The following is a 182,604-nucleotide window of genomic DNA, read 5'->3' on the forward strand; positions in this document are numbered from 1 at the left end:
CCCTTGGGGTCCTGGCGTCTGATCGGCAGGCCACGGGCGTTGCGTGCCAGATGCGTGGTCTGGTCCTTGCCGTTGGTGTGCGTGAGCACCTGGCCGTGGGCGTTGTAGGTGAAGCTCTCGCGGGTGCCGTCCGGATGGTTGATGCTCAGCACTTCGCCGCCAGGTTTGCGTTCCAGTGTGGTGGTGTTGTTCAGGGCATCAGTGACGGCCACCAGTTGATCGCGCTCGTCGTAACGGTACCAGGTGCTCTTGCCCGAGCAGTCCTGGAAGCGCTCGACCTGCGCCAGGTTGTTCCACCACAGGTATTTGGATTTATAGGTCGCATCGATGATGGTGTGCGGCAGGCCATCTTCGCTGTTGAGGTATTCGGTCTTTTGACCCAGCGCATCAATCTCCGCAACCAGATTGCCTTTCGAATCGTAGCGGGCCGTCCAGATGGCGCCGTCAGGGTAAGTGATCTGTTTGACCAGTGTGGTCTTGTAGTGATGCTGATAACGCGTGGTTCGGCCCAGCGGGTCGGTTTCTGCGGTCAGGCGTGACAGATCGTCGTACTCGAAGCCCAGCTGGTTGCCATCGGGCAGCGTCAGGCCGGTGATATTGCCGGTGTTGTCCAGCGCGATACGGTACTGCTCACCGCCGAAATCAGTGCTGGCGATGACGCGACGGTCCTTGTTGTAGGTCACCTCGGCACGACGCCCCAGCACATCGGTTACGCGCGTCTGGCGCGCCTCGAAATCATAATCGAAATGAAAGTGCTCGCCGTCGCTGGTCCAGTGTTCGACCACGCGCGGCTTGCCGTCGAGAACTTCCCAGCGGTATTCGCAACTGAGCCCCAGCGCATTGGCGTGGCGGGTCATCAGGCCGTCGGTGTAGCTGAAGTTGCGCACCGAGTCGCCATTGCGGTTGTACACACTGTTCAACTGGCCATTGTTGTCGTAGCCATAGCGCACCAGTGTCTCGACGGCCTGGTCGCCGACGATCCGCTTGACGGTGCTCAGGCGGTTTGTCACCTCGTCGTAGTGCAGGTGCACACGATGCCCGCCGGTGGAGCAGATGTCGGTCAGAACGCCGTCTTCGCTGCGTACGAAATGCAGAAAATGACCGAGGGCGTTTTCGACGCGTTGCAGGGGAACAGGCTGGTTGTCGTCGGGCACTTCACCAAAGTAGTAAAAGACGTTATCCAGTGTTTGCAGCAGGTAATGACCACCCTCGGTACGCACCAGGTACAGCTGTTCCTGTGCGTTGTAGATGCGCTGGTTGTAGTCCAGTGTCACGAAGGGCACGCTGCGGCCCTGATTGTCGCTGAGGTACAGAAAGCTGCCCTTGCGCCGCAGGCTTTGTTCCCAGGGCAACACCCAGCCCTTGCCCAGCGCGCTGTCGACATCGAGGTCGCTGGCGTAGAAGCGTGTCCACTCGATCGGCATCAGGCCGGGCAGGCTGAAATCGGACTCGTCGATCAGCAGTTTGCGTCCGGTGGTGGTGTCGACCGGGTTGCCGTGCAGGCCGCCCAGCACTTTTTCGGCCACGGGGGCGACGCCGAAGCGAAAAATGGCGTCCCCGAGAAAGACACCGCCCATGAACTGCAGGGCGCAAGGGCCTGCCGCTTTCAGACCGGCCTGCATGCCCAGCTTGGCAATGCTGAGCACGGCCTTGGCGCCGCCGGCTACGACCAACAGAATGTCCACGGTGTAGCGGGCCATCGCCGAGACTTCGTCGTCCACCGGCAGGTAGCGTTGGGTACCGCCGCCGATGAAGACGTTGGGCGAGCCAGTGCCGATCTTCGCGCCGCAGGTCAGCTTGTCGCCCTTGCGCGCAGCGGGCTGGCCGTTGATGAAGACGTTGCTGGAGCCTTCGGCCACCTTGACGATCGGCGAGTGCTTGTCACACACGGCGGTGCTTTCGATGGCAAAGGCAGCGGGGCGGCCATTGATGAACACGTTGGGCGAGGCAGATTCGATCTGCCCCGCGGGAGAGCTGAAGGCGCTGCCGATACTCTCCCCGATACTGGCGATGGCATTACCGGCCAGGCCGACTGCCATGGCCAGTAAAAAACCGCCGAACCCGCACGTGGCGAAGGTGAGCGAGACATACGCCACTGCCGCGATGCCCACGATCGCTCCGAGCACAAAGCCCGCCATTGCACCGGTGTGTTCGATCTCATCCAGTAACCGCGCTGCCTCGAACATCGCCGTTACTCCTGCGGGCTGCGAGTAGTTGAGGTGCGATCACCTGGCGTGACGCTGATGTTCTGCAACGGATAGTCCATTAAAGCGTGTCCTGTCAGCGATGAAATAGAGTTCAGGGGGCGGTCAGGCCTTCAAGCATGCTGTCAAAATCCAGCAACCAGGTTTTCAGCGCGGTCTTTTCGGAGTCAATCACGCAGCCCACGCTCAGCCATTGGCGTTCGTTGTGATCGGCACACGGCACGATGGCACCGATCAGGCGTCCATGCCGCTCTTCAAGGCCTGCGCGAAAATGAAAATCCAGCGCCAGCGCTGCATTGCCCGCCAACAGCGTTTCGTAGTGGCGAATGACCTGGACTTCGCCATGCAGTGGCTGCAGCGCCTTGACGGCTTCGGCGAACGCTTCGGCAAGCGTTGCCTCTTCAGGCACATCGCGACGCTGAATGGAGACGACGACAGGCTCTCCGCCCACTTGAACGGTGGCTTCAATCGCGTTGCACTGGAAACCTTCCGGAAAGCCGAAGTGGAACCCGCCGAAATTGAAACTGCAGGGCGCGTCGAGCAACGGCTTTGGAACCGGGGTGAGCGCTTCGACACGTTCAAGTGCCTGCTGCGCGGCAGCATGTTCGGCTGCCTCACGCGCCAGGGCTTCGTCAGCCAGTCGGCGCTCGGAGATGCGGTCGTAGAGACTGGTGCGCGTCATATGGCCGGAACCTTGTTCGTCAACATCTACATGTCCTTATGCAGGGCGGCCCCAGTGGCTGCCATTTGCAAGTTGACGATAAGTACTTGCACGGGTGGTTTGTATCTCCAACGGTTACCCGCTTGCCTGGAAGTGTCTGAAAGTCCCGTGTGAAGAAGACTACGGACACAGTCTACTGTCGAAGGCTGAATCGTTTGACCTTTTCCCAAATGAAAGTTCAGTGTGAGCCGGGCAAAGCTCCAGAAGGCTCTGCCCTGAGCCTTCCGGGGTTTAAATAGTTGTTTGAAACCCTATTTAAGCGACTTGAGTTCCTCCTCATCCTCCCGCCGATGCGCCCACTGATACAACGCCGGCAATACCAACAAAGTCAGCGCTGTCGACGACAGAATCCCGCCAATCACCACCGTCGCCAGCGGTCGCTGCACTTCAGCCCCAGTCCCGGTGGCGAGGGCCATGGGGATGAAGCCTAAGGAGGCGACCAGCGCAGTCATCAGCACCGGGCGCAGGCGGGTGAGGGCGCCTTCGTTGATGGCGTTGTGCAGCGAGTGGCCTTGTTCGCGCAGGCTGCGGATGAAGGCGATCATCACCAGGCCGTTCAGCACCGCCACACCCGACAGGGCGATGAAGCCCACGCCTGCGGAGATCGACAGCGGAATGTCGCGCAGCCACAGCGCCATGACGCCGCCGGTCAGGGCGAACGGGATGCCGGTGAACACCAGCAGGCCGTCCTTGAGGTTGTTGAACATCATGAACAGCAGCGCCAGCACCAGCAGCAATGCCACCGGTACGACGATTTGCAGGCGTTTGGCGGCCGATTGCAGTTGTTCGAACTGCCCGCCCCAACTGGTCCAGTAGCCGGCCGGGATCTGCACGCCGTTGTCGATGGTGGTGCCCGCCTCTTCGACAAACGAGCCGAGGTCGCGGCCGCGCACGTTGGCGCTGACGATGACCACGCGTTTGCCGTTCTCGCGGCTGATCTGGTTCGGGCCGAGTACCAGGTCGAGGCTGGCGACCTGAGACAGGGAGATAAAGCTGATCTGCTGGTTGCCAGCGCTTGCAGGCACCGGAATGAGCAGGCTGGAAAGCCCGTCCACATCGGTTCGCAGTTGCTCGGAGAGGCGCACCACCATGTCGAAGCGGCGGTCGCCCTCATACAGCGTGCCCGCCTGACGACCGCCCAGCGCAATGGCGATGGCGTCCTGCACGTCGGCGACGTTGAGGCCATAACGCGCGGCCTTGTCGCGGTCGATGTTGATGGTCAACACCGGCAGCCCGGTAGTCTGCTCGACTTTGACTTCCGAGGCACCCGGCACTTTTTGCAGGGTGGCGGCGATTTTTGCAGCGGTCTGGTTCAGCACGTTCATGTCGTCGCCGAAGACCTTTACCGCCACATCGCTACGCACCCCCGAAACCAGCTCGTTGAAGCGCAACTGGATAGGCTGGGACAGTTCGTAGTTGCTGCCCGGTACACTGGCGGCGGCCTTTTGCAGGTCGGCGATCAGCGTTTCGCGAGACTTATCCGGGTCCGGCCATTCGCTTTGTGGCTTGAGCATCACGTAGCTGTCGGAGATGTTGGGCGGCATCGGGTCGGCGGCGATCTCGGCGGTGCCGGTGCGGGCGAACACGCGCTGCACTTCCGGGACTTTTTCGATGATGGCTTTTTCCAGACGCTGCTGCATGTCCACCGACTGGGTCAGGCTGGTGCCGGGAACGCGTAGCGCCTGCAGGGCGAAGTCGCCTTCGCTCAGGCTCGGGATGAACTCGCTGCCCATGCGGCTGGCGGTGAAGCCGGACAGCACGATCAGCACCAAGGCCATGCCGAACGCTATTGAGCGATGCCCCAGTACCCAGCTCAGTATCGGTGCGTAGCGCTGGCGAGCGGTGCGCATCACAAAGCCTTCTTCTTCCTTGACTTTGCCGGTGACGAACATGGCGATGGCGGCAGGCACGAAGGTCACCGAAAGAATCATGGCGCCGAGCAGGGCGATGACCACGGTGAAGGCCATCGGGTGGAACATTTTGCCTTCCACACCGGTGAGGGCGAAGATCGGCAGGTACACGACCATGATGATCAACTGACCGAAAATCAGCGGCCGACGCGCTTCTCTGGCGGCGGCGAAAACCTCATGGAAACGCTCGCTGCGGGTCAGCATGCGGCCGTGCTTTTGCTGGGCATGCGCCAGCCTGCGGATTGCGTTTTCGACGATCACCACCGCGCCATCGACAATGATGCCGAAGTCCAGTGCGCCCAGGCTCATCAGGTTGGCGCTGACCTTGTTGGTGAACATGCCGGTGAAGGTAAACAGCATGGCCAGCGGAATCACCATGGCGGTGATCAGCGCAGCACGGATGTTGCCGAGGAACAGAAACAGAATCACGATGACCAGAATCGCGCCTTCGATCAGGTTCTTTTTCACTGTTGCGATGGCTTTTTCCACCAGCGTGGTGCGGTCATAAACCGTTACGGCTTTCACACCTGCAGGCAGTGTGCGATTGATGTCGGCGAGTTTGGCGGCCACGGCCTGTGACACCGTCCGGCTGTTTTCACCGATCAGCATGAACACGGTGCCGAGCACCACTTCGCGGCCATTTTCGGTGGCGGCACCGGAGCGCATTTCCTTGCCGATGCCGACTTCGGCCACGCTGCTGATTCTGATCGGCGTGCCCTGCACGTTGGCAATGACGATGTTGGCGATGTCGTCCACGGTGCCCAGTTGACCCGGTGCGCGAATCAGTAACTGCTCGCCGCCGCGTTCTATATAGCCTGCGCCGACGTTGGCGTTGTTGCGCTCCAGCGCTGCCACCAGATCGTTCAGCGTCAGCTTGTAGGCGGCCAGTTTCTTGGGATCCGGCGCAATCTGATACTGCTTGGCAAAACCGCCGATGGTGTTGATCTCGGCCACGCCTGGTACGTTGCGTAATTGCGGCTTGATGATCCAGTCCTGAATCACTCGCAGGTCGGTCGGCGTGTACGGCGTGCCGTCTTCTTTCAGTGCGCCCTCTCGGGCCTCGACCGTCCACAGAAAGATCTCGCCGAGGCCTGTGGAAATCGGCCCCATCATCGCATCGACGCCTTCCGGCAACTGGTCCTTGGCAATCTGCAGGCGCTCGTTCACCAGTTGGCGGGCGAAGAACAGGTCGGTGCCGTCCTCGAAAATCACCGTGACCTGCGACAGGCCCGAGCGCGACAGCGAGCGCGTCTGTTGCAGGCCGGGCAGGCCCGCCATGTTGGTCTCGATGGCGAAGGTGATGCGCTGCTCGGTTTCCAGCGGCGAGAAGCCGGGCGCAGAGGTGTTGATCTGCACCTGTACGTTGGTGATGTCGGGGACCGCATCGATGGGCAGTTTCTGGTAGCTGGCGATGCCCAGCCCAGCCATGAGCAGCACAGCAAGCATCACGACGATGCGCTGTTCAATCGCGAATTGAATCAACCGTTCAAACATGGGGGTGTACTCGTGGGACGCAGATCAATGGGCGTGCTCGGCGGAGCCTTTGCCCAGCTCCGACTTGAGGATGAAACTGCCAGCGGTGGCCACTTGTGTGCCGGCCGCCAGGCCCTTGACGATTTCCACGTGGCCACCATCGCGGCGACCCAGCGTTACCGGTGTCAGTTGAAACCCTTCAGCGTTGCGTACGAAGACCGAGGGTTTGTCCTCAATCGATTGAATCGCGGACTCGGGAATGCTGACCGCCACACGGGTCTGCTCGGCGGCGACTTCCACCGAAACGAACAGGCCGGGACGCCACGCGCCCTGCGGGTTGGCCAGTGTCACGCGCACGGCCGCAGCGCGGGTCTGCTCGCCCAGCAGGTTGCCGACGTAGCCGACTCGTCCTTCGACCCGGGCATTCAGGTCGGGCGCACTGACGATGACCGGACGACCGACCACCACCTTGTCCAGATCCCTGGGCGCTACGCCGAAGGTGGCCCAGACACGCGACAGGTCGGACAGCGTGAAGGCATTGCTGGCCTCGCTGACCATCTCGCCGATGCCCAGATGCTTTTCCACGACCACGGCATCAAACGGTGCGATCAGCTCGTAGCGGCTTCCCGCCGAAGGATGGGTGCTGGCACCGATGGCGCTGATCTTCTGCCGGGCATTGGCCAGGTTGATGTCGGCTTCCTGAAAGTCCTGACGGGCCTGCAAGTAATCCTGCTCGGCCGAGATTCTGTCTTCCCAGAGCTTCTTTTCGCGTTGCAAGGTCAGGCGCGCCAGTTCCTGACGTCGTTGTGCAGCGTTCAATTCGCTGCGTTGATCGGAAATCTGCTGGCTGGCAATCACCGCCAGCACCTGGCCCTTCTTCACCGATTGACCCAGATCGACCTTCACCGCTTCGACCACGCCGCTGACCCGCGGCACGACATGCGCAGTGCGGTCTTCATCGAAGCGGATTTCACCGGGGAAGGTCACGGTCGTGCTCATCTGCCGGGGTTCTGCGGTGGCCAGCTCGATGCCTGCCGCCTTGATCTGCCCGGCAGTCAGCTCGATGTGTCCCTCATCCTCTTCGTGAGAAGCTTCCGAGGCTGCGGCGTCCGATTTTTTCGCCTCGTCGGCGTGGCCTGGCTCTTCAGCATGGCCCTGCCCGGATTCATGCGCGTGCTCATCGGCTGACGGTTCTGGTCCGGCTGCGAACGGCAGCCTCTGCGGGTTCAGGGTCAGACTGCCCAGACCAATGATGACCACCACCGCCAGCGCGATGGCAATGCTTCGTTTGTTGTTCATGAAGGCTCCCGGCGATCAGGTGCGTGCAGCACTTTTGGATACGCTCGATACAGGCGGAAAAGGAAAGTCAGGGGTTGAGGCTGAAACGGTTGAGATCACCGTGGATTCGCTCGATGGCGACTCTGGCGTCGGTGGCGGTGGCCAGCGATTCGAGGTACTGGCTGCGCGCCGAGATCAGCGTTCGTTGCGCGTCCAGCACTTCGAGAAAGCCGAACTTGCCCATCTCGAAACCGCGCGTTGCCGTGTCGACGGCACGTTGCGCGGCGGGCAGGATCACGCGGTCGAAGGACTCGACTTCCTGCGCGGCGGTGTTCCATTGATCGAGGGCTGACTGCGTCTGGGTGCGCAGCTTCAGTTCGACGGCGTTACGCAGGTCGCGCGACTGATCGGCACGGCGTGATGCCGCGAGCACGTTGCCCTGGTTCCGGTCGAATAGCGGGAGCGGCATCGACAGGCCCACGACGTTGACCCGCTCGCGCTCTTCGCGGCTGTACTGGCTGCCGACGCTGACGGTCAGGTCAGGGATGCGCTTGGCGCGCTCCGAACCCAGCGCGGCTTCGCGCTGCTCGATCTGGGTCTGCGCCAGGCGCAGCTCGGCGGACTGATTGAGGGCGGTCAGTAGCTTTGCGCTCGGTGGCAGCTTGCCTGGCGACAGGTCGCTGTAGTCCAGGTGCTCGAAAGAGGCGAGCGGCGAACCGGTGGTGCGCGCCAGTTCCCGGTTACTGCTGACTTTCAAGGTCTCGGCGCGGCGTACCAGCAGGTCGGTTTCGGCCAGTTGTACCTGGGCGCGTGTGGCTTCCACCGGTGACACCTTGCCTGCCCGAACACGCCCCTCGGCAACCTGCAGGCCGCGTTCGGCCAGTGCTCTGGACTGGCGCGCCAGGTCCAGACCTGCCTGCGCCCGCGCCGCTGCGTAGAACGCCTGAACCACTTCGGCCCGCAGTTCGTTGCCGCGACGCTCCAGCTCCAGCCGGGCGGCGTCTTGGCCCTTGCTGGCGGCCTCGATGCGCGCCCCGCGCTTGCCGCCCAGTTCCAGTGCCTGGCTGAGCATCACGGTGGTGGTGCTGGTCTCGCGGCGGGTGTCTTCCACTTCCCATGACACGGTCGGGTTGGGGATCAGCCCGGCCTGTTGCCGATCACCCTCGGCAACGCCGATCTCCCACTGGGCTGCGGCAAGTTCCGGGTTACGGGCGAAGGCTGCCTCCAGTGCCTGAGCCAGGCTGATGCCTTGGGCTGCGGCGATGCCAGGGGCAACAAGCGGTAACAACACCAGGCACAGTGCGGCGACTCTCATAGCGCACTCCCTGCCAATCGATCTATACGCTGAGCGCGCACGTTATTCTCCAGTCGCATGACTCACCCCATCGAAAGCAAAAAACAAACAGGCACCAGGGCGCTGAAGTTGGCTGAGGGGACTTTATGCAACCGGAGTTATCAGAGGGATTGCTGCAAAATTACGATTTTGTTATCCAGCGGGATGGGCGTTTCTTTTCAGTACACTGCACGGCATCGTCATTCATCGTTCATCAAACAGGAAGCCTGGTTATGCGAATCCTTGTCGTCGAGGACGAGCCAAAAACTGCCGAATACATGCATCAGGGGCTGACCGAAAGCGGCTATATCGTCGATATCGCTGCAACCGGCCTCGATGGTCTCTATCTCGCGCAGCATCAGGCTTACGATGTGGTGATACTGGACGTGAACCTGCCGGAGATGGACGGCTGGGAGGTGTTGAGCCGCCTGAGGAAGACCGTCAGTACGCGCATCATGATGGTCACTGCACGAGGCCGTCTCGAAGAGAAGGTCAAGGGCCTGGAAATGGGCGCCGATGATTACCTGGTCAAGCCATTCGAGTTTCCCGAGTTACTGGCACGGGTCCGCACGCTGATGCGCCGCAGCGAGCAGACCACCACGTCCAAGGTGTTGCAGGTCGGCGATCTGGAGCTGGATCAGGGGCGCCACAGGGCCTTCCGTGGCAGCCAGCGCATCGACCTGACGACCAAGGAGTTCGCGCTGCTGCACCTGTTGATGCGGCACAGCGGCGAAGTCATGTCGCGCACCCAGATCATTTCTCTGGTCTGGGACATGAACTTCGATTGCGACACCAATGTGGTGGAGGTGTCGATCCGCCGTCTGCGGGCGAAGATCGATGATCCTTTCGAGACCAAGCTGATTCACACGCTGCGTGGCGTCGGTTACGTACTGGAAGTGCGTGAATGAAGCTGACCCGTCTTTCGACACGCCTCGGATTGACGGTCGCGGCGCTCATCGGGTGTCTGGTGCTGGTCATGGAAATGCTTGCCTACACAGCCATTTCCCGTCAGCTCGATATACGTGCCGAAGACAGTTTGAGCGAGAAGTTCAGGCAGATCGAACACAGCATGAGCGAGGGGTTTCTGGGCATCGAGGACATCGTCCAGTACCCGCACACGCTGCGTGACCAGATCGTCGGGCATGACAGCTTCTCGCTGACCATTCTCGACGCGGGCAACCCTCGGCAAGAGCTGATGAGCGTTGGTAGCGTAGAGGGGCGAAATCTGCCGGTTCCCAATACCGATGCGCTGCCGCCAGGCTTTCAGGAACTGAAATCCGCCCAGGGCCACAAGATTCTGCTGGGTTACAGGACCGTACGCCTCAAGACCGGTCAGGACGTGCTGGTCAGGCTGTCCATGGACAGGGAAAGCGACACCGCGCTGCTGCACGCTTACGTCAGATCGACCTGCATGGCCTTGCCGGTGATTCTGTTGCTGGTCGGCTTTGGCGTCTGGTGGGTGGTGCGTCGCGGGCTCAGGCCGCTGCGGGCATTCAGGAAAGTCACCGCGCTGATCTCGGCCCGCGACCTGTCTCATCGCATGAAAGTGAAGGGCCTGCCTGACGAGTTGCGCGACCTGGCACATGCCGTCAACTTCATGCTGCACAGGCTGGACGGCGATGTGCAGCAATTGGCGCAGTTCTCGGACGACCTCGCGCATGAGCTGCGCTCGCCGATGAACAACCTGATGGGTCGGGCGCAGGTCACGCTGTCCAGACCGCGCCCGTCGGAGGACTACAAACAGGCGCTGGAATCCTGCAGCGAAGAGCTGGAGCGCATGTCGCGCATGATCAGTCAGATGCTGTTTCTGGCCAGCGTCAGCCAGCCCTCAGCGCCATTGCCGGTCGAGGTCATCGACCTTCGCGAGGAGGCAGACAAGGTCGCCGAACTGTTCTCCTCCTCGGCGGAGGATCGCGACATCACCCTGCAGGTTCATGGGCACGCCAGGGCGACCGGGGACAGGCTGATGATTCAGCGAGCGATTTCCAATCTGCTGTCCAACGCCATTCGCCATGGTCTGTCCGGCAGCGTCATTACCCTTACGCTTGCCACGCACGAAGATGAAGTGTCACTGGCGGTGCGCAATGCGGGGGATGGCATTGATGCCGAACACCTGCCGCGCCTGTTCGATCGTTTCTATCGGGTGCATGTCAGCCGCGCGCGACAGCAGGGCGGGACCGGGCTTGGGCTGGCGATTGTGCGCTCCATCATGAGCCTGCATGAAGGGCAGGTGACGGTGCAGAGCGAGCCGGGCCAATTCACCACGTTCAGCCTGATCTTTCCTAAACTGGTGTAATGCGTCAGGTTGGTGGTCGTTCTTCAAGAACCTTTCGCTGACCCCCTGCTCATAGTGTGTGAGCGGGTATTGCCCGGATGCTTCAGATGAAGCTGAACCTATAAGGATGGACGTATGACAGTTGCTTTCTGGTGCGTGCTGGTCGCGATCCTGCTGCCGATTATGTGTGCCGGTATCGCCAAGTTCGGCAGCGGCAAATTCGGCAGTGGGCATAATCATGATCCGCGTGCCTTTCTCGACAAGCTGGAGGGGTTCCCGCGCCGCGCGCATGCTGCCCAGTTGAACAGCTTTGAAGTGACCCCGGCGTTTGCCGCAGCGGTGATCATTGCGCACATTGCCGGTAACGCGCAGTTGGTGACCATTGATGTGCTGGCGGTACTGTTTATCACCAGTCGCCTGCTGTACATCATTTTCTACCTGGCCGATCTGGCCGCACTGCGCTCGCTTGTCTGGCTGGTGGGCATGGGCCTGATCATCGCGTTGTTCGGGGTATCGGCTTTCCCGGCCGTGTCCTGACAGGCTGTTCGCGACGCTGCCGATCATGCGCAGCGTCGCGACCTGATCAATCGTCTGGCTGGACTTTCTCGAGTTCGGTCTGCGCTTCCTGCAATTCCTTGCGCGAATCGGCGAGCTTGTCCTTGCGCTTGTTGATCTTCTCCGGATCGCCCTTTTCCATGGCCTTGTTCAGGTCGGTCTGACGGCGGCTGACTTCCTGCTTGGCGTCGAGCACCTTTTGCTTGCGCTGTTTGATCAATGACGTTTCGGTGCAGTTGGCGTTGACCTCGGCGAGTGCCTTTTCAAGGCCGGCCTGTTCTGCCTTGTTGCCCTCGGTCTTGGCATCCTGAATCTTGCTGCTGATCTCCTGGCTTTTGATCTGGCATTCGGACGGCACCGGGGCCTGAGCGTCTGCGAACACGGTTGTGGCGAGCAGCGTGCAACTGGTGAAAAGAATCAGTGGTGATAAAAACTGCATATGAACTCCGTTTGAATACGGACAGAAAAATGAACGTCCGCTACCTAAAACCTGAAATGCTCTGTGCCTGCAATTGCTGGCTCAGTGCCTGTACCTGCGGGTCCTGAAAAAAAGCCCTGAGCCTGGTTGCGCGACCAGGACCGATGCCTGGCTCTGCTTGCCATTGCTCCACACTGCGTTCAGCCAGCTCGTGCCAGTTGTCGGGCAGTCTGGCGCCTCCGGTGGGCGGCAGTCCGATGGCCTTGAGCCATGTCTGAAACGGCCGTTCGCGTGCGGTCTGCAGGCTGTTGAGCAGTTTAGCGCTACTGCGTTCAGCGAAGCCGGGAATGTTAGCAAGCTCAGCATGATTCAGGGTCATCCAATCGAGTAAGCCCATGATTTGGCCGTTCTCGATAAGCGTGTTCCAGGTCCCTGGACCCACGCCGGGCAACGCCAGGCCTTTCTTGCCGCTGAGCCATGCCAGTCTGGCGCGGAACTGGCTTTCACAGCCCGGTGTGGCTTGCCAGCAGCTCAGTTCATGAAAGTCTTCGGCTCGCGGAATGATTATGTCGGCTCGTTCGGCTGCACGGGTCACCACGCCGTCGAGTCGTGGGATCGTCAACCCGGCCAGGCTCACGGCGATCTGATCGCCAGGCCTGATATCCAGTGTTTGCCAGCGCTGCAGCGAGCCCGTGCTGATGCGGCTGACGGTACGGTCGTCGAGGCGTACCGGGGTCAGCTCCAGCACCGGCGTAATTCTGCCGCTGCGGCCGATCTTGAAGTTGACCTTGCGCACCTCGGCCAGCGCCTGGGCGTAGGGATGTTTCCAGGCGGCGATCCAGTAAGGCGCACTGGCTTGCCAGCGTTGAGCAGGTGGACGTTGGCCTTGACGCATGATCACGCCATCGGTGGCGAACGGCAGGGGATTGCGATACCAATGCTCGCGCCAGCGTGCGGCCTTGGCGTAGTTTTCCAGTGGGTGCGAATAGGCCGCGCTTTCCTCGAAACCCATGGCTTGCAGGCCTGCGAGACGTTGCGCCATATCGCCAGGCCCGTTCGGCCAGTCCCAGACGAACAGCCCGATGGCGTCGGCCTGCTGCGGGCTGATCGTCTGCCGCGCCAGCAATCCCGCGACCTTGCTGCGCGCGTTGACGCTGCCGGATGCTGACTGAATATGGTCGTCCAGACGCCAGTACAGCTCGCCTTGTAATATTGCGGAGTCAGCCTGGGGCAGTTGTTGAGGAATGGCCTTGATCAGTCGCGCCTGCGAAGTCCAGTCCTGCCCCTTGCGCCCGTCACCACGACTGATCGCCTGCACAAGCTGGCCGTTTTCGTAGACCAGGGTGACGGCTACGCCATCGACCTTGGGTTGAATCCACAGATCGTTGCGGCCCTTGAGCCAGTCCTTGACGCTGCTTTCGTCGGCCAGCTTGTTGACGCCCGTGTGCGCAACGGGATGAGGCAACGGGCCGACTGCTGTCTTTAGCGGATCGGCCTCGGGGGTGGAAGCGGCAAAGCACGAGCGCCACAGGTTCAGCTTCTGCCGCGCCTGATCGTAGAGCTCGTCCGGAATGTGCGAAATGCCCTGGCGGTGGTAGCTGTCGTCCCACGCAGCCATCTGCTGTTGCAAGTTTGTGACCTCGCTGCGCGCCTTGGCTGCAGGCCAGTCAGGGCATTGACTGGCATTGCCGAGGCCGGGCAGAAGAACCACAAGAGCGAACGTCATCAGGCGAATGGTGGGCAGCATCGAAGCATCCTTGCTTTAGGAATGGGCTCGATGAGGCTAGTCGTTGTCGTGTGGTGAAGGGGCAGGGCTTGGTTACCGGGTTTTGCGATGGAGCAGGCGGCATGTCCACGCAGAGTGCTCAGTGACTGCACCGGCGTCTTCGTGAGCAAGCTCACACGCCCTTCGGGCAGAAGCGCAGATCATCGGGCACGATAGTTGAGGTTATCGTTCCTCACGCTCCAGCGTGGGAACGCAGTTCTCGACGCTCTGCGTCGTCAAGAGGACGCGGAGCGTCCAGAAAGGCATACGACGCAGAGCGCCGCACGATAGTCGCGCCGGCACCGGCGTCTTCGTGAGCAAGCTCGCACGCCCTTCGGGCAGAAGCGCAGAGCATCGGGCACGATAGTTGAGGTTATCGTTCCTCACGCTCCAGCGTGGGAATGCCTTGGGTGACGCTCTGCGTCACAAGTCTGCGGCGCGCCGCATTTTCTTGATCGGACTCGGACCGTCCATATCTCCAGACGAAAAAAAGCCCCGAAACGACCAGGTCGTCCGGGGCTTTTTTCTGGGTTTTTACAGGCCGGCAGCTGCGCGCAGGGCGTCGGCGCGGTCGGTTTTTTCCCAGGTGAAGGCGGTGAAGGTGTCATCGCCAACGGTCATTTCGACCGGGATACGACCGAAGTGGCCGTAGGCTGCAGTGGCCTGGTACATCGGGTGCAGCAGGTCGAGCATGGTGGTGATTGCGTAAGGACGCAGGTCGAAGTTGTCGCGGACCAGTTTGATGATCTTGTCATCGGACAGCTTGCCGGTGCCGAACGTGTTCAGCGAGATCGAAGTCGGTTGAGCGACGCCGATGGCGTAGGACACCTGGATCTCGCAACGCTCGGCCAGGCCGGCAGCGACGATGTTCTTGGCCACGTAACGACCGGCGTAGGCGGCCGAGCGGTCAACCTTCGATGGGTCCTTGCCGGAGAAAGCGCCGCCGCCGTGACGGGCCATGCCGCCGTAGGTGTCGACGATGATCTTGCGGCCGGTCAGGCCACAGTCGCCTACCGGGCCACCGATGATGAAGTTGCCGGTCGGGTTGATGTGGAACTGGGTGTCCTTGTGCAGCAGGTGCGCAGGGATGACGTGCTTGACGATCAGCTCCATCACGCCTTCGCGCAGGTCCTTGTACGACACATCCGGGTTGTGCTGGGTCGACAACACGATAGCGTCAACGCCGACCACCTTGCCGTTTTCGTAACGGCAGGTAACCTGGGATTTGGCATCCGGGCGCAGCCACGGCAGCAGGCCGGATTTACGCGCTTCGGCCTGACGCTGCACCAGCTGGTGGGAGAAGGTGATCGGCGCTGGCATCAGCACGTCGGTCTCGTTGCTGGCGTAGCCGAACATCAGGCCCTGGTCGCCAGCGCCCTGATCTTCAGGTTTGCTGCGGTCAACGCCCTGGGCGATGTCTACCGACTGCTTGCCGATGATGTTCATCACGCCGCAGGTCGCGCCGTCGAAACCGACGTCGGAGCTGTTATAGCCGATGTCGAGGATGACGTTACGCACGATGTCTTCCAGATCGACCCAGGCCGAAGTCGACACTTCGCCAGCGATGATCGCCACACCGGTCTTGACCAGTGTTTCGCACGCTACACGGGCGTATTTGTCTTCAGCGATGATGGCGTCCAGAACCGCGTCGGAAATCTGGTCGGCGATCTTGTCCGGATGCCCTTCGGACACGGACTCGGAGGTGAAAAGTGAGTATTCGCTCATCTCTACGGGTTTCCTTCATTTTACCGATGGTGAGTGTCGCCAGCCGGTCGCTGAAAATGGCGAACCTGGATCTGGAAACCATTACGTAAGCCTACATAGAGGCTTTCCCCGGGAACTAGCCCCGCAGCGATGGCCCAACGGGCCAGGTCTTCCTGCTCGAAACCTAACCAGAGATCGCCACAGGCCTCCCTGGCCCAACTCTGGTCATGACTACACAATTCTGTTACCAGCAGGCTACCGCCGGGTTTTACATGTTCGGCCAGTTGCCTCAAGGCTTCGGCCGGTACCGCGAAATGATGCAGCACCATGTTGAGGACGACGCAATCGGCACTGACTTTAGCGTCGGTCAGTGCATCGGCCAGCCTCAGCTCAACGTTAGCCAGCGCCTTGCGCTCGCAGACGCCGCGCGCCAGGTCCAGCATCACCGGGCTGTTGTCCATCGCGATGACCTGACCGAAGCGCCGCGCCAGCTCAGGGAGGAAGCCGCCGTCACCGGGGCCTACTTCCAGAGCGGTTGCCTGCGCACCAAAGCTCAGTTTGTCGAGCAGGGTCAGCAGGCTTTCGCTGTACTGCGCCAAACCGGCGATCAGGTCCTGCTGGGCGCGAAACTTTTCTGCGGTACGGGCGAAAAAATCCTGACTGGCCAGTGCCCGTTGCCGATGCACCAGGCCGATACGGCTCTGTACGTCGTCCGGCAAGTCCAGCGTATCCACTTCGTCGAGCAACGCCGCATGCAGCCTGCCACCCGGCAGTTCGGTGTGGGGCAGGGCGCGCCGGTAGAAAATGGCGTTGCCTTCACGCCGTGTCGCGACCAGATCAGCCTGCGCCAGCACCTTGAGGTGATGGCTCATGCCGGACTGGCCGATAGCGAAAATCTGCGCCAGTTCCAGCACGCCGAACGAGTCGTTGGTCAGCACACGCAGCACGTTCAGCCGCAAGGGATCGCCGCCGGCCTTGCACAATGCAGAGAGGTCGTCGCATGCATCGTGGCGAATGGCAGGTACACGCAGGTTCATAGCTGCGCAGTCTAGAGAGCGATCCGGAGTGTCGCAAGGGCAATATCAAAAAGTTTTGATATTGCTGGATGGATGGCGCCGGTCAGGCGTTGTGAACTTGTCGTGCAGGCGGGTGATCCAGTCTTTGCGTGGCAAATAATGTCCGCAACCCCGGAAAAAAGCCTATGGTCGTCTATCTGTGATTGCCCCCGGCCTGTCCGTGAGGGAAAATGACCTTCTTTTTCTCAATCCTATTTCTTAATTCCCAGGAGATCAGCGATGCCAAGCCGTCGTGAGCGTGCCAACGCTATTCGTGCCCTCAGCATGGATGCCGTGCAAAAAGCCAACAGCGGCCATCCGGGTGCCCCCATGGGCATGGCGGATATCGCCGAGGTTCTTTGGCGCGATTATCTGAAGCACAACCCGGCAAACCCTGCGTTTGCCGACCGTGACCGTTTCATCATGTCCAACGGCCACGGCTCGATGCTGGTCTACTCGCTGCTGCACCTGACCGGCTACGACCTGTCCATCGACGACCTGAAAAACTTCCGTCAATTGCACAGCCGCACTCCGGGTCACCCGGAATACGGTTACACGCCTGGCGTCGAGACCACCACCGGTCCGCTGGGTCAGGGCTTTGCCAACGCCGTCGGTTTCGCTGCTGCCGAGAAGACCCTCGCCGCACAGTTCAACCGTCCAGGCCACTCCATCGTCGATCACCATACCTACGTGTTCATGGGCGATGGCTGCATGATGGAAGGTATTTCCCACGAAGCGGCGTCGCTGGCCGGCACGTTGCAGCTGAACAAGCTGATCGCGTTCTACGACGACAACGGCATCTCCATCGATGGTGAAGTGGAAGGCTGGTTCACCGACGATACGCCTAAGCGTTTCGAGTCGTACGGCTGGTTGGTGATCCGCAATGTCGACGGTCATGACCCTGAAGAAATCAAGACAGCCATCGAAACCGCTCGCAAGAGCGACCAGCCAACGCTGATCTGCTGCAAGACCACCATCGGTTTCGGTTCGCCCAACAAGCAGGGCAAGGAAGAGTCCCACGGTGCGCCACTGGGTGCTGACGAAATCGCCCTGACCCGTGCCGCGCTGAAGTGGAATCACGGTCCTTTCGAAATCCCGGCTGATATCTATGCCGAGTGGAACGCGAAGGAAAAAGGTCTGGCGGCCGAAGCCGAGTGGGACCAGCGCTTTGCTGCCTATTCCGCCGCGTTCCCGGAGCTGGCCAACGACTTCATTCGTCGCATGAGTGGGCAATTGCCTGCAGATTTCGCTGAAAAATCAGCGGCTTATGTCGCTGAAGTCAACGCCAAGGGCGAAACCATCGCCAGCCGCAAGGCCAGCCAGAACGCACTGGGGGCACTCGGCCCGTTGCTGCCTGAAATTCTGGGTGGTTCGGCTGACCTTGCCGGATCCAACCTGACCATCTGGAAAGGCTGCAAGAGCATCACCGGCGAAGACCCTAACGGCAACTACCTGCATTACGGTGTTCGCGAGTTCGGTATGGGCGCCATGATGAACGGCATCGCCCTGCATGGCGGCTTCGTGCCTTACGGCGCAACCTTCCTGATCTTCATGGAATATGCTCGCAACGCGGTGCGTATGGCCTCGTTGATGAAGAAGCGCGTGATCTACGTATTCACTCACGACTCCATCGGTCTGGGCGAAGACGGCCCGACTCACCAGCCGATCGAGCAATTGACCAGCCTGCGTACCACGCCGAACCTGGACACCTGGCGTCCTGCGGATGCCGTGGAGTCGGCCGTGGCATGGAAACACGCTATCGAGCGTGACGATGGCCCGTCGGCACTGATCTTCTCCCGTCAGAACCTGACTCATCAGGCGCGTGACGAGAAGCAACTGTCCTACATCGCGCGTGGCGGTTACGTACTGCGTGATTGCGCTGCCGAGCCTGAGCTGATCCTGATCGCGACCGGTTCGGAAGTCGGTCTGGCTGTCCAGGCTTACGACAAGCTGACCGAGCAGGGCCGCAACGTGCGCGTGGTGTCCATGCCATGCACCAGCATTTTCGAAGCTCAGGATGCTGCTTACAAGCAGGCGGTGCTGCCGTTGCAGGTCAGCGCGCGTATTGCCATCGAAGCGGCTCACGCCGACTACTGGTACAAATACGTAGGTCTGGAAGGGCGCGTGATCGGCATGACCACCTTCGGCGAGTCGGCCCCTGCGCCAGCGCTGTTCGAAGAGTTCGGGTTCACGCTGGAAAACGTCCTGAGCACTGCTGAAGAGCTGCTCGAAGACTGATCAGCATATGTGATGTTGATGTTGTGGGAGCGACCGGGGCGGCGATCCGCCTTGCTCGCGAAGGAAGCGCCTAGGTGAGTCAGGCAAACCGGGTGCTCCCATTCGCGAGCAAAGCGGATCGCCGCCCCTGTCGCTCCCACAGGTTTTATCGTTTACGCAATCAGATCCAGCCCCTGGCGAAAATTTCATGCCCCAGCCCCGCCCTTACAAAGTTGCTCTGAACGGTTACGGCCGTATTGGTCGTTGCGTTGTTCGCGCGCTGTGCGAGCGAGGGGCCAAGGCCGGGTTTGAAGTGGTTGCCATCAACGATCTGGCCGACATGGCCAGTCTTGAATACCTCACGCGCTTTGACTCCACACACGGCCGGTTTCCCGGCGAAGTGCGGGTCGAAGGGCAATACCTGCACATCAATGACCACCGGATCAAGGTCCTGCGCAGTGCGACGCCCGAAGGCATCGACTGGGCCGGTCTGGAAGTCGATCTGGTGCTTGAGTGTTCCGGTGTCTACAACACTCGCGAAGATGGCCAGCGCTTTCTGGAGGCCGGTGCGCCGCGGGTGCTGTTTTCCCAGCCGATGGCCAGCGAACGGGATGTCGATGCCACCGTGGTGTTCGGCATCAATCAGCACAAGCTGACTGGCCGCGAGCTGCTGGTCTCGGCCGCGTCGTGCACCACCAACTGCAGCGTGCCGCTGCTGCGCTTGCTGGATCAGGCCATCGGCCTGGAATACATGACCATTACCACCATCCACTCGGCGATGAACGATCAACCGGTGATCGACGCTTATCATCACGAGGATCTGCGCCGTACGCGCTCGGCCTTCCAGTCGATCATTCCGGTGTCCACCGGTCTGGCGCGAGGAATCGAACGGCTGCTTCCGGAACTTGCCGGCCGAATTCAGGCCAAAGCTGTTCGCGTGCCGACGGTGAATGTGTCCTGTCTGGACATTACGTTGCAGATGTCGCGAGACACCGATGCCGTGGAGATCAACCGTATCCTGCGTGAGGCCGCCACCAGCGGTCCGCTCAAGGGACTGCTGGCCTACACGGAATTGCCGCACGCCAGTTGCGATTTCAACCATGACCCGCATTCGGCCATTGTCGATGCGAGTCAGACCCGCGTTTCCGGACCCCGGCTGGTCAATCTGCTGGCCTGGTTCGACAACGAATGGGGCTTTGCCAATCGAATGCTCGACGTCGCCGATCACTTTCTGCGCGTCGCTGACCAATAACAGTAAAAAAACAGGAATGCTCATGACCGTCTTGAAGATGACCGACCTCGATCTGCAAGGTAAACGTGTACTGATTCGCGAAGACCTCAACGTCCCGGTAAAGGACGGCGTAGTCAGCAGTGATGCACGTATCCTCGCTTCGCTGCCGACCATCAGGCTGGCGTTGGAGAAAGGCGCGGCCGTCATGGTCTGCTCACACCTTGGCCGCCCGACAGAGGGTGAGTTTTCTGCCGAGAACAGCCTCAAGCCGGTTGCCGACTACCTGAGCAAGGCGCTGGGTCGTGACGTTCCGCTGGTTGCCGATTACCTGGAAGGGGTCGACGTGAAAGCGGGTGATGTCGTCCTGTTCGAGAACGTTCGCTTCAACAAGGGCGAGAAAAAGAACGCCGACGAGCTGGCGCAGCAATACGCAGCACTGTGCGACGTGTTCGTGATGGATGCCTTTGGCACCGCCCACCGTGCCGAGGGTTCTACTCACGGCGTGGCAAAATTCGCCAAGGTGGCAGCGGCAGGTCCGTTGCTGGCCGCCGAGCTTGAAGCACTGGGCAAGGCCCTGGGCGCTCCGGCCCAGCCGATGACCGCCATCGTGGCGGGCTCCAAGGTCTCCACCAAGCTGGACGTACTCAACAGCCTGAGCGGCATCTGCAATCAGTTGATCGTCGGCGGCGGCATTGCCAACACCTTTCTGGCTGCGGCTGGTCACAAGGTCGGTAAATCGCTGTACGAACCTGACCTGCTCGACACCGCTCGCGCCATCGCCGCCAAGGTCAGCGTGCCATTGCCGACGGACGTGGTGGTTGCCAAGGAGTTCGCCGAGAGCGCTGCCGCTACTGTCAAACTGATCGCTGACGTCGCCGATGACGATATGATTCTCGATATTGGCCCGCAAACTGCTGCGCATTTCGCCGAATTACTGAAATCTTCCGGGACTATCCTGTGGAACGGTCCGGTCGGCGTTTTTGAGTTCGATCAGTTCGGTGAAGGCACTAAAACGCTCGCCAAGGCCATCGCTGAAAGCCAGGCGTTCTCCATCGCGGGCGGTGGCGACACGCTGGCGGCCATCGACAAGTATGGTGTGGCAGAACAGATTTCCTACATTTCGACCGGTGGCGGTGCGTTCCTCGAGTTCGTGGAAGGCAAGGTTCTGCCTGCGGTGGAAATGCTCGAACAACGCGCCAAGGCTTGAGTGAAAGCCTTGGACAAGGAGTGGTCAATGGTCAGGGCGTTACCGTGGTTTCTCATCGCAGGTTTACTGGCCGGTTGCGCGGGCAAGCCTGCGGCTGAAGAGGTGGAGAGCGACTCCCCGACCCAACCGCTCCAGTTAAGCTGCTATCAGGCGGGCTGGCAGGCAGAAACGGTGCCGGTGGTCTACAAGCGCGGCGGCCCCGAGGTGTGGGATCGTTACGAATTCATGCCGCGGACAGGCAATGTAGGGTGTCTGTGAGCCAGGTCTGAAACCCGTTGGCAACATTGACGGGCTTCAGCGGTCTTTAAAGGGTGGATATTTTTCCGGGAAAGGAGTTTCGCCATGAAGATCGCTGCCCTGGCTCTGATGAGCTGCATTGTACTGGCTGGTTGTACCGGTTCTGGCTCGCGTGCCAAGACCTGTCAGATATTCAGCCCGGCCGCCGTGAATGTGCCCACGACTGAAAACAGTCAACGGGTTGAGGCACATGTCACCGGTGAGCCGGCCGATGACCGAAAACAGGAACAGAACTGCCCCTGACAGTTGAAACGAACGGCACACGCCGCGTTTCGCAGGGCAGCCAGGAGACGTAATGAAAGGCGTGATTGCCCTCGGGGTGTTGGCAGTGCTTGGCGGTTGTTCGAGCATGAGTTCACCGCAGCAGAATGACCCTTGGAATCGCTGGGTATGTGACAGCAATGCAGAGGTCAACTGGCGCTACATCGACTCGGCCAAAAAGGAAGTCGATGTTCGTCTGAATCAAAGCGATCAGGTGTTCAGGCTCAAGGCTGAACCCGGCGCTGCCAGCGGTACGCTGTACAGCAACAATGTGTTGGCATTCGTCAACAAGGGTAGCGAGGGCCTGATCTATTGGGACGCTACCAACGATCTGATCGGTCGCGGCTGCAAGGCCAGATAAGTCGGATCTCGGGCACACACGCGCAGCCTTGTGGCTGAGCTTATAACTTGAATGGCAGCCGCCACTACGGCAGGCTTGCTCGACTAACGACCCTACCGGGAGAGACACAGACAATGGCACTTATCAGCATGCGCCAGATGTTGGACCACGCAGCCGAATTCGGCTACGGCGTTCCAGCTTTCAACGTAAACAACCTGGAACAGATGCGCGCCATTATGGAAGCGGCCGACAAGACCGACTCCCCGGTGATCGTCCAGGCTTCTGCCGGTGCCCGCAAATACGCCGGTGCGCCGTTCCTGCGTCACCTGATCCTCGCCGCGATCGAAGAATTCCCGCACATCCCGGTGGTCATGCATCAGGACCACGGTACCAGCCCTGACATCTGCCAGCGCTCGATCCAGCTGGGCTTCAGCTCGGTGATGATGGACGGCTCGCTGCGTGAAGACGGCAAGTCCCCGGCCGATTACGACTATAACGTTGACGTGACCCGTCGCGTTGTGTCCTTCGCTCACGCCTGCGGCGTTTCCGTGGAAGGCGAGCTGGGCGTGCTGGGCTCGCTGGAAACCGGCATGGCTGGTGAAGAAGACGGCGTGGGTGCGGAAGGCGTTCTGGATCACAGCCAGATGCTGACCGACCCGGAAGAAGCCGCTGACTTCGTCAAGCGCACTCAGGTCGATGCCCTGGCCATCGCCATCGGCACCAGCCACGGCGCTTACAAGTTCACCAAGCCGCCTACCGGCGACATCCTGGCGATCGAGCGCATCAAAGAGATCCACAAGCGCATCCCTAACACTCACCTGGTGATGCACGGTTCTTCGTCCGTTCCACAGGAATGGCTGAAAATCATCAACGAGTTCGGCGGCGACATCAAAGAAACCTACGGTGTGCCGGTCGAAGAAATCGTTGAAGGCATCAAGCACGGCGTGCGCAAGGTCAACATCGATACTGACCTGCGTCTGGCATCGACCGGTGCGATCCGCGAATTCATGGCCAAAAACCCGAGCGAGTTCGACCCGCGCAAGTACCTGGCCAAGACTGTCGTGGCCATGCGTGACGTATGTATCGCCCGTTATGAAGCATTCGGCACCGCTGGCAACGCCTCGAAGATCAAGCCGATCTCCCTGGACGCCATGTTCGAACGCTACGCGCGTGGCGAGCTGGATGCCAAGGTCAACTGAGTTGATTGAGCATTGAAGAAACCCGCAGAAATGCGGGTTTTTTTATGTCGGGTCAAAAGTAACTGCGCGGCGAATGAATGTGACGCGGAGCGTCACGAACTGCATTCCCACGCTGGAGCGTGAGGAACGATAATCCCNTCGAAAGGCTTAAACGCTCTTCATCACACCCGCACACGCCGCCTTGTACGCTTCGTGCTGATACTTGTTCAGGGTGTCGGGCAGGGCGAAGGTGTGTTTCTTGTTCTGCGCATTGACGGTCTGCGGCGATATGAGCACCACGTTGCAATCAGACATCAGTTGAAAGATGGTTTCGATCTTGAAGGTGGTCGGCCCGCCAGCGAATTCGCCTTTCTTGCTGCGCTTCTTGATAACCACATGGCTGATGCCGTTTTCACGTACGAAACCGGCGAGTTGCGTGGAGAAGGCTTTGACGTTGGCGGCCTCGTCATCGTCCTCCAGCGCAAGCTTCTTGGTGGCGAGCGGCAAGTGCTCGATGCCGCCATTACGTCGAGTGGCGAGGGCGAAGATAGCTTCGCTGCCTTTGATTTCTACACCGCAAATAATCATGAGAAAACCTGATGAGCTCGTTCATATAAAGAGGCAGGTTATCTCATCGTAGACGTTATTCCTGCGCTATCGACTCCAGATACTCCGAGCGCTCGTCACTCATGCGCGCAATGCAGTCGTTTTCGCTGATAGTGAAGGCTTTGCTGCCTGCTGCAGAAGGGAAGACCTCAACCGCGCAGTCGGCGTCACGCAGCTTCTCCCAGGCTTGCTGGGCGTTCTTGAGTTTGCTGGTAAAGTCGTTGAACTGCGTCTTGTTGGCGACGAACTGCGACTGAACGCGCTTGAGCAGGTTGTCGAAGTTTTCCTTGAGCAACTGTTCGGCAGTGGTGCGGCTGTAGGCCGAGCATTCCAGGGTCTGCTTGTCGTCCTCGACACCGTCGCAGGGCGACGCGTCCGGATTCTGGGCGGCGTGTACGCCTGTCACGGCCGTCGTCATAAGGGCCAGGGTCAGCAAAAACGTTTTCATCGAGTCGCTCCGATCCATTGATAGGCTCGATTCTGTCTCAAGCGTGAGACATTGAACAGGTTTACGACATCGCCCGACGACTCGCCGTCCCCCTTTGTCGCATCTTGACGCTTTCGGCAAACCCCCTGTCGTTTTTGCACCCGGTTCCCCTGACCCTCCGGCATATGCTGACCCCATTAGCGCCGACAGCCGATTCGGCGCACCGCAATCAAAAAAGGGGACAGCCTGATGAGCCCAGCCGAATTACACGCCGACAGCATCGTTATTGACGGGCTGATCATCGCCAAGTGGAACCGCGAGCTGTTCGAAGACATGCGCAAGGGCGGCCTGACCATGGCCAACTGCACCGTGTCGGTGTGGGAGGGCTTTCAGGCGACCATCAACAGCATCTGCACCAGCCAGAAACTGATGCGCGAAAACAGCGACCTGGTCATGCCGGTGCATACCACAGCCGACATTCGCAAGGCCAAGGAACTGGGCAAGACCGGCATTCTGTTCGGCTTCCAGAACGCACACGCCTATGAAGACCAGATCGGCTACGTCGAGATCTTCAAGAAGCTCGGCGTCGGCATCGTGCAGATGTGCTACAACACCCAGAATCTGGTGGGCACGGGCTGCTACGAGCGCGACGGCGGGCTGTCGGGTTTCGGTCGTGAGATCGTCGCTGAAATGAACCGTGTCGGGGTGATGTGCGACCTGTCCCACGTCGGCTCGAAAACCTCGGAAGAAGTCATTCTCGAATCGAAAAAGCCGGTCTGCTACTCACACTGTCTGCCTTCCGGCCTCAAGGAACACCCGCGCAACAAGTCCGACGCCGAACTGAAGTTCATCGCCGATCATGGCGGTTTTGTCGGCGTGACCATGTTCGCGCCGTTCCTGGCCAAGGGCATCGAGTCGACCATTGACGATTACGCCGAAGCCATCGAATACGTCATGAACATCGTCGGCGAAGACGCCATCGGCATTGGCACTGACTTCACTCAGGGTCACGGCCAGGAGTTTTTCGAGTACCTGACCCACGACAAGGGCTACGCCCGCCGCCTGACCAACTTCGGCAAGATCATCAACCCGCTGGGCATCCGCACCGTTGGCGAGTTTCCCAATCTGACTGAAACGCTGCTCAAGCGCGGTCACTCCGAACGCGTGGTGCGCAAGATCATGGGCGAGAACTGGGTCAACGTTCTGGCCGACGTCTGGGGCGAGTAACCCGCCCGCCATACCTTATCGAATTGAACCCCCACGGCCCTTCGAGCGGTGGGTGTAGCCCGAATCATCTGGAGTTTGACCGCCATGGCTAAAATCGCCCCGCAACTGCCCATCGAAGTCGACAGCGAAACCGGCGTCTGGACCTCCGATGCGTTGCCGATGCTGTACGTGCCCCGGCACTTTTTCGTCAACAACCACATGGGCATCGAAGAAGTGCTGGGCGCCGATGCCTACGCCGACATCCTCTACAAGGCGGGTTACAAATCCGCCTGGCACTGGTGCGAAAAGGAAGCCGAATGCCACGGCCTGGAAGGCGTTGCGGTGTTCGAGCACTACATGAAGCGTCTGTCGCAGCGTGGCTGGGGTCTGTTCAAGATCCAGGACATCGACGTCGAGAAAGGCACTGCCAGTGTGAAGCTGGAGCACTCCTGTTTCGTGTACGTCTACGGCAAGGTCGGGCGCAAGGTCGATTACATGTTCACCGGCTGGTTCGCCGGGGCCATGGATCAGATCCTCGCTGCCAGTGGCAGCGCTGTGCGTACGGTTGCCGAGCAGGTTTACGGTGGTTCCGAAGACGGTCATGACGACGGTCTATTTGTCGTCAAGCCGCTGTAAATCGAGGATCGGGTTATGGCTTTCGAAGCGATGTTCCAGCCGATCCAGATCGGCAAGCTCACCATCCGCAATCGCGTGCTGAGCACTGCGCACGCCGAGGTCTACGCCACCGATGGCGGCATGACCACGGATCGTTACGTGAAGTACTACGAGGAAAAAGCCAAGGGCGGCATCGGCCTGGCCATTTGTGGCGGCTCTTCAAGCGTGGCCATCGACAGCCCGCAAGGCTGGTGGAAATCGGTCAACCTGGCAACCGACAGAATCATCCCGCACTTCCAGAACCTTGCCGACGCCATGCACAAGCATGGCGCCAAGATCATGATCCAGATTACCCACATGGGCCGTCGCTCGCGCTGGGATGGCGATCACTGGCCGACCCTGATGTCGCCGTCGGGCATTCGCGAGCCGGTGCATCGGGCAACCTGCAAAACCATCGAGCCCGAGGAAATCTGGCGGGTGATCGGCAACTACGCCAGTGCTGCGGCGCGTGCCAAGGCCGGTGGTCTGGATGGCGTCGAGTTGTCGGCGGTGCATCAGCACATGATCGACCAGTTCTGGAGCCCGCGGGTCAACAAGCGCACCGATGAATGGGGTGGCAGTTTCGAGAACCGCATGCGCTTCGGCCTGGAAGTGATCAAGGCGGTGCGCAAGGAAGTCGGCCCCGACTTCTGCGTAGGGTTGCGCATCTGTGGCGACGAGTTTCATCCCGATGGCCTAAGCCACGAGGACATGAAGCAGATCGCCAAGTATTACGACGACACCGGCATGATCGATTTCATCGGCGTGGTGGGCTCGGGATGTGACACCCACAACACCCTGGCCAACGTTATTCCGAACATGAGTTACCCACCGGAGCCGTTCCTGCACCTGGCGGCCGGGATCAAGGAAGTGGTCAAGGCCCCGGTGCTGCACGCGCAGAACATCAAGGACCCGAACCAGGCAACGCGAATTCTGGAAGGTGGCTATGTCGATATGGTCGGCATGACCCGCGCGCACATTGCCGACCCGCACCTGATCGCCAAGATCAAGATGGGCCAGATCGACCAGATCAAGCAGTGCGTCGGTGCCAACTACTGCATCGATCGCCAGTATCAAGGGCTGGATGTGCTGTGCATCCAGAACGCCGCCACGTCCCGCGAATACATGGGCGTGCCGCACATCATCGAGAAATCCGCCGGACCCAGGCGCAAGGTCGTGGTGGTCGGTGCCGGTCCTGCAGGGATGGAAGCCGCACGGGTCTCCGCCGAACGCGGACATGACGTGACCCTGTTCGAGAAAAAGGACTTCATCGGCGGGCAGATCACCACCGCATCGAAGGCACCGCAGCGCGACCAGATTGCTGGCATCACGCGCTGGTTCCAGCTTGAGCTGGCGCGCCTGAAAGTCGACCTGCGTCTGGGCACCGCAGCAGATGCGGCAACCATTCTCGATCTGCGGCCCGACATCGTGGTGCTGGCGGTCGGCGGTCACCCGTTTCTTGAGCAGAACGAACACTGGGGGGCGTCTGAAGGCCTGGTGGTCAGCAGTTGGGATGTGCTGGACGGCAAGGTGGCGCCCGGCAAGAACGTGCTGGTCTACGACACCATCTGCGAGTTCACCGGCATGTCGGTGGCCGATTTTCTGGCCGACAAGGGCTGCCAGGTCGAAATCGTCACCGATGACATCAAGCCGGGCGTGGCGATTGGCGGAACCTCGTTCCCGACCTACTACCGCAGCATGTACCCCAAGGAAGTGATCATGACCGGCGACATGATGCTGGAAAAGGTCTATCGCGAGGGCGACAAGCTGGTGGCGGTGCTGGAAAACGAATACACCGGCGCCAAGGAAGAGCGGGTCGTCGATCAGGTGGTGGTGGAAAACGGCGTGCGTCCCGACGAAGCGATCTACTACGCGCTCAAGGAAGGCTCGCGCAACAAGGGCCAGATCGATATCGATGCGCTGTTCGCCATTCAGCCACAGCCATCGTTGAGCCAGCCGGGTGACGGTTATCTGCTGTTTCGTATCGGCGATTGCGTGGCGCAGCGTAATACCCACGCGGCGATCTATGACGGCTTGCGGCTGTGCAAGGACTTTTAAGGCTCGCCTGTCTTTGATTCCGGCCGCAGGCCGTGGGAGCGAACGGGTTCGCGAATGCGATAGATCAGCCGACATGCGGGTTGTCTGATCCACGGTTTTTGCGAATCAACGAAGCGTCACCCGGACTGCAAGACCGCTTGGTACCTGGAGCTTCAGATGCTAGACACCCTTCTTCCGATCCTGCTGTTCAGCGCCCTGGCCCTTGCGGCGCTGGGCGCCTGGCGGCGGGCAACCCTGTGGCGCAATGGTCGGTCCTCGAAAGTCGATTGGCTGGGTGGTCTGCTGGCCATGCCCAAGCGGTACATGGTCGATCTGCATCACGTGGTCGCGCGTGACAAATACATCGCCAACACCCACGTGGCCACAGCGGGCGGAGCGGTGGCCTCGATTGTGCTGGCGATTCTGGTGCACGGTTTCGGTGTGCATAACCGCGTGCTTGGTTACGCACTGCTGTTGATGACGGCGGTGATGTTCGTCGGTGCGGTGTTTGTCTATCGTCGTCGTCTCAACCCGCCTGCGCGTCTGTCGAAAGGCCCGTGGATGCGCCTGCCGAAAAGCCTCATGGCGTTTTCCGCAAGCTTCTTTCTGGTCACGTTGCCAGTGGCGGGCATTCTTCCCGAGCACTTCGGCGGATGGGTGCTGGTCGCTGTTCTCGGGCTGGGCGTGCTGTGGGGCGTAAGCGAACTGTTTTTCGGCATGACCTGGGGCGGGCCGATGAAGCACGCCTTCGCCGGGGCGCTGCACCTGGCCTGGCACCGGCGTGCCGAGCGTTTTGGTGGTGGACGTTCCACGGGCCTGAAACCTTTGGACCTGAACGATCGAACCGCACCGCTGGGCGTGGAGAAACCTCAGGACTTCACTTGGAACCAACTGCTGGGCTTCGACGCCTGCGTGCAGTGCGGCAAGTGCGAAGCGGCCTGCCCGGCGTTTGCCGCAGGCCAGCCACTCAACCCTAAAAAGCTGATTCAGGACATGGTGGTCGGTCTTGCCGGGGGCACCGACGCAAAATTTGCCGGCAGTCCCTATCCATCGCTGGATGGCAAAGGCAAGCCACTGGGCGAGCATGGTGGTAATCCGCATCAGCCCATCGTCAACGGGCTGGTGGACGCCGAAACGCTGTGGTCCTGCACCACGTGCCGAGCCTGTGTCGAAGAGTGCCCGATGATGATCGAGCACGTCGATGCCATCGTCGACATGCGCCGCCACCTGACCCTTGAAAAGGGCGCTACGCCGAACAAGGGCGCCGAGGTGCTGGACAACCTGATCGCCACCGACAACCCCGGCGGGTTTGCACCGGGCGGGCGAATGAACTGGGCGGCCGATCTGAACCTGACATTGCTCAGCGAGAAAAAAACCGTGGATGTGCTGTTCTGGGTCGGTGATGGCGCGTTCGACATGCGTAATCAACGCACCCTGCGCGCGTTCGTCAAAGTCCTCAAGGCGGCCGGGGTGGATTTCGCCGTGCTGGGCCTCGAAGAACGCGACAGCGGTGATGTGGCCAGGCGGTTGGGTGATGAAGCGACCTTCCAGATGCTCGCCCGACGCAACATTCAGACCCTGTCCCGTTACGATTTCAAACGTATCGTGACCTGCGACCCGCACAGCTTTCATGTGCTGAAAAACGAATATGGCGCTTTTGGCGGTGACTATCAGGTGCAGCATCACAGCACCTTCATGGCCGAGCTGGTGCGCAGCGGCGCCCTGACGCTGGGCCAGCACAAAGGCGCCAGCGTGACTTATCACGATCCGTGTTACCTGGGCCGTTACAACGGCGAATACGAGGCGCCGCGTGAAGTGCTGCGCGCGCTGGGGATCGAGATCAGGGAAATGCAGCGCTCGGGCTTTCGCTCCCGCTGCTGCGGTGGCGGCGGTGGCGCGCCCATCACTGACATTCCCGGCAGACAGCGGATTCCTGACATGCGCATGGACGACATTCGTGAGACGGCTGCCGAGCTGGTTGCGGTAGGTTGTCCACAGTGCACAGCCATGCTCGAAGGCGTTGTCGAGCCGCGACCACTGATCAAGGACATTGCCGAACTGGTCGCCGATGCGCTGATTGAGGAAGTTATCCCCAACACGCCAGCGCCTGCCAAACGTGAACCCGCGGAGGTGCTCTGATGAGTGACATTATCCGCCGTGATCCACGCGCCGAGTGGATTGCCCGCAATCGACTGCACCCACTGCATGCGGCCATGCAGCCGGCGCAGAGCCGCTGGATGGGGCCGAACGGCCTGATGCGCAAGAACGTGCATGGCCAGGGTTTTATCGGCCCCAACGGCATCAAGCGTATCGACCGCAGCGGCGCTCAGCAGGGCGGTACGGTTAAGCGTTCGGCCGCTGCCGACGTGCAGTTGCCGCTGCATACCATCGTCGAGCCAGCGTTCCATATCACGGTGGTGCCCGATATGGTCGGCGGCCGCCTGAGCAGCCACGACCGCGACTTGCTGGGGCTGGCGCGTCAGCTGGCGGGGGCCGACGGTGCCGTGCTGGCGGTGGTGTTCGGCGAACACAAGGAAACTGCTTTCGACGTTGCTGGCGTGGATCGGTTATTAGTTATCGATGGTGCCGGATTCGACGGTTATTCATCGGAACAGCGCGTGCAGGGTTTGCGAGCTGTGGATAACCAGTTCAACCCGCGCCACTGGCTGCTGCCGGATAGCCGAACCGGCGGTGGCGAACTGGGAAGACGTTTTGCCGCCAGCATCGGCGAGCGACCTGCAACGCGGGTCTGGCAGGTCAAGGACCAGCTGTGCATAAGTCGCGCAGGTGCCGGTCGCGAAGACCTGGTTCGGCCTCTGCCCCGTCTGATTCTGGCCGCTGTAGAGTGCGCTGAACCGGTCAGCGATACCCGTCACGAGGTAGTGCCGGTCGAGTTGTCCACAGGCGTGGCGCGCAGCCTGCCGCGTATAGAGGACCTGGGAGCGGTTGCCGTCGATCCCGGAGTTATCCCCATGGCTGAAGCCGAATTCATTCTGTCTGGCGGCAATGGTGTCAAAGACTGGGATCTGTTTCATCAGGCCGCTTCGGCACTCGGGGCCACCGAAGGGGCGTCGCGGGTCGCAGTGGACGATGGTTTCATGGGCCGCGAGCGGCAGGTGGGCGCGAGTGGCACCTGGGTGACCGCAAGGGTGTATGTCGCCGTCGGTATTTCCGGGGCCATCCAGCATCTGCAGGGCATCGGCGCCTGTGACAAGGTCATTGCGATCAATCTGGATGCGGGGTGCGACATGGTCAAGCGTGCAGATCTATCGGTCATCGGCGAGAGCGCCGAAGTACTTAAGGCGCTGATCGCCGCAGTCGAAGCCTGGCGCAGCGGAGGTAAGCGTGATGCAGCCTGAAGTGTCTGTGGATAAGCATGCGGTACAGATCATCAGTCTGGTGTCCATCGGGGCGCACCCGACATCAGGTCGTGCGCGCCGCGCCGAACAGGATGCGCGGGCCGTCGAGCTTGGTTTGCAGCTGGCTGGGGATAACTTGCAGGTACTGCACGCGGGCAATGCCGAAGAACCGGCGCTGCGCGCTTACCTTGGCATGGGGCTCAACGAGCTGCATGTGCTGGAGCAACCCGAAGGCGCCGATGCGCTGATTGCGTTGACTGACTACCTCCGGGATTCTGCCGCGCAGGTGGTGTTGGCCGGCAGTCAGGCTGAAACCGGTGAAGGGTCGGGGATGCTGCCCTTTCTGTTGGCTGAAAGGCTGGGCTGGCCACTGGTGACCGGTCTGGCTGAAGTCGAGTCGTTGAACAACGGCACCGCACTGGTGTTGCAGGCTCTGCCTCGCGGCCAGCGTCGCCGGCTGAAGGTTCGTTTGCCGTTTCTGGCCACTGTGGATAACGCCGCTCCCAAACCCCGCCAGAGCGCGTTCGGGCCTGCACAGCGTGGCACGCTGGACACCGAACTGGTTCAGGTCGTTGTCGATGAGTTATTGACCGACCAAGCGCTGCAGCCAGCCAAACCGCGTCCCAAACGCTTGAAGGTCATCAAAGCCAAGAGCGGCGCTGATCGCATGAAAGCCGCCACTGCCAAGGCCAGTGGCGGNAAGGGGATGCGCCCTGAAGAGGGCGCAGCCGCGATTCTGAAGCTTTTGATCGATGAGGGCGTCGTAAAGTAAGGCTAAAGTCTTGTGCTGCCGTCTTTGAGGGGCGGTTTGCCTTCTGCTCGGAGAGAGGCCGGAAGTAGGCATACGAAATACTCCCTTTCAGATCACCGCCATTGCTGACCTCGACTTTGACATCCGCGTTTTCGTAACGGCGGTTGAAACTCGAAATCGTGATGGGTAGCAAAATGGCTCGTTTGAACGTCACGCCTGTACGGCCTTGACCAATATTCTTTTCGGGAAGACTTACGCACAATCCCTGTGCGTGTGCCTGTGGATAATGTGTTCGTGAACGTCTGAACGGCTTGTAGAACGTGGCTTTTGGAGTGGTGTTCAAAAAACGATCAATCTAACTCTTTATTTTCATTGCATTTTTTTGTGGATAAATGCGCACTGCCATCTGCCAGCCAATGGGTTTGCCCACAATCTCTGTGCGCGTGCCTGTGGACAAGTTGTTTGTGATTGCCTGCAGGCCTTGTAAATAAAGGCTTTGGAGGTTTTGTATGAAAAATGATCAAAGCAGGGTTTTGCGTGCAGCGTTGGTTCATTCGGGTGGTTTTTCAGCCATTTTATACGTTGTCCACAGCAGGCCGTGTGATTGGGACGAAGTTGTACCCAAAGTCTGTTGGCGTTTCTGTGGATAAGGTGTTCGTGCTCGTCTGTAGCCCAATGAAATGAAGCTCTACAGAGATTTGGTTAAAAAACATACAGACTCTGTGACTTAGGTGTTCCATGGTAAGTCGTTGTTGTCCTGACTATTTCAAGGCCCATGAAAAAACGACTTATCCATAAACGCTTTTTGGGCGCTGTGGATAAGTCGTTCAGTTATGACATCGTCACCGTCTGTTTACGAGCCAGAGCCGGTACGCATGAGGCTCACTGCCATTCTTTGGGCCAGTCGCGGAAACCTCTGCCGCCTGCTTGCTCGGTCCAGGGTGCCCATAACGTCGGCACGGTGCCCGGCGCCCAGTCTGGTTGTGAATGGTGAGAATTGATGCAGATGTAAGAGGCACCCGCATGCATCACCTTATTCCCCTTCACGTAGTCAGTATCATCGTCCCATTCAGGCAATGCGTCGCTGGTCGAGGCCTGCACAACGTTGCTGGGCCCAGACAGTTCTAGATCTTTATCGCGTGCACCGACCAGATACTGATAGGTCTTGCCTGGGATCAGGCCTCTGACGGTATAGGTCAGTACGGTTGAATCGACGGTCACAGCAGGCGCGTCGAAACTGTAGACACGGTAGACGTCAACGGCAGTACCCCCGGCAGGTGCATCCCATGCCAGTGAAACACTGGTGGTGGTCTCACCTGTCTGACGCAAGTTGCCCGGTGGCGCAGGTCGATCATTGGATGCCTCGGAGTCTGTAGTGGCCAGAAGTTTTTCAGAGGGTCCTGAGCTGTTACCCATACTGTCGGTCGCGATGATGTGATAATCATAAAGGCGGCTTTGCAGAAGGCCTTCGTCGGTGAAGGGAGGAGCTTTGCCCTCGCCTATCGAAACACCCTTGCGGAACAGCTCATAGTGAAACGGACCGCTGGCATCCGTCGAAACACTCCAGTCCAGCGTTATCGATGTGGTGGTCCGCCCGGTTGACCTGAAATCGACAGGCAATGAAGGTTTATGGGGTTCCGAATCGGTTGTGATTTCTATCAGGTTGCTGACCTCTGACCATTGAAGTTCTTCGTCTCTTGCCACAACGCGGTATTTATACGTACGGCCCGGGGTGAGTTCTTCATCGGTAAACGCATACGTTTCACCGCTGAGCCCTGTAGTAGGCCAGCCGTCCCGGTCAATTTGATACCTGTTGATTGGGCTATCGCTGGTAGACGCTGTCCATGTCAGCGACACACTTTTATCGGTGACGCCTGACAGGCTCAAGACCGGTGTTGTCGGTTTCGCACCACCGCCGCTCCCTGCCTGGGTACTCACGCTGATCGCTGTGGAGAATGCCGAGGTGTTGTCCATGACATCAATGGCACGTACCTGGTAGCTGTAAGTGGTGCCGGGCTGAAGGCCGTTATCTTCAAAGTCAGGACGGCTCACCGTAAAGAAGAGAGTGCCGTTACGGAGCACTTCATATTTCAGAACCGGGTTCGTGCCTTCCGAAAGCGACCAGGCCAGTTTCACCGACGTTGGGGTTTGCTCGGTTGATCTGAGGTCAGTGGGCACTGAAGGCTTGTCCGGTACGGGCGTTTCACCACTGGTGAGATAACCGTAGCGGTTCACGAACTCCCAGCTGTATTCCTTGCCACCCTTGTCTTTCCCGGCATCCCAGTTGACCGACCAGGTCATCAGCCCGCGGATCGAATTGCCGGCGTCTTCCAGCTCTTGCAGTGCATCCTTGACGTCCTGCGGATCAACCACGTAACCGGTGGCGGCCGCGTCATTGTTGGTCGGTAGACCAATGGCCAGCCTGTCTGCCGGAATTTTAGTGAAGCCACGCGTACCGTGGATCAAGCTGTCGGTCAGGTAGTAAAGAAACTCTTTCTTATGGGCGTCGTTGTTTTGAGTGACCCACAGGTTCAGCTCATCGACCCATATGCCATCGCCGCCCTGGTTGTAATACTGAGGCGCGATAAAGTCATAGATGTCTTCCAGCGCATTGATGTAAGCAAGGTAGGCACCGCCGGATCTCAGGGAGTCGAGAAAGGTTACAAATTCTTTCAGGAAAGGAAAATACGTCGTGATCTCTTTCAATATCGGCAGTTTTTTGCTGGCCCTCAGGTAGGGGAACTCGGGGGCCATACTGATAATGAAGTGCTTTCCTTCTGTCTCGTAATGTTCGCGCACCATCCTCAACGCAGCGGGTAATACGGTCCGGTTATCGGCAAAGGTAATAGCAGCTTGTTCAAGGTCGATATCCAGGCCGTCAAAGCCATAGGTTTCAACCAGACGAATAATTTCATAGGCCAGTGCATCTTCCTGACCGGTATATAGCTCAATATGCGCGTCAGCCCCGCCAAGAGAAATCAGCACCGCACGTCCTTGTGCATTCAGTGCTGCCACTTGGGCGCGAAACGCAGCATCGCTCAGGTTATAAGGCTTGAATGTAGGAATGCCGGCACCTTTCATGAAGGCCACGGCCACGACGTTATACGCCTCGGGTATGTCGGTCAGCGCCATCTCTTTGAACAGGCCTTGCTGGTAACCTTGACCGGGTTCGGAAGGCCAGTTATGCCAGAACCCCATGAGAATCTTTTTGCCTCTTATGTCCGGCATGGCCGAGGCTGCATCGACTGTTTTATTTTTATATTGATTAATGTTTTTTGGGCTGAGCATGGTCCGTGTCTCCGTCCGTTGGATTGACTGCAACGGGAGTTGATCACGAAAGATTTTTTTGGGTAACTGTCAGAAATGACGGTATCGGCGCGAGGGTTTTTGTGTCGGCGTGGTCAGTTCAGACTCACTTCGTGAATGAAGTGAGTCTGACTTGATGGGTCGCGTTGGCGGGGGCAATCTCTATTCGTGATTCACCGCCACACCCTTCAAATAAGGCGCAGGTTCTGCGCCAAGGTTTTCCAGCATGCGCGAGCTGTACCAGTCGACGAAGTTGACCACGCCGAACTCATAGGTTTTCGAATAAGGGCCGGGTTGATAGGCGCTGGAGTTGATGCCGCGCTGGTTTTCTTCGGCAAGACGACGGTCCTGATCATTGGTGGCGTCCCAGACCTGGCGCATACGCTCGACGTCGTAATCCACGCCTTCGACCGCATCCTTGTGGACAATCCACTTGGTCGTCACCATGGTTTCCTGCGCGCTGATCGGCCACACCGTGAAGACGATGATGTGATCGCCCATGCAGTGGTTCCAGGAATGCGGCAAATGCAGAATACGCATCGAGCCCAGGTCAGGGTTCTGGATGCGGCCCATCAGTTTCTTGCAGCCGACCTTGCCGTCCATGGTCATCGACACGGTGCCTTTGAGCAGCGGCATGCGCACGATACGGTTACGCAGGCCGAAACTGGCGTGGGCGTACGGGATTTTCTCGGCGTCCCACGCAGCAGCAGACGCGGCCACATGATCCTTGAAGGCCTGATCGGCACGCGGGTCGGTGACGTCGTCCCATTCCAGCAACGTCTTGAGCAATTCAGGGTGCGAGCCGCCGCAGTGATAGCACTCGCGGTTGTTTTCCAGCACCAGCTTCCAGTTGGCCTTTTCCATCAAGGTGGTTTGCACGGCCACCTTGGTATTCTCCATGTCATACGGTTCCATGTAATGCCGCAGCGTCGACAGGAACTCGTCAATGGCAGGCGGGTTTTCCGCGAGGCTGATGAAAATGTAGCCACCTGCGGTCTTGACGTGCACCGGCTTGAGGCCGAACTGCTTCATGTCGAAGTCGTCGCCCATTTCAGTGCCCGCATACAGCAGACGACCGTCCAGCTCATAGGTCCACTGGTGATAATGGCAAACCAGTTTGGCGACTTTGCCTTTCTCGGCAGTGCACAGGCGCGAGCCGCGATGGCGGCATACGTTGTGGAATGCGTTGACGACACCGTCCGGGCCGCGCACGACCAGGATCGGGTTCTTGCCGATCTGCAGCGTCAGGTAATTGCCCTTGGTTGGGATTTCGCACGTCATCCCGGCAATCAGCCACTCCTTGTGAAAGATTTCCTGCATGTCGATTTCAAACAGTCGCTCATCACTGTAGAAAGGCTGCGGCAGCGAGTACGTGCGCTCGCGATTCTGCAGCATCTCGGCAGTGGCCTTGCGTGCAGGTTCCAGCGGATCGCCCAGGCTCAAGGTTGCGGTGACGTCCATCGATTAAATCCCTCATGACCGCGGCATGGGCGGCCTGCGAATGTGGCTGATACGGGTGTGATCGCGTTTCACGCATGACGATAGATCAGTCGACCATGCTTATGACCCTTGGTGGCGAGTGTGGAGCCGGGCGCGCAGCGAACCTTATCCATGGGCGACATGGCCGCATCCGTTCCCGACGCGACAGGCCTTGTTGCACGGGGCTGGTCGCGGTAAGTACGTGAATGTCGTTGATAGGTAAATGGCCGTCTCGCGCGTTACGCAGAATCCGCAGCATGAGAGGCCGACAGTCGGCCGTGGAGATCGAGTATGTCCCAAAGTTTCCTGAGCCCGGTCACGACCCAGACATGGGCCAACGGGCGTCACCTGGTACGTGTCGTCAAAGTCATCCAGGAAACCTGGGACGTGCGCACGTTCTGCTTCATGGCCGACCAGCCGATCATGTTCTTCTTCAAGCCGGGCCAGTTCGTGACCCTGGAGCTGGAGATCGACGGCCTGCCGATCATGCGCTCTTACACCATCTCCAGCTCGCCATCGGTGCCTTACAGTTTTTCGATCACCGTCAAACGCGTGCCGGGCGGCAAGGTTTCCAATTACCTGCATGACACGCTGATTGAAGGACAGGAGCTGGCGGTACACGGGCCGGTCGGGCTGTTCAACGCGATCGACTTCCCGAACCCGAAGATTCTCTACCTCAGCGGCGGGGTCGGCATCACGCCGGTGATGTCCATGGCGCGCTGGTTCTACGACACCAACGCCAACGTCGACATGGTCTTCGTGCACAGCGCGCGTTCACCGAAAGACATCATCTACCACCGCGAGCTGGAGCACATGGCCTCGCGGATCGACAATTTCAGCCTGCACCTGGTCTGTGAAAAGCATGGTCTGGGCGAGCCGTGGGCCGGTTATCGCGGCTACCTGAACCAGAAAATGCTCGAGCTGATGGCCCCGGACTTCATGGACCGTGAGGTGTTCTGTTGCGGACCGACGCCGTACATGACAGCGGTCAAGCGTCTGTTGCAGGAGAACGGCTTCAACATGGCGCAATACCATGAAGAGTCGTTCGGTGCGACGCCGCCCGAGGCCAGGGCAGATGCCGTCGAGCAGGCCGAAATCGCCGCCGACGCGCCCGACATCGACATCGCCGACCTGCATCAGGTGGAGTTCACCGACACCGGCAAGAGCATCCGCGTCGGGCCGGGCGAAACCGTGCATGCCGCCGCCGCCAAACTCGGCCTGATGATCCCCAAAGCCTGCGGCATGGGCATCTGCGGAACCTGCAAGGTCATGAAACTGAGCGGTGAAGTCGAGATGGAGCACAACGGCGGCATTACCGACGAAGATGTTGCAGAGGGGTACATTCTGTCCTGCTGCAGCGTGCCGAAGGGCGATGTGCGGATTGAGTACTGAGCACGCCTGAAACTGTGTGGCGCAAAGGGTCACGAACGGCATACCCACGCGGAGCATGGGTACGATAGACGTTCTTGAGGGCGCCTACCGGCTAAGATCCACTGTGACTCTGCTTATAAGCCGCCAGCGCGGGCAGCAGTTGCTGGTCGATGGCCTGGCGCACGGCGGGGAGGAGGGTGGCGCTGCCGGTCAGAAGTTGTTCTACCAGACGTCGCAAGGCGGTCGCGCGTTCGGCGTTGAGGCCGCAGACGGCGTTTGCGCAGGCTTGTTCAGCGGTTGCGCCGCCGGGGGCTTCGAAGCCCAGGGCTCTGAGCTGGCCGAGCAGGTCTTCCTGGTCAATCAAATCCGCGTGCATCATGACGTCTGTTCCTTTGATCGGGCTTGTTCCGATTCTGGAAGGACAACCGCCTGCGGGCAACCCCTGCCTGTCGTGCGTGGCAGGATTGGCTACAAGTGTGTCGTTTTCAGTTCATGCGGTCATTCGGTTTGCAGGTTGTCTATGGTTCTGTCGACCATGACCTTGGCCATTTCCACCAGGTGCATGATCGAAAGCGTCATGTCGCGCTGGGTGCCGGTCATGCTGTCGCTGAATTCACAGGCGCTGGTGGCGGCGCAGCGCAGCAGGTCGCTGGCATGCATCAGGGCGTCTTCCTGGCTGACGTTGGCGCTGACGGTGAAGAGGGGCGGATCGGGGACGATTTTCAGCATGTGAGACTCCTAATCAATAACTGGAAGGTCGTCACTTCGGCTACTAATCGAAGGTGGCGGCCGCACGCAGGTAGTAGCCCGGTGATTAGGAACCGGTGCATCCGAAGACGCCCCACGCACGGCCACCATAAAGATGCAGGCCGTAAACAAGCGCCTTGCACAAGGTGGCGCATTGCGCCTAATCACATCGAGGGCTACTAATCCTCACCGCTGAATATGCAGCGACGGGCGCAGAGTAGAGATCGAAACAGGCAGGCACAAGGGGCCGGGAGTTTCTCGGAAATTTCCTTCAAGTGAAAGAGACCAGTCCCGCAAATTCGTTACAAATTCTTGTTCATTGCTCAGGTTTGCTAAACTGCGCAGCTTGCCAGGAGCTGCCATGAATTACCGTCACGCCTACCATGCCGGCAACCACGCCGACGTCTTCAAACACCTGACCCTGACTCGCCTGATCGCCCTGATGGCGCGCAAGGAGCAGCCGTTCGCCTATCTCGACACCCACGCCGGGCTCGGCCTGTACGACCTCAAAGGCGATCAGGCCACGCGCACCGGAGAATGGCTGGAGGGTATCGGCCGTCTGTGGAACGCCACGGACCTGCCTGCGCTGGCGTCCGACTATCTGCAAGTGCTGCACGACATGAACCCGGATGGCGAGCTGCGCTACTACCCCGGTTCGCCGGAGCTGGCCCGCCGCCTGACCCGCGAGCGCGAGCGTGTGCTGCTCAACGAGAAGCACCCCGAAGACGGGCGTCTGCTCAAGGAGAACATGAAAGGCGACCGCCGTGTGGCGGTGCATCTTGGGGAAGGCTGGCATGTCCCGCGCGCCTTGCTGCCCGTGGCGGAAAAGCGTGCCGTGATGCTCATCGACCCGCCATTCGAGCAACTCGATGAAATGAAGCGTTGCGCGGTTGCGCTCAAGGAAGCCATCGGGCGCATGCGTCAGACAGTGGCGGCAATCTGGTACCCGATCAAGGATACCCGCCTGCTGCGCCGCTTCTATCAGGACCTGGCAGAAACCGGCGCGCCCAAACTGTTGCGCGTTGAACTGTTCGTCCATCCGCTGGACACACCGGCCAGCCTCAACGGTTCAGGCCTGGCCATCGCCAACCCGCCTTGGGGTCTGGAAGAAGAATTGCGCGAGCTGATGCCGTACCTCGCCCAGAAACTGGGCCAGACCCAGGGCGGCTGGAAGATGGACTGGTTAATTGCGGAGTAGGCTTGCCTGCATCCATCACTGCGTGCCCATGCGGAGCACTCAGCGTTGTACACAGATCCTGGCAAGCCCAGAAGACTGTGTAGGGCATGTAGGTGCGTACCGTGCAACGCTTCGCTGGTTCGCGATCTGCCGGGAACCGGCAGCAAAACCGCTTGCCTCGGTGCGCCAGATACAGCCGAGGTGGCCGGTTTTGGGGCCGCTTCACAGCCCATCGCGGACAAGTCCGCTCCTACGCCCTCCGGGCAGAAGCCCGTTTCCTGACGCCCCGGCAGGGGCGTGTCTCAAGCCGGCATGCACACACCCGTGCCGCCCAGCCCGCAGTAGCCCTGTGGGTTCTTGGCCAGGTATTGCTGGTGGTAGGCTTCGGCAAAGTAAACCGTCGGTGCCTGCTCGATTTCGGTGGTGATGCTGCCCAGACCGGCCTTGTTCAGTTCCGCCTGGAAGGTCTCTGCACTGGCTTTGGCGGCGTCGAGCTGCTCGGGAGTGGTGCAGTAGATCACCGAACGGTACTGAGTGCCGATGTCATTGCCCTGACGCATGCCTTGAGTCGGGTTGTGTACTTCCCAGAACACTTTGAGCAGGTCTTCGTAGCTGATTTTTGCTGGCTCGTAGACCACCAGTACCACTTCGGTGTGGCCGGTCAGCCCGGAGCAGACTTCTTCGTAAGTCGGGTTCGGAGTAAACCCGCCTGCGTAGCCGGCGACAGTGCTCACCACACCGTCCTGTTGCCACAGACGACGTTCTGCGCCCCAGAAGCAACCCATGCCGAAGATGGCGAATTCGACATTGCTCGAAAACGGCCCCAACAGCGGATTGCCGTTGACGAAGTGGGTTTCCGGAAGCGCCATTGGCGTTTCACGACCCGGCAGTGCTTGTTCGGCGGTAGGCAGTACGTTTTTGTTCACTAGAATTTCCGAGCGCAAAGTCATGAACCATATCCTCTCGTGTGGAGATCGGCAGCGGGGCCAGGACGGATGATCAATACACATACATAGGTCCCGTTACACGCAGAAACAAGTGCTGCCGTGCAATAACAGGCGGACAGTGTGCCCGAGAGAGCGGGGTGCAGGGAAGGTTGTCAGGCGGATGGGCGACGAGGATAGCGCTTCAGCTTCTCGATCAGCTCTTCGCCGGGGATAGGTCTGTCGAACAGATAGCCCTGGCCGACATCGCAGCGATGGCGCCGCAGAAAGGCCAGCTGAGCCGCGGTTTCAATGCCTTCGGCAACCACTTTGAGCTTGAGGTTGTGAGCCATCGCGATGACCGCCGAGGTGATTTCCATGTCGTCTTCATCATCCGGAATATCGCGGATGAAGCTGCGATCGATCTTGATCACATCGATGGGGAATTTCTTCAGGTAACTGAACGACGAGTAACCGGTGCCGAAGTCATCCATGGCCAGTGACAGGCCGAGTTTCTTCAGCGAGTCCAGTTGCTGGCGGGTGTCTTCTGTCGCTTCCAGCAACAGGCCCTCGGTCAGCTCCAGTTCCAGCAGGGAGGGGTCAAGCTCTTCTTCTTTGAGGATGGCGGCAATCGATGACACCAGCTCCGGGTCGGAAAACTGCTTGGGGGATACATTGATGGCTACCTGCAGGTTACCGAACCCCGCAGCGGTCAGGTCCTTGCTCATGCGGCAGGACTGACGCGCGACCCATTTGCCGATGGGGATGATCAGACCGGTCTCTTCGGCCACGCTGATGAACTGGTCCGGTCGGATCATGCCTTTTTCAGGATGATTCCAACGCAACAGCGCCTCCATGCCCAGCAGACGACCCGTCAGCAGGCACAGCTTGGGCTGATAGAACACCTCGAGCTCGTTCTGGGTCAGGGCGCGGCGCAGGTTGTTTTCCACGAACAGCTTGTAACTGGCCTCGGCATTCAATGCTTCGGTAAACACCTGAACCTGATGTTTGCCGTTGGCTTTGGCCTTGTGCAGGGCCAGACCTGCGTTTTTCATCAGGGTCTGCGGGTCACGACCGTGCAGCGGCGCGCAGGCAAGACCCACCGAGCCGGTGACGCTGATCAGCTGATTGTCGACGAACATCGGCTTGTCCAGCGTGGCCAGCACTTGTGTGGCGGTGGCCTGTCCGGCTTCCTGATCGGTGTTGTCGATCAGTACGGCAAATTCGTTACTGGCAAAGCGCGCCAATACATCGGACGGGCTCAAGGTGTTGCGCAGGCGCCGCGCCAGGCTGATCAACAGTTTGTCACCGGTCTGGTGGCCGAGGCTGTCGTTGATGCGCTTGAAGTTATCGATGTCGACCAGCAACAGGCTCATCGGCGTATCGGTGTCGCGGGCAAAGCGTTCGTCCAGATTGCGGATAAAGGCCGGACGGTTGCCCAGATTGGTGAGGTTGTCGGTGTACGCCAGGCGCTCGATGCGCTGCTGGGCCAGCTTGCTCTGGGTGATGTCTTCGTAGATGCCGATATAGTGCGTCAGCTCACGATTGTCGCCATACACCTTGGAAATCGACAGCTGGCCCCAGTAGGGTTCGAGGTTCTTGCGCCGGCTTTTGAACTCGCCCTGCCAGCTGTTGCTGTTGGTCAGGCTGGAGTTGGCTTCCAGCAGCAACTGGTTGAGGTTTTCCAGTGCGGGCAATTCCGACAACTTGTGCCCGGAGACTTCCTCCGAGCTGTACTGGGTGATCGCTGTGAAACTCGGGTTTACGTACTCGACCACGCCATTGCAGTTGACCAGCAGAAAGGCGTTGGCGCTTTGTTCGACCGCGCGCTGGAACAGGTGCAGCGCGTTGGTCGCAGCCCGCCGGTTATGGTTGTTGATGACCTGCGCAAACTGGTCAGCCAGTTCGCCGGCGAAGGCGATCTCGTCGGACTGCCACTCGCGTGTCGTGCCGGACTCTTCCAGACACAGCACGCCGATCACCTGCCCGTCGATACGAATACTGGCATCGAGAACCGCTCTGGTTTCTCCAGGATTCAGGCTTTTGGCCATTTCGCAGGTGCGTGGGTCAGTCTGGATATTGCTGGCGTCGATCGCCCGGCTGGTATTCAGCGCTTGCAGGTAGGTGGGGTAAGGGCTGATATCCACCGGCGTGCGAGACTGGTAGTCGCCGGTTTCACGGCTGTAGTCGGTGATCGGCTCAAGGCGTTTGTCGTTGAGGTTCCAGATACTGACATGGTCGACATCGTAGATATCACAAGCACTTTTGGTGATCAGCTCTGCCGCTTCGAGCAAGGTATTGGCCGTGGTGTAGCGATGTCGGGTCAGGCGCAGGATCAGGTCCTGCTGGGCGCGCACGCGTTCCAGGTGGGCAAACTGGTCGCGCTGGGCGCGCTGGTTGAGTTCCAGGGCAATCTGCAGTCGCAGGTTGCGGGTTTCCAGATCGGAGTCCGTGACCGGTTCGCCAGTCGTGACAAGGTCTTCGACGATCAGAAAGTAACCACGTAACAGATGCCGGTTGTGCTGTTTGTACGCTTCGCCGATTTCCAGCAGGCCAAGGGGGCCTTTGGGGCTGTGAAGGGTGTAGCGGATCAGGTAATTCGGGGAAGAGGCCAGTTGCAGCTGGATGTCATCGTGCAGTTGATAACGTGCTTCCGGCTCCATGAGGCTGGCATAAGGGGATCCAATCAAGGCGCAAAGGTCAACAGCTGCCAGCCCGAACTGCCTTTCGCAATTCGGATCGAGAAACAATAGCGCCCAATTGGCTTCATTCAGCCGCTCGAAACGCAGCATGCCCAGGCGCGAAGGCACTGGCAATTGCGTCACTACCTCGGCTGCGGATCTACCGGCAGCATCGGTTTGGCTTTTCATGAACAAACTCGCTTCCGGAATACTAGTCGCGACGGGGATAAACCCCACTTTCGCGTATGGCAAGGTTGCATCATGCGGCCCATGCTTACAAGAGACCACAGTGGCTTAGTGCTATAAAAGTGTCGGCCGGTTGTCCAGGTTCTTCAATGTATCTGGTCGGATACTCAAATTCGTTGTTTTTTCGGGTAAAACCCCTGTTTTCCAGGGGAATTCGCTTTGCAGATTTGCTCCAGTTACGGGCTGTTGTCAATCAGGCTTTTGCCATCCTGGGCTCCTTTGCCGGCAATTGCAGGAAAATACCTGCCGCAAACATGGCCAGCACCCCGACACTCAGGAATGTCAGCTGAAATGCCCCCAGCATGCTGCTGACCTCGCCGGTGGTAACTTCTTCGCTGAACCCCCCGAGCAAGGCTGCTGCGCTTGCCACGCCAAGACTCAGCGACAGCTGTGCCACCACCGAAAGCAGGCTGTTGCCACTCGCTGCACTGGCATCGTCCAGATCGATCAGGGTGACCGTATTCATGGCCGTGAATTGCAAGGAGTTGACGGCGCCGAGCAGTCCCAGATGTACCAGCAACACCCAGTATGGGGTTTGCACATCCACCAACGCCAGGCTGGCCAGGAGGATACCCAGCAGCAGTGTGTTGCCGGTCAGAATCATGCGGTAGCCCAGCCGCTCGATCAGCCAGCGGGCGATGGTTTTGGCGAACATGCCAGCGGCCGCCAGCGGCAACATGCTCATGCCTGCCTGAGACGGCGAATACCCCAGCGCCACCTGCAGCAGCAACGGCACCAGAAACGGCAGGGCACCGCTGCCCAGGCGGGCGAACAGGTTGCCCATGATGCCGACCGCAAACGTCCGGGTACGGAACAGTGAAGGGGCAAACAATGGCGATTCGATGTGCCCGGCACGCAGCCAATACGCTGCCAGACAGCCCATTCCGGCAAACAGCAACAGCACCACGCGCATGTGCGGCAGGTGCAACTCGCCCAGGCCCTCCAGGGCAATGGTGATCAATACCATCGCCGCGCCAAACAGGATGAAGCCGACGCCGTCAAACCGCGTTCGACCGCCTCCCGGAAGATCAGGGATGAAGTGTTTGACGGCGTAGCAACCGAGGATGCCGACCGGAATGTTGATCAGGAAAATCCAGTGCCAGCTCAGGTACTCGACCATCCAGCCGCCAAGCGTCGGGCCCAGCAACGGACCCAAAAGGCCCGGCACGGTAATAAAGCCCATGATCCGCACCAGCTCCGATCGCGGATAGGCGCGCAATACGATCAGGCGCCCGATAGGCAGCATCAGCGCGCCCCCCAGCCCCTGAATCACCCGGGCGGCTACCAGCACGTTCAGTGACCAGGACAGCGCGCACAGCAATGATCCGAAACTGAACAGCAGGATGGCGCTGAAGAAGATGCGCTTGATCCCGAACCGGTCGGCGATCCAGCCCGAAGCCGGGATCAGCAGCGCAATGGTCAGCATGTAGGCGATGACCACCGACTGCATGCGCAGCGGGTCTTCTGCCAGTGAGCGGGCCATGGACGGCAAGGCGGTGTTGAGAATCGTGCCGTCCAGGCTTTGCATGAAGAATGCGATGGCGATGACCCAGGGCATCCAGCGCAGGGTCTTTTCGTCCATGATCGGCGCTGCTGAGTTCGGCATAGGCTCCTGCTATAGCGTGAGGGTGAGTCGGCTGATCAATGCGCCCGGCAACTGGATTGAACCGGTCTGGCGCTGACTGTAGGTGCTCGATTGGAGAATCAGTTCCCTTTCTTTGGTCAAGTCCTCCAGTGCGCTGCCCAGCAGGCTGTAGGCGCTGTCATCGAAGCGCATGGTGCTCACCGGCGCGACGATCTTGCCCTCTTCGACCCAGAACGTCGCGAAGCGTGTCATTCCGGTAAGGCGCGCAGCGGCGCGGTCGGAGAAGTTCAGGTACCAGAGGTTACTGATGTAAAGCCCGGTGCCGAGCTTGGCGAGGATCTGATCCAGCTCCAGTGAACCGCCGGCAATGCTCAACGCGCTTGGGCCTTCGCCATAATCCGCGCCGTTGGCAGGCAGGTCGTATTCGGCAGCGCTGCTCGAATCCACCAGCCGATCGCGGGCTTGCCCGTCGACGATCAGTTTCAGGTCCTTGCGCGGGTAGCCTTCCCGTGAAAACGCTGGTGAAAGCGAACCGCTGACTTTTTCGTCGAAGTTGACCAACGGGCTGAAAGGCGTCTCGCCGTCATACAGCCTTTGCAACGGGCTGCGTTTACTGGCCAGCGACTGCGCGGAAAATCCGCCCCAGGTGAGCATGCCGATGACTTCGTCCAGAGCCGCTGGCGCCAGGTACGCGCGGTATTGTCCGGGCTTGAGCGCATGCAGCGGGCGGCCGAGAAATTCGAGCTGTTCGCGGGCTTGCTGAAAACGCTGCGCGAAGGCTTCGTCGCTCCAGTCGTGACCCGCGTAGTTGGCTTTCACTGCCTGGCCGTTTTCGTGAAACAGGCTCCAGTCGAAATTGAAGCTGTTGGCCTGGTGCCAGCCCTGCGCCCCCCACGAACTGGCGAAGCCGCGGTAAAGCGGGCCTGCCGCATAGAAACCTACCAGGTCCAGATCGCCTGCCAGTTCGCTGATCTGCTCGACGACCCGGGCGCTGTCCGGCAGCGGCAAATCTTGAACGTTACTGCTTTGCCAGGCATTGGTGTTCGGCAACAGATAGGGATCCTTGGCCAGCGACGGCAGTGTTTCGCGCAGTTGTTGCAGGGCGTCGACAAGGCGCTGCTGGTCGGTCTCGGCGTCGCCGGACAGTGTCAGCTCGAGATTGGCATGCCGGCCGTCATCAATCAGTTTGAACGTTGCAATGACCTGCTGGACGCTCCCGGCCTGTCGAACCTGGCCGTGGTTGAACCGAATGAAGTCAGACGCCTCGGCGTCGTAGGCCAGAGTGAAGTGTTCCGTTGGGCTGATGGCAGCCTTGAGCACGGCGACCAGCGCCTCGAACTGCTGTTGGTGCGACATCAGGCATCTCCTCCAAACACATCGACATTGGCAAACACACACGCCGGAGAGGCATGGCCTACACGGATCACCTGGTTGGGTTCGCCCTTGCCGCAGTTCGGCGTGCCCAGCACTTTGAACGTGCTGGCATCACCCACTGCGCTGAGGTTTTTCCAGAATTGCGCGGAGATCGCCCGGTAATTGGGGTTCTTCACCACGCCCTTGAGCTCGCCGTTCTCGATCAACTGGCCCCACTCGCAGCCGAACTGGAATTTGTTGCGTGCGTCATCGATGGACCAGGAGCGATTGCTCGACATCAGGATGCCGTGCTCGATGTTACCGACCAGACTGTCCAGCGACTGGTCACCCGGTTCGATGTTCAGGTTGGCCATGCGGTCGATGGGGGCACGGTTCCAGCTGGAGGCGCGGCTGTTGGCGACGCCTGCCAGGCCGCTGCGGTATTGCGACAGGGCACCGCCGAGCGGGCGCTGCAGCAGGCCGTCACGAATCAGGAACTGCTTGCTGGCTGACGTGCCATCGTCATCGTGCGCGTAGCTGGCCAGTTGCTCGGGAATCTCCGGGTCGAAGGTCACGTTCAGCAGGCTGGAACCGTATTGCAGGGTGCCGAAGTCAGTCGTTTTGACGAAACTGGTGCCTGCGTAATTGCGCTCGTCACCGAGAATCCGGTCCAGCTCCAGGGGATGGCCGATGGACTCGTGAATCTGCAGGACCATCTGATCGGGCATCAGTAGCAGGTCGCGTGGGCCTGATGGCGTGTTGAGGGCGAGGATCAACTGCAACGCTTCGTCGGCGACGTTGGCGGCAGACCCGATCAGGCCACAACTGCTCAGCACTTCGATGCCACCCTGCTGGCCGAAGTTTTGTCCGCCCAGGGTGCGCGTCTGGCTGTCGCGACCGTCGTAGGCCGTTACGCTCATGCCCGGAAACACAAAGCGCTGCGCCTGACGCAATTGCGCGCCCGCGCTGTTGAGATAGATTTGCTCGACGGTTTCCAGGTCCAGTATGGCCTGCCAGTTGACCAGGCGTTCGTCTGCCGGGACCGCGCTGGACTCGGCCATCAGCAGGCCGATGCAATCGCTCAGCGGTGGAAAGGCTTGATCCATGTTTGGCGACAGGTAGTCAGCCTTTGCGCTCGAGACCGCTTGATCGCTCAGGTCCAGCAGCGCATGCGGTGCCAGACGGCGCGCCAGCGTTTCGGCCTGCTGCAAGGCAGCCTGCAAACCCTTGAGGGAGATGTCGTTGGTAGCCGCGTAGGCTTCAACGCCATTCAGGCGCACGGTCAGCATGGCGCCCTCGTCGCTGATCAGTGACGGCGGCTCGGCCACATTCTTGCGCACGCACAGGCGTTGGCCGGTGCGGTGCACGTGACGTACGGAAAAAAATGGCGCTTCACTCTGCAGGGCAGCGAAATGCTGCTTGAGCCGGGCGGAGAAATCGAACATGCAGACAAGCTCCTTCTTGAGGGTGGTCAGTGAAGTCCGGGCGGCCTTTTGAGCCGATTGCCGTTAAGGGGGAGATTACCCCCCCACGATTGCCAAGCTGCACCTGCAAGCTTTGAGCCAGACGCTTCAGCCCTGCATCACCAGCTTGATATCGGCGGCCAGTTCACGCACGCGCTCTTCTTCGGTGTCCCACGAGCACATGAAACGTGCGCCGCCGTTGCCGATGAAGGTGTAGAAACGCCAGCCTCGCGCGGTCAATGCAGCAATGGCCGGCTCCGACAGTTGCAGGAACACGCCATTGGCCTGCACCGGGAACATCAGCTCCACGCCAGGAATGTCCTTGACCAGTTCGGCGAGCAGTTGCGCACAGCGGTTGGCGTGGCGGGCGTGTTTGAGCCAGGCGTCGTTTTCCAGCAGGCCGACCCACGGTGCAGATAGGAAGCGCATTTTCGACGCCAGTTGCCCGGCCTGCTTGCAGCGATAATCGAAGTCTTCAGCCAGATCATGGTCGAAAAACAGAATGGCTTCGCCCACCGCCATACCGTTTTTGGTGCCGCCGAAGCACAACACGTCAACGCCCGACTTCCAAGTCAGTTCAGCCGGGGACGCCTCCAGAAAGGCGCAGGCATTGGAGAAACGCGCGCCGTCCATGTGCAGATGCAGGCCCAGTTCCTTACAGGTCGCGCTGATCGCCTTGAGTTCTTCCGGCTGATAGACGCCACCTACCTCGGTGGCCTGGGTCAGGGTCACGACGCGCGGCTTGGGGTAGTGAATGTCCTGACGCTTGAGCGCCACTTCACGAATCGATTCCGGGTTCAGCTTGCCGCCCGCGCTGCGGGCTGTCAGCAGTTTGGAGCCGTTGGAGAAAAACTCCGGCGCACCGCATTCATCGGTTTCGACGTGAGCCGTTTCCGAACAGATGACACTGTGGTAACTCTGGCACAGCGATGACAGCGCCAGCGAGTTGGCCGCCGTGCCGTTGAAGGCGAAAAATACTTCGCAGTCGGTTTCGAACAGTCGGCGGAAATCATCCGAAGCGCGTGCAGTCCATTGATCGTCACCATAAGCGCGTTGATGGCCCTTGTTCGCCTGCTCCATGGCCGCCCAGGCTTCAGGGCAGATACCGGAATAGTTGTCGCTGGCGAACTGTTGGCTTTGGTCTGTCATGGCCGATTCCTTATGGGCGATTATGGTGCGCACTGTAGCGACAATATAAGGTTCGGTCATGTGTTGGCTGCATGACGCAATTCCTCATTCAGGAGCACTATGGATCTTTCCAACCCGCCTTTTCTGCCCGGACGCAACAAGGCGCTGGACCTGCTCAAGTGGCTGGCGATGTTGAGTATGGTGCTTGACCACCTTCGCTATGTGGGCTGGTCAGTCGATTTTCTATACGTGCCGGGGCGTTTTGCCTTTCCCTGGTTCTGCCTGGCAATCGCTGTGAATCTTTCCCGGCGCAGCGCAGCCATCGTGGCCCCGCGGGTGCAATGGCGTTATCTGGGCTGGTTGCTGGTGTTTGCCGGGCTGGCGGAGATCCCCTATCGGCTGTTCATGGCTGACGCCACAGTGCTGAATGTAATGCCGACGCTGCTACTGGGGCTGGTGATCGCTCAGGGCTGGCAGCATCGCAATCCGACGACCCGAGTGATGGCCCTTGTCGCACTGCTGCTGACGGCGATCTTCCAGAAATACCTGATGTTTGGCTTTGCCGGTGTATTGCTGCCGCTGGTCTTTGTGCTGGTGCTGGAAAGAAGGCTTTGGTATGCGATATTTCCGGCGGTCTTTTGTCTGGCGGGTAATGCCTGGTCGCAGATGTTTGCCGGTGCGAGTTGGGGCGATCCGATTTCCATCGGTTCGATACTCACCTGCGTGTTGGCGCCTGTACTGGGCATCGCGCTGCTGCGGGCAAAGCCCGGGTTCGCAGTGATCCCGATGCGGCGCTGGGCCTATGCGATCTACCCGCTGCACTTTCTGCTGTTGCTGGGCGTGCGAATGGTGGTGGGCAGGGTTTGATCGGGAGGACGCAGAGCGTCTGGAAAGGCATGCCAACGCAGAGCATTGGCATGAGAGTTAACGGGGTTCAGGCGCTTTGGTATCAGCTGTTGGGCAGCAGCCGGCAGGTGATGCTCTTGATGTAGCGCGTTTCGGCAATGGCCGGGTGTACCGGATGGTCCGGGCCCTGGCCGCCGCGCTCGAGCAGCTGGATGTTGCGGTCCAGATGGCGGGCGCTGGTCAGGAGGATGTTCTGCAGGTCGTCTTCCGGCAGGTGCATCGAGCACGACGCGCTGACCAGAATGCCGTCCTTGCTGAGCAGGCGCATGGCTTGCTCGTTCAGGCGGCGGTAGGCGCCTTCACCGTTTTTCATGTCTTTCTTGCGTTTGATGAATGCAGGCGGGTCGGCGACGATTACGTCGAAACGCTCTTCTGCGGCTTTCAGTTCCTTGAGCGCTTCGAAAACATCGCCTTCGATGCAGGTCATCTTTTCGGCAAAACCGTTCAGGGCTGCGTTGCGCTCCACGCCATCGAGGGCGAAGGACGACGCGTCGACGCAGGTGACGTCGCTGGCACCGAAAGCCGCTGCCTGAATGCCCCAGCCGCCGATGTAGCTGTACAGGTCCAGCACACGCTTGCCTTTGACATAAGGGGCGATGCGCGCGCGGTTCATGCGGTGGTCATAGAACCAGCCGGTTTTTTGCCCGGCCATGACCGGTGCTTCGAACTTCACGCCGTTCTCTTCCAGCGCAACCCATTCCGGCACCAGACCGAAAACGGTTTCGACGTAACGATTCAGGCCTTCCGCATCGCGAGCCGCCGAATCGTTCTTGAACAGAATGCCGCTTGGCTTGATGACCTGAACCAGCGCCGCAATGATGTCTTCCTTGTGGTTTTCCATCGTGGCCGAGGCCAGTTGAACGACCAGAATGTCACCAAAACGGTCGACTACCAGACCCGGCAGCAGGTCGGAGTCGCCGTAGGTCAAACGGTAGAAAGGCTTGTCGAACAGGCGTTCACGCAGCGACAGCGCAACGTTGAGGCGATGGACGAGCAGCGACTTGTCGAGCGGCAGCTTGATGTCGCGGGACAGCAGGCGTGCGCAGATCAGGTTGTTGGGGCTCATGGCGACGATGCCCAGCGGCTTGCCGCCCGCAGCTTCGAGGATGGCCTGATCACCGGCTGCAAAACCATGCAGTGGAGTGGCGGCTACATCGATCTCGTTGCTGTAGACCCACAGATGACCGGCGCGCAAGCGGCGGTCGGCGTTGGCTTTGAGGCGCAAGCTAGGCAGGGACATGACGTCGCTCCTGAAAAAAGAGCGGGATTATAGCGCGTCATACCGGCGCTGGGCCGGGATGACTGCAATTAACTGAAGGAATCTGTCAGGCAGACAGCGCTTCGATCAGTTTGCTGTTGAAGGCGGGGATATCATCGGGCTGGCGGCTGCTGATCAGTTTGCCGTCGGTGACGACTTCCTGATCGACCCATTTTGCGCCCGCGTTGACCAGGTCATCTTTCAGCGTCTTGAAGCTGGTCAGGGTTTTGCCTTTTACCAGGCCGGCCGAGATCAACAGCCAGCTGCCATGGCAGATAACCGCTACCGGCTTGCCCGAGGCTTCGATGTCCTTGACGATCTTTTGCGCGTCGCTGTCTATGCGGATGGTGTCGGAGTTCTGCACACCGCCCGGCAGTACCACGCCATGATAGTCACTGGCGTTGGCAGCCTTGAACGTGCCGTCGATCTTGAAGTCATCGGCAGGTTTGTCGTGATTCCAGCCTTTGACCTTGCCCTCTTCAGCGGAAAGGATTTCCACGGTGGCACCTGCTTGCTCCAGCGCTTCTTTCGGACCGGTCAATTCAACCTGTTCGAAACCGTCGGTTACAAGAATTGCTATGCGTTTGCCAGTCAATGCTTTAGACATGGGATCCTCCAGTGTCGGGCTTAAGAGTAGCGTCTGGCAGGCCTTTTTGAAGCCGCCGTTTACGCCGTTAACACAACGTCCGAAGCTTCGTATAAGGCAAAGTTCCGAGAATATCTTCGTCTCGGGTGATGGACCGTTTCTCCGCAAGGGGTCAGAATCCAGTCATCAAGGTGAGTGAATTCCTATGTCCGAAGAGCTAAGCCCAGAACAGATCCAGCAAGCGTTGCAGGGCATCAGTGTGCCTCCGCAGCCGCAAATCATGGTGGATCTGCAGATGGAGCAATACATGCCCGATCCGGACCTGGGAGCGATTGCACGATTGATCGCTCAGGATCCCGGGTTGTCCGGGGCGTTGTTGAAGATCGTCAACTCTCCACACTACGGCCTGTCCAACAAGATTGCCTCGATCGACAAGGCGGTAAACCTGCTGGGCAGTCGGACTGTGATCAACCTGATCAACGCGCAGTCGATCAGGGGCGAGATGACCGATGAAACCATCGTCGCGCTCAACCGTTTCTGGGATACGGCGCAGGATGTCGCGATGACCAGTCTGACCCTGGCCAAGCGCATTGGCTCGCAGACGGTGGACGAATCCTATGCCCTGGGCCTGTTTCACGACTGCGGCATACCGCTGATGCTCAAGCGTTTTCCCAACTACATGCCGGTGCTGGAAGAGGCCTACGCCAACGCGGGGCCCGATTGCCGCATCGTCGATACCGAAAACAGCGCCTTCGACACCAACCATTCGGTCGTCGGCTATTACACGGCCAAATCCTGGCGTCTGCCTGCACACGTTACCGACGCGATTGCCAATCATCACAACGCATTGGCGATTTTCCTGGACGATACCAGTCGCAATGCCACGCTCAAGAACCTCCTGGCTCCGCTGAAAATGGCCGAGCATATCTGCCAGTCCTATCGGGTGCTGGGCAATCAGGACGAGGATCACGAGTGGGAATGCATCGGTGCGCTGGTGCTGGACTACGTGGGCCTGTCCGAATATGACTTTGAATACCTGAGGGAAAGCATCCGCGAGCTGGGCGCGCGCTGATCCGGCGCCGCCCCGGCCTGTCCTTTCTGCACGACCGAGTTGTCCATGCCTGAATTACCTGAAGTCGAAACCACCCGTCGTGGCATTGCGCCGCATCTTGAAGGTCAGCGCGTCAGCCGCGTGATCGTGCGCGACAGCCGCTTGCGCTGGCCCATTCCCGAGGATCTGGACGTTCGCCTGTCCGGCCAGCGTATCGTGCAGGTGGATCGACGCGCCAAGTACCTGCTGATCCAGGCCGAGGTGGGCACCCTGATCAGTCACCTGGGTATGTCCGGGAATCTGCGTCTGGTCGAAGCCGGGCTTCCGGCGCTCAAACATGAGCACGTCGACATCGAACTGGAGTCCGGGCTGGCCTTGCGTTACACCGACCCGCGTCGTTTTGGCGCGATGCTCTGGAGTCTCGATCCGCACAACCATGAACTGTTGATCCGCCTGGGGCCGGAGCCGCTGACCGATCTTTTCGATGGCGAGCGTCTTTACGAGCGCTCGCGTGGCAAGTCGATCGCGGTCAAGCCGTTCGTCATGGACAACGCCGTTGTGGTCGGGGTGGGCAATATCTATGCGACCGAAGCGCTGTTCGCCGCCGGCATCGACCCGCGCCGCGAAGCGGGCAGTGTGTCCCGCGCGCGTTACCTGAAGCTGGCCATCGAGATCAAACGCATTCTGGCCTACGCTATAGAACGTGGCGGCACCACCCTGCGTGACTTCATCGGCGGTGACGGCAAGCCTGGGTATTTCCAGCAGGAATTGTTTGCGTATGGTCGTGGCGGTCAGCCATGCAAGGTGTGCGGTACGACGCTGCGTGAAGTCAAGCTCGGCCAGCGCGCCAGCGTGTATTGCCCGAAATGTCAGCGCTGAAATACAGATGACAGGGGCTCTGGGCCATTTGCTTAACCCACAGCCCTGTTTATAGTGATGGCACCTTAATTATTTGCGACGCCTGAAGGATCAAGCCATGAGCCCGTTTCGTATTCTCGCTGCCGCGCTGGCGTTGTTCATCGGCCTGCAGGCGCTGCCAGCGGTGGCCGCCGATGTCACCACAGGCAGCGGCGATCCGGTCTACACCATCCAGAACCCACCTGCGTTTGCCATGATCGGTGACCTTCTGATTGCCCGACCCTTGTTGATCGCGGCCACCGTTATCGGTACAGGACTGTTCGTGATCGCTGCGCCTTTTGCGGCGGCAGGCGGCAACCTTGGGGCAACAGGCAAGGCGCTGGTGGTGGATCCGGGCAAGGCAGCCTTCGTGCGTTGTCTGGGTTGCACGGGCGACGGGTACGGCAAGCAGCAGTGAAGGCGTAATCAAGCCCTGCTGGTGATGATCCGGTACTTGTCCATCAACTGCTCTTTGCTCTCGACATGATTCTCATCCAGAGGGATGCAGTCGACCGGGCAAACCTGCTGACATTGAGGCTCGTCGTAGTGACCGACGCATTCGGTGCACAGGTTCGGATTGATCACGTAGATCTCCTCGCCTTGTGAAATCGCCTCGTTTGGGCACTCGGGTTCGCAGACGTCGCAATTGATGCAATCGTCAGTGATGATAAGGGACATGAATTGCTCCTGCCGCAGCCGACGCCGGGGCACATTAAAACCAATGCGGCGAATTGTGCCGCATTAGGCTTCGGGATGCACCTTCACATGCAGCGAGTCTAGCGCTTGAAGCGCTCGGTCAGCGCCTGGGCCACTGCAGGATGAACGAATTTGGTGATATCACCGCCCAACGCGGCGATTTCACGCACTAACGTCGAGGATATGAACGAGTAGCGCTCCGAGGGCGTCAGGAACAGGCTTTCGACGTCCGGTGCCAGCTGGCGATTCATATTGGCCAACTGAAATTCGTATTCGAAGTCCGATACGGCACGAAGTCCGCGCAGAAAGACGTTGGCATTCTGCTCCTTGGCAAAATGCGCCAGCAGGGTCGAAAAACCGACCACCTCCACATTGGGCAAGTGCTTGGTGACTTCGCGGGCCAGCTCGACGCGTTGCTCCAGAGGGAACAGCGGGTTTTTCTTCGGGCTGGCGGCAACCGCAATGACCACTTGGTCGAACAGGCGCGAGGCGCGCTCGACCAAATCTCCATGGCCCTTGGTAATCGGGTCGAAGGTGCCTGGGTACAACACTCGGTTCATCGCGTCGTCCTGGTCGGAGTCCGTTGTGGGACTCGGATGGTATCGCAGCCTTCCCGATGGGCCAAGCTGCGCGGCAGGTATCAAACGTCGTATTGCGCCGATTATCGGCCATGTTTATGTTGAAATCCCTGATTTTGGGGCTATTTAGCGCAGTCACAGCGGCTGGTCGGCCGATGAAAAACTTTGTAAGACGGACACTGATTGACGAGCGGGATGTCATCCGGATTTTCGATCTGTCCGGTCTTGGCCTGGGCGGGTGTGCCTGCGTCGACGTGACACCCTTATCGCCGCGATTCTGCCACCATCGCAGTATCAGCCTGCGCTAAGATTGCCATCACCTGATCAGCAAAGAGTGGCCTGGCCCAGCATGGCACCGCGTACCAAAACCCGTGAACGAATCGTGCAAACCAGTCTGGAACTGTTCAATCAGCAGGGCGAGCGTTGCGTGACCACCAATCACATCGCTGCGCACATGGAAATCTCGCCCGGCAATCTCTATTACCACTTTCCCAACAAGCAGGCGATCATCGCCGAACTGTTCTCCGAGTACGAGATGCTGATCGGCAGTTTCCTGACCCTGCCAGCCGACCGTGCGCCGACCATTGAGGATAAGCGCGATTACTTCCTGGCGATTATCGACGCCATGTGGCGCTACCGTTTTCTGCACCGTGATCTTGAGCACCTGCTGACCTCGGATGAGGAGTTGGCGCGGCGTTATCGGCGTTTTTCGTACCGCTGTCTGATGCAGGCGATGACCATCTACCGGGGATTCATCAAGGCGGGCATCCTGAAAATGGATGAGTCGCAGATCGAGTGGACCAGTCTTAACACCTGGATCGTCCTGACGTCGTGGGTGCGCTTTCTGTGCACCAATCGGGAAAACTCCACGCAGATCAACCAATCGGCTATTCGACGTGGCGTCTATCAGGTACTTATGCTCGAATCTGTTTTTGTCGCGCCTCAGGCTCGCGAAGCGTTCGATGCCCTGTGCAAGACGTTTCACGCGTCACTGCCCGAGGTTCTGATGTGAATTCCGGGACCGACGAGCAGCCAGCTTGTCGGTTCTCTGCCACAGGAGTGTGTCATGTCCATTGCGCAACTGATCAACCCTGAGCAACTGGCTGAACGCCAGAAAACTCCAGGCCTGGTGATTCTCGATTGCCGTTACGCGCTCGAAGATTCCGACTACGGTCAACGCAGTTACGCCCAGGGGCGTATCGAGGGCGCGTCTTTTGCCGATCTGAAGCGCGACCTCAGCGGGCCTGCTATAAAAGGCAAGACCGGACGTCATCCACTGCCCGATCCCGCCGCTTTGCTGCAATGCTTTCAGGCTTGGGGCATCAACGCCGACAGCGATGTTGTGCTGTATGACGATGGTCCGGGAATGTATGCCGCGCGGGCCTGGTGGTTGCTGGCCTGGATGGGCAAGCGCGAAGGCGTCTACCTGCTCGATGGCGGGCTGAAGGCCTGGCACGCTGCGGGGCTGCCGTTGAGCCTGGATGCGCCGAATCGTGAGCCCGGTCATTTCAGCGGCGAGCCGAACATGTCCATGGTGCTCAGCGGCAGTCGCTTGCAGGGTCGTCTGGGACGCCCGGAAATGACCCTGATCGATGCCCGTGCCGAAGCCCGCTTTCGAGGCGACGTAGAACCTCTGGATCCGGTTGCCGGGCATATTCCCGGTGCGCAGTGTGCAGCCTGTACTGACAACCTCGGTCCCGATGGACGCTTTTTGCCGCCCGAACAGCTCAGGCAGCGTTTCGCTGAAAAGCTGCAGGGCCGCCCGCCGGAGAGTCTGGTGTCCTATTGCGGTTCAGGTGTCACCGCCTGCCACAACCTGTTCGCCCTGTGTCTGGCCGGCTATCCGCTGGCAACGCTGTATGCGGGTTCGTGGAGTGAATGGATCACCGATCCTGAACGGGAAATCGCCACGGGCGCCGATTGATTCGTTATCAACTCGTGGGCGAGCCGTCGCGCGCCTGGGCGGCGCTTAGCCACAGCGGGATGCGGCGTTCGAGGTAGTAACGCGGATTACGAAGCGAGCCTTCGACGAAGCCGACATGCCCGCCTTTGGTGTGCAGTTCGAATTCGGTGCAGGACGACAGCTCGCTGGGTTCGGGCAGGCTGTGAGGGAATACGAATGGGTCGTCGCTGGACTGGATGATCAGCGTCGGCGTCTGAATCTGGCCCAGGTAGTAGCGGCTGGACGCTCTGCGGTAATAATCCGTGGCATCGGTAAACCCATGCAACGGCGCAGTCACCCGGCCATCGAAGTCCCAGAAGGTGCGCATGTTCTCCAGTGAGCCCAGCGCGGCGAGTTCGGCCAGGCCCTCGCTGATGCCTTCATGCTGGAACCGATGCTGCTTGTCACGGATATAAGCCAGCATTTCGCGCATGAAGTGCCGCTGATAAACCCGCGAGAAGCCTTGGCCGATACGGTTGGCGCATTCGTCCAGACGGAATGGCACGGACACCGCCACGGCGCCCCGTAAATCGCTGTTGGCGCCGGATTCGCCGAGGTACTTGAGCAACACATTGCCGCCCAGCGAATACCCCACCGCATAAATCGGAGCCAATGGCCGCAGCGAGCGCAAATGAGCGATCACTTCGGCCAGGTCCTCGCTCGCGCCTGAGTGATAACTGCGCGACAGCAAATTGGGTTCTCCCGAGCAACCGCGCCAGTTCAACGCCACACTCGGCCAGCCCTGCGCTGCCATGGCCTTTTGCAGGCCGGCAACATAGGGCGAGTTGGACGACCCGGTCAGGCCGTGCAGTACCAGCACCAAGGGTTTACCGGACTCATCCGGGCCATGCCAGTCCATGTCCAGAAAGTCCCCGTCCTGCAACCACAACCGCTCGCGCGTACGCGCCAGCAGCGTCGGCTTGCGCAGCAGCGGCCCCCAAAGCGTCTGCAAATGCGGATTGCCCATGCCGACGGCCGGGACGAATGGATTGGCATGGGACAGAAAGGTAGGGCGTGTGGACACGTGCTTGCTCAACGATCAGTTCAGGGGCTGAAGCTGTACGTTGCCATTAAGTGGACCGGGATGTAAGTGGCTTGACGGTGTCGTTGCGTATAGAGATGCGTTTCGTGACGCTCTGCATCGCAAAAGAGTACGCACAGCGTCCAGAACGGCATGCGACGCGGAGCGTCGCACGATAGTTGTAGTTGCTCCAAGGTGGGAATGCCTTTCATGACGCTATGCGTCGTCAACAGGACGCGGAACGTTCAGAGCTGCATGCCAAACGCGGAGCATTGGTTCGTGAGCTGTCAGCCCTGGCCCCGCTGCCACAACGCGTAATACACCTGACCAGCCTTTTTCTCGCGGTGCAATCGCCAGCTGCCCGGCAAGCCGGTGGTCGATGGCGGTGTTTCGCTTTCCGTGTAAATCCAGGCGGTGTCGGCCAGCCAGCCGTGGCTTTCCAGCAGGTTGCAGGCTGAAGCCAGCAGGTCCTGATGGAAGGGCGGGTCGAGGAACACCACGTCGAAGGGCGAGGCGGTGGCGGTTTCCAGGTGGCGCAGGGCGTCGGTCTGGGAGACCTGACCGCTGCTGCAGTTCAGCGCATTGAGGTTCTGGCGCAGGCTGGCGATGGCTGCCGCGTTGCTGTCCAGGGCCAGTCCCATGCTGGCGCCACGCGACAAGGCTTCGAAATACAGCGCGCCGCTGCCCGTGAAAACGTCCAGCACCCGGGCACCGGCGATGTAGGGTGCCAGCCAGTTGAACAGGGTTTCGCGCACGCGATCAGGTGTCGGGCGCAGGCCGGGGGCGTCGGGGAAGGTCAGGCGGCGGCTGCCCCATTCTCCGCCGATGATACGAAGCTGACCCAGGCCGTTGTGGCCCTTCGGACGTGGATTGGCCATCAGTGTTCCGGGACCCCTGCAGGTTGGCGGACGGGTTTGTCGGTCGGCGCCGGCAAGGGTTTTTGCTCGACGGTCGGACCCACCGTGACGATGACCATCTTGTCAGCGCTGAGGTGTTTGCTCATTGCCGCTTTCACCTGTTCGACGGTCACGTTCTGCGCGGCGGCCATGTAGTCCTCGAGGTAGGTCAACGGCAGGTTGTAGAAACCGATGGCACCCAACTGGCCCACGATGGCCGAATTGCTGGCTGCAGTCAGCGGGAAGCTGCCGGTCAGTTCGCGCTTCACATCGTCGACTTCTTTCTGAGTCGGACCGTTGGCGAGGAAGTCGCGAACGATGTCCTGCACCAGCTTGAGGGTGTTTTCGCTCATTTCCGCACGCGTCTGCAGGCCGATCATGAACGGCCCCGCCACCTGCATGGCAGTGAAGCCGGAAGACACGCCGTAGGTCAGGCCGCGTTTTTCCCGCACTTCGGTCATCAGTCGGCTGCCGAAGCCGCCACCGCCCAGTACCGAGTTACCCACGGTCAGTGCCGCGTAGTCCGGATCGTTACGGTCGATGCCCAACTGCGCGAGCATCAGGTGCGTCTGGTTGGAGGCAAATTCGATGTGCGTGGTGCCTGCCTTGGGCTCGACCGGGTCAGCGACCTTGGCCAGCGCCGGGCCTTTGGGCAACGAGGCAGATACCTGTGCCGCGATGGCCTGCGCGTCGTCTCGCGACAGGTCTCCGACCAGAGCAATCACTGCATTGCCCGCTGCATAGCCTTTGGCGTGGAACGCCTTGAGCTGAGCCAGAGTGATGGCGTTGACGCTCTTGGCGTCGCCTTCGCTCGGGTGAGCGTAGGGGTGATCACCGTACAGACGATTGAACAGTTCCTTGCTGGCGATAGCGCCAGGGTTCTGTTTCTGAGTCTCGAAGCTGGCGATCAACTGGTTCTTGATGCGGGCCAGAGAATCGGCAGGGAAGGTGGGCTTGCCCACGACCTCACTGAACAGCTTCAGGGCCGGATCGCGCTTGTCCGCAGCACTCAGGCTGCGCAACGAGACCACCGCCATGTCACGGTAGGACCCGTTGCTGAAGTCGGCGCCCAGGCCTTCGAAGCCCTGGGCGATCGCGTTGACGTCCTTGCCTTTGATGCCCTCGTTGAGCATGGCGTTGGTCAGCAGGGCAATACCGGGGGATTTCTGGTCCTGGCTGCTACCGGCGGCGAACGTCAGGCGCATGTCGAACATGGGCAATTCGCGGGATTCCACGAACAGCACCCGGGCGCCCTCGGCGGTATTCCAGGTCTGGATGTTCAGGGCGCGACGGGCCGGAGCCTTGCCGTCCAGTTCCTTGAGGGTCTGCAGGTTGCTGCCCAGCGCGGGAGCGGCCTGGCCCTGCTCGGCAGGCGCGTCGTCGGCCAGGGCTGGCAGTGCGACAAAGGCGCCGAGCGAACCGGCCAGGATCAGGCCAAGCAGCGCATGACGTGGAGCATTGCGCGTGATCATTTGGCTTTCTCCTCAGGCAGAACGTGCGCAACGCTGAGGCGCTCACGGGTGAAATAGGTGTTGGCAGCTTTCTGGATGTCTTGCGGGGTCACGCTTTGCAGCGCCTCCAGTTCATTGTCCATCAGCTTCCAGGACAGGCCGACGGTTTCCAGCTCTCCGATCATGGTCGCCTGGCTGGTGATCGAGTCGCGCTCGTAGACCACACCGGCAATGACCTGAGCCCGGACACGCTCCAGCTCCTCGGCGGACGGTGCCTTGGTTTTCAGCTCATCGAGCAGGCGCCAGATCCCGGCTTCCACATCGGCCAGGGTTTTCTTCTTCTGCAGGTTGGGTGTGGCGCTGATCATGAACAGGCTGTCGCCGCGAGCGAACGCGTCGTAACGCGACGAGGCACCGGAGACCAACTCTTCGCCACGTTCCAGGCGCGATGAAATGCGTGCGCTGTAGCCACCGTCGAGCAGCGCTGCGATCAGACGCAGGGCGTTCGCCGAGCGGGGATCTTCAGCGGTTGCGACACTGGGTACGTTGAAACCGTAGATCAGACTCGGCAACTGGGTTTTGACGTGCAGGGTGATCTTGCGCTCGCCTGGCTCGGCCAGTTCCAGTGGTTTTTTCGAAGGCGGTACATCGCGGCGCGGGATCGACCCGAAGAAGCGCTCTGCCAAGGCTTTGACTTCGTCCGGCTGCACATCACCGACGACCACCAGCGTGGCGTTGTTCGGCGCATACCAGGATTCGTACCAGTGGCGCAGTTCTTCGACCTTCATGCGCTCCAGGTCCGCCATCCAGCCGATGGTCGGCGTGTGATAGCCGCTGGCAGGGTAGGCCATTGCCTTGAAGCGCTCGAACGCCTTGCCCATTGGCTGGTCGTCAGTACGCAGGCGACGCTCTTCCTTGATGACCTCGATCTCGCGGCTGAATTCGTCGGCGGGCAATTTCAGGGTTGCCATGCGATCGGCTTCCAGTTCCAGCGCGACGTTCAGGCGGTCGCGCGCCAGGACCTGGTAATAGGCGGTGTAGTCGTCGCTGGTGAACGCATTCTCTTCAGCGCCCAGATCGCGGAGAATCAGCGAGGACTCGCCCGGCCCGGTTTTGCTGCTGCCTTTGAACATCATGTGTTCAAGTGCGTGGGACAGACCGGTCTGGCCCGGCGTTTCGTAGCTGGAGCCGACCTTGTACCAGATCTGCGATACCACCACAGGAGCGCGGTGGTCTTCGCGAACAATAACCTTCAGGCCATTGTCGAGGGTGAATTCGTGAGTCGGTTGCGGATCAGCAGCCAATGCTGTCAAAGGCAGACAAATTGTGCTGAGCAGCAGGCCTGCGGCGCGGCGGGCTAGAGCATTCATTCGTAGTTTGAACCTGTAGGACGGCCCGCTTGAACTTAGCGTCGGCGGGCGCGGGGGTGTTAGGATACTGATCCGTTTGCTTCAGAGACAGCCTTCACTGGCCGATTGCGAGTGAAACCTGTCTGAAACGCAGGTAAAGGTAGCTGCACACGCGGCCGATGAGTGAACAAGAAGTCCTAAACGCAGTCTGTTTTGCATGTCAGAATTTTTCCGGGTCGCCCTCTGGCGCCCCGCAACCTTGAGATAGCCGTCCTCCATGTTTGGTTCCAACGACGACAAGAAGACCCCAGCCGAGGCTGGAGAGAAGAAAGGCCTGTTCGGATGGCTGCGCAAGAAGCCGCAGCAAACCGAGTCGAAGCCAGCAGAATCATCCCCGACGCAACCCGACCCGATCGCCGATCAGGTTGCAGCGACGCCGCAGGTTGAGCCTCATGTTGCCTCGCAATCGGTGTCTGAAGTCACCGTCGAAGCGGCTGAGCCTGCCTCGCAACGTCATGTCGAGCCCGGTGCTCCGTCGCCCCAGCCCTGGCTGACCTTGCCGGTGACTGAAGAGCCGGTGGCATTGAGTGACGAGCGAGAGCCGCATGTCACGCCGGCCATCCCTGAACAGAACCATGCCCCTGTTGCGCCCGAACCGCGGGAGCCTGAACCCGTCATAGCGGAGCCGGTGGCGGATATCGTGCCGCTCGCGATGCCTGAGCCGGTCCTGGTTCAACCTGTTGCAGAGCCTGAGCCAGTGGTCGCGCAGGCAATGCCGCAACCTGTTCAGCCTGCTGCGCAAGCGGTTGCAGTGCCGGCGCCCGCACCGACACCTGAGCCAGAAACCGGCAAGGTCGGCTTCTTTGCGCGTCTCAAGCAGGGCCTGTCGAAGACCAGTGCCAGCATCGGCGAAGGCATGGCCAGCCTGTTTCTGGGCAAGAAGGCCATCGATGATGATCTGCTGGAAGAAATCGAAACCCGCCTGCTGACCGCCGATGTCGGCGTTGAGGCCACCTCGGTCATCATCAAGAGCCTGACTCAGAAGGTCGCGCGCAAGCAGTTGACCGACGCCCAAGCGTTGTACACCTCGTTGCAGGGCGAACTGGCTGCGATGCTCAAGCCTGTCGAGCAACCGCTGGTGATCAAGGCCGAACACAAGCCGTTCGTGATTCTGGTGGTCGGCGTCAATGGCGCGGGCAAGACCACCACCATCGGCAAGCTGGCCAAGAAGCTGCAACTGGAAGGCAAGAAGGTCATGCTGGCGGCGGGCGACACGTTCCGCGCTGCAGCCGTCGAGCAATTGCAGGTCTGGGGTGAGCGTAATCACATACCGGTCATCGCTCAGCACACCGGTGCCGACTCGGCTTCTGTCATCTTCGATGCCGTGCAGGCTGCCAAGGCTCGTGGCATCGACGTGCTGATCGCCGACACCGCCGGACGTCTGCACACCAAGGACAATCTGATGGAGGAGCTGAAGAAGGTTCGCCGCGTGATCGGCAAGCTGGACGCAGATGCCCCTCACGAAGTCCTGCTGGTCCTCGATGCAGGCACCGGGCAGAACGCTATCAATCAGGCCAAGCAATTCAACCAGACCGTCACGCTGACCGGGCTGGCGCTGACCAAGCTGGACGGCACCGCCAAGGGCGGCGTGATTTTCGCTTTGGCCAAGCAGTTCGGCTTGCCGATTCGCTATATCGGCGTTGGTGAAGGTATCGATGATCTGCGTACCTTCGAGGCCGAACCCTTTGTTCAGGCACTGTTTGCGGAGCGGGAGCGTCCATGATTCGATTCGAGCAGGTCGGTAAGCGCTACCCGAATGGACATGTCGGGTTGCATGAACTGAGCTTTCGAGTACGTCGCGGCGAGTTTTTGTTCGTCACCGGTCATTCCGGTGCCGGCAAAAGCACGCTGCTGCGCCTGTTGCTGGCCATGGAGCGTCCGACCACCGGCAAACTGATGCTGGCCGGTCAGGACCTTGGGCAAATCAGCAACGCACAAATCCCGTTTCTGCGTCGTCAGATCGGCGTGGTATTCCAGAATCACCAGTTGCTGTTCGATCGCACGGTGTTCAACAACATTGCGTTGCCCTTGCAGATCCTCGGCCTGTCCAAGCCCGAGATCGCCAAGCGGGTCGATTCGGCGCTTGAGCGGGTAGCGTTGTCCGACAAGGCCGAGCTGTACCCGGGTGATCTCTCTACCGGTCAGCAACAGCGTGTCGGCATTGCCCGCGCCATTGTTCACCGTCCGGCCCTGCTGCTCGCCGATGAACCGACCGGTAACCTCGACCCACGGCTGGCGGCGGAGATCATGGGGGTGTTTGAAGATATCAACCGACTGGGGACCAGCGTGCTGATTGCCAGTCACGATCTGGCATTGATCGCCCGCATGCGCCATCGCATGCTGACCCTGCAGCGCGGTCGTCTGATCGGTGATGGGGAGGCCGGAGTATGAGTGCCACACGCAGCCCCAAGGTTTCAGAGCGCGTCGCGCCAAAAGCGGCCGATCCGCTACCGCCGAAACAGAAAAAGCAGCGCCACGACCACGATGACGATGGCCCTGATTTCAGTGCGCTGATGTCCGCCTGGCTGGAAAGCCATCGTTCCAGTCTACTGGACAGCCTGCGACGCCTGGGCAAACAGCCGATTGGCAGCTTTTTTACGTGTCTGGTGATGGCGATTGCCTTGAGCCTGCCGATGGGCTTGTCGTTGCTGCTGAGCAATGTCGAGCGTCTGGGTGGCTCATGGCAGCGCGCGGCGCAGATTTCGATTTATCTGAATCTGGATGCCAGTACTGCCGACGGCACGCGCCTGCGCGATGAAATCAAGGCGATGCCCGGTGTGGCAGATGCCGAGTACATCAGCAGCGAACAAGCATTGGGGGAGTTCAAGCAGCAGTCCGGGTTGGGCGAGGCGCTCAAGGAATTGCCAGAGAACCCGCTTCCGGGCGTGGTGCTGGTGACGCCGGACGAAGTGGACAAACCTGCGCTGGAAGCCTTGCGTACGCGACTCGCCGGATTACCTAAAGTAGAACAGGCGCAACTGGACCTGGTCTGGGTCGAAAGGCTGGCCGCGATCCTCAAACTGGGTGACCGTTTCGTTTTCGGCTTGACGGTTCTGCTGGTCTCGGCTTTGCTGTTAGTAATTGGTAACACAATTCGTCTACACATTGAAAACCGCCGCATCGAAATCGAAGTGATCAAGCTGGTGGGCGGTACCGACAGCTACGTGCGCAGGCCTTTCCTTTATATGGGCGCGCTGTACGGCTTCGGGGCGGGCATCCTGTCCTGGGGCGTTCTGGCTTATGGCCTGAACTGGCTGAACGGCGCGGTTGTCGGACTGGCAGGTCTCTATGGAAGTGACTTTGCGTTGGCCGGTGTGCCGATGGGTGATGGTCTTTCCCTCTTGCTTGGAGCGGTTCTGTTAGGGTATATCGGTGCCTGGATTGCGGTGGCCCGACATCTTCGTGAACTGGCGCCCCGGTAGAGCCACATTATTGTTTCACCAGACTGGCCTCTGAAAATCAAGGAACTTGGTTAGCGGTTCCGGGTCAATCTGGCTAATGCTGAACTGCACATAACCTGTGCGCTGGAGGTTTTTTCGTATGACCACTTCTTTGCAACCTGCTTATGCTCTAGTCCCGGGTGCGAACCTCGAGGCCTACGTGCACACGGTCAACAGCATTCCCTTGCTGACGCCCGAGCAGGAGCGTGAACTGGCTGAGAGTCTCTACTATGAGCAGGATCTGGACGCGGCCCGTCAAATGGTTCTCGCCCACCTGCGATTCGTCGTGCACATCGCGCGCAGTTATTCGGGTTACGGTCTGGCTCAGGCCGACCTGATCCAGGAAGGTAACGTCGGTCTGATGAAGGCCGTGAAGCGTTTCAACCCGGAAATGGGCGTGCGTCTGGTGTCCTTCGCCGTGCACTGGATCAAGGCTGAAATTCACGAGTTCATCCTGCGTAACTGGCGCATCGTCAAGGTCGCCACGACCAAGGCGCAGCGCAAGCTGTTCTTCAACCTGCGCAGCCAGAAGAAGCGTCTGGCCTGGCTGAACAACGATGAAGTGCATCGCGTCGCTGAAAGCCTGGGCGTCGAGCCGCGTGAAGTGCGTGAGATGGAAAGCCGTCTGACGGGCCATGACATGGCCTTCGACCCGGCAGCCGAGGCGGATGACGACAGTGCGTTCCAGTCGCCAGCCAATTATCTGGAAGACCACCGCTACGACCCGGCGCGTCAACTGGAAGACTCCGACTGGACCGACAACTCCACCGCCAATCTGCATCAGGCGCTGGACGTGCTGGACGAACGCAGCCGCGACATCCTCTACCAGCGCTGGCTGGCAGAAGAAAAAGCCACGCTGCACGACCTGGCGCAGAAGTACAACGTTTCTGCAGAGCGTATTCGTCAGCTGGAAAAAAGCGCGATGAACAAGCTCAAGACGTCGATTGCCGCGTAAGGCTGCCTAACAACGAAAAACGCCCCGAGACAATCGGGGCGNCTCTTATCCGAACTAGCGCCAGCCCATAACCAGCGACGACTGTTGTTCAACCCCTGCAAATACTCATCCCCACCCAATTGACGCATTTGCTGACGAATCCAGCCCGCGCGGCGGGAGACATAGCTGCTCGGGTGGCTGGCGCTCCACTGGCGCGGGTTGGGCAGGACGGCGGCGAGGTAGCTGGCCTGCTGGGCGGAAAGCGCGCTGGCGTTGGTGCGGAAGTGATGTTGCGCCGCAGCCTGGGCGCCGAATACACCTTCGTCCCACTCGACACTGTTGAGGTACACCTCGAGGATGCGCTCCTTGGACCAGAGCAGCTCGATCAGCATGGTGAACCAGGCTTCCAGCCCCTTGCGCAGGTAGCTGCGGCCGGACCACAGGAACAGGTTTTTCGACACCTGCTGGCTGAGCGTGCTGGCACCGCGTATCGAGCCGCCGCGCTCGTTGTGCAGGATGGCCGCTTGAATGGCGTCGACGTCGAAACCCCAATGCTCGGCAAACTTCTGGTCTTCGCCGGCAATGACCGCAATTTTCAGGTCGTCGGAGATTTTGTCCCACGGTTCCCAGTCGCGTTGCAGGTCGATAGGCTCGCCATCGACCCAGGATTCGACTTTGCGCTCGACCATCAGCGCACTGCCCGGTGGCGGCACCCAGCGCAAAACCAGAACCACGAGAACACTGCCTGCGGCGAACCACAGCAGGGCTTTGACAATACGACGAAGAATAGACTGCAGCATAGAGATGGCTTGGCCGAACCCGTTGAGCGGGCCATTATACAGACCGTGCGCCTTTCGACGATTTTTCACTGGAGTTCCTGATGCTTCGTAGCTTTTTGATGCTGGCCGCTTTCTTCGGCTTCACCGGTGTCGCCCTGGGCGCATTTGCTGCCCACGGTCTCAAGGAACGCCTGAGTGCCGAGTATCTGGCGGTGTTCCACACCGGTGTGCTTTATCAACTGATTCACGCGCTGGCCCTGCTCGGCGTGGCGATCCTGGCAACGCACATCCCCGGGCGCCTGATCACCTGGGCCGGATTCTCCTTCGCGGTCGGTATTCTGCTGTTTTCCGGCAGCCTCTACGCGCTGACCCTGACCGGTTTCAGCAAGCTGGGCATCATCACGCCGTTCGGTGGGCTGGCATTTCTGTTCGGCTGGTCGATGCTCGGTCTGGCGGCCTGGAGGCTGGGCTCGCCTCCTTGAGCGCCTGCTCCCCGGAAAGCAGGCCGCGCTTGAGACGAATGGCGTGGCTTTGCCTTGGTCATACCGGCTGATCGGGCTAGAATGCTGGCCCCCTAAAATGATGGCTGCTCTCGCATGCACATTCAGTTGAACGGCGAACCCTTTGAATTGCCCGATGGCGAAACCGTCGCGGCATTGCTGACCCGTCTGGACCTTGCAGGGCGCCGGGTCGCGGTGGAACTGAACCTGGATATCGTGCCGCGCAGTCAACATGCGGCGACCGTCCTGAGTGAAGGCGATCAGGTCGAAGTGGTTCATGCCATTGGCGGTGGCTAGTTCGCAATCCGCACTGCGCCCAACCCAATCTGCACGTTATGAGGATTTCCGATGAGCAATGTTCGCAGCGACAAGCCCTTCGTCCTGGCCGGTCGGACTTTCGAGTCGCGCCTGCTGGTAGGCACCGGCAAGTACATCGATATGGAACAGACCCGTCTGGCCATCGAAGCCTCGGGCGCCGAGATCGTGACCGTTGCCGTGCGCCGTACCAACCTGGGCCAGAATCCCGGCGAGCCGAACCTGCTGGACGTGCTGCCGCCTGATCGCTACACCATATTGCCGAACACCGCTGGCTGCTTCGATGCGACCGAGGCCGTGCGCACCTGCCGCCTGTCCCGCGAACTGCTCGACGGCCGCAATCTGGTCAAGCTCGAAGTGCTGGCCGACCAGAAAACCCTGTTCCCGAATGTGATCGAAACCCTCAAGGCTGCCGAGATCCTGGTCAAGGACGGTTTCGACGTGATGGTCTACACCAGTGATGACCCGATTATCGCCCGTCAGCTGGCCGAAATCGGCTGTATCGCGATCATGCCGCTGGCCGGCCTGATCGGCAGCGGCCTGGGTATCTGCAACCCGTACAACCTGCAGATCATTCTTGAAGAAACCAAAGTGCCGGTGCTGGTCGATGCCGGTGTCGGTACTGCCTCCGATGCCACCATCGCGATGGAACTGGGCTGTGAAGCCGTATTGATGAACTCGGCCATCGCCCATGCCCAGCAGCCGGTGATGATGGCCGAAGCCATGAAGCACGCCGTAATTGCCGGTCGTCTGGCCTACCTGGCCGGGCGCATGCCACGAAAACTCTATGCCAGCGCGTCTTCGCCGCTGGATGGCCTGATCAAGTAAGAGCCCGTTGATGACTGATTCGCACGTTCCGCACCCAGAGTCGCCTGCTGTCGAAGAAGGCGAAGAGCGCCCGCACCGCCGCATCAAGAGTTTTGTGATGCGTGCCGGCCGCATGACCGAAGGTCAGCAGCGCGGCCTCGATCAAGGCCTCCCGCTGTATGGCCTGTCGCTGACCGACACGCCTGTTGATTTCGATCAGGTATTCGGTCGCTCTGCGCCGCGTACGCTGGAAATCGGCTTCGGCATGGGCCACTCGCTGCTGGAAATGGCCGCTGCGGCTCCCGAGCACGACTTCATCGGTGTCGAGGTGCACTCTCCAGGCGTAGGCGCATTGCTCAACGGCGTACTCACCCAGGGGCTGACCAATGTGCGCGTCTACGATTGCGACGCCATTGAAGTGCTGAACCGCTGCGTTGCGGACAACAGCCTGGATCGACTGATGCTGTTCTTCCCGGACCCGTGGCACAAGAGTCGTCACCACAAGCGCCGCATCGTGCAGCCTGAATTCGCCGCACTGGTGCGCAGCAAGCTGAAGGCAGGCGGCGTGTTCCACATGGCCACTGATTGGGGCCCGTACGCGGAATACATGCTGGAAGTGATGAGCGTGGCGCCCGGTTATCGCAACCAGGCCGAAGACAACCAGTACGTTCCGCGCCCTGCGGAACGGCCGATCACCAAGTTCGAGCGCCGTGGCGAGAAGCTCGGACACGGCGTCTGGGATCTGAAGTTCGAGAAAGTCGACTGACCGGGTTTGCGGGTTGCTGACAACCCGCAATGTCGTGTCGCTTACTGAATCTCGTCCGGCTTGACGATCACCCAGTTCTTGTCCGCCGTGACCGGCAGCTTCTCCTTGGCCTGAGCTTCGGCATTGTCCTTGATCATGCCGTTCAGCTGGGTCATGTACTTGTCCTTGCGGTTGATCCACAAGTGCACGCCGCCCTTGCTCACGTCGACGCTGTGAAACAGCATGTAGCCGTCGCTGGTCGGGGTATCGCCGCCGACCAGGACCGGTTTTTTCCACTGGTCGATGTAGGTCAGAATGGCCGCCTGCTTGCCCGCCATCCAGGTTGCCGGTGTCCACAGGTATGGCGTCAGCTCCAGACCCATGTTGCTTTTCGGATCGTACTTGCCCGCTGTGATCTGCTTGCGTGCCGTGGTCAGCTCGCCTGTCTTGCGGTCCTTGAGCAGCGTGCTCACGCCGATCACATTCTGCGGTTTGACGTTGTAGCCGTACTTCGGATCGGCAGCGACCATACGCACCAGCTCTTCGGACGCGGCGGTCATCACATACACCTCGATGCCGTTTTCCATCAGCTTGTTGTACAGCTCGGTCTGCCCGGTGAATACCCGCGGCGGTTCGACATTGAGCTGCTTGACGGTATCGCCTTCGTAGTAGGTCGCAGGGATCGGCTTTTTCAGGGCCATCAGCTCATCGACATAGCCTTTGAGCTCCTGAAGCGTAAAGCCGGAAAACACCTGCGCGACCCACGGGTAGCAGACCATGTCGTCTATTTCGCAAAGACGATAGTAGTAGCTGAACAGGCTTTCCTTGTGCTCGGCGGTGTCTTTGAAGGGGATCAGCTTGAGCGAGGGATCGAGTTTTTCGCGGGTGATCAGGCCTTTGTTTTCCATGTACGGCAGCAGCGACTCTTCGAGGTCGAAGCGGTAGCTGGTGTTGTCCATGTCGAAGACTGCGTAATTGCCCTTGTTGGCATTCGCCGCAATCATCGCGTCGAGCGCCTTGGCAGCAGGCTCGGGCCAATGCTTCAATTCGGTGGCCGCGATAGCCTGGCTGGCAAGCCCGAAGCAGACGGCAGCAGCCAACAGTTTTGGCACGAGTTTCATAGGCGATTTCCCCTTGTCGAAAAAACGAAGGGGCAGACCGTAACAAATTATTGTGAAGGCAAAAGTACGTCAGCGACCCGAAAAAGGCCAAATGACGCCGTTTGCCTCTTTATTTGCGACAGTGAAACCAAAAACGACACTTTTGTTGCAGTTTTTCGTCAGCGGCCGCAATTGCTCCAGAAATTGCTGATCAGACGCGTTCCCACACTTCGAAGTTGTAGGCAGGTTTGTCATCGACGGCGGCGTTTTCGATGTTGGATACCAGCGCCCACTGCGCCGTATCGAATTCAGGAAACCACGCGTCGCCATCAGGGCTCAGTGCCACGCGAGTCAGGTACAGGCGATCCGCCTCGGGAAGGCCCTGGGCATAAAGCTGCGCGCCGCCGATCAGCATCACCTCGTCGACACCCTGTTCCTGCGCCCACTGCTCGGCGCGCACGACGGCGGCGTCCAGCGAAGCGAAGACTTCCGCGCCTTCAAGCTGCAGATCAGTCTGGCGGCTGACCACCAGGTTGAGGCGGCCAGGCAGCGGGCGACCCAACGAATCCCAGGTCTTGCGGCCCATGATGATCGGCTTGCCGAGCGTCGTTGCCTTGAAGTATTTGAAATCCCCCGGCAAATGCCAGGGCATGGAATTGTCGACGCCAATCACTCGGTTTTCACCAAGGGCGGCAATCAGGCTGAGGGGGAGATGAGTTTTCATGCCGCGAGGATATCAGAGGTCGCAGGGCAGGCGAATGAACTGACATGCGCCGTGCTCAGTCCCATGACTGCGGTTATGCTCACCGCTGAATTCAATCAAGAGACACTGTGTGACTGCACTGACCCCCCTCGATACCCTCTGGCTGACCGAAGCCGTGCGCCTGCGTGAACAGCAGGCGGGCGTGCTGGATGATCAGGAAGCCAATCGCCGTGCCCGCGCTGCCGGAGGCGACCTGACTGCGCGCATTACCCACCGCGCCCTCGGCCTGGCGCAGCGCGACGGCATGCTTGGCGCACTGCACCACTGGAAGCAGGGCGCACGGCTGGCGTTGATTGCGCTGGCGGTGCTCTCGGTGATCAGTGGCGCGGGCTTGGCGTTCGCTGCAATGGGCGACGGGCAGGCAGCGGTCAATGTGTTCTGGGCGCTGGGCAGCCTGCTGGGGCTGAACCTTGTGCTGTTGCTGACCTGGGCGCTGGGCCTGATCTTCGCCGGGCGCAGTAACACCGGGCTGGGCCGAGTGTGGCTGTGGCTGAGCGAAAAACTCGCCCGTGACGCCCAGGCCGCGCAGCTTGCCCCCGCGCTGGTTTTGCTGCTGCAACGCCAGCGCTTGAACCGCTGGGCGCTTGGGCTGGTGGTTCACAGCCTGTGGCTGCTGGCGTTACTCACTGCGCTGGTGTTGCTGTTGATGCTGATGGCGACCCGACGCTACGGGTTTGTCTGGGAAACCACCATTCTGAGCAGCGACACGTTCGTCAGCCTTACCCAGACGCTCAGTACGATCCCGGCGTGGCTGGGGTTCAGTGTGCCGGACGAAACCATGATTCGCTCCAGCGGCAATGGCGCGTTGAGTATCGAGAATGCGCGTCAGGCCTGGGCGGCATGGCTGGTCGGTGTGCTGCTGGTGTACGGCATCGTGCCGCGTCTTTTGCTGGCCGGGTTCTGCCTGTGGCGCTGGAAGCAGGGCAGGGCAGCGCTGCGCCTTGATCTGGATTTGCCCGAATATCTTGAATTGCGTGAGCGCCTGATGCCCAGCAGCGAGCGCCTGGGTGTCAACGATGCCGAGCCTGCCGCACTGCATCAGGTGCAGTCCGGCGCAGGGGCGAGCGAAAGCGACGGCGCGTTGCTGGTGGCCATCGAGCTGGATGATCAGCAGGTCTGGCCGCCATCGCTGCCGTCGGGTGTTGCTGATGCAGGTGTTCTCGACAGCCGTGAGTCGCGCCACAAGCTGCTGGAGCAACTGACCCAGTATCCGCCTGCGCGCATAGTGATCGCCTGCGACCCGCGCCGCTCGCCGGACCGTGGCAGTCTGGCGTTGATCGCCGAACTGGCACGCTGCGCCGGTGCAGCGCGCATCTGGCTGCTGCCCGCGCCTGCCGGGCAGAGGCTTGACCCCGAGCGCCTTGGCGACTGGCATGTCGCGCTGGATCAGCTGCAGTTGCCACACGCCGACAGTGCGCCCTTGAACTGGCTGGAGACAGGCCATGACTGAAGCAGACAGCACTCGTGCGATCAAGCTGGCGGTGGTCGGTCATACCAACGTCGGCAAGACCTCGCTGCTGCGTACCCTGACCGGTGATGTCAGCTTTGGCGAAGTGTCCCATCGCCCCAGCACGACTCGTCATGTCGAAGGCGCGCGCCTTTCTGTGGACGGCGAGGCCTTGGTCGAGCTTTACGACACGCCTGGCCTGGAAGACGCTATCGCACTGCTCGATTATCTGGAGCGCCTGGACCGTCCCGGCGAGCGTCTGGACGGACCGGCGCGACTGGCGCGCTTTCTGGAGGGCAGCGAGGCGCGCCAGCGTTTTGAGCAGGAGGCCAAAGTCATGCGCCAGTTGCTCGGCTCGGACGCTGGACTGTATGTGATCGATGCACGCGAACCGGTACTCGCCAAGTACCGTGATGAGCTGGCGGTGCTGGCCAGTTGTGGCAAGCCACTGCTGCCGGTGCTGAATTTCGTCAGTGCACAGCAACACCGCGAGCCGGAGTGGCGCGAAGCGCTTTCACGCCTGGGGCTGCATGCACTGGTGCGCTTCGACAGCGTCGCACCGCCGGAAGACGGCGGTCGACGTCTGTATGAAAGCCTGGCGCTTCTGCTGGAAAGCGCGCGGCCGCGGCTCGAGCGTTTGATTGAGGATCAGGAAAAACAGCGCACGGCCAAACGTCACAGCGCTGCTCGCCTGATCGCCGAACTGCTGATTGATTGTGCGGCATGCCGGCGTAGCGTCGAAACCACTGCCGAGCAGGAGCAGCAGGCTGTGGAAGCGCTGCGCAAGGCGGTTCGCCAGCGCGAACAGCAATGTGTCGAGGCGCTGCTCAAGCTGTATGCGTTTCGCAAGGATGATGTGTCCAGCAGCGATTTGCCGTTGATGGACGGTCGTTGGGGTGATGATCTGTTCAACCCGGAAACCCTGAAGTTGATGGGCGTGCGTGTTGGCGGCGGGGTGGCGGCTGGCGCTGCGGCCGGTGCAGGGGTCGACCTGATGGTCGGCGGCGTAACGCTTGGCGCGGCGGCTTTGGTCGGCGCGATTGCTGGTGGTGCGTTATCCACGGCGCGCAGCTACGGAGGCCGGTTGCTCGGCAAGTTCAAGGGGCGCAGAGAACTGACCGTCGATGATGCGGTACTGCGCCTGCTCGCCCTGCGTCAGCGCCACTTGCTGCTGGCGCTGGGTGTCAGGGGCCACGCGGCTCTGCACAGCATCGAACTGACCACACCGCAGGACAAGACCTGGCGCAAAGGCAAAATCCCCGAGCCCCTGAACCGCGCCCGCGCCCACCCGCAATGGTCCACACTCAACCCGCACGCCAAACCGAATCAGGCGGAGCGGCAGGAAGCGATTGATCAACTGGCGGATGTGGTTTTGCAGGATTGACTGTTCCAGCGCTGAAGACCGGACGCGGAGCGTCGCACGATAGTTGAGGATGAAGCTGAGCACGATAGTTGAGATATCGTTCCTCACGCTCCAGCGTGGGAATGCAGTGGGTGACGCTCCGCGTCACAAATCTGCGCCTTGACGCATCCTCCAGAACCCCCGCATTCAGGCGCTTTTCAGCTTGCCGTTTACCGGCGAAAACCCGCCTATTATTTTTATTGATTGATCGTTCAATAAAAAATCTTTAGACTGGCCTCACCGTTTTGGTACAACGATCACTGCAGACACCCGGGAGAATCGCGCCAATGCCCAAGGTCGGAATGCAACCCATCCGCCGCCAACAGTTGATCCAGGCCACGCTGACTGCGGTCGATCAGGTCGGTATGGGCGATGCCAGCATTGCGCTGATTGCGCGACTGGCAGGCGTGTCCAACGGCATCATCAGTCACTATTTTCAGGACAAGAACGGCCTGATCGCCGCCACGATGCGGCATCTGATGAACGCCTTGATCCAGAACGTCCGCGAACGCCGTCAGGCGCTGACCGAGGACAGCCCCAGGGCTCACCTGCAAGTGATCATCGAAGGCAACTTCGACGCCAGTCAGGTCAGCGGCCCGGCCATGAAAACCTGGCTGGCCTTCTGGGCGACCAGCATGCATCACCCTTCGCTGCACCGATTGCAGCGCATCAACGACCACCGTTTGTATTCGAACCTGTGCTGTCAGTTCCGCCGCACCTTGCCACTGGAACAGGCACGCAGCGCCGCCCGCGGGCTGGCAGCCCTGATAGACGGGTTGTGGCTGAGAGGCGCGCTGTCAGGCGATGCATTCGACACCGAGCAAGCGCAACGGATCGCTTACGAGTACATGGATTTCCAATTGGCGAAATCGGCGAGCTGAGGCTTTCGAAGCCCCTTACCGAACGACTGTAAAAGCCTGTTGCCGAACGAACCCGGCACACTGAAATCAGTCATCGCCCCCCCACTGAATTTGCGAGGACTTTATGGCCCGTTTTGAACTGCAGAAACTTTACATCGATGGCGGTTATGTCGATGCCAGCAACCCTGAAACCTTCGACGCCATCAATCCGGCGAACGGCGAAGTCCTGGCGCAGATCCAGCGCGCCGGCAAGGACGATGTCGAGCGCGCCGTCGTCGCCGCCGAAAAGGGCCAGAAAATCTGGGCCGCTATGACCGCCGTTGAGCGTTCGCGCATCCTGCGCCGTGCCGTCGACATCCTGCGTGAGCGCAACGATGAACTGGCCGCTCTGGAAACGCTGGACACCGGCAAGGCCATCTCCGAAACCCGCTACGTGGACATCGTGACCGGTGCCGACGTGCTGGAATACTACGCAGGTCTTGTACCCGCCATCGAAGGTGAGCAGATTCCGCTGCGCGACTCTTCATTCGTGTACACCCGCCGCGAGCCGCTGGGTGTGGTGGCCGGTATCGGCGCCTGGAACTACCCGATCCAGATCGCACTGTGGAAATCCGCCCCGGCGCTGGCCGCGGGTAACGCGATGATCTTCAAGCCGAGTGAAGTCACTTCGCTGACCACCCTGAAGCTGGCAGAAATCTACACCGAAGCGGGCGTACCGAACGGCGTATTCAACGTGCTGACCGGCAGCGGCCGTGAAGTCGGTACCTGGATCACCGAGCACCCGCGCATCGAGAAAGTCTCCTTCACCGGCGGCACCGACACTGGTAAGAAAGTCATGGCCAGCGCCTCGAGCTCGTCGCTCAAGGAAGTGACCATGGAGCTGGGCGGCAAATCACCGCTGATCGTGTTCGACGACGCCGATCTGGACCGTGCGGCCGATATCGCGATGATGGCCAACTTTTACAGTTCCGGTCAGGTCTGCACCAACGGCACCCGCGTGTTCGTGCCGAACGCTCTGAAAGCCGAGTTCGAAGCGAAAATCCTCGAGCGTGTGAAGCGCATCCGCGCCGGCAACCCGGAAGACGAAACTATCAATTTCGGCCCGCTGGTCAGCTTCGAGCACATGGAAAGCGTGCTGGGTTATATCGCCAAGGGCAAAGAGCAGGGCGCACGTCTGTTGTGCGGCGGCGATCGCCTGACCGGCGGTGTGTTCGACAAGGGCGCGTTCGTTGCGCCGACCGTGTTCACCGACTGCACCGACGAGATGACCATCGTGCGTGAAGAAATCTTCGGCCCGGTGATGAGCATCCTCGGTTACGACACCGAAGACGAAGTGGTGCGTCGCGCCAACGACACCGACTTCGGTCTGGCTGCAGGCATCGTGACCCGCGACCTGAACCGCGCCCACCGCGTGATTCATCTGCTGGAAGCCGGTATCTGCTGGATCAACGCCTGGGGCGAGTCGGCAGCACAAATGCCGGTCGGCGGCTACAAGCAGTCGGGCGTCGGTCGTGAGAACGGCATCAGCTCGCTGGCCCAATACACGCGCATCAAGTCGGTACAAATCGAACTGGGCGATTACGCCTCGGTTTTCTAAACACGGTTTCAGTGGCACGCGGCAGGCCTCAAGCAGACGCACTCAAAAGCTGCCTGCCGCACCCCATTTTCACGAGTATCGCCTCGCTGCTTCTGCTTGCGGCCAAGGCTTGAAACTCGCAGCTCTATGAGGGAGCCTCTATGACGACTCAATCCGAATACGACTACATCATCATTGGTGCCGGCTCGGCCGGTAACACCCTGGCAGCCCGTCTCACCGAAGACGCAGGCGTCACCGTTCTGCTGCTCGAAGCCGGTGGCCCGGACTACCGGCTGGATTTCCGCACCCAGATGCCTGCCGCCCTGGCATTTCCGCTGCAGGGCCGTCGCTACAACTGGGCCTACGAGACCGAGCCAGAGCCGCACATGAACAACCGCCGCATGGAATGCGGCCGCGGTAAAGGCCTGGGCGGCTCATCGCTGATCAACGGCATGTGCTACATCCGCGGCAACGCGATGGACTACGACGGCTGGGCCAAGGAGCCGGGTCTCGAAGACTGGAGCTACCTCGACTGCCTGCCGTACTTCCGCAAGGCCGAAACCCGCGACATCGGCCCGAACGACTACCACGGTGGTGAAGGTCCGGTCAGCGTGACCACGCCCAAGGCGGGCAACAATCCGCTGTTCCACGCGATGGTCGAGGCGGGCGTGCAAGCCGGTTTCCCGCGCACTGACGACCTCAACGGTTATCAGCAGGAAGGTTTCGGTCCGATGGACCGCACCGTGACGCCTAACGGTCGTCGCGCCAGTACCGCCCGTGGTTATCTGGACGAGGCCAAGAAGCGCTCGACCCTGACCATCGTCACTCACGCGCTCACCGATCGCATTCTGTTCGAAGGCAAGCGTGCCGTCGGCGTGGCGTACCTGATAGGTGACAGCGACACCCGCATCCAGGCCCGTGCCCGCAAGGAAGTGCTGCTGTGTGGCGGCGCGATCGCTTCGCCACAGATTCTCCAGCGTTCCGGCGTCGGCCCGGCCGAAGTGCTGAACAAGCTGGATATTCCGGTGGTTCATGACCTGCCGGGCGTTGGCCAGAACCTTCAGGATCACCTGGAGATGTACCTGCAGTACGCCTGCACCCAGCCGGTGTCGCTGTACCCTTCGCTGAAGTGGTGGAACCAGCCTGCCATCGGTGCCGAGTGGATGTTCCTCGGTACAGGTATCGGTGCGAGCAACCAGTTTGAAGCCGGTGGTTTCATTCGCTCCAGTGAAGCGTTCGAATGGCCTAACATTCAGTACCACTTCCTGCCGGTCGCGATTAACTACAACGGCACCAAGGGCGTTCAGGAACACGGTTTCCAGGCTCACGTCGGCTCCATGCGTTCGCCGAGCCGTGGCCGCGTGCAGGTCAAATCCAAAGACCCGCGCGAGTACCCGAGCATCCTGTTCAACTACATGGCCAGCGAGCAGGACTGGCAGGAGTTTCGCGATGGCATCCGCCTGACGCGCGAGATCATGCAGCAGCCGGCACTGGACCCGTACCGTGGCCGCGAAATCAGCCCCGGCATCGACGTGCAGTCTGACGAGGCACTGGACCAGTTCGTGCGTGAGCATGCCGAGACGGCTTATCACCCGTCCTGCTCGTGCAAGATGGGCACCGACGAAATGGCGGTTGTCGATGGTCAGGGTCGCGTGCATGGCCTGCAAGGCCTGCGTGTGGTCGATGCCTCGATCATGCCGATCATCACCACCGGTAACCTGAATGCACCGACGATCATGATCGCCGAGAAAATCGCCGACAAGATCCGTGGTCGCCAGCCGCTGCCACGCAGTACGGCCGACTACTTCGTCGCAGGCGACAAGCCGTCACGCGGCAAGCCGCTGCGCGAGATCAGCCACCAGGCCTGATCTAACGCCCAGGCGTCCTCCCGGGACGCCTGTCGTTGTGCACGCTCCAGCGTGAATGTATTTCACACTGGAGCATCGGCGCGATAGTTACAGGATTCTTGTTCCTCACGCTTCAGCGTGAGACTGCATTTCCCGACGCTCCGCTTCGCAATGGCGCTGAGCATGGGCACGAGCGCCCACTCGATTCAGACCCGCCTCCCGACAGACGCGAATTGCCACTATCCCTCCGCTCTGCCACAATCGCGAATGATTCTCTTTAGTTAGAACTTTCTCATCGAGGCCATTCGTGTCGTCAGTCCCAAGCACTCATAGCGAGATCGTTGGTGCGCTGTATCGCGATCATCGCGGTTGGCTGCTGGCCTGGCTCAGACGCAATGTCGCCTGCCCGCAACGTGCTCAGGATTTGAGTCAGGACACGTTTGTGCGCTTGCTGGGGCGCCATGAATTGCTCACGCCCAGAGAACCGCGTGCTTTCCTGGCAACCGTCGCCAAAGGCTTGATGTTCGATCACTTCCGACGCGCTGCGCTGGAGCAGGCCTATCTTGGGGAGTTGATGCAGGTGCCCGAGGCCGAGCAGCCCTCTCCGGAAGAGCAGATGCTGATTCTGGAAGACCTCAAGGCGATCGACAGCATGCTCGGCACATTGTCCAGCAAGGCGCGGGCAGCCTTTCTGTACAGTCGCCTCGACGGCATGAGTCACGCTGAGATTGCCGAGAGGCTGGGCGTTTCGGTCTCGCGCGTCAGGCAATACCTGGCTCAGGCCATGCGTCAGTGCTACGTGGCACTTTACGGTGAGCCGACGTGAACGCCAGACCGGTCTCTGCCCGCGTGCTCGATGCGGCCATCCAGTGGCAACTGAACATGGACAGCAACGACGGCAATGACGCCGAACTGGCGCGCTGGCTGGCAGCCGATGAAGAGCATGCCCGGGCCTGGAGCCAGTTGGGCATGGTCAATCAGCGCTTTGCTTTGCCCGCAGGTCCGGCACGCAAGGTGTTGCAACAGTCGCCGGGTGCCCTGCGACACAGTTTGCGCAAGCTCGGTGGCGGTCTGGCCGGGGTGTTCATGGCCTTGGGTCTGGCATTGTTCGTCGGCGACCGCTATCTGCCGATAGATTACTGGCTTGCCGACCAGCGCACCGCCACCGGTGAACAGCGTGACGTGCGTTTGGCGGACAACACTCTGATTCGCCTTAACACCCACAGCGCAATCGATGTGCGCTTCGATGCGCAGCAACGTCGGGTCATTCTGCAGGACGGTGAAATACTGGTGCAGACCGGCGATCATGACGACCCGCGGCCCTTCATCGTCGAGACGGCGGATGGAAAGATGCGCGCTCTGGGAACGCGTTTTCTGGTCCGGCGCGAGTCCGATGGAACACGGCTCAGCGTGTTGCAATCGGCGGTTGTCGCCCACCCGCGCAATGCTTCCGGTGAACAGGTTCTGCGCGAGGGCCAACAGGTGCTGCTGACCCGCAACGGACTTGGCCCGTTGCTTGGCATGCCTTCCGGTGTCGACGCCTGGACGCGCGGCATGCTGGTGGTGGACAACGCGCGGCTGGCGGACATGCTCGCTGAACTGGGGCGTTACCGGGCAGGACATCTGGGCGTCGACCCGAAGGTGGCTGATCTGCGGGTTACCGGTACCTTCCCGTTGAAAGACACTGACCTGGCGCTCAAGGCGCTGCTGCCGACCTTGCCTGTGCAGATAGAACAACACACGGCGTGGTGGGTGTCCGTGCTGCCCAGGGATCAACAGCCCGGTAATCCTCCGGCAAAACTCTGAAACATACCCGTTCATGCAGACAGCGGATCGCCCTGACACTTTTTCGGTTTCGAGCGGCTTAGTCTTACAAGTCATTTCGGGGACGCGCGTAGCGTTGCGTCTCTTCGTCTGTGGATAAACCATGAAAAGCCAAACCGTGCGCCGCTGGTCCATCGTGCATACCTGGAGCAGCCTGATTTGCACCCTGTTCCTGTTGATGCTGGCTGTCACCGGCCTGCCGCTGATCTTTCATCATGAAATCGATCATCTGCTCGGCGACGCTCCGCATTACCGGGAGATGCCTGCCGACACACCACGCCTGGATCTGGAGCAACTGGCCAGGGCAGCCGAAGCGCATCGCCCCGGTGAGGTGATGCAGTATTTCGGCTGGGACGACGAAGACCCCAATGGCGTAATGGCAATCACCGCTGCAACCGCCGGCACCGAGCCCAACTCCTCGCACACCTTCGCCCTCGATGCGCGCACCGGTGAGGCGCTGGAGATGCCTTCTGCCAACGGCGGCTTCATGATGGTCATGCTGCGCCTGCATGTAGACATGTACGCCAACCTGCCCGGCAAATTGCTGCTGGCGTTCATGGGCTTGCTGTTTGTGGTGGCGATCGTTTCCGGGACCGTGTTGTATGCGCCGTTCATGCGCAAGCTGGAGTTCGGCCAGGTGCGGGTCAATAAATCCAGGCGTACGCGTTGGCTGGACCTGCACAACCTGATCGGCGTAGTGACATTGACCTGGGCGCTGGTGGTCGGCGTGACGGGGGTCATCAGCGCCTGCGCCGATCTGCTGATTGCCTCCTGGCGCAATGATGCGCTGGCGACCATGATTGCCCCTTACAAGGACGCGCCGCCATTGACCCAGCGCGCCCCGGCGACTCGATTGCTGGAAATTGCCGAATCCGCTGCGCCCGGCATGCAGGCCGATTTCATCGCTTTCCCCGGCACGCGCTTCTCCAGCGAGCATCATTACGCGGTGTTCCTCAAAGGCAATACACACCTGACTGCGCACCTCGCCACACCGGTGCTGATCGACGCGCAGACCCTGCAAGTCACCGCCGTGGTCGAACGTCCCTGGTATATGGACGCTCTGGGCATGTCGCAACCTTTGCATTTCGGTGATTACGGCGGCATGCCGATGAAGATTCTCTGGGCAGTGCTGGACGTGCTGACCATCATCGTACTCGGCAGCGGCGTCTACCTGTGGTGGGTGAGGCGTCGTGCCGCGCGCTCGGTGAGCATGGTTCGGGCCCAGGTGGCGCAATGAGTTCCAGGCCATCGCGATTCTGGAGGACCTTTGCGATACCCGCCGTGATAGCGCTGCTTATCGGCGTCGGCTTGTTCGCCGCGCTGCTGGGCGATGGCTGGTGGGATACGCTGGCGTGGCTGGGCATGGGGACGGCTGCCCTGTTGAGCATCAAGGGCTTGCTGGTGCGGCGCGGCTGATTGAAACGCTGATTGCAGACGCGTCACAGGCTGACTAGTCTAGGATCCTGTCTCATTCGAGGAATACCCATGTCAGCGCCCACGATGACGTTGTACTTCAACGAGGCTTCACCCTTCGCCCGCAAGGTGATGGTGATGCTGCATGAAACCGCTCAGCTCGATCGCGTCGAGTTGCAGACCACAGTGCTGACACCGGTCAGCCCGTCTGCCGAGCTCAATGAAGACAACCCGGCCGGTAAACTTCCCGCGCTAAGGCTGGCTGACGGCAACGTCATTCATGACAGCCGGGTGATTCTTGATTATCTCGACCACCAGCACGTGGGCCTGCCACTGATCCCCCGGGAAGGCTCGGCACGCTGGAGGCGCCTGACCCTGGCTTCGCTGGCCGATGCGGTGTTGGATGCAGCGGTAATGATCCGCTACGAAACTGCCTTGCGTCCGCAGGAAAAACACTGGAATCAGTGGCTGGACAACCAGCAGCAGAAGATTGAGCGCTCGCTGCATTACTTCGAAAGCGACGCGGTCACCGAGCTCAGCACGTCCTTCGATGTCGCATCGATCAGCGTCGCCGCTGCACTTGGATATCTGGATTTCCGCCAGCCGGATCTGAACTGGCGCAGCACTTATCCGCGACTGGCCGCCTGGTATCTGGACGTCAGTCAACGCCCGTCGATGATCGCGACCCAGCCGCCGGTCTGAGTCAATCTGCGCCGCACCGCGCCGCGCCGCACATCTCGGATAGGACGCAGAGCGTCCAGAACGGCATACCCACGCGGAGCATGGGCACGATGGTGTTCTTGCGGGCGGCTATCGTTCCTCACGCTCCAGCGTGGGAATGCCGTGTGTGACGCTCTGCGTCACAGATCTGCGCCGCGCCGCACATTCCGGATAGGACGCGGAGCGTCCAGAAATGCATACCCACGCGGAGCATGGGCACGATAGTTACAAGGTGATCGTTCCTCACGCTCCAGCGTGGGAATGCCGTGGGTGACGCTCTGCGTCACAGATCTACGCTGTGCCGCACATCCCGGATCGGGCGCGGAGCGTCACACGATACTGAGGACTGTGGATAACCTCAGCAATCAGGCTCGTCAGCGGTATAACGGCGGGCCGGGTTGACCGCGGCGTCGAACTCACGCAACGCCTTGGCACCGATCAACAGCGGGAAGTTGAAGTGGCTGCGGTCCACCAGGTTGACCTCGACCGTACGCTTCTTGTCGCCCAGACACAGTTCCAGGTCAACGACAGGGCGCTTGGCGGGGTTGATGCTTTCGTCATCGTCGTCGTCACCTTCGGCGCGTCCCTTGATCTTGCTGATCCGCGAGACCTTGTGCTCATACACCTTGTCGTCCGCACCCTTGGTTGCCAGGCGGAAACGTACCCAGTCATCACCATCGCGTTTGAACAACTCGATGTCCTTTGCCGACAGCGAGGCGGTCAGTGCGCCGGTGTCCATCTTGGCCTTGAAGGTCTGGCCTATTTCCGCAACCTTAATGTTCTCGTAGCGACCATACAACGTCGGTTCAGCGGCCATGACCGGCAGGGCCAGCAAAGACAATAGCGCCAGGATCGGTTTCACGTGAGAGGTTCCTCGCAATAGTCAGCGCCTGATTGGCGCCCGTTTTTAGACAGCGAACCTGCAGTAGGTTCGTCAGGATGAATATGACGTCAGCATAAAGGCCGAGACGTGAAACATTTGTAAGCACCTGTGTAATTGGCGTAAAACGCGTGGGTCTTTATTATTGCCGCCCCTGAACCTTCAAGAGTCCGTCATGCGCCGTCTGTTCACCGGCTGTTTTGTTGCCCTGCTGTTACTGATCAATACGCTGGTGCTTATCGGTCCGCTATTGATTTTTGCGCTGCTCAAACTGCTGTTCAGAGGCCGTATGCGCGATCGCTGTTCGGCTGCGGTGATGTGGATCGCCGAAACTTGGGCCGAGATCGACAAGGTCATCTTCGCCACCTGCATACCGACGCAGTGGGACATCCGTGGCGATGAAGGGCTGCGCGGTGACACGTCCTACCTGGTTATCAGCAATCACCAGTCGTGGGTGGATATCCCCGCGCTGGTCCAGGCACTCAACCGGCGCACGCCGTTCTTCAAGTTCTTCCTGAAAAAAGAGTTGATCTGGGTACCGTTGCTGGGCCTCGCGTGGTGGGGGCTGGACTACCCCTTCATGAAGCGCTACAGCAAGGCGTTCCTGGCGAAACATCCGCAGCTCAAGGGCAAGGACCTGGAAATCACCAAGGCCGCGTGTGAACTGTTCAAGCGCCAGCCGGTGACCATCGTCAACTACCTGGAAGGCACGCGCTTCACCACGGCCAAACATGCGGCCCAGGGCTCGCCTTATACCCATCTGCTCAAGCCCAAGGCCGGCGGCGTTGCCTTCGTGCTGGCGGCAATGGGCGAGCAACTCGATGCCATCCTGGACGTGACGGTCGTGTATCCCGATTCAGGCATTCCCGGTTTCTGGGACATGCTCTGCGGCCGGGTTTCCAACGTGATCGTCGACATCCGAACCCGCGAGCTGGACCCGGCGCTGTGGCAGGGCGATTACGAAAACGATCCTGCATTTCGCGAGAAAGTGCAGGGTTGGGTCAATCAGCTCTGGGACGAAAAGGATGCGCGTATTGCGGCGTTGCGGCTGGAGTTGCCTGGGCACTGACAGTTCTGACAGGTAGACGAGGCGAAACGGGCGGATGAAACTGGCCTTTAATGTTGCCGGAATCCGCTCTCATGTCATTGCCCCATGTTTCGCCGATCGGCCTATACCGTTACGACGCACTGAACCGACTGGCAAGCATCGCCCCTGCGGGGCAGGAGGTCGTCAGGCGTTTCTATCGAAACAACCGCCTGACCACAGCAATACAGGGCACTTCCCACCATTCTGTCGTTCAGGCAGAGGGTCTTTTACTGGCGTTGCGCCGTGTGGAATCTGATCAAGTCCTGTTCGATCTGCTTGCGACAGATCAAGCCAACTCGGTGCTGCACAGCCTTGATGCCATGCGCAATCAGGCGTTTGTCTACAGCCCTTATGGCCTGCGATCCCTGCAAACATCCGCACTGAGCGTACCTGGTTTTACAGGGCAGACGATTGATCCGATCACTGGATATTACTTGCTGGGCAATGGACTTCGCGCATTCAACCTGACGCTGATGCGCTTTAACAGCCCGGATACGCTGAGCCCGTTTGGTGAGGGCGGGATAAATGGTTATGCCTACTGTGGAGGAAACCCTGTCAATAATGTCGATCCGACGGGGCGAGTATTTAAGGTGGTTGTAGCAGTTTTCAGTACGCGTACGATAAAGTCTGTAAAGCTGATCAGCGAGCAATTTAACGACGTGATTGAAACAGCCCGCAAAGGGTTGATCCCTGCGGTTGGCTCATCGATGCCTCTGCAAGGCAGTAGAAAATGGCTTGATGACGCGCTTGAGCGATTCAATGACAGCCAGTCTTCATTCATCAAAAACCTCCGTCAAGTGAATCGCCATTTTGCGACTCACGGAGACGGAAAGTTAAGTTTTAAGCAGGCCGAGCATTACGCGGGGCTGGCGTCGCAAGTGTATTCGGGGAAAAAAAGCGACCCGGCCGCCTTTGGGGCGGCTGCTATCAAATGGGCAAGGCAATTTCCTGAAGACCGCAGCACCGCCATGGTGGGTGTGGCCTTCAATTCAGCAGGTGCGTTGATCTCAGGCGCTGTGCAAAAAAAGCAGTACAAGACCGGAGATATATTGAGGAACGCTACACGTATAAGGTCCGCTTCAGCTCCCGGCACCCCATAACCCACTCAAACTCTGCAACGCCGAGCCACTGGCACCTTGCTGCCCCAAGTATTGCAGAATCAGCGGGGCAAACTGGCTGACCATCGTGCTGTCCATGCCCAACGCCTTGAAGGCGTTGTTCACATCACCCATGCTCTGCACGTTGCCCAGCGCGCTGTTGAGCATCGAGCTATTGCCCGACTTGCCGCCCAGCAGGCTGCCCAGCCCGTTGGCGCCGCCCAGACTTTCCAGTGCGGAAGTGCCGGACATTTGCTCCAGGCCCGGGACCGATTTGGCCAACTGCGAATAATCGGTGCTGGTCAGTTTGTTCTTCGCCAGCCCGAGCAGCGCACCTGTCCCGCCAACCGCCTGTTCCGGGGTGACATTGAGCTGCGTACCGAGAGTATTGAGCAGCCCCGCGACTTCGGGTGCCGCCGTGGCTTTCTGATTGCCATTGGTGGCATTGGAGACCGCGTTCGCGGCGTCATTCAGATTGAAGGCAAATGCAGGGCTTGCAGCCGCTGCCATCAACGTTGCCAAAGCCATTGCGCGTGCAGTTTTCATTGCGTCACCTTTATCGAGCTCGAACCGCCCGTGAGTGGGCGATGAAGCACAGGGTTTGACTGGAGGAACAGAAGCTTGTTCCCAGCGCGCGGTAGCGAACAACGGCAGAGCCTGTATTTGCCCGGTGTCTGGCCCGTGTCGTCCGAAAACATCTATGTATTACCTCGTTTTTCCGCGAAACAGCATGGTGTCGGTCATTTGGAATGCACGGAGCATCAGCAATGACCGATACCCACACCTCATCATTTCCTTCCATGCCAGTTGCCGGCCGGGAAAGGCTTCAGCACATGCTGGCAACCGAAGGCAGCGAGCAACTGGCCGCCATTCTGCAACGGCCGCGGCCTGAAGGTTTCACGCTACTGAACGAGATTCAGGTACTTGGGGCTGCCAGCGTGTTCGGGCGATGGGCCGACGATATCGAGCTCCTGAACACCCTGAAATCAGTGCTGTTCGACGATGAACTGAACGTGCTCAGGGACAGCGCAGAACGCGTTACCCGTTCCGTCGCTTCGCCAGCCTTGGAGGCAGGCCCCGAGCACGAACTGGCCAAGGCGGCGCTCGATATTGCGCAGAGTCATCAGCGCGAGTCACATTCGCCGAGCATCCGAATCGAGCGCATAGACCGCACGCGGGGCGATTACCGCAGGTTGCTGAACACGCTGCGGGCACGAATGCGCGACGTGAAGACCGGCACCTGTATGACCAACAGAGTATTCATGACCGTGGCCGACGACTCGCCGCTGTTTGCCGGCGTCACTTTTGGCGGTTCGATATTGCAGCGGTTCAAGGCGTTGCTCAGGGCTATCGCCAGCGCGGGTCCGGCTGGCGAGGTCGATGACGATCTGTTGCCCGGGGTACGCCGTAAAGACCTGCGCTACGTTCTTGATCTGGTCAACACGTCTCAGGTGGACTTCAGGCAGTCTTTCACCTGTGTGCTGCATGTCAGGATGAATGAAGGCAGGCCGGTTCACTCGCTGCGACTGCAGGGCATCTCCGAGGGACGGCAACCTGCGCACGCCACGCTGTCTGACCTGCACCTGCGATTTATCCGTTTCACCGACTGCCTGGCCCGGTTGGTACCGCACCTTGAATCGGCAGATGCCAAGTGCATCCTGGCCATTCGCGACGATCAAACCGTCTCACTGCATGGTCTGCTCGATTACTACGGCGTCGACATTCCGCTGGCTGCCACCCGCGACCATCTGCTGCAGGCGATCACTGCGCTGTTGCCCGGAGAGCGCGAAGCCCATCCTGCGGGGATGGCACCCGCGTTGCCTTTTACCCTCGCCGAACAGCAGCGTTTCATGCTCGATACCTCGCAGGTCTACACCTTTCGGCAGCACAAGGTTCAGGCGCACGGCACTGACGACTACGGTGTCATCGACCTTGAGCTGAAGAAAGAGATGCAGTGGCATCTTGGTCGATGCCGCACCTTGCTGAACAGTTACCGGCATTTTGGCGCGTCGCTGCAAGACAACGAAAACGCGCTGCTGACAATGCTCCAGCAAACCGGTGGCATCACGCTGAAACTGGTCGTTTACGACAGCGATGGCCACCACGACATCTACCGCGAGCAGCACACCGTCAATCCCTGGCGCGCGAAGGACCTTGCGGAATACTTCGACGCGGCGCGCCAGGAACTGTCGTCTTACATGATCAACACCATTCGCTATGGCGAAGCCGAGGGGGCGATCAATATTGAGCGGCTGATCGTGGAAGTGATCGTGCCCAATCCTGTCCAGCGTCGTTATCCGCTGTCCGATATCGACATCGAAGCCTTCGATATCCGCAGCAAAGAACCTCCGTTTCTATACGTGGATCCCCTGGCGCTGGGTGCTTATGACGTCATCAGGTCACGGTTCGTGGAGTTGACCGATGAGTTGCGCGAGGCGCAATGGAACGTCGGCCACTCTGTCACGTTGCTGCGTGCGGTCCGTCACCTGCTGGCACATTACCAGGAGGACCTGCCGGCGTTGCCGCACGCGCAGCGTCAGGCGGCCTATACCCGGCGCTTGAATGATGCCGTCAACACCTACTACAGAGTGATTGCGCAGAACCTCGAGGACCAACAGCGCCTGCAAGTCGTTCTGCAGCCGACCCAGCCGGAATTCGTGGCGCGTGAGCTATGCCGTTATCTGGGGTTGAATGAAGCCTGCTGGCCGGTGATTGCACGGTCTTCGTTCGATATCAGTTATCGGGCCGGCTGGATCAATACCGGAACGTTTTTCCGGCACGAAGAGTCGGTCGGTTATCGAACCCTGCTGAGTGTGGTGTATGACGAAGACCTGCGCCGCGAGCTGGCGCTTGCCGACAATCGTGATGAACGGCTCGGGCAACTGGCTCAGGCGCTCGCCGTTAAAACACGTTACACGGCAAGTCTGGACGTGCTGCAAGCGAAGCTGACGGGTTTATTCGACGCGAACATTGCCTTCGTCAACAACGGCCACCTGCCTGCTCGACTGACCGCACCGCAGGCAGCGTTCAGGCTCGAGGCCGAGACCTACGCCATTCAGGCGACCGAAACCTATCGGATGCTGGAGGCCGAGCGGCTGGTGCTGGTATCCGGTACTGCCGCCGAGCGCCTGCAGATTCTGGAAGGGATTGCGCTGGCGGACAGTGACAGGCCGGTTCATTGCATCGAGTTATTGAGCGCCGACGAGAAGGTCCGGCTTGAAGCCAGTGCTCTGGCGTTCAGGCAGATGTTGAGCGCCCGAGCGAACGACGATGACATTCAGAACATGTCGACCAGCGCGCAGCATGTGCTGCAACTGGTGCATCAGGTCGGCGGACTGATTCCTGTGCTGGGCAACTTCATCAACCTGGGATTCGATATTTACGACGGCAATGATGACGGCATCGCGCTGGATGCACTCAACATCATTGCCGAGCTGGTGCTGTGCAAAATGCGCACGCTCCCTCCCAGAGTGGCGGGTGTGCTGATGCTGCAAGGCACCACTATCTGGACGATGAGCCAGCAGGTCCAGGCCCTCGGCGATTCGATCAAGGCCAACGACTACGAGGAGTCGGTGAAGAACTTCGGTTTTCTGCTGGTCGGTCTGCATTCGGCGCTGCATTGCGGCATATCGGCGGTGAAAGGGCTTCGGTCCGCGATACTGCGTTATCAACAGACCGTCAGCGAGCGCGCTGTTTCTGACCGCTCTGATCTGAACGAAACGGCCCGACACAGCGAGCACGGCGATGCCATCGAACGCGAAGCCGAGGGCGCACACCTCGCGCGGCGTCGCCTATCCACAAGCAGCTCCTATTGGCGGGTCTCGGAGGATGGGCAGATCTCCGAGCTGCCGACGGGCCGGAAGGTCACGAGCCTCGACTGGAATGGCAACGCGATGGTCGAAGGTGGCGCTCGGGCGGTACTGCTCGGTGGAATCAGCGAGAAGATCTACATGCTCAACGGCCATGCCTGCCGGACAGTCAGCGGACTGACAGGGCCGGAATTGCGACCTCTGCATGCGCTGGACCTCGAAGCAGGTCAATGGCGCAGGCACCCGCAGTCAACGGTCGACGCCCCGCAGCTTTCACGTTTTGCCCACACCGAGGATTTTCCGCTTGGCTTCAGCGGTCGCCCGGAGCGTTTTCTGGCTCCCACCAACACAGTCAGCTGGTATGACAACTGCGTGGCGGCGCTTGAAACAGCTTCCGTGCGGGTCATCGACGCAGATGGCAGGGTAAGCCAGCAGAGCATGGCGCTTGGTGTGATCGAGCACAAATACGTCACCGAGCGTAATGGTCATGTCGAAGTACTCGAACATGCGGGCACCGATGTTGAGACGACCGCCTTCATTCGCGCCGACGGCAGCCGCATGGAAGTCGCCAGGGTGTTGCCTGCCATACCGGCCTACAAGCCTGAAATTCAGGCACAGATTGTCGCGGCTCAAGGCATGTTCGTGACCGTCCGAATAAGCGACACGCTGCAAGGTCTGGTCGGCAGCAAGACCGTGGCGGGTGTTCTGGCGACGCTCAGTAATGGCAGCGGACAGGAACTGGTGATCGAAGCGGATCGCGGCGTTCACTATCGCGGCACGCTGCCCATCGAGCACTTCCTGGCGCTGGCGCCGGGCGAGACGTTACACGACCAGCAGCCTGTTGCCCTGAGCCTTCAGAAAATCAGCCCGCACGCCGATCCCAAACGAGCGTTGCCTCAGCTGTGGCACGACCAGTCGGATTATCGCAACGGCATCGCCCATGATGACTTTGCGCTGGAGCTGTTCTATGGCGCGAAGGCGGCGAACGAAGCCTATGTGCGCAACCCTCAATGGGTCGCCAGGAACATCGATGCTGTGGCCAAAATCAAATCGCGGCTGCCCTCGTCCATTACCACAGTGGAAAATCCGTTTTATGTACTCGATACCCCTGAGGAACTGGCCATTCTTTTTGCTGCGCGCAACCAGGCGGCCTTGGCCAATACCTTGCTGGGCCATACCGTTGAATGGGGAGCGGCATCGAGATCCAGAGAGTTACGCCTGGGGGAAAATATCCTCAGACAGCTTCGTCTGAACGAGCCGCTTCTGGCTGCTCAGGAAAACATTCCGCCGCTCGCCAGCGAGCGGAGCGCCTTCGTCAGTCAGCTTAAGGAGAAGCTGGCCCGCAACAACCTGATGATGGCAGAAGTCAGCCTGAAGTCAGGGGGAAAATCCTGGTTCGCCCATTCGCCTGCCAGGCGTCTCGGCATGCTGGCGGGGCATATGCACGACGAGTTTTACCTGAGTCATGCGGGGTCGATCATCGATCATATTGAAGCCTGTTTTACCGACCCGTCGAGAATTGAACGTATCGCCGTGCTGTCCCTTGATGACGTCCCGGAAGCCGATGCGCGACGCATTTTTCTCTCCTCGCAGCGCGGCTATACCTATGAGTCGGTCACCAGTCTGGAGCAGCCGGACGAGCATACACATCTGAGCGGTGCGCAATTGCAACTGCACATCGATAACGCCCTTTATCCCGAGCGGACCCGAGGTGTGGGGATTGCCAGCGCGATTGTCGACCTGACCGGTGCAGAAGCGCTCAGCAGCGGGCCAAAGCGTGGCAGTTACTCGATTGAGGGACGTGACTACATCAAGCTGGATAACGGCAGGATCTACCGCGCCGACTGGGATGAGCGCAACGGGGTGTTTCTGCTGGTACCACCGCAAGGCAGGTCGCGCGCCGAGACCCTGGCACTGCCCTGGGTGCGTCACATCGGCGGACATGAGTTCACGCTGATCAACCGTCCAGCGCTCAAGGGCGGCAATCTCATCGATCAGATGATCTGCAGCATCCGCACCCGGCGGCCGGCCGGTCGTTTGGCAACTCACGAGTCCCATTCCGCTCATGACACAGCGAGCGGAACGCTTCAGGTTCACCACGAAGACCTGCACATCATGAGCGACGACGTTCTGGTACCCGGCAAGCTTAATGTGCCATCGAGCCTGTTCCACTCCATCGCAGCGGATCGTGACGGTTACGTGAGGCTGGAAGCCAGGGCAGCGGTGCCTGAAAGCTGCATCTCCAGCACCGAGTTCCTGGTATCGAAATATGCCGGAGGGCAAGTCGCGTTCGATTACAAGGGCGAGAGCCTGGGTGATCCGGCTCCAGTGGTGCCCAATGTCGAGGTCGTCGCCAGGCAGGATGGTCAGCTGGTGAGCCTGAATATCACCACAGCAGTGCTTGAGCCTTGGATAAATGCACGCGGCCACTCTGACTATTTTGTCGGCGAGCAGTCATTTCCCGAGATCGGCGAAGGTATCGGTTTCATCGAGCGAGGGGGGCTGGAAGGCAGCCCGTCATCGGACTACCCGTTTCATTTCATGTTCGTGGCGGGGAAAGTACTGGACCGGAACGGGCAAATTACCGGCGTGCTGGCCTCGGACTTGTCCGAGCCTGCACGTGAGCCTGATCAAAATGGAGTTACGCCGCAATTGCCCGCCAGACGGAACTGGAATCTGGGTCTTTTCCCTTCGATCGACAGCATGCGCGGGGTGCCGGAACCTGATAGCAATGCCTATGTGCAGGAGCATTACTACTCGGTATTGGTGAGGCCTGTGCGTCAGTAGGGCACGTCTCCAGCGTTTTTCGTCCCGCAGGCGGAACAGCCTAGTAGTTCTGCTAGCTGGGCGGAAACAGAGACTCAGCCCAGACTTGCTGCCATGGGTGACTTCAAAGGAGTGAAACCATGGCTTCGTCCGGGCAATCCGCGCTCTGTGTCTACCGCTACGATCCATTGGATCGCCTGGCCGATTGCGCGCCTGCGGGGCAGAGCAGCACTCGCCTTTTTTATCAGAAGACACATCTGGCTACGCAGGTTCAGGGGCAGGTCCAGCACACGCTTATGCGCACGGATGAGCATGTGCTTGCTTGCCTGAGTACAGAAAATAATCAGCGCGACGGCGCGTTGTTGGCGACGGATCAACAGCAGTCAGTGATTGCCGCTCAGGGGTTGGAGTTTGCCTACACGCCTTACGGACATCGTCATCCTTCAGGCCGCGCAAGCCTGCCGGGCTTTACTGGCCAGCGGGTTGACCCGGTGACGGGGCACTATTTGCTGGGGAATGGGTATCGGGCGTTTAACCCGGTGTTGATGAGGTTCAACAGCCCGGACAGTCTGAGCCCGTTTGGTGAGGGTGGGGTGAATGCGTATGGGTACTGTGGGGGGGATCCGGTTAATCGGGTTGATCCGACGGGGCACGTTAATGCTCGAATACTGGCACTGATATTCCGAAATAGACAAGCTTTGGTCGCTGCGAAAAAAGTCACTGAGCACCGCTATAGCGTTCTTGTGCCTGGCAGTCCAACCTCCTCGGGTTTAACGCGTACAGGAGGTGTTTCAGGGGCCAAAGGGCCCGCAGTTGTTCCAGATTTCATCAATAAACTGGCCCAACCTGAAAATGTGCCGGCTCATTTAAAAACTCGACGGCGTTTACCTGCGGTACCAAGCGACGCGCGGCTGCATACAAGATGGGCCGCCCCTAAGTCCTCAATAGCACCTCGTAATATCTACCACCTCCCAAGCGGAGTGGTGCGCCGTCCAAAGCGTATCGAGCTTCCCGCAACGCCATTCCAGCGGGTGCTCACTGGAGATCTGCCAATGGACACAATTTATGAGTACCCAAGACTTTCACGCTCTAAAGCACGTGCCTTGGAGGTAATTAGAAGAGGGGAAATGTTGCGGAGAGATCATTCTTACAGTAGTTCAGTAAGTGTTAACTTCAGGCAGTCAGATCCCACGTCTTCCGTGAATATTGCCGTGCGGTTTTAGAAAGGAAATTCGACTGGCGCTCTCAGGAAGCAGCGCACCTGCATAAAGTGCGCTGCTTTAAAAGATCGAAGATGGATCTACGCCCCGCCAAACAACCCATGCGGATCAATCACAAACTTCTTCGGCACGCCCGAATCAAACTCGCCATAACCCCGCGGAGCCTCATCCAGACTGATCACCTCGACACCCACTATGTCGGCGATCTTGATGCGGTCCCACATGATCGCCTGCATCAGCTGGCGGTTGTATTTCATGACCGGGGTCTGGCCGGTGTGGAAGCTGTGGGATTTGGCCCAGCCCAGGCCGAAGCGAATGCTCAGGCTGCCCATTTTTGCGGCGGCGTCCACGGCTCCCGGGTCTTCGGTGACGTACAGGCCGGGGATGCCGATCTTGCCTGCGACGCGCACCACGCCCATCAACGAGTTGAGAACGGTGGCGGGTGCTTCGGCCTGAGCGCCAGCATGGCCGTGACCGCGTGCTTCGAAGCCTACGGCGTCGATGGCGCAATCCACTTCAGGCTCGCCGAGCAGGGCAGCGATCTGCTCGTGCAAAGGGGTGTCCTGGGACAGGTCGGCAATTTCGAAGCCCTGAGCCTTGGCATGAACCAGACGCGTCGGGTTGACGTCGCCGACGATCACCACGGCAGCGCCCAGCAAGCGTGCTGACGCCGCCGCAGCCAGGCCGACCGGGCCGGCGCCTGCAACATAAACCGTACTGCCAGGGCCAACCCCGGCAGTCACTGCGCCGTGGTAGCCAGTGGGCAGGATGTCGGACAGGCAGGTCAGGTCGCGAATTTTTTCCATCGCCGCGTCGCGGTCCGGGAGTTTGAGCAGGTTGAAGTCCGCGTAAGGCACCAGCACGTATTCAGCCTGGCCACCAACCCAGTCGCCCATGTCGACATAACCATAGGCACCACCGGGACGCGCCGGGTTGACCGTCAGGCAGACGCCGGTGTTCTGTTCCTTACAGCTGCGGCAGCGGCCGCACGCCACGTTGAATGGCACGGAAACCAGATCACCGACTTTCAGATGCTCCACGTCGCGACCGGCTTCCAGCACCTCTCCGGTGATTTCATGACCGAGCACCAGCCCGGTCTGCGCCGTGGTACGGCCGCGTACCATGTGCTGGTCCGAGCCGCAGATATTGGTGGAGACCACGCGCAGGATCACGCCGTGTTCGATGCGCTTGCCGCGTGGGTCTTCCATTTTCGGGAAAGGAATTGATTGCACTTCGACCTTGCCAGCGCCGAGATACACTACACCGCGATTACCAGACATACATGTCACCTCGCTTTTATTGTGGTGGAGCAGAGAGAAGCCGTTGCAGCTATAAAACCACCGTCCTGTTGGCGTTGAGAAACACCCGCCGTTCGATGTGATAACCGACCGCACGGGCCAGTGTCAGTCCTTCGATGTCCCGACCCTTGGCGATCAGGTCTTCGGGATAGTGGCTGTGATCGACCACTTCCACGCCCTGGGCAATGATCGGACCTTCGTCCAGATCGTTGTTGATGTAATGCGCCGTGGCTCCGACCAGTTTTACCCCCTTGTTGTAAGCCTGATGGTAGGGCTTGGCGCCTTTGAAACCGGGCAGCAACGAGTGGTGGATATTGATCGCCTTGCCGTCCAGCTTGCGACACAGGTCCGGAGACAGGACCTGCATGTAGCGGGCAAGAATCACCAGTTCTGCACCAGACTCTTCAATGACCTGCCAGACTTTGGCTTCCTGCGCGGGCTTGTCGTTCGGGTCCAGTGGGAAATGGTAGTACGGAATGCCGTGCCAGCCAGCCAATGGCTCAAGATCAGGGTGATTGGACACCACCGCGACCACGTCCATGGACAGTTGATTGATACGCTGGCGGTAGAGCAGGTCATTGAGGCAGTGATCGGCTTTCGAGACCATGATCACTACTTTTGGCCGGTAGTTGGGCGCCGTGAGTTCGAAGATCATGCCGAACGTTTCACCGCGCTCGCTCAGTCCGGCCCTGAACGCCTGCTCGTCGAAAGCCTCGGGCTGACGAAATTCCACACGGATGAAGAAGCGTCCCGAGAGACGGTCATCGAAGGAGTGATGTTCTGTGACGTAGCAACCCTGCTCGAACAGAAAGCGCGTCACTGCGTCTACCGTACCCAGCATGCTGGGGCAGTCGGCGGTCAAAATCCATGTGTCGGGCGCGCGGCTCATTGAATCAATGCTCCAGAGTATTTGTTATCCGCAAATATGACTGACAGTGCCAGCCTGTAGGCTTGGGCAGGACGCAGAGCGTCCGGAACTGCGTTCCCACGCGGAGCGTGGGAACGATAATCCAAGAGTCTTCATTGAGACCGACGCTACGGTTTCAGCCCCGGTTCCCGGCGCTTCACGCCTGAATGCTCAGCCCGTACTCGGCACTCGCATCCTGCAACCACAGCCACCAGTAATCCGAGAAGCTGCGGCGGACCAGCAGCTCCCAGGTGTCTTCACCGGTCCGGCGGATCACCAGTTGCGACTTGGCGAACACGGTGCCGACTGCCTTGCCCACCGGGAAGTTGTCCGGGTGCACGTCGTAGCTGGTGGACTTCATCAGTACCTGGCGCACCTTCGGCCCGCTCAGTTCGAGAATCGATTGCCCGCCGCTGACATTGACGATGGCGATGTGTTGCCCGCTCAGTTCGTCACGCAACTTCTGTTCTGCCGCGAACTCTTCGCCGCTCGGCACAATCAGCAGCCACTCATCCGGGCCAAGCCATTGCAGCGAGCTTTCGCCACTGATGACCAGCATCAGTGCGGCGGGCAGCTCCATGCCCAGCGCCTTGTGTACGCCTGCGGCGAAGGCCGGATCGTGGGCATTGCCACGAATCGTCAGATGGCCCAGCAGTTTTTTCTCGCGCAGGAAAACCCCCGGGCTGGCGCGCCCCTTGCCAATCAGGCTGTCGAGGTTTGCGTGGAACAGCGGCGACTCGGCTTTGACGTCGGTGGTCGGGCGCTGCTGGTAAACGTTGGCTGTGCTCATGATTCACCTGCTTGAATTCTGTGTGCTGCGGATGATCGGCTCACCGTGGACTACTCGACGTTCTGCCGCTCGCCTTTCGGATCGAAGAACACCGAAGAAACGATCTCGGCTTCGATCACGCTGCCATCGGCCAGAGGCGCGAAGACCCGCTCTCCCATGCGCGCCAGACCGCCTTTGACCACGCCCATCGCGAACGAATAGCCCAGCGAGTTGTGCGCGTAACTGGAGGTCACGTGGCCGACCATGCTCATCGGGATCGTCTGTTTGGTGTCGAACACCAGTTGCGCACCTTCCGGCAACCATTTGGCAGGGTCCACCGGCTTGAGGCCGACCAGTTGCTTGCGCTGTTCACGCACGCAGTCTTCGCGATTCATGCCGCGCCAGCCGATCCAGGAGAACGGCTTGGTACGACCGACACACCAACCCATGTTCAGGTCGTCGGGCGTCATCGAGCCGTCGGTGTCCTGACCGACGATGATGAAACCTTTCTCTGCGCGCAGTACGTGCATGGTCTCGGTGCCGTAAGGCGTCAGGTTGTACTGCTTGCCTGCCTCGGCGATCTTTTCCAGAACGCCCATGGCGTAGTCGGCCTGAATGTTGACCTCGTAGGACAGCTCACCGGTAAACGAGATACGGAATACGCGAGCTGGCACACCGGCGACCAGACCTTCCTTCCAGGTCATGAACGGGAAGGCTTCACGGCCCAGATCGATATCGGTGACTTCGCTGAGCAGCTTGCGGCTGTTGGGGCCGGACAGCGTCAGCGTCGCCCAGTGATCGGTCACTGAGGTGAAATACACTTTCAGGTCCGGCCATTCGGTCTGCTGATAGATTTCCAGCCATTGCAGGACGCGCGCTGCGCCGCCCGTGGTGGTGGTCATCAGGAAGTGGTTGTCAGCGAGACAGGCAGTGACCCCGTCATCGAAGACCATGCCGTCTTCCTTGCACATCAGGCCGTAGCGCGCCTTGCCCACGTCCAGCTTGGTCCAGGCGTTGGTGTAGATGCGGTTGAGAAACTCGCGTGCATCCGGGCCTTGAATATCGATCTTGCCCAGCGTCGAAGCGTCCAGCAGGCCGACGCTGTCGCGCACCGCCTTGCATTCGCGAGCGACGGCTGCGGGCAGGTCTTCGCCGTTCTTCGGGAAGTACCACGGCCGTTTCCACTGGCCGACATCCTCGAACTCGGCACCGTTTTTGACATGCCAGGCGTGCAGCGCAGTGAAACGCACGGGTTCGAAGATGTGTTTGCAATGACGCCCGGCTATCGCGCCGAAGGTCACCGGCGTGTAGTTGGGGCGGAACATGGTGGTGCCCATTTCCGGGATCGACACGTTCAGCGAACGCGCGGCGATGGCCAGACCGTTGACGTTGCCCAGCTTGCCCTGATCGGTGCCGAAACCCAGCGCGGTGTAGCGCTTGACGTGCTCAACCGACTCGAACCCCTCGCGGGTCGCCAGTTCGATGGCCGCTGCGGTCACATCATTCTGCAGGTCGACGAATTGCTTGGGTGCCCGAGCGGTGCCTTTCTCATGCGGCACCTGAAACAGCGCCAGCGTCGGCTCTTCCGCACGGCTGAGGGCTTTGGGCATCACGCCTTCGACCACCTTGAAGCCCGCTTCACTGGCAGCGCGCACGCCGCCTTCGAAACCATCGGCCAGACTGTCAGCCAGACTGTAGACGCCGTTGACGCCGCCTACGCAGATACGTTTCTGCGGTGCTTCGCCCGGCACGAAGCCGAGGATGTCCTCGCGCCAGACCGGCTTGCCGCCCAGGTGCGAGGCCAGGTGCACGATCGGGCTGTAACCGCCGGAGCTGGCAACCACGTCGCATTCAAGCCATTCGCCAGGGCTGGTCACGCTGTGCGTCTTGACGTCGATGGCGGCAACGCGGGCAGCCGTCACACGCTTGCTGCCACGGGCCTCGATGACCGCGCTGCCGGTCAGGATGCGAATGCCTTTGGCCCGCGCTTCTTCAACCAGCGGGCCGCGCGGGTTATGCCGTGCATCGGCAATCGCGACCACGTGCAGACTGGCGTCGAGCCAGTCCAGAGCGACGCGATAGGCGTGATCGTTGTTGGTGGAAAGCACCAGTTTCTTGCCCGGCGCCACGCCATAACGACGAACGTAAGTCGATACGGCGCCGGCCAGCATGTTGCCGGGCACATCGTTGTTGCCGTAGACCAGCGGACGCTCGTGAGTACCGGCTGCCAGCACCACACGCTTGGCACGTACCCGGTGCATGCGCTGGCGAACCATGCCGATCGGCGCGCGATCACCCAGGTGGTCGGTAAGGCGCTCATGAATGGTCAGGAAGTTGTGATCGTGGTAACCATTGACCGTGGCACGCGGCAGCAGGGTGACGTTGGGCAGGCTTTTCAGCTCGGCGACGACTGTAGACACCCACTCGGCGGCGGGTTTGCCGTCGAGGCTTTCACGGCTGTCGAGCAGGCTGCCGCCGAACTCTTCCTGTTCATCGGCAATGATCACTCGGGCACCGCTGCGACCTGCTGCCAGCGCGGCAGCCAGACCGGCCGGGCCTGCGCCGACGATCAACACGTCGCAGTGCTGGTTCATCGCATCGTAGCTGTCCGGGTCGTTTTCGGTCGGCGAGCGACCGAGGCCTGCAGCCTTGCGGATGTACTTTTCGTAAGTCATCCAGAACGATTGCGGGTACATGAAGGTTTTGTAGTAGAAACCCGGCGGCATCAGTTTGCCGCCGACCTTGCCCAGAATGCCCATGACATCGGTATTCACGCTCGGCCAGCCGTTGGTGCTGGTCGCGACCAGTCCGGCATAGAGCGCCTGTTGCGTGGCACGCACGTTGGGGATCTGCGTCGCTTCGGTCGCGCCGATCTGCAGCACGGCGTTGGGCTCTTCCGAACCCGCTGCGAAGATGCCGCGCGGGCGGGAGTATTTGAAGCTGCGGCCGATGATATCGACGCCGTTGGCCAGCAGGGCAGAGGCCAGCGAGTCGCCTTCAAAGCCCTGGTAGGTCTGGCCGTTGAAAGTAAAGTTGAGCACCTTGCTGCGGTTGATGCGGCCGCCGTTGGGCAGGCGATGGGTCTGGCTCATACCTTTTCTCCCTGATCCGTGAACTGCGGCCTGGTACCGATCGGATAGGTCTCGAGAATCTCGTAGGTCACGGTATTGCGCGTCATGTTGAAATACTGGCGGCAACCGGCGGCGTGTATCCACAGTTCGTGATGCAGGCCGCGCGGGTTATCGCGAAAGAACATGTAATCGCCCCATTGCTCATCGGTGCAGGCACCGGGGTCCAGCGGGCGCGGGATATGCGCCTGACCGGACGGGTGGAATTCCTCTTCGGAGCGCAGTTCGCCACAGTGAGGACAGAAGATATGCAGCATGGTCGGGTTCTCCTGTTAGTGGGCTACGGCTGCAGCGCCGTGTTCGTCGATGAGTGCGCCGTTGTGGAAACGGTCGATGGAGAACGGCTTGGCCAGCGGGTGCATCTCGCCCTTGGCCAGGCTGGCGGCAAATACGTTGCCCGAGCCCGGCGTAGCCTTGAAGCCGCCTGTGCCCCAGCCGCAGTTGAAGAACATGTTCGGCACCGGGGTCTTGGAAATGATCGGGCAGGCGTCCGGCGTGGTGTCGACGATGCCGCCCCATTGACGGTTCATGCGCACGCGGGACAGTACCGGGAACATCTCGACGATGGCCTGGATGGTGTGTTCGATCACCGGGTACGAGCCGCGCTGGCCGTAGCCGACCCAACTGTCGATGCCGGCACCGATCACCAGGTCGCCCTTGTCGGACTGGCTGATGTAGCCGTGTACCGCGTTGGACATGATGACGCTGTCGATAATCGGCTTGATCGGCTCGGAGACCAGTGCCTGCAACGGATGCGATTCGATGGGCAGACGGAAGCCTGCCAGCTTGGCCATGTGCCCGGAGTTGCCGGCGGTTACCACGCCGACCCGTTTGGCACCGATGAAACCCTTGTTGGTTTCCACTCCGATGCACACGCCGTTTTCCTTGCGAAAGCCGATGACTTCGGTCTGCTGAATCAGGTCAACGCCCAGCGCGTCGGCCGCACGGGCGAAGCCCCAGGCCACCGCATCGTGACGGGCGACGCCACCACGGCGCTGAACCGTTGCGCCAATGATCGGATAGCGGGTGTTTTTCGAGCAGTCCAGGTACGGGATTTCCTCGGCGACCTGCTGGCCGTTGAGCAATTCGCCGTCCACGCCGTTAAGCCGGTTGGCGCTGACGCGGCGCTCGGAGTCGCGCATGTCCTGCAGGGTGTGGCACAGGTTGTAGACGCCGCGCTGGGAGAACATGACGTTGTAGTTCAGGTCCTGGGACAGGCCTTCCCACAATTTCATCGCATGTTCATATAGGTGGGCAGACTCGTCCCACAGGTAATTGGAACGCACGATGGTCGTGTTGCGAGCCGTGTTGCCGCCGCCCAGCCAGCCTTTCTCGACCACGGCCACGTTGGTGATGCCGTGCTCCTTGGCCAGATAGTAGGCCGTCGCCAGACCGTGCCCGCCGCCGCCGACAATGACCACGTCGTAGACCTTTTTCGGGGTCGGCGTGCGCCACATGCGCTGCCAGTTTTCATGGTGGCTGAGGGAATGCTTGAGAAGGCCGAAGCCTGAGTAATGCTGCATGTGAGGCTACTCCTGACTCAGCGATAAACCGGAAAATCGGCGCACAGGGCGGCGACCTGGCTGGCAACGTCAGCCTCGACATCGGCATCACCGAGGTTGTCGAGGATGTCGCAGATCCAGCCTGCCAGCTCGATGCACTGGGTCACCTTGAAGCCGCGCGTGGTCACGGCCGGTGTGCCGATGCGCAGGCCGGACGTCACGAACGGCGACTGCGGATCGTTGGGCACCGAGTTCTTGTTGACGGTAATGTGCGCACGCCCCAGCGCCGCATCTGCGTCCTTGCCGGTCAGGCCCTGACGGATCAGGCTGACCAGAAACAGATGGTTGTCGGTGCCGCCGGAGACCACGTCGAAGCCCCGATCAATGAACACCTGCGCCATCGCTTGTGCGTTGTCGATGACCTGCTGTTGATAGGCCTTGAAGGCGGGCTCCATGGCTTCCTTGAAACATACCGCCTTGGCGGCAATGACGTGCATCAGCGGGCCGCCCTGGCCACCGGGGAAGACGGCGGAATTAAATTTCTTTTCCAGCTCCTCGTTGGCCCTGGCCAGGATCAGACCGCCGCGTGGGCCGCGCAGGGTCTTGTGGGTCGTGGTGGTGACCACGTCTGCGTAGGGCAACGGATTCGGATAAAGACCGGCGGCAACCAGACCGGCAACGTGAGCCATGTCGACGAACAGGTAGGCACCCACCTTGTCGGCGATTGCGCGGAAGCGCGGGAAGTCCAGGGTCTTGGAGTAGGCCGAAAAGCCGGCAATGATCATTTTCGGCTGGCATTCGACGGCAATACGCTCGACTTCGTCGTAATCGATCAGCCCGGTCGCGGTGTCGATGCCGTACTGCACGGCGTTATAGAGTTTGCCCGAGAAGCTGACCTTGGCGCCGTGGGTCAGGTGACCGCCGTGCGCCAGGCTCATGCCCAACACGGTATCGCCGGCCTGGAGCAGCGCCAGATAGACCGCTGCGTTGGCCTGACTGCCGGAGTGCGGCTGAACGTTGGCGTAGTCGGCACCAAACAGTTGTTTGGCGCGTTCGATGGCCAGTTGCTCGACCTTGTCGACGTGCTCGCAACCGCCGTAGTAACGCTTGCCGGGATAGCCCTCTGCGTACTTGTTGGTCAGGCCGCTGCCCTGCGCCTGCATCACGCGTTTGCTGGTGTAGTTCTCCGAGGCGATCAGCTCGATATGGTCTTCCTGACGCTGCTCCTCGGCGTTCATCGCCGACAGCAGTGCATCGTCATAACCCTGAATCTGGTCTTGCTTGCTGAACATCGCGGATCTCCCAGCGGCGGCGCGGCGCCTGACTTGTCGTTCGGGCTGACAGAGCCCTCTGAGAGCGATGGTAGGGCCGGACCGAAGACGCCAAATGCCTATGGACGCCACACAAAGGTGCGTTTACGACATGGCGGCGGAGGGAGCAGAAATAGCGGAAGGGAGTTACCCGTGACAACGCTGCAGACGAAAAAAGCCCGCTCCCGGCTGGATGAGTCCAGCGCGGTTGAGCGGGCTTGTCGGTTTCAGGCCTTGTCAGCCGTGGTTTTTGCCCAGCAATGCGTGATACAGCTCGGTATCACCCAGAATGCCGACCACTTTATTGCCGTCCTGCAGGACCAGCTTGTTGCCGGTCTGGTAGCGGATCTGCAGCGCGTCGCGCATGCCAATGTTGGAATGCACAAGCGTAGGGCGCCGATCCAGGGTGGCGACGTCCTGACCGGGGGCCCAGTTCTGCAGATCGAGGGCCGTGGCACCTTGCCGCGCGCCTTTGATCACGTTGCCTTCGGCCAGATCGAGCCATGAGTCGCCGCTCGGGTCCAGGCACACCGAACCGTGGACGTGGGTGCACTCGTCGACAGTGCGCATCAGACTGCGACCGCACAGCACGTTCAATGGGTTGGTATGTGCAACGAAGGTGCGCACGTATTCGTCTGCCGGATTGAGCACGATCTGCTCTGGCACGCTGTATTGCACGATGCGGCCGTCTTTCATGATGGCGATCCGGCTGCCGAGCTTCAGTGCTTCATCCAGATCGTGGCTGACGAACACAATGGTCTTGCTCAGCTTGGTTTGCAGGGCGAGCAGTTCGTCCTGCAACCCCTGGCGGATCAGCGGGTCGAGCGCCGAGAACGGCTCGTCCATCAGCAGGATGTCGGCATCCATCGCCAAGGCCCGCGCCAGGCCCACTCGCTGCTGCATGCCGCCGGACAGCTCGTCGGGCTTCTTGTTGCGCCACTGGGTCAGGCCCACCAGCTCGAGTTTTTCATCCACCAGCTTGCGCCGTTCCTTTTCGGGGCGACCCTGCATTTCGAGGCCAAAGCTGATGTTTTCGCGCACCGTGAGCCAGGGCATCAGGGCGAATTTCTGGAAGACCATGGCAATGCGCTTGGTGCGCATCATTTTCAGTTCGGCCGCGCTGCAGTTGGCGATGTTGATCTGTGAGCCTTCGTGCTCGACGAACAGCGAGCCACGGCTGACGGTATTGAGACCGTTGATACAGCGCAACAGGCTGGATTTGCCGGAGCCCGACAGGCCCATCAGCACGCAGATTTCGCCCTTCTCGATATCCAGGCTGGCGTTCTCGACGCCGACGATCTGTCCGGTTTTCTTGAGGATCTGGTCACGCGTGAGGCCTTCGTCGAGCAGCTTGAGGGCCTCACGCGGGTCCTTGGAGAAGATGACGTCTACCTTGTCGAATTTGATGATACTCATGCGTCGGACCCTACCTTGGCTTCGGGTTGTTTGCAGATGCGGTCGAGCATGATGGCCAGCAATACGATTGCCAGACCGGCTTCGAAACCGAGCGCGATGTCGGCCGTGTTCAGCGCGTTGACCACTGGCTTGCCCAGGCCGTCGGCGCCGACCAGGGCCGCGATGACCACCATCGACAATGACAGCATGATGCATTGGGTAATCCCGGCTGCAATGCTGGGCATCGCGTAGGGCAGTTCAATGCGTGTCAGCAACTGGCGGCGTGACGAGCCGAAGGCCTTGCCGGCATCCAGCAACTCCTGAGGCACATCACGGATACCCAGGTAAGTCAGGCGAATCGGCGCGGCAATGGCGAAAACCACTGTCGAGATCAGACCGGGTACCACGCCCAGACCGAACAGCGTGAGTGTCGGAATCAGATAAACGAAGGTGGGCACGGTCTGCATCAGGTCGAGCAGCGGCCGGATGATGGTGTAGAACAGCGGCTTGTGCGCGGCAATGATGCCCAGCGGCACGCCGATGACGACACACACCAGTGTGGCGAAGAGCACCTGTGCCAGGGTTTCCATGGTCTCCTGCCAGTAATGCAGGTTGAGGATCAGCAGAAACGAAAGGATGACGAAAACCGTCAGGCCCCACTTGCGCTGGATGAAGTGCGCGAGGGCGGCGATAAGGCCGATCAGTACGAATGGATTGAACCAGGTCAGCGCGAAAGTGAACCCGTGGATCATCATTTCCAGTGTCGAGGCTATCGCGTCGAAGTAATCGGCGCCGTTGGCCGTCAACCAATCGACAAATGCGGCGATGTACTCGCCCAGAGGGATTTTATGGTCAGTCAGCATGATTTCGGGTGTCCGCTTGCGGAAGGTGAAGAGGGCAGCAGGCGGGTCAGCCCCGCCTGCTGTCGGCTTACTGGGTCAACTTGGCTTTGGCTGCCTCCAGGCCTGGCTTGCCATCGACGGTGGTCACGCCTGCGAGCCAGGTGTCGAGTACTTGCGGGTTTTTCTTGATCCACGCCTTGGCGGCGGCATCAGGCTTCATTTTGTCGTCCAGCACATTGCCCATCAGGCTGCTTTCCATGTCCAGCGTGAAGGACAGATTCTTGAGCAGCTGACCTACGTTGCTGCACTCCTGACTGTAGCCTTTGCGGGTGTTGGTGTAGATGGTCGCCTGGCCATAGTTGGGGCCGAAGAAGTCATCACCGCCAGTCAGATATTTCATCTTGAAGCGAGTGTTCATCGGATGCGGTTCCCAGCCGAGGAACACCACATCGTTCTTGCGTTTCACGGCGCGGTCGACCTGCGAAAGCATTGCGGCTTCGCTGGATTCAACAACCTTGAAGCCTGCATCTTTCAGGCCGAAGGCGTTCTTGTCGATCATGCTCTGGATCAGGCGATTGCCGTCGTTGCCAGGCTCGATCCCGTAGATCTTGCCGCCCAGTTCCTTCTTGAATTTGGCGATGTCGGCGAAGTCATGCAGGCCTTTGTTATAGAGCGCTTCCGGGACAGCCAGGGTGTACTTGGCGTTCTCCAGATTGGCACGCACGGTTTCGACGGTCCCTGCTTCGCGATAGGGCTTGATGTCGTTTTCCATGGTCGGCATCCAGTTGCCGAGGAACACGTCCATGTTCTTCCCGTCAGCCAGCGACTTGTAGGTCACCGGTACGGAAATCATGGTGGTCTTGGTCTTGTAACCCAGTGACTCGAGTACGGCGCTGGTTACCGCAGTGGTGACGGTAATGTCAGTCCAGCCTACGTCGGAGAAGTTGACCGTATGACAGGCCTCTGGCTCGGCTGCCTGAGCGAGCACCGGCATACAGAGCGTGGCGGCCAACAGCAACGATTTGGAACCTTTCATGGGTGGACTCCTGTGAGTTTCTTCTGGTCATCAGCAGGTGAACGCTGACGCGGCTTATGGGTTGGCGAGGCTTTTCGCGAAGCTCCATCACTGCGCCGGGCGATCGAGTCGGAACCGATCATGTAACAGGGAAAATCAAACGCCTACAGGGGGCGTCGTATCCAGTGCAGGAGGCGTCGTATCCAGTGCGCGCAAGGTCGCTTACAGATTCGTTGCATCGTACGCACGCCCGGTTGCAGTGTCGGAACTGCGAAAAAACGGCCAGTACGTTACACAGTCGCTGCGCAGTTCGGCAGCGGTCGGTTGGCAGGTCGGTGCCTGCGCGAACGCGGTCTTTTGGAGGGGGGTAACGCCGACAAGTTCATTATCGGGTCAGATCCGGCAGTGGTCATGCCCGGTCGCATGCCATTTTGGGCGGCTGCGCGCTTTTCGATCACGCGCCCTGCAGGCCGCCACTTTTTAGCGCGAACGCCTGCCCTCGGCAGGGTTTTATCGGGATGTGCCTTGAGTAGCACTTGGCGTGCGAAGGCCCCTTGGTCGTTTCCGCCAAGTGCTACCGAACTGCTCATCGAACTGCGCCTGCGGCGGCCTTGGCGTCGCTGACAGGTACGTGGGTCGCAGCCGGTTAGACGCTTCGCGACGTCGTTTTCAGGTGTTCTTGAATGAGCGATCAATTTCCGGCATGGGATTTGCGATGTCATCACCAGGCCCTGCAATGACGAGGGCTACAAGAAGAGCCTGTTCTGGGGCCAACCATTGCCATATGAGAGGAGATAGTGTGATGACATCGTTCAATCAAGGGACTCAACCCCAGAACCGCGCGCCACAGTCCATCGGCTTTCTGCTGCTGGATAACTTCACCCTGATCTCCCTCGCATCGGCGGTAGAACCCCTTCGCATGGCCAATCAGTTGTCGGGCCGCGAGCTGTATCGCTGGACCACGTTGAGTGTCGACGGCGGACAGGTCTGGGCCAGCGATGGTCTGCAGATCACGCCGGATGCGGCAATGCACAAGGCTCCTTTGCTCGACACGGTTATCGTCTGCGGCGGTGTCGGTATTCAACGCTCCGTCACGCGTGAACACGTCAGTTGGCTACAGAGCCAGGCACGTCAGTCGCGTCGTCTGGGCGCGGTGTGCACCGGCAGTTGGGCGCTGGCGTGCGCGGGCCTGCTGGATGGTTTCGAGTGCAGCGTGCATTGGGAATGTCTGGCTTCGATGCAGGAAGCCTTTCCACGGGTGTCGATGAGCACCCGGCTGTTCACGCTGGACCGCAACCGTTTCACCAGCTCGGGTGGCACCGCACCACTGGACATGATGCTGCACCTGATCAGTCGTGATCATGGGCGCGAGTTGTCGGCAGCCATTTCCGAGATGTTCGTCTACGAGCGCATTCGCAACGAACAGGACCATCAGCGCGTGCCGCTCAAGCACATGCTCGGTACCAATCAGCCGAAGCTGCAGGAAATCGTGGCGCTGATGGAAGCCAATCTCGAGGAGCCGATCGATCTTGACGAACTGGCTGTGTATGTCGCCGTTTCACGCAGGCAGCTGGAGCGGTTGTTCCAGAAATACCTGCATTGTTCGCCTTCGCGCTACTACCTGAAACTGCGCCTGATTCGCGCCCGACAACTGCTCAAGCAGACCCCGATGTCGATCATCGAAGTGGCGTCGGTGTGCGGCTTCGTGTCGACGCCGCACTTCTCCAAATGCTACCGCGAATACTTCGGCATCCCGCCGCGTGACGAGCGCGTAGGGTCCAACACCGCACAGCAGGTTGCCATGATGCCAATCCCGCAGGCCTTGGTGCTCGCCCCGTTGTCCGGGCCGATGTCGGCCTTGAGTCAGGCGCGTAATGAGTCGACGTTTGCGAGTGTGAGGCTTTAACCGCCCTGCTTCGCAAGAGGACGCAGAGCGTCCAGAAAGGCATGCGACGCAGAGCGCCGCACGATAGTCGAGAGCATCGTTCCGCACGCTCCAGCGTGGGAATGCGGTTCCCGACGCTCTGCGCCGCACGATAGTCGAGAGCATCGTTCCTCACGCTCCAGCGTGGGAATGCAGTTCTCGACGCTCTGCGTCGCACGATAGTCGAGAGCATCGTTCCGCACGCTCCAGCGTGGGAATGCAGTTCTCGACGCTCTACGTCGCAAGAGGACGCGAGCGTCCAGAAAGGCACGCCAACACGGAGCATTGGCACGAGAGTCAGGTACCTCTGCCTGCAATCAAAGCGCGAAGCGCGCCACCATGCCGTTGAGGTCGATTGCCAGGCGTGACAGCTCGGTGCTGGCTGCGCTGGTCTGGTTGGCGCCGTTGGTGGATTGTGCCGAGAGGTCGCGGATGTTGACCAGGTTGCGGTCCACTTCGCGGGCGACCTGTGCCTGTTCTTCGGCGGCGCTGGCGATGACCATGTTGCGTTCGTTGATTTCCTCCACGGCGCTGTTGATGGTGTTCAATGCCTGGCCCGCGCCCTTGGCAATGTTCAGGGTCGATTCGGCGCGTTCGGTGCTGTTGCGCATCGAGCTGACGGCCTGTTCCGTGCCGGTCTGAATGCTGCTGATCATGCGTTCGATTTCGCTGGTCGATTGCTGGGTGCGATGGGCCAAGGCACGGACTTCGTCGGCGACGACGGCAAAGCCACGTCCTGCTTCACCGGCGCGCGCGGCTTCGATGGCGGCGTTCAATGCCAGCAGGTTGGTCTGGTCGGCCAGGCCGCGAATCACGTCGAGCACCTTGCCGATATCGCGCGATTCATTGGCCAGGCTGATGATCAGCTCGGCAGTGCCTTGCACGTCGCCACTCATGCGTTCGATGGCGCTGACGGTTTCCTGAACCAGATCGCGGCCATCGCCCGCAGAGGTGGCCGCGCTGCGCGAGGCCTGCGAGGTGCTGGTGGCGTTGCGCGCAACTTCTTCCACGGCACTGGTCATCTGGTTGACCGCAGTGGCTGCCTGTTCTATTTCATCATTTTGCTGCACCAGCCCGCGTGCGCTTTCGTCAGTGACAGCATTCAGCTCTTCGGCTGCCGAGGCCAGTTGCGTGGCCGAGCCGGAAATACCCTGCAAGGTATCGCGCAGCTTGTCCTGCATGGTTTTCATGGCCAGCAGCAGACGACCGGCTTCATCGGTGCCATCGATACTGATCGGCCGGGTCAGATTGCCTTGCGCGATGGTCTCTGCTGCAAGCAGTGCGGTGGCAATCGGTGTGGTAATGCTCTTGATCAGCATCCAGGCAAACACGAGGGTCAGCAGGGTGGCAGCGATCAGCAGTCCGATCACCATATTGAATGCCGAGTCGTACTCGCTGGAGGCCTGTTCCTTGACCTCATTCAACTGTGCCGTATTGATCTCCACCAGTTTGCGCAGCACAACGTTCATCTGGTCGGAGTTGCTGACCATTTCGTTGTTGAGCAACTCCTGCAATTGGTCGATGTTGTTCGCACGGCTCAGCGTCTTCAGACGATCCTCAAGCTGGCGATACTGCCCCAGCAACTGCACGTACTGGCTATAGAGGTTGCGCTCTTCGGGCGCGCTGATCAGCTTTTCGTAAACGGTCTGAGCGTCAGTGATCTGCTTGTTGCGCATCGCCATCAGTTCGATGGTTTTCTGCTGGGTTTCCGGATCGCGATTGACCAGCAATCGATAGGACAATACCCGCAGACGAATACTGACTTCAGCGAAGCGATCGAGGCTCTTGATGCTGGGCACGTTGCTGTCGGCCAGCACCTCGGTGGCGCCGCGGATCTTGCTCATCTGTGACAGTGCAAAGACGCCCAGAATCAGCATGAGGGTGCCGATCATGGCAAATCCAAGAAACGCTCGGGGCGCGATGTTCATATTTCGCAGGGACATAGAAAGCTTCCAGGGTCATTTACGCGTTCCATGCGATTTAGAGACGGGGATAAAGCCGTGAGTGGGGTGCCTATCGGACGTGCGACTGAAGTCTTGAGTTAATAGGCACGTATCGCCTGTGACTTAATCGTGACGAATTCTTCATTTCTCTCGCGGATCGGGCGCAACCCCTTGAAAAGACGGGGCGGGGGCTTTTTCTACGATGGCAGTCTGCCCATTGGCTGCGCGCATTTGTCGCAGTTTCAGGCAGTCTGACGAACAGCAGGAACCGGATACCGAATACGCAGTCACAAGCCCCCTACGCGTCTACGTTATCGACATGTCGATGTCATGACAGAGCGGTATCGAAGCCTGAGCGCTGGTATGCGCAGCGACTTTTCTTTATCGTACGCGCCCGTTGAAATTTGCTCGAGAAATCAAAATGTTGGAAGCCTCCCTTAGCCAATTGGAACAACTTGTCGGCGATCTGGTGCAGCAGAACCAGGCCCTTCAGGAAACAAATGCACAGCTCGGTGCCGAGCTGGCAAAAGCCAAGGACGAGAACGAGAACTTGCAACTGAGTCTGATGGAGCAGGAAGAGAAGCATGGCAGCACTGCCGCGCGCATCCAGGCACTGGTTGATCGCGCGACCAGCGCAAGTGCTGTCGGCGCATGAACGTCGATGGCAGCGGTGTAACCGTCCTCACTATTCTGGGCAATGAGTACTCGGTCAAGGCGCCGGCTGGCGAAGACCTGACCCTCATGAAGGCCGCCGCGATGCTTAATGCGTCGCTGGCCGACACCAAGCGCAAATACCCGACGTTGATCGGTGACCGTCTGCTGGTCCTTGCTGCGCTGAACCTTTGTTCGCAGCAGATCGAGCTTGAGCAATTGCACAAGGTCGAGCTCAAGCGCTACCGGGAGCAGGTCGAAGCGACGGTGGATGTGATCGCCAAGACCATCGCCCCGAACTGAATGTGAGGCGCTGACGCAGCCGCACTCAGAACGAATGCGACTGTCTGCGTCTGCGCCATTGCCCGAGTGCTTCCTCAAGCCGCAAGGGGCTGTCGATCTGCTGGCGACGGGCATGGCTGAACAGGATCAGCGCCAGTTCTGCGGTGACCAGCGCATCGGCGCTGGCGTGGTGACGCTCTTCGGCGTGCAGACCAAAGAAACGGGTCCAGTCATCCAGCCCGGCATGACGCAGGTTGGCGTGCTCGCAGAGCATCGGAGCTATTTCGGCAGCGTCGAAAAACGGATGCTGCAAGCGATAGCCCAGGCTTTCCTTCAAGGCACGCGACAGCATGTGCTGATCGAATGGCGCGTGAAAGCCGAGGATCGGGCTGTCACCGACGAACTCCATGAAGTCCAGCAAAGCCTCGACCGGCTCACTGCCCGCGGCAATCGCACTGGGCGCCAGCCCATGAATCAGAACGGCGGGGCTGATCTTGTGGTCGACGCGCAACAGCGTGCGCTCGAACTGCTGGCCCAGATCGATGGCGCCGTCTTCAATCACCACCGCACCCATGGACAGCACCTGATCACGGTTCATGTTCAGGCCGCTGGTTTCCAGATCCAGCACGACCCAGCGCTGTTCACGCAGCGGTGTGCCGCTGAGGTTCGCGCACACCGGCAGTCGTTCGAGGCGCTCCAGTTGATGTGCATGCAAAGGCGTTTTTTTCGGCCGTGGCTTGAGCCATTCGAACAGATTCATAGTTGATAACGCAGGGTCAGGCTGGTTTGCAATCGCTGCGCCTGGCGAAACGATTCGCGCAGAATGCGCCGGTCCAGATGGTTGAGTGTGTCGGGGTCGATGCGGTTGGAATAAGCCAGATTCTGGCGACTCTGCAGCTGATGTTGCTGCATGCGGGTCTGCTGAATGAAGTGATAGGCCTCCTCATACGCAGCACCGTCGAGCGGGTCGATGACTTCGCGCTCGACCAGTTGGCGCAGGCGTTCCTGCGTGTTGCTCACGCCGATACCGTTGGCCAGTGCCAGCAGGCGCGCCCCGTCGACGAAGGGCGTCAGGCCTTCGACCTTGAGGTCCAGGGTGTCCTTTTCACTGCCTTTGCGCGCCAGCACGAAATCCTTGAAACGACCCACCGGCGGACGCTGGCGCAGCGCATTCTCGGCCATCATGCGCTGGAACAGCCGGTTGTCTGCGACCTGATCAAGAATGCCGCGGCGCAGTTGCTCGCCGCCGCTTTCATCACCCCAGACCACGCGCAGATCGAAATAGATACTCGAGGCCAGCAGGTTCTCCGGCGTCGCCTCGCGAATAAATGTCGAGAAACGCTGTGACCATTCAAGTTGCGACAGACACAGGTCGGGATTGCCGGCCATGATGTTGCCCTTGCACAGGGTAAATCCACATTGCGCCAGGCTCTGGTTGATGCGTTCGGCAATTGGCAGCAGTACTTTGCGAATCTGCTCTGCCTCTGCGGCATCGCGCGCTTCGAACAAAATGGCGTTGTCCTGATCGGTATGCAGCGTCTGCTCGCGACGGCCTTCGCTGCCAAAACACAGCCAGCTGAACGCAATGCCAGGGTCGCCTCTCTCTGCAAGCGTCAGCTCGATCACCCGGCATACGGTGTGATCGTTGAGCAGGGTGATGATCTGGGTTATCTGCGTCGAAGACGCGCCGTGGGCAAGCATGCGATCGACCAGCTGGACGATATCGCCGCGCAAGCCGGTGAGCGCTTCGATGCGTGGCGCGTTGCGAATGGTCCGCGCCAGGTGCACCAGGTCGACCCGTTGCAGGGAAAACAGATCCCGCTCCGACACCACGCCGCACAACCGCCCGTCCCGGACCAGGCACACGTGGGCGATATGGCGTCCGGTCATGGCGATGGCGGCGTCGAACGCACTGGCGTCCGGGCTCAGGTGGAACGGTGACAGACTCATGGTGTGCCTGACCGGCGCGCTGAAGTCGGCATTCACATCGGCAACCGCCTCACGCAGGTCGCGCAGGGTAAAGATACCCAGCGGCGCCTGCCGCTCGTCGACAATCACGATGCTGCCTACCTGCTGCTCATGCATCAGCTTCACGGCGTCGCGCATGGGCGTTTCCGGGCTGCACATCACCGGATGGCGCATGGCAAGTTCACCCAGCCGGGTGTTCAGAGAGTATTGCGTGCCGAGGGTTTCGACGGCGCGCTGCTGGACCTGCTGATTGACTTGATCCAGCAGGCTGCTGACGCCGCGCAGGGCAAAGTCGCGAAAGGTTGTGGAGAGCGCGAACAGCTTGATGAACGCTTGCTTGTTCAATTGCAGGCAGAAGGTGTCCTCGGCAGCCAGATGCTCGGTGCGGGTGGCACGCTCGCCGAGCAGGGCGGCGAGCGGAAAACACTCACCCGTGGTTATTTCAAATGTCGTTTCCGTACCGCCTTTGGCAGAATGCGGACGCTCGCCGACGATCCGACCCTGTTTGACGATGTAAAAGTGCTCCACCGGTCCGTCGCCAGGCTTGATGATGCTTTCACCGGCAGCGTAGAAGCGCAGCTGGCACTGCTCGACCAGATAGGCCAGGTGAGCGTTTTCCATCTGATTGAACGGCGGGAATTTTTGCAGAAACTGCATGGTGCCGTGTATGTTCTGCAGCACGGCTGTCTTGCCTGCCTGGGTGAAAGCATCTGCCTTGCTCATGGCCTGTTCCGCGTTCTTGTTATTGGTGCTCATGGTCGGCCGCTTGCAGCCAGGTGCCCATTGGACGTAAGTCTTACCTTGAACCCAGTGACACAGTCGTGCTGGTTGCGACATAACTGATTTGACGAGCGCAACGGATTGCGAGCGGAGACCGGCCGGGATGCCGACGAAATGCATCGCAGATTGACCCGTATCTGCTGTCGGATTAGTTCAGGGAATGATGAGACTGCAATGATTGACCACGATATTCTGAGCGACGATGAGCGCGATGCCCTCCATGAGGTCATGCTCACGCCCGCCCGCGACGCCCCGCAACGGGTCCTGATCGTCGATGACGACAGCGACGCGCGAGAGCTGCTGGCCGAAATTCTAAGCCTCAATGACATCAGTTGCATGACTGCGCCCGGTGGCGATACTGCGCTGCAGATGATCCACACGCGTCAGTCTATCGGACTGCTGATCACCGACTTGCGGATGGCTCCTTTTGACGGGCTGGATCTGATTCGCAAGGTTCGTGAGTCGGATCGGGCCGAGCTGCCGATCATCATCGTGTCCGGCGACGCCAACGTGCGCGATGCCATCGATGCCATGCACCTGAACGTGGTGGACTTCCTTCTCAAACCGCTCAATACCAAGCAATTGGTGAAGCTGGTCAAGCGGGAATTGGGGATAAGTTGAGGCAGTGAGCCCTTGCAGGTTCTGGCCCGGCAAGGACCAGAACCTGCAATTGCCCGGGCGGCGAGTTACAGGCCGTTGATGGCCTTGAACTCCCTGCGGCGACGGTGCAATACCGGCTCGGTGTAGCCGTTGGGCTGCCGGGTGCCTTCGATGACCAGCTCGACCGCCGCCTGGAAGGCGATGTTGTTGTCGAAGTCGGGTGCCAGAGGGCGATACAGCGGGTCGTTGGCGTTCTGGCGATCCACCACCGGTGCCATGCGCTTGAGGCTTTCCAGGACCTGAGCTTCGCTGACAACGCCGTGACGCAGCCAGTTGGCCATGTGCTGGCTGGAGATGCGCAGCGTGGCGCGGTCTTCCATCAGGCCGATGTCGTTGATGTCCGGCACTTTCGAACACCCCACTCCCTGATCGATCCAGCGCACGACATAGCCAAGAATGCCCTGCGCATTGTTGTCCAGTTCGTTCTGGATTTCTTCCGGCGTCCAGTCAGTATTCGGTGCCAGCGGAATGGTCAGAATGTCATCCACCGAGGCTTGCTCGCGCTGCGCCAGTTCGGCCTGACGGGCGAACACGTCGACCTTGTGATAGTGCAGGGCGTGCAGCGCGGCTGCCGTAGGTGAGGGAACCCAGGCGGTGTTCGCACCCGCCAGTGGATGAGCGATTTTCTGCTCCAGCATGGCGGCCATCAGGTCCGGCATGGCCCACATGCCTTTGCCGATCTGTGCGCGACCTTGCAGGCCGCATTTCAGGCCGATGTCGACGTTGGAGTTCTCGTAGGCAGCGATCCACTTCTCGGCTTTCATCTGCGCCTTGCGCACCACCGGGCCTGCTTCCATGGAGGTATGGATTTCGTCACCGGTGCGGTCGAGGAAGCCGGTGTTGATGAACACCACGCGCTCGCTGGCGGCCTCAATGCAGGCCTTGAGGTTGACCGTGGTACGGCGCTCCTCGTCCATGATCCCGACCTTCAAGGTGTTACGCGGCAAGCCCAGTACCTGCTCGATGCGCCCGAACAGTTCGTTGGTGAATGCAGCTTCCTCCGGGCCGTGCATCTTCGGTTTGACGATGTACATCGAGCCGCTGCGGCTGTTGCTGCGCGAGGTGTTGCCGTTTAGGTTATGGATGGCTGCAAGGCTGGTCAGCAGGCCATCGAGAATGCCTTCCGGCACTTCGTTGCCATGCTTGTCGAGTATCGCATCGATGGTCATCAGGTGACCCACGTTGCGAATGAATAACAGCGAGCGACCATGCAGCGTGACTTCGCCGCCCTCTGGCGTGGTGTAGACGCGGTCCGGGTTCATGGTGCGGGTAAAGGTTTCACCGCCCTTGGACACCGATTCGGCCAGATCACCCTTCATCAGGCCCAGCCAGTTGCGGTAGACAACCACTTTGTCGTCGGCATCGACGGCGGCAATGGAGTCTTCGCAGTCCATGATGGTGGTCAGCGCCGCTTCCATGAGGATGTCTTTCACGCCTGCCGGATCGGTCTGCCCGACCGGGCTGGCGGCGTCGATCTGCAGTTCGAAGTGCAGGCCGTTGTGCTTGAGCAGCAAGGCAAACGGTGCCAGGGCATCGCCTTGAAAACCGACCAGTTGGGCGTCATCGTGCAGGCCGGTATTGCTGCCACCCTTGAGACTGACGACCAGCTTGCCGTCGATCAGTTTGTAAGCCGTCGAGTCTGCATGTGAACCTGCTGCCAGAGGCGCAGCCTGATCGAGAAAGGCACGAGCGAACGCGATCACCTTGTCGCCACGCACCTTGTTGTAGCCTTTACCCTTTTCCGCGCCGCCTGCTTCGCTGATGGCGTCGGTGCCATAGAGCGCGTCATACAGCGAACCCCAGCGGGCGTTCGACGCATTCAGCGCAAACCGGGCGTTCATCACCGGCACGACCAGCTGCGGGCCGGCCATGGTGGCGATTTCTTCATCGACGTTTTGCGTGGTGATCTGGAAGTCCGCTGCTTCTGGCAGCAGGTAACCGATCTCCTGAAGGAAGGCTTTGTAGGCCGAGGCGTCGTGAGCCTGCCCGGCATGCGACTGGTGCCAGGCGTCGATTTTCGCCTGTAACTCATCACGTTTGGCGAGCAGTGCCTTGTTCTTTGGCGCAAGGTCGTGGATCAGTTGGTCCGCACCGGCCCAGAACGCAGTGGCGTCGACGCCGGTTCCGGGGGTGGCTTCGTTCTGCACGAAGTCGAACAGGACTCTGGCGACTTGCAGGTCACCGACTTGAACGTACTCAGTCATTGCACTTGCCTCACTCTGCTCAGCAGGGTCGAGCACACTCGGGGAGCGCTCTGTTATTGATTTTGGTGTCATGTAGTGCGCAATTCGGGATACTACATGAGCCGTCATCGCGTGAAAACGTCGCTGAATATGTCACTAAACGACTGGATATTCATATTGGGTCACGGTGATATTCACCGTGTTCCCAGAAACGCTCAGGATTGTTCCATAAAGCGTGGCAAACGGTACACGATTTACCGCGAGCGAGCTGCCCTTCGGGCATGCCTATACTCGTAAGACCGACGCTGTCTCCAAATCATCTGTGCAGAAAGAGGAATTGACCGTGGATCATCTCGTCGTAACGCTGGTTGCTCCCGACAAACCGGGTCAGGTCGAACGCATCGCACGCTGCATCGCCGAGCATGGCGGCAACTGGCTGGAAAGTCGCATGTCGCGCATGGCCGGACAATTTGCCGGGATCCTCAAGGTAGGCGTCGAGGCAGAAAACTATGATGACCTGATCAAGGCCCTGAATGGTTTGTCAGCCCATGGCATCCGCATGTTGCTGGCCGAGAGCGTGGTCGAGACCACCGATACGACTCGAATGATCAGCATGGAACTGGTCGGCAACGACCGCCCCGGCATCGTACGCGACATCACCCGTTTGCTGGCCGGGCAGGGCGTCAATGTCGAACACCTGATTACCAACGTGTCCCCCGCGCCCATGAGCAGCGAACTGCTGTTCCACGCCGACGCGGTGTTGGGCGTCCCTCAGGACCTTTCACTGGATGACCTGCAGACGGCGCTCGAGACTCTGGCGGATGATTTGATGGTGGAGTTGGTGCTGGGGGCCAAGGAGTAAGTCCGATCACTGTTTTTATTCAGCTGCGGACTGCTTCTCGCTCCGGTACCAGTCTGACTTCTACACGTTGCCCCAGCGCTCTTGCTGCGCTGGCCAGCGTCGCAAGAGTCATTCCCGGATCGTTTTGATCCAGGGCCCTGTCCACTGCCGTCCGGCTTGTGTGCATGCGCTCGGCAAGGGCCTTCTTGGTCACCTTTTGCTTTTTCATGACTTCGGCGATCTGCCAAGAGATGACTCGCTTCAGAGCTGCGGCAGAAACCTCCTCGGCAAAACCTTGCTCGGCAAGGAAATCATCGAAGTCGGAGCCAATGTGCTCGTTCATTACCTTTTCCTCTTCAGTGCTGCCTTGCGCTGTCTGGCAGTTTCCAGATCGGACGCGGGAGTTTTTTCACTTTTTTTGATGAAGCCATGAAGCAAAACCATTGTGCGGGCTTCGACGGTAAACAGTACTCGTGCAATCTTTTCCTTCAAATCAATTCTGACTTCCCAAAGGTCTGGCTCCATTTTACGGACCACAGGCATACCTATTGGCCATCCGAACTGGACCGTCTTGATGTCAGTGCCGACTGCCTTACGATCATCGCGTGGCAGATCGATCAGCCATTCACGTACAGGTTCATTGCCTGTTTCGGTCCGGAAAAACTTGACGGTCAAAGTGGGTGGGAGATTACTCATATTTGGAGTGTACCAAAAAGTGTGCATAATTCAATGCTTGGAAAGGTATCCAGGTTATCCAAGTTAATCGTGCTCCTGCCTGTGGATAACCTGGGGGAATCGCGTTGCGCGCCACGTCGGCCGTGGCTTGGCGGCGATTGATCAAAAATCCAGCAGTTTCAAGGGCTTGTGCACAGATAAGGTGAGTCTGCCTGTGGATAACCCTTGGAGAACCCTTTGCAGGCCACGTTTTGCGTGGCCTGCAAGATGTTGTCTGTTTTTTGATCAGTGACGGCCGCGGGATTTCAGCCAGATATCCACACTGTAGATCGCCAGCCCCGTCCAGATGAAAGCGAAGGTGATGATGGTGCTGGTGGTCAGGTGTTCGCCATACAGCAGCACAGCCAGCAGCAGGACCAGTGTGGGCGCGATGTATTGCAGGAAGCCCAGGGTGGTGAACGGCAAATGGCGGGCGGCGGCGTTGAAGCACACCAGCGGTACCAGCGTCACCGGGCCTGCGGCGGCGAGCCAGATGGCTTGCGTGGTGGTCCAGAATTCCGGCTGGGCGCTCACGGCCGTCGGGTTGAGCGTCAGCCAGATCAGTGCCAGCGGCACGAGCATCCAGGTTTCGACCACCAGGCCGGGCAGGGCAGCGACCGGGGCTTGTTTACGGATCAGCCCATAGAACGCGAAGGTCAGTGGCAGCGCCAGCGACACCGACGGCAGGCTGCCGACGTGCCAGACCTGCTGTGCGACACCCATCGCGGCGAAAGCGACTGCCAGCATTTGCAGGCGTCTGAGGCGCTCGCCCAGCAGCAACATGCCGAGCAGCACGTTGACCAGCGGATTGATGTAATACCCGAGGCTGGCCTCCAGCATGCGCCCGTTGTTCACTGCCCAGACGTAGATGATCCAGTTGCTGGCGATCAGCGTGCCGCTCAGCGCCAGCACGGCCAGCCGTTGCGGATTGTCGCGCAGGTCGCGCCACCAGCCGGGATGCTTCCAGAACATCAGCACAATCGAGCCGAAGAGCGCCGACCAGAGCGCGCGATGGATGATGATCTCGATGGCCGGAACCGCGGCAATGGCTTTGAAGTAGATGGGGAACAGGCCCCAGATGATGTAAGCACTCAGGCCCAGAATGTATCCACGGCGTGGATTGGCAGCTTGCATGGAGCGTCCCTTAAATGCAGAAAATTCCGGTTTTATTGTGGGGTGATGCGGTTGATGGTTTTGATTGTACTGACGCTGGAGCGCTCGATGTTATACACAGGTTCGACTGATTCACGACATCTGTGCCGCGCCGCTTGCTCAGGATCGGACGCGGAGCGTCCAGAACTGCATGCGACGCGGAGCGCCGCACGATAACTTGGGGCTCATCAGGTCAAAACAGTTTCAGCGGTTCTTCATTCAGTGCTGCCATCTGCTCGCGCAGGGCCAGGATATGGTCGCCCCAATAGCGCTCCGTGCCGAACCACGGAAAGCTGTGCGGAAACGCCGGGTCATCCCAGCGCCGGGCCAGCCAGGCGCTGTAGTGCATCAGGCGCAAGGCACGCAGCGGTTCGATCAGGGCCAGTTCGCGTGGATCGAAATCATGAAATTCGTTGTAGCCGTCCATCAGCTCCGACAGCTGACCCAGACGTTCCTGGCGGTCGCCGGCCAGCATCATCCAGATATCCTGGACGGCAGGGCCGAGGCGGCAATCGTCCAGATCGACGATGTGGAACATCTCGTCACGGCACATCATGTTGCCGGGGTGGCAGTCGCCATGCATGCGGATGTTGGTGTGCGGTGTGGCCGCGTAAACGTCTTCGACACGCTTGAGCAGGTCACGAGCCACTGACTCGTAAGCCGGCAGCAGGCTGCGCGGGATGCAGTCGTTTTGCAGCAGATAGTTGACCGAATCATGGCCGAAGTTCTTCACGCCCAGGGCTTCACGGTGCGCGAACGGTTTGGTCGAGCCGACGGCATGCAGACGCCCCAGTAACTGGCCCAGGCGATACAACTGATCGAGATTGCCTGGCTCCGGTGCTCGTCCACCGCGACGCGGGAACAGCGTGAAACGGAAACCGGCGTGCTCGAACAGGGTTGCGCCGTTGTGCACCATGGGCGCGACCACGGGCACTTCGACCTCGACCAGTTCAGCGGTGAAGCTGTGCTCTTCAAGGATGGCTTCGGTAGTCCAGCGCTGTGGGCGATAGAACTTGGCGATCAGCGGTTGGCCGTCTTCGATACCGACCTGATAGACGCGGTTTTCGTAACTGTTGAGCGCCAGGATGCGGGCATCGCTGAGAAAACCGATGCTTTCGACAGCATCCAGGACCAGATCGGGAGTAAGTGTTGCAAACGGGTGAGCCATGACTACTCCTGCGCGCAGCAGGTTGCCGCGTCGGACCGCTGATGGTAACGCAGACCGGTCCCGCTTCGCCAAACCCCATCCGTTTAATCTGCCTTCGGGCTCTTTTGTCATCAAAAAGTCATGAGTCGTTAGCGAGATAGCCATGTTCGACGCCTAGAGTCGCCGTCAATGAGATCGATCTCAAGTGAGCGGCAATGACTGATCTGAAAGAGGTAGCGCATCTGGCCGGGGTTTCCCGGGCTACTGCGGCACGTGCCTTCGCAAGCCCCGACGTCGTGCGCTCGGAAACCCGCGAGCGGGTATTCGCTGCGGCCCGCGCCTTGGGTTTTCGCCCCAATCGGCTGGGCCGCCAGTTGCGTCTGCAAACCACCAACCTGATTGGCGTGGTGGTGCCCAACCTGCTCAACCCGGTGTTTGCCGAACAGTTTCAGGCCATGGAACGGGCGGCGCGGGCGCGGGGTTATAACCTGCTGCTGGCAACCACCGACTACACCGCAGAGCGTGAAAGCGCCGTGGTTGAGGAGTTGTTGCGTCAGCGGGTCGACGGGCTGGTGCTGACGGTGACCGACGCCGAGCACAACCGGGTACTGCAAAGCCTGATCAATGAAGACACTCCGTTCGTGCTGGCCTATCACCAGACCGGTAACCCGGATTACAGCGCGGTGTCTGTGGATAACCGGGCGGGCATGGCGCTGGCCACTCGTTACCTGATCGATGCAGGCCATCAGCGAGTCGCCATGGTCGCAGGCCCGGCCATGCAGTCCGACCGCGCCCGACTGCGTTATGAAGGCTATCGCGACGCCATGGCCGAGCGTGGGCTTGAAGCGCGACCAGTGATTGAAATGCCTGCTCATACAAGCGCCGATTTCGCTGCACTGGAACCCCTGTTACGTGGCCCGGACGCGCCCAGCGCGCTGGTCTGTTCCAACGATTTGCTGGCCATCAGCCTGATTGCCGAATTACGTCGCAACGGCTGGGGCGTTCCCGAGCGCCTGTCGGTGATCGGCTTCGACGGCATCGCCCTCGGCACGCAGATGCACCCGACCTTGTGCAGCGTGGTTCAGCCCATCGCCGAGCTGGCGCACATTGTCATCGACCAATTACTGGCACGGATTGCTGGCGCAGTACCTGTTTCTCATTGTCTGCCGTGCCACATCCGGCCCGGCGAAAGCACCCAGCCCTACCAGGAGATGCTTCATGCTCAGCCTCAGTAAAACCCTCGCGGCACTGCTGTTATGTGGTGCGGCCAGCCTCGCCCAGGCCGCCGAAACCGCCATCTGCTACAACTGCCCGCCCGAATGGGCCGACTGGGGAACGCAGCTCAAAGCGATTGCCGACAGCACCGGTGTCCAGGTGCCGCTGGACAACAAGAACTCCGGCCAGGCGCTGGCGCAGATCGTTGCCGAGCAGGCCGCACCGGTCGCTGACGTGGTCTATTACGGCGTGACCTTTGGCCTGCAGGCGCAGAAGGCCGGCGTGGTCGATACCTACAAACCCAAACACTGGGACGAGATTCCGGCAGGCTTGAAAGACCCTGAAGGGCACTGGTTCGCGATTCACTCCGGGACCCTCGGCATCATGGTCAACGTGGACGCACTGGGCGGTCTGCCGGTGCCGCAAAGCTGGGCGGATCTGCTCAAGCCCGAGTACAAGGGCATGGTCGGCTACCTAGACCCGTCCAGCGCGTTCGTCGGTTACGTGTCCGCCGTGGCGATCAACCAGGCCATGGGCGGCACGCTGGAAAATTTCGGTCCGGCCATCGACTACTTCCAGAAACTGGCGAAAAACTCGCCCATCGTGCCCAAGCAAACCGCCTATGCACGCGTGCTGTCCGGCGAGCTGCCGATTCTGGTCGACTATGACTTCAACGCCTATCGCGCTCGCTACAAGGACAAGGCCAACGTTGCCTTCGTGATTCCCAAGGAAGGCACCATCGGCGTTCCCTATGTGATGAGCATGGTCGCCAAGGCGCCGCATCGTGCCAACGCCGAGAAGGTGCTGGATTTCGTGCTGTCCGATGAAGGTCAGGCGCTGTGGGCCAAGGCCTATCTGCGCCCGGTACGCTCGAAGATGCCTGCCGATGTTGCTGCGCAGTTCTTGCCGGACAGCGATTACGCCCGTGCCGGTGTGGTGGATTACCAGCACATGGCCGCCGTGCAGGAAGCCTTCGCCGCCCGTTATCTGCGTGAGGTGAAGTAATGTCGGCCTCGCCGGAACAAGCGCTGGCTCTGCGCAAGGGCGGATCTTTCAGGCTGCGGCTGCGCCCGACCGCTGCCGTGGCGCTGGCTCCGGCGATGGCCGTATTGCTGGCATTCTGGTTGCTGCCGCTGACCCACCTGATCATGCTCGGCACGCAAGGGTCCGATGGCAATGGCAGCGGTTACTGGCAGGTCCTGAGCAGTCCTCAGTACCTGGGCAGTCTGGCGCAAACCTGCCTGCTGGCGCTGGTGGTGACGCTCGCGGCGTTACTGGTCGGCGGCATCAGCGGTGTGTTTCTGGCCCGCAACCACTTCTTCGGACGCTCTGCGCTGGTGGCTTTGCTGACCTTCCCGCTGGCGTTTCCCGGTGTGGTGGTCGGCTTTCTGGTGATTCTGCTGGCCGGTCGCCAAGGTATCTTCGCCGCGCTCGGGTTGCACCTGGCGGGCGAGCGCTGGGTGTTCGCCTATTCGCTGACCGGACTGTTCATCGGCTATCTGTATTTCTCGATTCCGCGAGTGATTCTGACGGTCATGGCGGCCTGCGAAAGTCTGGATCGCAGCCTTGAAGAAGCCGCGCATTCGCTGGGCGCGGGTCATTGGCGCGTGGTGTGCGATGTGATCGTTCCGGGGCTGGCACCCGCGCTGGTGTCCTGCGGCGCGATCTGCTTCGCCACGTCGATGGGCGCATTCGGCACGGCCTTTACCCTGGGCACGCGTCTGAACGTCACGCCGGTAGCGATCTACAACGTGTTCACCAATTACGCCAACTTCACGGTGGCCGCAGCGCTGTCGGTAATCCTCGGGCTGGTGACGTGGGCAGTGTTGTTGCTGGCCCGGCGCATGGTCGGTAAATCGGGAGTTCCCTTGTGAAACGTTCTCCGTTGTTTGCAGTACAACTGGCGTTCACGCTGTTGGTCTGCGCGTTCATGCTGGTCCCGGTGGTGCTGTCGTTACTGGCCGGCCTGACGCGCAACTATTTTCTGGGCCTGTCGAGCGGTCTGACCTTCGACTGGCTGGTGCAGGTCTGGCAGGCCTATTCACCGACCGTCTGGCTGTCGTTGCAACTGGCCGTGGCGTGCGCAATCTGCGTGTGTCTGGTGGGCGTCCCGGCAGCGTATGCGCTGGTGCGCATGAACAATCGCTTCAGCCGGGCCTTCGAGGAATTGATGGTCTTGCCCGTCGCCATGCCCGGTCTGGCCAGCGCCCTCGCGTTACTGCTGACCTACGGCCAGTTCGGCGGCTTTCGCAGCAGCTGGTTGTTCATTCTGGTCGGCCACGTGTTGTTCACCCTGCCGTTCCTGGTGCGCCCGGTCATGGCGGTGATGCAGCGTCAGCAACTGCCGGTGCTCGAAGAGGCGGCCGCCAGTCTGGGCGCCGGGCCGATCAAGCGTTTCTTCAGTGTGGTTGTGCCTAATTGCCGGGCCGGGATTCTTGCCGGTGTGCTGATGGTCGTGACCCTGTCGCTGGGCGAATTCAACCTGACCTGGATGCTGCACACGCCGATGACCAAGACCCTGCCGGTCGGTCTGGCCGACAGTTACGCCTCGGCCCGACTGGAAGTCGCCAGTGCCTACACCCTTCTTTTTCTGTTGCTGATTGTGCCGCTGCTGATTGCGTTGCAGGCCATCAGCGCGCGTCTTGCCCGTGGAGAGAGCCGATGAGCGGAACCACCATTCGCCTGAAAGGCTGCCGCAAGGCATTTGCCGACGGCACCGTTGCTGTAAAGGATCTGCACCTGACCATCGAGCCCGGCGAAACGCTGGCGATTCTCGGTCCGTCCGGTTGCGGCAAGACCACCACCTTGCGGCTGATTGCAGGGCTTGAACGTCCGGACGTCGGGCAGGTGTTGTTCGATGATCAGGACGTGACACGTCTGCCCATCGAGCGGCGCGACGTGGGCATGGTGTTTCAGAACTATGCGTTGTTTCCCAACCTCGATGTGGCCGGCAATATCGTTTACGGCCTGAAGATTCGTGGTCTGTCGGCTGCCGAGCGCAACAAGCGTTGCGATGAGTTGCTGGAACTGGTCGGTTTGACCGGCCACGGCAAGCGCCGCGTCAACGAGCTGTCTGGCGGGCAGCGCCAACGGGTCGCGCTGGCCCGGGCCCTGGCGCCGCGCCCCCGGGTGCTGTTGCTGGACGAGCCGCTGGCGGCACTGGATGCACAGTTGCGTGAGCGCTTGCGCAGTGAGCTGGATCAGTTGCTGCGTGGGCTGGGCATCACCTCGGTGTTCGTCACTCACGATCAGGGCGAGGCGATGGCCCTGGGCGACCGGATTCTGGTCATGGAAAAAGGCTGCGTCTCGCAATTGGCGACGCCGAGGGACATCTATCAACAACCTGCCAATGCGTTCGTCGCCGGGTTTGTCGGCAATCTGAATGCGTTCAGCGTGGTCGAGCGCACCCCGTCAGGCCTCAAGGTGAGCGGCGGCGAGCTGCCGTGGCACGGTGCTGACGTACCGGGCACGGTCTACTGCCGCCCCGAGCACCTGCGTTTGATGTCAGGAAACGGCCATATTCATGGGCGTCTGGTCGGGCAGTTTTTTCAGGGCGCGCAAAGTCGCTTGCTGGTCGATGTCGGTGGCCCGCAGCCGCTGCTGGTAGACAGCACCGACAACGTGATTTATGCCGCAAACGCAGTCATTGCCTTGAGCGTCGACCCGCAAGTGCTGTTTACCCTGCATTCGTGAATTCGTTTTTCGTAGAGAGATTATTTTGAATCGTCCGTTTCTTATTGCTCAGATCAGTGACCTGCACCTCAAAGCCGACGGGCGCCTGACCTATGGCGTGGTCGATACCCTGGGGGCGCTGCGCCGCGCGGTCGCGCACATCAATGCCAGCAAGCAGCGCCCCGACATCGTGGTGATCAGCGGTGACCTGGTGGACTTCGGTCGCGAGGACGAATACGCCGTGCTCAAGCCCGAACTGGAGCTTCTGCAGATGCCGTTCTATCTGGTACCCGGCAATCATGACGATCGGCACAACCTGCTGGCCGCGTTTGCCGAGCAGGTGTACCTGCCGTTGTCGGCCAGCGGTCCTCTGGACTGGGTCGTTGAGAAATACCCGGTGCGCCTGATCGGCATGGACACGACCATTCCCGGCGAGCATGGCGGGCAACTGGATTATTGTCAGCTGGACTGGCTGCACGCACAGCTGTCCCGTCGTCCTTACGTGCCGACCGTGATCGTCATGCACCATCCGCCGTTCATTACCGGCATAGGGCACATGGACCGCGAATCCTTCGGCAACGCATCGGCGCTGGAGCGCGTGATCGCCCAGCATCCGCAAGTGGAGCGTTTGCTGTGCGGACATTTGCATCGACCGATGCAGCGACGTTTCGGAGGCAGCGTGGCGAGCATCTGCCCGGGCACCTCACACCAGATCGTCCTCGACCTCGACGAAGCCGCGCCTGCGCATTTCAATCTGGAACCGGCAGGTTACGTGCTGCATCGCTGGCATTCGGAACAGGGATTTGTCAGTCATAACGCCGTGTTCGGCGACTATGAAGGGCCATACCCGTTCTACGATGTGAACGGGTTGATTGATTGATTGCTCATCGCTCCCACGCTCTGCGCCCGGCGTGATACTCAAGTCTTGATGAGCCCGGAAAGCGGGGCTCGACGCGCAGTATCAGGCGGAGTAAAGATCCTTGTGGGAGTGAGCTTGCTCACGAAGACGGTGTTTCAGTCGATGCATTTTCGACGATCATACAGCCCTCTTCGCGAACAAGTTCGCTCCCACGGCCTCCGGCCAGAATCAATAGCAGACCTTTATATAACGATGAGCGATCTGCGTCCTCTTCCTGATTGCCGATCAGGCGCCGATAACGCCGCCATCTTCCCGGGTGATGACCATCACCGATGAGCGCGGTTTACCGTTGGGCAAATGCTCGGGGAAGGTAGAGCCACCGTTTTCACCGGGATGCTGGATGCCGATGAACATCGTCCGGTAGTCAGGCGCAAAGCTGATGCCGGTGATTTCGCAACCGATCGGGCCAACCAGAAAACGGCGGATCTCGCCGCTGGCCGGGTCGGCACAGAGCATCTGGTTGTTGCCCATGCCAGCGAAGTCACCCTTGTTGCTGGAGTCGCCGTCGGTCTGGATCCACAGCCGACCCGATCGATCGAAACTCAGGCCGTCCGGGCTGTTGAACATGTTCTGCGCGTTGATGTTGCTCGACCCGCCCTGTGGCGTACCGGCATGTACGGTCGGGTTGCCCGCGACCACAAACAGGTCCCACTCGAACGCCATCGCCGACGCATTGTTGCCGCCTTCGCGCCAGCGCAGGATCTGCCCGTACTGGTTCTTGGCGCGTGGATTCGGCCCGCCAACCGGCTGACCTTCGTCGCCGCGCTTGATGTTGTTGGTCAGCGTGCAATAAACCTGGCCATCCTTGGGGCTGACCACGATCCATTCCGGGCGGTCCATGCGCGTGGCCTTGACCACGCTGGCGGCCAGCCGTGCATGAATCAACACTTCAGCCTGATTGGCGAAACCGGCAGCGGCATCGAGGCCGTTCTTGCCGTATTTCAGTTCGATCCACTGGCCGTTGCCCTTTGGATGGTCCGGGTTGCCGTTGCCAGCGTCGAATTGCGCCACGTACAGGGTGCCGTGGTCCAGCAGGTCGCGATTGGCTTTCGGGTTCTTGCGATCGATCCGGTCGCGGCTGATGAATTTGTAGATGAACTCGCCACGCTCGTCGTCGCCCATGTACACCACGGCGCGCCCGTCCCTGGTCTGCGTGAAGGCGGCGTTTTCGTGCTTGAAACGCCCGAGTGCCGTGCGCTTGACCGGCGTCGATTCGGGGTCGAACGGATCGATCTCGACCACCCAGCCATGGCGATTGACCTCGTTGGGGTTTTTCGCCACGTCGAAGCGCGGGTCGTGCGGGTGCCAGTTGATCTCTTTACTGGCAGCCACGACGCCATAGCGCTTCATGCCCGCATCGAATGTCTGCTCCGGGTTGCTGCTGCCGAAGCAGTCGGTGAAGTTCTCTTCACAGGTCAGGTACGTGCCCCACGGTGTCTGGCCGCTGGAGCAGTTCTGGAAAGTCCCCAGGACGCGGGTGCCGGTCTTGTCGGCGTCAGTCTTGAGCCATTCGTGACCGGCCGCCGGGCCACTCAGCCTGATCGGCGTATTGCCATGCACGCGACGGTTGTAACGCGAGTCCTGCACGAACTGCCATTTGCCGTTTTTCTGCTGTACCTCGATCACTGACACGCCTTCTGCGGCGAGAGCCTTGCGCACTTCTTCAGCCGATTGCGGCTCCTTGCCATGCTCGAAGAGGTAGCGGTAGTTGGTGTATTCGTTGTTGATCGCCAGCAAAGCATGGTCTTTGCGACCCCGCATCGGGAACAGGCACATGCCGTCGTTGTTGTCGCCGAACTGCACCTCCTGAGCCTGGGCGGTACCCTTGCCACTCGGGTCGAACGCCGGACCGCCCGCTCGCAGAGGCTGGCCCCAACTGATCAGTACCGAGGACGTGTAACCTGCTGGCAGGCTGATGCTGTCGGCGGTGGCAGCAGGAATGCTCTGGAAGCCGAGCAATCTGCCAGACGCCGCGCTGACGCTGTTGGCCAGAGCGGTACGGCTGAGCAGGTTGCCGCCGAGAAACATCGCAGCGCCGCACAATGCGCCCGCGCTGATGAAACCGCGGCGGGTGAGGCCGACCTTGTCGGCGCCGACCAGGTTTTCCAGGTCAGTGGTCTGGTTTTCTTCTAATAGTTTCATCATCACGGCTCCCTCGAATATGGCAGCCACCTTAGTGCGCACATATGACGAAATTGTGTCGTGGTGATGACCTGCCAGCGCTTACAACGGTATACCCAGCAGTACCAGTGAAGCTGCAAATCTTGCCTGCACCGTGGTGCCGGTTTTCAACTGTTGTGCATGCAGGTGCTCAGGTGTCGCCAGGGCGCACAGCGTCTGGCCGCCGGGGAGTGTGATGCGTACTTCGCTGGGGCCATCTTCAGCGTCGGTCACGCTGTCGATTCGGCCGATCAGACAATTGTTTCCATTTGTTTCTTCGCTGCGGTCTGCGTGCAGTTCCAGCCAGCCGGCCTTGATCAGTGCAACCACCTCCGTGCCGTTTTCCAGTTCCAGACGCAGGGTGCTGTCATGGGTGACCTGTGCTTCGATAAACACCTCGTCCGCCAATTGCAGGCGAACCTGATCGTTATGCCCCTGGCGGGTGATGCTGACGATCCGCCCCAGCAACTGATTGCGGGCGCTGGTACGCAGGGTCAGGCGATTGAGCAGGTCAAGGTCGCTGCTGTCTTCGGCCGCTTCCAGCACCTGGGCCTGCAAGGCCTGGACGCGCTGATAGAGACGCAGCACTCGCTCGCCCTCGACCGACAACTTCGCGCCGCCACCGCCGCGTCCGCCGACACTGCGCTCTACCAGCGGTTTTTGCGCCAGATTGTTCAGCTCGTCGATCGCGTCCCAGGCCGCCTTGTAACTCAGCCCTGCGCTTTTCGCAGCGCGGGTGATCGAGCCCTGTTCGGCAATATGCTGCAACAGCGCAATGCGTTGCGGGCGACGGACCATGTGTTGCGTCAGCAAGGTGGGGAGGGCCATGGAAGTCCGGGGCGGTCGAGTAGGAGTGGGCAGTATGATCGCTCTCGCTCATGGCGTCGAAACCGGACGCGGAGCGTCCTGAAAGGCATTACCACGCTGGAGCATGGGAACGATATTAAACCAGGCGCGTAGGGGCCATTAGTCACCCGGCTTGGGCGTGCGAGCCAGGCAATACACGTCCACCCGCCGCGCACCGGCCTTGTTCAGCAGTCGCGCAATGACCTCTGCCGTCGAACCGGTGGTCAGAACATCATCGACCAGCGCCAAGTGCTTGCCCTGTACCCAATCGGGATCAACCAGGGTAAAGGCGCCGCGCAGGTTGCGCCTGCGGGCTTTCGCGTCCAGGCCCTGTTGCGCGGTTGTCTCCCGGCTGCGTAACACATGCTCTTCGTCGATGGGCAGTTGCAGCTGTTTACCCAGCCAGCCGGCCAGCATTGCCGCCTGATTGTAGCCGCGCTGGCGCAAGCGTTTGTTGGCCAGCGGCACTGGAATGAGGCAGTCGGGGCGCGGCAGGTCTTCCTCGAAACGGTGCTGCAGGTATTGCGCGCACAGTTCTGCCAGCAGTCGTCCCATAGGCCATTTACCGCTATGTTTGAAGCGGGTGATCAGACCGTCGACCGGGAAATCGTACAGCCAGGGCGCGATGACCTGAGCAAAGCCGGGCGTTTGCTTGCAGCATTGCGCGCAGCTCATGCCTGAACGCGGTAACGGCAGCGCACAGCACACGCAGGCGTTGCCCAGCCACGGCAGTTCTGCTTCGCACGGCACGCAAATGGGCGTGGGCACCTCACTGCGTTCATCGCATAACAAACAGGGTTGTTTGTTTTTTAACCAGATGTAAACCTCATGCGGGTAGCTGGGTTGACAGCGCATGGCTCTTCCTTAAATATGCCGACATCCGTGTAGCGCATGGGGTCTTTCCCGCCCTCGCGCATTGCCCAGAAACACCAAGGAGCCGCCCGATGAGCGCCAGCACCACCGTCACTTTGCGTCACGACTGGACTTTAGCCGAGGTCAGGGCGCTGTTTGTACAGCCATTCAATGACCTGCTGTTTCAGGCGCAAACGGTGCATCGCGCTCACTTCGACGCCAACCGCGTGCAAGTCTCCACGCTGCTGTCGATCAAGACCGGCGCCTGCCCGGAAGACTGCAAGTACTGTCCGCAGTCCGGCCACTACAACACCGGTCTCGAGAAAGAAAAGCTGCTGGAAGTGCAGAAGGTGCTTGAAGAAGCCGCGCGTGCCAAGGCCATTGGCTCGACCCGCTTTTGCATGGGCGCGGCCTGGAAGCATCCTTCCGCCAAGGACATGCCTTATGTGCTGGAGATGGTCAAAGGCGTGAAAGCCATGGGCATGGAAACCTGCATGACCCTGGGCCGCCTCGATCAGGAACAGACCGAAGCGCTGGCCACCGCGGGCCTGGACTACTACAACCACAACCTCGACACCTCGCCGGAGTTCTACGGCAGCATCATCACCACCCGGACTTACAGCGAGCGCCTGCAAACCCTGGCCTACGTGCGCGATGCAGGGATGAAGATCTGCTCCGGTGGCATTCTGGGCATGGGCGAGTCCCTCGATGACCGCGCGGGGCTGCTGATTCAACTGGCCAACCTGCCTGAGCACCCGGAGTCGGTGCCGATCAACATGCTGGTCAAGGTCGCCGGTACGCCGCTGGAAAACGCCGAAGATGTCGACCCGTTCGATTTCATTCGCATGCTCGCCGTGGCACGGATTCTCATGCCGAAATCCCACGTGCGTCTGTCCGCCGGTCGCGAAGCGATGAACGAGCAAATGCAGGCACTGGCGTTCTTCGCCGGGGCCAACTCGATTTTCTACGGCGACAAGCTGCTGACCACCGCCAACCCGCAGGCCGACAAGGACATGCTTCTGTTCTCGCGCCTGGGCATCAAGCCCGAAGCAGGCGAAGGGCATGCCGACGAAGTGCATCAGGCCGCCATCGAACAGGCGCTGGTCGAGCAGCAAAGCAGCTCAATGTTCTACGACGCTGCCTCTGCCTGATCCGTTGAATGGGCCGGCCTGTTCCGGCCCGTTTTGAATTGTCATCTTCCGGTTCGGGGCCTGCATGTCTTTCGATCTCCGCACGCGCCTCGATGCCCGGCGCGCCGCACACCTCTATCGCCAGCGCCCGCTGCTGCAAAGTCCGCAGGGGCCGCAGGTCATCGTCGACGGCCAGCCGTTACTGGCGTTCTGCAACAACGATTATATGGGGCTGGCCAATCATCCCGAGGTGATCGCCGCCTGGCAGGCAGGTGCCGAGCGCTGGGGCGTGGGAGGCGGGGCTTCGCATCTGGTGATCGGCCACAGCGCGCCGCATCATGAACTGGAAGAAGCGCTGGCCGAGCTGACCGGTCGCCCGCGTGCCCTGTTGTTCTCCAATGGCTACATGGCCAACCTTGGCGCAGTGACGGCGTTGGTCGGGCAGGGCGATACGGTGCTGGAGGACCGTCTCAACCACGCCTCGCTACTGGATGCCGGTCTGCTCAGCGGTGCACGGTTTTCGCGCTATCTGCACAACGATGTGAGCAGCCTGGAAGCCCGCCTGGAAAAATCCGTGGGCGATACCCTGGTAGTCACCGACGGGGTGTTCAGCATGGACGGCGACATCGCCGATCTGCCCGCGCTGGCCCGTTCGGCGAGGGCCAAAGGGGCCTGGCTGATGGTGGATGACGCTCACGGCTTCGGCCCCTTGGGTGCCAACGGCGCCGGTATCGTCGAGCACTTCGGCCTGAGCATGGATGACGTGCCGGTGCTGGTCGGCACCCTGGGCAAGTCGTTCGGCACTTCCGGGGCGTTTGTGGCCGGCAGTGAAGAGTTGATCGAAACCCTGATCCAGTTCGCCCGGCCCTACATCTACACCACCAGCCAGCCGCCCGCGCTGGCCTGCGCCACCTTGAAAAGCCTGCAGTTGCTGCGTACCGAGCATTGGCGTCGCGAGCATCTGACGCGGCTGATTCAGCAGTTTCGTCGCGGTGCCGAGCAGATCGGGCTGCAACTGATGGACAGCTTTACCCCGATTCAGCCGATCATGATCGGTGATGCCGGTCGGGCGTTGCACCTCTCGCAGTTGCTCCGCGAGCGTGGCCTGCTGGTCACCGCCATTCGCCCGCCTACCGTGCCTGCGGGCAGCGCGCGACTTCGTGTGACCTTGTCTGCCGCGCACAGCGAAGCCGACGTGCAGCTATTATTGAACACTCTGGAGCAGTGCTACCCGCTGCTGGATGCCAGCCAATCCTCGGAGCCTGTTCATGCGTGATCGTCTGATTCTGTTGCCAGGCTGGGGCCTTGGCGTTTCGCCGCTGGAGCCGCTTGCTGCTGCGCTGCGTGGGCTGGACGAGCACTTGCGGGTTGAAGTCGAGCCATTGCCGGATATCGACAGCTGCGACTTGCCGGACTGGCTCGACGAACTGGACAGCAACCTGCCAGACGACGCCTGGCTGGGCGGCTGGTCATTGGGTGGCATGCTCGCGGCTGAACTGGCGGCGCGGCGCGGCGAAGGTTGTTGCGGATTACTGACGCTGGCCAGCAACGCCTGTTTCGTCACCCAAGGTGCGTGGCCGAACGCAATGCCCGCGCAGGATTTCGAGGCATTTCTGGCTGGCTGTGCCGATGATCCGGACCTGACCCTCAAGCGTTTCAGCCTGTTATGCACGCAAGGCGCAGAAGACCCGCGCGGTCTGGCGCGGCTGCTCAAGGCCGGCGCACCGCACCTGTCGAAAACGGCGTTGATCGACGGCCTGAAAATACTTCGGCAACTCGACACCCGCAGCGCTTTGCAAACCTATCGTGGCCCGCAACTGCACCTGTTTGCCGGGCTGGATGCCTTCGTGCCCGCTGAGGCGGCAAGTGATCTGCTGGCCTTGTTGCCGGATGTCGAAGTGGGGCTCATCGAGCAGGCCAGTCATGCCTTCCTGCTGGAAAACCCTCACGGGGTGGCGGCTGCGATCCATGCCTTTCTGCACGAGCTGGACGATGAATGATCTTTCAATCCCCAAACCACCTTCTGTCTTGCCTGACAAACGTCAGGTCGCCGCGTCGTTTTCCCGCGCGGCAGGCAGCTATGACAGCGTTGCCGAACTGCAGCGCAACGTCGGTAATGAGCTGCTCACGTGTTTGCCTGCGCAATGCAATCCGTCTCGCTGGCTGGATCTAGGCAGCGGCACCGGCTATTTCAGCCGGGCGCTGGCGCAGGCTTTCAATGGCAGCGAAGGCATTGCACTGGATATCGCCGAAGGCATGTTGCGTCACGCCCGACCCTTGGGTGGCGCACAGCACTTTGTTGCGGGTGATGCCGAGCACCTGCCGCTGCGTGACCAGACCTGCGGGCTGATTTTTTCCAGCCTCGCGGTGCAGTGGTGCGCCGATTTCACGGCGGTGCTCAGTGAAGCTCACCGCGTTTTGCAACCAGGCGGCGTATTTGCCTTTGCCAGCCTGTGTGTCGGCACGCTGTACGAGCTGCGCGACAGTTGGCAGGCAGTGGACGGCCGGGTGCATGTGAACCGTTTTCGTCATGAGGATGACTATCGTCAGCTGTGCGTGGCGAGCGGCCTGCAAGTGCGCAGCCTCGATGTTCGCCCGCAGGTTCTGCATTACCCGGACGTGCGCAGCCTGACGCACGAGTTGAAGGCGCTCGGTGCGCACAATCTCAACCCCGGACGACCCAATGGCCTGACCGGGCGCGAGCGGATCATGGGCATGGTTCAGGCCTATGAAGGCTTCCGCCAGGACGCCGGACTGCCCGCTACCTATCAAGTGCTGTACGCGGTGCTTGAAAAAAACTGACGGACTGACAGGAAAGACTGCTGAGATGACTGCTGCCTACTTCATCACCGGGACCGATACCGACGCTGGCAAGACCACGGTGGCTGCCGGTTTGCTGCATGCTGCCCGAATGTCCGGCCTGAGCACGGCAGCCGGCAAGCCCGTTGCCTCCGGTTGTTTTGTCACGCCACAGGGGCTGCGCAACCCGGATGCTCTGGCGTTGCTGGCCGAGTGTTCTGTCGAGCTGGATTACGCTGAGGTCAACCCGCTGGCTTTCGAACCAGCCATCGCTCCGCACCTGGCAGCACGCGAAGCTGGCGTCGCGTTGACCGTCGATTCGGTGCTGCAACCCATGCGGCAGATGCTCGCCAGACAGGCCGATTTCACCCTGATCGAAGGGGCGGGCGGTTGGCGCGTGCCGCTGTCCGGGCAGAGCACATTGTCCGACCTGGCCATTGCCTTGGACCTGCCGGTGATTCTGGTGGTGGGCGTGCGTCTGGGCTGCATCAATCATGCGGTGTTGACTGCCGAAGCGATTGCCCGTGACGGGTTGCGTCTGGCCGGCTGGGTGGCCAACATCGTGGATGCCGACACCTCGCGGCTTGAAGAAAACCTCGCCACGCTGGTCGAGCGTCTGCCTGCACCTTGCCTGGGGCGGGTGCCGCGTTTGAACGAGGCGAGTGCCGAAAATGTGGCGCAGTATCTCGACTTGAAGGTGTTGAGCTGACAGCGCCGCTATGTCGCTGACCGGCAAGACAGTTTTGGATTTTCAAGACTCAGGCTATCGTGCGGCCTAGTGCCATTAGTCTGTTTGTCGAGTATTTCCGGGCAAATGCTGCTTCAATGGGCGTGTTCGTTTTTTGAACTGAGGATCGGCTTATGCAAATCACCATGAACAACACCCTCTACCCAGGCCTTAGCGCAATGCAGGTCGGGCAAAGTCGTGTGGATCAGGCGGCCACCCAGATTGCCAGCTCCAATATCGAAGTGTCGGGCAGAAGCCAGTCTTCTGACTTTCAGCTTGAGAACCTGCGCTCTGTTGATCGCAGCCAGCGTTCCGACTTGCCGTCCAACATCGTCGAACTCGAGGCTGGAAAGGATCAGTTTGCAGCCGGACTGGCTGCGCAGAAAGCCAGCAATGAAATGCTCGGTACGCTGATCGACACCTACGCCTGATTCTCGCGTCAATTCCCGCCGTGCCATCAGCGCACGGCGTTGCCCGCTGAATTTCTCCGCATCATTGTCCTGTATCACGCCTGCACCCGGTTTCTCCCTCCACTAGACTTTTGCTTACGTTTCGCTCGCCCCCGCACGACGTACACCTGCGTGGCTTATGCATGGGCCGTGGACGAATGGTGCGTGCTTCGCTATTGACAAGGTTTGGGCGTAAACGTATGTTTCAAACACCTGTTTGACCGCGAGGCATACGAGATTGTCTGGCGCTTGAGGGTATCTCTCCAGCGACCGCCCGGTCATTCGTTCCAGGATTCATCAGCAGAGGTTATCGCTATGCCTGACTACAAGGCCCCCTTGCGTGATATTCGTTTTGTTCGTGATGAACTGCTCGGCTATGAAGCGCACTATCAGAGTCTGCCAGCCTGTCATGACGCCACTCCGGACATGGTCGACGCCATTCTGGAAGAGGGTGCCAAGTTCTGTGAGCAGGTGCTGGCACCGCTGAACCGTGTGGGCGATACCGAGGGTTGCACCTGGAGCGAGTCGGGCGTGAAGACGCCGACCGGCTTCAAACAGGCTTACAAACAGTTCGTCGAAGGCGGCTGGCCAAGTCTGGCGCATGACGTTGCGCACGGCGGTCAGGGTCTGCCCGAGTCGCTGGGCCTGGCGGTCAGCGAGATGGTCGGTGAGGCGAACTGGTCGTGGGGCATGTACCCTGGCCTGTCGCACGGTGCGATGAACACGATCTCCGAGCACGGCACGCCCGAGCAGCAGGAAGCGTATCTGACCAAGCTGGTGTCCGGCGAATGGACCGGCACCATGTGCCTGACCGAGTCGCATTGCGGTACCGACCTGGGCATGCTGCGCACCAGAGCAGAGCCTCAGGCTGACGGGACCTACAAGGTTACCGGCACCAAGATTTTCATTTCCGCTGGCGAACACGACATGGCCGATAACATCGTCCACATCGTGCTGGCCCGCCTACCGGACGCACCGGCTGGCACCAAAGGTATTTCGCTGTTCATCGTGCCCAAGTTTCTCTCGGCTGCCGATGGCGGCATCGGTGAGCGCAACGCCGTGAACTGCGGCTCCATCGAGCACAAGATGGGCATCCACGGCAACGCCACCTGCGTGATGAACTTCGATGGCGCTACCGGTTATCTGATCGGACCGGCGAACAAGGGCCTGAACTGCATGTTCACGTTCATGAACACCGCGCGTCTGGGGACTGCACTGCAAGGGCTGGCGCACGCCGAAGTCGCCTTCCAGGGCGGCCTGCAATATGCCCGTGACCGCCTGCAAATGCGCTCGCTGACCGGCCCCAAGGCACCGGAAAAAGCCGCCGATCCGATCATCGTTCACCCTGATGTGCGTCGCATGCTGCTGACCATGAAGGCGTTCGCCGAAGGCACGCGTGCCATGGTGTACTTCACGGCCAAACAGGTCGACATCGTCAAGTACAGCGAAGACCCGGAGCAAAAGAAAGCCGCTGACGCGCTGCTGGCGTTCATGACCCCGATTGCCAAGGCGTTCATGACGGAAGTGGGCTTTGAAGCCGCCAACCACGGCGTGCAGATCTACGGCGGCCACGGCTTCATTGCCGAGTGGGGCATGGAGCAGAACGTTCGCGACAGCCGGATTTCGATGCTGTACGAAGGCACCACCGGTATTCAGGCGCTCGATCTGCTGGGCCGCAAGGTGCTGATGACCCAGGGCGAAGCGCTCAAGGGCTTCACCAAGATCGTTCACAAGTTCTGCCAGAGCAATGAAGGCAACGAAGTCGTTCAGGAGTTTGTGACGCCACTGGCTGCGTTGAACAAGGAGTGGGGCGACCTGACCCTCAAAGTCGGTATGGCGGCGATGAAGGATCGCGAAGAAGTGGGTGCTGCATCGGTGGACTACGTCATGTTCTCCGGCTATGCCTGCCTGGCGTACTTCTGGGCCGACATGGCGCGTGTTGCGGCCGAGAAACTGGCGGCCGGTACGTCTGACGAGGCGTTCTACCGCGCCAAGATCCAGACCGCGCGCTTCTACTTCCAGCGCATCCTGCCGCGCACCCGTACCCACGTGGCGGCCATTCTGTCGGGCGCTGCCAACCTGATGGACATGAAGGAAGAAGATTTCGGCCTGGCTTACTAAGCTTCGCTGGCGTCATGAAAACCGCCTGATCGCTGATCGGGCGGTTTTTTTATGGGTGCGTTTTAGCGCATCGCTGTATTCGAATCCCCGGCGAGACCTGAGAAGGCGTTCAGGCCCCGTGCATAGTCACGATGTTCTCCAGGACACCTCTCGTTCCTCACGCTCCGCGTGGGAATGCAGTTCGTGACGCTCTGTGTCACCCACCAACGCATGCCGACGCGGCGCATGGACGCAAGAAGCCCGCAATAAACATTTCCCACTTCCTGCCGTTACAGAAATTAAGTTGTTTGTTGATCCTGCCGATGCATTGTTTGCTGGGGAGGGGCACAATGCCATCAGGCCAGCCAGTCATCCAGATGCCGGGTAGGAGATAACCCCTTTTGTTGCGTCCATCAGCTGCACGCTTGAGTCATTTTCTGCCTTCACTGGGCTTGCTGGTGGCGGGGCTTGCGGCTGCGTACGTAAAGGACCTGAACGTCTTCTTCACCTCGCTGTTCAACGTGCTTCCGACGCTGGTTCTGTTGTTGGGCGGCGCGTACTGCTGTGTTTACCGACGTCAGCGCGAGCTGTTTCTGATGCTCACGGTGTATATCGCCTACTACCTGCTCGATACCCAGACCGATTACTACCGTGACCACGGTAAGGTCCGCGAAGATGCAGCGGTGATCTTTCACCTGGTCTGCCTGCTGCTGCCGCTGCTGTTCGGGCTGTATGCAGCATGGGAGGAGCGAACGCATCTGTTCCAGGACATGGTCGCGCGGCTCGCGGTGCTGGTAGCGCTGGGTGGCGTGGCGGTGGGGCTTGAGCAGAGCTATCCGGTCGAGCTGCAAGTCTGGCTGGCCGACATTCGCTGGCCTGCTCTGCATGGCGCATGGATGAGCCTGATCCAGTTGTCTTACGCGATGTTCCTCGTGTCATTCGGGGTGCTGATCTGGCAATACCTGGAAAAGCCGCGACCGCTGCATGCGGCGCAGATTGTCGGCCTGCTGGGTTTGTTCTGGGCATTGCCCAAGACCTTCATACTGCCGTTCACCCTGAACATCCTATGCAGCCAGGTGATGCTGATGATTGCCGCTGCTGTCGCTCATGAGGCCTATCAGATGGCCTTCCGCGACGAGCTCACCGGGTTGCCTGGGCGACGGGCGCTCAATGAGCGCATGCAGCGTCTGGGTCGCAACTATGTGCTGGCGATGAGCGACGTGGATCACTTCAAGAAATTCAACGATACCCACGGCCATGATGTGGGAGATCAGGTGTTGCGTCTGGTGGCCAGCAAACTGTCGAAAATCACCAGCGGCGGTGGCAAGGCCTATCGTTATGGTGGCGAAGAGTTCGCCATTGTGTTCGCCGCCAAGACTATCGATGAGTGCATGCCGCACCTGGAAGCCATCCGCGAGACCATCGCCAATTACGAGATTCAGCTGCGCAACAAGGACAGTCGCCCTCAGGACGATCAGCAAGGCCGGCAGCGCCGCAGCGGGGCGCAGTCAGGCAGTGTGTCGGTGACGGTGAGTATCGGCGTTGCCGAACGCCAGCCGGAGCATCGTACGCCCGAAGAGGTGCTCAAATGCGCCGACCAGGCGCTGTATGCGGCCAAGGGCGCCGGGCGCAATTGTGTGGTGGCTTACGGGCAGTTGAACCGACGTGGCGCTGTCCGCACAACTGAAGCGGCAACCTGAGCAAGCCCTTACACTTCCCGTGACCTGTTATGACTATTCAGTCATGACACGACCCTATGTCTCTGAAATGTTGTTCGGTTAGACTCGTGGAACTCGACTGCTGATCTGCGTCGCTGGATGCATCGATCGGCTTCCCAAAGCATTTCGATCCGTGTTCACGAGGTTTGCCATGGCTGACTATAAAGCGCCACTGCGCGATATGCGCTTCGTCCTCAATGAAGTCTTCGAGGTTTCAAAGCTCTGGGCTCAACTGCCCGAGCTGGCCGAAACCGTCGACGCTGAAACGGTCGAAGCCATTCTCGAAGAAGCCGGTAAAGTGACCAGCAAGACCATTGCGCCGCTGAGCCGCAACGGTGACGAGGAGGGCTGCCACTGGAAGGACACCGTCGTCACCACACCTGCAGGTTTCCCCGAGGCCTATAAGACCTACGCTGAGGGCGGCTGGGTCGGTGTAGGCGGTAACCCCGAGTTTGGCGGCATGGGCATGCCCAAGGTGGTGTCGGCTCAGGTCGAAGAGATGCTCAACTCTGCCAGCCTGGCGTTCGGTCTGTACGCGATGCTTACGTCCGGCGCCTGCGTATCGATAGACACCCACGCCAGTGAAGCGCTCAAGAGCAAATTTCTGCCCAATATGTATTCAGGCGTCTGGGCCGGGTCGATGTGCCTGACCGAGGCCCACGCCGGTACGGATCTGGGCATGATTCGCACCCGCGCCGAACCCCAGGCGGACGGCGCTTACCAGATCACCGGCAGCAAGATTTTCATTACCGGTGGCGAACACGACCTGACCGAAAACATCATCCATCTGGTGCTGGCCAAGTTGCCGGATGCACCGCCTGGCCCCAAAGGCATCTCGCTGTTTCTGGTGCCCAAGTTCATGGTCGCTGACGACGGCAGCATCGGCGAGCGCAACACCGTCAGTTGTGGCTCGATCGAGCACAAGATGGGCATCCAGGCGTCTGCAACGTGTGTGATGAACTTCGACGCCGCCACTGGTTACCTGATCGGTGAGCCGAACAAAGGGCTGGCGGCGATGTTCACGATGATGAACTACGAGCGCCTCGGCGTCGGTATCCAGGGCCTGGCCTCTGGCGTGCGCTCTTATCAGGCTGCCGTCGAGTATGCGCAGGACCGTCTGCAGAGCCGTGCCCCGACCGGCGCACAGAACAAGGAGAAGGCCGCTGACCCGATCATCGTCCATCCTGACGTGCGTCGTATGCTGTTGACCATGAAAGCCTTCAACGAAGGCGGCCGGGCGTTTTCCAGCTACGTGGCTCTACAACTGGATATTGCCAAGTTCAGCGAAGACGATGCCGCGCGCAAGCGTGCCGATGATCTGGTAGCGCTGCTGACGCCCGTCTCCAAGGCGTTCCTGAGTGATATCGGTCTGGAAACCACCGTTCATGGTCAGCAGGTATTCGGCGGCCACGGTTACATCCGCGAGTGGGGCCAGGAGCAACTGGTGCGTGACGTGCGTATCACGCAGATCTACGAAGGCACCAACGGCATTCAGGCGCTGGACCTGGTCGGGCGCAAGATCGTCGGTTCGAATGGCGCTTTCTATCAGCTGTTTTCCGATGAAGTCCGCCAGTTCATCAGCGGCTCGGACAACGCGCTCGGCGAGTTTACTCAGCCGCTGAGCAAAGCCTTGAACATGCTGGATGAGCTGACCGGCTGGGTGCTGGATCGCTCGCGTAACAACCCCAATGAAATCGGCGCAGCCTCTGTGGAATATCTGCATCTGTTCGGTTACACGGCGTATGCCTACATGTGGGCCATGATGGCCAAGGCAGCACTCGGTAAAGAGCAGCAGGAGGAGTTCTACGCAAGCAAGCTGGGTACTGCACGCTTCTACTTCGCACGTCTGCTGCCGCGTATTCATTCGCTGGATGCCTCGGTGCGCGCGGGTAGCGATTCGCTGTACCTGTTGAAGGCGTCACAATTCTGACTTGGAAAAGTCTTGTAAGCATTTGCTTACACTGCGTGGTGCCAATTGACCTCTTCCCAAGAAAGGGATCCAAAGTTAATCTTTGTTCATGGACGTAGCGCAGGACGCGCAACAAGACATAACAGGGACACGTAGGGAAGCCTGCCAGGATGGCGGGGTGAAAGGGAAATCAGGGAAACAGTCTGGAAAGCCCCGCTTCGGCGGGGTTTTCTTTGTTTGCGTTTTGAAGATTCTGTTTTCTTTCCGCTCGCAGCACACGCTGCTGTGCCCGCAGTGCAACGCTTGTCCTGATCCTCTCCCGAGAAAGAATAATGGCGCGGTGCCAGAGCCGGTTGAACCCTCACCGCCGGCCAGGGTCGATTAGCTGTATGGCCAATCAGAGCCAATCAATCAGGAGCTTTCCATGGACATCATTCGTATCATTTTCGCCATCCTGCTGCCCCCGGTAGGCGTGTTCATGCAAGTAGGCTTTGCTGGCGCTTTTTGGCTGAATATCCTGCTGACCCTGCTGGGTTACATCCCGGGCATCATCCACGCGATCTACATCATCGTCTCGCGTAAGTAACACCTCGTCGCACTCGCTGATCGTTCCCTGATGCGGGAACGATCACACGGCCTGATCAGGCATCCAGCACATCCCGATAGAAACGCCATTCCTTCTCCAGCGCATCTGCCAGGTTATTCGCCTTGCGGAACCCATGGTGCTCGTCCGCGTAGAAGTGCGCTTCGGTCTTGATTCCGTTGTCTTGCAACGCCTTGAGCATGGACCGGGTCTGTTCCGGAACCACCACGGCATCCAGCTCGCCCTGAAAGAAGATGACCGGCACGCTGATGCTGTCTGCGTGCAACAGGGGCGTACGAGCCTGATAGCGCTCGATGTCCTTGTCGAGATCGCCGATCAGCCAGTCCAGATAATCACCTTCGAATTTATGCGTCGCCCTGGCCAGTGCCACCGGATCGCTGACGCCGTACAGGCTGGCACCCGCGCGGAATACATTGTGGAAGGCCAAGGCGCAGAGCGTGGTGTACCCACCCGCACTGCCGCCGCGAATAAACGCCTGTCGTTCGTCAATCAGGCCGCGCTCGGCCAGATGTTTCACGACTGCACAGGCATCTTCGACGTCCGCCACGCCCCAGGTGAGGTGCAGGCCTTGCCGGTACACCCGACCGTAGCCGCTGCTGCCGCGATAATTGAGGTCTGCCACGGCGAAGCCGCGGTGTGTCCAATACTGAATGCGTGGGTCCAGCACTGGGTAGCAGGCAGAGGTCGGGCCGCCATGGATGAACACCACCAGCGGCGGTTTCTCCGCGCCGGTCATGGCCGGATAGAAGTAACCATGAGCCTCGGCCCCGCCACTGGGGTAACGCAATGTCTGAGGACGGCTGATCTGGTTGGCTGGCAGCGGCGACCCGCCTCCGGCAAGCACCTGAGCACTGCCGTCGTGGCGAGAAATAGCCAGTACCGCCGAGGTGCTTACGGCTGAGGCCGCGATGCAATAGACGAACTCTTCGTCAATGGCGAGGCTGCGAAAGCGGCTGTAACCCGCGCTGAAATCCTCGACGCTGCCGTCGGCCTGACAAAGCCCCAGAACACTTGAACCGTCTTCGAACCAGCTCGCCAGGTAACCATCGTTGATCGGCAGCCAGGTGCAGCTGCCCATTTGCCAGGGCGCGGAGGCATGATCCGCCGGGCGGGCGGAAAGCGGCGCAAACCCGGAAGGTGATTCGCCCCACGGCTGCCAGAAACCTGCACGATCTGTCAGGCAATACAGCCGCCCGTGGGCATCGAAGCGCGGTTGTTGCAGTGACTCTTGCGCGCCGTCGCCTGCGATGCACTGCGCAGTGGCCCAACTGCCATCGTCCTGTTTCGTCGCAGACATCAAGCGGGTGCTGGTCCACGGCTGATGCGGGCGCTGCCATTCGATCCAGGCCAGGCGTCTGCCATCGGCGCTGACAATCGGTGATGAGTAGAAATCAGCGCCTTCGGCCAGCAACTGGCGCTTGCCGTCAGCCAGCTCGATAGCCACCAGTCGATGCGTGTTGTGGTCCTCTTCAACGGCCAGAATCTGGCCGCCGCTGAAGAACACGCCGCCGTAGCGCTTGTCGCCCTCGGTCAGCGCCACCGGCTCGCTGGCATCCAGTGCCTGTCGATACAGTTGCTGGTCGCGCTCGTTGACGAAGACTACGGCGTCGTCGGCGAGGCAGAACGAGCCACCACCGTATTCATACACCCGACTGCGCACGCTGAAGCCTTGTGGCGTCAGGCAGCGCTTGCTGTTGGCGTACCAGTGCCAGATACGGCTGGCGCCGTCTTCGGGGCGGTATTCGTTCCAGAACAGGCCCGCCGAGCTGACATCCAGTTCGGCGAAGTCGACGCCTGCAGCGACCGCTTGGGCGGCGCTCAGGCGTTCAGGAGGATTTTGCGATGAGTCGTGAGTTTCGGTCATTGCGAAAGGCCAGCTCTTCAATGGTTTGAGTAGCGGTTTCGGACTCGTCACGAGCCTGAGTGATGATCCCGTGGTGATAGGATTTGCTGCACACCGGGTCGGCATTGGCGGCGTCGCCGGTCAGCATGAAGGCCTGGCAGCGACAACCGCCAAAGTCCTTTTCCTTCTCGTCACACGAACGGCAAGGCTCGGGCATCCAGTCGTAACCGCGGAAGCGATTGAAGCCGAACGAGTCGTACCAGATGTGCTGCATGCTGTGATCGCGCACGTTGGGGAACTGGATCGGCATCTGCCGTGCGCCGTGGCAGGGCAGCGCTGTGCCATCCGGTGTCACGGTCAGGAAGATATTGCCCCAGCCGTTCATGCATGCCTTGGGACGCTCTTCGTAATAATCAGGCGTGACGAAAATCAGCTTGCACGGATGATTCTCTGCCTCCAGCCGGACGCGGTATTCATTGGTGACGGCTTCGGCGCGGACCAGTTGATCTTTGGTCGGCAGCAGGCCGAGGCGATTCAGGTACGCCCAGCCATAGAACTGACAGGTCGCCAGTTCGACGAAATCCGCCTCCAGCGCGAGACATAGCTCGATGATCTTGTCGATGCGGTCGATGTTGTGTCGATGGGTGACAAAATTCAGCACCATCGGGTAGCCGTGCTTTTTGACCGCCTTGGCCATCTCCAGCTTCTGCGCGAAGGCTTTTTTCGAGCCGGCGAGCATGTTGTTGACCTGCTCGTCGCTGGCCTGAAAGCTGATCTGGATGTGGTCCAGGCCTGCTTCCTTGAAGGCGATGATCTTTTCTTCGGTAAGGCCGATGCCCGAGGTGATCAGGTTGGTGTAGAAGCCCAGACGCCGGGCCTCGGCGATCAGCTCGGCGAGGTCCTGGCGCACCAGCGGCTCGCCGCCGGAAAAACCGATCTGCGCCGCCCCCATTTCCCGCGCTTCCTGCATGACCTTGAACCACTGCTCAGTGCTCAGCTCCTGGCCCTGTTTGGCAAAATCCAGCGGGTTGGAGCAATACGGGCACTGCAACGGGCAGCGATAGGTCAGCTCGGCGAGCAGCCACAGGGGCAGCCCGACCTCGGGAGTGGGCGGTATGTACGGGGTGTTGGTGACGGGGGCCAGGTCAGACAAGATCGATCCAGTTTTTCTTTTTGGCGCCTTCCATGAACTCATCGACGTCCATGCCCAGTTCGGGAACATTGGGGAACTGCTGCTGAAGCTCATGAATGATGGCGGTGATGGTGCGCTTGCCATCGATCAGCCCGCCAATCAGGGCCGCGCTGTCATTGAGTTTGATCATGCCTTCAGGGTAAAGCACCACATGCGCCTTTTGCGCAGGCTCGTACTGAAAGCGATAGCCTTGATGCCATTTGGGTGTCAACGCTCGGAACTGCGGATCGTGCTTCATAGCGTAATCCCCTTATGCCAGACCCTTTGGTCTGTGACGCTGTGATACGGCGGGCGGTTCAACTCGTAGGCCATGGACATCGCATCGAGCATGCTCCACAGGATATCGAGTTTGAACTGCAGGATTTCCAGCATACGCTGCTGACCTTCGTACGTAGTGTAGTGCTGTAACGTGATGGCGAGGCCGTGCTCTACATCGCGTCGGGCCTGACCCAGGCGAGTGCGGAAATACTCGTAGCCGGCCGGGTCGATCCACGGGTAGTGCTGCGGCCAGCTGTCCAGGCGCGACTGATGGATCTGCGGTGCGAACAGTTCGGTCAGCGAGCTGCTGGCAGCTTCCTGCCAGTTGGCGCGGCGGGCGAAGTTCACGTAGGCGTCGACGGCAAAACGCACGCCTGGCAGCACCAGTTCCTGCGAGCGCAGTTGGTCCGGGTCGAGCCCGACGGCCTGGCCGAGACGCAGCCAGGCTTCGATGCCGCCGTCTTCGCCGGGCGCACCGTCATGATCGAGCAGGCGCTGAATCCACTCGCGACGGATCTCGCGATCCGGGCAGTTGGCCAGAATCGCCGCGTCCTTGAGCGGAATGTTCACCTGATAGTAGAAACGGTTGGCGACCCAGCCCTGAATCTGCTCGCGGGTTGCACGACCCTCGTACATCGCCACATGGTACGGGTGATAGATGTGGTAATAGGCACCCTTGGCGCGCAAGGCCTGTTCGAATTCGGCGGGGGACAGCGCAGTCGCTTCGCTCATGTCAGCTCCTAAAGCTCGATGCTCATGCCATCGAAGGCCACTTCGACGTTGCGACGAACCAGCTCCGCACGTTCCGGGGAGTCTTCGTCGAGAATCGGGTTGGTGTTGTTGATGTGGATAAGCACCTTGCGCTGCTCGGGAAAGCCTTCGAGGACTTCCAGCATGCCGCCGGGGCCGTTCTGTGCCAGATGGCCCATTTCCCGGCCAGTACGCGTGCCCACGCCACGGCGCTGCATTTCGTCGTCGTCCCACATTGTGCCGTCGACCAGCAGGCAGTCGGCGTCACGCATTTTCTCGGCCAGTGCGTCATCGACCTTGCCCAGGCCCGGGGCATAAAACAGCTTGCCGCCAGTGCGGGTGTCTTCGACCAGCAGGCCGATGTTGTCGCCCGGGTGCGGGTCGAAACGGTGTGGCGAGTAGGGCGGGGCGGCGCTGCGCAGCGGAAAGGGCGTGAAGCGCAGGTTCGGGCAGGCCGGAATCACAAAGCTGCCCTGTAATTCGATGCGGTTCCAGGTCAGGCCGCCGTTCCAGTGCTTGAGCATTTCGAACAGCGGGAAGCCGGTGCTCAGGTCCTCATGGACCATGTCGGTACACCACACCTGATGCGGGCAGCCTTCACGCAGGCTGAGCAGGCCGGTGGTGTGATCGATCTGGCTGTCCATCAACACGATCGCGCTGATGCCGGTGTCGCGCAATGCGCGCCCGGGCTGCATCGGCGCAAAGCCCTGCAATTGCGCGCGAATGTCAGGTGAGGCGTTGCACAGCACCCAGTTGATACCGTCGTCGGACAGCGCAATGGACGACTGGGTCCGCGCATGGGCACGCAGGCTGCCGTCGCGAAAACCCGCGCAATTGACGCAGTTGCAGTTCCACTGGGGGAATCCACCGCCAGCAGCAGAACCTAGAATCTGGATGTACATGACAGCTCCTGGGACACGCTCTGAAATAAAAAACAGCCACAACCATAAAAAAAGCCCCGGCGAACCGAGGCTTCACAGCGCACTGAAATCAACGGCTTGCGAAGTACATGGTGACTTCAAAACCGATACGCAGATCAGTGTAAGCAGGTTTAGTCCACGACATAAAAATCTCCTCGGATAAGTGCAGCGGTGGGTGACTACATCTTAGTGCATCGCTGGAGGCATACGTTCAGATGCTTAGGGAGCTATGTTACTCATTTTCACAATTCAGCAGGGCTAGAATCTGCATGAAAGACCGTTACCGTTCAGGTAAGGATTGCGGAACGGCCGCGCTGGCAGGGCGATTGGCCACGATTAGCCAGCCCCCTGTGGCGTTGATCAATTGATCCGCAGAGGCCAGCAACGAGTGTGTATCCAGATTTGACAGAGCGCGCTGCAAGGTCTGCGCATGGTCACCCCGGTGCCCGGCGAGGTGTGCCTGCCACTGCAGGTCGGCACGCTGTTGCTCCGGCAGGCTCGACGGCTCGAACTGCGCTGCAAGGGCTTTGGTCTGCTCAGGCAAATCTGCATCGCGGACCCACTGCGGCAATCCGCCGATAAAGGCCTCGATGTGCGCAAACAGTTGCTGGGCATTGCAGGTGGGTGATTGCACGCCGAACAGCAAACCGGTCCGTCCGTCGATCTGCCTGAGGCTACTGAATACCGCGTAACCCAATTGCAGTTCGACCCGCAGCCGCTGATAGAACGGCGCTTGAGCCAGGTGCGCGAGCAGACGCCAGGCCGCTTCATCTTCGATGGAAGTCGTGGGCGCGGGGCAGAACACCAGCACGGCGTCTTCCGGGGAGGACGATGCTTCCGTCGCCCAGTGCTTGCCAGCGCGAATGGCTGGCAGATCGTGTGGGGAAGTTCGCTGAACGCCGGGTGCTGCATTCAACACCGCGTCCAGCATTGACTGGCTGGCCTGTTCAATACCGCTGGTGAAACTGCTCCAGCGCGAAGCCGCCCATACGCCTGGCAGGTCGCTTATGCTCGCCTCCGACCCATTGCGCAGGAAGTGATCGGCAAGCTGCTTGAGCAACTGACGAATCGGGATCAACACCGGCTCGTCGTTTTCCTGTGCGTGGGTATCGGGGTGTTGCAAGCGCTGCAGGCTTTGTTTCAGGACTGCTGGCATCGGTTCGCGCAAACCGTTCAATTGAAGCTGCCAGTACGGACCGTACGCGGTGAAGGTCAGGGTTACTCCGGCCTGACGTGCGTCTTCGACCAGTGGCTTGAGCGCCGCATCGAGCATCCGCCAAAGAGCGGGCTGCGGGGATGGCAGTTGCCAGCGCAGGTACAGCGCGGCTTCAGCGGGGTCGTCCGCTGCCGTATGAAGAAACGGATTCGGCGCTGGCAGGCACCAAGTGACCGGCTCTGGAACGAGGTTATCCACATCAGCGGTGAGCTTCGCCAGTAATGCGCTTAGCGCTTTTTGGCCTTGCTCGCTCAACTGCGCAGGCGTTTCGCGACAGTGATGGTTTGCCAGAGCCAATGCTCCGCACATCTGCAGACGGCGTCGTTCGAGACGGTGGTATTCCTCGATTTGCGTTGGCCAGTGAGCTTTGAAAAAACCGAGCCAGCTGAAAAGCAGGCTACTGATAGCGGTCGCGTTCGCCGGGTCGCCTTTAAACTCGATATCCAGCAAAAGCTGCCCGTCGAACTGGTACAGCGGCGCGGCGTTCAATGAGGTGCAAAGGCCCCTGCGTACCAGCTCGGCGACCAGTCCGCCAGGCTGCGCGGCATTGAGCCAGTGACAGAAGAAGGCCACCGCTTCGTCAGCCTTGTCTGGCAAGTCCTCGAAGGCAAACAGCAGATGGTTTTGCTCGCCAGCCTGTCGAGGGCTGGCCATCAATGCTGGAGGCGGGCGCTGTGTGACCTTCATCCCTGAGGCGAAAACCGCGCCGTGGTTTATCGCCAGCGCCTGCAGTTCAGCCACCGGCAGCGGGCCACTCAGGCACAGGGTCATCTGCCCGGCCTGATAGAAGCCTCGATAAAAGTCTTTCAACGCTTGCTGAAAAGCCGGGTTGGGCACTGACAGGCTGTAGCGATTGCCGGCGTGAAAGCCGCGCAGCGGATGCTGTGGGTTGATCGCTGTCAGCAGGCGCGCCTGATTGCCGGATGCGCTATCGCCGCGCCAGGCGATGAATTCGGCATGCAGCACTTCGCGTTCGCGTAATTGATCTGCGGTGTCCATGCGCGGCCGGGCAAGCATGTCGCATAGCCGCTCCAGCCCTTGGGCGAAGGCCGCTTGCGGCAATTCGAAGAAGAAGTCAGTGGTGCGCTCACGGGTGCTGGCATTGACCTGCCCGCCATGACGCTGCACGAAGGTCATCAGGTTATCCCCGGCCGGGAAGCGTTCGGTGCCGAGGAAAAACAGATGCTCCAGAAAATGCGCCAGCCCCGGCCACGCTTGTGGCGCATCGTGACTGCCGGCTGCCACGCGCAATGAGGCCGCACAGCGCTTGAGCCGTGGCTCGTGACACAGCACCACATTCAAGCCGTTGGCCAGCGTGAGGCGTTGAGTGTCGGCGGCGTGTGCGGCAGGCATGAGGGGCGTCCGGAAAGCTGTGCGAGGCGAGGCGTCATGCTAGCGGATTAACAGACCCGTTCGCGAGCCTGCTGCTCAAAGCTGCGAAATAGAGGACGCAGAGCGTCCAGAACGGCATGCCAACGCAGAGCATTGGCACGATAGGCAACGAGAATGACGATGAGCAAACGCGCTATTTCCAGAGGCTGTACCGGCCTCTTCAGGATCAAGTCAGCGACGTATAAAGCGCCGGGCGGCGATCCACGAAGTAGTCGTTAGCGGTTCTGGCCTGGGCCAGCAGTGACTTGTCCAGCGTGCCGATCAGCAATGCTTCGTCCTGACCCGCCAGCAACGGGCGGCTGCCGTCCGGCGCGCAGAGGCTGCTGAGCCCGCAGTAACGAATCGCGCCCTCGCTGCCGCAGTAGTTGGCGTACACCACGTAGCAGTGATTCTCGAAAGCCCGCGCCCGAACGGTCACGTCGCAGACGAAATCGTAAGGCAGCATGTTTGCGGTGGGGACCAGAATCAACTCGGCCCCCGCCAGGGCCAGCCGACGAGTGTTTTCGGGGAATTCCACGTCGTAGCAAATCAACAGGCCCAGGCGCCAGCCATTCAATTCGACCACCGGGTAATGATCGTCGCCTGCAGCGAACATCGACCTGTCGAGCTCGCTGAACAGGTGCGTCTTGCGATAGTTGCACAGGCGTGTGCCCTGGCTGTCGATCAACTGCACAGCGTTGTAGATCTGCCCATCGGCGGCGCGCTCTGGATAGCCGTAGAGGATCGCAATGCCACTAGCCTGTGCGATAGCGGCAATGCGCGTCGCTGCCGGACCGTCCTGCGCCTGTGCCAGCTCACCGACAGCCTGGGCGCCGATGTTGTAGCCGCTGAGGAACATTTCCGGACAGATCAGCACCTGTGCCCCTTGTTCGGCGGCGGCCTGAGCCTGCTGTTCGAGGCGAGTCAGGTTGCCGCTGACATCCAGCGGCAATGGCGGGCATTGATACAGCGCAACGCGCATGGGGGTTTCCTTCTTTCAGTCGCCCAGTGCAATCGGGCCGATTTCGTGGAACACATCACCGGGGCCGGGGTTCTCGGCGTGAGTTTTGCCGCCAAAGTGGTTCATGATGCCCCACACAGCATTCAGCGAAGTCTGCACAGCGCCTTCGACCCATGCCGGTGTCCAGGACACATCGTCGCCGGCGATGAACATGCCGCGCTGTTCGCTGGGCATGTCCTGCTGCATGAAGTGCGCGTACATGCGCTGGTTATAGCGGTAATGGCCCGGCAGCGCACCCTTGAAGGCACCCAGGAAGTGCGGATCGGCTTCCCATGACACGGTAATCGGATCACCGATGATCCGCGCTGCGATGTCCACTTTCGGGTAGATCTTCTTCAAGGCATCCAGCGCCAGCTTCACCCGCTTCTCGATGGGCTGCGGGAGCATCTTCAGTGCATCGCTCATCCACGAGTAGGACAGGCAGATCACGCCGGGCTTGTCGTCGCCGTTATCGAACAGGTAAGTGCCACGGGTCAGCCGGTCGGTGAGGGTCATGCTCATCAGGTCGCGGCCGGTTTCCGGGTCCTTGTCCTTCCAGAACGGGCGGTCGACCATCACGAACGTCTTTGACGACTGCATGTAGCGGGTGCGGTCCAGGGCCATCCACATTTTCTGCGAGAACAGCGACTCTTCGCACTCGATCTGCGTGGTCAGCAGCCAGCTCTGGCAGGTCGTCAACACGGCAGCGTATTGCCGGGTGTCGCCCCAATTATCGGTCACCGCAAAACTGCCATCCTCGGCGCGTGCGATGCGCTTCACGCCGGGACGTGGTGCGCCGCGGTGCAACGACGACAGGCTGGTGCCCTTGGGCCAGTGCGCGCAATGCTCGGGGACGTGGCTCCACAAGCCGACCGGCACTTGCTGCACGCCGCCGACGATCAGATGCTGGTGCTCATCGCAGTTGGTCATCACCACACGGAAGATTTCCAGCATCGAGTTGGGGAAGTCCGAATCCCAGCCGCCAGTGCCGAAGCCCACTTGGCCAAACACTTCGCGGTGAAAGAAAGACAGCTTGGCGAAGGCCTTGGAGGTCGCGACAAAGTCATAGAACGTGCGGTCGTCCCATAACGGCACCAGCTTGTTCCACAGCTCTTTGAGACGCGGCACATCGCGGTCACGGATCGCCTGCTGGATGTCACCGAATTGCGAGCCGCTTTCCAGTGCATCGGCCCAGGCGTCGGCGACTTCCTGAAACAGTGCCGGCAGGTCCGAGAGCATTTGTGCGTAGTAGGTGGTGCCTTCCAGGTCGATAACGGTGCTGCCGGACGCCGCGGTCAGCGGGTTGGGGAACGGCCTGGACTCAAGGCCCAGCTTGTCGACGTAATGGAAGAACGCTGTCGAGGACACCGGAAAGCGCATGCCGCCCAGTTCGGCCACGATGCCTTTGGCGCCTTCGAACTCCTGCGAGCGCAGGCGGCCACCCATTTTCGAGGCTTCGTACACCACCGGTTTGAGGCCCATCTTCATCAATTCGTAGGCCGCCACCAGACCGGCTATCCCGGCACCGATAATTGCCACTTCAGCACCGTGGTTCTCCACCGGAATGCTGCCCAGACCTTTCGGGTGCTCAATCCAGTCATCGAAGGCGAAGGGGAAGTCGGGGCCGAACATGGTGATCGGCTTTTTGCCGTTGGCGGGGTGACGGTTGTTCTTCATGACGGACCTTGATGGGCAACGGCGAAAAACAACAGTCTAGAGAAGGGCGGACACGTTAATAAGACGCAAAGTGTCGTCGATATGCTGTTTGTTTGGGCTAAGTGACGAATTTGCTGGTCAGTTTGTATCGCTGCTTGATAGAAGCGTGCAGTTACACCGGCTGGCCGCGGTCGATCTTGCTGCTGAGGATGATCGATGTCGTGGTCTTCTCGACACCATCCACGCTGCCGATCAGGTCCAGTAGCTGGTCCAGTTGCTCGGGAGAGTCCGTGCGCAGCCAGGCGACATAATCGAACTCGCCACTCACCGCACAGAGTTGCTGAACCTGCGCCATGGCACTGAGGCGCCGCAGCACCTCCTTGCCCGATCGAGGTTGCACGGTAATGCCGACATACGCCTGCAACCCGCCACTGACCACGCGCTGGCCAAGGCGCACGCCGTAACCGGTAATCACTTTGCTGCTTTCCAGGCGCGCCAGCCGCGAGGTCACGGTGGTACGCGCGATGCCCAGTTGCCGGGCCAGCATGGCGACGCTTTCGCGCGCATTGATTTGCAGCGCGGCAATCAGCTGGCGATCGATTTCATCCAGCACAGGCGGGCGGGTATCGGGCACGGGCGGTTCCTTAAAACTTCCAGCGTTTGGCGGTCTTGGCCAGACGTGCCTGCAGGCCGTCGAGGTTGAGCGCTAACTGCTGGGTCATCAAGTGGTAGCCCTTCAGCTCGGTAGGAATGACGGCTTTCACTGGTGGTGTTTCCGGCGTCTCCGGTATTTCGGTCGTGCGTTCCAGGCGCTCGGTGGCACCGGTTTGCAGCGCGCGCGCCATGCCGATCAGTTGCCGGCGAATCTGGCGGTAGTCAGCGTCCAACGATGCCTTGAGCGTATCGTCGGCAAGCTGATTCAGGTTCGCCGGGCGAATATTGGCGAGAATCTCCAGGGTGCTCAGGCACATGCGGAAGTGGCCCTGAATGGCGTCCAGCTCGACCATGGACATCTTCACTTCCTTGGACACCGACGGCAGCAGCGAGCGCAATTGCAGCATCGTGCCGTTGAGCCTAGCGGTCAGTTTCAAATGCTCATCCGCCGTCACTGGCTGGCCTTGCACAATGCGGCCGTAGACCTTGGCGCAGTCACGCAAACCACTGGCCAGGTTGTAGCGCCAGGAAAACACCGCATACAGCGGCAGGGCGAAGGAGAACGCCAGGGCCAGCGCGATACCAATCAGAATATCGACGGTACGCCACAGCCCGTCGCTGATCGGGTTGTAACCATGACCGGCGACGATGAACAGCGTGATCGCCGACAGCAGCGCGGTGTAACCCCCTTTGCCGATGGCGTGATAGGCGAAGAAACCGCACATCACCGACATCATTGCGTAGGTCAGCAACGGCATTTCCAGATAGCCCTGTTGAACCACCACGATCAGACCTAGACCGGCACCGATCAAGGTTCCGTAGGCCCGTTCGACCGACTTCTTGCCGATATTGCCGTGATGCTGCAAACCGCCGATCACGATCAGCATGGTCACCGATGCCCACTCACCGTGAGGCAGGTTGAGGCCGGTGGTCAGCAGGATAGTCACCAGCAAGCCCACCGCAATCCGCGCCGCGTGGATCAGCCGCGCATGCCGATAACGGCGATACGGGTCCAGCAAAGGACGCAGAACAGGGCGAAGCCAGGAGGGTATGAAAGCAGAGCGCGAATTCGTCATGCGTTAAGAGACCGCGAGGGTAGGGAAGAGATTCCCTGATTGGATGATGGCAGGCTTCAGTAAGCCACATTTTGATGGGGGATGGGTGGGGTATGTCGATGATCAGTGACGTGGCATTGCGCATTCTAGGTGTAGGAATGACGCGCTGAGGGCAGTAGTCACGATTTTATGAGTAGTTAAGGTGTCACTTAGTGAGGCTTTATGAGGATTAATGTGTTCTTTCGTGGGCTGTTATTTTCAGGTCCACACTTCCAATGTCAGTCGGCATCGAAGGGTCGCGGCTCAACCGAGGCAATCCGCTCAGTCAGCACGCTCACTTTGCCTTGAGCAAGGAACAAGCTGAGGCGGCGCTGGACGAGGTGGCCGGTTGGGAAGCCGAACTGCATGATTACTACAGCCAGTTCCTGTCCGGTGCGGAACTGGATGCTGCAGTCGATGCGACCAGTGGCGCACGTCTGAAGCGCTGGCAACTCCTTCTGCTGTGTAGGGTTCTACGGCAAGGGCCGATTGATCTGGTAACGAGTGCTGCGGCCTCCACCGGGCAGGCGAACCAGGCAGTTTTTGGCAAGCAGATCACTTAAGTGGCGGGTAGCGGTGGCCTTCGAGACCTTCGCCACTGCCTGATACTGCGCTGCGCTCAGACCGTTTTCAAAGCCACGCTCGCCGCCATCCAGCAGTCGATTCAGCACCTTGACCTGTTCGGCGTTCAGGTCGTTGTCGCGATGTAATTGCCAAAATCGCGTTTTTCCCAGTACTCGTTCTATATGAACCAAGGCGTTTTCAATGCTTTTCAACAATGTGCGCAGGAACCATTCCAGCCACTCGGTGATATCGGTCGTGCTTTTCTGACTGGTCTCCAGAACGTGGTAATAGCCGGCGCGGTCAGCAAGGATGCTGGCGGACATGGCAAACAGTCGTATGGCTTGCTGATCGCCCTGAGTCAGCGCCAGGTCTGTAATGGCCCGAGTCAGGCGACCATTGCCGTCGTCAAACGGATGCAGGGTTACAAACCAGAAATGCGCGATACCTGCCCGCACGAATGGATCGAGCGTCGGATCACTTTGACTGCCGGCAAACCAGTCGAGAAAATCTTCCAGCTGTTGCTCAAGTCCAGCCCGCGGTGGCGCTTCAAAATGCACGATGGGTCGATCAAGCCTCCCTGAGACCACTTGCATAGGTTCGTCGCTACGCAATTGACCAACCAGGATGCGAGCAGACACAAAGCTGTCCTCTTCCGGGAACAGCCAGCGATGCCAGGTACACAGACGTTGCAAGTCAAGTGGCTGATCATGACCACGTGTAGCGTCCAGCATCAGCTCGGCCAACCCCTCGCTGCGAGGGCTATGCTTGCCGTTATCGGCGATCCCCAGGCGGCGTGCCAGCGACGACCTGACAGAATCTGCATTCAGTCGCTCGCCTTCGATGGCGGACGAAGTGACGATATTCTGCAGCAGGGCATTCAAGCCCTCGCACATTTGCGCATCGCCACCCACTGCACCGCTCATACCCAGCAAGCGACCTTGAGCCTTGGCGCACGCTCGTATCAACGGTGCAAGGCGTTCTTCGCGCCAATGAAAGCGGGGCCAGTTCGGCTGTTGCCAGATCCAGAGATGTTCGGACATCGTATCCGCCTATGCAGTGAGCCGAATAAAAAGTTAATCGGCTCATGAGATGAGCCGATTGTGGTGATTATTCGGCTCACCGTCCAGACGTGCTCATCGGCGTCTGGTTTCGATGTCAGGCAGTCAGGGAGGAAAAGCGGATGGAATTTGATCTGCGTGTGTCGCAACACAGCGACCTGGAATCGTTACAACGCCTATCGGCGCGTGCGCGTCACCGGTACAAAAGCATTCCTTCCCTGGCGCATGTCGCCGAAAACCCTCCGCTGGGCGCAGACAGGTTCGAAGCCTGCCGGGTGGTGGTGGCTGCCAACAGGCGCAGCGGTGACGTCATCGGTTTTGCAGCCATGCGCTTGCTGGATGATTTCCTGTACCTGGACAACATCTCGGTCGAGCCTGGTGCATCCGGCAAGGGTGTCGGAAAAAGCCTGCTGGCGTCTGTCGAGGCGTACGCGCAGGTTTGCCAACTGCACGCGATAAGCCTGACGACATTTCGCGAGCCGCGCTGGAACGGTCCATGGTTTCGGCAACATGGCTTCCACCCGATGCTGGCAGAGCGTATTGGCGATGGACTGAGAGGCGTCATGGACCGTCAGGCGCAGTCTTTCAACCCCGCGACACGCGAGACCTTGTGGCGTCTGCTGTAACCCGCACAGCAATGTGGGCAATCCGCCACCTTCGTTTTGTTGTTCAAGATTCGTACAGCCAGCCTTTGCCATATTCGCCTTGCCAGCCTGTTCTCTTGCCTCGGTGAGAGCTGCAGTGCTCCAGCCAAAATGTATCAAAACGGACATATTCCGGACACGCAACGACCACAGAATTCGCGCCAATCGCTGACGGACCGGCTCATAACCAGAAAATCTCAGGCACCTCCTTCAGACGAGCTAATACCTGCTGCCATGAATAACCTGAACCTGTCGACGCTAGGCCAGAACGAACAATCGCTGGACGTGATTTACGGTCCAATCCAACCTGAGCTGCTACGTGAGGAGGTGCTGGCCGATTTGCTGGAAGCCAGTGCCCGGCGCAACCCGCAGCAAGTGGCGCTGATCTTCGGCGAGCACCGGATCAGTTATGGGGAGCTGGACCGGCAGGCTGATCAGGTGGCGTCTGCGCTGATCGGTGCGGGTGTTCGGCCGGGGCACATTGTCGGTCTGTGGTTGCCGCGCGGCATTGAGCTGCTGGTCATGCAGGCCGGTATTGCCAAGGCGGGCGCCGCGTGGCTGCCTCTGGATCAGGACACGCCGGTAGAGCGTCTGCAGGTTTGCCTGGACGACGCCAGCGCAGTCGGGCTGGTGTCCTGCGATGCGTTGATGCCGGTGCTGGCCGATACCGGTTTGAAGGTGTGGACTGCCGAACACCTGCTGGCGCCGACCGACGCAGCGTTGGTGCGTCGCAGTGGGGTGCTTCCCGACCATCCTGCCTATGTGATTTACACCTCCGGCTCCACGGGCAAGCCCAAGGGCATTCTGATTTCCCAGCGCAGCATCTGCCATTTTCTGCGCAGCGAGAACGCGATACTTGGCATTCGTGCCAGCGACCGGGTTTACCAGGGCTTTTCCGTGGCCTTCGACATGTCCTTCGAAGAAATCTGGATCGCTTATCTGGTGGGCGCGACGCTGTGGATAGGCCCGAAGGAAACCAGCGGTGACCCCGAAACCCTGCCGCGCCTGCTGAACGAGCAGCGCATCAGCGTCTTGCATGCGGTGCCCACTTTGCTGGCGCTGTTCAGCGAAGACGTTCCCGGCCTGCGCCTGATCAATCTGGGCGGCGAGATGTGTCCTGAGTCGCTGGTCGATCGCTGGGCCACGCCGAACCGGCAGATGTTCAACACCTATGGCCCTACCGAAGCCACCGTGTCGGCCAGCCTGGCGCGTCTGTCGCGCGGTCGCCCGGTGTCGATTGGCACACCGTTACCCAATTACGGGCTGTTGGTCATCGCCAATGACCCTGCGGTCGGGAGCACCCTGGCGCCCAGCCTGCTGCCGCGTGGCGAAGTCGGCGAGCTGTGCATCATCGGCCCCGGCCTGGCCGAGGGGTATCTTGGCCGGCCGGACCTGACCCAGGAAAAATTCCTGCCGAACCCATGGTCCACCGGCTATCACGATGCGCGCCTGTATCGAACCGGCGACCTTGCCCGGATCGACGACGAAGGGCAGGTGCAGTGCCTCGGGCGTGCCGACGATCAGGTAAAAATTCGCGGCTTTCGCGTCGAACTGGGCGAGATTGAATCGCTGTTGGCGCAACAGCCTGGCGTGGGCACCGTTGCCGTCCTGTTGCGCAACGAGGCGGGCGTTGATCAACTGATTGCTTATCTGGTGAGCGACACGTCGACGCCTTCCGCATTCACGAGTCAGTTGCGCAAAACTCTGCAGGCGCAGTTGCCGCCGTACATGGTGCCGGGACACTTCGAACTGCTCGACAGCATGCCGCGCCTCACGTCCGGCAAAATCGACCGCAAAACGCTCAAGGCCCGGCCGTTGACGGTGGATGCCAAGGCCGCCAGCGCAGAGTCCGATGTGGCGCAAACCGAAGGTGAGATCGCACTGTTTGCCGCGCTGAGCACACTGTTCCCCGGCATGCCGATCCGCCGCGATGCGGACTTTTTCACCGATCTGGGCGGGCATTCCTTCTTTGCCGCGCGTTTGGCCTCGGCGCTGCGGGCCAACCCGCGCTTCGCTCAAGTCACGGTGCGCGACATTTACCAGCATCGGCGTATCGGCGCGATTGCCGAAGTGCTGGATCAGGCGCCACAAGAGGTGGATGCGCCGGTGGACTGGACGCCTCCGTCAGCCTGGCGTCGCTGGCGCTGCGGCGTGGCCCAGGCGCTGGCATTGCCGGTCATGGTCAGCCTGCGCATGACCCAGTGGCTCGCACCGTTCTTTACCTATCACCTGCTCACCGGCTCGCCCGACGACTCTGTCGCATTGGCGACGCTGGCGTCGATCTCGGTATTCCTGATTGCTACCGTTCTGCAGTTTTTCATCGCGCTGGCAGCCAAGTGGCTGATCGTCGGCCGCCTGAAGCCTGGGATCTATCCGCTGTGGGGCGTTACCTATTTTCGCTGGTGGGCCGCAGACCGCATGGTCGAGTCGGCGCCGACTTATCTACTGAGCGGCTCCTCACTTTATCCCCTGTGGCTGCGCGCACTGGGCGCGAAGATCGGGCAGGACGTGATTATTGGCGGCGCTACAGTACGGGCTCATGACCTGCTGGAAATCGGCGACGGGGTCAGCGTCGGCAACGGTGTCAGCTTCGAAAACGCGCGCGTCGAGCGGGGTCAGTTGCATCTGGGCCTTATCGCCTTGCAGGACAATGCCTGTGTCGGCTCTTACGTGATCATGGAAGGCAATACGGCTGTAGGCCCGTGGGGGCATCTGGAAGCCCAGTCAGCCATGGCCGATGGTCGGGAGGTTCCGGCTGGGCGCATCTGGCAAGGCTCGCCAGCGCGTGATGTCGGCGCGTTCGATACGCTCGGCCAACCTGCGCGGCCTGTGACCAGCCCGGCGCGTTTACGGGCAGAAAAGCTGTTCTTCGTGTTCGGCGTTCTGCTGGTCGCGACGCTGTTCTTCATCCCGGTCTTCCCGACCTTTTTCCTGATCGACTGGTTCGACACGCAGAACGTCTTGCCATGGTTCGAGGGCAGTGGACCATTGGGACAACTGGCGCGCTATTTCCTGCTCGCGTTCCCGGCCAGTGCGGTGCTGATTGTCGCGACTGTTCTGGCGTCTGCGGCATTGCGCTGGGTCGTCTTCCCACGCCTCAAGCCGGGCCGTTATGAGGTGCACAGCAATACCTACTGCGCCAAGTGGCTGATCAGCCAGATTCAGGAAGCGAGCCTCAACGTGCTGTCCGGCATCTACGCCACGGTGTATTCGCCCTTCTGGTATCGACTGCTGGGCGCGAAAGTAGGGCGCGACGCCGAGATTTCCAGCGCACAGGGCGTCATCCCGGACATGCTGACCCTGGGCGATGAAACCTTTATCGCGGATGCGGTGATGCTCGGTGATGAGCGTATCGACGGCGGCTGGATGACCATGCAACCCACGGTCGTGTCGCATCGCAGCTTTGTCGGCAACGGCGGGTACATCGCGGACGGCACGGTACTGCCGGAAAACGTCCTGATCGGCGTCCATTCCTGCGCGCCGCACAATAGCAAAATGGTCGACGGCGACACCTGGCTGGGCTCACCACCGATCCACCTGCCTGCCCGCGAGCAGGTGAGTGGCGCTCCCGAATCACTGACCTTCAAGCCTTCACCGCTGCGCCGCCTGGCACGAGGACTGGTCGAAGGCGTGCGCATTGTCACCCCGCACGCGGTAGTGATCGCCGTCGGCTACACGGTGATGCTTGACCTGATGCCACTCGCCGACGACGAGCGCTGGGGCGCGGTGCTGGCCTACCTTGCAGTGATCGGCGTGGCGTACAGCGTGGGTAACTTTCTGCTGATCGCGGCCCTGAAATGGCTGGTGATGGGCCGCTATCGCAAACGCGCTGACCCGATGTGGACGCCCTTCGTATGGCTGTCGGAGGGCATCACCAGTCTGTACGAAGGCATGGCCGCACCGAACTTCATGCGCTACCTGCGCGGCACACCGTGGTTGCCACTGGCGTTCAATGTGCTCGGCTGCAGGATTGGTCGCGGGGTTTACATGGACACCACCGACATCACCGAATTCGACTGCGTCAGCATCGGCGCAGACAGCGAACTGAATGCCGGCGCCTGCCCGCAGACCCACCTGTTCGAAGACCGAATCATGAAGATTGATCACGTCAGCATCGGCGAGCGTGTGTACATGGGGCCACGCAGCGCCGTGCTGTATAGCGCTGTCGTCGGCAACGATGCGCACCTTGGCGCACTGACCCTGGTGATGAAGGGCGAGCATATCCCTGCCGCCAGCCGATGGGCCGGTTGCCCCGCGTCACCTGACAGGGCATGAAGTGCGGGGCGAGCTGGGTATTCGATGAAAATGGCCGGCTCGCCCCTCCAGAGTCCTTCCCTCGGCAGAATGTATTGCTGGTCAGCTGCGTCACCAGGCCAGGCTGTGCAAGAGATGAGGCCAGAAACCGCATTCGGGCTTGCGTGCGTATCGCCTTGGAGCAGTGGCTCGAATTGCCATCCGGGGCGATCACGTTCATCAGCGCCTCAGGTGTCGCGCCGCGATTGCTTATCGACGGGCTGCCGGAGCCCGGGTTTTCCATCAGCCACGAAGCCGGGTTCTCTCTTGCTGCCGTCAATCTCCACGGCGCAGTGGGCGTGGACTTGATGCAGGTTCAGGCGGTGCCGGACTGGCATGCTGTCGCGCAGGATTATTTGGGGGCTGAGGTTGCTACCCGTCTGTCAGGCATGCCCGAGTCGATTCGCCCAATTGCGTTCGCCAAGGCATGGTGCAGGCGCGAAGCGTTTTTGAAGTTGCACGGCTTGGCGCTTGAGGAATGGACGGCAGTGGGCGGGTTGCAGGGGGTGGGGGTTGAGGTTGAATTGGGGGAGGGGATGGTGGGTGTGGTGGCGTTGGGAGCGCTATGTGCTGATGCGTGCGTGCCGCTCTTCAAGCAAAAACATCAGTAAGATTTCCAGCAGGTCGTCACTACACGCCACACGTATTAGTAACACCATTGATTTGACTGCTGGCTTCCGCATCCGGAAGCCATGCCTGGACAGCTCACGCGCTGGCTACAGTGCTTTTCGCTGCGCGCTGGCCTTTATTGGCCTTGCCTGTGGTGCCCTCTCTGACAAGCTTAGGCTTTGCAGCAGCCTTGGCCGAGGCTACTTTTGCTGCTTGCCGCGGTTGCTTACTTGACCCGCTATCAACAGAATTCGTCGCAATTGGCTGCACGGTTAGCTCTACTCCAACGGCCTCCATCAGCTTTCTAATGGTGTCATAGCGAGTCTTCGCGCCGCCCTTAAGCGATTTATAAAGGCTTTCCCGATTAACCCCGGCATCTCGGGCAACCTTGTTCACTCCTTGCGCTTTCGCTACCTCGGACAAAGCCTTCATGAGTAATTCAGGATCTTTTGCCTTCATGCTTTCAGCAAGGTAAGCACTGATCGTTTCCGGATTGTCGAGAAAGCGGGAGGCTTCATAGCGGCTGGTACCGGATGTGTTGAGGTTGAGGATAGGCATCTCCTCTGGAGTTGATTTGATTTCAGTCATTTGATCTTACCCTCATGGCATTAAGAATCGCTTTCGCCTCCTTGATACCGCGTCTTTGGTCGGTTTTGTCACTACCCGAAAGCATAAGGTATTCGGCTTGACCCGAGCGTACGTAGTAAACACGATACCCTGGGCCTACAAAAACCCGCATTTCGCTTACGCCTTCGCCCACTGGTTCAGAGTCACCAAAGTTGCCTGCTTTGGCTCGATCCAAACGGACCAATACAGCAGCCTTGCCTTTTGCATCTTTCACACCGTCAAGCCAGTCATCGAACTGAGACGTGGTGCTTATGGTGTACTCGGTGGTATTCGTCATAGCTTTGAGTGTGGCCTATTGGCTACAGTTTGTCGAGTGGGCTGACATAAGGTCTTACTCAGCCATGATCTGGTTATAGCGCTTTTGATAGTCAGCATAGGGGAGTGCCTGCTCTTTGAGCAGATCAAGCTGTTGCTGCTGGTAAGCCTCTTTTGTCAGCGGCGATCTGCCGGCAACAGAGTTCGAACCTTTGGCTCCCTTCAGTCCGGCCGCGCCCTTTGGAAATAACTGATTAGTCATTTCGGTTATCTTTTTCTCGGCATCGATAAATTTATCGATTACGCGACCGCCACCCCAGCGTGAATCATACTCAGCCTGACCGACCTGCTGACCAAATTGATAAACGCGAATATCGGCGTAACTCATGTAGATCGCCATATCCCAGCTCCAGGTCCCGATATAAGTCGTTGTCAAAGGGCAACTGGATGGGCTGCTGCCCGGCGGGATTTGTCGTGTATGGAAGCCTTTCTCGGTCAGCAATCTTACGTAGGTTGTATTGAACCCCTCGCGCAGGCCATCGGCGGGAATCATGCAGATTTCCGGCGCCAGGTCCGAAGACAGCTCGACGGGAGTCACTGTTTGCTTGATGGTGCAACCAGACGCAAATACTGCTGATGCCAGAATCAGGGGGTTGTAAAGGGTGCGCATGGCGACCTCCTTGTCATGAGTTGGGCGGCGAAGGTATCACGGCTCGTGTGAGTTCACTCGTCCCGACTATGGAGAGGTCGATTTGCGCTTTTATTGACGGTTCGCCGCGGCCTTGAGTCTTTAAGGCTCTACCGAGCGTTGCGAGTGTTTGGCGAACTCATTGTGTCCGCCCCGACCGTATCACCAGCATCCCATGCACCTTCAAGGAAAGTCGGACCAGGAAGATGAATGCACGAATGTTCTAGACTCACCTCCTGACGTCAGCGATAACCAATCGCTTTCATCGATTCAGGTGTTTTATGCCTTCCACACACTGGATAGACCTCGCTCGCGACCTTGATACAGGCATCGAGACGCTGCACGCGCACTTTCAGGGGCATGCCTATGATCCCCATTGGCATGACAGCTATCTGGTGGGCGTTACCCGGCAAGGTGTGCAGCAGTTCAATTGCCGCCGTCAGCGCCATGCCAGCACGCCCGGGCAGGTGTTCACACTGGAACCGGGGAAATTCATCATGGCAATGCCCCGTGCGCCGAAGGGTTCACCTATCAGATGCTGTACCTGGACCCGCATTGGCTGAGCCGGGAGCTCAGTGGGTTGTTCGAACAGGCTCCCGACCAGCATCTGCCTTCTTTCGCCAACACCGTGCAAACCGAATCACGGCTGGCTCACGCGGTCACGTTCGCTTTCACGGCGCTGCACCAAAATGAGCTACGCATCGTTCGTCAAAGCGCGTTGGATGAATTACTGGCGCAGCTCATTGATCGGGTGCAATGGCGACGCATGACCGATCCCGATCCGCGCTTGCCGCAAGTGGCCTTGCGGGCGAGGGATTATCTGCACGCGCATCTGCATCAGGACGTGGGCATGAACGAGTTGGCAGCTATTTGTGGCGTCGACCGCTTTCGCCTGACGCGGGCGTTCAAGGCCGCCTTCGGCCTGCCGCCTCATGCATATCTGGTACAGCTGCGCCTGGCCAAGGCTCGTCGAATGCTGGCAGCTGGAATCTGGCCCGCTCAGGTGGCCAGCGATCTGGGCTTCGCTGACCAAAGCCATCTGGGCCGCTGGTTCATGCGCGCCTACGGACTGAGCCCGGCGGCCTATCGCTTGCGCTGCTCAAACCTTCCAGACTGATCCTGTGGTATGTCGCAGCATGGGCTTTTTCAGCCCTGGATTGCCGATCATGCTGCCTTTCCTACTGTTCGCCTTCGTCGCCTCGATCACCCCCGGCCCCACCAACATCCTGGTATTAAGCAACAGTGCCCGCTTCGGCTGGCGCGCCGTTGTACCGTTGATTCTGGGAGCCTGCACCGGCGCTGCACTGTTGGTGTTGCTCGTCGGCATGGGTGTCGGCCACTCACTGCTCGCGATCCCCAATGCTCAGCGCGTCATGGCATGGGTCGGCGTGCTGTGGCTGACTTGGCTGGCCTGGAAGATAGGTGCCAGCCCGACCGACTCAATCGAGCGGCAAAACCGCCTGCCGATGGGCTTTATCGGTGGCGCAGCACTGCAAGTAGTAAATCCCAAGACCTGGGTCATGGCGCTGGCGGTGGTCAGTGTATTCAGCCAGCGCAACCCGGTGTCTTACCTGGCGCTGGTGTTCTTTCTGATTTCCTTGCCCTGCCTCGGCAGCTGGGCGCTGATGGGCGCAGGCTCGGCCCGCTGGCTCACATCGCCTTGGCGAGTGCAGTGGATGAATCGAGTGCTGGCGGTTTTATTGCTGCTGGCGGCGTGGATCGGTTTTATGGACAGTGTCTGAACGTGTGCGGCATGGGTTGGCAGCAGGCACGCGAGGAGTCGGCTTCATTTCAAATCAAAGGCTGCTCTTGTCGAGCAACTCGACTATTTGCTTGTGACGTGAGTTTTGCTCTTCAACTTGCTGGTTTGCTCTGCGGTCGTCATCTCTTTTCACCGCAGAGCTTATATGGCGTCAGATTATTTCGGAGCTTGCGCGCCGCTGGTCCTGGACAGCTCAGCAGGTCGTGTTGCCGCATTGAAGAAAGCCAAATGATAGGCCAGGCCGACGAACACCGCGCCGCCCACCGCGTTACCCAAAAATACCGGGACGAAATTGTCGCCGAACTGCGCCCAGCTCAAGGCGCCGGCAAAGATCGCTGCAGGAATGACGAACATGTTGGCGACGATGTGCTGAAAGCCGATCGCGACGAATGCCATCACCGGAAACCACATGCCGACCACTTTACCGATCACGTCCTTGCTCGCGTAGCTGAGCCACACCGCCAGGCACACCAGCCAATTGCAGCCAATGCCGGAGATGAAGGCCTGTTCAAAGCTGGCCCCCACCTTTGCATTGGCGATGGCCACGGTCTTGGCCATGAAGGCGCCTTCAGTCAGCCCCACCACATGGCCGAAACAATAGGCGACGAACAGCGCGCCGATCAGGTTGGCCAGCGTCACCAGTACCCAGTTGCGCACCAACTGACCCAGACCGATACGCCCGGCGAACAGCGCCATGGGCAGGCTCATCATGTTGCCGGTCAGCAACTCGCCACCGGCCAGCACCACCAGAATCAGCCCGACCGGAAACACCACAGCGCCCAGCAGATTGCCCAGCGACGCCCACTCGTGAGGGATCATCGTGCTGACATGAATATCGAGAAGAAACCCGAGGGCAATGAAAGCCCCTGCCAGAAAGCCCAGGATCATCAATGACGGCAGGCCCAGGTGGGCCTTCTTGACGCCGCTTTCGACGGCAATTTCAGCGATTTGCTGCGGGGTGTTCAAAGACATGGTGGGCTCGTGCGTGGTCGTGGGCTGAGCGGGGGGATTAAAAGCTCAAGCGGTGCGCGCATCTGTCGCACCGGGAAACAACGTTACGGAATGTTTCGGAGGATGGCTAATCGGATGTTTTGATCGGGTGATTGAGAAGGTCGATGACTGGGGAGGATACTGTGGGGGGAGTGGGCTTATAGTGGTTTGGTTGGCAGGTTTGTAGGGGGTCAACTAAACCCGATCACTGAGTTGTCAGCGACCGAGCCATCTTGGAAACGCTGACTCAAGCGCTCAAGCCAGCCGATTCTGACGCAACGGTAGGCAACGGAGCAAGGCGCCAAGGCTTCTGTAAGACGTTTACTCGTTCCGCAACACGATCCTGTTTTTTACTTCATCCGGCTTGGTATTGCCCGGCATCACCCCATAACTATCCCTGTCTCCATAAACCGCAAGGACAGACCATGACCAACCCAACCGAAACCGCCATCCTTGCCGGCGGCTGCTTCTGGGGCATGCAAGATTTGTTGCGACGCTACCCCGGCGTGCTGCACACGCGAGTCGGCTACACCGGTGGTGACGTACCGAACGCCACCTACCGCAACCACGGCAATCATGCCGAAGCGATTGAGATCGTGTTTGACCCGGCGGTGATCAGCTACCGGCAGATTCTTGAGTTCTTTTTCCAGATCCATGACCCGAGCACGCCTAACCGGCAGGGTAATGATCTTGGGCCAAGCTATCGTTCGGCGATTTACTACCTGAGCGAACAGCAACGGGATATTGCCGAAGATACCGCGGCTGACGTGGACGCCTCCAAGCTGTGGCCGGGGCGTGTGGTCACGCAAATCGAGCCCGCCAGCGAGTTCTGGGAGGCGGAGCCGGAGCATCAGGATTATCTGGAGCGGATACCGAACGGTTATACCTGCCACTTCATCCGGCCAAACTGGAAGTTGCCCAAGCGGGCTTGAACCCGAATTGCATCGGGAAAGGCCGCGATAGGGGGAGAGCGCAAAAGCTGGCCTGACCCTGTCATGCAGGCAACTGTAGTGGTAAATCAGACACTTCTATCTGGCGATATTCTCGCCTGAATGAGTGTCTGGAGTTACTAGACCACTACAGGGCTGCATCTGAGAGGACCTCACCAGAAACACAAAAGCCGCGCAGTGCGCGGCTTTGAGTATGGTGGGCCCAAACGGACTCGAACCGTGCACCAAAGGATTATGAGTTGCCTAGAAACGCTGTGGGCCTTACAAAACTGTTCATAGGTTAACGTAGGCACACAAAGCTGAAAGCATTATAAACAGCGGGTTTGACGTAGTTTTGAGAAAGTAGTGAGAGCTTATGACTGTACCGGGTGTGTACCGAAATATTGAACCAGAATCACGCTCGTAAGGTTTCCATTCACATGTATTCAGTCACTTCAATTCTGCCATATGTCCTCCAAACCTCTTTCAATCCCATCCTGCGCAAAACTGCCTATGATTTTGAATGTGTGTTTTGGCTGGTCCTGGGCGTGTCCACTGGCTAACATGACGTGAGCAATTTTACGAAACGGAGATGTTCAATGAGGTCTGACCAAAGTCGTGTCGCTGAGAGAATTGCATTTGCCGCCGGGATCGCGCTGCTCGGATATGCCATAGCTAAAGGATTTTCAGATCAGATAGGCGTAGATATTTCCGCTGGAGGCAGACTGCTGTTCAGCATCCTCCTGTGTCTCAGTTTGGTAGGTTACGCGATATGGAATGAGCTCACGGACGGTTTCTTAGGGTGCAGGGCGCTTTTGCCTCTAGCGCTATCGACCTTGTGGAGCGGATTCTGGCCTGCCATGCAGTACTGGGGCGTCAAAGGCTTGTACTTCCCCGGGTTGTCCATCGAGCGTCTAGACGTGGAGTGGTGGGCTAGCACATACATGCAATGGGGAGGTTCCGCAGTGCTGCTTTTGGGGGGGTACGGGATCGCCTACTGGACCTGGAGAAGGTATTAATTCATATCAGAAAACACACTGCCGTCGACAGCTTGGAGCTACAGGCTGAGAATAAAGCTATGTCTATGCTGTGACTTATAGATTTGATTCGGAGTTGAAATGTGGTTGTTTGAACGCTTGTTTTATACGCCGCCGCCTCTTCCCACTCGCTCAGAGGATTTTTCAGACTACAGAGCGTGGTTTTTACACGCGGTAAAATTCACAAATGCCCAGGGCTTTAAGGTCGCAAAGCCAAATTGGCTCTCTTCCCCAATTAGCGAAAGCGATGACTTTCTGGATCGTGCTTTACTGACCGCAGGTGTTAGCGACGCCTCAAAGTCAGCTTTTCAGTGCCTTAAATGGAGCCATTTTCTCGCACCCCACATTGAGGCCTCTCTCGGTAGAAAAGTCTACGTCACCATCGGACAGCTTTGGAGAGGAGACACGGTTGCATTCAATCCATCTTGGGAAGATTTGAAACGTTGGTGTAAGAGAGGAATTTCACTTGCAGATATTTCTTCTCAAGGCAGGCAGGGGATTAATTTGCACGTTTGGCTGACAGTTGAAAGCGGTCAAATAATTGATGTCAGTTTACCTAGCTCACTGGCTAGGATTTTTCCCGACAAGGAGTATGGGAAGTACCTTGGAGGGATGATATGGGGTATTCCTCCGCAGATGTATGGTGACTATTTTTACCTGCCTATGGCCGTTGGGTCTAGTTTCGCAGAGGCAATTGGTAGCTGCTCTGAGTTGAAATTAATCGCTCGTAATTCTAATGAGCTGAACGAGTATCAGTATGCGTTTGTGAGAAACTGAGTGGAGACCCGCGATCCTAAGTTATCTGCTCTCCAAGCTAGATAAGGCTCGCAGCACGCTTCGTAGTCTTTCTCAGATCAGCGTTCAACCAGAACCAGCGAGATCGGGCTATCAGAAACGGCTAGCGTTGAGCTGCTCTGATCTATGGAGTCGTTTAGATGAATCGAGATCTCGCCGTGATGAAGAACTCCCAACCCCAAGTATTTTCGCGCGCGAAAATACTTGGCTGCTGGTGATATCCAGCGCGACAAGTCACCCTGGATCTCACCAGCTCATTTGTTCACCGCGAAGTAAACGAACGGTGTCCACGCTCGGCTGACGCTTACCCTAACGGTTGCGGGTCGCTATGAGCAGTGATCCATGATCTGAATTTAGGGAAGCCTTGGAGCGCCTTTACCACCTGCTCATTCGGCCTAATCCTTCTAAGAAACGCTGGAGGTAGCTCTCACTGCCATAGGCAAAGCCGGCAGCAAGCAAGGGCGCGTTGAACTCCGGCGTAGAGTATTCCTGAGCAAAGCGCGAGATTGTCTCCGAGTGCCACGACAGACGACCCATCGCGATGTTTCGAAATTGACTCTGCTGGATTCGATTATTGAGCTCTTCTTCATTGACGCCGTTCGTTTGAGCGAAGAACAGCAGGTTCAGAAACTCGAAACGCTCGTACAGCAGCTCGGGATCCTGCACTCCGGCGAACGAGGGTGCCCATTTGCAGGTAATGAGGCTGGCCAGGCGATTGGATAGCGGTGTACGGGCGTTGCTCTGATCCTCTAAGGTTTTCCAGTGCGCCAGCAGCCCGTTGCCGGCCTCTAAATAGAACGGTGACAACTCATAACCAATCAATCCTGGTTGCTCACGGCGGTTAATGACGGTTGAATTGAGCAGGGTATATAGAACGTCAAGGCGATTTGCACGGGTCAGGCCCAGTGAATAGCCAAGAACGACCAACGCAGCTGGGTAGTTCTTCAGGGCGAGCCAGTGGGTATAGCCAGCCTGCCCCCTATGAGCTTCTGCATATAGTCCTTTAACGGCATCCAGTACGAGACTCAGCTCATCACCTGTGCCCCATCGACCTAGCACTGAAGCAAGGCGGGCGATTGGTTCTGCAATAGCCTCGTACTCTGGAACCCAATCACTGAACGCCTGGGTTCTCACATCACCCTGTCCTGCAAATAGAGGTACAAAATCAGCAATACTCTGTCGAGTTTGAGCCGTGACTAGGTCGTCGAGCTGGATTCTGTGTTCAGGCCGGTCCATGAAGCGTTTTGCCATGGCGATCATCAGCTCGACGCTCGCCGGATTGGGCTGGCGGGATTTTTGAATGGTCTCAAGCTTCAGGTTAAGGGCATCGAAGAACGTATCCGCATCAGTCCCACTAACCACCGAAGCGCGGCGTCGTGCGACCAACTCTTGGCCGCGCTCAGACACACCTCCTCGGGCGAGCCAGTAGGTTGGGTAGCGTCGGGAAGGGGCGCGTAGAAACGCGGCCCTCAAGGCGTGATCCCATTCTCCTGACCAGCCGGCGACGATCAACCCGAACTCATCGATTATGCGGTCGAGCAGAGTGTTGAATTCAGTGGGGTAGTCGCCCAGTTCAACATCCGTATTTAGAATCCGGGCGTCCTTGTAATCGCCATGGATTTTGAGGATGAAGCACTGGGAATGGGCGAGCGGTTCTGCTCCTGCCAGGGTGTCGACCGAACTCACGATAGTGGGCTCGATGCCGGCATCACGCAGTGCGTTTTCCATCAGCCTGTCGAAGTTGGTGGTCACAATGACCCGCACGTGTCCAGCACGCACCATTTCTGCGATAGCTCGATGAGCCCTGGTGGGTACTTTTAAACCGTCCTCCAGCTCTTGGGCTGTAGGCTCAAGGAAGCTCTGCACAATGGCTCTGCGTTCGCTCTGCGTGCCCGCTAAGGTCTCCAGCAGAGTGGAATAGTTAGGCTGCTCTCCTGTCTGACCTAGATACCAAGCATACCAATCCTCTTGCTCGCCGACACCTGAGGCAATACCGGCACGTTTGACTAGCTCCATGGTGATCTCCCAGCCGGTTGGAATACCGGCGGCGCGGGATACTCCTGAGCCTAGGAGTAACGCGTACACTCCCTTGTTCTCATATACAGAGAATGCAAGCTGGGTAGTGGGGTCATTGGCGATCATGGGCATAGAGTCTTCCTTGTAATCGGGGTAGCAACGTATGTCACGAAGTTGCCAGCCCTGTTCTGGGTGGGGGCATTCTAGCCAAAGGCCATCACTTGTGTAGTGATCGTACCTATCGAATTCGAATAAGCTTCCGGGCATCCCTTCTTGCGCAACTAAGCGGGTTGCCACCGATGCGGCAACAACTCCCCGATTCCATTTGCCCGCTGCGTCGACCAGCGGCTGCAATTGCACACCGCAAACGCCGACCCAACTGGCGAGCGTTGAGCGAGGTATCGCAAGACCGGCCCGACCGAAGATTTGCTCCTGGCGGTACAGCGGTAAATGATCGGCGTATTTCGCGATCATCACCTGGGCCATCAGCCCGGCAGTCGGGATGTCTTTGTCGATGACCTGTGCCGGTATGCGTGTTTGCCGTTCGCTTACATCGCGAAGATTAGGTTTTGAATCCTCTGTGATTTTCGCGCGCGCGAAAATGAGGAGATCTTTCGAAAGTAGATACAGCAAATCGCTCTGTGACGGCTATCAATTTCTAGCCCCCGTTAGCGGGTTGTAACCTTGGGCCGCACATCTGGCTCTTGCCATGATGCTGGCCGTACATTCTCTTTGTTTCGCCTCGGCTGCAGCTTCCGATTGCCGTTTTGCCGCAGCTAGTCGGCGCTCTGAATCTTGCTCTGCTCGGCGTGTAGCCTCGGCAGCTACGCTGGCTTGGCGATCAGTGTCCCGTTGGCGTTGGATAGATAGACGCTGTGCTTTCTGTTGCTCACGTTCCGCCTGCAGCTCTGCTTGTCGGGCGTCTCTCTCTGCCTGACGTGCCTGATTCTGAGCTTCCAACTTTGCCTGTTGTTTCTGCTGTTCTGCGTTTCGCTCTGCTTTACGGATTGCGCTGCTGAGCTCGTCAATGGGAGCTTTAGGCTTGGGCTGCTGCCGCTCGTACAGCTGTTCTCCACCGTCATAATCGAAAGCTTGCTCTGCTGCTGGCCCGGGCACGCCTGCCTTGTCGCCGTTCAGTTGCACATCCAGGCGATGAACCATGCTCTCTGTCTGGGCCTGGAGCTTGAATCCTTCCTGCAGTACAGGCAGCGCATCAAGCAATCCGTCTGAAAGCCTTTGGTACTCAAATCGTGAGGGGCGTTTAACCTCAAGAGCATCGAGATACCTTTTCCCTTCAGCGCTCAGCGGTATCTGCAGTTTCGTTAACCCTTTAAATGGCGAAGCTGCGATCACTTGTTGAGCCTGATCGTATTGTTCCTGCTGCAATACCGCTTTCTGAAGTATCTGCTCCTTACTCAAGGGCTTGACCAAGGACAGCTGGGCTTGAAGTTCAGTCGTTTGTGCGGTCGCCACTTGTCGCAGCCATTCAGGTTGGTCTGCCATCAAGCCCTGGAGGCGTGAGAGTGCTGTCTGTGTGTGTTGCGCCGATTGGTCGATCAACTGGTTCACGGCTTCAATGCGTTGAATCGCTTCGTCCGCTTTCATCGCAGGGTACCGGTAACCATAAACGAATGCGGCCAATAGCAGAGCCAAGGCTAGCAAGGTCGCCGGGGAAGTTGACCCTGGCCAATACCAATGGCCCTCCGCTTCACGCATCAACGGCATATAGATTTCGGTAGTTTTCATGCTGCATCCCCCGCTTGTTTCGGATACAGGCGGATCACATCACGGCGTTGGATTCGTCCGCGGTTGATGACTGCGATAGCGGTACCTGGTATGGCCAAGAGGGTGTCGATCTCATCGGGCGAGATGAGTGGGGATAGCTCTAGCTGGAGTGCTGGTCGCGGTGGTGCCTGATTTGGATCATCAGGCACCACCATTCCATCCAGCCAGTTCATAGCTTTGGGGGTCCACTGACGATGCCAGAGTCCTATCGCATAAGATAGCCGTGGCGCGCCGAAGCGATTCTGGCGATGCAGCGTGGTCGACTGCATTGCTTGACCAGTACCAGAGTTAGCGTACAGACCAAAATCGCTAGCGGCGTCAGGTAGCCCCTGAAAGCTTTGTGTCGAAGCCTTCCATACATTACCGACCCGCTTGGAAACGTAGCTGTTTGAGTCATCTGTACGGGGGGCTAAAGCTATGATGCTGGCAAGGTTGCCGAGCATCTGTACCGCGCCGTCGCGCTCCAGGCGCTTATACAAACCGTCGACGTTTTGTGTCGCAAACATCAGATACAGGCCAAGGCTGCGTGCGACCGGAACAGTTTCCAGATCCGCTTTGGTCAACAGGTTCTGAACCTCGTCAGCGGCGAGCAGAACAGGCCTATGGCCTTCCAAGCCCTGCCAACTGTCGCCGCGTTTTTTTACCGCATCGTAGACTCTGCGCATGCATATAGCTGAGATGGCCACCCCGCCAATGCCATATTCCGATTCTGGTAGCAGAAGCCCAATTTTCTGACCGGTCATAACATTTTCAACTCTGAACTCAGTGTCAGTTGTGTTGACCCACGGACCAAGCTTCTCTTGGAGCAGGATGTTGCCCAGCCAGGTTCGAAGCATGTTGCTGATACAGCCGGCAGTCTTCTCCGGAAAATCGGGGTACTCCAGCAGCCAGTAATGAGCTGCGGCAAGCAGCCGGCCACTACCGTCAATTTCGCTAGAAATAGGGTCGAGCCAGTCCGCGCGTTCTTGGTGGCCGGCTAAGCAGAACTGTTGGATCTGCGTCAGCGTGTATGGCAGGTTGGGATGGGCTTCTACCAAGATCGCCGCCATGCGCAGCATGAGGCGTGCAGAGTCACGCCAGAAGGTATCCCCTTTTCCGTCGTCGCATACGTCGGGGAGCACATCAGCCAATGCATCTGGCGTCATACCAGAAATTGGATTGAACGGGCCGTGATCCGGGCTGATGAGTGTGTATCCTTCTGTTCCGTCAAATTCGAGGGGCAGTGCTCCTTTGCCATCGAGTACTAGAAGCCCCCCTAGATCGCCATCAATCCATTGTTTGGTAAGGGGGCGAATGACGCCTGAGGTTTTACCTGTGCCGCTAGCTCCTAATACGCCGACGTGGGTAGCCAAGTCCGTTACGGACAGGCCGAACGGGATGCCGGCCTCAGTAGGCGATAGTGGGTCACGTCGTTGCGCTAGGAGACCAGTACTGGTTCCAAGGTGGATAAACGGAGAGCCATCCTTTTTGGCGTTTCGGATCTGCTCAGTACGTGCCTCCTCAAGATGCTGGAAGTACGCCCGTCCGACCTTGTCGACTAATAGCTCCGTACCACTTTCACGCACTGCTTGATCGAGCCGCATTGCGCGAACCTTAAGTGGAGATTTGGCCGTGAAGGTGAGATAGATCGCGAAAGCCCACATCCCGATAACGTAGACCCAGTTAATCACTTGTGCGTCCAGCCGAACAAAAGCATCCAGGTGTTCTCGATAGGACGCAGAGAGCCCAAAAATTATTAGCAGTGGGATGATCACGACCTTCAGTGCGAAGAAGAGTACGGACGAATCTTTTTCCTGCTGCCCAGATTTGGATTGCTCGTGATCGCGGGGAATCCAGAACGCCATTTTTTGCCAGACCAAAAGGGAGAAATAATCCAAGACCGCAAGCATGGGCGATGAGGTCGCAAGGACTGGAGATAGCATGACTAAGCCCATCAGCACGAGCACAGCCTTAGTGATCATCCACTCTGCGCGAACGGCTGAAAACTCTAGGTCAGTAGCTAGTACTTGCCCCGCTACAGATTGGCCGTCGGAATCAGTTACCAATAGTCGGGCACGGTCTTTCAGATCGAGCGGAGTTTCTGGCTCTAAATCACGAATGACGCAGCGACTGATTACGCTTTTCACTGAGTCGATTTCATCCTGACGCACTGGCATTTTTGGCAGGAATAACTGGGCAATCAGTGGACCGAATATTGTTGCGGAACAACACAGAAAAAAGCTGAGCCAGACGGTGCCTGTCAGCACCAAGGGAATGAGCTTGTCGCTTGTTGTAGTGCCAGCTGCATTCACCAGCATGTAGGTAATTAGCAGCCCAGCCATCATCAGCATTGGGACGACTAGCCAGGTTCGCTTTGCCCAGATACGTTGAGCGAGAAACACACCTATTTGCGACAGCGAGAGCCGCTGGGCCATTCTTTCGATTTCGTCATCTGATAAGCCGTCATGCTCATTATCAGTACCTACAATCCAATATACCTGCGGGTCTAGGACATCCTCATATTTTCGACCAATGACTGCTCGCATCATTTTTTGCTCTCGATGTAAAAGCCAGTGCCTTACCTTCGATACAGGATCATCAAAAAATTTACTTTTCGCTAAAAAGCTCATGTCTACTGCCTGCTAGGTTTATTGACGTGTGGACGGGGCGCTACTCAGCTTTTTCTGGGTCGTTCCCGACTTGCCATAAGTGCATCTCCTGTTCTTTTCCAGTCGACTCGCACTGCATCGGTTACGGCCGTTTCTTCAATTGCCACAAGGGCGCCCAAGAGCTCACCACGATCCAAAAGAGGACTTCCTGTCTTTGTATCAACCAAGCCTGCCAGTATGAGCAGTCCGGCTGCTTGATAAAGCTCGCGGTCCCTGGCTTTACGTGCAGATTCTTTTTCTGCATTAACAATGCGAGCTACATCGCTTCTGGCCTTCTGTGCCTTGGCTTCTGCCCACTCGGCCTTGATGAGAAAACTGAGCTTTCGCTCCTCGTCATTTGTTCGAGAGTTTTTTTCTGAAAGCATCAGGAGTAATCGCTGTTGATCACTTGGTGATTTCAGATTTTTTATGTGAAGAATCCTGTCGCTAAGCCATTTGTCTTTCATTTCGCTTAATTACGCTAAGTTTGTTTTTAGGGTTCTAATTATAACTATTATATGTTTGATGTGCGCACGAACTGCTTTATCCTTCCAGTATTGGAAGGCGCGCTTAGTTGTTTCTTCGTTCCTCAGAAACAGCGCGCCCTGCCGGGGGCAGAAGCGAAAATCAAAAGCAGAATTTTCGCGGGCGCGAAAAAAAAGCGTAGTGCCAAGGCATATTTTCGCGGGCGCGAAAATTCAGACGCGTGAGGTAATCCGCAGATGGCTATTGGCCGTTTAAGCATGAAGGTGGGAAAGATCGGGAAGGCTGGGCCACATGCGGCCTATATCGCCCGTGAAGGTAAGTATGCCGCGCGGCTAGATAGAAACGAAAAACTGGAGGCGACTGAGTCCGGGAACATGCCGGCTTGGGCTCAGCATTGTCCCCAAGAGTTTTGGAATGCCGCTGACGCGAATGAGCGCAAAAATGGCACTACGTATCGCGAGATGGAAATAGCGTTGCCTCGTGAGCTTTCACCACAGCAGCGCACTGATCTGGTACATGACTTTGTACGCCAGGAAATAGGAACGCGCCACGCGTATCAGTGGGCAATTCATTCGCCGAAAGCAGCAGACGGCGACGAGCAGCCCCATTTGCATTTGATGTTCAGTGAGAGGCAGTGTGATGGCTATGCACGTGATCCTGAGCAGTACTTCAAACGCTACAACTCTAAAAATCCGGCTAATGGTGGCGCTCGTAAAGGCTATGGCCCAAGCGCTGGACTCACACTGAGTACGACGGAGCGCAAGGCGGAGTTACGTCAGTTGCGCTATCGCTGGGAGACAAGTTGCAATACGCATCTGGAGCGAGCGGGGTTTGCAGAGAGGATCGATATGCGCAGCCATGCCGAAAGGAATACTGGGTTAAAGCCAGAACGGAAATATTTGCCGAGCGAGTGGAGAGATCCGTTGCTACGCGCAAAGGTGATCGACTTTCGACAAGCCCGAGCAGAGCTTTCCCGATCTCGGGATGATTTACGGCGCGAAGTTCCGAGCGCTGGAGCTGAGATTATTAGCCTTGAGAAAGAGCGTGAGCGGCGAACCCACGTGCAAAAAAACTCGGGCGGTAGCCCCCAACAGACCATCATTACGACCGGTTCGGTCGAGAGGCAAAGCGACGTGTCAACTAATTCCAACGGTAGTTCTACTGATAAAAAAAGATCTGAGCGAATGAGTAGAGAAGAGGCTGGACGAATCGCTACAGCGCTCTCCCAACAAAATGAGCGCCGCGAGAACCTTGAAACCATGCGACACATCGAAAAGATTCCGCAGTCGGAAAAGTCAGCTCAAGAGCTGCGAGATCAAAAAGAACGATCAGACCAAGAGAAAAGCATCCGCGATCAGGTCCGTAGGATGGAGCAATCGCGAAGCGACGAAGGAGATCGCTTGATTAACCAACTGCAGCGGGAGAGGGAGGAGGGAAGTGCGTGCGTACCTGGCGCGATGGAGAAGATGGAGGCCCAGTTGGCCCAGGGGGCCGGGAGTGGAAAGGCACCTGGTCGCGACCATGTACATGGTCAGAACGTTTCCAGCATTGAGCAAATGCGAACCAGGGCAATGGAGCGAGGTCACTTTAAAGATCAGGCGCTAAAGCCCGACCATGACCGTCCTCGCGCTTCTACTACGCTTGAGCAGATTAGGTCCGACGCCGAGACACGTCGTCTTGCGAAAGAGCAGAATTCCAATGAGGCGGACATCGAACGCTGACGGGATTTGGCTATCACATCTCTAGCTGTTGCCGTACCTTGGGCGGTAGCCACTCCAATTCAGGAAGATTGATTTCCTCAAGGGCCTGCAGCATGGCTTTCAACTTGCGACGGTGTCTCTGAAGAGCATCTTCGAGGGATTCTTTTGATAGCGTGCTGAACTCGCAAAGCTCCGAATCGTCGAAAATTCCTCGCCAAATGGCAAGGCTGAGCGGGGTTTTGTCCAGGGCGATGAAATAGTCGCGCCAGTAGCTGGAGTGCTCGATGGATAGGTTCGTCATTTGTTTTCGCCATCCCGGATTTTTTTGCGCATCTCTTCCAAATCGATCAGGGCGTTAGTTTGAAAGCGACCGATCAGGAGCTTGCTAAGCTGCACCTGTGGAACGTCCGCCAGTCGTGCTGCGTCACCAAGTGACAACCCTTTTTCCTCGATGAGTCGAATGATCGAGGAAACCGTCTGTGCTTTGGCCAGCATTTCCTTCGCTTCAGGGTCGCCAAGATCAGTGTATACGTTGCCGCTGCCTGCTTCGACCTTATTCATTATGGTTTCCAAGCTGTATTAGGATGATTATAAAAGGATTAAGGCGCTGTGGATTGTTCGCGTAGCCCTTCAATGGCGGGGCTCGTAGCCATTTCGGCTTGTTAATAATTTAGCCAACGGTACGGTATTTTTTAGCCGACGGTACGGTACATCCGAGCCAACGGTACGGTGCTGCCTAGCCAATGGTACGGTCCTTATTTTTTGCTTTTGGAGCCGCTGCCTTTCCTCGCAATGTGCCTAGCCTGACTACTGGTTGGGGTTTTCGTGAAATACACGTTGCCACCGCTGATTTCGTAGCTGAACAGCTGTCCGTGTAGGTTGCTTGCGTGCTGCAGCGCGTCCAGTGCCCTTCGAATATTTTGCTCACGGCTTGATGTAGAGTTGTCGAGACTACCGGCCATCTTCATTAGCGTATCAATCGACACAGGGAAGGGCTCAGCATGGCTCGATAGATACCCATGTAGCCACTGTGCTAGTGGTTTTGAGTTCAGACTTCTGCGAACGGCCCAATCTATGTGGGTAAAGTCATTTGGTCCAAACAAGTAAGAAAGCTCAAGGTTCAAAGTGATGACGAGCTTGTGCTCCATATCGTCTCTATAGATCGAGTCAATCAGGCCGCCTGTATAGGACTGATGTTTTGCACTTAACTCAAGTGTGCCCGCTGCGAGGCGGAACAGGCGCTTGTAGAGAGTTTTTCTATTATTCCCGGCATCCGTCTTCCCTTGTAGTTTCAGAAGCTCGTATGCGCTGGTTTTAAACAATTTCCCCATCTGCTTTTGGCGAGCGATATGCAACAACGTGATCCAGACATCTAAATCGCCTTGGTCCAGCCGTGGTCCTGTGTATCTCATCTGCGTGGGTCTCTGAGTGTAAATTTCGGCGCGCTGTAGGAATGCCTTGCTTGCGGATCTGCTGGACCCGAAAAGCGCAGACCGGAGCGTGATATTGGGTACACCTCTCACCTCATCTGGCCAGCCAGTCAGTACGATTTCAGGCAGGACTGGTTCCAGTGGTACTACCGCCGGGGTGTGTGAGCGCTTGGAAAGCGATTCTCCCAGTCGCGATAGTGAGATCAGCACTGACACGGGCTATTCTTATGCTTCGTCGATAAAGCGCGCGACCCCGGCTACACGGAAGTAAACGCGGCGGCCAATCTTGATCCTGCATGGTTTTAGATTTCGGGCGATTTCATTGTCGCCGGACAGAGTGATGCGTAGCCCGTCAGGGCTGCGGTGAAGGATTTCAGCAACTTGTGCTAGAGACAGCAGAGGAGAGCCGCCAGTTGTGCTCAGGATCAATTCTTCAGTTGTCACGTCCATTCCCTCATTAAGGTTGTTGAATGGAACGTTACAGATAAATACGGTTAGAATATGGGCTGAAGATTTAACATTTAGGTTGACATGGCGTATCTAGACGACTTCGATTTTTTATTGAACGAGGTGCGCGCGCACGCTAGGTGCTCTGACCAGCTCATGTCTGGTTTTGAGCGCCTCCTGGCCGGGCTCTCGCAGTCATCAAGCCTTACCTCAAGGCGGTATTCTGTTTGGACGGCTGTTCGTCGCAATATGGACGATGCGTTCCTGGAGTCCATCGGGCGCTTCAAGGGGGAGTGGAATCAAGAGCTGCTAGAGACTTGTCGGCTCTCTGAAATGGGAAAATATGCTCCTCCTATCCTTGCTATCCCAAGTGGCAACAATGGATCTGCGTATGCCGAGGCACTAGGTGCGCTTGGCATGGAGTGGAATCAAAAGCTGCTCGAAACCTGCCGTCATCCTCATCTGCAGCCGGAAATGCCTCGGCGTCCGTTCAATGATGGTTGGCATTTTAAAACAGCATCTCGACGATCTGAGAGACCTATTTCAACGCTCCCGATAGATTGGCAGTTGAGCAATATTGATTCTTGGGATGACAATTTTAGGTGTGTATTGCAGAACCTCTACGACCAGACCGATGATACGAGTGAAATGTGCGGCACGTTTGAAATGGCGCGCGAGCTGATCCGTCTGTTGAGACGTTTTAGGCCCGCGCGCACCAGTACACATCCTTATTATGAAACCCTGCGAGATGCACAGACTCGTTCCCAGGGGGACCACTACTGCGAATTATGCTGGCGTCTCACTAATCGTTCAGAACGCTTGCGTGAGTTGACATCATCAATTGCCAGTCATGACCAGCTAGCGAGAGAGCGAATTCGGGCCGGGAGATTGAGCAATCGTTATTGCAAGATCCATGCGCCAGGGACTGCCCGATATCATGCTGATCTTCGATACAAAGCTGCGTTCCAGCACCATCTGACTGTATTGGTCGGGTCGGGCAGGTCTGATTTTGCAGTCAATTTTCAGCCGCCGGACGCTGCTGACATGCAGGAACTGCGGAAGACGGCCTACGACCAAGTGCATTCAGGGCTGCATGCAATAGCCACAAGCAAAGGCACGTCGCTTGGGCTGCGTGAGAAAATATGGCTTATGAAGGATAAGGGGCTCAGCCAGGCTGAAATGGCAAAGCGTTTAGGCGTTTCGCGTCAGGCGATATCCAAAGCTAGTAAGAGCTTGAAGGCGCTGCTTGATACTTACCATGCGGGCTGCTATCTCAATCCGATAACAGGCGAGGCGGAGGTGCCTGGGCATATTCAGGACCGTATCCGAGACGGTTTGAGGAGTGGGCTACCCATTGCAGCTATCGCAAAAGAAGTAGGTCTTAGCAAAGGTACGGTAGATGGACTGGCTCGTCTTGTTGGCGACGAGTAGGTACAAATTTTTCCAGTGGGAGTCGCTTTTGCCCCGGCGGGTTTTCAGTAGGGGCAAAAGCGGCTGAGCTTTGATTGGTGGCAATGGTGATGGGCCAGGGGCGGCAATTGCATTTGACCACTTATTTGTGTAGCCGCCGACCAGTAACAGGCATTCGTGACGCCGGCTGAACATCTGTTTTCACACACTCTGAGCCGATAGCTGCTGGTAGCTGCCGCTCACGATGAGCGTAATTGGCCTCAAGAAGGTCTTCCTTTTTGTCAACCACCATGGGAGGCGTATTGGACCGCGTCATGAATCGAGAGCAAATGATTAAAAATCAGTTGCCTTAGCCTTAGACATCAAAGGCTTGCGGAGTTTTGATGTACGTGAAGGATAGGCTGCGAGCCATATTAGACCAAGCATCCTCACCATATTGTACGTGGGTATGTAGCCAGCAAGGCCTCCCCGGTGATATTGTCCTAGTACCATCCGCAAAGCTAACGGAGTGCTTTGCGGATGGTACTGAAGCAAGTCTTTTTGCTCGGCCCCTGGGGCATGAACCCTGGATCAGATGGCGACCCTCACGCCAAATCAGGATGAGTCAATCCCTCATGAACGAAAGATTCGAAAACCCGCCTCTCGTGGAGCTCGTGGCTGAGCTTCGCTGGAAAGATCCCGCATCGCTGGCGGCCTTGCCACCTGGGTTTCCTGCTGGTTTCTCCTTACCGGGAAGTAACGACGCTTTCGAGAAGCAGCTCCCTACTGTTACAAGAGCGATGTCCCTAATTGGCTATGGCGCTTCTGAGCGGCTCATCCCGGCAGGCTTTCCAGCCCCGGGTGAAGCGCCAATCGTCAGGTACAGATACACCGATCATGGGGCAGTCGACGCTGGAAGTGAGCACTTGCCGTCTACCTTGTTCCAGATCGGTACCGGTATCTTTACTGCGAACGCTGTCAAACCCTACAAATCATGGGATGACTTCGCGCCGGTTGTAGAGCAGGGGGTCAGAATTCTGCTCGAATCCCAGCAAGCTGAAGTCGAAGGCTATTCGCTGATACTGCGGTACATCGATGCTTTCGGCAAAGACTTCACCGGTGAGGCGAGCCATCTTCAATTTCTTACCGAAGTATTTGGATTCAATATCGAAGTGCCGGGTATCCTTCGCGAGGTTTCTAGCACCGGGGTCGTCGGCTTGCCAGTAATGCAGTTAATAGTACCGCTGGAATTCGGCAGCTTGCAGCTTCAGATGGCAGAGGGAGAAATTGAAGGTAGTAAAGGCTACATTTTGGAGAATGTGGTCGTAATTGAAGGCCTGGTTGGTGCAAACGTTCAGGAAATCATGGAAAGTTTTTCGAGCGCTCGTAATGTGATTCATAAGGTATTTGTCGGAATCACAGAACGGATAGCAGCTAAGATGAACCCTGTTGGAGGTGCGAGATGAGTGTTTTTAGGACGAATATAAGCTCCGCGCGATTTACTGCAGGCCAGACGGATTATAGCCGTACGTCTTCGTTACTGAACATTATCAAGCCCGATCGCGGAGTGGTTCAAAAGAGCTATGACGCGTTGAGCCACGCTTGGGAGCTTGTTAAGGCTGGTTGGCCGATGCAAGGCCCAGCGGTACCCAGCATTACAGTCCTTACAGATCACGCGTTTTCAGAGCGAATCAAAATGGTACGTGCGCAGCCCAATCTAGAGGGCGTGTTGACCAACGAAATGGTTGCTAAAGCCGCTTGGATTGCATTGCTTAGTCAAAAGCTTGATGAGCGTTGCATTACCCGGCTGTCTCGCCTCGTGCGCTCGGAAGATGATTGGGATGGGGAGGGAGCTCGAGCAATGAGCGTCGCCGCTATCGCAAACTTTTCAGCATTCATTGAGCGCGGCTTATCTCTCAATAACAAGCCAAGCCTGTTTTTGGGCTCGGATGGGGAAATTGTAGCGAGCTGGCAGCTTGATAATGGTTCAACGCTGGACATGGTTTTTGGCGATCAGCAGATCGAGCTTGCCACGGACGAACACGATGAAATCTTTGCTTTGGGTGATGCAAGGATATATAGCATCGTTGCCGAGCTCTGAACTCCATGAGTCTAGACGCGCAACCGGATAAGAAGTATCCGGCACGGGAAGTGTTGCTGAATGACAATGAAACGGTCATTCGAGCGATCGTTGAAGAAAAATGGGATGCTGAAACAAATCGAGGCACTCCTACGCTCTTTCAGGGCGCCAATGTTTCAGTTACACGTATTGATGCACTAGGGCTGGCTCCCTCAATATCATTGGTCAAGGCCACCCTTGAAATTTCGGGAAGGCCCGATCGAGACGTAGCGGGGGTGGGCAAAATCACAGTGGCATTATTAAAGCAGGTTGGCGTTGCGAAGCAGCCGGTGCTTAAGCCTGGCGATCCTATACACTTGCTGGTTTGGGAGGATAAAGCTCAGGCAAAGGGCGAGCGTCCGGCAAATCCTCACCATGCTGAAATCGTCGCATACGCCGATAGCGAACATACTAAGGGCAAGGAAAAGAAAATTACGCTTGGCTATAGCCGGATGCTCGCTAGGGCGGTGCACGTTTATGCCGTCGACCGCTCGGGAGCCGTTACTGGAGAGTCTCCGCCACTAGATTGGACCAAAGCTGAAGAGGTTGAGTAGTTAATCCGATGATGGATTTGCTACGGGCAGACTTAAATCATGGAAATCCATCATCGATTCATCCTTGTGACCATAAGCCTGCTGGTTGTCCGCCCTAGTCCCAGCTGTATCCGTAATACCCTTTCGCTTGAAATCATGCATTCCAAACCGCTGTCCCTCGGTAAGACCCCCTTCTCCATCGCTTGGGTAATTAGCTGCTGAAACGCGGTACTGAGCCCGGATTTCGATAACTACCCGCCGCTTGAGGAGACGATCAGGAAACGCTGATCCGGTCGGAAAGGAACAGGCTTTTTTATCCTCTGCCAAGTTCTCGCTCTCTCTGCCTTGGCCCCATCCCCGCGTAACCGTCCGGGCAACACACCTTCCTGACACCGTCGCTTGAGGCGATGGTG

At 59.4% G+C, this 182,604-nt stretch carries 157 protein-coding genes and 5 pseudogenes; 80 read left to right on the forward strand and 82 right to left on the reverse strand.

Annotated features, from left to right (window positions below; genetic code table 11):
- From AO388_RS03260 to AO388_RS03280, 5 genes are all read right to left on the reverse strand, one after another.
- Positions 1-2,186 (reverse strand): DUF6531 domain-containing protein (locus AO388_RS03260; RefSeq protein ID WP_177343122.1); only part of this gene is annotated, 2,186 nt, incomplete at its 3' end.
- 112 nt (positions 2,187-2,298) lie between these two features.
- Positions 2,299-2,886 carry a hypothetical protein gene (locus tag AO388_RS03265; protein ID WP_003432458.1) on the reverse strand — a complete coding sequence of 196 codons (588 nt, stop codon included), beginning with the start codon at positions 2,884-2,886 and terminating at the stop codon, positions 2,299-2,301.
- Between the two features lie 290 nt (positions 2,887-3,176).
- Positions 3,177-6,329 (reverse strand): CusA/CzcA family heavy metal efflux RND transporter, encoded by a 3,153-nt coding sequence (locus AO388_RS03270; protein ID WP_058416038.1) that lies wholly within the window; start codon positions 6,327-6,329, stop codon positions 3,177-3,179.
- A 24-nt stretch (positions 6,330-6,353) separates the two neighbouring features.
- On the reverse strand, positions 6,354-7,607 hold the full coding sequence (locus tag AO388_RS03275; protein WP_058416039.1) for an efflux RND transporter periplasmic adaptor subunit: 1,254 nt from the start codon (positions 7,605-7,607) through the stop codon (positions 6,354-6,356).
- 67 nt (positions 7,608-7,674) lie between these two features.
- Positions 7,675-8,901, reverse strand: coding sequence for a TolC family protein (locus AO388_RS03280; RefSeq protein WP_058416040.1), 1,227 nt, complete (start codon positions 8,899-8,901; stop codon positions 7,675-7,677).
- A gap of 251 nt (positions 8,902-9,152) precedes the next feature.
- Here AO388_RS03280 and AO388_RS03285 point away from each other — a divergent pair, with 251 nt between their 5' ends.
- The 3 genes from AO388_RS03285 to AO388_RS03295 all read left to right on the forward strand — a co-directional run bounded on the left by AO388_RS03285 (position 9,153) and on the right by AO388_RS03295 (position 11,731).
- A complete protein-coding gene (locus AO388_RS03285; protein WP_003372647.1) occupies positions 9,153-9,827 on the forward strand; it encodes a heavy metal response regulator transcription factor in 675 nt (224 codons plus the stop codon).
- The gene (locus AO388_RS03290) at positions 9,824-11,215 is read left to right on the forward strand and encodes a heavy metal sensor histidine kinase (RefSeq protein WP_058416041.1); all 1,392 of its coding nucleotides are present in this window, start codon (positions 9,824-9,826) and stop codon (positions 11,213-11,215) included. Before AO388_RS03285 ends, AO388_RS03290 begins: the two co-directional genes overlap by 4 nt.
- Positions 11,216-11,329: 114 nt before the next feature.
- The gene (locus AO388_RS03295; protein WP_003432473.1) at positions 11,330-11,731 is read left to right on the forward strand and encodes an MAPEG family protein; all 402 of its coding nucleotides are present in this window, start codon (positions 11,330-11,332) and stop codon (positions 11,729-11,731) included.
- Between the two features lie 46 nt (positions 11,732-11,777).
- Here the strand turns inward: AO388_RS03295 and AO388_RS03300 are convergent, their stop codons facing one another.
- The 4 genes from AO388_RS03300 to AO388_RS03315 all read right to left on the reverse strand — a co-directional run bounded on the left by AO388_RS03300 (position 11,778) and on the right by AO388_RS03315 (position 16,673).
- Positions 11,778-12,188 (reverse strand): DUF1090 domain-containing protein, encoded by a 411-nt coding sequence (locus AO388_RS03300; RefSeq protein WP_003432477.1) that lies wholly within the window; start codon positions 12,186-12,188, stop codon positions 11,778-11,780.
- Positions 12,189-12,228: 40 nt separating this feature from the next.
- On the reverse strand, positions 12,229-13,914 hold the full coding sequence (gene ligB / locus AO388_RS03305) for an NAD-dependent DNA ligase LigB (RefSeq protein WP_058416042.1): 1,686 nt from the start codon (positions 13,912-13,914) through the stop codon (positions 12,229-12,231).
- Between the two features lie 552 nt (positions 13,915-14,466).
- Positions 14,467-15,657: a methionine adenosyltransferase gene (gene metK / locus AO388_RS03310; protein ID WP_003372639.1), complete on the reverse strand. Its 1,191-nt coding sequence runs from the start codon at positions 15,655-15,657 to the stop codon at positions 14,467-14,469.
- Positions 15,658-15,677: 20 nt separating this feature from the next.
- Positions 15,678-16,673 (reverse strand): ArsR/SmtB family transcription factor, encoded by a 996-nt coding sequence (locus AO388_RS03315; protein ID WP_003316359.1) that lies wholly within the window; start codon positions 16,671-16,673, stop codon positions 15,678-15,680.
- 258 nt (positions 16,674-16,931) lie between these two features.
- Between AO388_RS03315 and tkt the strand changes: the two genes are divergently transcribed.
- The 7 genes from tkt to fba all read left to right on the forward strand — a co-directional run bounded on the left by tkt (position 16,932) and on the right by fba (position 23,443).
- Positions 16,932-18,929, forward strand: coding sequence for a transketolase (gene tkt, locus AO388_RS03320; protein WP_003372635.1), 1,998 nt, complete (start codon positions 16,932-16,934; stop codon positions 18,927-18,929).
- A gap of 187 nt (positions 18,930-19,116) precedes the next feature.
- A complete protein-coding gene (gene epd / locus AO388_RS03325; protein WP_003411999.1) occupies positions 19,117-20,160 on the forward strand; it encodes an erythrose-4-phosphate dehydrogenase in 1,044 nt (347 codons plus the stop codon).
- Positions 20,161-20,182: 22 nt separating this feature from the next.
- Positions 20,183-21,346 (forward strand): phosphoglycerate kinase, encoded by a 1,164-nt coding sequence (locus tag AO388_RS03330; protein ID WP_003372628.1) that lies wholly within the window; start codon positions 20,183-20,185, stop codon positions 21,344-21,346.
- 27 nt (positions 21,347-21,373) lie between these two features.
- Complete coding sequence (locus tag AO388_RS03335) at positions 21,374-21,604, forward strand: lipoprotein (protein WP_003316354.1); 231 nt, start codon at positions 21,374-21,376, stop codon at positions 21,602-21,604.
- A gap of 84 nt (positions 21,605-21,688) precedes the next feature.
- Positions 21,689-21,886 (forward strand): hypothetical protein, encoded by a 198-nt coding sequence (locus tag AO388_RS03340; RefSeq protein ID WP_003372626.1) that lies wholly within the window; start codon positions 21,689-21,691, stop codon positions 21,884-21,886.
- Between the two features lie 52 nt (positions 21,887-21,938).
- On the forward strand, positions 21,939-22,265 hold the full coding sequence (locus AO388_RS03345; RefSeq protein ID WP_003320832.1) for an MliC family protein: 327 nt from the start codon (positions 21,939-21,941) through the stop codon (positions 22,263-22,265).
- Between the two features lie 113 nt (positions 22,266-22,378).
- Complete coding sequence (gene fba, locus AO388_RS03350; RefSeq protein ID WP_003372623.1) at positions 22,379-23,443, forward strand: class II fructose-bisphosphate aldolase; 1,065 nt, start codon at positions 22,379-22,381, stop codon at positions 23,441-23,443.
- Between the two features lie 147 nt (positions 23,444-23,590).
- Here the strand turns inward: fba and AO388_RS03355 are convergent, their stop codons facing one another.
- Together AO388_RS03355 and AO388_RS03360 are read right to left on the reverse strand one after the other, a co-directional pair.
- A complete protein-coding gene (locus tag AO388_RS03355) occupies positions 23,591-24,010 on the reverse strand; it encodes a DUF3010 family protein (protein WP_003372607.1) in 420 nt (139 codons plus the stop codon).
- A gap of 55 nt (positions 24,011-24,065) precedes the next feature.
- Complete coding sequence (locus tag AO388_RS03360) at positions 24,066-24,476, reverse strand: lysozyme inhibitor LprI family protein (protein WP_058416043.1); 411 nt, start codon at positions 24,474-24,476, stop codon at positions 24,066-24,068.
- Between the two features lie 228 nt (positions 24,477-24,704).
- Here AO388_RS03360 and AO388_RS03365 point away from each other — a divergent pair, with 228 nt between their 5' ends.
- The 6 genes from AO388_RS03365 (at position 24,705) to etfB (ending at position 32,483) form a co-directional block, all read left to right on the forward strand.
- Entirely contained in the window at positions 24,705-25,682 is a 978-nt protein-coding gene (locus AO388_RS03365; protein WP_003372603.1) for a dipeptidase, read from the forward strand.
- Between the two features lie 84 nt (positions 25,683-25,766).
- Entirely contained in the window at positions 25,767-26,297 is a 531-nt protein-coding gene (locus AO388_RS03370) for a DUF5943 domain-containing protein (protein WP_003432482.1), read from the forward strand.
- Between the two features lie 15 nt (positions 26,298-26,312).
- Positions 26,313-28,373, forward strand: a complete 2,061-nt coding sequence (dgcA, locus tag AO388_RS03375) for a dimethylglycine demethylation protein DgcA (protein ID WP_058416044.1) — start codon at positions 26,313-26,315, stop codon at positions 28,371-28,373.
- Positions 28,374-28,529: 156 nt separating this feature from the next.
- Positions 28,530-30,491, forward strand: a complete 1,962-nt coding sequence (gene dgcB, locus AO388_RS03380; RefSeq protein WP_003432495.1) for a dimethylglycine demethylation protein DgcB — start codon at positions 28,530-28,532, stop codon at positions 30,489-30,491.
- Positions 30,491-31,711, forward strand: coding sequence for an electron transfer flavoprotein subunit alpha (gene etfA / locus AO388_RS03385; protein ID WP_058416045.1), 1,221 nt, complete (start codon positions 30,491-30,493; stop codon positions 31,709-31,711). The genes dgcB and etfA overlap by 1 nt, the downstream gene beginning before the upstream one ends.
- Positions 31,701-32,483: an electron transfer flavoprotein subunit beta gene (gene etfB, locus AO388_RS03390; RefSeq protein WP_058416046.1), complete on the forward strand. Its 783-nt coding sequence runs from the start codon at positions 31,701-31,703 to the stop codon at positions 32,481-32,483. Before etfA ends, etfB begins: the two co-directional genes overlap by 11 nt.
- An 861-nt stretch (positions 32,484-33,344) precedes the next feature.
- On the opposite strand, the gene AO388_RS03395 is transcribed toward etfB, so the two are convergent.
- Together AO388_RS03395 and gbcA are read right to left on the reverse strand one after the other, a co-directional pair.
- Complete coding sequence (locus tag AO388_RS03395; RefSeq protein ID WP_058416047.1) at positions 33,345-35,750, reverse strand: fibronectin type III domain-containing protein; 2,406 nt, start codon at positions 35,748-35,750, stop codon at positions 33,345-33,347.
- A gap of 180 nt (positions 35,751-35,930) precedes the next feature.
- Positions 35,931-37,229 carry a glycine-betaine demethylase subunit GbcA gene (gene gbcA / locus AO388_RS03400; protein WP_003432500.1) on the reverse strand — a complete coding sequence of 433 codons (1,299 nt, stop codon included), beginning with the start codon at positions 37,227-37,229 and terminating at the stop codon, positions 35,931-35,933.
- Between the two features lie 309 nt (positions 37,230-37,538).
- Between gbcA and gbcB the strand changes: the two genes are divergently transcribed.
- Positions 37,539-38,639, forward strand: a complete 1,101-nt coding sequence (gene gbcB / locus AO388_RS03405) for a glycine-betaine demethylase subunit GbcB (protein WP_003372583.1) — start codon at positions 37,539-37,541, stop codon at positions 38,637-38,639.
- Positions 38,640-38,730: 91 nt separating this feature from the next.
- On the opposite strand, the gene AO388_RS03410 is transcribed toward gbcB, so the two are convergent.
- Positions 38,731-38,997 carry a hypothetical protein gene (locus tag AO388_RS03410; protein WP_003393668.1) on the reverse strand — a complete coding sequence of 89 codons (267 nt, stop codon included), beginning with the start codon at positions 38,995-38,997 and terminating at the stop codon, positions 38,731-38,733.
- 119 nt (positions 38,998-39,116) lie between these two features.
- Positions 39,117-39,347, reverse strand: a complete 231-nt coding sequence (locus tag AO388_RS03415) for a DUF6124 family protein (protein ID WP_003432502.1) — start codon at positions 39,345-39,347, stop codon at positions 39,117-39,119.
- Positions 39,348-39,726: 379 nt separating this feature from the next.
- Between AO388_RS03415 and AO388_RS03420 the strand changes: the two genes are divergently transcribed.
- A complete protein-coding gene (locus AO388_RS03420; RefSeq protein WP_003432503.1) occupies positions 39,727-40,563 on the forward strand; it encodes a 23S rRNA (adenine(2030)-N(6))-methyltransferase RlmJ in 837 nt (278 codons plus the stop codon).
- A 281-nt stretch (positions 40,564-40,844) separates the two neighbouring features.
- Here the strand turns inward: AO388_RS03420 and msrA (AO388_RS03425) are convergent, their stop codons facing one another.
- The 6 genes from msrA (AO388_RS03425) to AO388_RS03450 all read right to left on the reverse strand — a co-directional run bounded on the left by msrA (AO388_RS03425) (position 40,845) and on the right by AO388_RS03450 (position 49,942).
- Positions 40,845-41,492 (reverse strand): peptide-methionine (S)-S-oxide reductase MsrA, encoded by a 648-nt coding sequence (gene msrA, locus AO388_RS03425; RefSeq protein ID WP_003432504.1) that lies wholly within the window; start codon positions 41,490-41,492, stop codon positions 40,845-40,847.
- 149 nt (positions 41,493-41,641) lie between these two features.
- Positions 41,642-44,335, reverse strand: a complete 2,694-nt coding sequence (locus tag AO388_RS03430) for a bifunctional diguanylate cyclase/phosphodiesterase (protein WP_003372574.1) — start codon at positions 44,333-44,335, stop codon at positions 41,642-41,644.
- A 250-nt stretch (positions 44,336-44,585) separates the two neighbouring features.
- Positions 44,586-45,998, reverse strand: coding sequence for a multidrug transporter subunit MdtD (gene mdtD, locus AO388_RS03435; RefSeq protein ID WP_003372572.1), 1,413 nt, complete (start codon positions 45,996-45,998; stop codon positions 44,586-44,588).
- Positions 45,999-46,007: 9 nt separating this feature from the next.
- Entirely contained in the window at positions 46,008-47,333 is a 1,326-nt protein-coding gene (locus AO388_RS03440) for a TldD/PmbA family protein (RefSeq protein WP_058416048.1), read from the reverse strand.
- Positions 47,333-48,775, reverse strand: a complete 1,443-nt coding sequence (locus tag AO388_RS03445) for a TldD/PmbA family protein (protein ID WP_058416049.1) — start codon at positions 48,773-48,775, stop codon at positions 47,333-47,335. The genes AO388_RS03440 and AO388_RS03445 overlap by 1 nt, the downstream gene beginning before the upstream one ends.
- 126 nt (positions 48,776-48,901) lie before the next feature.
- The gene (locus AO388_RS03450) at positions 48,902-49,942 is read right to left on the reverse strand and encodes a threonine aldolase family protein (RefSeq protein WP_058416050.1); all 1,041 of its coding nucleotides are present in this window, start codon (positions 49,940-49,942) and stop codon (positions 48,902-48,904) included.
- Between the two features lie 99 nt (positions 49,943-50,041).
- On the opposite strand from AO388_RS03450, the gene AO388_RS03455 reads away from it, so the two are divergent.
- A complete protein-coding gene (locus AO388_RS03455) occupies positions 50,042-50,788 on the forward strand; it encodes a TraX family protein (protein ID WP_058397144.1) in 747 nt (248 codons plus the stop codon).
- 82 nt (positions 50,789-50,870) lie between these two features.
- Here the strand turns inward: AO388_RS03455 and AO388_RS03460 are convergent, their stop codons facing one another.
- Positions 50,871-52,067, reverse strand: coding sequence for a class I SAM-dependent rRNA methyltransferase (locus AO388_RS03460; RefSeq protein ID WP_003372549.1), 1,197 nt, complete (start codon positions 52,065-52,067; stop codon positions 50,871-50,873).
- A gap of 85 nt (positions 52,068-52,152) precedes the next feature.
- Positions 52,153-52,692, reverse strand: a complete 540-nt coding sequence (locus AO388_RS03465) for a type 1 glutamine amidotransferase domain-containing protein (RefSeq protein WP_032612331.1) — start codon at positions 52,690-52,692, stop codon at positions 52,153-52,155.
- A 238-nt stretch (positions 52,693-52,930) separates the two neighbouring features.
- Between AO388_RS03465 and AO388_RS03470 the strand changes: the two genes are divergently transcribed.
- The 3 genes from AO388_RS03470 (at position 52,931) to AO388_RS03480 (ending at position 55,037) form a co-directional block, all read left to right on the forward strand.
- Positions 52,931-53,743 (forward strand): HDOD domain-containing protein, encoded by an 813-nt coding sequence (locus tag AO388_RS03470; protein ID WP_170846043.1) that lies wholly within the window; start codon positions 52,931-52,933, stop codon positions 53,741-53,743.
- A gap of 45 nt (positions 53,744-53,788) precedes the next feature.
- A complete protein-coding gene (gene mutM, locus AO388_RS03475) occupies positions 53,789-54,601 on the forward strand; it encodes a bifunctional DNA-formamidopyrimidine glycosylase/DNA-(apurinic or apyrimidinic site) lyase (RefSeq protein ID WP_003372546.1) in 813 nt (270 codons plus the stop codon).
- A 97-nt stretch (positions 54,602-54,698) separates the two neighbouring features.
- The gene (locus AO388_RS03480; RefSeq protein ID WP_003372544.1) at positions 54,699-55,037 is read left to right on the forward strand and encodes a hypothetical protein; all 339 of its coding nucleotides are present in this window, start codon (positions 54,699-54,701) and stop codon (positions 55,035-55,037) included.
- Positions 55,038-55,045: 8 nt separating this feature from the next.
- Here AO388_RS03480 and AO388_RS03485 read toward each other — a convergent pair whose 3' ends face one another.
- Together AO388_RS03485 and coaD are read right to left on the reverse strand one after the other, a co-directional pair.
- Entirely contained in the window at positions 55,046-55,297 is a 252-nt protein-coding gene (locus AO388_RS03485; RefSeq protein WP_054081730.1) for a YfhL family 4Fe-4S dicluster ferredoxin, read from the reverse strand.
- 98 nt (positions 55,298-55,395) lie between these two features.
- Positions 55,396-55,875: a pantetheine-phosphate adenylyltransferase gene (coaD, locus tag AO388_RS03490; protein ID WP_003348749.1), complete on the reverse strand. Its 480-nt coding sequence runs from the start codon at positions 55,873-55,875 to the stop codon at positions 55,396-55,398.
- A gap of 367 nt (positions 55,876-56,242) precedes the next feature.
- Here coaD and AO388_RS03495 point away from each other — a divergent pair, with 367 nt between their 5' ends.
- Both AO388_RS03495 and AO388_RS03500 read left to right on the forward strand, forming a co-directional pair.
- Positions 56,243-56,905 carry a TetR/AcrR family transcriptional regulator gene (locus AO388_RS03495; protein WP_003432509.1) on the forward strand — a complete coding sequence of 221 codons (663 nt, stop codon included), beginning with the start codon at positions 56,243-56,245 and terminating at the stop codon, positions 56,903-56,905.
- Positions 56,906-56,959: 54 nt separating this feature from the next.
- A complete protein-coding gene (locus AO388_RS03500; protein WP_003432512.1) occupies positions 56,960-57,817 on the forward strand; it encodes a sulfurtransferase in 858 nt (285 codons plus the stop codon).
- A gap of 7 nt (positions 57,818-57,824) precedes the next feature.
- On the opposite strand, the gene AO388_RS03505 is transcribed toward AO388_RS03500, so the two are convergent.
- The 4 genes from AO388_RS03505 to AO388_RS03520 form a co-directional block, all read right to left on the reverse strand.
- On the reverse strand, positions 57,825-58,859 hold the full coding sequence (locus tag AO388_RS03505; protein WP_032609339.1) for a hydrolase: 1,035 nt from the start codon (positions 58,857-58,859) through the stop codon (positions 57,825-57,827).
- Positions 58,860-59,143: 284 nt separating this feature from the next.
- The gene (gene rsmD, locus AO388_RS03510; RefSeq protein WP_058416051.1) at positions 59,144-59,734 is read right to left on the reverse strand and encodes a 16S rRNA (guanine(966)-N(2))-methyltransferase RsmD; all 591 of its coding nucleotides are present in this window, start codon (positions 59,732-59,734) and stop codon (positions 59,144-59,146) included.
- A complete protein-coding gene (locus AO388_RS03515; RefSeq protein WP_058416052.1) occupies positions 59,734-61,224 on the reverse strand; it encodes a M16 family metallopeptidase in 1,491 nt (496 codons plus the stop codon). The genes rsmD and AO388_RS03515 overlap by 1 nt, the downstream gene beginning before the upstream one ends.
- Entirely contained in the window at positions 61,221-62,573 is a 1,353-nt protein-coding gene (locus AO388_RS03520; RefSeq protein WP_003372526.1) for a M16 family metallopeptidase, read from the reverse strand. Before AO388_RS03520 ends, AO388_RS03515 begins: the two co-directional genes overlap by 4 nt.
- Before the next feature lie 256 nt (positions 62,574-62,829).
- Between AO388_RS03520 and ftsY the strand changes: the two genes are divergently transcribed.
- The 4 genes from ftsY (at position 62,830) to rpoH (ending at position 67,007) form a co-directional block, all read left to right on the forward strand.
- Complete coding sequence (ftsY, locus tag AO388_RS03525; protein ID WP_058396367.1) at positions 62,830-64,335, forward strand: signal recognition particle-docking protein FtsY; 1,506 nt, start codon at positions 62,830-62,832, stop codon at positions 64,333-64,335.
- Complete coding sequence (gene ftsE, locus AO388_RS03530; protein WP_002555631.1) at positions 64,332-65,003, forward strand: cell division ATP-binding protein FtsE; 672 nt, start codon at positions 64,332-64,334, stop codon at positions 65,001-65,003. The genes ftsY and ftsE overlap by 4 nt, the downstream gene beginning before the upstream one ends.
- Positions 65,000-66,034 (forward strand): permease-like cell division protein FtsX, encoded by a 1,035-nt coding sequence (ftsX, locus tag AO388_RS03535; RefSeq protein ID WP_003372518.1) that lies wholly within the window; start codon positions 65,000-65,002, stop codon positions 66,032-66,034. The genes ftsE and ftsX overlap by 4 nt, the downstream gene beginning before the upstream one ends.
- Positions 66,035-66,152: 118 nt before the next feature.
- Positions 66,153-67,007 carry an RNA polymerase sigma factor RpoH gene (gene rpoH / locus AO388_RS03540; protein ID WP_002555629.1) on the forward strand — a complete coding sequence of 285 codons (855 nt, stop codon included), beginning with the start codon at positions 66,153-66,155 and terminating at the stop codon, positions 67,005-67,007.
- A gap of 71 nt (positions 67,008-67,078) precedes the next feature.
- Here the strand turns inward: rpoH and mtgA are convergent.
- A pseudogene (gene mtgA, locus AO388_RS03545) lies at positions 67,079-67,786 on the reverse strand (monofunctional biosynthetic peptidoglycan transglycosylase); the annotation flags it as partial.
- A gap of 80 nt (positions 67,787-67,866) precedes the next feature.
- Here mtgA and AO388_RS03550 point away from each other — a divergent pair.
- From AO388_RS03550 to trmB, 4 genes are all read left to right on the forward strand, one after another.
- On the forward strand, positions 67,867-68,247 hold the full coding sequence (locus AO388_RS03550) for a DUF423 domain-containing protein (RefSeq protein ID WP_003372515.1): 381 nt from the start codon (positions 67,867-67,869) through the stop codon (positions 68,245-68,247).
- Between the two features lie 114 nt (positions 68,248-68,361).
- Positions 68,362-68,562: a sulfur carrier protein ThiS gene (thiS, locus tag AO388_RS03555; RefSeq protein WP_003372514.1), complete on the forward strand. Its 201-nt coding sequence runs from the start codon at positions 68,362-68,364 to the stop codon at positions 68,560-68,562.
- A 51-nt stretch (positions 68,563-68,613) separates the two neighbouring features.
- Positions 68,614-69,408 carry a thiazole synthase gene (locus tag AO388_RS03560; RefSeq protein ID WP_003304387.1) on the forward strand — a complete coding sequence of 265 codons (795 nt, stop codon included), beginning with the start codon at positions 68,614-68,616 and terminating at the stop codon, positions 69,406-69,408.
- 97 nt (positions 69,409-69,505) lie between these two features.
- Positions 69,506-70,153: a tRNA (guanosine(46)-N7)-methyltransferase TrmB gene (trmB, locus tag AO388_RS03565; RefSeq protein WP_216818618.1), complete on the forward strand. Its 648-nt coding sequence runs from the start codon at positions 69,506-69,508 to the stop codon at positions 70,151-70,153.
- 41 nt (positions 70,154-70,194) lie between these two features.
- On the opposite strand, the gene AO388_RS03570 is transcribed toward trmB, so the two are convergent.
- Both AO388_RS03570 and AO388_RS03575 read right to left on the reverse strand, forming a co-directional pair.
- Positions 70,195-71,253 carry a hypothetical protein gene (locus AO388_RS03570; protein WP_024661887.1) on the reverse strand — a complete coding sequence of 353 codons (1,059 nt, stop codon included), beginning with the start codon at positions 71,251-71,253 and terminating at the stop codon, positions 70,195-70,197.
- 190 nt (positions 71,254-71,443) lie between these two features.
- Positions 71,444-71,956, reverse strand: a complete 513-nt coding sequence (locus AO388_RS03575) for a dihydrofolate reductase (RefSeq protein WP_003432534.1) — start codon at positions 71,954-71,956, stop codon at positions 71,444-71,446.
- Between the two features lie 109 nt (positions 71,957-72,065).
- Between AO388_RS03575 and AO388_RS03580 the strand changes: the two genes are divergently transcribed.
- From AO388_RS03580 to AO388_RS03625, 10 genes are all read left to right on the forward strand, one after another.
- Positions 72,066-73,445: a DUF2868 domain-containing protein gene (locus AO388_RS03580; protein ID WP_003432536.1), complete on the forward strand. Its 1,380-nt coding sequence runs from the start codon at positions 72,066-72,068 to the stop codon at positions 73,443-73,445.
- A complete protein-coding gene (locus AO388_RS03585) occupies positions 73,438-74,826 on the forward strand; it encodes a DUF3482 domain-containing protein (RefSeq protein WP_003372506.1) in 1,389 nt (462 codons plus the stop codon). The genes AO388_RS03580 and AO388_RS03585 overlap by 8 nt, the downstream gene beginning before the upstream one ends.
- A 305-nt stretch (positions 74,827-75,131) precedes the next feature.
- Complete coding sequence (betI, locus tag AO388_RS03590; RefSeq protein ID WP_002555619.1) at positions 75,132-75,725, forward strand: transcriptional regulator BetI; 594 nt, start codon at positions 75,132-75,134, stop codon at positions 75,723-75,725.
- Between the two features lie 103 nt (positions 75,726-75,828).
- Positions 75,829-77,301 (forward strand): betaine-aldehyde dehydrogenase, encoded by a 1,473-nt coding sequence (betB, locus tag AO388_RS03595; RefSeq protein ID WP_058396369.1) that lies wholly within the window; start codon positions 75,829-75,831, stop codon positions 77,299-77,301.
- Positions 77,302-77,441: 140 nt separating this feature from the next.
- Entirely contained in the window at positions 77,442-79,148 is a 1,707-nt protein-coding gene (gene betA / locus AO388_RS03600; RefSeq protein WP_058416053.1) for a choline dehydrogenase, read from the forward strand.
- Between the two features lie 286 nt (positions 79,149-79,434).
- Positions 79,435-79,953 carry an RNA polymerase sigma factor gene (locus AO388_RS03605; protein ID WP_003372500.1) on the forward strand — a complete coding sequence of 173 codons (519 nt, stop codon included), beginning with the start codon at positions 79,435-79,437 and terminating at the stop codon, positions 79,951-79,953.
- A complete protein-coding gene (locus AO388_RS03610) occupies positions 79,950-80,933 on the forward strand; it encodes a FecR domain-containing protein (RefSeq protein WP_058416054.1) in 984 nt (327 codons plus the stop codon). The genes AO388_RS03605 and AO388_RS03610 overlap by 4 nt, the downstream gene beginning before the upstream one ends.
- Before the next feature lie 121 nt (positions 80,934-81,054).
- The gene (locus tag AO388_RS03615; protein ID WP_003432543.1) at positions 81,055-82,188 is read left to right on the forward strand and encodes a PepSY-associated TM helix domain-containing protein; all 1,134 of its coding nucleotides are present in this window, start codon (positions 81,055-81,057) and stop codon (positions 82,186-82,188) included.
- The gene (locus tag AO388_RS03620; RefSeq protein WP_002555613.1) at positions 82,185-82,367 is read left to right on the forward strand and encodes a hypothetical protein; all 183 of its coding nucleotides are present in this window, start codon (positions 82,185-82,187) and stop codon (positions 82,365-82,367) included. Before AO388_RS03615 ends, AO388_RS03620 begins: the two co-directional genes overlap by 4 nt.
- Positions 82,368-82,436: 69 nt before the next feature.
- The gene (locus AO388_RS03625; RefSeq protein WP_058416055.1) at positions 82,437-83,066 is read left to right on the forward strand and encodes a glutathione S-transferase family protein; all 630 of its coding nucleotides are present in this window, start codon (positions 82,437-82,439) and stop codon (positions 83,064-83,066) included.
- A gap of 376 nt (positions 83,067-83,442) precedes the next feature.
- Here AO388_RS03625 and rloA2 read toward each other — a convergent pair whose 3' ends face one another.
- Positions 83,443-83,946, reverse strand: a complete 504-nt coding sequence (gene rloA2 / locus AO388_RS03630) for a retropepsin-like aspartic peptidase RloA2 (protein ID WP_003432546.1) — start codon at positions 83,944-83,946, stop codon at positions 83,443-83,445.
- Positions 83,947-84,139: 193 nt separating this feature from the next.
- Between rloA2 and AO388_RS03635 the strand changes: the two genes are divergently transcribed.
- Together AO388_RS03635 and AO388_RS03640 are read left to right on the forward strand one after the other, a co-directional pair.
- Entirely contained in the window at positions 84,140-85,033 is an 894-nt protein-coding gene (locus tag AO388_RS03635; RefSeq protein ID WP_003432549.1) for an acyltransferase, read from the forward strand.
- Positions 85,034-85,104: 71 nt separating this feature from the next.
- Positions 85,105-86,151 (forward strand): RHS repeat-associated core domain-containing protein, encoded by a 1,047-nt coding sequence (locus AO388_RS03640; RefSeq protein ID WP_236713892.1) that lies wholly within the window; start codon positions 85,105-85,107, stop codon positions 86,149-86,151.
- Here AO388_RS03640 and AO388_RS03645 read toward each other — a convergent pair.
- Positions 86,131-86,694 carry a DUF2780 domain-containing protein gene (locus tag AO388_RS03645; RefSeq protein ID WP_003372491.1) on the reverse strand — a complete coding sequence of 188 codons (564 nt, stop codon included), beginning with the start codon at positions 86,692-86,694 and terminating at the stop codon, positions 86,131-86,133. The genes AO388_RS03640 and AO388_RS03645 overlap by 21 nt on opposite strands.
- A gap of 221 nt (positions 86,695-86,915) precedes the next feature.
- Between AO388_RS03645 and AO388_RS03650 the strand changes: the two genes are divergently transcribed.
- Both AO388_RS03650 and AO388_RS29540 read left to right on the forward strand, forming a co-directional pair.
- Positions 86,916-92,744 (forward strand): hypothetical protein, encoded by a 5,829-nt coding sequence (locus AO388_RS03650; protein WP_058416057.1) that lies wholly within the window; start codon positions 86,916-86,918, stop codon positions 92,742-92,744.
- A gap of 119 nt (positions 92,745-92,863) precedes the next feature.
- The gene (locus tag AO388_RS29540; protein ID WP_236713893.1) at positions 92,864-93,946 is read left to right on the forward strand and encodes an RHS repeat-associated core domain-containing protein; all 1,083 of its coding nucleotides are present in this window, start codon (positions 92,864-92,866) and stop codon (positions 93,944-93,946) included.
- A 77-nt stretch (positions 93,947-94,023) separates the two neighbouring features.
- On the opposite strand, the gene fdhA is transcribed toward AO388_RS29540, so the two are convergent.
- The 10 genes from fdhA to AO388_RS03705 all read right to left on the reverse strand — a co-directional run bounded on the left by fdhA (position 94,024) and on the right by AO388_RS03705 (position 106,130).
- The gene (gene fdhA, locus AO388_RS03660; protein WP_058416059.1) at positions 94,024-95,223 is read right to left on the reverse strand and encodes a formaldehyde dehydrogenase, glutathione-independent; all 1,200 of its coding nucleotides are present in this window, start codon (positions 95,221-95,223) and stop codon (positions 94,024-94,026) included.
- A 49-nt stretch (positions 95,224-95,272) separates the two neighbouring features.
- Positions 95,273-96,130: a formyltetrahydrofolate deformylase gene (purU, locus tag AO388_RS03665; protein WP_044309126.1), complete on the reverse strand. Its 858-nt coding sequence runs from the start codon at positions 96,128-96,130 to the stop codon at positions 95,273-95,275.
- Between the two features lie 175 nt (positions 96,131-96,305).
- A complete protein-coding gene (locus tag AO388_RS03670) occupies positions 96,306-96,938 on the reverse strand; it encodes a sarcosine oxidase subunit gamma (protein ID WP_058396378.1) in 633 nt (210 codons plus the stop codon).
- A gap of 50 nt (positions 96,939-96,988) precedes the next feature.
- Positions 96,989-100,009 (reverse strand): sarcosine oxidase subunit alpha, encoded by a 3,021-nt coding sequence (locus AO388_RS03675; RefSeq protein ID WP_003432562.1) that lies wholly within the window; start codon positions 100,007-100,009, stop codon positions 96,989-96,991.
- Complete coding sequence (locus AO388_RS03680) at positions 100,006-100,302, reverse strand: sarcosine oxidase subunit delta (RefSeq protein ID WP_003372476.1); 297 nt, start codon at positions 100,300-100,302, stop codon at positions 100,006-100,008. Before AO388_RS03680 ends, AO388_RS03675 begins: the two co-directional genes overlap by 4 nt.
- A gap of 15 nt (positions 100,303-100,317) precedes the next feature.
- Positions 100,318-101,568, reverse strand: coding sequence for a sarcosine oxidase subunit beta family protein (locus tag AO388_RS03685; protein WP_003411874.1), 1,251 nt, complete (start codon positions 101,566-101,568; stop codon positions 100,318-100,320).
- A 17-nt stretch (positions 101,569-101,585) separates the two neighbouring features.
- A complete protein-coding gene (gene glyA, locus AO388_RS03690) occupies positions 101,586-102,839 on the reverse strand; it encodes a serine hydroxymethyltransferase (RefSeq protein ID WP_003432565.1) in 1,254 nt (417 codons plus the stop codon).
- A 255-nt stretch (positions 102,840-103,094) separates the two neighbouring features.
- Positions 103,095-104,273: a choline ABC transporter ATP-binding protein gene (choV, locus tag AO388_RS03695; protein WP_058416060.1), complete on the reverse strand. Its 1,179-nt coding sequence runs from the start codon at positions 104,271-104,273 to the stop codon at positions 103,095-103,097.
- Positions 104,270-105,118 carry a choline ABC transporter permease subunit gene (choW, locus tag AO388_RS03700; protein WP_170846044.1) on the reverse strand — a complete coding sequence of 283 codons (849 nt, stop codon included), beginning with the start codon at positions 105,116-105,118 and terminating at the stop codon, positions 104,270-104,272. Before choW ends, choV begins: the two co-directional genes overlap by 4 nt.
- Before the next feature lie 64 nt (positions 105,119-105,182).
- Complete coding sequence (locus tag AO388_RS03705) at positions 105,183-106,130, reverse strand: choline ABC transporter substrate-binding protein (protein WP_003432571.1); 948 nt, start codon at positions 106,128-106,130, stop codon at positions 105,183-105,185.
- A 781-nt stretch (positions 106,131-106,911) separates the two neighbouring features.
- Here AO388_RS03705 and AO388_RS03710 point away from each other — a divergent pair.
- Entirely contained in the window at positions 106,912-108,015 is a 1,104-nt protein-coding gene (locus AO388_RS03710) for a GlxA family transcriptional regulator (RefSeq protein ID WP_003432573.1), read from the forward strand.
- Positions 108,016-108,350: 335 nt separating this feature from the next.
- Here AO388_RS03710 and AO388_RS30165 read toward each other — a convergent pair whose 3' ends face one another.
- Together AO388_RS30165 and AO388_RS30170 are read right to left on the reverse strand one after the other, a co-directional pair.
- On the reverse strand, positions 108,351-109,223 hold the full coding sequence (locus AO388_RS30165; protein WP_404944133.1) for a methyl-accepting chemotaxis protein: 873 nt from the start codon (positions 109,221-109,223) through the stop codon (positions 108,351-108,353).
- Positions 109,206-109,976 (reverse strand): annotated as a pseudogene (locus AO388_RS30170) (MCP four helix bundle domain-containing protein); the annotation flags it as partial. The gene AO388_RS30165 and the pseudogene AO388_RS30170, both read right to left, overlap by 18 nt.
- Before the next feature lie 421 nt (positions 109,977-110,397).
- Here AO388_RS30170 and AO388_RS03720 point away from each other — a divergent pair.
- Together AO388_RS03720 and AO388_RS03725 are read left to right on the forward strand one after the other, a co-directional pair.
- The gene (locus tag AO388_RS03720) at positions 110,398-110,631 is read left to right on the forward strand and encodes a hypothetical protein (protein ID WP_003316169.1); all 234 of its coding nucleotides are present in this window, start codon (positions 110,398-110,400) and stop codon (positions 110,629-110,631) included.
- Entirely contained in the window at positions 110,628-110,930 is a 303-nt protein-coding gene (locus AO388_RS03725) for a cell division protein ZapA (RefSeq protein WP_003316170.1), read from the forward strand. Before AO388_RS03720 ends, AO388_RS03725 begins: the two co-directional genes overlap by 4 nt.
- A gap of 25 nt (positions 110,931-110,955) precedes the next feature.
- On the opposite strand, the gene AO388_RS03730 is transcribed toward AO388_RS03725, so the two are convergent.
- Together AO388_RS03730 and AO388_RS03735 are read right to left on the reverse strand one after the other, a co-directional pair.
- Positions 110,956-111,669, reverse strand: a complete 714-nt coding sequence (locus AO388_RS03730) for a 3'-5' exonuclease (protein WP_003372461.1) — start codon at positions 111,667-111,669, stop codon at positions 110,956-110,958.
- Complete coding sequence (locus AO388_RS03735; RefSeq protein WP_003432578.1) at positions 111,666-113,600, reverse strand: DUF294 nucleotidyltransferase-like domain-containing protein; 1,935 nt, start codon at positions 113,598-113,600, stop codon at positions 111,666-111,668. The genes AO388_RS03730 and AO388_RS03735 overlap by 4 nt, the downstream gene beginning before the upstream one ends.
- Positions 113,601-113,831: 231 nt before the next feature.
- On the opposite strand from AO388_RS03735, the gene AO388_RS03740 reads away from it, so the two are divergent.
- Positions 113,832-114,278, forward strand: coding sequence for a response regulator (locus tag AO388_RS03740; protein WP_003372457.1), 447 nt, complete (start codon positions 113,832-113,834; stop codon positions 114,276-114,278).
- 65 nt (positions 114,279-114,343) lie between these two features.
- On the opposite strand, the gene AO388_RS03745 is transcribed toward AO388_RS03740, so the two are convergent.
- A complete protein-coding gene (locus AO388_RS03745; RefSeq protein WP_058416061.1) occupies positions 114,344-116,521 on the reverse strand; it encodes a malate synthase G in 2,178 nt (725 codons plus the stop codon).
- A 322-nt stretch (positions 116,522-116,843) separates the two neighbouring features.
- Between AO388_RS03745 and AO388_RS03750 the strand changes: the two genes are divergently transcribed.
- Complete coding sequence (locus AO388_RS03750; RefSeq protein ID WP_003432583.1) at positions 116,844-117,362, forward strand: glycine cleavage system protein R; 519 nt, start codon at positions 116,844-116,846, stop codon at positions 117,360-117,362.
- 19 nt (positions 117,363-117,381) lie between these two features.
- Here AO388_RS03750 and AO388_RS03755 read toward each other — a convergent pair whose 3' ends face one another.
- The 4 genes from AO388_RS03755 to AO388_RS03770 all read right to left on the reverse strand — a co-directional run bounded on the left by AO388_RS03755 (position 117,382) and on the right by AO388_RS03770 (position 120,375).
- Positions 117,382-117,684 carry an XRE family transcriptional regulator gene (locus tag AO388_RS03755; RefSeq protein ID WP_058416062.1) on the reverse strand — a complete coding sequence of 101 codons (303 nt, stop codon included), beginning with the start codon at positions 117,682-117,684 and terminating at the stop codon, positions 117,382-117,384.
- On the reverse strand, positions 117,684-118,037 hold the full coding sequence (locus AO388_RS03760; RefSeq protein ID WP_024649925.1) for a type II toxin-antitoxin system RelE/ParE family toxin: 354 nt from the start codon (positions 118,035-118,037) through the stop codon (positions 117,684-117,686). The genes AO388_RS03755 and AO388_RS03760 overlap by 1 nt, the downstream gene beginning before the upstream one ends.
- 264 nt (positions 118,038-118,301) lie before the next feature.
- On the reverse strand, positions 118,302-119,189 hold the full coding sequence (gene rarD / locus AO388_RS03765) for an EamA family transporter RarD (protein ID WP_058416063.1): 888 nt from the start codon (positions 119,187-119,189) through the stop codon (positions 118,302-118,304).
- Between the two features lie 211 nt (positions 119,190-119,400).
- Positions 119,401-120,375, reverse strand: a complete 975-nt coding sequence (locus tag AO388_RS03770; protein WP_003432591.1) for a serine/threonine protein kinase — start codon at positions 120,373-120,375, stop codon at positions 119,401-119,403.
- Between the two features lie 194 nt (positions 120,376-120,569).
- Between AO388_RS03770 and AO388_RS03775 the strand changes: the two genes are divergently transcribed.
- Genes AO388_RS03775 through AO388_RS03800 form a run of 6 tightly spaced genes read left to right on the forward strand, consistent with a single transcriptional unit; the run spans position 120,570 to position 126,121 of the window.
- The gene (locus AO388_RS03775) at positions 120,570-121,589 is read left to right on the forward strand and encodes a LacI family DNA-binding transcriptional regulator (protein WP_003372438.1); all 1,020 of its coding nucleotides are present in this window, start codon (positions 120,570-120,572) and stop codon (positions 121,587-121,589) included.
- Positions 121,573-122,574 (forward strand): ABC transporter substrate-binding protein, encoded by a 1,002-nt coding sequence (locus AO388_RS03780; protein WP_054081715.1) that lies wholly within the window; start codon positions 121,573-121,575, stop codon positions 122,572-122,574. The genes AO388_RS03775 and AO388_RS03780 overlap by 17 nt, the downstream gene beginning before the upstream one ends.
- Positions 122,574-123,443, forward strand: coding sequence for an ABC transporter permease (locus AO388_RS03785; RefSeq protein WP_024661938.1), 870 nt, complete (start codon positions 122,574-122,576; stop codon positions 123,441-123,443). Before AO388_RS03780 ends, AO388_RS03785 begins: the two co-directional genes overlap by 1 nt.
- Positions 123,440-124,234 (forward strand): ABC transporter permease, encoded by a 795-nt coding sequence (locus AO388_RS03790; RefSeq protein ID WP_003432594.1) that lies wholly within the window; start codon positions 123,440-123,442, stop codon positions 124,232-124,234. The genes AO388_RS03785 and AO388_RS03790 overlap by 4 nt, the downstream gene beginning before the upstream one ends.
- A complete protein-coding gene (locus AO388_RS03795; protein WP_046720088.1) occupies positions 124,231-125,262 on the forward strand; it encodes an ABC transporter ATP-binding protein in 1,032 nt (343 codons plus the stop codon). Before AO388_RS03790 ends, AO388_RS03795 begins: the two co-directional genes overlap by 4 nt.
- A gap of 25 nt (positions 125,263-125,287) precedes the next feature.
- Positions 125,288-126,121, forward strand: a complete 834-nt coding sequence (locus AO388_RS03800; RefSeq protein WP_046720087.1) for a phosphodiesterase — start codon at positions 125,288-125,290, stop codon at positions 126,119-126,121.
- Positions 126,122-126,385: 264 nt separating this feature from the next.
- Here the strand turns inward: AO388_RS03800 and AO388_RS03805 are convergent, their stop codons facing one another.
- From AO388_RS03805 to AO388_RS03815, 3 genes are all read right to left on the reverse strand, one after another.
- Entirely contained in the window at positions 126,386-128,302 is a 1,917-nt protein-coding gene (locus AO388_RS03805) for a PhoX family protein (RefSeq protein WP_058416088.1), read from the reverse strand.
- A gap of 81 nt (positions 128,303-128,383) precedes the next feature.
- Positions 128,384-129,148 (reverse strand): TOBE domain-containing protein, encoded by a 765-nt coding sequence (locus tag AO388_RS03810; RefSeq protein WP_003372419.1) that lies wholly within the window; start codon positions 129,146-129,148, stop codon positions 128,384-128,386.
- A 138-nt stretch (positions 129,149-129,286) separates the two neighbouring features.
- A complete protein-coding gene (locus AO388_RS03815; protein ID WP_058416064.1) occupies positions 129,287-130,021 on the reverse strand; it encodes a ComF family protein in 735 nt (244 codons plus the stop codon).
- 89 nt (positions 130,022-130,110) lie between these two features.
- On the opposite strand from AO388_RS03815, the gene bioB reads away from it, so the two are divergent.
- The 10 genes from bioB (at position 130,111) to AO388_RS26745 (ending at position 141,436) form a co-directional block, all read left to right on the forward strand.
- Positions 130,111-131,169: a biotin synthase BioB gene (gene bioB / locus AO388_RS03820; RefSeq protein WP_058416065.1), complete on the forward strand. Its 1,059-nt coding sequence runs from the start codon at positions 130,111-130,113 to the stop codon at positions 131,167-131,169.
- Between the two features lie 64 nt (positions 131,170-131,233).
- Positions 131,234-132,424 carry an 8-amino-7-oxononanoate synthase gene (bioF, locus tag AO388_RS03825; RefSeq protein WP_003432604.1) on the forward strand — a complete coding sequence of 397 codons (1,191 nt, stop codon included), beginning with the start codon at positions 131,234-131,236 and terminating at the stop codon, positions 132,422-132,424.
- Complete coding sequence (locus tag AO388_RS03830) at positions 132,417-133,148, forward strand: alpha/beta fold hydrolase (RefSeq protein ID WP_003372410.1); 732 nt, start codon at positions 132,417-132,419, stop codon at positions 133,146-133,148. Before bioF ends, AO388_RS03830 begins: the two co-directional genes overlap by 8 nt.
- The gene (bioC, locus tag AO388_RS03835) at positions 133,141-133,950 is read left to right on the forward strand and encodes a malonyl-ACP O-methyltransferase BioC (RefSeq protein ID WP_003432606.1); all 810 of its coding nucleotides are present in this window, start codon (positions 133,141-133,143) and stop codon (positions 133,948-133,950) included. The genes AO388_RS03830 and bioC overlap by 8 nt, the downstream gene beginning before the upstream one ends.
- A 25-nt stretch (positions 133,951-133,975) precedes the next feature.
- Positions 133,976-134,656, forward strand: a complete 681-nt coding sequence (bioD, locus tag AO388_RS03840; RefSeq protein WP_003372407.1) for a dethiobiotin synthase — start codon at positions 133,976-133,978, stop codon at positions 134,654-134,656.
- A 152-nt stretch (positions 134,657-134,808) separates the two neighbouring features.
- Positions 134,809-135,105 (forward strand): hypothetical protein, encoded by a 297-nt coding sequence (locus AO388_RS03845; protein WP_003316196.1) that lies wholly within the window; start codon positions 134,809-134,811, stop codon positions 135,103-135,105.
- A gap of 333 nt (positions 135,106-135,438) precedes the next feature.
- Positions 135,439-137,244: a phenylacyl-CoA dehydrogenase gene (locus AO388_RS03850; RefSeq protein ID WP_003432609.1), complete on the forward strand. Its 1,806-nt coding sequence runs from the start codon at positions 135,439-135,441 to the stop codon at positions 137,242-137,244.
- Between the two features lie 380 nt (positions 137,245-137,624).
- Positions 137,625-138,923, forward strand: a complete 1,299-nt coding sequence (locus AO388_RS03855; protein ID WP_024662884.1) for a GGDEF domain-containing protein — start codon at positions 137,625-137,627, stop codon at positions 138,921-138,923.
- A gap of 169 nt (positions 138,924-139,092) precedes the next feature.
- Positions 139,093-140,871, forward strand: coding sequence for an acyl-CoA dehydrogenase C-terminal domain-containing protein (locus AO388_RS03860; RefSeq protein ID WP_058416066.1), 1,779 nt, complete (start codon positions 139,093-139,095; stop codon positions 140,869-140,871).
- 403 nt (positions 140,872-141,274) lie between these two features.
- On the forward strand, positions 141,275-141,436 hold the full coding sequence (locus AO388_RS26745) for a YqaE/Pmp3 family membrane protein (RefSeq protein ID WP_002555565.1): 162 nt from the start codon (positions 141,275-141,277) through the stop codon (positions 141,434-141,436).
- Between the two features lie 55 nt (positions 141,437-141,491).
- Here the strand turns inward: AO388_RS26745 and AO388_RS03865 are convergent, their stop codons facing one another.
- From AO388_RS03865 to AO388_RS03910, 11 genes are all read right to left on the reverse strand, one after another.
- Positions 141,492-143,318 carry a S9 family peptidase gene (locus AO388_RS03865; protein WP_058416067.1) on the reverse strand — a complete coding sequence of 609 codons (1,827 nt, stop codon included), beginning with the start codon at positions 143,316-143,318 and terminating at the stop codon, positions 141,492-141,494.
- Entirely contained in the window at positions 143,281-144,450 is a 1,170-nt protein-coding gene (pqqE, locus tag AO388_RS03870; RefSeq protein ID WP_058416068.1) for a pyrroloquinoline quinone biosynthesis protein PqqE, read from the reverse strand. The genes AO388_RS03865 and pqqE overlap by 38 nt, the downstream gene beginning before the upstream one ends.
- Positions 144,443-144,727 carry a pyrroloquinoline quinone biosynthesis peptide chaperone PqqD gene (gene pqqD, locus AO388_RS03875; RefSeq protein ID WP_002555562.1) on the reverse strand — a complete coding sequence of 95 codons (285 nt, stop codon included), beginning with the start codon at positions 144,725-144,727 and terminating at the stop codon, positions 144,443-144,445. The genes pqqE and pqqD overlap by 8 nt, the downstream gene beginning before the upstream one ends.
- Entirely contained in the window at positions 144,724-145,479 is a 756-nt protein-coding gene (gene pqqC / locus AO388_RS03880; protein ID WP_003432617.1) for a pyrroloquinoline-quinone synthase PqqC, read from the reverse strand. Before pqqC ends, pqqD begins: the two co-directional genes overlap by 4 nt.
- Positions 145,480-145,487: 8 nt before the next feature.
- On the reverse strand, positions 145,488-146,399 hold the full coding sequence (gene pqqB / locus AO388_RS03885) for a pyrroloquinoline quinone biosynthesis protein PqqB (protein ID WP_058416069.1): 912 nt from the start codon (positions 146,397-146,399) through the stop codon (positions 145,488-145,490).
- An 88-nt stretch (positions 146,400-146,487) separates the two neighbouring features.
- Positions 146,488-146,562, reverse strand: a complete 75-nt coding sequence (pqqA, locus tag AO388_RS27035) for a pyrroloquinoline quinone precursor peptide PqqA (protein ID WP_003422658.1) — start codon at positions 146,560-146,562, stop codon at positions 146,488-146,490.
- 135 nt (positions 146,563-146,697) lie between these two features.
- Positions 146,698-148,986, reverse strand: a complete 2,289-nt coding sequence (pqqF, locus tag AO388_RS03890; RefSeq protein WP_058416070.1) for a pyrroloquinoline quinone biosynthesis protein PqqF — start codon at positions 148,984-148,986, stop codon at positions 146,698-146,700.
- Between the two features lie 205 nt (positions 148,987-149,191).
- Positions 149,192-149,986 (reverse strand): carbon-nitrogen hydrolase family protein, encoded by a 795-nt coding sequence (locus AO388_RS03895; RefSeq protein WP_058416071.1) that lies wholly within the window; start codon positions 149,984-149,986, stop codon positions 149,192-149,194.
- A 15-nt stretch (positions 149,987-150,001) separates the two neighbouring features.
- A complete protein-coding gene (locus tag AO388_RS03900; RefSeq protein WP_003341224.1) occupies positions 150,002-151,681 on the reverse strand; it encodes a flavin monoamine oxidase family protein in 1,680 nt (559 codons plus the stop codon).
- A 151-nt stretch (positions 151,682-151,832) separates the two neighbouring features.
- Positions 151,833-152,294 carry an Lrp/AsnC family transcriptional regulator gene (locus AO388_RS03905; RefSeq protein ID WP_002555556.1) on the reverse strand — a complete coding sequence of 154 codons (462 nt, stop codon included), beginning with the start codon at positions 152,292-152,294 and terminating at the stop codon, positions 151,833-151,835.
- A gap of 10 nt (positions 152,295-152,304) precedes the next feature.
- Positions 152,305-153,390: an FUSC family protein gene (locus tag AO388_RS03910; protein WP_058416072.1), complete on the reverse strand. Its 1,086-nt coding sequence runs from the start codon at positions 153,388-153,390 to the stop codon at positions 152,305-152,307.
- A 254-nt stretch (positions 153,391-153,644) separates the two neighbouring features.
- Between AO388_RS03910 and AO388_RS29545 the strand changes: the two genes are divergently transcribed.
- The gene (locus AO388_RS29545; RefSeq protein ID WP_236713894.1) at positions 153,645-153,971 is read left to right on the forward strand and encodes a hypothetical protein; all 327 of its coding nucleotides are present in this window, start codon (positions 153,645-153,647) and stop codon (positions 153,969-153,971) included.
- Here the strand turns inward: AO388_RS29545 and AO388_RS03920 are convergent.
- On the reverse strand, positions 153,882-155,012 hold the full coding sequence (locus AO388_RS03920; protein ID WP_003372383.1) for a Fic family protein: 1,131 nt from the start codon (positions 155,010-155,012) through the stop codon (positions 153,882-153,884). The genes AO388_RS29545 and AO388_RS03920 overlap by 90 nt on opposite strands.
- A 140-nt stretch (positions 155,013-155,152) precedes the next feature.
- Here AO388_RS03920 and AO388_RS03925 point away from each other — a divergent pair, with 140 nt between their 5' ends.
- From AO388_RS03925 to AO388_RS03935, 3 genes are all read left to right on the forward strand, one after another.
- Positions 155,153-155,656, forward strand: coding sequence for a GNAT family N-acetyltransferase (locus AO388_RS03925; RefSeq protein WP_058416074.1), 504 nt, complete (start codon positions 155,153-155,155; stop codon positions 155,654-155,656).
- A gap of 252 nt (positions 155,657-155,908) precedes the next feature.
- Positions 155,909-159,949, forward strand: coding sequence for a Pls/PosA family non-ribosomal peptide synthetase (locus tag AO388_RS03930; RefSeq protein WP_058416075.1), 4,041 nt, complete (start codon positions 155,909-155,911; stop codon positions 159,947-159,949).
- Positions 159,946-160,578, forward strand: a complete 633-nt coding sequence (locus AO388_RS03935; protein WP_058416076.1) for a 4'-phosphopantetheinyl transferase family protein — start codon at positions 159,946-159,948, stop codon at positions 160,576-160,578. The genes AO388_RS03930 and AO388_RS03935 overlap by 4 nt, the downstream gene beginning before the upstream one ends.
- A 94-nt stretch (positions 160,579-160,672) precedes the next feature.
- Here AO388_RS03935 and AO388_RS03940 read toward each other — a convergent pair whose 3' ends face one another.
- Genes AO388_RS03940 through AO388_RS03950 form a run of 3 tightly spaced genes read right to left on the reverse strand, consistent with a single transcriptional unit; the run spans position 160,673 to position 162,128 of the window.
- Positions 160,673-161,164 carry an addiction module antidote protein gene (locus AO388_RS03940; protein WP_058396396.1) on the reverse strand — a complete coding sequence of 164 codons (492 nt, stop codon included), beginning with the start codon at positions 161,162-161,164 and terminating at the stop codon, positions 160,673-160,675.
- Positions 161,157-161,480 (reverse strand): type II toxin-antitoxin system RelE/ParE family toxin, encoded by a 324-nt coding sequence (locus tag AO388_RS03945; RefSeq protein ID WP_058416077.1) that lies wholly within the window; start codon positions 161,478-161,480, stop codon positions 161,157-161,159. Before AO388_RS03945 ends, AO388_RS03940 begins: the two co-directional genes overlap by 8 nt.
- A gap of 54 nt (positions 161,481-161,534) precedes the next feature.
- Positions 161,535-162,128 carry an Sbal_3080 family lipoprotein gene (locus tag AO388_RS03950; protein WP_058416078.1) on the reverse strand — a complete coding sequence of 198 codons (594 nt, stop codon included), beginning with the start codon at positions 162,126-162,128 and terminating at the stop codon, positions 161,535-161,537.
- A 356-nt stretch (positions 162,129-162,484) separates the two neighbouring features.
- Between AO388_RS03950 and AO388_RS03955 the strand changes: the two are divergent.
- Both AO388_RS03955 and AO388_RS03960 read left to right on the forward strand, forming a co-directional pair.
- Positions 162,485-163,263, forward strand: a pseudogene (locus tag AO388_RS03955) (AraC family ligand binding domain-containing protein).
- Positions 163,264-163,312: 49 nt separating this feature from the next.
- A complete protein-coding gene (locus AO388_RS03960; RefSeq protein WP_058416079.1) occupies positions 163,313-163,888 on the forward strand; it encodes a LysE family translocator in 576 nt (191 codons plus the stop codon).
- Between the two features lie 176 nt (positions 163,889-164,064).
- Here AO388_RS03960 and AO388_RS03965 read toward each other — a convergent pair whose 3' ends face one another.
- Positions 164,065-164,880: a formate/nitrite transporter family protein gene (locus AO388_RS03965; RefSeq protein WP_058416080.1), complete on the reverse strand. Its 816-nt coding sequence runs from the start codon at positions 164,878-164,880 to the stop codon at positions 164,065-164,067.
- 443 nt (positions 164,881-165,323) lie between these two features.
- Between AO388_RS03965 and msrA (AO388_RS03970) the strand changes: the two genes are divergently transcribed.
- Together msrA (AO388_RS03970) and AO388_RS03980 are read left to right on the forward strand one after the other, a co-directional pair.
- Positions 165,324-165,830: a peptide-methionine (S)-S-oxide reductase MsrA gene (msrA, locus tag AO388_RS03970; RefSeq protein WP_003372371.1), complete on the forward strand. Its 507-nt coding sequence runs from the start codon at positions 165,324-165,326 to the stop codon at positions 165,828-165,830.
- A gap of 1,115 nt (positions 165,831-166,945) precedes the next feature.
- A complete protein-coding gene (locus AO388_RS03980) occupies positions 166,946-167,641 on the forward strand; it encodes a hypothetical protein (RefSeq protein ID WP_055001504.1) in 696 nt (231 codons plus the stop codon).
- A gap of 393 nt (positions 167,642-168,034) precedes the next feature.
- Here AO388_RS03980 and AO388_RS03985 read toward each other — a convergent pair whose 3' ends face one another.
- The 5 genes and pseudogenes from AO388_RS03985 to AO388_RS04000 all read right to left on the reverse strand — a co-directional run bounded on the left by AO388_RS03985 (position 168,035) and on the right by AO388_RS04000 (position 174,554).
- Positions 168,035-169,942: an SIR2 family protein gene (locus AO388_RS03985; protein WP_442963818.1), complete on the reverse strand. Its 1,908-nt coding sequence runs from the start codon at positions 169,940-169,942 to the stop codon at positions 168,035-168,037.
- Positions 169,943-170,008: 66 nt separating this feature from the next.
- Positions 170,009-170,215 (reverse strand): annotated as a pseudogene (locus tag AO388_RS30175) (IS66 family transposase); the annotation flags it as partial.
- A 111-nt stretch (positions 170,216-170,326) separates the two neighbouring features.
- Positions 170,327-171,421, reverse strand: coding sequence for a hypothetical protein (locus tag AO388_RS03990; protein ID WP_058416081.1), 1,095 nt, complete (start codon positions 171,419-171,421; stop codon positions 170,327-170,329).
- The gene (locus AO388_RS27055) at positions 171,418-174,069 is read right to left on the reverse strand and encodes a type IV secretory system conjugative DNA transfer family protein (protein WP_083515757.1); all 2,652 of its coding nucleotides are present in this window, start codon (positions 174,067-174,069) and stop codon (positions 171,418-171,420) included. The genes AO388_RS03990 and AO388_RS27055 overlap by 4 nt, the downstream gene beginning before the upstream one ends.
- 44 nt (positions 174,070-174,113) lie before the next feature.
- Positions 174,114-174,554 carry a conjugal transfer protein TraD gene (locus tag AO388_RS04000; RefSeq protein WP_058416082.1) on the reverse strand — a complete coding sequence of 147 codons (441 nt, stop codon included), beginning with the start codon at positions 174,552-174,554 and terminating at the stop codon, positions 174,114-174,116.
- A gap of 255 nt (positions 174,555-174,809) precedes the next feature.
- Here AO388_RS04000 and AO388_RS04005 point away from each other — a divergent pair, with 255 nt between their 5' ends.
- Positions 174,810-176,294, forward strand: coding sequence for a MobA/MobL family protein (locus AO388_RS04005; RefSeq protein ID WP_201786899.1), 1,485 nt, complete (start codon positions 174,810-174,812; stop codon positions 176,292-176,294).
- Positions 176,295-176,307: 13 nt separating this feature from the next.
- On the opposite strand, the gene AO388_RS04010 is transcribed toward AO388_RS04005, so the two are convergent.
- The 4 genes from AO388_RS04010 to AO388_RS04025 all read right to left on the reverse strand — a co-directional run bounded on the left by AO388_RS04010 (position 176,308) and on the right by AO388_RS04025 (position 178,147).
- Entirely contained in the window at positions 176,308-176,574 is a 267-nt protein-coding gene (locus AO388_RS04010; RefSeq protein ID WP_058416083.1) for a hypothetical protein, read from the reverse strand.
- Positions 176,571-176,834, reverse strand: a complete 264-nt coding sequence (locus tag AO388_RS04015) for an XRE family transcriptional regulator (protein ID WP_024689699.1) — start codon at positions 176,832-176,834, stop codon at positions 176,571-176,573. Before AO388_RS04015 ends, AO388_RS04010 begins: the two co-directional genes overlap by 4 nt.
- A gap of 194 nt (positions 176,835-177,028) precedes the next feature.
- Positions 177,029-177,919, reverse strand: coding sequence for a plasmid replication initiator TrfA (gene trfA / locus AO388_RS04020; protein ID WP_330219496.1), 891 nt, complete (start codon positions 177,917-177,919; stop codon positions 177,029-177,031).
- Between the two features lie 9 nt (positions 177,920-177,928).
- Complete coding sequence (locus AO388_RS04025; protein WP_058416092.1) at positions 177,929-178,147, reverse strand: hypothetical protein; 219 nt, start codon at positions 178,145-178,147, stop codon at positions 177,929-177,931.
- An 87-nt stretch (positions 178,148-178,234) separates the two neighbouring features.
- Between AO388_RS04025 and AO388_RS04030 the strand changes: the two genes are divergently transcribed.
- From AO388_RS04030 to AO388_RS04045, 4 genes are all read left to right on the forward strand, one after another.
- A complete protein-coding gene (locus AO388_RS04030; protein ID WP_058416084.1) occupies positions 178,235-179,581 on the forward strand; it encodes a helix-turn-helix transcriptional regulator in 1,347 nt (448 codons plus the stop codon).
- Between the two features lie 593 nt (positions 179,582-180,174).
- A complete protein-coding gene (locus AO388_RS04035; protein WP_058416085.1) occupies positions 180,175-181,005 on the forward strand; it encodes a TIGR04255 family protein in 831 nt (276 codons plus the stop codon).
- Entirely contained in the window at positions 181,002-181,640 is a 639-nt protein-coding gene (locus AO388_RS04040; RefSeq protein WP_058416086.1) for a hypothetical protein, read from the forward strand. The genes AO388_RS04035 and AO388_RS04040 overlap by 4 nt, the downstream gene beginning before the upstream one ends.
- 5 nt (positions 181,641-181,645) lie before the next feature.
- On the forward strand, positions 181,646-182,212 hold the full coding sequence (locus AO388_RS04045) for a hypothetical protein (RefSeq protein ID WP_058416087.1): 567 nt from the start codon (positions 181,646-181,648) through the stop codon (positions 182,210-182,212).
- Here AO388_RS04045 and AO388_RS27060 read toward each other — a convergent pair.
- Positions 182,213-182,604: pseudogene (locus tag AO388_RS27060) on the reverse strand (hypothetical protein); the annotation flags it as partial.

This window comes from Pseudomonas sp. ICMP 10191, assembly GCF_001467335.1.
GTDB classification, from domain to species: domain Bacteria; phylum Pseudomonadota; class Gammaproteobacteria; order Pseudomonadales; family Pseudomonadaceae; genus Aquipseudomonas; species Aquipseudomonas cerasi.

Coding starts and splice junctions, on each gene's coding strand:
- AO388_RS03265 (WP_003432458.1), bottom strand. CDS start 2,886: ATGACGCGCACCAGTCTCTACGACCGCATCTCCGAGCGCCGACTGGCT.
- AO388_RS03270 (WP_058416038.1), bottom strand. CDS start 6,329: ATGTTTGAACGGTTGATTCAATTCGCGATTGAACAGCGCATCGTCGTG.
- AO388_RS03275 (WP_058416039.1), bottom strand. CDS start 7,607: ATGAACAACAAACGAAGCATTGCCATCGCGCTGGCGGTGGTGGTCATC.
- AO388_RS03280 (WP_058416040.1), bottom strand. CDS start 8,901: ATGAGAGTCGCCGCACTGTGCCTGGTGTTGTTACCGCTTGTTGCCCCT.
- AO388_RS03285 (WP_003372647.1), top strand. CDS start 9,153: ATGCGAATCCTTGTCGTCGAGGACGAGCCAAAAACTGCCGAATACATG.
- AO388_RS03290 (WP_058416041.1), top strand. CDS start 9,824: ATGAAGCTGACCCGTCTTTCGACACGCCTCGGATTGACGGTCGCGGCG.
- AO388_RS03295 (WP_003432473.1), top strand. CDS start 11,330: ATGACAGTTGCTTTCTGGTGCGTGCTGGTCGCGATCCTGCTGCCGATT.
- AO388_RS03300 (WP_003432477.1), bottom strand. CDS start 12,188: ATGCAGTTTTTATCACCACTGATTCTTTTCACCAGTTGCACGCTGCTC.
- ligB (WP_058416042.1), bottom strand. CDS start 13,914: ATGCTGCCCACCATTCGCCTGATGACGTTCGCTCTTGTGGTTCTTCTG.
- metK (WP_003372639.1), bottom strand. CDS start 15,657: ATGAGCGAATACTCACTTTTCACCTCCGAGTCCGTGTCCGAAGGGCAT.
- AO388_RS03315 (WP_003316359.1), bottom strand. CDS start 16,673: ATGAACCTGCGTGTACCTGCCATTCGCCACGATGCATGCGACGACCTC.
- tkt (WP_003372635.1), top strand. CDS start 16,932: ATGCCAAGCCGTCGTGAGCGTGCCAACGCTATTCGTGCCCTCAGCATG.
- epd (WP_003411999.1), top strand. CDS start 19,117: ATGCCCCAGCCCCGCCCTTACAAAGTTGCTCTGAACGGTTACGGCCGT.
- AO388_RS03330 (WP_003372628.1), top strand. CDS start 20,183: ATGACCGTCTTGAAGATGACCGACCTCGATCTGCAAGGTAAACGTGTA.
- AO388_RS03335 (WP_003316354.1), top strand. CDS start 21,374: ATGGTCAGGGCGTTACCGTGGTTTCTCATCGCAGGTTTACTGGCCGGT.
- AO388_RS03340 (WP_003372626.1), top strand. CDS start 21,689: ATGAAGATCGCTGCCCTGGCTCTGATGAGCTGCATTGTACTGGCTGGT.
- AO388_RS03345 (WP_003320832.1), top strand. CDS start 21,939: ATGAAAGGCGTGATTGCCCTCGGGGTGTTGGCAGTGCTTGGCGGTTGT.
- fba (WP_003372623.1), top strand. CDS start 22,379: ATGGCACTTATCAGCATGCGCCAGATGTTGGACCACGCAGCCGAATTC.
- AO388_RS03355 (WP_003372607.1), bottom strand. CDS start 24,010: ATGATTATTTGCGGTGTAGAAATCAAAGGCAGCGAAGCTATCTTCGCC.
- AO388_RS03360 (WP_058416043.1), bottom strand. CDS start 24,476: ATGAAAACGTTTTTGCTGACCCTGGCCCTTATGACGACGGCCGTGACA.
- AO388_RS03365 (WP_003372603.1), top strand. CDS start 24,705: ATGAGCCCAGCCGAATTACACGCCGACAGCATCGTTATTGACGGGCTG.
- AO388_RS03370 (WP_003432482.1), top strand. CDS start 25,767: ATGGCTAAAATCGCCCCGCAACTGCCCATCGAAGTCGACAGCGAAACC.
- dgcA (WP_058416044.1), top strand. CDS start 26,313: ATGGCTTTCGAAGCGATGTTCCAGCCGATCCAGATCGGCAAGCTCACC.
- dgcB (WP_003432495.1), top strand. CDS start 28,530: ATGCTAGACACCCTTCTTCCGATCCTGCTGTTCAGCGCCCTGGCCCTT.
- etfA (WP_058416045.1), top strand. CDS start 30,491: ATGAGTGACATTATCCGCCGTGATCCACGCGCCGAGTGGATTGCCCGC.
- AO388_RS03395 (WP_058416047.1), bottom strand. CDS start 35,750: ATGCTCAGCCCAAAAAACATTAATCAATATAAAAATAAAACAGTCGAT.
- gbcA (WP_003432500.1), bottom strand. CDS start 37,229: ATGGACGTCACCGCAACCTTGAGCCTGGGCGATCCGCTGGAACCTGCA.
- gbcB (WP_003372583.1), top strand. CDS start 37,539: ATGTCCCAAAGTTTCCTGAGCCCGGTCACGACCCAGACATGGGCCAAC.
- AO388_RS03410 (WP_003393668.1), bottom strand. CDS start 38,997: ATGATGCACGCGGATTTGATTGACCAGGAAGACCTGCTCGGCCAGCTC.
- AO388_RS03415 (WP_003432502.1), bottom strand. CDS start 39,347: ATGCTGAAAATCGTCCCCGATCCGCCCCTCTTCACCGTCAGCGCCAAC.
- AO388_RS03420 (WP_003432503.1), top strand. CDS start 39,727: ATGAATTACCGTCACGCCTACCATGCCGGCAACCACGCCGACGTCTTC.
- msrA (WP_003432504.1), bottom strand. CDS start 41,492: ATGACTTTGCGCTCGGAAATTCTAGTGAACAAAAACGTACTGCCTACC.
- AO388_RS03430 (WP_003372574.1), bottom strand. CDS start 44,335: ATGAAAAGCCAAACCGATGCTGCCGGTAGATCCGCAGCCGAGGTAGTG.
- mdtD (WP_003372572.1), bottom strand. CDS start 45,998: ATGCCGAACTCAGCAGCGCCGATCATGGACGAAAAGACCCTGCGCTGG.
- AO388_RS03440 (WP_058416048.1), bottom strand. CDS start 47,333: ATGTCGCACCAACAGCAGTTCGAGGCGCTGGTCGCCGTGCTCAAGGCT.
- AO388_RS03445 (WP_058416049.1), bottom strand. CDS start 48,775: ATGTTCGATTTCTCCGCCCGGCTCAAGCAGCATTTCGCTGCCCTGCAG.
- AO388_RS03450 (WP_058416050.1), bottom strand. CDS start 49,942: ATGACAGACCAAAGCCAACAGTTCGCCAGCGACAACTATTCCGGTATC.
- AO388_RS03455 (WP_058397144.1), top strand. CDS start 50,042: ATGGATCTTTCCAACCCGCCTTTTCTGCCCGGACGCAACAAGGCGCTG.
- AO388_RS03460 (WP_003372549.1), bottom strand. CDS start 52,067: ATGTCCCTGCCTAGCTTGCGCCTCAAAGCCAACGCCGACCGCCGCTTG.
- AO388_RS03465 (WP_032612331.1), bottom strand. CDS start 52,692: ATGTCTAAAGCATTGACTGGCAAACGCATAGCAATTCTTGTAACCGAC.
- mutM (WP_003372546.1), top strand. CDS start 53,789: ATGCCTGAATTACCTGAAGTCGAAACCACCCGTCGTGGCATTGCGCCG.
- AO388_RS03480 (WP_003372544.1), top strand. CDS start 54,699: ATGAGCCCGTTTCGTATTCTCGCTGCCGCGCTGGCGTTGTTCATCGGC.
- AO388_RS03485 (WP_054081730.1), bottom strand. CDS start 55,297: ATGTCCCTTATCATCACTGACGATTGCATCAATTGCGACGTCTGCGAA.
- coaD (WP_003348749.1), bottom strand. CDS start 55,875: ATGAACCGAGTGTTGTACCCAGGCACCTTCGACCCGATTACCAAGGGC.
- AO388_RS03495 (WP_003432509.1), top strand. CDS start 56,243: ATGGCACCGCGTACCAAAACCCGTGAACGAATCGTGCAAACCAGTCTG.
- AO388_RS03500 (WP_003432512.1), top strand. CDS start 56,960: ATGTCCATTGCGCAACTGATCAACCCTGAGCAACTGGCTGAACGCCAG.
- rsmD (WP_058416051.1), bottom strand. CDS start 59,734: ATGGCCAATCCACGTCCGAAGGGCCACAACGGCCTGGGTCAGCTTCGT.
- AO388_RS03515 (WP_058416052.1), bottom strand. CDS start 61,224: ATGATCACGCGCAATGCTCCACGTCATGCGCTGCTTGGCCTGATCCTG.
- AO388_RS03520 (WP_003372526.1), bottom strand. CDS start 62,573: ATGAATGCTCTAGCCCGCCGCGCCGCAGGCCTGCTGCTCAGCACAATT.
- ftsY (WP_058396367.1), top strand. CDS start 62,830: ATGTTTGGTTCCAACGACGACAAGAAGACCCCAGCCGAGGCTGGAGAG.
- ftsE (WP_002555631.1), top strand. CDS start 64,332: ATGATTCGATTCGAGCAGGTCGGTAAGCGCTACCCGAATGGACATGTC.
- ftsX (WP_003372518.1), top strand. CDS start 65,000: ATGAGTGCCACACGCAGCCCCAAGGTTTCAGAGCGCGTCGCGCCAAAA.
- rpoH (WP_002555629.1), top strand. CDS start 66,153: ATGACCACTTCTTTGCAACCTGCTTATGCTCTAGTCCCGGGTGCGAAC.
- AO388_RS03550 (WP_003372515.1), top strand. CDS start 67,867: ATGCTTCGTAGCTTTTTGATGCTGGCCGCTTTCTTCGGCTTCACCGGT.
- thiS (WP_003372514.1), top strand. CDS start 68,362: ATGCACATTCAGTTGAACGGCGAACCCTTTGAATTGCCCGATGGCGAA.
- AO388_RS03560 (WP_003304387.1), top strand. CDS start 68,614: ATGAGCAATGTTCGCAGCGACAAGCCCTTCGTCCTGGCCGGTCGGACT.
- trmB (WP_216818618.1), top strand. CDS start 69,506: ATGCGTGCCGGCCGCATGACCGAAGGTCAGCAGCGCGGCCTCGATCAA.
- AO388_RS03570 (WP_024661887.1), bottom strand. CDS start 71,253: ATGAAACTCGTGCCAAAACTGTTGGCTGCTGCCGTCTGCTTCGGGCTT.
- AO388_RS03575 (WP_003432534.1), bottom strand. CDS start 71,956: ATGAAAACTCATCTCCCCCTCAGCCTGATTGCCGCCCTTGGTGAAAAC.
- AO388_RS03585 (WP_003372506.1), top strand. CDS start 73,438: ATGACTGAAGCAGACAGCACTCGTGCGATCAAGCTGGCGGTGGTCGGT.
- betI (WP_002555619.1), top strand. CDS start 75,132: ATGCCCAAGGTCGGAATGCAACCCATCCGCCGCCAACAGTTGATCCAG.
- betB (WP_058396369.1), top strand. CDS start 75,829: ATGGCCCGTTTTGAACTGCAGAAACTTTACATCGATGGCGGTTATGTC.
- betA (WP_058416053.1), top strand. CDS start 77,442: ATGACGACTCAATCCGAATACGACTACATCATCATTGGTGCCGGCTCG.
- AO388_RS03615 (WP_003432543.1), top strand. CDS start 81,055: ATGAAAAGCCAAACCGTGCGCCGCTGGTCCATCGTGCATACCTGGAGC.
- AO388_RS03620 (WP_002555613.1), top strand. CDS start 82,185: ATGAGTTCCAGGCCATCGCGATTCTGGAGGACCTTTGCGATACCCGCC.
- AO388_RS03625 (WP_058416055.1), top strand. CDS start 82,437: ATGTCAGCGCCCACGATGACGTTGTACTTCAACGAGGCTTCACCCTTC.
- AO388_RS03635 (WP_003432549.1), top strand. CDS start 84,140: ATGCGCCGTCTGTTCACCGGCTGTTTTGTTGCCCTGCTGTTACTGATC.
- AO388_RS03640 (WP_236713892.1), top strand. CDS start 85,105: ATGTCATTGCCCCATGTTTCGCCGATCGGCCTATACCGTTACGACGCA.
- AO388_RS03645 (WP_003372491.1), bottom strand. CDS start 86,694: ATGAAAACTGCACGCGCAATGGCTTTGGCAACGTTGATGGCAGCGGCT.
- AO388_RS03650 (WP_058416057.1), top strand. CDS start 86,916: ATGACCGATACCCACACCTCATCATTTCCTTCCATGCCAGTTGCCGGC.
- AO388_RS29540 (WP_236713893.1), top strand. CDS start 92,864: ATGGCTTCGTCCGGGCAATCCGCGCTCTGTGTCTACCGCTACGATCCA.
- fdhA (WP_058416059.1), bottom strand. CDS start 95,223: ATGTCTGGTAATCGCGGTGTAGTGTATCTCGGCGCTGGCAAGGTCGAA.
- purU (WP_044309126.1), bottom strand. CDS start 96,130: ATGAGCCGCGCGCCCGACACATGGATTTTGACCGCCGACTGCCCCAGC.
- AO388_RS03670 (WP_058396378.1), bottom strand. CDS start 96,938: ATGAGCACAGCCAACGTTTACCAGCAGCGCCCGACCACCGACGTCAAA.
- AO388_RS03675 (WP_003432562.1), bottom strand. CDS start 100,009: ATGAGCCAGACCCATCGCCTGCCCAACGGCGGCCGCATCAACCGCAGC.
- AO388_RS03680 (WP_003372476.1), bottom strand. CDS start 100,302: ATGCTGCATATCTTCTGTCCTCACTGTGGCGAACTGCGCTCCGAAGAG.
- AO388_RS03685 (WP_003411874.1), bottom strand. CDS start 101,568: ATGCAGCATTACTCAGGCTTCGGCCTTCTCAAGCATTCCCTCAGCCAC.
- glyA (WP_003432565.1), bottom strand. CDS start 102,839: ATGTTCAGCAAGCAAGACCAGATTCAGGGTTATGACGATGCACTGCTG.
- choV (WP_058416060.1), bottom strand. CDS start 104,273: ATGAGTATCATCAAATTCGACAAGGTAGACGTCATCTTCTCCAAGGAC.
- AO388_RS03705 (WP_003432571.1), bottom strand. CDS start 106,130: ATGAAAGGTTCCAAATCGTTGCTGTTGGCCGCCACGCTCTGTATGCCG.
- AO388_RS03710 (WP_003432573.1), top strand. CDS start 106,912: ATGACATCGTTCAATCAAGGGACTCAACCCCAGAACCGCGCGCCACAG.
- AO388_RS30165 (WP_404944133.1), bottom strand. CDS start 109,223: ATGAAAACCATGCAGGACAAGCTGCGCGATACCTTGCAGGGTATTTCC.
- AO388_RS03720 (WP_003316169.1), top strand. CDS start 110,398: ATGTTGGAAGCCTCCCTTAGCCAATTGGAACAACTTGTCGGCGATCTG.
- AO388_RS03725 (WP_003316170.1), top strand. CDS start 110,628: ATGAACGTCGATGGCAGCGGTGTAACCGTCCTCACTATTCTGGGCAAT.
- AO388_RS03730 (WP_003372461.1), bottom strand. CDS start 111,669: ATGAATCTGTTCGAATGGCTCAAGCCACGGCCGAAAAAAACGCCTTTG.
- AO388_RS03735 (WP_003432578.1), bottom strand. CDS start 113,600: ATGAGCAAGGCAGATGCTTTCACCCAGGCAGGCAAGACAGCCGTGCTG.
- AO388_RS03740 (WP_003372457.1), top strand. CDS start 113,832: ATGATTGACCACGATATTCTGAGCGACGATGAGCGCGATGCCCTCCAT.
- AO388_RS03745 (WP_058416061.1), bottom strand. CDS start 116,521: ATGACTGAGTACGTTCAAGTCGGTGACCTGCAAGTCGCCAGAGTCCTG.
- AO388_RS03755 (WP_058416062.1), bottom strand. CDS start 117,684: ATGAACGAGCACATTGGCTCCGACTTCGATGATTTCCTTGCCGAGCAA.
- AO388_RS03760 (WP_024649925.1), bottom strand. CDS start 118,037: ATGAGTAATCTCCCACCCACTTTGACCGTCAAGTTTTTCCGGACCGAA.
- rarD (WP_058416063.1), bottom strand. CDS start 119,189: ATGCAAGCTGCCAATCCACGCCGTGGATACATTCTGGGCCTGAGTGCT.
- AO388_RS03770 (WP_003432591.1), bottom strand. CDS start 120,375: ATGGCTCACCCGTTTGCAACACTTACTCCCGATCTGGTCCTGGATGCT.
- AO388_RS03775 (WP_003372438.1), top strand. CDS start 120,570: ATGACTGATCTGAAAGAGGTAGCGCATCTGGCCGGGGTTTCCCGGGCT.
- AO388_RS03780 (WP_054081715.1), top strand. CDS start 121,573: ATGCTCAGCCTCAGTAAAACCCTCGCGGCACTGCTGTTATGTGGTGCG.
- AO388_RS03785 (WP_024661938.1), top strand. CDS start 122,574: ATGTCGGCCTCGCCGGAACAAGCGCTGGCTCTGCGCAAGGGCGGATCT.
- AO388_RS03795 (WP_046720088.1), top strand. CDS start 124,231: ATGAGCGGAACCACCATTCGCCTGAAAGGCTGCCGCAAGGCATTTGCC.
- AO388_RS03805 (WP_058416088.1), bottom strand. CDS start 128,302: ATGAAACTATTAGAAGAAAACCAGACCACTGACCTGGAAAACCTGGTC.
- AO388_RS03810 (WP_003372419.1), bottom strand. CDS start 129,148: ATGGCCCTCCCCACCTTGCTGACGCAACACATGGTCCGTCGCCCGCAA.
- AO388_RS03815 (WP_058416064.1), bottom strand. CDS start 130,021: ATGCGCTGTCAACCCAGCTACCCGCATGAGGTTTACATCTGGTTAAAA.
- bioB (WP_058416065.1), top strand. CDS start 130,111: ATGAGCGCCAGCACCACCGTCACTTTGCGTCACGACTGGACTTTAGCC.
- bioF (WP_003432604.1), top strand. CDS start 131,234: ATGTCTTTCGATCTCCGCACGCGCCTCGATGCCCGGCGCGCCGCACAC.
- AO388_RS03830 (WP_003372410.1), top strand. CDS start 132,417: ATGCGTGATCGTCTGATTCTGTTGCCAGGCTGGGGCCTTGGCGTTTCG.
- bioC (WP_003432606.1), top strand. CDS start 133,141: ATGAATGATCTTTCAATCCCCAAACCACCTTCTGTCTTGCCTGACAAA.
- bioD (WP_003372407.1), top strand. CDS start 133,976: ATGACTGCTGCCTACTTCATCACCGGGACCGATACCGACGCTGGCAAG.
- AO388_RS03845 (WP_003316196.1), top strand. CDS start 134,809: ATGCAAATCACCATGAACAACACCCTCTACCCAGGCCTTAGCGCAATG.
- AO388_RS03850 (WP_003432609.1), top strand. CDS start 135,439: ATGCCTGACTACAAGGCCCCCTTGCGTGATATTCGTTTTGTTCGTGAT.
- AO388_RS03860 (WP_058416066.1), top strand. CDS start 139,093: ATGGCTGACTATAAAGCGCCACTGCGCGATATGCGCTTCGTCCTCAAT.
- AO388_RS26745 (WP_002555565.1), top strand. CDS start 141,275: ATGGACATCATTCGTATCATTTTCGCCATCCTGCTGCCCCCGGTAGGC.
- AO388_RS03865 (WP_058416067.1), bottom strand. CDS start 143,318: ATGACCGAAACTCACGACTCATCGCAAAATCCTCCTGAACGCCTGAGC.
- pqqD (WP_002555562.1), bottom strand. CDS start 144,727: ATGAAGCACGATCCGCAGTTCCGAGCGTTGACACCCAAATGGCATCAA.
- pqqC (WP_003432617.1), bottom strand. CDS start 145,479: ATGAGCGAAGCGACTGCGCTGTCCCCCGCCGAATTCGAACAGGCCTTG.
- pqqB (WP_058416069.1), bottom strand. CDS start 146,399: ATGTACATCCAGATTCTAGGTTCTGCTGCTGGCGGTGGATTCCCCCAG.
- pqqF (WP_058416070.1), bottom strand. CDS start 148,986: ATGCCTGCCGCACACGCCGCCGACACTCAACGCCTCACGCTGGCCAAC.
- AO388_RS03895 (WP_058416071.1), bottom strand. CDS start 149,986: ATGCGCGTTGCGCTGTATCAATGCCCGCCATTGCCGCTGGATGTCAGC.
- AO388_RS03900 (WP_003341224.1), bottom strand. CDS start 151,681: ATGAAGAACAACCGTCACCCCGCCAACGGCAAAAAGCCGATCACCATG.
- AO388_RS03910 (WP_058416072.1), bottom strand. CDS start 153,390: ATGACGAATTCGCGCTCTGCTTTCATACCCTCCTGGCTTCGCCCTGTT.
- AO388_RS29545 (WP_236713894.1), top strand. CDS start 153,645: ATGTCAGTCGGCATCGAAGGGTCGCGGCTCAACCGAGGCAATCCGCTC.
- AO388_RS03920 (WP_003372383.1), bottom strand. CDS start 155,012: ATGTCCGAACATCTCTGGATCTGGCAACAGCCGAACTGGCCCCGCTTT.
- AO388_RS03925 (WP_058416074.1), top strand. CDS start 155,153: ATGGAATTTGATCTGCGTGTGTCGCAACACAGCGACCTGGAATCGTTA.
- AO388_RS03930 (WP_058416075.1), top strand. CDS start 155,909: ATGAATAACCTGAACCTGTCGACGCTAGGCCAGAACGAACAATCGCTG.
- AO388_RS03935 (WP_058416076.1), top strand. CDS start 159,946: ATGAAGTGCGGGGCGAGCTGGGTATTCGATGAAAATGGCCGGCTCGCC.
- AO388_RS03940 (WP_058396396.1), bottom strand. CDS start 161,164: ATGACTGAAATCAAATCAACTCCAGAGGAGATGCCTATCCTCAACCTC.
- AO388_RS03945 (WP_058416077.1), bottom strand. CDS start 161,480: ATGACGAATACCACCGAGTACACCATAAGCACCACGTCTCAGTTCGAT.
- AO388_RS03950 (WP_058416078.1), bottom strand. CDS start 162,128: ATGCGCACCCTTTACAACCCCCTGATTCTGGCATCAGCAGTATTTGCG.
- AO388_RS03960 (WP_058416079.1), top strand. CDS start 163,313: ATGCTGCCTTTCCTACTGTTCGCCTTCGTCGCCTCGATCACCCCCGGC.
- AO388_RS03965 (WP_058416080.1), bottom strand. CDS start 164,880: ATGTCTTTGAACACCCCGCAGCAAATCGCTGAAATTGCCGTCGAAAGC.
- msrA (WP_003372371.1), top strand. CDS start 165,324: ATGACCAACCCAACCGAAACCGCCATCCTTGCCGGCGGCTGCTTCTGG.
- AO388_RS03980 (WP_055001504.1), top strand. CDS start 166,946: ATGTGGTTGTTTGAACGCTTGTTTTATACGCCGCCGCCTCTTCCCACT.
- AO388_RS03985 (WP_442963818.1), bottom strand. CDS start 169,942: ATGCCCGGAAGCTTATTCGAATTCGATAGGTACGATCACTACACAAGT.
- AO388_RS03990 (WP_058416081.1), bottom strand. CDS start 171,421: ATGAAAACTACCGAAATCTATATGCCGTTGATGCGTGAAGCGGAGGGC.
- AO388_RS27055 (WP_083515757.1), bottom strand. CDS start 174,069: ATGAGCTTTTTAGCGAAAAGTAAATTTTTTGATGATCCTGTATCGAAG.
- AO388_RS04000 (WP_058416082.1), bottom strand. CDS start 174,554: ATGAAAGACAAATGGCTTAGCGACAGGATTCTTCACATAAAAAATCTG.
- AO388_RS04005 (WP_201786899.1), top strand. CDS start 174,810: ATGGCTATTGGCCGTTTAAGCATGAAGGTGGGAAAGATCGGGAAGGCT.
- AO388_RS04010 (WP_058416083.1), bottom strand. CDS start 176,574: ATGACGAACCTATCCATCGAGCACTCCAGCTACTGGCGCGACTATTTC.
- AO388_RS04015 (WP_024689699.1), bottom strand. CDS start 176,834: ATGAATAAGGTCGAAGCAGGCAGCGGCAACGTATACACTGATCTTGGC.
- AO388_RS04030 (WP_058416084.1), top strand. CDS start 178,235: ATGGCGTATCTAGACGACTTCGATTTTTTATTGAACGAGGTGCGCGCG.
- AO388_RS04035 (WP_058416085.1), top strand. CDS start 180,175: ATGAACGAAAGATTCGAAAACCCGCCTCTCGTGGAGCTCGTGGCTGAG.
- AO388_RS04040 (WP_058416086.1), top strand. CDS start 181,002: ATGAGTGTTTTTAGGACGAATATAAGCTCCGCGCGATTTACTGCAGGC.
- AO388_RS04045 (WP_058416087.1), top strand. CDS start 181,646: ATGAGTCTAGACGCGCAACCGGATAAGAAGTATCCGGCACGGGAAGTG.